The 222,892-nt window shown below is 69.4% G+C and carries 218 protein-coding genes, 1 tRNA gene and 1 pseudogene (2 of these 220 cut by a window edge); 119 read left to right on the plus strand and 101 right to left on the minus strand.

Features of this window, described 5'->3' with window-relative positions:
- The 6 genes in view from IFU30_RS03205 to IFU30_RS03230 are tightly spaced (at most 45 nt apart) and all read left to right on the plus strand, a layout consistent with a single transcriptional unit that may run on beyond the window.
- On the plus strand, positions 1-558 hold the 3' portion of the coding sequence (locus tag IFU30_RS03205; RefSeq protein WP_192004284.1) for an oxidoreductase. It extends 339 nt beyond the left edge of the window; 558 of the gene's 897 nt are visible here — the last part of the coding sequence; the start codon falls outside the window, past its left edge; its stop codon occupies positions 556-558.
- A 41-nt stretch (positions 559-599) separates the two neighbouring features.
- On the plus strand, positions 600-1,760 hold the full coding sequence (locus tag IFU30_RS03210) for a hypothetical protein (protein WP_192004285.1): 1,161 nt from the start codon (positions 600-602) through the stop codon (positions 1,758-1,760).
- Between the two features lie 16 nt (positions 1,761-1,776).
- Positions 1,777-2,346, plus strand: a complete 570-nt coding sequence (locus IFU30_RS03215; protein WP_192004286.1) for a hypothetical protein — start codon at positions 1,777-1,779, stop codon at positions 2,344-2,346.
- 45 nt (positions 2,347-2,391) lie between these two features.
- Positions 2,392-2,907 (plus strand): ASCH domain-containing protein, encoded by a 516-nt coding sequence (locus IFU30_RS03220; RefSeq protein ID WP_441005543.1) that lies wholly within the window; start codon positions 2,392-2,394, stop codon positions 2,905-2,907.
- Between the two features lie 36 nt (positions 2,908-2,943).
- Complete coding sequence (locus IFU30_RS03225; RefSeq protein WP_229939788.1) at positions 2,944-3,429, plus strand: NUDIX domain-containing protein; 486 nt, start codon at positions 2,944-2,946, stop codon at positions 3,427-3,429.
- Complete coding sequence (locus tag IFU30_RS03230) at positions 3,426-4,088, plus strand: HAD-IA family hydrolase (RefSeq protein WP_192004287.1); 663 nt, start codon at positions 3,426-3,428, stop codon at positions 4,086-4,088. Before IFU30_RS03225 ends, IFU30_RS03230 begins: the two co-directional genes overlap by 4 nt.
- Here the strand turns inward: IFU30_RS03230 and IFU30_RS03235 are convergent.
- The 6 genes from IFU30_RS03235 to ykgO all read right to left on the minus strand — a co-directional run bounded on the left by IFU30_RS03235 (position 4,038) and on the right by ykgO (position 9,727).
- Positions 4,038-5,699: a RecQ family ATP-dependent DNA helicase gene (locus IFU30_RS03235; RefSeq protein WP_192004288.1), complete on the minus strand. Its 1,662-nt coding sequence runs from the start codon at positions 5,697-5,699 to the stop codon at positions 4,038-4,040. The genes IFU30_RS03230 and IFU30_RS03235 overlap by 51 nt on opposite strands.
- A 208-nt stretch (positions 5,700-5,907) precedes the next feature.
- Positions 5,908-6,717, minus strand: a complete 810-nt coding sequence (locus IFU30_RS03240) for a class I SAM-dependent methyltransferase (protein WP_192004289.1) — start codon at positions 6,715-6,717, stop codon at positions 5,908-5,910.
- Positions 6,714-7,511 (minus strand): ABC transporter ATP-binding protein, encoded by a 798-nt coding sequence (locus tag IFU30_RS03245; protein WP_079704734.1) that lies wholly within the window; start codon positions 7,509-7,511, stop codon positions 6,714-6,716. Before IFU30_RS03245 ends, IFU30_RS03240 begins: the two co-directional genes overlap by 4 nt.
- A complete protein-coding gene (locus IFU30_RS03250) occupies positions 7,508-8,512 on the minus strand; it encodes an ABC transporter substrate-binding protein (RefSeq protein ID WP_192004290.1) in 1,005 nt (334 codons plus the stop codon). Before IFU30_RS03250 ends, IFU30_RS03245 begins: the two co-directional genes overlap by 4 nt.
- Positions 8,513-8,546: 34 nt before the next feature.
- A complete protein-coding gene (locus IFU30_RS03255; RefSeq protein ID WP_249404628.1) occupies positions 8,547-9,608 on the minus strand; it encodes a FecCD family ABC transporter permease in 1,062 nt (353 codons plus the stop codon).
- A complete protein-coding gene (ykgO, locus tag IFU30_RS03260) occupies positions 9,605-9,727 on the minus strand; it encodes a type B 50S ribosomal protein L36 (protein WP_064295097.1) in 123 nt (40 codons plus the stop codon). The genes IFU30_RS03255 and ykgO overlap by 4 nt, the downstream gene beginning before the upstream one ends.
- 281 nt (positions 9,728-10,008) lie before the next feature.
- Between ykgO and IFU30_RS03265 the strand changes: the two genes are divergently transcribed.
- Positions 10,009-10,389 (plus strand): hypothetical protein, encoded by a 381-nt coding sequence (locus IFU30_RS03265; protein ID WP_192004291.1) that lies wholly within the window; start codon positions 10,009-10,011, stop codon positions 10,387-10,389.
- A gap of 19 nt (positions 10,390-10,408) precedes the next feature.
- Here IFU30_RS03265 and IFU30_RS03270 read toward each other — a convergent pair whose 3' ends face one another.
- Positions 10,409-11,296 (minus strand): serine hydrolase, encoded by an 888-nt coding sequence (locus IFU30_RS03270; RefSeq protein ID WP_192004292.1) that lies wholly within the window; start codon positions 11,294-11,296, stop codon positions 10,409-10,411.
- Between the two features lie 52 nt (positions 11,297-11,348).
- Positions 11,349-12,749 carry an MFS transporter gene (locus IFU30_RS03275; protein ID WP_192004293.1) on the minus strand — a complete coding sequence of 467 codons (1,401 nt, stop codon included), beginning with the start codon at positions 12,747-12,749 and terminating at the stop codon, positions 11,349-11,351.
- Between the two features lie 60 nt (positions 12,750-12,809).
- Between IFU30_RS03275 and IFU30_RS03280 the strand changes: the two genes are divergently transcribed.
- Positions 12,810-13,457 carry a TetR-like C-terminal domain-containing protein gene (locus IFU30_RS03280; RefSeq protein ID WP_192004294.1) on the plus strand — a complete coding sequence of 216 codons (648 nt, stop codon included), beginning with the start codon at positions 12,810-12,812 and terminating at the stop codon, positions 13,455-13,457.
- Here IFU30_RS03280 and IFU30_RS21005 read toward each other — a convergent pair.
- A pseudogene (locus IFU30_RS21005) lies at positions 13,416-13,607 on the minus strand (alpha/beta hydrolase); the annotation flags it as partial. The gene IFU30_RS03280 and the pseudogene IFU30_RS21005 overlap by 42 nt on opposite strands.
- Before the next feature lie 37 nt (positions 13,608-13,644).
- Here IFU30_RS21005 and IFU30_RS03290 point away from each other — a divergent pair.
- Together IFU30_RS03290 and IFU30_RS03295 are read left to right on the plus strand one after the other, a co-directional pair.
- Positions 13,645-14,187: a GNAT family N-acetyltransferase gene (locus tag IFU30_RS03290; RefSeq protein ID WP_342450796.1), complete on the plus strand. Its 543-nt coding sequence runs from the start codon at positions 13,645-13,647 to the stop codon at positions 14,185-14,187.
- 23 nt (positions 14,188-14,210) lie between these two features.
- Positions 14,211-14,357, plus strand: coding sequence for a hypothetical protein (locus IFU30_RS03295; RefSeq protein ID WP_192004296.1), 147 nt, complete (start codon positions 14,211-14,213; stop codon positions 14,355-14,357).
- A gap of 48 nt (positions 14,358-14,405) precedes the next feature.
- On the opposite strand, the gene IFU30_RS03300 is transcribed toward IFU30_RS03295, so the two are convergent.
- Genes IFU30_RS03300 through IFU30_RS03310 form a run of 3 tightly spaced genes read right to left on the minus strand, consistent with a single transcriptional unit; the run spans position 14,406 to position 15,703 of the window.
- On the minus strand, positions 14,406-14,723 hold the full coding sequence (locus tag IFU30_RS03300; RefSeq protein ID WP_192004297.1) for a transcriptional regulator: 318 nt from the start codon (positions 14,721-14,723) through the stop codon (positions 14,406-14,408).
- Positions 14,720-15,226 carry a hypothetical protein gene (locus IFU30_RS03305; RefSeq protein WP_192004298.1) on the minus strand — a complete coding sequence of 169 codons (507 nt, stop codon included), beginning with the start codon at positions 15,224-15,226 and terminating at the stop codon, positions 14,720-14,722. The genes IFU30_RS03300 and IFU30_RS03305 overlap by 4 nt, the downstream gene beginning before the upstream one ends.
- 57 nt (positions 15,227-15,283) lie before the next feature.
- Positions 15,284-15,703 (minus strand): Lrp/AsnC family transcriptional regulator, encoded by a 420-nt coding sequence (locus IFU30_RS03310; RefSeq protein WP_192004299.1) that lies wholly within the window; start codon positions 15,701-15,703, stop codon positions 15,284-15,286.
- 70 nt (positions 15,704-15,773) lie between these two features.
- Between IFU30_RS03310 and IFU30_RS03315 the strand changes: the two genes are divergently transcribed.
- On the plus strand, positions 15,774-16,424 hold the full coding sequence (locus tag IFU30_RS03315) for a LysE family transporter (protein ID WP_192004300.1): 651 nt from the start codon (positions 15,774-15,776) through the stop codon (positions 16,422-16,424).
- 146 nt (positions 16,425-16,570) lie between these two features.
- On the opposite strand, the gene IFU30_RS03320 is transcribed toward IFU30_RS03315, so the two are convergent.
- The 4 genes from IFU30_RS03320 to IFU30_RS03335 form a co-directional block, all read right to left on the minus strand.
- Positions 16,571-17,092 (minus strand): tetratricopeptide repeat protein, encoded by a 522-nt coding sequence (locus IFU30_RS03320; protein ID WP_192004301.1) that lies wholly within the window; start codon positions 17,090-17,092, stop codon positions 16,571-16,573.
- 44 nt (positions 17,093-17,136) lie between these two features.
- The gene (locus IFU30_RS03325) at positions 17,137-17,388 is read right to left on the minus strand and encodes a hypothetical protein (protein ID WP_192004302.1); all 252 of its coding nucleotides are present in this window, start codon (positions 17,386-17,388) and stop codon (positions 17,137-17,139) included.
- Entirely contained in the window at positions 17,385-17,642 is a 258-nt protein-coding gene (locus IFU30_RS03330; RefSeq protein ID WP_192004303.1) for a hypothetical protein, read from the minus strand. Before IFU30_RS03330 ends, IFU30_RS03325 begins: the two co-directional genes overlap by 4 nt.
- Before the next feature lie 126 nt (positions 17,643-17,768).
- Positions 17,769-18,281: a GNAT family N-acetyltransferase gene (locus IFU30_RS03335; RefSeq protein ID WP_192004304.1), complete on the minus strand. Its 513-nt coding sequence runs from the start codon at positions 18,279-18,281 to the stop codon at positions 17,769-17,771.
- A 133-nt stretch (positions 18,282-18,414) separates the two neighbouring features.
- On the opposite strand from IFU30_RS03335, the gene IFU30_RS03340 reads away from it, so the two are divergent.
- Positions 18,415-19,569 (plus strand): epoxide hydrolase family protein, encoded by a 1,155-nt coding sequence (locus IFU30_RS03340; RefSeq protein ID WP_192004305.1) that lies wholly within the window; start codon positions 18,415-18,417, stop codon positions 19,567-19,569.
- Here IFU30_RS03340 and IFU30_RS03345 read toward each other — a convergent pair.
- Positions 19,553-20,548, minus strand: coding sequence for a helix-turn-helix transcriptional regulator (locus tag IFU30_RS03345; RefSeq protein ID WP_192004306.1), 996 nt, complete (start codon positions 20,546-20,548; stop codon positions 19,553-19,555). The genes IFU30_RS03340 and IFU30_RS03345 overlap by 17 nt on opposite strands.
- A gap of 141 nt (positions 20,549-20,689) precedes the next feature.
- Between IFU30_RS03345 and IFU30_RS03350 the strand changes: the two genes are divergently transcribed.
- From IFU30_RS03350 to IFU30_RS03375, 6 genes are all read left to right on the plus strand, one after another.
- A complete protein-coding gene (locus IFU30_RS03350; protein ID WP_192004307.1) occupies positions 20,690-21,901 on the plus strand; it encodes an inorganic phosphate transporter in 1,212 nt (403 codons plus the stop codon).
- 11 nt (positions 21,902-21,912) lie between these two features.
- Entirely contained in the window at positions 21,913-22,221 is a 309-nt protein-coding gene (locus IFU30_RS03355; protein ID WP_192004308.1) for a hypothetical protein, read from the plus strand.
- Positions 22,222-22,223: 2 nt separating this feature from the next.
- Positions 22,224-22,925, plus strand: a complete 702-nt coding sequence (locus tag IFU30_RS03360) for a DUF3349 domain-containing protein (protein WP_192004309.1) — start codon at positions 22,224-22,226, stop codon at positions 22,923-22,925.
- Positions 22,926-23,006: 81 nt separating this feature from the next.
- Positions 23,007-23,873: a zinc-ribbon domain-containing protein gene (locus tag IFU30_RS03365; protein WP_192004310.1), complete on the plus strand. Its 867-nt coding sequence runs from the start codon at positions 23,007-23,009 to the stop codon at positions 23,871-23,873.
- A gap of 132 nt (positions 23,874-24,005) precedes the next feature.
- Positions 24,006-25,475: an MFS transporter gene (locus tag IFU30_RS03370; RefSeq protein ID WP_192004311.1), complete on the plus strand. Its 1,470-nt coding sequence runs from the start codon at positions 24,006-24,008 to the stop codon at positions 25,473-25,475.
- The gene (locus IFU30_RS03375; RefSeq protein WP_137242552.1) at positions 25,468-26,472 is read left to right on the plus strand and encodes an alpha/beta hydrolase; all 1,005 of its coding nucleotides are present in this window, start codon (positions 25,468-25,470) and stop codon (positions 26,470-26,472) included. Before IFU30_RS03370 ends, IFU30_RS03375 begins: the two co-directional genes overlap by 8 nt.
- Here the strand turns inward: IFU30_RS03375 and IFU30_RS03380 are convergent.
- Positions 26,467-27,288 carry a sulfite exporter TauE/SafE family protein gene (locus tag IFU30_RS03380; RefSeq protein WP_124768410.1) on the minus strand — a complete coding sequence of 274 codons (822 nt, stop codon included), beginning with the start codon at positions 27,286-27,288 and terminating at the stop codon, positions 26,467-26,469. The two genes, IFU30_RS03375 and IFU30_RS03380, sit on opposite strands and share 6 nt — an antisense overlap.
- 107 nt (positions 27,289-27,395) lie before the next feature.
- Here IFU30_RS03380 and IFU30_RS03385 point away from each other — a divergent pair, with 107 nt between their 5' ends.
- From IFU30_RS03385 to IFU30_RS03395, 3 genes are all read left to right on the plus strand, one after another.
- The gene (locus IFU30_RS03385; RefSeq protein ID WP_079704757.1) at positions 27,396-27,677 is read left to right on the plus strand and encodes an ArsR/SmtB family transcription factor; all 282 of its coding nucleotides are present in this window, start codon (positions 27,396-27,398) and stop codon (positions 27,675-27,677) included.
- Positions 27,678-27,790: 113 nt separating this feature from the next.
- A complete protein-coding gene (locus tag IFU30_RS20275) occupies positions 27,791-28,087 on the plus strand; it encodes a hypothetical protein (RefSeq protein WP_192004312.1) in 297 nt (98 codons plus the stop codon).
- 183 nt (positions 28,088-28,270) lie between these two features.
- On the plus strand, positions 28,271-28,567 hold the full coding sequence (locus IFU30_RS03395) for a hypothetical protein (RefSeq protein ID WP_249404629.1): 297 nt from the start codon (positions 28,271-28,273) through the stop codon (positions 28,565-28,567).
- 79 nt (positions 28,568-28,646) lie between these two features.
- On the opposite strand, the gene IFU30_RS03400 is transcribed toward IFU30_RS03395, so the two are convergent.
- Both IFU30_RS03400 and IFU30_RS03405 read right to left on the minus strand, forming a co-directional pair.
- Positions 28,647-29,279: an NAD(P)-dependent oxidoreductase gene (locus IFU30_RS03400; RefSeq protein WP_192004313.1), complete on the minus strand. Its 633-nt coding sequence runs from the start codon at positions 29,277-29,279 to the stop codon at positions 28,647-28,649.
- A gap of 26 nt (positions 29,280-29,305) precedes the next feature.
- Positions 29,306-29,971 (minus strand): SDR family NAD(P)-dependent oxidoreductase, encoded by a 666-nt coding sequence (locus tag IFU30_RS03405; protein WP_192004314.1) that lies wholly within the window; start codon positions 29,969-29,971, stop codon positions 29,306-29,308.
- 120 nt (positions 29,972-30,091) lie between these two features.
- Here IFU30_RS03405 and IFU30_RS03410 point away from each other — a divergent pair, with 120 nt between their 5' ends.
- Complete coding sequence (locus IFU30_RS03410; RefSeq protein ID WP_159877231.1) at positions 30,092-30,655, plus strand: TetR/AcrR family transcriptional regulator; 564 nt, start codon at positions 30,092-30,094, stop codon at positions 30,653-30,655.
- Between the two features lie 246 nt (positions 30,656-30,901).
- On the plus strand, positions 30,902-31,909 hold the full coding sequence (locus IFU30_RS03415) for a glycosyl hydrolase (RefSeq protein WP_192004315.1): 1,008 nt from the start codon (positions 30,902-30,904) through the stop codon (positions 31,907-31,909).
- A gap of 104 nt (positions 31,910-32,013) precedes the next feature.
- Here the strand turns inward: IFU30_RS03415 and IFU30_RS03420 are convergent, their stop codons facing one another.
- Positions 32,014-33,282 (minus strand): ROK family transcriptional regulator, encoded by a 1,269-nt coding sequence (locus IFU30_RS03420; protein WP_240773515.1) that lies wholly within the window; start codon positions 33,280-33,282, stop codon positions 32,014-32,016.
- Between the two features lie 29 nt (positions 33,283-33,311).
- Between IFU30_RS03420 and IFU30_RS03425 the strand changes: the two genes are divergently transcribed.
- The 10 genes from IFU30_RS03425 (at position 33,312) to IFU30_RS03470 (ending at position 46,207) form a co-directional block, all read left to right on the plus strand.
- Entirely contained in the window at positions 33,312-34,181 is an 870-nt protein-coding gene (locus tag IFU30_RS03425; protein WP_192004316.1) for a LacI family DNA-binding transcriptional regulator, read from the plus strand.
- Positions 34,182-34,335: 154 nt separating this feature from the next.
- Complete coding sequence (locus IFU30_RS03430) at positions 34,336-35,634, plus strand: ABC transporter substrate-binding protein (protein ID WP_192004317.1); 1,299 nt, start codon at positions 34,336-34,338, stop codon at positions 35,632-35,634.
- Positions 35,635-35,716: 82 nt separating this feature from the next.
- The gene (locus IFU30_RS03435) at positions 35,717-36,676 is read left to right on the plus strand and encodes a carbohydrate ABC transporter permease (protein ID WP_085512119.1); all 960 of its coding nucleotides are present in this window, start codon (positions 35,717-35,719) and stop codon (positions 36,674-36,676) included.
- A complete protein-coding gene (locus IFU30_RS03440; protein ID WP_412458824.1) occupies positions 36,673-37,593 on the plus strand; it encodes a carbohydrate ABC transporter permease in 921 nt (306 codons plus the stop codon). Before IFU30_RS03435 ends, IFU30_RS03440 begins: the two co-directional genes overlap by 4 nt.
- Entirely contained in the window at positions 37,590-40,076 is a 2,487-nt protein-coding gene (locus IFU30_RS03445) for a glycoside hydrolase family 2 protein (RefSeq protein ID WP_342450797.1), read from the plus strand. Before IFU30_RS03440 ends, IFU30_RS03445 begins: the two co-directional genes overlap by 4 nt.
- 11 nt (positions 40,077-40,087) lie before the next feature.
- Entirely contained in the window at positions 40,088-41,086 is a 999-nt protein-coding gene (locus tag IFU30_RS03450) for an ROK family protein (protein ID WP_192004318.1), read from the plus strand.
- Positions 41,083-43,803 carry a CIA30 family protein gene (locus tag IFU30_RS03455; RefSeq protein ID WP_192004319.1) on the plus strand — a complete coding sequence of 907 codons (2,721 nt, stop codon included), beginning with the start codon at positions 41,083-41,085 and terminating at the stop codon, positions 43,801-43,803. Before IFU30_RS03450 ends, IFU30_RS03455 begins: the two co-directional genes overlap by 4 nt.
- Positions 43,803-45,008 carry a mannose-6-phosphate isomerase, class I gene (gene manA / locus IFU30_RS03460; RefSeq protein WP_197977369.1) on the plus strand — a complete coding sequence of 402 codons (1,206 nt, stop codon included), beginning with the start codon at positions 43,803-43,805 and terminating at the stop codon, positions 45,006-45,008. The genes IFU30_RS03455 and manA overlap by 1 nt, the downstream gene beginning before the upstream one ends.
- A 198-nt stretch (positions 45,009-45,206) precedes the next feature.
- Entirely contained in the window at positions 45,207-45,659 is a 453-nt protein-coding gene (locus IFU30_RS03465; RefSeq protein ID WP_192004320.1) for a VOC family protein, read from the plus strand.
- A 56-nt stretch (positions 45,660-45,715) separates the two neighbouring features.
- On the plus strand, positions 45,716-46,207 hold the full coding sequence (locus IFU30_RS03470; RefSeq protein ID WP_197977370.1) for a GNAT family N-acetyltransferase: 492 nt from the start codon (positions 45,716-45,718) through the stop codon (positions 46,205-46,207).
- Between the two features lie 3 nt (positions 46,208-46,210).
- Here the strand turns inward: IFU30_RS03470 and IFU30_RS03475 are convergent, their stop codons facing one another.
- From IFU30_RS03475 to IFU30_RS03495, 5 genes are all read right to left on the minus strand, one after another.
- Positions 46,211-46,639, minus strand: a complete 429-nt coding sequence (locus IFU30_RS03475) for an NUDIX hydrolase (RefSeq protein WP_192004322.1) — start codon at positions 46,637-46,639, stop codon at positions 46,211-46,213.
- A gap of 218 nt (positions 46,640-46,857) precedes the next feature.
- Positions 46,858-47,541, minus strand: a complete 684-nt coding sequence (locus IFU30_RS03480) for a TetR/AcrR family transcriptional regulator C-terminal domain-containing protein (RefSeq protein ID WP_192004323.1) — start codon at positions 47,539-47,541, stop codon at positions 46,858-46,860.
- A 50-nt stretch (positions 47,542-47,591) separates the two neighbouring features.
- Complete coding sequence (locus tag IFU30_RS03485) at positions 47,592-48,398, minus strand: amidohydrolase family protein (protein ID WP_192004324.1); 807 nt, start codon at positions 48,396-48,398, stop codon at positions 47,592-47,594.
- Positions 48,395-49,612 (minus strand): alpha/beta hydrolase family protein, encoded by a 1,218-nt coding sequence (locus IFU30_RS03490; RefSeq protein WP_192004325.1) that lies wholly within the window; start codon positions 49,610-49,612, stop codon positions 48,395-48,397. Before IFU30_RS03490 ends, IFU30_RS03485 begins: the two co-directional genes overlap by 4 nt.
- A gap of 32 nt (positions 49,613-49,644) precedes the next feature.
- On the minus strand, positions 49,645-51,138 hold the full coding sequence (locus IFU30_RS03495) for an FAD-dependent monooxygenase (RefSeq protein WP_192004326.1): 1,494 nt from the start codon (positions 51,136-51,138) through the stop codon (positions 49,645-49,647).
- Between the two features lie 198 nt (positions 51,139-51,336).
- Here IFU30_RS03495 and IFU30_RS03500 point away from each other — a divergent pair, with 198 nt between their 5' ends.
- Positions 51,337-51,849 carry a hypothetical protein gene (locus IFU30_RS03500; protein WP_192004327.1) on the plus strand — a complete coding sequence of 171 codons (513 nt, stop codon included), beginning with the start codon at positions 51,337-51,339 and terminating at the stop codon, positions 51,847-51,849.
- A 795-nt stretch (positions 51,850-52,644) separates the two neighbouring features.
- Here the strand turns inward: IFU30_RS03500 and IFU30_RS03505 are convergent.
- Together IFU30_RS03505 and IFU30_RS03510 are read right to left on the minus strand one after the other, a co-directional pair.
- On the minus strand, positions 52,645-53,424 hold the full coding sequence (locus IFU30_RS03505; protein ID WP_192004328.1) for an SDR family NAD(P)-dependent oxidoreductase: 780 nt from the start codon (positions 53,422-53,424) through the stop codon (positions 52,645-52,647).
- Positions 53,425-53,610: 186 nt separating this feature from the next.
- Positions 53,611-54,555 carry a LacI family DNA-binding transcriptional regulator gene (locus IFU30_RS03510; RefSeq protein ID WP_192004329.1) on the minus strand — a complete coding sequence of 315 codons (945 nt, stop codon included), beginning with the start codon at positions 54,553-54,555 and terminating at the stop codon, positions 53,611-53,613.
- A 300-nt stretch (positions 54,556-54,855) separates the two neighbouring features.
- Between IFU30_RS03510 and IFU30_RS03515 the strand changes: the two genes are divergently transcribed.
- The 7 genes from IFU30_RS03515 to IFU30_RS03545 all read left to right on the plus strand — a co-directional run bounded on the left by IFU30_RS03515 (position 54,856) and on the right by IFU30_RS03545 (position 64,399).
- Complete coding sequence (locus tag IFU30_RS03515) at positions 54,856-56,055, plus strand: MFS transporter (RefSeq protein WP_197977371.1); 1,200 nt, start codon at positions 54,856-54,858, stop codon at positions 56,053-56,055.
- Between the two features lie 44 nt (positions 56,056-56,099).
- Complete coding sequence (locus tag IFU30_RS03520; protein WP_192004330.1) at positions 56,100-58,556, plus strand: glycoside hydrolase family 2 TIM barrel-domain containing protein; 2,457 nt, start codon at positions 56,100-56,102, stop codon at positions 58,554-58,556.
- Entirely contained in the window at positions 58,553-60,031 is a 1,479-nt protein-coding gene (locus tag IFU30_RS03525; RefSeq protein WP_192004331.1) for a glycoside hydrolase family 43 protein, read from the plus strand. The genes IFU30_RS03520 and IFU30_RS03525 overlap by 4 nt, the downstream gene beginning before the upstream one ends.
- A 177-nt stretch (positions 60,032-60,208) precedes the next feature.
- Complete coding sequence (locus tag IFU30_RS03530) at positions 60,209-61,423, plus strand: family 1 glycosylhydrolase (protein WP_192004332.1); 1,215 nt, start codon at positions 60,209-60,211, stop codon at positions 61,421-61,423.
- A 68-nt stretch (positions 61,424-61,491) separates the two neighbouring features.
- Positions 61,492-62,259 (plus strand): SDR family NAD(P)-dependent oxidoreductase, encoded by a 768-nt coding sequence (locus IFU30_RS03535; RefSeq protein WP_192004333.1) that lies wholly within the window; start codon positions 61,492-61,494, stop codon positions 62,257-62,259.
- Between the two features lie 39 nt (positions 62,260-62,298).
- Positions 62,299-63,294: an alpha/beta hydrolase gene (locus IFU30_RS03540; protein WP_192004334.1), complete on the plus strand. Its 996-nt coding sequence runs from the start codon at positions 62,299-62,301 to the stop codon at positions 63,292-63,294.
- A 112-nt stretch (positions 63,295-63,406) separates the two neighbouring features.
- Positions 63,407-64,399: an SDR family NAD(P)-dependent oxidoreductase gene (locus tag IFU30_RS03545; RefSeq protein WP_192004335.1), complete on the plus strand. Its 993-nt coding sequence runs from the start codon at positions 63,407-63,409 to the stop codon at positions 64,397-64,399.
- Between the two features lie 106 nt (positions 64,400-64,505).
- Here IFU30_RS03545 and IFU30_RS03550 read toward each other — a convergent pair whose 3' ends face one another.
- Positions 64,506-66,776, minus strand: coding sequence for a glycoside hydrolase family 3 N-terminal domain-containing protein (locus IFU30_RS03550; RefSeq protein ID WP_192004336.1), 2,271 nt, complete (start codon positions 66,774-66,776; stop codon positions 64,506-64,508).
- Between the two features lie 47 nt (positions 66,777-66,823).
- Complete coding sequence (locus tag IFU30_RS03555) at positions 66,824-68,269, minus strand: MFS transporter (RefSeq protein ID WP_192004337.1); 1,446 nt, start codon at positions 68,267-68,269, stop codon at positions 66,824-66,826.
- Positions 68,270-69,285: 1,016 nt separating this feature from the next.
- Here IFU30_RS03555 and IFU30_RS03560 point away from each other — a divergent pair.
- A complete protein-coding gene (locus IFU30_RS03560) occupies positions 69,286-72,348 on the plus strand; it encodes a hypothetical protein (RefSeq protein ID WP_192004338.1) in 3,063 nt (1,020 codons plus the stop codon).
- Positions 72,349-72,713: 365 nt separating this feature from the next.
- Positions 72,714-76,211, plus strand: a complete 3,498-nt coding sequence (locus tag IFU30_RS03565) for an SIR2 family protein (RefSeq protein ID WP_192004339.1) — start codon at positions 72,714-72,716, stop codon at positions 76,209-76,211.
- 454 nt (positions 76,212-76,665) lie between these two features.
- Here the strand turns inward: IFU30_RS03565 and IFU30_RS03570 are convergent.
- Positions 76,666-76,739 (minus strand) — tRNA-Gly (locus tag IFU30_RS03570).
- A gap of 295 nt (positions 76,740-77,034) precedes the next feature.
- Between IFU30_RS03570 and IFU30_RS03575 the strand changes: the two genes are divergently transcribed.
- Positions 77,035-78,126, plus strand: coding sequence for an alpha/beta fold hydrolase (locus tag IFU30_RS03575; protein WP_192004340.1), 1,092 nt, complete (start codon positions 77,035-77,037; stop codon positions 78,124-78,126).
- A gap of 292 nt (positions 78,127-78,418) precedes the next feature.
- Here the strand turns inward: IFU30_RS03575 and IFU30_RS03580 are convergent, their stop codons facing one another.
- The 3 genes from IFU30_RS03580 to IFU30_RS03590 form a co-directional block, all read right to left on the minus strand.
- Positions 78,419-79,789, minus strand: coding sequence for an LLM class flavin-dependent oxidoreductase (locus tag IFU30_RS03580; RefSeq protein ID WP_192004341.1), 1,371 nt, complete (start codon positions 79,787-79,789; stop codon positions 78,419-78,421).
- 83 nt (positions 79,790-79,872) lie between these two features.
- Complete coding sequence (locus tag IFU30_RS03585; protein WP_192004771.1) at positions 79,873-81,297, minus strand: APC family permease; 1,425 nt, start codon at positions 81,295-81,297, stop codon at positions 79,873-79,875.
- A gap of 95 nt (positions 81,298-81,392) precedes the next feature.
- Positions 81,393-82,814 (minus strand): HNH endonuclease signature motif containing protein, encoded by a 1,422-nt coding sequence (locus tag IFU30_RS03590; protein ID WP_192004342.1) that lies wholly within the window; start codon positions 82,812-82,814, stop codon positions 81,393-81,395.
- 146 nt (positions 82,815-82,960) lie between these two features.
- On the opposite strand from IFU30_RS03590, the gene IFU30_RS03595 reads away from it, so the two are divergent.
- On the plus strand, positions 82,961-84,415 hold the full coding sequence (locus tag IFU30_RS03595; RefSeq protein WP_079704767.1) for a threonine/serine ThrE exporter family protein: 1,455 nt from the start codon (positions 82,961-82,963) through the stop codon (positions 84,413-84,415).
- A gap of 131 nt (positions 84,416-84,546) precedes the next feature.
- On the opposite strand, the gene IFU30_RS03600 is transcribed toward IFU30_RS03595, so the two are convergent.
- The 10 genes from IFU30_RS03600 to IFU30_RS03645 all read right to left on the minus strand — a co-directional run bounded on the left by IFU30_RS03600 (position 84,547) and on the right by IFU30_RS03645 (position 96,314).
- Entirely contained in the window at positions 84,547-85,782 is a 1,236-nt protein-coding gene (locus IFU30_RS03600) for an MFS transporter (RefSeq protein ID WP_192004343.1), read from the minus strand.
- 354 nt (positions 85,783-86,136) lie between these two features.
- Entirely contained in the window at positions 86,137-86,589 is a 453-nt protein-coding gene (locus IFU30_RS03605) for an SRPBCC family protein (protein WP_124768446.1), read from the minus strand.
- 154 nt (positions 86,590-86,743) lie between these two features.
- Positions 86,744-87,430: a response regulator gene (locus IFU30_RS03610; RefSeq protein WP_079704770.1), complete on the minus strand. Its 687-nt coding sequence runs from the start codon at positions 87,428-87,430 to the stop codon at positions 86,744-86,746.
- Positions 87,427-89,922 carry a sensor histidine kinase gene (locus IFU30_RS03615; RefSeq protein WP_192004344.1) on the minus strand — a complete coding sequence of 832 codons (2,496 nt, stop codon included), beginning with the start codon at positions 89,920-89,922 and terminating at the stop codon, positions 87,427-87,429. The genes IFU30_RS03610 and IFU30_RS03615 overlap by 4 nt, the downstream gene beginning before the upstream one ends.
- A 76-nt stretch (positions 89,923-89,998) precedes the next feature.
- A complete protein-coding gene (gene kdpC / locus IFU30_RS03620; protein ID WP_192004345.1) occupies positions 89,999-90,607 on the minus strand; it encodes a potassium-transporting ATPase subunit KdpC in 609 nt (202 codons plus the stop codon).
- A gap of 92 nt (positions 90,608-90,699) precedes the next feature.
- Positions 90,700-92,865, minus strand: coding sequence for a potassium-transporting ATPase subunit KdpB (kdpB, locus tag IFU30_RS03625; RefSeq protein ID WP_192004346.1), 2,166 nt, complete (start codon positions 92,863-92,865; stop codon positions 90,700-90,702).
- Between the two features lie 3 nt (positions 92,866-92,868).
- Positions 92,869-94,542, minus strand: a complete 1,674-nt coding sequence (kdpA, locus tag IFU30_RS03630; RefSeq protein ID WP_192004347.1) for a potassium-transporting ATPase subunit KdpA — start codon at positions 94,540-94,542, stop codon at positions 92,869-92,871.
- A complete protein-coding gene (kdpF, locus tag IFU30_RS03635) occupies positions 94,542-94,631 on the minus strand; it encodes a K(+)-transporting ATPase subunit F (protein ID WP_056009336.1) in 90 nt (29 codons plus the stop codon). Before kdpF ends, kdpA begins: the two co-directional genes overlap by 1 nt.
- Before the next feature lie 301 nt (positions 94,632-94,932).
- Positions 94,933-95,895, minus strand: a complete 963-nt coding sequence (locus IFU30_RS03640) for a phosphotriesterase (protein ID WP_192004348.1) — start codon at positions 95,893-95,895, stop codon at positions 94,933-94,935.
- Positions 95,892-96,314 (minus strand): carboxymuconolactone decarboxylase family protein, encoded by a 423-nt coding sequence (locus IFU30_RS03645; protein ID WP_249404631.1) that lies wholly within the window; start codon positions 96,312-96,314, stop codon positions 95,892-95,894. Before IFU30_RS03645 ends, IFU30_RS03640 begins: the two co-directional genes overlap by 4 nt.
- 53 nt (positions 96,315-96,367) lie before the next feature.
- On the opposite strand from IFU30_RS03645, the gene IFU30_RS03650 reads away from it, so the two are divergent.
- A complete protein-coding gene (locus tag IFU30_RS03650; RefSeq protein ID WP_192004349.1) occupies positions 96,368-96,916 on the plus strand; it encodes a CGNR zinc finger domain-containing protein in 549 nt (182 codons plus the stop codon).
- Between the two features lie 27 nt (positions 96,917-96,943).
- Here IFU30_RS03650 and ppk2 read toward each other — a convergent pair whose 3' ends face one another.
- Positions 96,944-97,768 carry a polyphosphate kinase 2 gene (gene ppk2, locus IFU30_RS03655; RefSeq protein WP_192004350.1) on the minus strand — a complete coding sequence of 275 codons (825 nt, stop codon included), beginning with the start codon at positions 97,766-97,768 and terminating at the stop codon, positions 96,944-96,946.
- Positions 97,769-97,948: 180 nt separating this feature from the next.
- Positions 97,949-98,626, minus strand: coding sequence for a FadR/GntR family transcriptional regulator (locus tag IFU30_RS03660; protein WP_192004351.1), 678 nt, complete (start codon positions 98,624-98,626; stop codon positions 97,949-97,951).
- 138 nt (positions 98,627-98,764) lie between these two features.
- Between IFU30_RS03660 and IFU30_RS03665 the strand changes: the two genes are divergently transcribed.
- The 3 genes from IFU30_RS03665 to IFU30_RS20820 all read left to right on the plus strand — a co-directional run bounded on the left by IFU30_RS03665 (position 98,765) and on the right by IFU30_RS20820 (position 102,632).
- On the plus strand, positions 98,765-100,435 hold the full coding sequence (locus IFU30_RS03665) for a 2-isopropylmalate synthase (protein ID WP_192004772.1): 1,671 nt from the start codon (positions 98,765-98,767) through the stop codon (positions 100,433-100,435).
- Positions 100,436-100,485: 50 nt separating this feature from the next.
- Positions 100,486-101,652 (plus strand): hypothetical protein, encoded by a 1,167-nt coding sequence (locus tag IFU30_RS03670; protein ID WP_192004352.1) that lies wholly within the window; start codon positions 100,486-100,488, stop codon positions 101,650-101,652.
- A gap of 113 nt (positions 101,653-101,765) precedes the next feature.
- Positions 101,766-102,632 (plus strand): helix-turn-helix domain-containing protein, encoded by an 867-nt coding sequence (locus tag IFU30_RS20820; protein WP_197977372.1) that lies wholly within the window; start codon positions 101,766-101,768, stop codon positions 102,630-102,632.
- A 25-nt stretch (positions 102,633-102,657) separates the two neighbouring features.
- Here the strand turns inward: IFU30_RS20820 and IFU30_RS03680 are convergent, their stop codons facing one another.
- Positions 102,658-103,884 (minus strand): MFS transporter, encoded by a 1,227-nt coding sequence (locus tag IFU30_RS03680; RefSeq protein ID WP_192004353.1) that lies wholly within the window; start codon positions 103,882-103,884, stop codon positions 102,658-102,660.
- A gap of 227 nt (positions 103,885-104,111) precedes the next feature.
- Here IFU30_RS03680 and IFU30_RS03685 point away from each other — a divergent pair, with 227 nt between their 5' ends.
- Positions 104,112-104,759 (plus strand): TetR family transcriptional regulator, encoded by a 648-nt coding sequence (locus IFU30_RS03685; RefSeq protein WP_192004354.1) that lies wholly within the window; start codon positions 104,112-104,114, stop codon positions 104,757-104,759.
- A 63-nt stretch (positions 104,760-104,822) separates the two neighbouring features.
- Entirely contained in the window at positions 104,823-107,714 is a 2,892-nt protein-coding gene (locus tag IFU30_RS03690) for an MMPL family transporter (RefSeq protein WP_192004355.1), read from the plus strand.
- A 126-nt stretch (positions 107,715-107,840) separates the two neighbouring features.
- Here the strand turns inward: IFU30_RS03690 and IFU30_RS03695 are convergent, their stop codons facing one another.
- Positions 107,841-108,488 carry a pyridoxal 5'-phosphate synthase gene (locus IFU30_RS03695; protein ID WP_192004356.1) on the minus strand — a complete coding sequence of 216 codons (648 nt, stop codon included), beginning with the start codon at positions 108,486-108,488 and terminating at the stop codon, positions 107,841-107,843.
- Positions 108,489-108,692: 204 nt separating this feature from the next.
- Between IFU30_RS03695 and IFU30_RS03700 the strand changes: the two genes are divergently transcribed.
- Positions 108,693-109,550 carry an alpha/beta fold hydrolase gene (locus IFU30_RS03700; protein ID WP_192004357.1) on the plus strand — a complete coding sequence of 286 codons (858 nt, stop codon included), beginning with the start codon at positions 108,693-108,695 and terminating at the stop codon, positions 109,548-109,550.
- 153 nt (positions 109,551-109,703) lie between these two features.
- Here IFU30_RS03700 and IFU30_RS03705 read toward each other — a convergent pair whose 3' ends face one another.
- The gene (locus IFU30_RS03705) at positions 109,704-111,203 is read right to left on the minus strand and encodes a PucR family transcriptional regulator (protein ID WP_192004358.1); all 1,500 of its coding nucleotides are present in this window, start codon (positions 111,201-111,203) and stop codon (positions 109,704-109,706) included.
- A 73-nt stretch (positions 111,204-111,276) separates the two neighbouring features.
- On the opposite strand from IFU30_RS03705, the gene IFU30_RS03710 reads away from it, so the two are divergent.
- The 6 genes from IFU30_RS03710 (at position 111,277) to IFU30_RS03735 (ending at position 119,405) form a co-directional block, all read left to right on the plus strand.
- A complete protein-coding gene (locus IFU30_RS03710) occupies positions 111,277-112,413 on the plus strand; it encodes a DUF917 domain-containing protein (protein WP_085512084.1) in 1,137 nt (378 codons plus the stop codon).
- Positions 112,410-114,020 carry a hydantoinase/oxoprolinase N-terminal domain-containing protein gene (locus tag IFU30_RS03715; protein WP_192004359.1) on the plus strand — a complete coding sequence of 537 codons (1,611 nt, stop codon included), beginning with the start codon at positions 112,410-112,412 and terminating at the stop codon, positions 114,018-114,020. Before IFU30_RS03710 ends, IFU30_RS03715 begins: the two co-directional genes overlap by 4 nt.
- A 106-nt stretch (positions 114,021-114,126) precedes the next feature.
- Complete coding sequence (locus IFU30_RS03720; RefSeq protein WP_079704786.1) at positions 114,127-115,719, plus strand: ABC transporter substrate-binding protein; 1,593 nt, start codon at positions 114,127-114,129, stop codon at positions 115,717-115,719.
- A 2-nt stretch (positions 115,720-115,721) separates the two neighbouring features.
- Positions 115,722-116,774 (plus strand): ABC transporter permease, encoded by a 1,053-nt coding sequence (locus IFU30_RS03725; protein WP_137242513.1) that lies wholly within the window; start codon positions 115,722-115,724, stop codon positions 116,772-116,774.
- A 4-nt stretch (positions 116,775-116,778) separates the two neighbouring features.
- Positions 116,779-118,620 (plus strand): dipeptide/oligopeptide/nickel ABC transporter permease/ATP-binding protein, encoded by a 1,842-nt coding sequence (locus IFU30_RS03730; protein WP_192004360.1) that lies wholly within the window; start codon positions 116,779-116,781, stop codon positions 118,618-118,620.
- Positions 118,617-119,405: an ABC transporter ATP-binding protein gene (locus IFU30_RS03735; RefSeq protein ID WP_085512081.1), complete on the plus strand. Its 789-nt coding sequence runs from the start codon at positions 118,617-118,619 to the stop codon at positions 119,403-119,405. The genes IFU30_RS03730 and IFU30_RS03735 overlap by 4 nt, the downstream gene beginning before the upstream one ends.
- A 243-nt stretch (positions 119,406-119,648) precedes the next feature.
- On the opposite strand, the gene IFU30_RS03740 is transcribed toward IFU30_RS03735, so the two are convergent.
- From IFU30_RS03740 to IFU30_RS03760, 5 genes are all read right to left on the minus strand, one after another.
- A complete protein-coding gene (locus IFU30_RS03740) occupies positions 119,649-121,013 on the minus strand; it encodes an MFS transporter (protein ID WP_192004361.1) in 1,365 nt (454 codons plus the stop codon).
- A 311-nt stretch (positions 121,014-121,324) separates the two neighbouring features.
- Entirely contained in the window at positions 121,325-122,323 is a 999-nt protein-coding gene (locus IFU30_RS03745; RefSeq protein ID WP_192004362.1) for an ABC transporter substrate-binding protein, read from the minus strand.
- Between the two features lie 60 nt (positions 122,324-122,383).
- Positions 122,384-123,235, minus strand: coding sequence for an ABC transporter ATP-binding protein (locus IFU30_RS03750; RefSeq protein WP_085512078.1), 852 nt, complete (start codon positions 123,233-123,235; stop codon positions 122,384-122,386).
- On the minus strand, positions 123,232-124,287 hold the full coding sequence (locus IFU30_RS03755; protein WP_192004801.1) for an iron chelate uptake ABC transporter family permease subunit: 1,056 nt from the start codon (positions 124,285-124,287) through the stop codon (positions 123,232-123,234). Before IFU30_RS03755 ends, IFU30_RS03750 begins: the two co-directional genes overlap by 4 nt.
- Positions 124,284-125,294 (minus strand): FecCD family ABC transporter permease, encoded by a 1,011-nt coding sequence (locus IFU30_RS03760; RefSeq protein WP_192004363.1) that lies wholly within the window; start codon positions 125,292-125,294, stop codon positions 124,284-124,286. The genes IFU30_RS03755 and IFU30_RS03760 overlap by 4 nt, the downstream gene beginning before the upstream one ends.
- Before the next feature lie 169 nt (positions 125,295-125,463).
- Here IFU30_RS03760 and IFU30_RS03765 point away from each other — a divergent pair, with 169 nt between their 5' ends.
- Positions 125,464-126,738: a CaiB/BaiF CoA transferase family protein gene (locus tag IFU30_RS03765; RefSeq protein WP_192004364.1), complete on the plus strand. Its 1,275-nt coding sequence runs from the start codon at positions 125,464-125,466 to the stop codon at positions 126,736-126,738.
- Between the two features lie 33 nt (positions 126,739-126,771).
- Positions 126,772-127,620, plus strand: coding sequence for an FAS1-like dehydratase domain-containing protein (locus IFU30_RS03770; protein ID WP_192004365.1), 849 nt, complete (start codon positions 126,772-126,774; stop codon positions 127,618-127,620).
- 293 nt (positions 127,621-127,913) lie between these two features.
- On the opposite strand, the gene IFU30_RS03775 is transcribed toward IFU30_RS03770, so the two are convergent.
- The 3 genes from IFU30_RS03775 to IFU30_RS03785 all read right to left on the minus strand — a co-directional run bounded on the left by IFU30_RS03775 (position 127,914) and on the right by IFU30_RS03785 (position 130,291).
- Positions 127,914-128,858: a PDR/VanB family oxidoreductase gene (locus IFU30_RS03775; RefSeq protein WP_192004366.1), complete on the minus strand. Its 945-nt coding sequence runs from the start codon at positions 128,856-128,858 to the stop codon at positions 127,914-127,916.
- A 123-nt stretch (positions 128,859-128,981) separates the two neighbouring features.
- Entirely contained in the window at positions 128,982-129,608 is a 627-nt protein-coding gene (locus IFU30_RS03780) for an MSMEG_1061 family FMN-dependent PPOX-type flavoprotein (RefSeq protein WP_139382378.1), read from the minus strand.
- Positions 129,609-129,733: 125 nt separating this feature from the next.
- The gene (locus IFU30_RS03785) at positions 129,734-130,291 is read right to left on the minus strand and encodes a TetR/AcrR family transcriptional regulator (RefSeq protein WP_192004367.1); all 558 of its coding nucleotides are present in this window, start codon (positions 130,289-130,291) and stop codon (positions 129,734-129,736) included.
- 172 nt (positions 130,292-130,463) lie between these two features.
- Here IFU30_RS03785 and IFU30_RS03790 point away from each other — a divergent pair, with 172 nt between their 5' ends.
- Positions 130,464-131,468 (plus strand): SDR family NAD(P)-dependent oxidoreductase, encoded by a 1,005-nt coding sequence (locus IFU30_RS03790; protein ID WP_192004368.1) that lies wholly within the window; start codon positions 130,464-130,466, stop codon positions 131,466-131,468.
- A 257-nt stretch (positions 131,469-131,725) separates the two neighbouring features.
- On the opposite strand, the gene IFU30_RS03795 is transcribed toward IFU30_RS03790, so the two are convergent.
- Complete coding sequence (locus IFU30_RS03795) at positions 131,726-132,922, minus strand: ROK family transcriptional regulator (protein ID WP_164486911.1); 1,197 nt, start codon at positions 132,920-132,922, stop codon at positions 131,726-131,728.
- Positions 132,923-133,039: 117 nt separating this feature from the next.
- On the opposite strand from IFU30_RS03795, the gene IFU30_RS03800 reads away from it, so the two are divergent.
- From IFU30_RS03800 to IFU30_RS03810, 3 genes are all read left to right on the plus strand, one after another.
- A complete protein-coding gene (locus IFU30_RS03800; protein WP_192004369.1) occupies positions 133,040-134,176 on the plus strand; it encodes a Gfo/Idh/MocA family protein in 1,137 nt (378 codons plus the stop codon).
- Entirely contained in the window at positions 134,173-134,919 is a 747-nt protein-coding gene (locus IFU30_RS03805; protein ID WP_191940321.1) for a ThuA domain-containing protein, read from the plus strand. The genes IFU30_RS03800 and IFU30_RS03805 overlap by 4 nt, the downstream gene beginning before the upstream one ends.
- 102 nt (positions 134,920-135,021) lie before the next feature.
- Positions 135,022-135,288, plus strand: a complete 267-nt coding sequence (locus tag IFU30_RS03810) for a DUF7218 family protein (protein ID WP_192004370.1) — start codon at positions 135,022-135,024, stop codon at positions 135,286-135,288.
- A gap of 22 nt (positions 135,289-135,310) precedes the next feature.
- On the opposite strand, the gene IFU30_RS03815 is transcribed toward IFU30_RS03810, so the two are convergent.
- Positions 135,311-135,628, minus strand: a complete 318-nt coding sequence (locus IFU30_RS03815) for a DUF7882 family protein (protein WP_124768476.1) — start codon at positions 135,626-135,628, stop codon at positions 135,311-135,313.
- A 251-nt stretch (positions 135,629-135,879) separates the two neighbouring features.
- On the opposite strand from IFU30_RS03815, the gene IFU30_RS03820 reads away from it, so the two are divergent.
- From IFU30_RS03820 to IFU30_RS03835, 3 genes are all read left to right on the plus strand, one after another.
- A complete protein-coding gene (locus IFU30_RS03820; protein WP_064297054.1) occupies positions 135,880-136,161 on the plus strand; it encodes a DUF7882 family protein in 282 nt (93 codons plus the stop codon).
- A gap of 60 nt (positions 136,162-136,221) precedes the next feature.
- Positions 136,222-136,389, plus strand: coding sequence for a hypothetical protein (locus tag IFU30_RS03825; RefSeq protein ID WP_164486912.1), 168 nt, complete (start codon positions 136,222-136,224; stop codon positions 136,387-136,389).
- Positions 136,390-136,697: 308 nt separating this feature from the next.
- Complete coding sequence (locus tag IFU30_RS03835) at positions 136,698-137,039, plus strand: hypothetical protein (RefSeq protein ID WP_138946167.1); 342 nt, start codon at positions 136,698-136,700, stop codon at positions 137,037-137,039.
- A gap of 28 nt (positions 137,040-137,067) precedes the next feature.
- Here IFU30_RS03835 and IFU30_RS03840 read toward each other — a convergent pair whose 3' ends face one another.
- Positions 137,068-137,373: a DUF7882 family protein gene (locus IFU30_RS03840; protein WP_138946168.1), complete on the minus strand. Its 306-nt coding sequence runs from the start codon at positions 137,371-137,373 to the stop codon at positions 137,068-137,070.
- A 160-nt stretch (positions 137,374-137,533) separates the two neighbouring features.
- Positions 137,534-137,734, minus strand: a complete 201-nt coding sequence (locus tag IFU30_RS03845) for a DUF2795 domain-containing protein (RefSeq protein WP_192004371.1) — start codon at positions 137,732-137,734, stop codon at positions 137,534-137,536.
- 184 nt (positions 137,735-137,918) lie between these two features.
- Between IFU30_RS03845 and IFU30_RS03850 the strand changes: the two genes are divergently transcribed.
- Positions 137,919-138,581 carry a dihydrofolate reductase family protein gene (locus IFU30_RS03850; protein WP_192004372.1) on the plus strand — a complete coding sequence of 221 codons (663 nt, stop codon included), beginning with the start codon at positions 137,919-137,921 and terminating at the stop codon, positions 138,579-138,581.
- A 27-nt stretch (positions 138,582-138,608) separates the two neighbouring features.
- Here the strand turns inward: IFU30_RS03850 and IFU30_RS03855 are convergent, their stop codons facing one another.
- Both IFU30_RS03855 and IFU30_RS03860 read right to left on the minus strand, forming a co-directional pair.
- Positions 138,609-139,349 (minus strand): GAF and ANTAR domain-containing protein, encoded by a 741-nt coding sequence (locus IFU30_RS03855; protein ID WP_192004373.1) that lies wholly within the window; start codon positions 139,347-139,349, stop codon positions 138,609-138,611.
- Positions 139,346-140,050, minus strand: coding sequence for a GAF and ANTAR domain-containing protein (locus IFU30_RS03860; protein WP_192004374.1), 705 nt, complete (start codon positions 140,048-140,050; stop codon positions 139,346-139,348). The genes IFU30_RS03855 and IFU30_RS03860 overlap by 4 nt, the downstream gene beginning before the upstream one ends.
- 208 nt (positions 140,051-140,258) lie before the next feature.
- Between IFU30_RS03860 and IFU30_RS03865 the strand changes: the two genes are divergently transcribed.
- Genes IFU30_RS03865 through IFU30_RS03890 form a run of 6 tightly spaced genes read left to right on the plus strand, consistent with a single transcriptional unit; the run spans position 140,259 to position 144,937 of the window.
- Complete coding sequence (locus IFU30_RS03865) at positions 140,259-141,257, plus strand: SDR family oxidoreductase (RefSeq protein WP_192004375.1); 999 nt, start codon at positions 140,259-140,261, stop codon at positions 141,255-141,257.
- A gap of 5 nt (positions 141,258-141,262) precedes the next feature.
- The gene (locus IFU30_RS03870; protein ID WP_192004376.1) at positions 141,263-142,741 is read left to right on the plus strand and encodes a phytoene desaturase family protein; all 1,479 of its coding nucleotides are present in this window, start codon (positions 141,263-141,265) and stop codon (positions 142,739-142,741) included.
- Between the two features lie 33 nt (positions 142,742-142,774).
- A complete protein-coding gene (locus IFU30_RS03875) occupies positions 142,775-143,356 on the plus strand; it encodes an SRPBCC family protein (protein ID WP_192004377.1) in 582 nt (193 codons plus the stop codon).
- Positions 143,357-143,368: 12 nt separating this feature from the next.
- On the plus strand, positions 143,369-143,875 hold the full coding sequence (locus IFU30_RS03880) for a DUF6328 family protein (protein WP_124768486.1): 507 nt from the start codon (positions 143,369-143,371) through the stop codon (positions 143,873-143,875).
- Between the two features lie 40 nt (positions 143,876-143,915).
- Positions 143,916-144,338 carry an HIT family protein gene (locus IFU30_RS03885; protein ID WP_124768487.1) on the plus strand — a complete coding sequence of 141 codons (423 nt, stop codon included), beginning with the start codon at positions 143,916-143,918 and terminating at the stop codon, positions 144,336-144,338.
- 59 nt (positions 144,339-144,397) lie between these two features.
- Positions 144,398-144,937 (plus strand): flavin reductase family protein, encoded by a 540-nt coding sequence (locus tag IFU30_RS03890; protein WP_082916284.1) that lies wholly within the window; start codon positions 144,398-144,400, stop codon positions 144,935-144,937.
- Here the strand turns inward: IFU30_RS03890 and IFU30_RS03895 are convergent, their stop codons facing one another.
- Positions 144,938-145,900, minus strand: a complete 963-nt coding sequence (locus IFU30_RS03895; RefSeq protein WP_197977374.1) for a proline dehydrogenase family protein — start codon at positions 145,898-145,900, stop codon at positions 144,938-144,940.
- Between the two features lie 136 nt (positions 145,901-146,036).
- Here IFU30_RS03895 and IFU30_RS03900 point away from each other — a divergent pair, with 136 nt between their 5' ends.
- From IFU30_RS03900 to IFU30_RS03910, 3 genes are all read left to right on the plus strand, one after another.
- Positions 146,037-146,609, plus strand: a complete 573-nt coding sequence (locus IFU30_RS03900; protein ID WP_192004378.1) for a YdeI/OmpD-associated family protein — start codon at positions 146,037-146,039, stop codon at positions 146,607-146,609.
- An 81-nt stretch (positions 146,610-146,690) separates the two neighbouring features.
- Complete coding sequence (locus tag IFU30_RS03905; RefSeq protein ID WP_192004379.1) at positions 146,691-147,524, plus strand: M55 family metallopeptidase; 834 nt, start codon at positions 146,691-146,693, stop codon at positions 147,522-147,524.
- 55 nt (positions 147,525-147,579) lie between these two features.
- Entirely contained in the window at positions 147,580-148,179 is a 600-nt protein-coding gene (locus IFU30_RS03910) for a maleylpyruvate isomerase family mycothiol-dependent enzyme (RefSeq protein ID WP_192004380.1), read from the plus strand.
- Between the two features lie 340 nt (positions 148,180-148,519).
- Here the strand turns inward: IFU30_RS03910 and IFU30_RS03915 are convergent, their stop codons facing one another.
- The 3 genes from IFU30_RS03915 to IFU30_RS03925 form a co-directional block, all read right to left on the minus strand.
- Positions 148,520-149,791 carry an HNH endonuclease signature motif containing protein gene (locus tag IFU30_RS03915; RefSeq protein ID WP_192004381.1) on the minus strand — a complete coding sequence of 424 codons (1,272 nt, stop codon included), beginning with the start codon at positions 149,789-149,791 and terminating at the stop codon, positions 148,520-148,522.
- 486 nt (positions 149,792-150,277) lie between these two features.
- On the minus strand, positions 150,278-150,709 hold the full coding sequence (locus IFU30_RS03920) for a hypothetical protein (protein WP_192004382.1): 432 nt from the start codon (positions 150,707-150,709) through the stop codon (positions 150,278-150,280).
- Between the two features lie 142 nt (positions 150,710-150,851).
- Positions 150,852-151,499 carry a TetR/AcrR family transcriptional regulator gene (locus IFU30_RS03925; protein WP_191940330.1) on the minus strand — a complete coding sequence of 216 codons (648 nt, stop codon included), beginning with the start codon at positions 151,497-151,499 and terminating at the stop codon, positions 150,852-150,854.
- A 132-nt stretch (positions 151,500-151,631) separates the two neighbouring features.
- On the opposite strand from IFU30_RS03925, the gene IFU30_RS03930 reads away from it, so the two are divergent.
- The 6 genes from IFU30_RS03930 to IFU30_RS03955 all read left to right on the plus strand — a co-directional run bounded on the left by IFU30_RS03930 (position 151,632) and on the right by IFU30_RS03955 (position 159,403).
- Positions 151,632-153,290 carry an ABC transporter substrate-binding protein gene (locus IFU30_RS03930; RefSeq protein ID WP_192004383.1) on the plus strand — a complete coding sequence of 553 codons (1,659 nt, stop codon included), beginning with the start codon at positions 151,632-151,634 and terminating at the stop codon, positions 153,288-153,290.
- Positions 153,291-153,393: 103 nt separating this feature from the next.
- Positions 153,394-154,266, plus strand: coding sequence for an ATP-binding cassette domain-containing protein (locus tag IFU30_RS03935; protein ID WP_192004384.1), 873 nt, complete (start codon positions 153,394-153,396; stop codon positions 154,264-154,266).
- Complete coding sequence (locus tag IFU30_RS03940; RefSeq protein WP_056009243.1) at positions 154,263-155,060, plus strand: ABC transporter ATP-binding protein; 798 nt, start codon at positions 154,263-154,265, stop codon at positions 155,058-155,060. Before IFU30_RS03935 ends, IFU30_RS03940 begins: the two co-directional genes overlap by 4 nt.
- Positions 155,057-156,040 (plus strand): ABC transporter permease, encoded by a 984-nt coding sequence (locus IFU30_RS03945; protein WP_079704856.1) that lies wholly within the window; start codon positions 155,057-155,059, stop codon positions 156,038-156,040. Before IFU30_RS03940 ends, IFU30_RS03945 begins: the two co-directional genes overlap by 4 nt.
- Before the next feature lies 1 nt (position 156,041).
- Positions 156,042-157,094: an ABC transporter permease gene (locus tag IFU30_RS03950; RefSeq protein WP_079704857.1), complete on the plus strand. Its 1,053-nt coding sequence runs from the start codon at positions 156,042-156,044 to the stop codon at positions 157,092-157,094.
- Positions 157,091-159,403: an exo-beta-d-1,3/1,6-glucosidase gene (locus IFU30_RS03955; protein WP_192004385.1), complete on the plus strand. Its 2,313-nt coding sequence runs from the start codon at positions 157,091-157,093 to the stop codon at positions 159,401-159,403. Before IFU30_RS03950 ends, IFU30_RS03955 begins: the two co-directional genes overlap by 4 nt.
- A gap of 79 nt (positions 159,404-159,482) precedes the next feature.
- Here the strand turns inward: IFU30_RS03955 and IFU30_RS03960 are convergent, their stop codons facing one another.
- The 3 genes from IFU30_RS03960 to IFU30_RS03970 all read right to left on the minus strand — a co-directional run bounded on the left by IFU30_RS03960 (position 159,483) and on the right by IFU30_RS03970 (position 160,549).
- Positions 159,483-159,785, minus strand: a complete 303-nt coding sequence (locus tag IFU30_RS03960) for a DUF7882 family protein (protein WP_085512050.1) — start codon at positions 159,783-159,785, stop codon at positions 159,483-159,485.
- 180 nt (positions 159,786-159,965) lie between these two features.
- Complete coding sequence (locus IFU30_RS03965) at positions 159,966-160,232, minus strand: hypothetical protein (RefSeq protein WP_192004386.1); 267 nt, start codon at positions 160,230-160,232, stop codon at positions 159,966-159,968.
- Positions 160,229-160,549 carry a DUF7882 family protein gene (locus IFU30_RS03970; protein WP_064297077.1) on the minus strand — a complete coding sequence of 107 codons (321 nt, stop codon included), beginning with the start codon at positions 160,547-160,549 and terminating at the stop codon, positions 160,229-160,231. The genes IFU30_RS03965 and IFU30_RS03970 overlap by 4 nt, the downstream gene beginning before the upstream one ends.
- A gap of 188 nt (positions 160,550-160,737) precedes the next feature.
- Here IFU30_RS03970 and IFU30_RS03975 point away from each other — a divergent pair, with 188 nt between their 5' ends.
- Entirely contained in the window at positions 160,738-161,301 is a 564-nt protein-coding gene (locus IFU30_RS03975; protein ID WP_086472957.1) for a Dps family protein, read from the plus strand.
- Between the two features lie 92 nt (positions 161,302-161,393).
- On the opposite strand, the gene IFU30_RS20605 is transcribed toward IFU30_RS03975, so the two are convergent.
- Entirely contained in the window at positions 161,394-161,522 is a 129-nt protein-coding gene (locus IFU30_RS20605) for a hypothetical protein (protein ID WP_255467562.1), read from the minus strand.
- Between the two features lie 117 nt (positions 161,523-161,639).
- Here IFU30_RS20605 and IFU30_RS03980 point away from each other — a divergent pair, with 117 nt between their 5' ends.
- On the plus strand, positions 161,640-162,818 hold the full coding sequence (locus tag IFU30_RS03980; protein ID WP_192004387.1) for an FUSC family protein: 1,179 nt from the start codon (positions 161,640-161,642) through the stop codon (positions 162,816-162,818).
- 23 nt (positions 162,819-162,841) lie between these two features.
- Here the strand turns inward: IFU30_RS03980 and IFU30_RS03985 are convergent, their stop codons facing one another.
- A complete protein-coding gene (locus tag IFU30_RS03985; RefSeq protein WP_192004388.1) occupies positions 162,842-163,681 on the minus strand; it encodes an SDR family oxidoreductase in 840 nt (279 codons plus the stop codon).
- 218 nt (positions 163,682-163,899) lie between these two features.
- Here IFU30_RS03985 and IFU30_RS03990 point away from each other — a divergent pair, with 218 nt between their 5' ends.
- From IFU30_RS03990 to IFU30_RS04000, 3 genes are all read left to right on the plus strand, one after another.
- Positions 163,900-165,684 carry a glycoside hydrolase family 15 protein gene (locus tag IFU30_RS03990; protein ID WP_192004389.1) on the plus strand — a complete coding sequence of 595 codons (1,785 nt, stop codon included), beginning with the start codon at positions 163,900-163,902 and terminating at the stop codon, positions 165,682-165,684.
- 95 nt (positions 165,685-165,779) lie between these two features.
- A complete protein-coding gene (locus IFU30_RS03995; protein WP_192004390.1) occupies positions 165,780-166,688 on the plus strand; it encodes an SMP-30/gluconolactonase/LRE family protein in 909 nt (302 codons plus the stop codon).
- 58 nt (positions 166,689-166,746) lie between these two features.
- On the plus strand, positions 166,747-167,643 hold the full coding sequence (locus tag IFU30_RS04000; protein ID WP_192004391.1) for an SDR family oxidoreductase: 897 nt from the start codon (positions 166,747-166,749) through the stop codon (positions 167,641-167,643).
- 96 nt (positions 167,644-167,739) lie between these two features.
- Here the strand turns inward: IFU30_RS04000 and IFU30_RS04005 are convergent, their stop codons facing one another.
- The 3 genes from IFU30_RS04005 to IFU30_RS04015 all read right to left on the minus strand — a co-directional run bounded on the left by IFU30_RS04005 (position 167,740) and on the right by IFU30_RS04015 (position 169,500).
- A complete protein-coding gene (locus tag IFU30_RS04005; protein WP_191940337.1) occupies positions 167,740-168,726 on the minus strand; it encodes a YihY/virulence factor BrkB family protein in 987 nt (328 codons plus the stop codon).
- A gap of 79 nt (positions 168,727-168,805) precedes the next feature.
- A complete protein-coding gene (locus tag IFU30_RS04010; RefSeq protein ID WP_191940338.1) occupies positions 168,806-169,048 on the minus strand; it encodes a DUF3618 domain-containing protein in 243 nt (80 codons plus the stop codon).
- Positions 169,045-169,500 (minus strand): phage holin family protein, encoded by a 456-nt coding sequence (locus tag IFU30_RS04015; RefSeq protein ID WP_071261765.1) that lies wholly within the window; start codon positions 169,498-169,500, stop codon positions 169,045-169,047. Before IFU30_RS04015 ends, IFU30_RS04010 begins: the two co-directional genes overlap by 4 nt.
- Before the next feature lie 167 nt (positions 169,501-169,667).
- On the opposite strand from IFU30_RS04015, the gene IFU30_RS04020 reads away from it, so the two are divergent.
- Together IFU30_RS04020 and IFU30_RS04025 are read left to right on the plus strand one after the other, a co-directional pair.
- Entirely contained in the window at positions 169,668-170,582 is a 915-nt protein-coding gene (locus tag IFU30_RS04020) for a VOC family protein (protein WP_192004392.1), read from the plus strand.
- Complete coding sequence (locus IFU30_RS04025; RefSeq protein WP_192004393.1) at positions 170,579-171,211, plus strand: alpha/beta hydrolase; 633 nt, start codon at positions 170,579-170,581, stop codon at positions 171,209-171,211. Before IFU30_RS04020 ends, IFU30_RS04025 begins: the two co-directional genes overlap by 4 nt.
- Before the next feature lie 17 nt (positions 171,212-171,228).
- Here IFU30_RS04025 and IFU30_RS04030 read toward each other — a convergent pair whose 3' ends face one another.
- The gene (locus IFU30_RS04030) at positions 171,229-171,693 is read right to left on the minus strand and encodes an Lrp/AsnC family transcriptional regulator (protein WP_192004394.1); all 465 of its coding nucleotides are present in this window, start codon (positions 171,691-171,693) and stop codon (positions 171,229-171,231) included.
- A 106-nt stretch (positions 171,694-171,799) separates the two neighbouring features.
- Between IFU30_RS04030 and IFU30_RS04035 the strand changes: the two genes are divergently transcribed.
- Both IFU30_RS04035 and IFU30_RS04040 read left to right on the plus strand, forming a co-directional pair.
- Positions 171,800-172,273, plus strand: a complete 474-nt coding sequence (locus IFU30_RS04035; RefSeq protein WP_192004395.1) for a DUF2000 domain-containing protein — start codon at positions 171,800-171,802, stop codon at positions 172,271-172,273.
- A 59-nt stretch (positions 172,274-172,332) separates the two neighbouring features.
- Positions 172,333-173,031, plus strand: coding sequence for a Pr6Pr family membrane protein (locus tag IFU30_RS04040; RefSeq protein ID WP_240043966.1), 699 nt, complete (start codon positions 172,333-172,335; stop codon positions 173,029-173,031).
- A gap of 68 nt (positions 173,032-173,099) precedes the next feature.
- Here the strand turns inward: IFU30_RS04040 and IFU30_RS04045 are convergent, their stop codons facing one another.
- Positions 173,100-174,140 carry a medium chain dehydrogenase/reductase family protein gene (locus IFU30_RS04045; protein ID WP_192004396.1) on the minus strand — a complete coding sequence of 347 codons (1,041 nt, stop codon included), beginning with the start codon at positions 174,138-174,140 and terminating at the stop codon, positions 173,100-173,102.
- Positions 174,141-174,233: 93 nt separating this feature from the next.
- Positions 174,234-174,779, minus strand: coding sequence for a TetR/AcrR family transcriptional regulator (locus tag IFU30_RS04050; protein ID WP_192004397.1), 546 nt, complete (start codon positions 174,777-174,779; stop codon positions 174,234-174,236).
- 57 nt (positions 174,780-174,836) lie between these two features.
- Here IFU30_RS04050 and IFU30_RS04055 point away from each other — a divergent pair, with 57 nt between their 5' ends.
- Positions 174,837-175,322 carry an SRPBCC family protein gene (locus IFU30_RS04055; protein WP_192004398.1) on the plus strand — a complete coding sequence of 162 codons (486 nt, stop codon included), beginning with the start codon at positions 174,837-174,839 and terminating at the stop codon, positions 175,320-175,322.
- Positions 175,323-175,330: 8 nt separating this feature from the next.
- Here the strand turns inward: IFU30_RS04055 and IFU30_RS04060 are convergent, their stop codons facing one another.
- Both IFU30_RS04060 and IFU30_RS04065 read right to left on the minus strand, forming a co-directional pair.
- Complete coding sequence (locus tag IFU30_RS04060; protein ID WP_192004399.1) at positions 175,331-176,083, minus strand: YqjF family protein; 753 nt, start codon at positions 176,081-176,083, stop codon at positions 175,331-175,333.
- Positions 176,080-177,288: an FAD-dependent monooxygenase gene (locus tag IFU30_RS04065; protein ID WP_192004400.1), complete on the minus strand. Its 1,209-nt coding sequence runs from the start codon at positions 177,286-177,288 to the stop codon at positions 176,080-176,082. Before IFU30_RS04065 ends, IFU30_RS04060 begins: the two co-directional genes overlap by 4 nt.
- Before the next feature lie 129 nt (positions 177,289-177,417).
- On the opposite strand from IFU30_RS04065, the gene IFU30_RS04070 reads away from it, so the two are divergent.
- On the plus strand, positions 177,418-178,401 hold the full coding sequence (locus tag IFU30_RS04070) for an alpha/beta fold hydrolase (protein ID WP_124768512.1): 984 nt from the start codon (positions 177,418-177,420) through the stop codon (positions 178,399-178,401).
- 62 nt (positions 178,402-178,463) lie between these two features.
- On the opposite strand, the gene IFU30_RS04075 is transcribed toward IFU30_RS04070, so the two are convergent.
- The 4 genes from IFU30_RS04075 to IFU30_RS04090 all read right to left on the minus strand — a co-directional run bounded on the left by IFU30_RS04075 (position 178,464) and on the right by IFU30_RS04090 (position 183,323).
- A complete protein-coding gene (locus tag IFU30_RS04075) occupies positions 178,464-179,927 on the minus strand; it encodes an FAD-dependent monooxygenase (protein WP_192004401.1) in 1,464 nt (487 codons plus the stop codon).
- A 159-nt stretch (positions 179,928-180,086) separates the two neighbouring features.
- The gene (locus IFU30_RS04080; protein WP_342450798.1) at positions 180,087-180,728 is read right to left on the minus strand and encodes a class I SAM-dependent methyltransferase; all 642 of its coding nucleotides are present in this window, start codon (positions 180,726-180,728) and stop codon (positions 180,087-180,089) included.
- On the minus strand, positions 180,725-182,122 hold the full coding sequence (locus tag IFU30_RS04085) for an alpha/beta fold hydrolase (protein ID WP_192004402.1): 1,398 nt from the start codon (positions 182,120-182,122) through the stop codon (positions 180,725-180,727). Before IFU30_RS04085 ends, IFU30_RS04080 begins: the two co-directional genes overlap by 4 nt.
- Positions 182,123-182,126: 4 nt before the next feature.
- A complete protein-coding gene (locus IFU30_RS04090; RefSeq protein ID WP_192004403.1) occupies positions 182,127-183,323 on the minus strand; it encodes a DUF418 domain-containing protein in 1,197 nt (398 codons plus the stop codon).
- Between the two features lie 46 nt (positions 183,324-183,369).
- Between IFU30_RS04090 and IFU30_RS04095 the strand changes: the two genes are divergently transcribed.
- Positions 183,370-183,948 (plus strand): TetR/AcrR family transcriptional regulator, encoded by a 579-nt coding sequence (locus tag IFU30_RS04095; protein ID WP_192004404.1) that lies wholly within the window; start codon positions 183,370-183,372, stop codon positions 183,946-183,948.
- Between the two features lie 16 nt (positions 183,949-183,964).
- Here the strand turns inward: IFU30_RS04095 and IFU30_RS04100 are convergent, their stop codons facing one another.
- The 8 genes from IFU30_RS04100 to IFU30_RS04135 all read right to left on the minus strand — a co-directional run bounded on the left by IFU30_RS04100 (position 183,965) and on the right by IFU30_RS04135 (position 192,874).
- Complete coding sequence (locus IFU30_RS04100; RefSeq protein ID WP_192004405.1) at positions 183,965-185,182, minus strand: GNAT family N-acetyltransferase; 1,218 nt, start codon at positions 185,180-185,182, stop codon at positions 183,965-183,967.
- A gap of 96 nt (positions 185,183-185,278) precedes the next feature.
- Positions 185,279-186,127, minus strand: coding sequence for an Ltp family lipoprotein (locus tag IFU30_RS20285; RefSeq protein WP_342450799.1), 849 nt, complete (start codon positions 186,125-186,127; stop codon positions 185,279-185,281).
- A gap of 156 nt (positions 186,128-186,283) precedes the next feature.
- A complete protein-coding gene (gene hpaD / locus IFU30_RS04110; protein ID WP_192004406.1) occupies positions 186,284-187,423 on the minus strand; it encodes a 3,4-dihydroxyphenylacetate 2,3-dioxygenase in 1,140 nt (379 codons plus the stop codon).
- A 52-nt stretch (positions 187,424-187,475) separates the two neighbouring features.
- The gene (hpaE, locus tag IFU30_RS04115) at positions 187,476-188,990 is read right to left on the minus strand and encodes a 5-carboxymethyl-2-hydroxymuconate semialdehyde dehydrogenase (protein WP_192004407.1); all 1,515 of its coding nucleotides are present in this window, start codon (positions 188,988-188,990) and stop codon (positions 187,476-187,478) included.
- Complete coding sequence (locus tag IFU30_RS04120; protein ID WP_192004408.1) at positions 188,987-189,733, minus strand: GntR family transcriptional regulator; 747 nt, start codon at positions 189,731-189,733, stop codon at positions 188,987-188,989. Before IFU30_RS04120 ends, hpaE begins: the two co-directional genes overlap by 4 nt.
- Positions 189,730-191,235 carry a fumarylacetoacetate hydrolase family protein gene (locus tag IFU30_RS04125; protein ID WP_192004409.1) on the minus strand — a complete coding sequence of 502 codons (1,506 nt, stop codon included), beginning with the start codon at positions 191,233-191,235 and terminating at the stop codon, positions 189,730-189,732. Before IFU30_RS04125 ends, IFU30_RS04120 begins: the two co-directional genes overlap by 4 nt.
- A gap of 59 nt (positions 191,236-191,294) precedes the next feature.
- Entirely contained in the window at positions 191,295-192,107 is an 813-nt protein-coding gene (locus IFU30_RS04130; protein WP_192004410.1) for an HpcH/HpaI aldolase family protein, read from the minus strand.
- Positions 192,092-192,874: a 2-keto-4-pentenoate hydratase gene (locus tag IFU30_RS04135; protein ID WP_192004411.1), complete on the minus strand. Its 783-nt coding sequence runs from the start codon at positions 192,872-192,874 to the stop codon at positions 192,092-192,094. Before IFU30_RS04135 ends, IFU30_RS04130 begins: the two co-directional genes overlap by 16 nt.
- Positions 192,875-193,031: 157 nt before the next feature.
- Here IFU30_RS04135 and IFU30_RS04140 point away from each other — a divergent pair, with 157 nt between their 5' ends.
- On the plus strand, positions 193,032-194,405 hold the full coding sequence (locus IFU30_RS04140; protein ID WP_138946222.1) for an MFS transporter: 1,374 nt from the start codon (positions 193,032-193,034) through the stop codon (positions 194,403-194,405).
- Between the two features lie 6 nt (positions 194,406-194,411).
- Here IFU30_RS04140 and IFU30_RS04145 read toward each other — a convergent pair whose 3' ends face one another.
- The 3 genes from IFU30_RS04145 to IFU30_RS04155 all read right to left on the minus strand — a co-directional run bounded on the left by IFU30_RS04145 (position 194,412) and on the right by IFU30_RS04155 (position 196,713).
- Positions 194,412-195,110, minus strand: a complete 699-nt coding sequence (locus IFU30_RS04145; protein ID WP_192004412.1) for an IclR family transcriptional regulator domain-containing protein — start codon at positions 195,108-195,110, stop codon at positions 194,412-194,414.
- Between the two features lie 79 nt (positions 195,111-195,189).
- Positions 195,190-196,074 carry a TolB family protein gene (locus IFU30_RS04150; protein WP_192004413.1) on the minus strand — a complete coding sequence of 295 codons (885 nt, stop codon included), beginning with the start codon at positions 196,072-196,074 and terminating at the stop codon, positions 195,190-195,192.
- Positions 196,075-196,140: 66 nt separating this feature from the next.
- Positions 196,141-196,713: an NADPH-dependent F420 reductase gene (locus tag IFU30_RS04155; protein WP_192004414.1), complete on the minus strand. Its 573-nt coding sequence runs from the start codon at positions 196,711-196,713 to the stop codon at positions 196,141-196,143.
- 105 nt (positions 196,714-196,818) lie between these two features.
- On the opposite strand from IFU30_RS04155, the gene IFU30_RS04160 reads away from it, so the two are divergent.
- Positions 196,819-197,301, plus strand: a complete 483-nt coding sequence (locus IFU30_RS04160) for a MarR family winged helix-turn-helix transcriptional regulator (RefSeq protein ID WP_079001201.1) — start codon at positions 196,819-196,821, stop codon at positions 197,299-197,301.
- A 97-nt stretch (positions 197,302-197,398) separates the two neighbouring features.
- Positions 197,399-197,680 (plus strand): hypothetical protein, encoded by a 282-nt coding sequence (locus IFU30_RS04165; protein ID WP_192004415.1) that lies wholly within the window; start codon positions 197,399-197,401, stop codon positions 197,678-197,680.
- Between the two features lie 64 nt (positions 197,681-197,744).
- Here IFU30_RS04165 and IFU30_RS04170 read toward each other — a convergent pair whose 3' ends face one another.
- Positions 197,745-198,953, minus strand: coding sequence for a cysteine desulfurase-like protein (locus IFU30_RS04170; RefSeq protein WP_192004416.1), 1,209 nt, complete (start codon positions 198,951-198,953; stop codon positions 197,745-197,747).
- A gap of 327 nt (positions 198,954-199,280) precedes the next feature.
- On the opposite strand from IFU30_RS04170, the gene IFU30_RS04175 reads away from it, so the two are divergent.
- Positions 199,281-199,775 (plus strand): FBP domain-containing protein, encoded by a 495-nt coding sequence (locus tag IFU30_RS04175; protein ID WP_192004417.1) that lies wholly within the window; start codon positions 199,281-199,283, stop codon positions 199,773-199,775.
- Positions 199,776-199,842: 67 nt separating this feature from the next.
- On the opposite strand, the gene IFU30_RS20825 is transcribed toward IFU30_RS04175, so the two are convergent.
- Positions 199,843-200,448, minus strand: coding sequence for a WHG domain-containing protein (locus IFU30_RS20825; RefSeq protein ID WP_192004418.1), 606 nt, complete (start codon positions 200,446-200,448; stop codon positions 199,843-199,845).
- A gap of 98 nt (positions 200,449-200,546) precedes the next feature.
- Here IFU30_RS20825 and IFU30_RS04185 point away from each other — a divergent pair, with 98 nt between their 5' ends.
- Complete coding sequence (locus IFU30_RS04185; RefSeq protein WP_192004419.1) at positions 200,547-201,347, plus strand: SDR family NAD(P)-dependent oxidoreductase; 801 nt, start codon at positions 200,547-200,549, stop codon at positions 201,345-201,347.
- Between the two features lie 83 nt (positions 201,348-201,430).
- Here the strand turns inward: IFU30_RS04185 and IFU30_RS04190 are convergent, their stop codons facing one another.
- Positions 201,431-202,579, minus strand: coding sequence for a substrate-binding domain-containing protein (locus tag IFU30_RS04190; RefSeq protein ID WP_197977376.1), 1,149 nt, complete (start codon positions 202,577-202,579; stop codon positions 201,431-201,433).
- The gene (locus tag IFU30_RS20830) at positions 202,576-204,534 is read right to left on the minus strand and encodes a heparinase II/III family protein (RefSeq protein ID WP_192004420.1); all 1,959 of its coding nucleotides are present in this window, start codon (positions 204,532-204,534) and stop codon (positions 202,576-202,578) included. Before IFU30_RS20830 ends, IFU30_RS04190 begins: the two co-directional genes overlap by 4 nt.
- A 128-nt stretch (positions 204,535-204,662) precedes the next feature.
- Between IFU30_RS20830 and IFU30_RS04200 the strand changes: the two genes are divergently transcribed.
- The 14 genes from IFU30_RS04200 to IFU30_RS04265 all read left to right on the plus strand — a co-directional run bounded on the left by IFU30_RS04200 (position 204,663) and on the right by IFU30_RS04265 (position 217,068).
- A complete protein-coding gene (locus IFU30_RS04200; protein ID WP_197977377.1) occupies positions 204,663-205,682 on the plus strand; it encodes a hydroxyacid dehydrogenase in 1,020 nt (339 codons plus the stop codon).
- Positions 205,682-207,670, plus strand: coding sequence for a DUF2264 domain-containing protein (locus IFU30_RS04205; protein WP_192004421.1), 1,989 nt, complete (start codon positions 205,682-205,684; stop codon positions 207,668-207,670). The genes IFU30_RS04200 and IFU30_RS04205 overlap by 1 nt, the downstream gene beginning before the upstream one ends.
- Positions 207,671-207,786: 116 nt before the next feature.
- Positions 207,787-209,055 carry an ABC transporter substrate-binding protein gene (locus IFU30_RS04210; RefSeq protein WP_159877435.1) on the plus strand — a complete coding sequence of 423 codons (1,269 nt, stop codon included), beginning with the start codon at positions 207,787-207,789 and terminating at the stop codon, positions 209,053-209,055.
- Positions 209,056-209,151: 96 nt separating this feature from the next.
- The gene (locus IFU30_RS04215) at positions 209,152-210,060 is read left to right on the plus strand and encodes a carbohydrate ABC transporter permease (protein ID WP_124768540.1); all 909 of its coding nucleotides are present in this window, start codon (positions 209,152-209,154) and stop codon (positions 210,058-210,060) included.
- Positions 210,060-211,022, plus strand: a complete 963-nt coding sequence (locus IFU30_RS04220; RefSeq protein ID WP_192004422.1) for a carbohydrate ABC transporter permease — start codon at positions 210,060-210,062, stop codon at positions 211,020-211,022. Before IFU30_RS04215 ends, IFU30_RS04220 begins: the two co-directional genes overlap by 1 nt.
- On the plus strand, positions 211,019-211,720 hold the full coding sequence (locus IFU30_RS04225) for a hypothetical protein (protein WP_192004423.1): 702 nt from the start codon (positions 211,019-211,021) through the stop codon (positions 211,718-211,720). Before IFU30_RS04220 ends, IFU30_RS04225 begins: the two co-directional genes overlap by 4 nt.
- A gap of 49 nt (positions 211,721-211,769) precedes the next feature.
- On the plus strand, positions 211,770-212,648 hold the full coding sequence (locus IFU30_RS04230) for a CPBP family intramembrane glutamic endopeptidase (RefSeq protein WP_124768542.1): 879 nt from the start codon (positions 211,770-211,772) through the stop codon (positions 212,646-212,648).
- Positions 212,649-212,689: 41 nt separating this feature from the next.
- Complete coding sequence (locus IFU30_RS04235; protein ID WP_192004424.1) at positions 212,690-213,349, plus strand: IMPACT family protein; 660 nt, start codon at positions 212,690-212,692, stop codon at positions 213,347-213,349.
- An 85-nt stretch (positions 213,350-213,434) separates the two neighbouring features.
- Positions 213,435-214,046: a DUF1349 domain-containing protein gene (locus IFU30_RS04240; protein ID WP_192004425.1), complete on the plus strand. Its 612-nt coding sequence runs from the start codon at positions 213,435-213,437 to the stop codon at positions 214,044-214,046.
- A gap of 69 nt (positions 214,047-214,115) precedes the next feature.
- Positions 214,116-214,493 carry a PadR family transcriptional regulator gene (locus IFU30_RS04245; RefSeq protein ID WP_159877445.1) on the plus strand — a complete coding sequence of 126 codons (378 nt, stop codon included), beginning with the start codon at positions 214,116-214,118 and terminating at the stop codon, positions 214,491-214,493.
- Positions 214,490-215,251, plus strand: coding sequence for a hypothetical protein (locus IFU30_RS04250; RefSeq protein ID WP_192004426.1), 762 nt, complete (start codon positions 214,490-214,492; stop codon positions 215,249-215,251). Before IFU30_RS04245 ends, IFU30_RS04250 begins: the two co-directional genes overlap by 4 nt.
- Positions 215,248-215,892 (plus strand): hypothetical protein, encoded by a 645-nt coding sequence (locus IFU30_RS04255; protein ID WP_192004427.1) that lies wholly within the window; start codon positions 215,248-215,250, stop codon positions 215,890-215,892. The genes IFU30_RS04250 and IFU30_RS04255 overlap by 4 nt, the downstream gene beginning before the upstream one ends.
- Before the next feature lie 51 nt (positions 215,893-215,943).
- Positions 215,944-216,537 carry a short chain dehydrogenase gene (locus IFU30_RS04260; protein ID WP_137242432.1) on the plus strand — a complete coding sequence of 198 codons (594 nt, stop codon included), beginning with the start codon at positions 215,944-215,946 and terminating at the stop codon, positions 216,535-216,537.
- Positions 216,538-216,654: 117 nt separating this feature from the next.
- Positions 216,655-217,068 (plus strand): phage holin family protein, encoded by a 414-nt coding sequence (locus IFU30_RS04265; RefSeq protein WP_137242431.1) that lies wholly within the window; start codon positions 216,655-216,657, stop codon positions 217,066-217,068.
- Positions 217,069-217,091: 23 nt separating this feature from the next.
- Here the strand turns inward: IFU30_RS04265 and IFU30_RS04270 are convergent, their stop codons facing one another.
- Positions 217,092-218,381: a helix-turn-helix transcriptional regulator gene (locus tag IFU30_RS04270; RefSeq protein WP_192004428.1), complete on the minus strand. Its 1,290-nt coding sequence runs from the start codon at positions 218,379-218,381 to the stop codon at positions 217,092-217,094.
- A gap of 101 nt (positions 218,382-218,482) precedes the next feature.
- Between IFU30_RS04270 and hxlB the strand changes: the two genes are divergently transcribed.
- The 5 genes from hxlB to IFU30_RS04295 all read left to right on the plus strand — a co-directional run bounded on the left by hxlB (position 218,483) and on the right by IFU30_RS04295 (position 222,400).
- Positions 218,483-219,100 carry a 6-phospho-3-hexuloisomerase gene (gene hxlB, locus IFU30_RS04275; protein WP_192004429.1) on the plus strand — a complete coding sequence of 206 codons (618 nt, stop codon included), beginning with the start codon at positions 218,483-218,485 and terminating at the stop codon, positions 219,098-219,100.
- A gap of 70 nt (positions 219,101-219,170) precedes the next feature.
- Positions 219,171-219,797: a 3-hexulose-6-phosphate synthase gene (hxlA, locus tag IFU30_RS04280; protein WP_064297125.1), complete on the plus strand. Its 627-nt coding sequence runs from the start codon at positions 219,171-219,173 to the stop codon at positions 219,795-219,797.
- A gap of 269 nt (positions 219,798-220,066) precedes the next feature.
- The gene (locus IFU30_RS04285; RefSeq protein ID WP_192004430.1) at positions 220,067-221,602 is read left to right on the plus strand and encodes a carboxylesterase/lipase family protein; all 1,536 of its coding nucleotides are present in this window, start codon (positions 220,067-220,069) and stop codon (positions 221,600-221,602) included.
- A 104-nt stretch (positions 221,603-221,706) separates the two neighbouring features.
- Entirely contained in the window at positions 221,707-221,883 is a 177-nt protein-coding gene (locus tag IFU30_RS04290) for a hypothetical protein (protein WP_159453388.1), read from the plus strand.
- Between the two features lie 352 nt (positions 221,884-222,235).
- The gene (locus IFU30_RS04295) at positions 222,236-222,400 is read left to right on the plus strand and encodes a hypothetical protein (RefSeq protein WP_162852292.1); all 165 of its coding nucleotides are present in this window, start codon (positions 222,236-222,238) and stop codon (positions 222,398-222,400) included.
- A 90-nt stretch (positions 222,401-222,490) separates the two neighbouring features.
- Here IFU30_RS04295 and IFU30_RS04300 read toward each other — a convergent pair whose 3' ends face one another.
- On the minus strand, positions 222,491-222,892 hold the 3' portion of the coding sequence (locus tag IFU30_RS04300; protein WP_079704920.1) for a type 1 glutamine amidotransferase. It continues 348 nt past the right edge of the window; 402 of the gene's 750 nt are visible here — the last part of the coding sequence; its start codon lies beyond the right edge, outside the window; it ends in the stop codon at positions 222,491-222,493.

Consider the following 222,892-nt stretch of genomic DNA (forward strand, 5'->3'; position numbering starts at 1 on the left):
CTCGTCCGAGCGGGAACGGTCGTCCCCGCGGTCGTGTGGTTCCCGGCCACCCGTCAGCCCGGCGGCCCGGTCACGCTGCTGAGCCCGCCGCGCCTGTCCCTGCCGGAGGCACCCGGTGCCGTCGTCGTCGAGGACGCGTTGCGCGGCTCCCGCTGCACCGTCGAGGTCTCGACCGACTTCACGACCCTCGCCTGGCGCAAGCTCCTGCAGAACGCCGCCGCCGGACTCATGGCGTTGACCGGACGCCGATCCGGCATGTACCGGCGCGACGACATCGGCCGCTTGATGCTGGGCTACCTCGAGGAGTGCGCGGCCGTCGCGCGCGCGGAGGGTGCGCGGTTACCTGACGACGAACCTCGACGGCTCCTCGACCAGTTCCGAGCCGCCCCGGTCGACCGCGGGACGTCGATCCTCGCCGACCGCGAACAGGGGCAATCGCTCGAATGGGACGTCCGCAACGCGGTGATCCAACGGCGGGGGAGCGTGTACGGCATCCCCACCCCGATCAGCGACGTCATCGTGCCGTTGCTCGCCGCGGCGAGCGATGGACCCGGCTGAACGGCGGTGGTGGGATCGAGCGCTTCGATAGGGTCGAAGGCATGCTTCGTCTGATCGCCTTCGCGGCTCTCGGTGCTCTGCTCGGCGGCGTGATCGTCATCGCCGTCGGCCCTCCCGACGTCGGGTACGCGGTTGCCGGTGTCGCGCTCCCGGTCTGCATCTTCGCGACCGTGCTCTCGCTCGTCGGCCGCTCGATGGGCAGTGCGATCGGTGCCTCGCCCGAGGCCGTGCAGCAGGCCAAGGACGCTCGTCGGCTCGGGATCGCCCGCGTCGATGCGCTCCGTCAGACCGGCACCCAGATCAACGACCAGCCACTGTGCGAACTCGACCTGACCGTCCAGCCCCTCCACGGAGCGGCGTTCGCGAGCACGATGCGCTCCGTCGTCCCGCTGACCGCCATCCCGATGTTCCAACCGGGCACCGAGCGTGACGTCGCCATCCTGCTCGACGGCGGGCCGGAGGTCGCGTTCATCGACGCTGGCGAGCTCTCGGCCGACGAGCGTGCGCGGTTGCGAGTCCCGGCTCGGGCGTCCGTCCCATTCCTCCCCGTCGAGCCGCACCGGCGCATCGTCGACGGACGGCGACGCGGACCGTTGCTCGGCGTCGGCCGGGCCGGTCGTCCCGGCCGCTTCGCCCTGTTCGCGATCGTCGCCATCGCGGCAGCGGCCATCGTGGTCGTGCCGTACCACCAGTCCGTCGCGCAGGCGATCGTAGCCCTTGAGGACGGACGCCTCCGACCCGACCTCCATCGTCCGGAGGCGCTCGCGGAGGCGCAACGGGCGCTCCAGGAGGCGATCGGTCATGACCGTGTGGTGTCGATCACGGTCGCCGCCGATTTTGTCATCGTCCAGGCGCCGCTCACCGTGGGGGATACGAAGACCGACCGGTGGGAGTACCGGTACGGTCAGGTCACCAACGACGGCGAGGCGAGCATCCAACCCGAATCGGCGGCCGAGCAGTTCTCCTGGTCGGACGTCGCGCTCGACCGCGTCTGGGCGCTGATGCAGGACGGTGCCGAGCAGGTCGACCTACCCGTGGGTGACGCGCTCGCATATGTCGTCCGCTCGACCGACACCGATGTCGACAGCCCCACCTTCGCCCGTCCGGCCGGACCGCCGCAGATCACCTTCAGTATCGGTGACGACTACGGTTCCACCTCGTTCGTCGCCGATGCGGACGGCTCGGGCCTCACCGCGCGGTGAGCGGCATACTGTCCTCATGAACGGTGCACCGCAGTCCTTCCCGCCACTCGTCGTCGGCTCCGACCCGGTGCGTACGGAGCGGGTGACCCGCCCGGCGTTAGTCTTCACCCTGATCGGAGCGGCACTGATCCCGGTGCTCGGGATGCTCCTCGCCGTGCTGACCACGACGTCCGGCGGATTCGCCCTCGGCATGCTGTCCGGACTGTCCTTCAGCGTCATCTCCTGGCTCATGCTGTTCGCGGTGGTGCAGTTCGCGACGGTCCGTGGAGCGCAGTCAGTGGCTCGCACGGTACTGACGCTCGACGCCGACGGCCTCCGCGGCAGCATCCCGCAAGGAGAGGTCTTCCTCCCGTGGGGAGCGATCGAGCGCATCTCGGTCCGCTCACGCGGCAAGTGGCGGATCCTGACCTTCCACCTCGTCCCCGGTCTGACCGCGCAGTCTCCGGGCGTCTCGACGACCCTCCCGCCGCGGTCGTTCGCCGCGCTCGGCAAGCTCGGGTTCCAGGTCGGCGAAGTGGCGATCGACACACCCGTCGACACCGTCCTCGCCGCGACGAACGCGTTCACCGGCGGCCGTCTGCGCTGAGCCATGGTCGACGGCTCTGGCGGATGGTCTGGCACGATCGACGGTATGAACTCCTCGAACGACGCAGCACCGGTCGCGTCGCCCGACCATGACGCTGCGATCGCGATGTGGCAGGCGTACGTCGAGCATCGCGGCGGAGCGCGTGTGGACGACGCCGACTACACGGTCGAGCATTTCGGCGACACGGCCGGGCTGGCCGACGAACTGCTCGACATCGTCCTGAGCGGACGGAAGCGGGCCACCGCCGAACTCGTCTCGGAGTTCGCGCACCGCGGGGACCCGCTACCGCGGATCGGGTCGCACTGGATCGCGTGCGACAGTACCGGGGACCCGCGGATCATCATCCGCAGCACCGCGCTGCGCATCGGACCGTTCGGGAGTGCCGACGCCGCGTTCGCGTTCGCCGAAGGTGAGGACGACCGCACGCTCGAGAGCTGGCAGCGCGAACACCGGCGCTACTGGGAGCGGACCAGCGCGGCCCGGGGCGCGGTGTGGTCGGAGTCCGAGGACATCGTCTTCGAGCACTTCGCCGTGGTGTGGCCGCCGGAGCACGCCGACTGACACGTTCCGGTCAGACCGGTTCCGTAGACTCCCCGCATGCCGATGTCCGACTACGTCGCCTCGATCCGCGCCCACATCGGGACCGGGTTCCTCATGCTCCCAGGGGTCACCGCGGTGATCAGGGACGGGGACCGGTTCCTCCTCGGTCGCCATCACCACTCCGGCTTGTGGAGCCTGATCGGCGGCGGCGTCGAGCCGGGTGAGGAGCCCGCCGACGCGCTCCTGCGCGAGGTCCTCGAGGAGACCGGCGCCCGGGTTCGCATCCGTGGGATCGTCGGGGTGTACGGCGGTGAACCGATGATGGTGCGCTACCCGAACGGCGACCACGTCGGGTACGTCACCACCGCGTACGACTGCGAGCTCCTCAGTGAAGCGACCGCGGACCCCGAGGAGCTCCTCGAGCTCGGCTGGTTCGCGCGGGACGAGATCCCGACCCTGCCGCGACGCGATTGGATCGATCGCGTCATCGGCGACGCCCCTGGACATGAGTCGGCGGGTAGCGAGGAACGGGTCGGGTCGTGATCAGCGTCGTCCTGTTCGACCTCGACGGCGTGATCCGACACTTCGATCCGGCACCGGTTTCCGACATCGAGGTCAGGTACGGGCTGCAGCCCGGTGCGCTCGCCGGGATCGCCTTCGCGGCGCCGCTCATCGACGAGGTCACCACCGGCCGGATCACGAGAGTCGAATGGGTCAGCCGGATCGGACACCTCGTCGGTGACCGGGCGGCAGCTGAGGAATGGGGTGCTCAGACGTGGTCGGTCGACGACGCGCTACTGGACCTGTCCGATGAGATCCGCGCCGCCCGGCTGAGGACGGCGGTGCTCACGAACGGCACGGACACCATCGCTGCGGAGCTGGCGACGTCCGGCATCGCCGACCACTTCGACGCGATCTTCAACTCGGCGGACATCGGCTTCGCGAAACCCGACGTCCGAGCGTTCCAGCACGTGCTCGATGCGCTGCAGGTGCGGGGCGAGGACGTGTTCTTCACCGATGACTCGGCAGCGAAGCTCGCCGGAGCAGCACGCCTGTCGATGTCCACGCACCGGTTCACGACGGTCGACGACCTTCGGGGTCGCCTGCACGCCGCGGGAGTACCGGTTCGCGGTGCGCAGGCGCCCGAGCGCTCAGGCCGAGGCGAGCTCTCGGGCGGTGAGGACGCCGGTCTCGAGCGCTGAGAGCGCCACGACCTTGTAGCCCTCGGCGTCGAAGAAAATGGTGACGCGGTCGGGCTCGACGCCCATCACGGTGCCTGGACCGAACTCCTCGTGGTGCACCGCCTGGTCGACATGCAGCGGCGAACCGGCGACGGCATCTCCGGACCCGGCGCGCTCCTCCTCCTGGTGTGCCTCATGCCGTTCGCAGCCGTCGCAGTTCCCGCACCATTCCGCTGCCTCGACACCGAAGTACTCGAGCAGCACCCGCCGGCGGCAGTGCGACGTCTCGGCGTAGGCACGCATCATGGCGAGCCGCGATTCAGCGATCCGCTCGCGTGACTCGAGCGTCTGGCGCACAGCGCCGATCGCGCGCTTCGGACCGATCTCGTCGATCGCCCGGACGCCGTCGGCGGTGTCGACGAGGCCGGCGTCCGCGAGGTCGTTGACGAGGCGGGCGACCGTGCGGCGCGGCCGATCGAGCTGCTCGGCCAGATCGCCGACGCTCGAACCCGGAGCAGCGCGGACGGCCCGCCAGACGGCGCGCAGTGCGGATTCCGACACCGAACGCTTGGTGAAGAAACGACGGAGACCGAGGTCCTCCGCGCGGTAGTGGAGCGCGGTGGTGGCCGGTTCGCCGTCCCGCCCCGCACGACCGACCTCCTGATAGTAGGCGTCGAGCGATTCGGAGGTCGTGGCGTGCAGGACGAAGCGGACGTCTGCGCGGTCGATCCCCATGCCGAACGCCGAGGTGGCGACGACGACGTCGAGTTCGCCGGCGCGCCAGCGGTCGTGGACGGCGCGACGCTCTTTCGACGACAGGCCCGCGTGGTACGCGGCCACCTGTCGTCCGTCGGCGGCGATCTCCTCCGCGTATCGGGTCGTCTCGGCTCTCGTGGCCACGTAGACCAACCCGGGGGCGGTCCAGCTGCGGGCCTCGTCGACGACCGCGGCCCGTTTCTCCGCTTCGCTCTCGTGGCGGCGCACGAGGAGCCGGATCTCCGGTCGGTCGACGCCGTGGACCTGGACGTCCGGGTCGTGCATGCGCAACCGTTCGATGATCTCCGAGCGGACGGGCCCGGAGGCGGTGGCAGTCATGGCGAGGACGGGCGGGTCGCCGAAGTCGTGACGGACGTCGGCCAAGCGGAGGTAGTCGGGCCGGAAATCGGTCCCCCACGAGGACACGCAGTGCGCTTCGTCGACGACCATCAGGGACACGCCGGCCGCCCGGAGTCGAGCGACGGTCTCCTCGTTCGCGAGCTGCTCCGGAGCCAGCAACACGTAGACCGGGCCGCCCTGGTCGATGAGGTCCCATGCCGCGGCGACGGCGGCCGTCCCGAGCGAGGCGTTGAGCGCGACGGCCGGCGGTGCGTCCGGTGCGTCGGCGATCGAGGCGATCTGGTCGGCCTGCAGGGCGACCAGCGGCGAGATCACCAGGGTAACGCCGCCGCGCTGGGCGCCGGCGACCTGGTAGACGGCCGACTTCCCGCCGCCGGTGGCGAGGACCAGGAGCGTGTCCCGGCCTGCGACGGCCGACTGGATCGCCTCGCGCTGTCCCGGCAGGAACGTGTCCCACCCGAATTCCTCGCGGGCGATGCGGGCGAGGGAAGCGGCGGACGAGCGAGAAGAACCCATGTCGGCGACGCTACCTCCGGGGACCGACGTGCAGTTGACTCTTGACGACCGTGCCTGGCTCTGCAACTGCGATCCGTCGAACGCTGTCGGTGGCCTCGTCTACCGTGGGATCCGGTCGACGTCGCATCCTGAGCAGACAGTCCTCGGGCCTCACCGGTGAGGCTTGGGCGAGACATCTTCGCGACGTCGGCCCGCCCCGGCGTGGCGATCAGTGCGGCATGATGCCGTAGAGCACGTGGTCGTCGAGGTACTGCCAGACGGTCCCGGTCTCGCTGAACCCCGCGCTACGGAGCGTCTCGAGGTGGAAGCCGAGGGTGACCTTCGGCGGAGCCTGGTGGATCGACTCGCCCCAGACCTCGTCGCGTCGGCGGAGCGCGTCGGCGTAGCGCGGCGTGGCCGCAACCGCGTCCCACCAGTCGTCCCACGTGTCGGTGTCGCCCGAGAAGGTCTCCTGCTGCATCGCTTCGTCGTCGGCGCGGGCGATCCCGGCCAGGGTCGGTTCGTGGTGTCCGCCGTACAAGAGGTGATCGCCGTTCAGGACGATGCCGCCCGGCCGGATGAGTGCGGGCAGCGCCCGGTAGACCTCAACGAGCTCGGCGGGCTGCAACCAGTGCAGCGCGGTCGACGAGACCACGGCGTCGAATGGTCCGTCGCCGATGTGCGGATGCGTGATCCAGTCGCTCAGGGACAGGTCGACCTCGGCGATCGAGAGCCGCGGGTCAGCGGTCGCGAGGTCGGCGGCGATGGCGAGGAGCGCGGGGTCCTTGTCCGCGACGACCGCCTGACCGTTCGGGACGGTCGCGAGGACGTGCTCGGCGAGGGAGCCCGTCCCGCCCGCGAGATCGAGGATGCGGGGCGCGGGCGAATCCGCGCAGATCGCCGCGACGACGCGCGCGATCGTGTCGAACCGCTCGGCTCGATGCCTGATGTAGCCGGTCTGCTGCGCATCCCAGCGCGATGCGAGGCTCCGAGCGGTCGCGAGCGTCGTCGCGGCGCCGGCTGAAGTGGATTCGGTCATGAGGACTCCTTGGTGTCGGGGTGGAGGTGTCGTTCGGGTGGCAGTGAGAATTCGAACCGCACCCGGCCGGCCGCGTCTTCGAGCCGCTGGGTGCTCACGTCGTAGACCCGGTCGATGAGGCCGGGATGCAGGACGTCGCGGGGCGGGCCTGCCCCGGCGACGCGGCCGTGGTGGAGGAGGACGAGGTGGTCGCAGACCCGTGCCGCGAGGTCGAGGTCGTGCAACACGACCACCACGGTGGGCGCGATCGTGCGCAGGAGTGCCACGACCTCCAGCCGATGTCTGAGGTCGAGGTGGTTCGTGGGTTCGTCGAGCAGGGCGTGCGGTGCGCGCTGCGCAAGCGCCCTGGCGAGTGCGACCCGCTGGAGCTCGCCGCCGGACAGGGTGGCCAGGCGGTCGAACGCGCGAGGGGTCAGCCCGACCGTGTCGATCGCACCGGCCACCTGCTCATCGTGCGCGGTGCCGCCGGCGCGCAGCACCCCTCGCTCGGCGAGACCACCCAACGACACCTCGTCGACGACGCGCAGCCCCGGGTCAGGGTCGATGCGTTGGCCGACCTCGGCGACCGTTCGGGCGATCCACCGTCGGCGCCGCGTACGGATGTCCTGACCGTCGACGGTGATGCGTCCGCTCACGACCGGGACGGCCCGCACGAGCGCGCGCAGCAGTGTCGTCTTCCCGCCGCCGTTCGGCCCGACGATGCCGGTCACGCTGCCGGTCGGCGCGGTGAAGGAGACGGCGTCGAGCAGCGTTCGGCCGCCGGAGCGGACGGTCACCGCCGCGGCTTCGATCATCCCAGGCCGTCCAGGAGTCGGGCGAGCTCGCCGGGCCCCCGGACCGAAAGCACGCTCGGCGGATCCGTGTACGGGAAGCGGAGGGCCACGACTCGGTCTTCACGGACAGCACGCAGTCCGGAGACGCCCGGCGTGTTCAGGAAGGTGTCGATCGTGCCCTGCGGGTCGCCGCTCGAGTACAGCAGCACGATCGTGCCGGGATCGCGGGAGATGATGTCCTCCACGCTGGCATCGAAGACCCGCTGATCCGAGTCCGCGTACACGTTGGTGAGACCTGCGGCCGCGAAGACCGGGGTGACCATGCTCGGGCCGCCGTATGGTGACAGCACGGCCCCGCCGGACGAGACGTAGAGTGCCGCGGCCGTCCCCGCAGCGGGAGCAGATGACTGCACCGTCGCCTTCGCCGCGGCGATGGCTTGCTCCGCTTGGTCGCCAGCTCCGAGCAGACTTCCGAGTGACCGGACGTCGTTCCAGACCCGGTCGAAGGTCGCGGTCGTGCTGAGCTCCGGGTCCGGGTTCGAGCAGTACGCGGTGGGGGAGTAGACGGGGATTCCACTCGCCGCCAGGGCGTCGCGGTCCACGGCGTTCTCAGGGGCGATGACCAGATCAGGTGACGCGCCGAGGATGCTCTCCTGGGAGACGACCGAACCACCCGTCGCATTCTGCTCGGTGGTGAGCGGCGACAGGGCGTCGAGCGCGTCGTACGTGGCGTCCGCATACAGTCCGGGTTGCGGGGTCGCGGTGATGGCGACGATCCGGTCGACGGCTCTCAGCGCCTCCAGGTTGGGGAGCTCGTCGTCGTTCACGAGCACGATGCGTCGGGCGGGTGCGTCCAACGTGATCGTCGAACCGCAGTTCTCGATGGTGACCGGGAAGCCGGCGTCGCTCGGAGCGGGCGACGTCTCGGCGGCGGTGGTGGCCGTGCAGCCGCTCAGCAGGCCGAGCGCGAGCACGGGGACGGTCGCGGCGAGGAGCGCTCGCCGGAATCGGGGTGTGGTCATCGGTGTCTTCCGTTCTGATGGATGGGTGGGGAGCTCATGCCTCAGACCGGGCGCCTTGGCCCTGCCGGAGGAGCACGAGGAGGAACGGGGCGCCGAGGATCCCGGTGATCACGCCGACCGGGATCTCCTGCGGGGCGAACGCGGTTCGGGCGATGGTGTCGGCGACGACCAGGACGATGCCGCCGAGCAGGGCGGCGACCGGGATCACCGCCCGGTGGCGTCCGCCGACGAGTCTGCGCGCGAGATGCGGGATCACGAGACCGATGAAGCCGACCCCGCCGACGGCCGCGACCGTCACGCCGACCATCGCCGAGACGCCGACCATCAGTCCGATCCGAGCTCGCTCGGGATCGATCCCGACCGATCTGGCCGAGTCGTCGCCCGATGCGAGCGCGTCGGTCCACGGTGCGAGGACGATGAGGGCGCTGAGACCGATGGTCGCCGAGACGGCTGCGGCGAGGAGCGCGACCGGCTGCACCGACGCCAGCGACCCCAGGAGCCAGAACAGCACGGAGCGCGCCGCCTCCGGTGCGTCGCTGGAGAAGACGAGGAAGCTCGTGGTGGCGTTCAGTGCGTATCCGACAGCGAGCCCGGCGAGGACCAACCGCAGGGGCCCGCGGCGGTTCGCGACCCCGGCGAGCAGAACGACCAGCACCACCGCACCGATGGCCCCGGCCAGGGCGGCACCGGCGACCAGGAGTGCGCCGCCACCGCCGATGACGAGCACGACGAGGGCGACACCCGTCGAAGCGCCAGAGTTGAGCCCGAGCAGGTACGGGTCTGCGAGCGCATTGCGGACGAGGGCCTGCAGCATGACTCCGGCGACGGCGAGCACGGCGCCGACGACGAGCCCCATGGCCACCCGCGGCGCTCTCGTGATCCAGACGATCTGATCGACCGAGTCCGGCCAGGGGCCGGGCGCGGCCCCGACGAGGTGCCGGGTGAGCACGCCGAGGACCGTCGCCGGGTCGATGGGGACTGGGCCGATCGCCACGGCGACCAGGATCGTCGCCACGGCGAGCAGGACCAGGCCGACGGTCATCGCCGCGTCATGCCGGCGGCCACGCCGGATGGACGCGACGACGACCTCGCTCAACCCTGACGCGCCTTGAAGCGCGGGTTGAGCTTGTTGATGACGAACACGCGACCGCGTCGACGCACCACTTGTGCGCCCGGCATCTTCTTGAGCGACTTCAACGAGTTCCGGACCTTCATGAACGCAGCCTCCGTATTGATAATGGTTATCAATACCATAGCGCGAGCAACGAACCGCTGTCACATCGGGCGGCCGCTCCGAGGTGTGCTCGCCCGGCAGTGGGCGTGGTGCGCGGAACGACGGTGCCGCGGCCACGACCGCGATCACGACGATGATCGCCGTCGACCACGGTGCTGGTCCGCATGAGGCGTGGGTGGGTGGTGCGGTGGGGTTCGGATCCCGTGCACCGCGGGTGGTCCCGGCGCTGGTATCTTACGGATGGCGCCGACACCATCGGGGTATGACTCCGGATGCGGTGACGAGTGACGAGGTATCGATGCGAACGGTCGGCGTACTGGACAGTGACGACCGCGCCCGCGCGTCTGCCGTGTCCTGGCTCGGCTCCAACGCACCTGATCTGCAGGTGACGATCGCGGCGTCGTCCTGGGGCGAGATGCTCACGGACGACCGCTTCCCGCCGAGCGCGGTCGTCTTGTGCCCGCGAGCCGGGGACCGCGTCGACATCGCGTACAAGGCGCGTGTCTGCCGCATCCTCGACATCGACGTGGTCGTGCTCTCCGACGCTCCGCAGCAGGAGATCCGGTCCGGACACCGGAGCGTCGGCGCCACGTTCGTCTCGACCGTCGAAGCGGCGGCGGGAGTGCTCCGCGCAGGAAGCTGACCCGCGCCCGCAGGCGGGCTCAGTCCGCGGTGTCGGTGAGGAGCGAGGACACGGAGGCCGCGATGCGGTCGGCACCCTCGTGGTCTTCGGCCGTGATGGTGACCACAGCGTCGCCGGCGAAGACGACGAGCTGCCCATAGGCACCGTGGAGTCGCCAGGCCGCGCCCGGACCGTCCCATCCGGCGAGCGCATATCGCTCGTACCCGGCGCCGGTTCCGGAGGGCGCCCAGTCGGTGTGCATGGCGTCGATCCACTCCGGTGACAGGAGTTGTTCGCCCGCCCACCGGCCGCGGTCGCGGATGAGGCGGCCGATGCGCGCGAGTTCCGTGGTGCTGAGCTGCAGCCCTCCGCCGGATGCGATGAATCCGCGGGGGCACCGCTCCCAGGGCGCGTCGTGGATGCCGAGCGGTGCGAGGAGTCGTTGCTCGAGGTAGTCGCCGACGTCGCCGACCCGGGTCTCGAGCGCGCGCATCGCCGTGTAGGTACTGGCGTTCGAGTACTGGAAGACGCGACCACGGGACGGCCTGCTCAGGAACTCGAGGGTCAGGTCAGGCCAGTCGGACAGCAGGGTCGGCGACCAGGGGAGGTCGACGCCGCTCGTCATGTTCAACAGGTGCCGGAGGGTGACGTCGGCGGTGCCGTCGCCGAAGTCGGCTTCAGGGAACACGGTGCCCAGCGTGGTGTCCATCGTGATGAGGCCGTCGTCGATGGCGAGGCCGGCGGCGAGCACACAGACGCCCTTCGCCGCGGAGTGGATGTCCTCACGGACGTCCTCGGTCCAGCGATGCTCAGCCTCGTCGTCACCGGCGAGCACGTGCAGGCCGTGCGCGCCGAAGCCCTGCTCGGCGACCTGCTGGACGATGCGGTCGCGGAGGAGGGCTGCTCGGGTGGTGTCGACTCGGGTCACGGCTCAAGTTTGCCCGACCGGCGCAGAGCGCGGACACCGTTCATCGCAGGGTTCACCGAATGCGACCGGACTTCCCGACGTCCAGTCGTCCGGCGAGCAGAACGCCGAGGAGCCCGAGTGCTGCGGTCAGCCCGAACACCGCGAGGAAGGCCGGGGTCGTCGCTCCGAGTCGGGCGACGACGGCACCGCCGATGCCGGCGATGGTCGCGGTGGCGAGTGTCTGCGCGAGCTGCAGACTCGCGCTGATGCTCCCCGCGGTGTCGGCCGGGGTCGCCGCCATCGTCGCCGAGGTCGCGGCGTTGAAGGCGACGCCCATGCCGATCCCGGCGACGGTCCAGCCGACGATGGCCCACCCCGGCCACACGCCAGGCAGTGCGACGGCGACGCCCATGAGTGCCTCGCCGCCGACGAGCGCGAGGATGCCGGCGCGCGTCGACCGTGCGCGTCTGCCGGGCCGCGCAGTGTCGATCCGCGCCTGCACGAACGACCCGACGGTCCAAGCGAGCGCGCCGGCGGCGAGACCCAGGCCGGCGAGGGTGACGTCGAGTCCGTGGACACTCGTCAAGCCGAGCGGCAGGAAGGCCTCCGAACCGAAGTAGACACCGCAGAGGATGAAGCGGATGACGATCCCCACCGGGGCGCCACGGCGGAGCCGGAGGGTGCCGGACGGCAGGATCCACCGCAACGCCAGGACGGCGCCGACGAGCCCGCCGACGACCAGCGCCACGAGGGCGGGGAGGGCGTCCAGCTCGAGTCCGAGGAGCACAGCTCCAGTGCCGGCGGCGAGCAGGATCGAGAACCACACCGGTGCCGGGAGGCGACGCCGTGAGCCGGATGTCGAGCGCTGTTCCGGACGCGACAGCCGTCGGGCGCCGGGGAGCACGAGCGGGAGGAGGACGAGCGTGAGCGGTGCGATCGACCAGAAGACGACGCGCCAGTCGAGCAGCGAGGTCAGCGCTCCGGCGAACACCGGTCCGATGAGCGACGGGATCGTCCAGGCCGAGGAGAGGAACGCGAACATCACGGCCTGCAACCGTGCCGGGTAGGCGATGCCGACGAGACTGTAGGCGTAGGCCATGATGGCGCCGATGCCCAGTCCCTGGAGGGCGCGGGCCGCGATGAAGACGCCCCACCCCGGGGCGAGTCCCGCGAGCAGGCAGCCGAGCGCGAAGACGATGGTGCCGACGAGGACGGTTCGGGCCGGCCCTCGTCGGTCGATGTCGGTGCCCGCGACGACGGTGCCGACGATGTTGGCCAGCATGAGCGCCGAGAGCCCCCAGCCGTAGCCGCCCATGCCGCCGAGCTCCTCGGCGACCGCCGGGAGGATCGTCGCGACGCCGAGCGATTCGAACGCCACCGCACCGACGCTCGCGAGGATGCCGATCGTGAAGCCTCTGAACCGTGGTGAGAAGACCCCTCCGGTGTCGTCGTCGGTCATCGTGTCATCGGTCATCGCCACTCCTTCGGTTTCATTCCACTACGGAACGTAATGAATCTAGAGTACGATCGTGGAATGGAGCAAACGGAGCGTGTCGATGAGTCCGCGACGAGCCCGCCACCGCCGGGTCGCCCGCGCGACGCGACGATCGACGCGAGAGCGACCGCCGCGGTCGTCGAGATGCTGGCCACCGTGCCCTACAGTGCCCTGACGCTCGAGGGGGTCGCCGCGGCCGCCGGCACGAGCAAACCGGCGTTGCGGCGCCGCTGGGGGAGCCTGCCCGGGGTCGTCGTGCACACGCTCATCTCCGTGCTCGGCACGACGCCGACGCCCGACACCGGGTGCGTCCACTGCGACCTGATCACCGGCATCTCCACCCTGGCGGACGCCTTCCAGGGCTCCCCGATCACCCGGGCGCTTCCGGGGCTCGTGTCCGACCTCGAGGCGGATCCGGCGTTGCGCGAGGTCTTCCGCCGCGACTACTTCGAGGCTCGCCGGGCGACCTCTCGAGCGGTACTTGAACACGCAGTGGAGCGCGGCGACATCCAGGGCGGCCTCGACATGGAACTCACGCTCGACCTCCTGGCGGCCCCGCTCTACTACCGTGCCTTCTTCGGGCACCAGCCGATCGACGACGGCCTGGCCGAACGGACCGTGCTGAGCGTCCTGAACGGCGTCGCGTCAGCCGACTGGCAGCGCCACCACCGAGCGCGGCCCGCCTGAGATCCTCCCGACCCCCGCGCTGAACGCGGTCAGCAGTCGTCGGCCCTCCGGCCAGGCCCCGAGTCCACTCGCGGAGTTCACGTGGCCCTGGCGCCCGATGCCGACCCGAGGCACGCCCCACATGGTGGCGAACTCGGCCGCGCGCGCCTCCGAGCAGTACGGGCCCGGCGAGCACTACCGTTGACGCGTGTTCACCGTGACCGACCTCGCCGACGGCATCGACCTGCGACCCCTGGAACTCGCTGATTCGAGCGAACTCGCCGCTGCGTACGTGCGCAATCGAGCCCACCTCGCGCCGTGGGAGCCCGCTCGATCCGACGAGTTCTTCACCGAGGCTGCGCAGGCGGCCGACCTGCGCAGCAAGGTCGCGGCCACCGCGGCCGGAAGCGCCTACTCGCTCGGTCTGTTCGACGGCACGACCATCGTTGGCCGGTTCAACCTGTCCGGCATCGTCCGAGGTCCGTTCCAGAACGCCGGGTTGGGCTACTGGGTGGACGCGCAGTACGCGGGGAGGGGTCTCGCGACGGCCGTCGTGCAGGCGATCGTCCGGGTGGCGCGCGACGACCTCGGCCTGCACCGCGTCGAGGCCAGCACCCTGCTCCACAACCACGGTTCGCAGCGGGTGCTGCGCAAGGCCGGTTTCGAGCACATCGGCATGGCGCCGTCCTACCTGCGGATCGCCGGCACCTGGCAGGACCACAACCTCTATCAGGTGATCCTGCACCGCTGAATGTCCTGGTGCACACTGGGGTGATGACAACCGCCCGGATCGTCTCGGTCAGCAGCGACGATGAGCATCGCTTCTCCAAACCGCGACGGGACGCGATCACGCTCGTCGCCGGTCTGGGCATCGTCGTCGAGCTCCCGGACGGAGTTGGGGAACCGCTCGCGCCGGTGTAGGCGCGTGCCGGTGGCCGCTTCGGGCGTCGTCAGGACATCGGCTTCGTCTCAGTCCAGGGGTACGCCTTCAGCGATGCTCCGCAGTGCCGCGAGGTGCGCCTCGAGGGCGGTCGATCCGGCCGGGGTGAGGCGCACCCAGGTGAGTCGACGCGAGTCGGCTCGTGCCGACGACCGCTCCTTCCGCAGGGCGATCAGGCCGGCGTCGACCAGGACCTTGAGGTGCTTCGACAGCTTGGCGTCGTCGATGGCGAGCGCGTCGCGGACGACGGAGAACTCCAGTTCGTCGACGTTCCGGAGGAGCCCGCACGCCCGCAGTCGCAGGGGTGCGTGGATCAGCTCGTTGAACGCGGGTGCCGGACTGCTCATCGTGCGGGGATCGTTCCCGAGGTGGCGATCTCCTGGCGGAGCGCAGCGTCGTACCAGCGTCCCAGCACGACCGTCGCCACGAACATCACGCCGGCCGGGATGAGCGCCCACCACGGCGAGACGTCGAGGAACTTGAACGCCACGCTGGTCGACATCGTGACGACGAGCACGACGACCGTCAGCGCGAGGAGGCGCCTGCTGCGCTGGCCGGCGGGTTTCGTCACGACGACCCCGGCCACCCGGGCGTAGCTCGTGGTGAGGACGGGGATCGCGAGGATCCCCAGGGTGATCGCAGCCAGCGGCCAGGCGTCCGGGAGGGCGTGGGCCCCGGCGAAGACGGCGGTGATGAGCCCGAGTGCCGGGTGGTACCACCACGGCGTGATGACGCGGGCGGCGAGCCGCTCGCCGTCGCGGTTCATCGCGTCGAGGGCGATGCGGGCCTCGGCCGCCTGTCGCGATCCTGACGGTGCGTCCGACGCGGCATCCTCGAAGTGGCTTTCCATGATCGCAACTCTATGTCCGAGTTGCGATGATCGCAACTCAAGCTGGTGGCCGTCCGCTCAACGCAGTGCCAGTCGGGTCTGCGTATGGGTCGCGCCTCCGTCGTTCTTCATGCTGCGCAGGAGTCGATCGAGCGCGGCCGTGCCTGGGACGCGGATGTGGACGAGGTAGTCGTAGGCGCCGGTGACGTGCACCGCGTCCCGGATCTCCGGAATCATCCTGGTCCATTCCAGGAACGCCTCCGAGTTCCGCGACGGGTCGAGGCGGACGTCGATGAACGCCTCCAATCCGTCCTCGACGATCGGTGCTTCGGAACCGAGGATCGCGCGGTACCCGAGGATGACGCCGCTCTGCTCCAGGCGTCGCACCCGAGCCGCCGTCGCATTGGTGCTCAAGCCGATCAGCCGGCCGAGCTCACTGAACGATGCGCGGCCGTTCACGCGCAGAACGTCGATGATCTCACTGTCGAGTGCGTCCATACGACACAGTCTGCCGTCTCGCTGAGCGAACGTGCGGTCCTGACGTCGGCCCTCCAGCAGAGTCGTCGACATGGATGCCCTCATCGCCCTGCTCACCGGGTCCGTCGCCGGCCTCGCCCTCGCCGCTCCGCTCGGCGCGATCGGGATCCTCCTGGTGCAGGAGGGTGTCGCCCGCGGGCTACGCAGGGGGCTCCCTGCCGCCTTGGCCGTCGCGACGGTGGATGTGTCGTACTGCACGGCCGCCGTCCTCCTGGGTGGTCTCGCCGGCCCGACCGTGACCGGCTTAGCTCCCTGGCCACAGCTGCTCGGCGGCATCGCCCTCCTCGCGCTCGGCGCACGCGGCCTCCTCAGGGCTCGGGCTGCATTCCGTCCGACGGATGTTCGGAGTGTCGGACGCTCCGGCACGTCAGCGCAGCGGTACGTCCTGTTCCTCGGTCTCACCGCGGTCAATCCGGCCACCCTGGTGTACTTCGCGGCGGTCCTCTCCGGAGTGGCGGGGTTCGCGGAGTCGGTGGTGACGGCGGTCGCCTTCGTCGTGGGGGTCGGCGTCGCGTCCTTCACGTGGCAGGCGCTCCTGGTCGCGCTCGGTGCTGGACTCCGACGCCGCACCGGTCCCGCGTTCCGGCGCTGGTCCGGGTTCGTCGGCGACGGTCTGGTCGTCGTGTTCGGCGTCGCCCTCGTCGTGCAGGCGCTGGAGCGGTGTCCCTCGATCGACTGGTGAGGCTCATGGGCATGATCACGAGCTGCGTTGCGACGGTGTCCGAAGCATGATCGACGGCGACGGCGACGCGCTCGCCATGGTGGTCGTCATGGACCGCGTCCGGACGGCGGGCTGAAGCCGCCGCGCCCGCGCCGTGGGCTGGCGCGTCACGACGGTGGGTTGGCCTCCGGCTCCGCGTCGAGCGAGCGGAGGTACTCGGCGTTGCCGCGGAGGGCCGGCTTGTAGCGGGTGAGCTCCGCCGCATCGACGTGGTCGGCGAGCAGCTCGAGGAGGGCTGCGAGCGCGGTGTCCGCCCGTCCGGCTGCGTGGAGCGTGAGGGCTTCGAAGGCTCCGAGCGCCACCGAGTCGGGGAACTCGGTGCGCGCCCTCGCGAAGACGTCCAACGAGTCGTCGAGCCTCCCGAGGTTGCGGAGTGTGCTCCCGTACTGGAGGAAGCACCGGCGGCGGATGTCACCCGCCAGGCCCAGTTCCATGGCCCGCTCGTACAGGTCGAGCGCCTTCGCCTCCTCGCCCGCGGTGTCGTAGGCGCCTCCGAGTTCATAGAGCACCCGCGGATGGTGGGGATGCTCCTCGGCGATGGGCAGGAGAGCGGCGATGGTCGGGCCCATGTCGGCCCGGTCCCGTGCGGCGAAGATGGCGTCGAGCTGGGCGTCGAGGGTGTCGGTCATGGTCGTTCTCAGATCGGGGACGGGCGGACGTCGGTGGAGCCAGGCTACCGGCCGTGCGCGTCCGGGTCGTCCGCCTCGGCGCTGCCGGCCTCGGTGGTCCGCGGCCGTGCTCGGAGACCGGCGACGAGGATCACGGTCGCCGCGGCGAGCTGAGCCACGATCAGGACGAGCTGGAAGATGTCGCCGCGGTCACCGGACCAGCCGAGCGTCAGGAGGACGCCCAGCTGTGACGCCGCAGCCACGAGCATCACGCTCGCCACGACGATCGTCACCGTTCGGCGCCTGGCCGGCGTCATTCCGAGCTCCTGGGTACGTCGTCGGCGCCGGACCGCTCCTCGTCGCGTGCGCGCTTCGTCAGCCGGTGCAACCAGATCAATGTGCCGACACCCAGCGCGGTCTGAAGGATGCCCAGCACGAGTCCGTTGACGTCGTGTGGGGTCCCGGCCCACGACCAGAGTCGGCTCCCGACCGTCCCCAGCCCCAGCAGGGTGAACGCCACTCCGAACACCACGGACCCGGACCGGTAGCCGGGGTCACTCCACCTGGTCATGGGCGAAGCCTACTGCGGTGGTGGATGCGAGAGCGGAGGCGAGGCGGCATACTGATGCCCGGGCCAGGCGGGGGGTCGCGGGGCGGTCTGCCGAGCTGCGCGGGCCCAGAGCGTTGCGCCTGGTGATCAGCCAGGCGTCTCCCAACGGACTTCACCGTCCTGGATGATCGACGTCGGACGCAGACCCTGACGGTCCGCCACACGCTGGGAAGCCGTGTGCTCCGGGTGGATGAGTGCGGCGAACCGTGTCACGCCCCGGGCGCGGAGCCAGGTCATCATCGCCGCCGTGGCTTCCGACGCCAGTCCCTGGTGTTGGTGGACCGGATCGATCACCCAGGCGATCTCCGCCAGCGGCTGGTCGCCCTCGGACCGCACCGTCGCTTGGACGAAACCGATGAGCCCTCCACCGTCGTTCCGTCTCGCCATCCAGTTGAGCCAGCGTGCTGATGCATCGGCGGGCCCACGCAGTTGCGCGGCGTATCGAGCGGTCAGGGTGTCGAGCGACGGTGGTTCTCCGCCGGTGAACGTGTACAGGCCGGGGTCGGCGAGCACCTCGACCATCGACGCGGCGTGCTCCACGGTCACGGGCTCGAGGGTGAGGCGTTCCGACGTCAGTGGTTCGATCACGGGGCTGGGCATGCATCGAGCATCGCAGCCAGCACCGGCCCCGGGTCGATGTCGACCGGCGGAGGACAGGTCGTGTCCTCGTTCGTTCCTATCGTCGCTGACGTGGCACGGCTCACGGGAGCCGGCACGACGGGAGGAACCCATGATGCACGCCGATGTTCAACCGTTTCGAATCGACGTCACCGCACGTGCGGTGGACGAGCTCAAGCGCCGGCTCGGGGAGACACGGTTCCCGCCGCCCCTGCCGGGCGATGACTGGGGGACGGGCGTGCCGGTCAGCTACCTCCGCAGGCTGGTCGACTATTGGGCGGCCGACTTCGATTGGCCGGCGCAGCAGGCGGCACTGAACGCGTTCCCGCAGTTCACGACCGTGATCGACGGACAGACGATCCACTTCCTCCACGTCCGGTCGACGGTGGACGGGGCTCTGCCGCTGGTCCTCTCACATGGCTGGCCGGGATCGTTCGTCGAGTTCCTGGACCTCGTCGGCCCCCTGACCGACCCCGAGGCGCACGGGCGCTCGGCCGAGGACGCCTTCGACGTGGTGATCCCCTCGCTCCCCGGATTCGGGTTCTCGAGCCCGGTCGTCGAGGGTGACTGGGACGCGGCGCGCATCGGGCTGACCTGGGCGACCCTCATGGAGCGGCTCGGATACGACCGGTACGGGGTGCAGGGCGGGGACATCGGTGCGGCGGTGTCGCCCGAGGTGGCCAGAGCGGCACCGGAGCGTGTCGTCGGGGTCCACGTCAACGGCTCGATGGGCATGCCGCTGGGCGAACCGGGTGCGGCGGACCTCGCCGCGTTCACCCCGTTGGAACTCGACCGTCTCGCGCGAGTCCAGACGTTCATGCGCGACGAGTCCGGCTACATCGCGATCCAGTCGACGCGGCCGCAGACCCTCGCTGCCGGCCTCGTCGATTCGCCGGCCGGCCAGCTCGCCTGGATCATCGACAAGTTCCACGCGTGGACGGTGCCGCACGAGGCGCTTCCGGAGACGATCATCGACCTCGATCGCATCCTGACCAACGTGTCGCTCTCCTGGTTCACCGCGACGGCTGGCACCGCCGCCTACATCGGGTACGCGCAGCACTCGGCCTGGGGAGCGGTCAAGGAACCCTCCGGTGTGCCGACGGGGGCCATCATGTTCGCGCACGACGTCGGGATCCGCAGCATCGCGGAACGGGAGCACACCATCACACGGTGGACCGACGTCAGCGACCGCGGCGGCCACTTCGCCGCCCTCGAGGAACCGCAGCTGCTCATCGACGACCTGACCGAGTTCTTCAGGCCGCTCCGGTAGGACCGCCCGGGTCGTCCGTCCGGGCGGCCCTGCGGGCCTGTGCGGCGACCCTGTCGAAGGCGCTGCGCAGGCCGTCCGGCTCGATCACCTCGACCTCGGCCTGCATCAGCAGCAACCACCTGGCGATCGCGTCGTAGCTGTCGGCCCCCGCGTGCACCAGCGTGACCTTGGGGGTCTCGGCTTCCACGGAGCCCCAGGCCGGAGCGACCCACCGACGCACCGACGCGGCAGGTGCATGCACGCGGACGGTGCAGCCGACCTGCCGCCAACCGACCTGGAGCCCTCGGGTGACCCATTCCTCGACCTCCATGCCGGGGAAGGTGTGCGTCCTGGCCGGCAGCTCGGAGACCACGAGCCCGGACACCCGGTCGGTGCGGAACGTGCGCCAGTCGTCGGCGTCGAGGTCGAACGCCACGAGGTACCAGCGCCGTTCCGTGTGGACGAGACGGTGCGGGTCGACTCGGCGCCGGGTCGTCGTCCCGTCCCGCGACGTGTGGTGGAACTCGGCGCGGCGACGCAGCACGCAGGACCGGGCCAGCTCGCCGAGGAGCCCGATGTCCACCGCCGCGTGATCGATCGGTTCCAGACCGTCCGCCGCGACGTCGACCGTCACCTCCGCCATCGCTCCGACGATCCATCGCACCCGGGGCGGCATCGACGCCTGGATCTTGTCGAGTGAGCTCCGCGCGAGTGTCCGGTCGGCGTCCTCCGTCCAGCGCCGAAGCGCCAGCGCACACGCGAGCGCCTCCTCCGTGGACAGGGAGATCGGCGGGAGCACCGCGCCCGGTTCGATGGAGTAGCCGCCGTCGACGCCCAGACGCGTGTCGACCGGGTACCCGAGGTCTCGGAGCCGCGCCACGTCCCGTCGCAGGGTCCTGGTCGTCACGCCGAGGTCGCTCGCCAGCCGGTCGCTCGCCATGAACCCGTTCCGCTGCAGCATGCCCAGCAGCTGGAACGTCCGTGACGTCGTATCCCACATGGACCCATCATCCTGTGGAGGGGGGACACGGACTGTCCGCCGTAGCACGGTTCCTCCCCGGCTTCCACGGAACGTGAACACTGCGTGAATCCACTCGCGCACCCGTTGTCGATCCCATGAGTGAGGAGCAAGCTCGTCGCCGTGGACCCCATCATCCTGCTCTCGCTCGTCGTGATCACGGCACTCGCCTTCGACTTCACCAACGGCTTCCACGACACCGCGAACGCGATGGCGACCTCCATCGCCACCGGTGCGCTGCCGCCGAAGGTCGCGGTCACCCTCTCGGCGGTGCTGAACCTCGTGGGCGCGTTCCTCAGCATCGAAGTCGCGCTCACCGTCACGAACGCGGTCGTGAAGATCCAGGACTCGTCGGGAGCTCCCGATCCGGCGCTCCTCGAGGGAGGGGGCTCGGCGCTCCTGCTGATCGTGCTCGCCGGACTCATCGGTGGCATCATCTGGAACCTGCTCACCTGGCTGCTCGGTCTTCCGTCGAGCTCGTCGCACGCGCTGTTCGGCGGTCTCATCGGCTCGACGCTCGCGGGCCTCGGCCTGAACGGCGTGAACTGGGCCGGTGACGGCTCGAAGCTCGACGGCGTCGTCGGCAAGGTCATCCTCCCGGCGCTCATGTCGCCGGTGCTCGCCGGCGCGGTGGCGGCGATCGGCACCTGGCTCGTCTTCCGCGTCATCGGCAACCTCGCCCAGGGGCGTCTCCATCGCGGCTTCCGGATCGGGCAGATCGGCAGTGCGTCCCTCGTCTCGCTCGCCCACGGCACGAACGACGCGCAGAAGACGATGGGCGTCATCACCCTCGCGCTCATCGCGGCCGGCGGCTGGGACGACACCGAGTCGGTCCCACTCTGGGTGAAGCTCGCCTGTGCCCTCGCGATCTCGCTCGGCACGTACATCGGCGGGTGGCGGATCATCCGCACCGTCGGCAAGGGCATCGTGGAGTTGAACACACCGCAGGGCATGGCCGCCGAGAGCTCCTCCGCCGCCGTCATCCTCGCCTCGAGCCACCTCGGCTTCGCCCTCAGCACCACGCACGTCGCGACCGGATCGATCCTCGGCTCCGGGGTCGGACGGCCAGGTGCGCAGGTGCGCTGGCGGGTGGCCCTGCGGATGGTCGTCGCCTGGATCATCACCCTCCCGGCCGCCGCGCTCATGGGCGCGGTGATGTGGTGGGTCGGTCACCTCGCGGGCGGGGCGATCGGCGGAATCCTCATGGTCGCGATCCTTGTGGGTGTCGCGCTCGCCATCTACCTGCGGTCGCGCCGCGACAGCATCGGATCCCACAACGTGAACGACGACTGGCAGGACGCCCCCGCCCGCTCGTCGCAGAAGACCGCAGCGTAAGGACGTCGGACATGTTCATGCTCTTCCTCGAAGCCGCCGCCCAGGTGGCCGTCATCGCGCTCGTGCTCGGCGCCGGGCTTCCCGCGCTCTTCGCGCTGGGTGTCCGCTCGTTCGCGGTCGCCGGAGGCGCCGGGTCCGACGACCGGAGCGGGTCGGCCGCGCCGACGATCCCGTCGGCGCTCCTCCGGGCCATCGGCGTGCTGTGCTTCGCCGTCGTCGTCGCCGCAGTGCTGGTCGGACTCACGATCATCGTGGCCACCGGTCTGGGGCAGGAGGTCAACTTCGACCACGTGTTCCCGACCTTCACGCCGAAGGACTGAGGATGTCATCCGAGAACGGGACAGACCTCACCGCCCACGGGTCCGGTGTGGTGGCGCGTGTCGTCGGCTGGCTCCGCGCCGGATACCCGACGGGCGTGCCAGAGCACGATTACGTGCCGCTGCTCGGCATCCTCCGACGGAGCCTCACCCCCGAGGAGCTGGACCAGGTCGTCGAGGGACTGCTCGTCGAGGCGGAGAACGCCGATGCGAGCGGTGAGCCGGTCGGCCACGATCGTCTGCGGGCGCGTGTCGAACAGCTCCTCCTCGGTCCGGCGCTCCCGGAGGACCTCGTCCGCGTCTCCGCCCGGCTCGCGAGCGCGGGCTGGCCGCTCGGCAGTCCGGACGACGTCCGCGCGGTGGCGACTGACCAGGACGACGCCGGTCGGGATGCGCGCGCGACCCTCCTCGAGGAACGCGGAGGGCTGGTCGCCCGCATCGTGCGCTGGCTCCGAGCCGGGTATCCCGCAGGATTCCCCGACCAGGACTTCGTCCCGCTCGTGGCGCTCCTCCGTCGGCGGCTGAGCGACGCCGAGGTGGCCGAGGTGGGTGCGCGCCTCGCGGCCGAGGGCGACACGTCGCTCAGTCGGGTCGACGTCGCGACTGCGATCGCTCGGGTCACCGCGGAGCTGCCGAGCGACGAGGACGTGGAGCGGGTCCGCCGGTCGCTCGCCGACCACGGGTGGCCGAGCGACTTCGCGGTCTGACGGTCGAGCGGTGGTGCTGGAGTGACGACCACCGGGTCCTCACTCGTGGCCGGTGTCGGGGGCCCGTCGTAGGTTCGGCTCGTGCCGGAACGTGTGGAAGCGTGGTGGGCCCGCCGTCAGTGGTCGAAGGGCCTCGAGACGCCGTACCCGGTGGGCGCCTATCGACAGGCGTGGGCGTCGTTCCCCGCGCTCTGGCGTCAGTATCACGCCGATCTCAACGCCGGGATCGTCCTCAGCCAGGTGCCGCCGGCCGCTGATGTCCTGCTGCAGTGGCAGTGCGATCGGGGTCACCGGTTCGTCGCGACGCCGGCGGAGCAGCGCTCGCGGCCCGGACGCGAGCGTCGCCGCAGTGCGTGGTGCCCGGAATGCTCCGACGAGGCGGATCCGTCGAGGATCGTCGCACTGCCGATGCGGGAGTCGGTGACCGATCCGGTGCCCGCGGCCGCGGGGCTCATCCGGGAGCGTCGTGCGCGCCCGAAGCCGTCGCTGTGCGAGAAGACCCCTGACCTGCCGGTGGGGGAGGCCTTCACGTCCGTGTGCGCGCCGAAACCGGCGTCCGCTGTCGAGGCTCAGCTGCGCGCGGATGTCCACGAGCGACTCGCGTTGACCGAAGGACTGAACGCGGTGCGGGTGCAGCGTCCGTTCTTCCAGCACCTGGAGGTGTGGCCCGACCTGGTCTACCCGGAACTGCGCATCGCCATCGAGTACGACAGCATCGGCCGGCACGGACTCGAGCACGTCGGGCGCCGCGAGGAGGTGGACCGACGGAAGGACCGCGCGCTGCGGTCGGCCGGCTGGGAGGTCGTCCGCCTCCGCACCGGGAAGCTCGAACCCCTTGGCCCCCACGATCTCCAGCTCTCGTCGTGGAACCGACGCGCGCTCGACCGGTTGGTCGATACGCTCAGGGCCATCCGGGGTCCGTTCATGGTCGACGCGTATCTGCGCTGATCCGCGAGCGCCACGAGAGGGCGATGATGCGTTACCCTCGTCGCAGAGGGAAAAATCCCGTCGTGCTTCGGCCGGCGGAAACGCACAAGCGTCTCGTGGGAGTCGCCACTTCTTCATCGAAGGAGTGCGCCCATGCTCGAACCCTCAACCTCCACGGCTGTCGAAGACTCGCCGCCACGCCTCCGCGACGCGTGGGTCGCGCTGGCCGGCCTCTCGGGCGTGTTCCTGTTCGAGATGCTCGACAACTCCGTCCTGAACGTCGCGCTCCCGACCATCGGCCGTGACCTCACCGCTTCAACCGCGTCACTGCAGTGGGTGTCGGGCGCGTACTCGGTCACGTTCGGCGGACTGATGTTGCTCTTCGGTGCGGTCGCCGACCGGTTCGGTCGGCGTCGGGTCATGCTCGTCGGTCTGACGCTGCTCGCCGTCGTCAGCGTCTTGACCGTGTTCGTGGGCTCGGTGGAGCAGTTGATCGCCGTACGCGCCCTGATGGGCGTCGCCGCGGCGATGACGACTCCGGGATCGATGGCTTTGGCGTTCCGCCTGTTCGACCGGGACGACCTGCGTGTCCGCGCGCTGACGGTCATCTCGACCGCTGGGCTGGTCGGCCTCGCCGCCGGGCCGACGATCGGCGGCTTCGTGCTCGCCGTGGCGCCGTGGCAGGTGCTCATCGTCGCCAACGCCCCGATCGCGGTGATCGCCTGGATCGGGATCCGCGCCGGGATCGGTGCCGACGAGTGGTCGCACCTTCACCGAGACCGGATCGATGTGCTCGGCGCTGCGCTCGGGACCGCGACCGTCGTCGGCGTCCTCTTCACCCCGACCCTGTTCGTCGCCGGCACCGACGTCCCTGCGGCCTGGGGCGCGGCTGCGGCAACGGTGACCGCCGCGATCGGCTTCGTCGTCAGGGAGCGCACCGCCCGCCACCCGTTGCTGGATCTTCGTCTCGTGGCTCAGCCGCTCGTGGCCTCCGGCTTGGCGTACAAGGCCGCCGCCGGGCTGGCGATGGCCGGCTTGTCGTACCTGGCGACCCTGCAGCTGCAGTTCGCCTGGGGGTGGCCGCCGGCCTTGGCCGCTGTCGCGATGCTCCCGCAGGTCGTGGTGCTCTTGGCGAGCGGTCGCTTCGTCGGCCCGTTCGTGCACCGCGTGGGACTCGATCGTGCGGCATGGATGAGCGCCGCCGCGGTCGTCTCGGGGCTCGCCGTGTTCGCGCTGCTGAGCCGGTTCGGCTACCCGTGGGTGCTCGTCGCACTCATCCTCGTCGCCGCCGGGATGCGGGTGGTCGGAGCCGTCGCCGGCAACAACGTCCTTCGCGGGCTTCCCGCGGACCGCACGTCCATCGGTGCGGCCCTGGTCGACACCGCGAGCGAGATCGCCACCGCTGTCGGGATCGCCGCGACCGGGACGATCCTCGCTGCGGTCGTCGGCGGCGGCATCACGACCGAGTACTTCACCCCGGCCCTCGTCGCGTCGTTCCAGCAAGCGATCCTCATTGCGGGATCGACCATCGCCGTCCTCGCTGCAGCCCTCGTGGCTGTCGGTGTCCTCCGTTCACATCACGTCCCATCTCAGCCCGCAACCCAGGAGCCATCCCATGTCTGACCTCATGCCCCGTCCCCCGTTCGATCCCGAACTCACCCCCTTCCTCGCCGCGCTCGAGGCGCGCGGGCCGTTCAGGCTGACGACCGAGATGCTGCCGCGGATGCGCGGCCTCGACACGACCGAGGAGGCCCTCGACGAACGGCTGCGCTCGCGCGGGTTCGAGCGGCGCTCCCTCACGGTGCCCGGCCATCTCGGGGATCCGATCACGCTCGCTGTCGTCCAGCGGATCGGGCGCTCCGGCGCGACGACGGCGGTCTATACGATCCATGGCGGAGGGATGATGTTCGGTCACCACCTCGGCAACCTCGAGTCCTACGACGACTGGCTCCTGAACGACCACGACGTCGTGCTCATCAGCGTCGACTACCGCCTCGCCCCCGAGTACCCCGACCCGTACCCGGTCGAGGACTGCTACGCCGGACTCGTCTGGGTCGCGGAGCACGCGGATGAACTCGGTATCGACCCGGACCGCATCGTGATCGCCGGGCAGAGCGCTGGCGGCGGGCTCGCGGCCGGCACCGCCCTGCTCGCCCGGGACCGCCGTGGGCCGGCCCTCTTCGGGCAGATCCTCGTCTCGCCGATGCTCGACGATCGGGATGCCACCGTGTCGACGATGCAGATCGACGGGGTCGGGGTCGCAGATCGGCAGATGACCCGGTTCGGCTGGGAGGCCTATCTCGGACACCGTCGCGCCGGTGAGGACGTTTCCATCTCCGCCGCGCCGGCGCGGGCGACCGATCTCACCGGGCTTCCGCGCACCTACCTCGACTGTGGCAGCGCCGAGGTGTTCCGTGACGAGACGGTCGCCTTTGCCAGTGCGATGTGGGCTGCGGGTGGCGACGCGGAACTGCACGTCTGGCCGGGGGCGTTCCACGGCTTCACGAGCATGGTGCCGAGAGCCGCCATCTCGCGGGCCGCCATCGCGGCCCTGGCCGACTGGACGAGGCGACTGCTCGGAACACCCGCCGGCGAGGTCGCTCTGCCGGGTGCATCATGAACCGGTGAACTGCACCACGGTGTCCCAGGCCAGCTTCACGATGAGGATGGACAGGGTCACCAGGAACACGATCCGCACGAAGCCGCTTCCGCGTTTCGTCGCCATACGGGCGCCGATGAACCCGCCGGTGATGTTCATCACGGCCATGGCGAGACCGAGCGCGAGCAGGACTTCGCCGTGCACCCCGTACACGACGAGGGCGGCGAGGTTCGTGGTGAGGTTGGCGATCTTCGCGTTGACGCTGGCTTGCAGGAAGCCGTAGCCGAGTACGCCGACGATGAGGATGACGAAGAACGAACCCGTTCCCGGTCCGAGGATGCCGTCGTAGAAGCCCACCAGCAGCCCGATCAACGCCGCCCGCCAGGCGACGGCGGTGGCGCGGTCATGGCGGGGTTCGTGGTGCAGGCCCATGGTCGGCTTGAAGAGGGTGTACAGCGCCACAGCGATCACGGCCACGAGCACGATGGGCGTCAACACGTCGCGAGGGACGTACCGCGAGAGGGCGGCACCGACGGTCGACCCGGCGTAGGCCCCGGCGACGAGGGGCACCAGGAGCACGAACTGCACCCTGATCTTGCGCAGGTACACCCAGCTCGCCGACAGGGTGCCGAAGAACGATGACAGCTTGTTCGTACCCAGGATGAAGGGGGTCGCGACATCGCTCGGTACGGCGATGACGAGCGCGGGCAACTGGATGAGTCCGCCGCCACCGACGACCGCGTCGACCCAGCCGGCCACTCCCGCCGCGACGAGGAGGAGGACGAGCGCGGCCACCGAGACGGGGAGCCATTCGGCGATCAGCGGTCCATCGAGCACAGTCGCCCAGCCTAATCGTCAGAGTGATGATCCATCGGGCGGACGTCGAACGGAGCCTTCGAGGATTCAGGCGATCCTGATGCATTCACATCTGCTTATATGTATAGATGAACGAGGATCTCGAACCCGCTGCCGAGTTGTTCAAGGCCCTGTCCTCCTCCTCGCGGTTGCGGTTGCTGCGCATCCTGGCCGCCGGCACGTCCACGGTCGGTCAGCTCGCCGAGCAGAGTCAGTTGTCGCAGCCGTTGGTCTCGCAGCATCTGCGGACGCTGCGATCAGCCGGCCTGGTCTCGGTGCAGCGGATCGGCCGAGAGGCGCACTACGACGTCGCTGACGTGCACGTCTCGCACATCGTCGACGACGCCGTGCAGCACGCACTCGAGGGATAGCGAGAACCACTATCAATTAGCTGCATGTATTGCAATTCGCTTATGAATGAGATGTACTGATGACGCGTCGCCGCCCGTCGCGACACCCGATCCATTCCCCCCGAAAGGCAATCATGAGCACGACTGAGATCCACGCCGCGCACTCCGTCACCGAGCACGAGCACGGTGCCGATTGCGGCCACGAGGCCGTGCAGCACGACGATCACACCGACTACGTGCACGGCACGCACCACCACGCTCTGCACGACGGTCACTACGACGAGCACGAGAGCGTCGCCGAGCACACCGTCGCCGACCACGAGCACGGTGCGGCGTGCGGTCACGACGCCGTCGACCACGACGGTCACGTCGACTACGTTCACGACGGCCACCAGCACGCGGCGCACGGCGAGCACTACGACGAGCACTGATCGCTCGTCGTCGTACGGCGCACGAGGGGGCTGGCTTTCGAGTCGGCCCCCTCGTGCTGTTGGTGGGCTGGCGTTCGGTCAATCATCCGTCAGTCGTTGTTCCTCGGCGGCCGTTACGCTCGCTGCATGGAACCGGACTGGATCGAACATCGGCGCTCAGAGGATCGAGAGCGACTGGGGTGGATGAAGCCTGTCGGTGAGGGGTTCGTCGTCATCGACCTCCTGGGCCGTCAGCGAACCGATGCGCTGGACTGGTTCCATGCCGAGGAGGCGCTCGACGAGATCGGCATGGGCTATCTCGCCGACCCGCACGAGCTTCGTCTGGAGGACGGCTCCTGGTTGCGGGTTCGTATCGCCGAGGTCTCGACCGCCGGGATTCGGGTGAAGAAGGATGACTGGGGCGACATGACCGCCACGCAGCTCTACTACGAGGTGTCCTTCCCCGTGACCGAGGACCAGCTGCGACCACTGCCTCGCTGAGCGGCGTGGTGGCCCGCACGCTCCGGGCCACCACTGCCCGATGTCGGGATCGCCGACGGCGGGGCATGGAGCAGCGTTGTCAGTTGCTGATCCGGAGCTCCTGCTGGGCGTATCGCAGGTCATCGGCCTGGGCGAGCATGAACCGGGCGAGGTCGGTGCGAGCGATGCGCAAGCGGACCCGGTCGCCGGATCCGCTCGCGGTGCGCACCCTGACCGTTCCCGTTCCGCGCTTGTCGTGAGGCATCGTGACGACCACGGTCGTCCAGTCGCGATCAGAGCCGCGAATGGCCTCGCCCACCTCGGTGGACTCGGGCCCCAGCCTGAGCAGGCTGTAGCTCGCTCTGCTCACTGCCCGCATCAGCGGGCTGCGGGGGATCAGAATGCTCGGCCCCCAACTGAAGACGAGTCGGCGGACCCCGTGCGTGCGCATCGCGGCCACGATGTTGCGCGTTCCGGCAGCGACGGGCATGTCCTTGGATCCACCGACGATCTGGGGGGTCAGGGTGGCGAGGACGGCGTCGGCACCGCGGACGACGTCCTCAACGGCGACCGCGTCGGTCAGCTCGCCCTGCACGACCCGCAGTCGGTCGTGGCGCAGGTCGAGCTTCGCCGGATTGCGGATGAAGGCCACCACGTCATGCCCGTTGGCGAGTGCCTGTTCGACCAGGTGGATACCGGTGCGGCCGGTGGCGCCGAAGATGGTCAGCTTCATGATGTCTCCCTCGCGAAGCCTGCGGGTCAGCCGTTGTAGGCGACGTAGTGCAGCTCGGCCTGCTGACGCTCGTCGTGCAACTGCGCCAGGGCCTCCGCGATGACCTCGGGCTCGGCGTCGGGGTGGCCGCCTCCGATGAGTGCGGTGATGCCCAGGTGTGCGACGTAGACGCCCTTCGGTTGCAGTGCGTTGTGCAGGTTGAGGGCCCAGTTGCGAAGTCCCGCTGCGGCGATGTTCACGTTGCCGAGGAAGGGCATGGGGCTGATGGATCCGCCGCCGGTCGTGATGAGGACGGTCCCCTTGCCTGCTGCGATCATGTCCGGCAGCACTGCCCCGACGGCGGCGAGCGCGCCCCCGAGATAGAAGTCGATCTGTGGTTGCAGGTTCTCCGTCGTCACCTCGAGGACGTCGACGGGCGTGAGGGACGGGTCTGCGGGCGAGAACTCGAGCACGTCGATCGGGCCGAGCGTGTCCGTGATCGAACGCAGGGCGGCGGTGACGGTGTCCGGTTGGCTCACATCGGCAGCGAACCCGTGAGCGGTGATGCCTTCGCCCGCGAGGGTCTGGGCGAGCGAGTCGAGCTTGGACTGCGTTCGTGCGACCAGCGCGACGTCGAAGCCCCTGCGTCCGAAGGCGCGGGCGATCTCGAGGCCGAGGCCTGGGCCGGCTCCGATGATGGTGATGAGCGGCATGATGTGTCCTTTCGAATCCCACGGGTTCGTGGGGCGTTGCGTCGTTGAGCTAAGTTGAGGGTGTCCTCAAACAAGCTCGAGCATAACTTGAGACCACCCTCAATATCCATAGGAGCCGGCATGACCGCGGAACGGAGTCTGCGTCGCGATGCTCAGTCGAACGTCGAGAAACTGCACGCGGCGGCGCTGGCGGTGTTCTCGGATCGAGGTCTGTCCGCTCCGTTGGAGGACATCGCGAAAGCAGCCGGGGTGAGCATCGGCACGCTCTACAACCGAGTGGGGTCGCGCGATCAGTTGATCGATGCCGTCATCCCCGCGGTCGTGGGGGAGAAGCTCCTTGCGGTCAAAGAATGGACCATGGCGGAGCCGACTCCGCGAGCGCGGCTGGAGAGGTTCGTCACCTGCATGATCGACCTGCAGCTCAGCGATCCGGCCCTCAACGACGCGATGCTCCGGCGGTTCCCCGACGCAACGGCGCTCATCAACGCCTGCGATCGGTCAACGGCCTTGGGGGCGGAACTCATCGAGGATGCGCACGCCGCCGGTGTCCTCTCCCAGGACTTCACGACCGAAGACCTCATGGCGGTGTTGTGGATGGCGGGCACGGCGAGTCACGACCCGAGAGCGCCTTCCGGATGGCGACGACTCGTCGAGCGTGGTGTCGCTGCCGCCTGGATCGAGTAGATCCGGCGGCTGACGGTCGCCGTCACCAGCGCGACGCTCACGGGTCCGTGCGGCTGCAGCTGGGCGCCGGGGTGGCGGCCTCAGCTCTCGACCTCCGCCTGCGGGCGCTCGTGGACCTCGTCATCGTTGTGCTGACCTGATGACAACTTTGATTAATTAGTCATGAAAGTTCTTGACCTCTGAAGGAAGACAGGGGAGCCTGTTGGGACCGCCGCTTCAACGAGGAAGCGCGGGGAGGAGACGATGATGAAATCACATGTTCGTGCCGGACGACTGGCGCTCGCCACCGCGCTCGTGCTCGGCTTGGCAGGAGCGGCGGTCGGGCAACCGGCACCCGCTGAGGCGTTCCCGGCCAAGACGAAAGCGTCGGTGATCCAGTACCTCCGTTCGATCACCGGCTCGAACGTCGTGTCGGGCCAGCACAACAAGGAGCCCGCGAGTGCGCCGGGCCAGTACACCCAGCAAGTGAAGGAAATCACCGGTCAGTATCCCGGTCTCTGGGGCGGTGACCTGATGTTCCGAGCGCAGGACGCGGCCAACCGTCAGCGAGTGATCGATCAGGCGAAGACCGAGTGGGCGAACGGTTCGCTCGTCGCGTTGACGTGGCATGCATGCTCACCGACCGGCCCCTCGACCTGTGAGTTCGACGGCGGTGTCAAGACGCAGATCACCAACGCGCAGTTCACGCAGATCGTCACGGGCGGCACCGCTCTCAACACCACCTGGCGGCAGCGGATGGCCGAGGTCGTCCCATATCTGCGGCAGCTCAAGGACGCCGGAGTCCCGGTCCTCTTCCGGCCCTTCCATGAGATGAACGAGACCTGGAACTGGTGGGGCGGCCGATCGGGAGCGAACGGCGGGGCGAAGATCTTCCAGCAGATGCGTGACTACTTCGACTCACAGGGGCTCGACAACCTCATCTGGGTGTGGAACGTGCAGGACAACCCGGCGGGAGGGTGGGCGAACTACTACCCGGGGAACTCCTACGTCGACGTGGTCTCACTCGACGTCTGGTACAAGAACTATCCGAGCGCGGCCGACTACCAGCAGATGCAGACGATCGCCGGTACGAAGCCGATCGCGATCGCGGAGTTGGGGAAGGCGCCGGATGCGAACCTCCTGCAGTCGCAGACGCGTTGGTCGTACTTCATGATCTGGTCGGAGCAACTGCGTGGCAACAACTCCAATGCCGAGATCCAGAACGCGTACTTCCATCCGCGGGTGTTCAATCAGGGCGAAGTGGTCCTGCCGTAGGCGGGATGCCGTGACCTCGTCGGTCCGCGCCCGCGACGATGGCGCGGCCGTCGGGGCGACCTCCTGAACGAGCTGGGAGGCTGGGCCGTCGTCGAACCGGCGACTCAGCGTGTGAGCGCCGGCCCGTGTCCCGGGGCGATCGTGCCTTGTAGGACCAGCGACGCGGCGCCGATCGCTGCCGCGTCGCGCGGGTTGGCGGAGAGCTCGACCACGATCGGGTGGGCCCGCCGGGCGAAGAACCGCTGCTCGAGACGTTCGCGGATCGCACGGGCGTAGAGCGAACCGGCCACCGCCATGCCAGGGCCGGCGAGGACGAGCCGATCGAGGTCGAGCAGGTTCGCGAGTGTCACCGTGGCCGCGGCGACCCGGTCGGCCGAGTTCTGGATCAGGTCGAGCGCCACGTCATGGCCGCTGACGGCGGCTCGGGCGAGCTGGTCGAAGTCGCGGCTGAGCGTCTCCGGTGCGAAGCCGAGCCCGAGTCCGTCGAGGCGATCCCGCGAGGCCTCAGCCGCCGCCATCACGGCTGCCGGTGCCGCGTAGCGCTCCAGGCATCCGCGGTTGCCGCAGTGGCAGGGGACGCCGTCGACCTCGATGCTGATGTGACCCAGCTCACCGGCGTTGGAGCTCGAACCACGATAGAGCGCACCGCCCAGCACCATTCCTGCGCCGATCCCGGTGCCCATGTAGACGCATGCGAAGGACTCCGTGCGCGACACCTGGCGACTCCAGAACTCACCGACCGCGGCGGCGGCGGCGTCGTTGTCGACGACCACCGGAACGTCGAGGCTCTCCTGCAACGCCTGCTGCAGGGGGAAGTCGTCCCAGCGTACGAGCGTGGGCGGACCGAGGAGGACACCGCCGAGTTGGGCGATCGGGCCGGGGGCGACGACGGCGACGCCCGCGATCGACGGGGCCGCGAGCCCGACGCCGGCGACGAAGTCGCGGTAGAGCGTGACGAGTCGGTCGGTCACCTGCTCCGGCGTGGCCGAGCCTGCGCCGTCGACGAGCTGTCGGCCGACGACGCCGCCGCGGACGTCGGTGGCGACGAGCGTGATCGACTCGAATCCGAGCTGGATCCCGACGGCGTACTTGGCGCTCGCGTTGATCTCGAGGAGGGTCCGCGGCTTGCCGCCGCGGGGCGCGGCCCGACCGGTCTCGCGGACGAGTCCGTCCTCGATGAGGCGGCGGACGATGTTGGAGATCGACGGCTGGGTCAGACCCGTCGCCTCGGTGAGCTCGGTGCGGCTGATGGTGCCGGCCGAGCGGATGAGGTCGACGATGAGCGCCTGGCTGCCGGGACCCGACTGCACGGACTCACGTCTGGCCAACTGTCCCTCCCGGCGATCTTCGAGCGCGTAGTGTGAGGGCCACACGACCACTCCTCACGAAAGGCCGCGTCCCGATGGGTCTCGATGCCGAACAGACTATCGCGCAGCCCCGGCCGATCGGCCTCACGCTGTTCCGGGCCTCGGAGATCTACGGCGCGGAGCCGTTCTACCACGAGCTCATCGCCGGCATCGATCGCGTCGTCCGCCCGCACGGCCTGTCCGTGTTGCTCCGCGTGCTGCCGACGCGGGAGGAGGAGCTGCTGCAGCTCGGGCGCTGGCAGCAGGACGGAACGGTGAGCGCCGTCATCCTCGTGGACCTCATCGACGACGACGAGCGGGTGGCCTTCGTCGAGCGGTCCGCGATCCCGGCGATCGTGATCGGCGCTCCGACGACGGCTCAGGGGCTCCCGGCGGTCTGGACCAACGACGCGGTCACGATGCACGAGGCCGTCGACCACCTCGTCTCGCTCGGGCACCGGCGTCTCGCGCACGTCACGGGTCCGCGCGAGCTCACCCACACGCTGTCCCGGATGGAGGCGTTCACCCTCGCCTCCGACCTGCCCGACGTGGACACGGTCTCGATCGGCGGCGATTACTCGCGGACGTCCGGCTACCAGGCCATGCAGACGCTGCTCGCCCGAGAGCCCAGACCGACGGCGGTCGTCTTCGACAGCGACGTGATGGCGCTCGGCGGGCTGCAGGCGGTGCAGGAGGCCGGGTTGCGGGTGCCCGACGACCTGTCGATCGTGGCGTGGGACGATTCGGCGCAATGCCAGCTGTCGGACCCGCCGATGTCGGCGCTCAGCCACGACGTGCAACGCATCGGCGAGATGGCGGGCGAGGAGCTGCTCGAGCTGTTGGCGGGTCGCCCAGGTGCCACACGGGAAGCGCCGCACGCCGTGGTCATCGAGCGCTCCACCTCGGGTCCCGTCCCCGTCGTTTGAGGTTTCGAGGGCGCGAGTGGGGTGGATTCCCTGTGATCGATTTGTTATATAAATTAATAATGTTTAGTCTTGACGCGCGTGAGACGGCAGACGATGCTGGACAGCGAGCGACGAGGCGACCCGGCCCTTCGCCCCCATGAACGAAGGAGTTCCCATGTCCCGGAGACCGATCATCGGCCTCGCCGCAACGGCTGCGGCCGCGGCACTCGTCCTCAGCGGCTGCTCCGGTGGAGCGGCCAACGACGACGGCGACCCGAGCGGCGAGATCACCGTCCTCACGAACCGCACCGACCTCGTCGACACCACCTTCAAGGACTACGCGACCGAGTTCGAGAAGCAGTACCCCGGCACCACCGTCAAGTTCGAGGCTCTGACCGACTACGAGGGCGATGCCAAGATCCGGCTCAACTCGAAGGACTACGGCGACGTGCTCCTCATCCCCTCGTCGAACGTCACCAAGGACCAGTACGCGAACTTCTTCGAGCCGCTCGGCAGCACCGAGGAGCAGTCCAAGACCTACCGCTTCGCGAACGAGGCCTCCTTCGACGGCACGGCCTACGGCGTCTCGACCTTCGGTTCCGCCATGGGCTACGTCTTCAACCGCGACGTGTGGACCAAAGCCGGGATCACCGAGCCTCCGGCCACTGAGGAGGAGTACCTCGCCGCACTCGAGAAGGTCAAGGCGAACGGCTCGATCCCGTACTACACGAACTACAAGGACGGCTGGCCGCTCGCGACGCTCGAGGGCAACCTCGGTGCGGTGCAGGGCCCGAAGGTCCGCACCGAGATGATCGCGACCGACAGTCCCTGGACCGAGGGCAACGACCAGTACAACATCGACGGTCTCCTCTTCGACACCGTCGCGGCCGGCCTGAGCGAGCCGGACCCCACCACCACCAACTGGGAGGAGTCGAAGAACCTCCTCGCCTCCGGTGAGATCAGCTCGATGGTGCTCGGCTCCTGGGCCGTCTCGCAGATGCAGGACGCGGCGGAGAAGGCCGGCGAGTCCCGCGACGTGATCGGCTTCTGGCCGATGCCGTGGAAGACCGACGAGGGCTTCACCTCCGTCACCGCCTCGGACAAGTTCCTGGCGGTGAGCAAGTACTCGAAGAACAAGGCGACCGCGAAGGCCTGGATCGACTGGTTCACGAACGAGTCCGGATTCGCCGCGAGCCAGGGAGCCATCAGCCCCGTCATCAGCGACCCGGCGCCGGACACGCTGGCCGACTTCTCCGACCTCGGCGTCACCTACCTGGAGCTCGCTCCGGACCCGGTGGGCAAGGAGGCCGTGATCAACGACATCGCGAACGCCGCTGAGATCGACCTCTTCGGCAACACCTACCGCCAGAAGCTCATCGACATCGCCCGCGGCGCAGCCGACGGCGACAAGGAGAGCGCCTTCGCCGACCTCAACGAGCGCTGGGCGGCCGCCCGCGCGGACGTCGCCGAGTAGCACCCATCCGATCGACACCCGGGCCCGTCCCCACGGCGGGCCCGGGTGTCCTCCACCCCGCGCAGCGAAGAAGGCAACCAGCATGGTCACAGTCCAGGGAGCGTCACCCGCCACCCGAGCGGTGGTGACGAACCATCCACGCCCGCCGCGCACCCTGCGCCCGGGCAGACCCCCGAAGGCCACCGGGTCGCGCGTCACCCCCTGGCTCTTCCTCGTGGTGCCGCTCGCCTTCCTGATCGTGCTCACCTACGTGCCGGTCGCGAACATGTTCTGGTACAGCCTCACCTCGTGGGACGGACTCGAACCTGAGCAGGAGTTCGTCGGCATCGACAACTTCGTGCAGATCTTCACGAAGCCGGAGATCTTCCAGGTCTTCTTCGTGAGCCTGTACTACCTCGTCGGAGCCGTCGCCCAGCTCGTCCTGGCGCTGTACCTCGCCACGCTGTTGAGCTTCCGCACCCGCTTCAAGAACCTCTTCAAGGGCGTCATCTTCTTCCCCTACCTCATCAACGGGGTCGCGATCGGGCTGGTCTTCCTCTACTTCCTCCGCCCAGGCGGCACCCTCGACGCCCTCCTCGCGGCGGTCGGCGTGCAGGACACCCCGCAGTGGCTCGGCGACCCCTCGTTCGTGAACGCCTCCCTCGCCGCCACGTCCGTCTGGCGGTACATGGGCCTCAACTTCGTCCTGTTCCTCGGTGCGATCCAGTCGGTCCCGTCCGAGCAGTACGAGGCCGCGGACCTCGACGGCGCCAACTCGTGGCACAAGTTCCGCTTCATCATCCTGCCGAGCATCCGGCGCATCCTCGGCCTCTCGTTCATCCTGGCCATCGCCGGAGCACTGTCCGCCTTCGAGATGCCGTACGTCATGACCGGCGGTGCCAACGGCTCGGAGACCTTCGTGATCCAGACGGTGAACACGGCCTTCAAGTTCTCGAAGGTGGGCTTGGCGTCCGCGATGGCCGTCGTCCTGCTGCTGATCGTCCTGATCATCACCTTCGTCCAACGCCGGGTCTTCCCCGACGAGAAGGGAGGCGAATCGTGACCGCCACCGCCGACCGACCGGTCTCCGCTGCCACGCCCGAGCCCGGACGCGCGCTGCGACGGACGCGCCGCGGGCCGAAGCGCCCACAGGGTGCCGCCGCCCTCACCGCGACGACGATCAAGTACGCCTCGCTCATCATCGCGAGCCTCTTCGCCGTCGTCCCGCTCGCCACGATCTTCATGCTCGCGTTCAAGACCGACCGCGAACAGCGGACGACCGGTCCCCTCACCCCGCCGTCGAACTGGTTCAACTTCGACAACTTCGTCGTCGCCTTCGACCAGGGCGGCATGGTCACCGGATTCCTCAACACCGCGATCATCCTGCTCGTGTCCGTCGCCGGGACCATCCTGATCGGCACCATGTCGGCCTACGCACTCGACCGGTTCCGCTTCCGCGGACGGAAGCTCGTCATGGGCCTGTTCCTCCTGGCGACGCTCGTGCCGTCGGTCACGACCCAGGTGGCCACGTTCCAGGTGGTGTCCGCACTCGAGCTGTTCAACACCCGTGGCGCCGCGATCCTGCTCTTCATGGGGACCGACATCGTCGCGATCTACATCTTCCTGCAGTTCATGCAGTCGATCCCCGTCTCCCTCGACGAGGCCGCGATGCTCGACGGCGCGAACCGCTTCACGATCTACTGGCGCATCATCCTCCCGCTACTGAAGCCCGCTGTTGCGACGGTGGTCATCATCAAGGGCATCGCCATCTACAACGAGTTCTACATCCCCTTCCTGTACATGCCGTCGCAGGACCTGGGGGTGATCTCCACCTCGCTGTTCCGGTTCATGGGACCGTTCGGCGCCCAGTGGCAGATCATCGCGGCCGGGACGATCCTCGTGATCATCCCGACGCTCGTCGCCTTCCTCTTCCTGCAGCGATACATCTACAACGGCCTGACCTCTGGAGCAACCAAGTGAGCATCATCGACACCGCCACCGTCCGTCCCCTGACCACCCGCCTCCTGCACGAGGGGTGGAGTCTGCGTGCGGTCGGTGGCGCGATCCCCGAGGCCTTCGTCGGGACGAGCGTGCCCGCGACGGTGCCCGGCCTCGTGCACACGGACCTCCTCGACGCCGGGCTCATCCCCGACCCCTTCCTCGACCGCAACGAGCACCTCGTGACGTGGATCGGATCGACGGACTGGGAGTACCGCACCACCTTCACGTGGGAGCCGGACGGCCACGAGCGGCACGACCTCGTGTTCGAGGGACTCGACACCGTGGCGACGGTGACCGTGAACGGCTCGGTCGTCGCGACCACGCGGAACCAGCACCGCACGTACCGCATCGACGTCGGTGCCGTCCTGCGCGAGGGTGAGAACGAGCTCGTCGTCCACTTCGCCTCTCCCGTCGCCGCGGCGGACCTGGCCAGCCTCGAGATCGGCTACCGCCCCCACACCTACTCCCACCCGTTCAACGCCATCCGCAAGGCCGCGTGCAACTTCGGCTGGGACTGGGGACTGGACGCCGCTTCGTCAGGGCTCTGGAAGCCCGTGAGCCTGCAGTCGTGGTCGACGGCCCGGCTCGCCTCGGTGCGTCCGGTCGTGACCGTCGACGGCGGCGAGGGCCGGGTCGCCGTGCACGTCGACGTGGAACGCGCCGGCGACGGTGACGCGCCCCTCGCGCTCACAGCGACGGTCGCCGATGCGAGCACTGATGTCGTCCTCGCGGCCGGTGCCGACACCGCCGTGGTCGAGCTCACCGTCGCGGATGCCGAACTGTGGTGGCCGCGCGGGTACGGCGAGCAGCCACTGTACGACCTCGACGTCGTGCTCAGGCGGGACGAGGCACGCCTCGGCGAGTGGTCGAAGCGGATCGGGTTCCGGACCGTCGCCGTCGAACTCGAACCCGACGCGGAGGGCACCTCGTTCCGCTTCGTCGTGAACGGCGAGGCCGTCTGGGTGCGAGGCGCCAACTGGATCCCCGATGACGCCTTCGTGACCCGCGTGGATCGCGCACGGCTCGCGCGCCGGATGGACCAGGCCGAGTTTGCGAACCTCAACCTGCTCCGTATCTGGGGCGGCGGCTACTACGAGTCCGACGACTTCTACGAGCTCTGCGACGAGCGCGGGATCATGGTCTGGCAGGACTTCCTCTTCGCCTGCGCGGCTTATGCCGAGGAGGAGCCGCTGTGGAGCGAGGTCGAGGCGGAGGCGCGCGACAACATCACGCGCATCATGCCGCACGCGAGCCTCGTGCTGTGGAACGGCAACAACGAGAACATCTGGGGCTTCGAGGAGTGGGGCTGGGAGAAGCGTGTCCAGGGCCGCACGTGGGGCATGGGCTACTACCTCGATCTGCTGCCACGGCTCGTCGCCGAGCTCGACCCGGCCGGCAACTACACCGCGGGCAGCCCATGGTCGGGAACGCCGGACATCCCGGCCAACGATCCGGACCACGGATCAGTGCACCTCTGGGAGCTGTGGAACCGCGTCGACTACCCCGCCTACCGCGACGTCTCGCCGCGCTTCGTGGCCGAGTTCGGTTGGCAGGGGCCGGCGACGTGGTCGACGATCGATCGAGCCATCTCGGACTCCCCGCTCACGCCGGAGTCGCCCGGCATGATCCACCACCAGAAGGCGACGGACGGGAACGACAAACTGACCGACGGACTCGTCGCGCACCTGCCGCTGCCGGACGACACCGAGGACTGGCACTGGGCGATGTCGCTCAACCAGGCCAACGCCGTGACCGTCGCGATCGAGCACTTCCGGTCGTGGAGCCCACGCTGCATGGGGTCGATCGTCTGGCAGCTAAACGACTGCTGGCCAGTCACGTCCTGGGCGGCCGTCGACGGCGACGAGCGCGCGAAGCCGCTGCTCTACGCCTTGCGACACGTCTACGCCGACCGGCTCGTGACCGTGCAGCCGCGAGGGGAGTCCCTCGTGGTCGCCGTGCTCAACGACGGCCCGGACGCCTGGGCGGACGACCTCGTCATCCGGCGCCTCCGGTTCGACGGGACCGAACTCGCCTCGGTGCGCGTCCCGGTCGACCTGGACCGACGCTCCTCGACGCTCGTCGAGATCCCCGAAGCGGTCGCGGTCGCGGGCTCGGCACCCGATGAAGTGCTCGTCGCCACAGTCGGGGCGGAACGCGGCTTCTGGTCCTTCGCCGAGGCACGTGATTCGACGATCCCCGCCCCTCGGTTCAGCGCCGAGGTCGCCCGCCAGGAGGACGGTTACGCCGTGACCATCACGGCCGAGTCCTTCCTTCGCGACCTCACGCTGCTCGTCGACAAGCTGGACCCGGCCGCCGTCGTCGACGACCAGCTCGTGACCCTCCTGCCGGAAGAGCGCGTGACGTTCCACGTGCGGACCGAGGTGGAACTCGGCGAGGACGAGCTCCTGTCGACCCGGGTCGTGCGCACCGCGAACCAGCTGGTCGAGGACTGGGCACGGTGACCCTGGCGGACATGACCGCGGAGCGGGATCCGTCGGGGTCGGTCGCGCTCGCGGTCGACCTCGGCGGCACCAAAGTGGAGGCCGCGCTCGTCACGGCCGAGGGCGTCGTGGTCGACGGCAGCGCGCATCGGGCGCCGACGGGGCCCGATGCAGGGCGCCGTGCACTGGAAGACGCCGTCGACCGAGTGGTCCTCGCCTCGATCGCGCACCTGCCAGACGGTTCCGCGCTCGTCGGCGTCGGCATCGGTTCGGCGGGTCCCGTCGACCTCGGCCGCGGCACCGTGAGCCCGAAGAACCTCCCGCGACTGCACGGCTTCGACCTCCGGACACACGTCGCGCGGCTGTTACCGGACGCCCCGGTGGTGGTCCGTCTCGACGGGACCTGCATCGCGCTCGCGGAGCACTGGCTCGGAGCGACCCGCGGCACCGAGAACTCGATGGCGATGATCGTCTCGACCGGTGTCGGCGGCGGGATCATCCTGCACGGGCGGTTGATCGCCGGCCGGAGCGGCAACGCCGGCCACATCGGTCAGGTGCAGATCGCCTCGCGCGTACCTGGAGAGTCCGCCGACGACGCGACGCTCGAGCGCATCGCCTCCGGACCACGGAGCGTCGCCTGGGCGCGGGCCCACGGCTGGGACGGCCGCACCGGCGAGGAGCTCGCCGTCGACGCCTCGGCGGGGGATCCCGTCGCGCGGTCCGCCGTCGTCCGTTCGGCCACCGCGGTCGGACAGGCGATCGCGAGTGCCGCGACCCTGCTCGACCTGGAGGCGGTCGCCGTCGGCGGCGGGTTCACCGCCGTCAGCACCGACTATCTCGACCTCGTCCGTGCCGCGGTGCAGGACGCCATCGTCCTCGACTACGCGGCCGGCGTCGTCGTGACCGGTTCCGCTCTCGACGGCGCGGGTCCGATCCTCGGCGCCGCAGCACTCATCCACCGACCGGAGGCACTCGGCCTCCCACCGCTCGACCCGATGCACCATCCCAGACGAAGGAGCCTGGCACGATGAATCGCACCCCCGACCCCCGCCCATCGCACCGCGACACGAGCGGCCGCCTCGCCGCCGGCATGCTCGCGGCGGCCGTCACCGCCGCACTGCTCCCGGCGCTCGCGGCGCCGGCAGCTGCAGCCCCGGCCGACTGGACCTCGCTCAACACCTCGTTCGTCGAGCGTGACGGCTCCCGCCTCGTGCTCGACGGCGAGACCTTCCGCTTCAGCGGTCCGAACATCTACTGGCTCGGTCTGGACGAGAACGTGGGCGGGGTCGACTACCCGACTGCGTTCCGCATCGCTGACACCCTCGATGCGGCGGCCAGGATGGGTTCGACCGTCGTGCGGACGCACATGATGACCTCGACGGGCCAGGACGGTGCGAACCCCCTGGCGATCATGCCGGCCCTCGGGCAGATGAACGACGAGGGGTTCGCGACGATCGACTTCGCCGTCGCGTACGCCGGCAAGCTCGGCATCCGGCTGGTGCTCCCGCTCACCGACGAGTGGGAGTACTACCACGGCGGGCATCGCGACTTCACGACCCCGTACGGGCTGACGTCGGCCGACTTCTACACCGACGAGCGGCCGATCGCCGCGTACCAGGCCTACGTCGACGCGATCCTGCAGCGGACGAACGCGCTCACCGGCGTCCGGTACACCGAGGACCCGACGATCATGGCGTGGGAGCTCGGGAACGAGTTGGAGGGGATGACCGCGCCGTGGATCGACCGGCAGGTCGCGTTCATCAAGGAACGCGCCCCGCAGCAGCTCGTCGCGGCCGGTCGTCGATTCGACATCGACCCGGACACGCTCTCGGCGCCGGGGCTCGACATCGTCGATGTGCACTACTACCCGCCCACCGCCGCACGCGTGTCCGCGGACGCGGCCACGGTCACCGCCGCGGGCAAGGTCTACATGGCCGGCGAGTACGCCTCCACTGCTGCGAGCCCGGCGTTGCTCGAACCGCTCGTCGCCGACCCGAACGTGACCGGCATGCTGTTCTGGTCGCTGTTCGGCAACAGCGACCGTCGTGGGCTCGTCCCGCACGACGACGGGTTCACGATCCATGCACCCGGTGCGACCGATGCCGAGCGCGCCCGGGTCTCCGCGATCACCGCCTATGCCGCTGCGATCGGTCCCGTGCCGGCTGCTCCCGCCGTCGGGACACCGCTCATCACAGCGGTCGACCGCGCGGACGGCATCAACACCGTCCGATGGCGCGGGGCCGGCGGCGCGGTCTCGTACCGGCTCGAACGCTCGCTCGACGGGACCTCCTGGACCGCGGTCGACATCGGCGCGCTCCGGGCCGATGCCGGGTCCGCGACGGACTTCGCCTCGCCGACGGGAGCGGTCTACCGCGTCGTCGCGATCGACGGGGCCGGGGCCGACGCGGCGCTGTCGGACCCGGTCATGACCGAGACCGACACCCGCGTGCTCGTGGACCCGCTCGAGTCCTGGCTGCTCACCGAGGCGCACGACGGCGCAGCGATCGCGCCAGGCGCGGACGGGACGAGTGTGGTCGCCGCCTCCGATGGAGCCAGCGTCACCTGGAAGCAGGACCGACTCTCGGCGGCGTCGTTCATCGTCTCCGGATCGGTCGTGGTCGAGTCCAGCGCTGACGGTTCAGCCTGGGTGACCGCCGCGGCCGAGGTCGGACCCGACGGCACGGTGGCCGCGCGCGATCTGGTGGGGCCGTACCTCAGGGTGACGCTCGCCGCCGGCGCGACCGTGTCGCGGGCCACCATCTGGTCGGCGGTGGACGCTCCGAGCGGGCCGCCGGCGGCGTTCGCATCCGTCTCACCGGCGCCCGGCACCGTCGATGTGACCGCGACGCCGACCTTCACCTGGGAGTCGGCGGCCGGTGCGGCCTACTACCGCTTCACGCTCGCCGCGCAGGCCGACCTCGGAAACCCGGTCGTCGTCGTCGACGGCGTCGGAACCCCCTCGGTCACCCCGACGGTCTCCCTCACGCCGGGACAGCGGTACTGGTGGTCGGTCACCGCGGTCAACGGAGCCGGGACGACCGCCTCGAGCACGGGAGCGGCGGACTTCCTCATGAAGGCGCTGCCGAGCGAACCGCTCGTCGTCGAGGACTTCGAGTCGTACGCCGATGACGCCGCCTTGCAGGCCGCCTACGTGCGGAACACCGGGGGCGGCGCCGTGACACCGACGCTCACGCCGAACCCCGACACCGGCACGAACGCGATGTCGGCCGCGTACGACCTCGCCGGTCCCGGCTATGCCGGCGTCGTCCGCACCTTCCAGACACCGCAGGACTGGTGGGGCTACACCGGGCTCCAGCTCTGGGTGCAGGGGACACCGGGCGACGATGTCACCGTCCAGTTCGTGACGAGTGGGACGTACTGGGAGACGGTCGCGCCCATCGAGGGCGAGGGTTGGCAGCTGATCGAGATCCCGTTCTCGGCCTTCGCACCACCGGCCTGGGCCGGCGAGGCGGCGTTCGACCCGACCTCCGTCACCCAGATCGGGTTCTACCTCGGTGGTGAAGGAGCCGGCACCCTGCTGGTCGACGACGTCGTCACGACGGTCGCGGCGGTGGAGCCGGAACCGGGCACAGGACAGCCGGGTGGGTCTGACGGCGCTGACCCGGTGGCGCCGACGGACGACCTCGCCAGCACCGGCCTGGACGCCACGCCCTGGATCGTCGGCGCGTTCGCGCTGCTCGCGACGGGTGGTCTGCTGCTGGTCCGCGGTCGACGGCGGGCTCTCTGATGGCGCTGCACCGCATCACCAGCGACCCCAAGCGGTACGCCTGGGGGTCGACGACGGCCATCCCGGAGCTGCTGGGGGTGCCCGCCGACGGTTCGCCCCAGGCGGAGCTCTGGCTCGGGGCACACCCTGGCAGCGTGACCGAGTTCGTCGAGCCGGGTCACGGTCGTCCCGACAGCCTCAACGACTGGATCGCGTCGGACCCCGACGCGGCTCTCGGTGGGCGCTCCAGGATGCCGTTCCTGGTGAAGCTGTTGGCCGCCGCGAGGCCGCTCTCCCTCCAGGTCCACCCCACGCCCGACCGGGCCAGGGCGGGGTTCGCGGACGAGGACCGCCGCGGCGTGCCGCTGGATGCACCGCATCGGAACTACAAGGACGCCTGGCACAAGCCGGAGATCATCGTCGCCCTGCAGGACGGCTTCCGCGCCCTCTGCGGATTCCGGGCGGTCGAGGAGTCGCGCGCAATCCTCCTGCACCTGTCCGCCTACGTCGAGGGGCCGGACCGGATGGTGCTCGAGGCGTTCGAGGCGGAGCTACGTGACACCGGTCTGGAACCGACGGTGCGAGCGGTGCTCGAACGACGGACGCCCGGCGTGGTCGCCGCCCTGGTGACGGCCGCCGGTGTCGGCACCGGCAGCGGAGCGGTCCCGGACGCCGACCGTCGATCGCGCTGGTCGGCCGAGCGCGAGCTCATCCTGCAGCTCGCCGAAGAGTACCCGGGGGACCCCGGCATCGTCGTCGCGGCGCTCCTCAACCTCGTGACGCTGCGGGAGGGTGAGGCGTTGTTCCTGCCCGCGGGCAACATCCACGCCTACCTCTCCGGCTTCGGGGTCGAGGTCATGGCCTCGAGTGACAACGTGCTTCGCGGCGGACTGACGCCGAAACACGTCGACGTTCCGGAGCTTCTCGCGGTTCTCGATTTCGAACCGTCGCCGGTCCCGTTCGTCGAGCCGATCGTGCGAACCGGCGGTGGGGTCATGTACCCGGTGCCGGTCGACGATTTCCGGCTCGTTCGGATCGATCCCGGGACGGCGACCGACCTTGCTCGCGGCCAGGCGGCGGTGATCCTCGTGACCGGTGGTACGGCGCGGGTGGAACAGGGTGCGGACACCGTCGTGCTCGAGTGCGGGACAGCGGTGTTCGTCTCTCCGGGGCCGGAGCCGGTGACGGTGTCCACGGACGGTCGGGTCTTCGTCGCCACCGGCTGACCGGCCGACACCGTCGGTGGCTGCTGTCCGCCACCCGTAGGCGTGAATCCATGCGGGGACGTTTCGTCGTGACCACAGGCGTGCGCTGCTCGAGCCGCTTCGCGTCGGATGGCTCTTGACGTCGTCGAGCATCCTCGCCATCATTCGAGTGCGATCGACGGCAACGGACCGCCGGCACCCTCGAGAGAGACGGCCCCGATGCCCACCACGATCTTCGTCAACCTTCCCGTCAGCGACCTGGCGCGGTCACGCGTGTTCTTCGAAGCACTCGGGTACTCGATCAACGAGGGGTTCAGCGACGAGAACGCGATCAGCGTGGTCATCAGCGACACGATCACGGCGATGCTGCTCACGCGGGAGTTCTTCGCGGAGTTCACGAGCAAGTCGATCATCGACGCCACCACCTCCACCGAGGTGCAGCTCGCTCTCAGCGCTGAGAGCAGAGCCGACGTCGATTCGATGTTCGAGAAGGCCATCGCGAGCGGCGCTACGCCTGCCGGTGAACAGGACCATGGTTTCATGTACTCGAAGAGCTTCGACGACCTCGACGGCCACCACTGGGACTTCGTCTGGATGGACCCGGAGGCGGCCGCCGGCGGCGCGCCGGAGATGACCGTCGAGGAGATGCGGGCGAACACGACGCACAGCTGAACGCGTTGATGGACGAGTTGAAGATCCGTCGGGCGGTCCCGGCGGATGCGGCTGCGGTGCTGGCACTCTTCGATGCGGCAATCGCCTGGTTCGTGCGGATCGGCAACACACGGCAGTGGGGTACCGAACCTGCATCTGGGCAGGAACGCTGGATCACGCGGGTCGAGCAGTGGTGTGCCTCATCCGATGCCTGGGTCGCCGAGCATCCCGCGGTCGGCGTCTGCGGAGCGCTCGTGCTGGGCGAGGCGCTCGAGTACGTGCCGGCCGCCACCGAGCCGGAGGTCTACGTCCGCGTATTGATCGGCTCGCGCGATCCTCGCGTGAAGGGCACCGGTCGCCGCTTGCTGGCATTCGCCGAGGAGCGCGCCCAGGCCGCCGGGGTCGGTCGCATGCGGGTCGACTGCTACGCGGGTGGCTCGGGAGATCTCGTCCGCTTCTATGAGGCCGCCGGCTACGAGCGTGACGTGGCATTCACGGTCGGCGACGGGACTGACGCGTGGCCGGGCCAGGTGTTGTCACGGCGGGTCGATGGAAAGAACGGCCCGTAGCGATCAGGTCGTGAGTGCCGAGGGGCTGAGGAGGCGTGCGACACCTGCCGGATAGAAGGGGTGATCGGTCCCGCTGATCGACACCCACCGAACAGGACTTCCCTCGTCCAGGACGTGCAGTCGGGCGTCGAGCGGGATGGCATCGATCTCGGCGGACTCGACGCCGAAGATGTGGGCGATCTCATGGCCCGGCTCACCTTCGTATTCGAAGATGTTCTCCGCGACGTCGAGGAGCGTCACGCGGCCCAGTGTGACGCCGAGCTCCTCGACGAACTCGCGGCGCAGAGCGGTTTCCGCGGTTTCGCCGAACTCGATGCCGCCACCGATCGCGCGATGGAAGGCCACGTTCTTCACGGTGTCCATGCCGTTCAGAACGAGAACGTGACCGTCTCGGATGGGAAGGCCGACGGCGATGTTTCGAATCGAAGGCATGTCGTTGACTCTACGACGAACCCCCACACGGGAATTGGAGCGGATGACGGGAATCGAACCCGCGCTATCAGCTTGGGAAGCTGAAGTTACCAACTGTCGGCTAACTGGGGCTCACTGGAGTGAACTTCCGCGTGATATCGGGGGATTGTGAGACGTGGTTGGACGTGGTGTGCTCGAATTCTGGGTGAGAAAATGGTGAGTACCGGGGCGGTGACTGATTACGCCAACCCGACTGACCGTGAGCGAGGGTAAGCGCCCTTGGACAGTGGAACAGACAGCACCTGAGAAGTAGCTCCGTCATCGCGGAGGGAGTCGGCCAGGCCGCTGAGGATGAGGTCGAGTCCGAACCCGAACTCTTCGGCGAGTGGTCGCGGAAGGAGCTCTCGCACCTGCGCGGTCGCAGGGAATCGCGATCGGTCCTCACCGGACAACAGGGCGTCCAGACGCGAGAGCGACGCGTCGTCCTGGTCTTGTGCGCCGGCGGACTGTACGGCGAACCCGAGGATGTAGTGGGAAATCGTCGCGGTCGCCTTCACTGCCGCCAGAGGAGAGAACCCTCCGCGGAGCATCGATGCCAGCATTCGCTCGCGAATCGCCATGCCGTTCGGCCCTGAGGGGAGTGCCTGCGCGAACAGGATCGCCGCGCCGCTGTGTCGGGCGAGAACCTCGAAGGTCGATTCTGCGATCGCCTGGCAGACGTCGCGCCAGTCGTCACCATCGTCGGCCTCGGCGATCTGTCGAGGCTCGGCCAGGAGTGCGTCGAGCACGAGTCCGATCAGTTCGGCGCGGTTCGCGACATGGCGATACAGTGTCGCGGTGCTGGAGGACGACCGCTTCGCGACGGCTCGGAAGGTGAGGGCCTCGGCGCCTTCCTCATCGAGGATGGTTAGCGCGGTTCGCACGATGCGATCGATCGGGATCGGAGGTCTCCCGGGGCCGCGAGTCTGCTCGTTCAGGGCCAGCCGATCCATTCGCTCATCGCTTCTCCCATCAGCAGTTCCAGATTTCGTCCGTGCAGCCAGGGCAACTCATGAACGAACATGTCGACGCACTCGGACCAGGACGATTCTATGCGGGTGATGTCCGTGCCCCAGAACATCCGATGTGGGCCGAATGCGTCGAAGGTTCGGTGGAGAACGTCATGTGTGCTCACGAACGGGAACCCGTCGGTTGCCATGCTCTGGACCCCGGTCGTTTTGACAGCGATGTTGGTGATCGCGGCGAGTTCCAGCAGTCGATCGAGGTGTGCGGCGGCCTCTGGGAGGTGGTCGAACGGGCCCACAGCGAGGTGGTCGAGCATGAGCCGCATGTTCGGGTACCGACGGGCGATCGCCGCGACGAGGTCGAGGTGCTGCGGCATCACCATCAGAGCGATGGGAAGGCCGAGTTGGTCGGCACACTGCCAGATCCAGTCGAGCGCTCCAGATTCGAGTACCGGGCCTGCCTGCGGGTCGTAGAGAACAAAGCGCAGTCCCACCATCCCTGGTTTCGCCATCCAGACGTCGACGGACGCCCGGTCCGTGTCTGCCGTGAGCGGAAACCAGCCCATGGTCGCGAAGCGCTCGGGGAAGCGCTCTGCCGCTTGGGTTGCGTAGTCATTGGAGCCGTGATCCCAGATGGCAGGACAGTTGACGGCTCGACTCACCCCTGCGGCATCCATCTCGACGATCGCCCGCTCGATGGTGAACGGCGCCCGATGGTGGTGAGGAGGGGCGTCCGGCCCATCCCAGAGATGGATCTGTGCATCCGTGAGCCTCATGGTGTTCCTTCCCTGGCCGGCAGTGTCGCCGGCTTCGCAGTCGATACCTTCTGCAGCACCCAGTCTGAGATGAGCGCATTGCGGTCGGCGAGGTGGTTGTAGATGCAGTGCTCGCCATCTGCAAACGTGACCATTCGTTTGTCCGTGACGTGAGCGCCGGTGAACATCGCATCGGCCATCTCTGCGGAGACCAGTGGGTCTGCTCCACCATGGACGACGAGGAGGGCGTATTCAGTGTTCGAGCCGGCCGCGAGTGGCCTGACAGTCGACCAGATCGTGCGGGCAAGGTCCTCGTCGGTGGTCCCGCAGAACGAGAGCATCTTGAGATAGAACGTGCCCACACTCGGAGGGATCAGCCACGGCGCCGCGACGCCTCCGTTTTCGCAGCAAGCGACGATCCGGGTGTCCTGGGCTGCGACGGACATCGCGAAGCTGCCACCCATGCTGTTGCCGATGATCGCGAGCGGGACATCCGACACCTGATCCTGGAGGTAGTCCACGGCGGATGCGAGGCCCCTGGCCCAGTCGTTGCTGAGATATACATCGTTCTCGAAGCGCGACGCGCCCTGACCGGGGCCATCGAGGAGCAGCGCGGTGACGCCTCGTTTCGACAGTGCTTCACCGAGGCTGTCGAAGTCCATCGCGTAGCCTTCGATACCGCCGATGACCAGGGCCGCGCCGATCGTCGGTCCGACGGCGGGGATGTACCAGCCCTTGAGGGTACCCAGAGGCGTCTCGATCGAGACACCCGCGCGGTCACCCGCGGCGTCCGCGGCTTCGGTGTAGAGCGCCGCTGCGGTTCTATACATCTCGCGGCGTTCTGCAGAATCCGTGAGCAGCATGACCTGGCTCACCCGTAGCAGCGCAGAGGCTCGACGGAGCAGGCTGATGCGAGAGTACGTGCTCGGGCGGACTGCTTCGCCCGGCCGGGCACGGGTGATACAGCGTTCGGCCAGAGCAGTAGCGGAAGCCTGCCAGCGCTCGCCCCTCAACACTGATTCATGCAGTTCCAGCGCGTCACTGATATCAATGCCATACCCGGTTAGCCGAGAGACGGGGAACTGTCTCAACGCAGCCTGGGACTCGGCTTCAACGAACTGTGCGCGGTCGTCAGATGGACTGGGCACGGCCACGAAGGACAGGGTCGTCCGCGGCTGGTCTGTGAAGGCCCGTATGGCGGTTCGGGTGTTGTCGTGCTCGTGCGTCACGGTCATCCACTTCCTTGTGTCTGGTGAGCGAGGTCAGTTCAGTTCGTCAGAGGGGCTACCGCTGAGAGCGCTTGCCTCACTCGGTCGGCGCTTCCAGTGACGGTGAGGATGTATCCGTCGGGACGCACGACGATCAGCGCGTCGTCCTCGACGCCGTACAGGCGTGCAAAGGTCGCGTTCTGCGATGGTGCGAGCGTCACCAATCGCAGTTCGGCCCCGGATGTCGGTTGCGGAACACTGCGAGCCTCCTCGGCGGCGCGAGTACTGGAGGCGATGAGCGAGAAGTGCGGGCCGCGGAGGACGTCGAACAGCGTGGAGCGTTGCCCGTCGCTGAGCACGATGCCTGAGTCGGGCGCGCGGTCTCCGTCGCCCACGCGTCCAACGGACGGCCGCTCTTCGGAAGTGAGCGGGCCGGAGCGGTAGGAGAGACCCAGCTGACGCTCCTCATCACCGCGCACCGTCGCAGCCATTGGGCGGTCTCTCAGGTGAGCGTAAAGGGTCGTCGCGAGGCCGAGAACTCGCGCAGCGACTGGCTGACGCTCGGTTTCGTAGGAGTCAAGGAGGGAATCGGGTGCGCCGGCAATGACTTGTCCGAGTTTCCATCCGAGGTTGTAGGCATCCTGGACTCCGGTGTTGAGGCCTTGCGCTCCGGTTGGCGGATGAACGTGCGCGGCGTCCCCGATGAGGAACACCCGGCCGACACGGTATCGCTCTGCCAATCGGATGTTCGGACGCCAGACGGAGGACCACAGTACGGCGCCGACCTGGATCTTGGCGCGTCCGAGAATCGGGGTGATGAGCTGTTCGATGCCGTCACGATCGAGGGTGGCCGGGTCGGTGGGCCGTAGTTTCAGCATGAGCTGGAACGATCCGTTCGGCAGTGGACAGAGGGCCATGAAGCGACCGGCGTGGCGAGGCCAGATGTGCCAGCGGTCGCAGGAGAGGCCGGACAATGAGAGGTCGGCGACGATCATCCGGTCGCTCTCATCCGTCGTACCCTGGAAGGCGATCCCGGTGCCCTTCCGGACGGCACTGGATCCGCCGTCCGCCCCGACGATGTAAGCGGCACGCACAGAGGAAGGCCCGGAGGCGGTCTCCATGACCGCCGATACGCCCTCTAGATCCTGTTCGTAGGAGGTGAGGCGAGTCCCGTATTCGATCGCGCCGCCAAGCTCTTCGAGGCGCTCGCGCAGAGACTGGTCTGTCGCACTCTGTGGCGCGAGCAACGTGTTCGCGAACGGCACGTCCTCAGTTGCATGATGAAGCTTGATCATCGTGCGCCGGATCGTGAACGGGCCGAGATGAACGCCGAGCGGCGGATACAGCGTCGAACGCGACCTCAGTGCAGCCAGGACGCCGAGGTCATCCATGACCTCGGATGTGCGCGGCTGGATCCCCTTCGCCCTGGAGCCTTCGAAGCCGTGGGCGGACGCCTCGATGATTCGATGGCGTACGCCCCTGCGCTGAAGATCGCAGGCGAGGGTGAGACCACTCGCGCCGGCTCCGACGATCAGCACATCGACTCTGTCCACGGTGTAGCCCCCTTCTCAAGACCGCGGTGCGCGCCTGGAACCACGTATCGGATACACCGTATCCGTAATCACCAGCGTGTGGCAAGGAGGTGGGCAAACTCGTCCCCTACACTCAGGTGCAACGACACGTGGTGCGGAGTTCGGGGGAGTGGTGGGCGATTCGATGACACGCACGGAGACGGCGACTCGGAGTCCGCAGTGAGGCGGCGCCGGTTTGCCGCGGAGGCAACGTCCGTTCAGCAAGCCGAGTCGGTTCGCGAAGGGATCTATGTCGCTTTCACGTCGCTGTCGGTCGTGCTTATCCTCGCCGCCCACGCGGAGCCCGAACCCGCGCAGGCGCTGTTTGCGATTCTCGTCACCGGCCTCGGTACGGTTCTCGCCGCACTCACCGCGGACGTCGTCGCGCACCTGGTCGTCCACGATGCCCTGTTCACCAGGCCTGAGTTTCGTCACGCGTGTCGATCATCGCTGGGTGCACTGATCGTTGTCGTGGTCCCGGTCGCCTTACTGCTCCTGGCCAGTTTCGGTGCGCTTGCTACATCTGTCGCGCTGTGGGGATCCGCCATGGCTCTCGTCGCGTCACTTGTGATCGTCATGGCGATGGCGATCCGCGGTACGAGACTTTCTCCCGCGAAGCGCGCTCTCCTGCTTGGTGCGGTCGGTGCAGGGGGACTTCTCGTCATCGGGCTGCAGGTCCTGGCACACGGCTGAGGCCGACCGTTCCGGGCTGTGATCACGATAACGTTCTGACTCTGAGGTTTGCGGCAAACCTCCTCGGGTTAGCGTGCGTCGGCAACTCCTGGGTGCGCTCCGGACGGACGGCAGCGACCAGGACCTTCCCCTCAACCAGTGATCGACGCGGAGCCGTCGCTTCGCGACAACGCCGCGAAAGTGTGCACGGAGCCGACATCGAAACTGGACCTCGGGGACGATGTGGTCCCGCAGATTGTGCAGCTCACCGCCCACCGCATCATCCAAGAAGGCCTCAGCAACGCGTGTCCCCACGCCGTGCTGTCGTCCCGCCTTGAGCGGCGGCTGATCGAGACCTGTCGTGGACAGCGCACCGCCGAGGCCGACCTCACCGGCGGTCTTCATCGCTCTGATGGAACGAGAACGCGAGGTTTTCCGTGCGATCGCGCTAGGCATATTGAACTCAGGACTCAGATATTGCTTCCCCGCTCTTCGTCGCTGGGCCGACCGCGACGACACGCGTCAATCGTGTCTGCGCAAGCTCAATCTCCGGGACCGGGTCCATGCTGTTGTACTCGGCTTTGAGACAGGGCTGATTCGGTCTGGCCAAACGGATTACGCCGACTCGACGCGCTGATAGGAGAGACCGGTCACCTCACCCCCCCACCTCCGCTTAGTCCACGGGCATCTGGCATTGAGTTTCCATGGCGGGAACGGCAACGAGAGCGCCTACACCCAGCCACCTCGGCCGCCCCGTTGTCGATGTTCATCGCGGGGGCGTGCTACCAAGGTGGAGTGGGCGCACCGTCGAATTCGCTAGGCGGTGATCAGTCCTCCGCCTGCGGCGTTGAGGTTCTGCCCGGTGAGCCAGCGGCTGTCGTCGGAGGCGAGGAAGACGGTGACGGGGGCGACGTCGGAATAGGGGTCACCAGGACGTCTGAAGGGGTTGGCTACGAAGAGCCGCTCGATGTGTTCGCGGGTCTCGGTGGGCATCCAGTCGATGCCCTGAGCGATGTTGTCGGTGAGGCCGTTGGGGCAGATGGTGTTGACCCGGATGTTGTGGACTCCCCACTCGCGAGCGACCACGCGCGAGAGAGCGCGGACTGCCTCTTTGGACGCCGCGTAGGGTGCATAGAGGGCTTCTCCGGTGATACCGACTTCGGAGGCGAAGTTGATGATGGAGGCGCCAGCGCCTTCGTGGTCCTGCATGTGCGGGAAGCAGAGCTTCATGAGATGCCAGTAGGCGTAGACGGAGCTGCGCATTTCGGTGTCGAGGTCCTCGATCGTCTTCTCGAGGAACGGAGCGGGTGTGGTGACGGTGTGCGCATTGTTCACAAGCGTGTCGATCGTGCCGAACGCATCGGCGGTCGCGGCGACGAAGTCGGCGAGGGCGTCGTAGTCGGTGATGTCGACCGGCATTGCGAGCACGGTGGCACCGGCCTGCTCGCAGAGGGCGCGAGTCTCGTCGAGTTTGTTCCGCGTTCGGGCGCAGATTGCGAGATTCGCTCCCTCTTCGGCGATGCGGATCGCCTGCTGCTTACCGAGGCCGGAGGAGGCTCCGGTGAGGATGACCGTCTTGCCGTCGAGCTTTCCCATGTGTTCCTGCTTTCTTTTTGGTGGTTGGTTTTCGGTGAAGCCGAGGTTGTGAAGACACGTCGGACTACAGTGCGTCCCCGGGGCGGGGCTGCAACTCGGGTGGACAAAATGGCGCGCCGAAGATCTCCCCCGCACTTCTCGGCGGTCCTGACTCGTCGGCGACGGTCGGCTAGTACAGTTGGCCCGTCAGCAGGAGTCACCGTGGACGATGCGCAGCCCGAGGTCCAGAGGCGACGTGGTGACCTCCTGGCCGATCGCAAGCAGGGCTGCTCTCGTGGTGTGGTGAGCGGCTGCGGCGAGGCTGTATCCCACTGTCGTGAGGCGGGGATTCATCACCTGGGCGAGGGGAGTGTCGTCCATGCCGATAAGTCCGATGTCTTCGGGCACACGCCATCTCCGTCGTGAGGCTGCGGTCATCAACGCGATGGCAACGTCGTCGTTGTAACAGATCACGCCGTTTCCGGGTCCTAGCGCCGCGAGAGCCGCATCCGCGGACGACCGGTCGATGGCGACTCCGAGGCTCTTAGGCGCGGGCAGGCCAGCCGCAGCGCACGCGTCAGTGACTGCCCGTTCGCGCCCCGAGCCGTACGGGTCGGTCCGTTGATCGTGCAGATGCGCGAACGAGAGCCGCTGGTAGCCCCGGCCGATGAGGTACTCAGCTTGCAGGAGCCCGATTTCGTAGTTCGTGTCGCCATCGATCGTCGGATCGAACGCCGGGACTTTCCTGTCTGCGAGGATGCGACGCTCGTCGGTGGTGAATGGCTGGAGGGAGAGGACGGCGCGCGGTCGGATGCCGCCCAGGACCCGATCGAGTGCGCCGGGGGACGGTGTCGAGAGGTGCAGGACGAGGCTCAGCCCGTGATCCGCCAGAAGCGCGGTGACCGAATCGAAGATGTCCTGGAGATTCCCGCCGAAGGTCGTGTTGGGGATCAGTGCAATGACGAAGTCGCTAGACCCCGTCCGAAGCATCCGACCGACGGCGGAGGGCTCGTAGTCGAGTTCTTGGGCGGCTCGGAGCACGCGTTCCGTCGTCTCGGCCGCGAAACGGTCGGTGTACCCGTTCAGAACCTGACTGACCGTTGCTCGTGAGAGACCGGCGCGTCGCGCTACGTCCGCGCTCGTTGCAGCCATAGATGCTCCTGTCGTCAGTGGCGAGTCTAACCATAATCCGAGGCCATTGACACGTGATAAACGATGTGATTCACTCCATTATCACGTGGTAACGAGCCGCTTTCAAATCTGCTTCCGGCGCCCGAGCCGGATGACGAAGGAGTCATAATGTCGGACAATCCCCTCGCGTCGGTCGCGCCAGGCGCGTCAACCTCGCCGGCCCAGCAAGCTCTCGCTGCGGACACACAGGCCGAGAGCACGCCTACCGGCACGATCCGAACTCCGGTTCCGCGCAAGTACATCTCATTCCTGCTTCTCGCAATGTTCGGCGCGTATGTCGCTCTGGTCGCGCCGATCGGGCTCTCCCTCTCTCTCCGCATTCAGGAGCTCGCCCCGTCGAACGTCGAAGTGCTCGGTTACGTCATCGGCATCGCAGCGGTCGTGACGACGATCACGGGCCCCCTCGTAGGCGTCTGGAGCGATCGCACCCGGTCTCGTTTCGGACGCCGTCGCCCCTTCGCCATCGGGTCGGCTCTCATCGGCTTCGTCGGGCTGGTGATCATCGCGCAGGCGCCGAGCATCCCGGTCCTGCTCATCGGGTGGACCATCACCTCCGCCGGGTGGAGCAGCAGCATGAATTCGCTGATTCAGTCCCAGGCGGACCGTCTGCCCGAGTCTCAGTACGGCCGTGTCGCGGGGCTGACCGGGTTCATCCAGATGGTCGCTCCGGTTGCTGGCGTCGGGCTTGCCAGCGCCTTCATCGGCAATAACTTTCTCGTCTTCCTCGTCCCGGGCGCTTTCGGACTGCTGGCGCTTCTCGCCTGGGTCGTCTTCATCCGCGAGCGGGACACGCGAGACGCCGTCTTCGAGGACCACCTCACCGTGGGCAAGGTGTTCGGCAGTCTCGTCTTCGACCCACGCCGCTACCCGGACTTCGCCTGGAACTGGCTCGCTCGCCTGCTGTTCATGACGGGTGTCACGTTCTCCTCGACGTTCACCTCCCTGTTCTTCGCGTCCCGACTCAGCGCGGGAGGGCAGGTCGCAGACATCGGCGGTCTCATCGTCGTCCTGTCGCTGGTCAGCATCGTCGTCACCGGTGCCGGAGCACTACTGGGAGGCTTCCTCTCGGACAAACTCAAGCGCCGTAGGATCTTCGTGCTGGGCTCGGGCATCGTCTACACGATCGGCGCGGTTATTCTCGCCCTGGGCGGTAGCGATCTCGCTATCCTCCTCACCGGCTCGTGCCTCACCGGTCTCGCTCTCGGCGTCTTCTCCTCCGTCGACCAGGCGCTCGTGCTCAACGTGCTGCCCGAGAGGGACACCAACGCCGGCCGCTTCCTCGGCATCAACGGCTACTCGACCTCGATCGCGCAAGCCGTGGCCCCACTGCTCGCTGCGCCCCTCATCCTCATCGGCGTGAGCGGCGACGATAAGAACTATGGCCTCCTCTTCCTCGTCGCCGCAGGGTTCACCATCGTCGCTGGTGTCATCGTCCAGTGGAAGATCAAGGGCGTCCGATAGGTAAACGCCGCGATCACGCCTGACCCTCGACCTGGAGCATCACCATGACTACCACCCTCTTCACCGACGGCTGGACCTTCCACCGCAGCGGGGGCGACACCTCCGGCGTCCCAGTCCGCCTCCCTCACGACGCGATGATCGCGGAGGTCCGCACCGAGACTGGCGGCACCGGAAACCACGGCGGATTCTTCCCCGGCGGCACCTACCTCTACCGGAAGGCCTGGACCGTGCCCGCCGACGCCGACGCGCTCGAGTACTCGCTCAGCTTCGAAGGCGTCTACGGCGCCGCCATCGTGTCAGTCAACGGGATCGAGATCGGCCGCAATAACAGCCCGTACCGGAGATTCGCCCTCTCCTTGAAGGACCTGAGCCCAGACGAGCAGGTGGTCATCGAGGTGGTGGTCGACAACTCAAATACTCCCAACAGTCGCTGGTACACGGGTTCGGGCATCTACAGACCCGTTTGGTTGACCAGCGCCGGTCCGACCCGGATCGCCCCGGACGGCGTCCGAGTCCACACGCGCAGTATCGGAGCCGCCGCTCCCTCCGCTGCCGTCGTTGATGTCCACATCGCCATTCAGGGGGATTTCGTCGATCTGGCCTCCGTCGAGGTCGAGCTCGAGGAGAACGGTCTGATCCTCGCCCGCACCTCCCACCCAGTCGAGGACGCGAGCGTCGATCTGGAACTGCACGTGCCTTCGGCCCGACCGTGGTCCTCCGAGCATCCGCATCTGTATACGGTGCACACTCGCCTCATCGCACTCGATGGCGGAATCGAGGACGAACGCACCGTCCGCACGGGACTACGGACGATCGAGGTCGACGCGCAGCACGGGCTCCGTATCAACGGACAGCGGGTGCTGCTGCGCGGAACCGCCGTTCATCACGACAACGGACCACTTGGCGCCGCGACCTTCGACGCCGCCGAGACACGTCGGGCACAGCTGTTGAAGGACGCCGGATTCAACGCGATCCGCAGCGCCCACAACCCCCTCTCCCGAGCGTTCCTCGACGCCTGCGACGAGATCGGGCTCTATGTCATGGACGAGCTCAGCGACATCTGGTTCCGCAAGAAGACACCCCATGACGAGTCGCCGCGCTTCCATGAGGAGTGGCCCGCTGACGTCGCCGCGATGATCACGGAAGACCGCAATCGGCCTTCTGTCATCCTGTACTCCATCGGCAACGAGATCGCCGAATCGGCGACCGCGGCAGGCGTGGATACCGCCCGGGAGATCCACCAGTACTTCCAGCAGCTCGACCCGACGCGGCCGACGACCATCGCCGTCAACCCGCTGTTGGCTATGATGGCGGCGAAAGCGAAGGACACCGGCGAGGACGGACCTCCGGAGCGCACACCGGCCACCAGTACAGTCGCCAATCAGCTGACGGCGAAGATGGGGCGCCTGATGGTCCTCGCCTCAATGCTCCCCGCCGCCGACCAAGCGACCAGGGACGTGTTCGACGTCGTCGACATCGCCGGTTACAACTACGGCTACGCCAGCTACAAGAACGCTCGTCGACGCACCCCCGACCGGGTCATCCTCGGCACCGAATCCATGGTCGGCGACCTCCCCGCGATTTGGAGGCGCGTCACCTCGATCCCCGGGGTGATCGGCGACTTCAGCTGGACCGGATGGGACTACCTCGGCGAGGTAGGGCTCGGCTACTGGAGCTACGGCTCCGAACCCGGAGGCATCGCCAAACCGTACCCCGGTATTCTCGCCGGCTGCGGAATCTTCGACATCACCGGCCAGCCCGGGGCGCCGACTCACCTGATCCAAGCGGTCTGGGGAATCACCGATCGCCCCGGCATCGCCGTCCGCCCCCTCGACCGCACCGGTCAGCGCCCTAACAAGACACCGTGGCTCTTCACCGACGCAGTGTCCTCCTGGTCCTGGGGTGACCTGACCGGAAAAGCCGAGATCGAGGTCTACTCCGCGGGCGACACAGTCGACCTGCAGGTGAACGGTCGATCACTCGGTCGGCGCCGCAGCGGAGCCGCAACCGGGTTCCTCACGAGATTCAGCACACGATACGAGCCGGGCGAACTTACGGCGATCGCGTACCGGAACGGCGCAGAGATTGGACGCTGCACGCTCCGCTCCGCCGCAGCTCCTCAGCTCACCCTCCGGCCCGAGTCGTCGCAGATCACCGGAGCCGACGACCTGTGCTTCGTGTGGATCGAGCTCGCCGACCGCGACGGCGTCGTCGACACCGTCGCCGAGGACCACGTGAGCGTCAGCGTCACCGGACCGGCCTCGCTGATCAGCCTCGCCAGCGCGGCGCCGTCCACGCTCGAGAGCTTCGTCGATGACGAGCACAGCACCTACCGAGGCCGAGCCCTCGCCATCCTCCGCGGAACCGGGGAACCCGGCCTCATCACCCTCAGCGTCGCGTCTGATCACCACGGCTACGCGACCGTCACCCTGGAGGCATTCAGTGACCTCCCATCCGAGCACGTCGGCACTCCGGTGCTGGGAACGAAGGAGCAGTCATGACCACCGATCCGATCATCCCCGGATTCTTTCCCGACCCGTCCATCTGCAGAGTGGGCGACACGTACTACCTCGCGACGTCCAGCTTCGAGTACCTCCCGGGCATCCCTGTGCATCGCAGCACGGACCTCACCATCTGGACCCAGATCGGCAACGCCCTCACCCGACCCGAGCAGATCGCCGAGCATCGTGGCTACGGAAGCGCCGGCATCTTCGCCCCCACCCTGCGCCACCACGACGGCGTATTCTGGCTCATCGGAACCAACGTCAACGACATCCCCCTCGGGCGAGGCCACTTCATCCTTCATGCCGAAGATCCGGCCGGCCCCTGGTCCGACCCGGTCCACATTCCTGACGCGATCGGAATCGACCCCGACATCGTCTGGGACGAGGACGGGACCGCTCACGTCACCTGGTGCTCCCTCGACTCCGAGCACCCGGGCATTCGATCCGCTCCCGTTGACACGAGCACCGGCACCCTCCTCGCACCGCCGCGCCAGCTCTGGGAAGGAAGCGGTCTCTCCTTCCCCGAAGGCCCCCACCTCTACCGCAAAGACGACTGGTGGTACCTCCTGCTGGCCGAGGGAGGCACGGAACGCGGACACGCGGTCACCATCGCCCGAGCCCGAACCATCGCCGGCCCGTACGAGCCGGCCGCCGTGAACCCGATCCTCAGCCATCGCAGCCTGCCCAACCCCGTGCAGAACGTCGGTCACGCCGACCTCGTGGAGCTTCCCGACGGAAGCTGGGCCGCCGTGCACCTCGGAGTCCGCCCTCGCGGCCAGACCCCGGGCTTCCACGTGAACGGCCGCGAAACTTTCCTCGCGGGCATCGACTGGGTGAACGGATGGCCCGTCTTCGACGAGGACCGCTTCACCGTCCCCGCCGTCGACCGCTCGTTCGAGGATCGATTCGACAGCGAAGTGCTCGATCAGCGCTGGCTCGGAGTCGGACGCTTCCCCTCCTCCTTCAGCCGCCCCAAGGAAGACGGGGGTCTCCTCCTCGAGGCCGACCCGGACCAGGGCCGCGCACTGCTGTGTACCCGCACCACCGACGACGTGTGGACCGCGACCACCCGCCTCTGGGTCGAGGACGGCACAGCCCGGTTCTCGCTGCGCCTGGACGACCGGCACTGGTACGGGCTGCTCTACGACGGGGAAATCGTCACCGCCACGGTCACCGTCGGCCCGTTCGAGCACCTCGTCGGCCGCTGGACACCCGCGGCAGGCGATGCGCCTGCTCTGCGCATCAGCGCGAAGCCGCCCAAGGTCCTCCCTCACGGTGTCTCCATGGAACCCGACCTCATCGAGCTCGCCGCGTCCGACTCGACCGGCGAGCACGTCTTTGGCGAATTCGACGGCCGCTACCTCTCCACCGAGGTCGCGGGCGGCTTCACCGGACGAGTCATCGGCGTAGAGCCACTCATCGGCCAGACGCTGCTCCAGTCGTTCACCTACACGACCGCCCCCCAGGGCTGAGCGCCCGCCGCTCTGTACCCAGGCTCGAGAACGTCCCGACCGGCTCCTTCTCCTGCGCCGCCGCCGCTTCGCCGCGGGACCGGTACGAGCATCGCGCCCACCAGCACCGTCCCGCCGGCCACGCCTCACGCTGACGCACCGCTCCTCATATCTGCCACCCCCAACGAAGGACTTCCGATGACCACACAGCCCGACTCGTTCCTCTGGGGAGCATCGAGCGCCCCCCACCAGATCGAAGGAAACAACGACAACAGCGACTGGTGGGTCTACGAACAGCGCTTGCCGATGTTCGCGCCCAGTGGCGACGCCGTCGACAGCTACCACCGCTACGAGGAGGACATGCGACTGCTCGCAGAAGCTGGACTCACCGCCTACCGCTTCGGCGTCGAATGGGCGCGCGTGGAGCCCCTCCCGGGCCAGTTCTCCCTCGCCGAGCTCGCGCACTACCGCCGGATGATCGATACCGCTCTCCAGCTCGGGCTGACCCCTATCGTCACCCTGCACCACTTCTCCAGCCCCCGCTGGTTCATCGAGGAAGGCGGATGGCTGGGTGACACCGCCCTGGAACGCTTCGCCGCCTACATCTCGCGGGTCTGCGACATCCTCGACGGCGTCGAGTGGGTCTGCACCATCAACGAACCGAACATGTTTGCGTTCATGATGCTGATGGCCGGCTCCATCAACAGCGATTCCATCCCGGCGATGGACACACCCACCGTTCAGCCCGAAGGCGGATTCACGCTCCCGCTTCCGCTTCCCGAGGGCACCCAACGCCTTATCGACGCCCACCACGCCGCCCGCGCGATCGTGCGAGAACGTACGAACGCGAAGGTCGGCTGGACCATCGCAGGCCTCGCACTATCCGCCGCCGACCCCGCCTCCGAGGAACGACTCCGCTCGGAACGGTACGCCCGGGAGGACGTGTTCCTCGAGGCCTCCCGCGGGGACGACTTCCTCGGCGTCCAGGCGTACTCGACGCAGGACGTCAACGAGGACGGGCTCGTCCCGCATCCGCCGCACCCGGACAACACGCTCGTCGGCACCGCGTACCGTCCAGACGCGCTTGGCATCGCGGTCCGCCACGCGTGGGACATCACCGGGGGAGTGCCGATCCTCATCACGGAGAACGGCATCGCCACCGACGACGACACGCGACGTGTCGCCTACACGACCGAGGCACTGCAGCACCTCTTCGCCGCCATCGATGACGGCATCGATGTGCGCGGGTACCTGCACTGGACCGCGCTGGACAACTTCGAGTGGGGCCACTGGGAACCCACCTTCGGTCTCATCGCCGTCGACCGCACCACATTCGCCCGGACCCCCAAGCCCAGCCTGGCGTGGCTGGGAGAGGTCGCCCGCACCGGCGGCGCGCACTTGGACGCATCGTGAACCGCGCCGCCCCGTTCTGCATCCGGACGACCACCCGTCGCCCGCAACACGAGAAGTAGGAGTCAGCCATGGAAGGCCTCACCGACAAGGTCATCGTCTTCGCCGGTGCCGGCGGCATCGCCACCAGCGCAGCGCGCTACCTCGGAGCGAGCGGCGCCACTGTCGTCATCGGCGACATCGACGTGCGCGCCGCGGAACGCGCCGTGGAAGCGGCGACGACCGCCGGCGGCCGCGGGAGCGCCCTGCGGGTGGACATCGCGGACGACGGCGACGTCGCAGCACTCATCGACCTCGCGATCAGCGAATACGGCCGCATCGACGGACTCTTCAACGTCGCCGCCAACATCGCCCCCGAGGAAGTCGCGCGCGACACCACGGTCATCGACATCGAGTTGGAGGCGTGGAACCGGAGCCTGGACATCAACCTCACCGGCTACCTGCGAACCCTCCGCGCGGCACTGCCGCACATGATCGCGGGCGGTGGCGGCTCCGTCGTGAACACTCTCTCCGGAGCGGTCTACGCCGGCATGGCCGACAAGGTCGCCTACTCCGTCACCAAGGCTGGAATCGGTGCGCTCACCCGTCACGTCTCTCGCGCCTACGGCAAGCAGGGCATCCGCTCGAACGGCATCGCGCCCGGCATGGTCCTCACCGAGCAGACCAAGAACAACCTCCCGGAAGAGTTCCGTGAGCAGATCCTCGGCGGTACTCCGTCGCACCGTCTCGGCGAACCGGACGACATCGGCGCCACCGTCGCCTTCCTCATGTCGGACCTCTCCGAATGGACGACCGGGCAGATCCTCAGCGTCGACGGCGGAACCAGCATGCGCGCGTAAGCGCCCCACTTCCGCACACCCCATCAGCAAAGAGGAGCCATGCACATCACCGAGGACAGCAACGCCCGCTCGATTCCGCGGCCACCGTTCGACCCGCGGGTTCAAGCCGGACTGGACGCTCTCGCGGATCTTCCGATCTTCGCGCCGCTCATTCCGGAGTCGATCCCGACGATGCGCGGATACAGCGTGCCCGAAGACATCAGCGCCCTGGATCTCGAGCAGCGCGAATACACCCTCCCGAGCGCAGACGGCACGCAGCTCGCCCTCACGGTGCTCCGGCGAAAGAACCATGCCGGCGCAGGACCCGGCATCCTGCACATCCACGGCGGCGGGATGGTGATGGGAGACCGGATGACCGGCATCTCCCTCGTCGCCGGATGGGTGCTCGAGCACGACGCCGTCGTCGTCACCGTCGAGTACAGGCTCGCGCCGGAACATCCCGACCCGACCCCGGTCGAGGACTGCTATGCAGCGCTGCTGTGGATCGCAGCGAACGCAGACGACATCGGAATCGATCAGGGCCGGATCCTGATCGCGGGCGCCAGCGCCGGCGGAGGCCTTGCCGCAGGAGTGGCGCTCCTCGCCCGAGACCGACGCGGACCGGCTCTCCTGGGTCAGCTTCTGCTGTGCCCGATGATCGACGACCGCGACGCCACAGTTTCCACCCGCCAGTTCGACGGGATCGGGCTGTGGGATCGCGGCAGCAACTCCGTCGGCTGGAACTCCCTCCTGGGCGGCCGTCGCGGAACCGACGATGTCTCCGCCTACGCCGCGCCTGCCCGGGCGACGGACCTTACCGGCCTCCCGCCCACCTACCTCGACGTCGGCAGCGCGGAGGTGTTCCGCGACGAGGTGGTGAGTTACGCGTCGTCACTGTGGCGCGACGGCGGCGACGCGGAGCTGCACGTCTGGCCCGGCATGACCCACGGCTGGGAAGCACTCATGCAAGGAACACGTCTCGCAGAGTTGGCGGCCGCCGCCCGGGACTCCTGGGTAGCACGGCTGCTCGAGTCCTCAACGTCCCGCTCGGCCTGACATCAATAAGCACACCACATCCTCGACCGCAGTCTCACCGGACCCTCCAGGCGAGGTCTGTGACTGCGGGGATCTTCCACAATCACCACGACACCCTTTCTGGAGAACTGAGATGACCCTCACCTCGAAGAACACGCTGCAGCAGTGGCTCGACGACCCGGTCGGCGGCCGCATCCTGCGGGAACTGCTCACCCACGCCGGCCACTCCGAGGAGTCGTTGCAGCCCGCTCGGCACCTGAGCCTACGCGCCATGGTCGAGATGGGCGGTGACGCTTTCCCGCAGGAACTCGTGAACGCCATGGTGGAGCAGGCGAACGGCGGGGTGATCCCGCGGGAGGAGACCGACGACGCGCCGGAGAGCGCAGTCGGGCGCTTCACCGGGAAGACCGTGATCGTCACGGGCGCAGGATCCGGCATCGGACGTGCAACGGCCCGCCGTATTCTCCGCGAGGGCGGACGAGTGATCGCCGTCGATGTCGTACCGATTGGCATCGAAGCCCTCGCTGCCGCCTCCCCGGAAGGCGCCGTCGTCGCCGTCGCCGCCGACATCACGTCGGTTGAGGGGGTCGCGTCGATCGTCGCCGCGGCCGGCGCGCAGATCGACGCGCTGGCGAACATCGCCGGAATCATGGACGGCATGACGCCGCTACACGAGACGGAGGACGCCCTCTGGCATCGAGTGTTCTCGGTGAACGTCGACGGCACGTTCGCGCTCAGCCGCGCCGTGCTGCCGGCGATGCTCGAGGCCGGTCGCGGGGCGATCGTGAACGTGGCGTCGGAGGCGTCGCTACGCGGCAACGCGGCCGGCACCGCCTATACGGCGTCCAAGCACGCGGTCGTGGGTATCACGAAGAGCTCGGCGTTCCTCTACGGTCCCTCCGGTATCCGTACCAACGCTGTCGCTCCCGGCCCAACCGCCACGGGGATCGAGGGGACGATGTCGAGCGACTTCGCGCGCAAGCGCCTCGCGCCGTTCTTCACCCTCATCCCGCCGGTGGTCGAGGCCGACACGATGGCCGCGTCGATCACCTGGCTGCTCAGCGACGACTCCGCGAACGTGAACGGCGTCGTCCTGGCCTCCGATGGCGGCTGGTCGGTGCAGTAGCCGACGGGCGGGTGAGTCGCGCACGAACACCAGCAGGTGGGAGAAGCGCGAAGAGCAGTGGGCGGCGCTCCTTCACGGAGTGCCGCCCACTGCTCTTCGTCTGCTTCTACTGCGACTCGAACGTTGTTGTCAGCGTCGCGGTCGAGGCCCCGCCCACCCACACGTCGAAGACGGTGTTGTCCAGCACCCATGAACCGGTGGCTGCGCTCCAGTAGCGCAGCTGGTCGGGTCCGAGCTCGAAGCGGACCGTTCGGACGTCTCCGCGGGCGACATGCACTCGCTCGAAGCCTTTCAGTTCCCGGACCGGGCGCGAGGAGGTGCCGTAGCGCTGGTGCACGTAGAGCTGCACCACGTCGTCACCGTCACGATCGGAGGTGTTCGCGACGTCGACGGAGACCGTGACAGGCTCATCGGCGGACTGAGCCGTCTTCTCAACTCGCAGGTTGGAGTATTCGAAAGTCGCGTAGCTCAGACCGAACCCGAACGGGTAGAGCGGCGTGGATTCCTCGTCCCAGTACCGGGTTCCGCTGTTCTCGGGAGAGAAGGTGCGGTTGTGGGAGTAGATCATCGGCACCTGACCGACGTGACGCGGCCAGCTAAAGGGAAGACGTCCGGCCGGTGATACGTCGCCGAAGACAGCGGCGGCGACGGCGTTGCCGCCCTGGGTGCCCGGGTACCAGACCTGCAGGACTGCTGCCGCGTGTGCGTCGATCCAGCGGAGGTCGAGCGGACGACCCGACATGACGACCACGACGACGGGCGTGCCGGTGGCGACGATCTGTTGGACCATCTCGAGCTGGCGGCCGGGGAGGTCGAGAGTGGATCGGGATGCGAGTTCCCCAATCTGGTTCTGGCGCTCTCCGACGACGACGATTGCGACGTCCGCTGCCGCGGCGGTCTGGACTGCTCGCTTGAGTTCGTGCTCGTCGTCGACGGACGCCCATGGGTTCTCACCGGGGTCGGGGTCCTGCCGATCAAAGGGGGAGGGGAAGAGGCGGTCTGGGATTCCGACGCCGGGCGCGTACGCGATCGCGTTGGAGCCGGCGATGCGGGATCGCAGTCCCTTGAGGAGGGTGACGGTGTCCTCGGTGTGATGGCCGAAGACCCACGGCCCGAGCGTGTCTCGCTTACTGTCCGCGAGGCGGCCGATGACGGCGATCGTTCCGCGGTCATCGGGGAGAGGGAGCGCGCCATTGTTCTTGAGTAGGACGATGGCGCGTTCGGCTGCGGTACGGGCGACCTGCAGGTGAGCAGGGTCGGTGAGGATTGTTTCGGCGGCTTCTGCGTCGGCGTAGGGGTTCTCAAAGAGGCCGAGTGCGAACTTCGCGGTGAGGACTCGACGCACGGAGGTGTCGAGCTGCTCCATGTCGAGGAGCCCTCGTTCGATGGCGGCCGGGAGGTTGTCGAACGCGGGCTCGGACATGGCCATCTCCATGTCGTTGCCGGCGCGAATGGCGCGAGCGGCAGCGTCGGTGGGGTCGGCGGCGAAGTGCTGCGTCTCCATCGATTTGACGGCGTTGGCGTCGGACACGACGAAGCCGTCGAAGCCGAGCTCGTCGCGGAGCACCTCCGTGAGGAGTCGTCGGTTTCCGCTGGCGGGGACTCCGTTGAGGTCCATGTAAGCGCTCATGATGTTCGCCGCGCCTGCGTCGATGGCTGCCTTGAAGGGCGGGAGGTAGACGTTGTGCAGCTCGGACTCCGAGATCTCCGCGTCCTCGTAGTCGCGGCCGCCGCGTGCGGCGCCGTAGCCGGCGAAGTGCTTGGGGCCGGCGAGGATTCTACTCGGTCCGAGGTCGCCCTGGAAGCCGCGGACCTGGGCTGCGGCGACGGCTGAACCGAGGTAGGGGTCCTCTCCGGCCCCCTCGACGATGCGGCCCCAGCGCGGGTCCCGCGCGATGTCGATCATGGGTGCGAAGGACCAGTGGATGCCTGACGCGCGTGCCTCGCGTGCGGCGATGCACTGTCCGGCTTCGACGACGACAGGGTCCCAGGTGGCGGCGAGAGCGATCGGGACGGGGAGGACGGTGCGCAGACCGTGAATGACGTCGAATCCGAAGAGGAGGGGAATGCCGTGCCGGCTGTTCTCGACGACTTCCCGCTGGTACCGGTTGGCCACGGCGGGGTCCTTGATGAACAGCAGAGAGCCGACTCCGCCGTTCTTCGCTGCGGCCAGGACGATGCGCGGCTGGCGGACGAAGACCCGGTGTTCCTCCGGCAAGGAGTCGATGTCGAAGTCGTCGGGGAGTTCACCGACGTCGAAAAGGAAGTACTGGGTGAGTTGTCCCGCTTTCTCCTGGATCGTCATCCGGGCGAGGAGATCCTCGACGCGCTCGGCGGTGGGAAGGTCGGAGTTGCGGTAGGGGAGGTTCGAGGTCATCGGGGGCCTTTCTGCGCTGGGCGGGGTGGCGGAGGTGGTACTCGAAGTCATCGCACGGCCTTCACCTTCGCGAGGACTACGAGTCCTCCGATGATCGTGAACACGGCGGAGGCGAGGTAGAGCGGCGTGTAGTTCTTATCCCCACCCGCCGCTGCGCCGATGAGGAGGAATGCCGGAGCGATGAGGGGTGCGAGCGCCTGGGGGAGTGTGAACGAGAAGCTATTCAGCGCGTTGAATCGTGCGGCTTGGGTGTTGCGTTCAGGAAGGACGTCGAGGACGAGGGCCTGGTCGACTGCAGAGAAGATGCCGATGCCGAGGTTGCTGAGCACGGAGCCGATGATGATGACCTCGAGGCTGGGAGCGAAGGCGACGATCACTGCGCCAGCGCTGAAGATCACGCCGCCGGTCATCACGAACAGGCGTCGACGGCGCAGCTTGTCGGACAGGAAGCCGCCGCCGATCGCGCCGCCCATCGTGCCGATGATGCCGAGCAGGCCGAGGAGTGCGATCGTTCCGCCGATCTGATCGACAGGGAGGCCGAGCTTGGAGCCGATGAAGAAAGCGGTGAAGGTCGAGTTCAGGGTGAGGCCGAAGAAGAAGAAGAAGCGTCCGACGAAGTTCCAGGAGAAGTCGGGGTAGCGCTTGGGCTGGAACACGTACTTGCCCAGCATCCCGCGCACGTCGAGTCTGTCCTCATGGACCATCCCGCGCGAGTCGGCCTCGTTGACGAAGAGCAGGAACAGCAGCACGAGCACGACGCCGACGACACCAGGAACGAGGAACAGGAGGAAGGAGTTCGATGCCAGTCCTCCGCCGGCGACCGCACCGACCACGGGCGCGACCTGCCCGATGACTCCGGTGAGCCCAGCGACCTTGCCGCGCTGGGAGGCAGGGAGCCGATCCGCCTGGGAGTTCTGCAGGCCACCGATGACCTGGCCCCATCCGAGCGTGGAGATGATCCAGCCGATCGCCAGGACGACGATGTTCGGTGCGAGGGCGAGGACGGTGAGGCCGAGAAGACCGACGATGAGGCCGATGATCATCCAGGGACGACGTCGGCCGAGACGCGAGCGAGTGCGGTCACTCAGCACTCCGAACAGGGGAGCGAGGAGGACGCCGCTTCCTGCGGCGAGACCAAGGACCAGCCCCAGGTACTCGACATTCTCCGGCGCGAGCTTCTGCACCTGGATCGCGAGGGAGATTGCGATCGGCGTGACGAACGCAAGGTTCGCGCCGAAGAGCGCCAGGAGCAGGAACGTGATGTACCGCCGGGACACTCGAGGTCGGTCGTCCTCTTCGACCACGCCGCGGGCGTTACCAGAACCGGCCTCGGCTGCTGTGGGTGTAGCGGCGATCGGGAAGGTCGTCCCGTCACCCAGTCCAACAGCGGTTCCGACAGCGTCGGCCCCGCTGTGCGGCTCCGCGGCGACAGCGCCTTGGGCTGGTGACGGCGATGCTCCGGGCGCGCCTGACGCGAGAGGGTTGTCGGACATCATGACTCCTTCGTCATCCGGCTTCGGGGTGCCGGAAAAGATTGTGTGCAGTAAATTACCACGTGATAATAGAGTGAACCACGGGACTTATCACGTGTCAACCAAGTAACGCATGCTGTTGAAGGGCTCGGAGCCTCGTACGGCGGGGTCGCGGATGCGATGACCTGACAGGCTAGGGCTCGGTGGCTGTCAGCTTCAGGACTACCGAACGATTGCCGCGGCTGTTCAGTGAACACCTTCCAAGAGCAGGTTTTGAGCGCGCGAGCACGAGCGTTCAGCCGGCACCTCAAGCGCGCATCGAATGCGTGTCCGGTCCAGCGCTGCGAAGTGTCCTCGGACACTGGATACTTGTCCCGACGCCGACAATCGTTCGAGGCGGCCAGATGCGCGTTTGACCGTCGCCGTCGCTAACCGGATCTACGGATTCACCGTCGTCGGATCCCTAGTCGCTGCGGCTTCCCTGTGGCGGCGCGTTGCTCGCTGCCTCAGGCGAATACGAAGGCGTTGTTCTTCGCGTACGACTTGTCCGTTCGCGAACGAGTGTCGATCTGGCCAGTCGGCGGAGATGAGGCGTGTGAGTGCGCTCCTAGAGATGCAACCCCTCGCCGGATCCCGGGTGCGCTTCTCGAGAAGTTCCGCGCAGCGGTGAAGTAGCCATTCGCGCCGGTGATGGATGCCGAGCTCATCGAGGCTTGGCATCCATCAGGACAAGATGTGACCGTGTCGGGCGCTCCGAGATCGACCTTCCCATTTCATTAGCTCGTCGAGGACCTCCGGCGGGAAGTGACGCCTGCCGTGTAGCAGCGCGCGGGGTAGGGATGAGCCGACTGTGAGCATAGAATCCGCACCGGTTCGCCGGTAACCCTGAGAACGAGGTTAGTAGTCTGGGACGTCAAAGACGTCGGGAGGCGAAGTTGTCCCACGAGCTCCTTCGGGCAGAGCGACTTCTGCATCTTCGCCCGTTACATGCCCTCTCGTCTCAGGGAAGCCGTGGGCTGGCCATGCTCGCAAGGGGCGTGGAACTAGCAAATGATCCGTCCTCTCTCGGAGAAGATGAGTCGAGGGTCACCGGCAGCTTGATCAGCTACTGCGTTCGCGACGCCATCGATTCGATTTTCCCCAAGCTCGACGATCCGAAGATCAAGGACGCCGCTCAACGAGTCGTCACACGCTGGCGTCGGTTGTCTTCCCGGCCGGACGCAGACCTCGCTCGCGCGCTACATGGTGAACTTTCTACCCTTGAAAGCGCAGTCGAAGCGGCCACAGCGGGCTTTCTGCCTCGTGTGTCGGGTTTTCTCGGCATCCTTCATCCTGGTCTGCTCGCGGACCAGAGCATTCCGGCTATGAAGGCTCTCCGGGATCTGAACAAGGCCGCCAATGAAGGCCTACACGGCACCACTACCCGCGAGGAGGCGGTGGAACTTCTCGACCGTCTATTAGAGAGGCTTGTCGACCTCGTTGCGCCACTGGCCGTGACCGTGCAGCAGTATCTATCGCTCATCGAGGCTGGCGACTTCGAGAGTGTTTCCTCGCTGCTCATGTCGAACTCGGATCCGCGAATCCGCGTCTATCTCTTCGACCGCGTGCGTGACCCGCTCCTGGCGCAAACACTGGAGGTCAGCGAGCTCCTGCCCGGACCCTCGCTCTGGCTAGCGCACAGCTACATCCGGCATCTCGCTGCCGAGGATGCTACCGCCTTCAACGCTTTTGTTGACCGTGTCGAAGCGCAGAACCTGCTGACCGCGGACGTCGCGGCGCAGCTCCTGGTCTGCGCGACCCTTGCGGGGGCCGACTCGATCGGAGAAGTCGACCGTCTGAGTCATAAAGCCGGGGATCGGGTGCGAACCGAGTTCGTCGTACGGTGGCTGCGTCGCCACATAGACGCTGTTCCCGAGGCCGAGTGGTGGAAGATTCTGGCTCGAGTCGTCGACAGCCTGGAGCCCTCAACGGGGCTGTCCCGATCCCCACACGGAGTCGACGAGCTCCTTGACGTCGCAATCGCTCGATTGCCCGAGATCGCGGAACCACCTCGCGCCAGGTTCAGCTCAGCGGTCATAAAAGCCCTGCTGCGTGTCGATACAGATAGCCCCTATACAGTCTTGTTTCACTTCGATCACGCGCATCTGCGGGCTCGTACTACGTCCGGCCTAATTATCGAGAGTGCCGTTCGGGTGGCTGCCATCGCAGAGTCTCGCGGCACGCCAATCGATCTTTCGGCGCTATCCGAACTCGGTGGCGCCGCGCTGGCACGTGGCGTTGTTGCACCCGCTATCGAACTGTCGGCGCCCGAACTCGGTATCGCCATAGCCGGTCGAGCCTACGAAGCAGTCGTTGCTCGTGTCAGCGGCGAGTATTGGCCGGACCAGACGGACCTCCAGACGTTACAGGTAATCCTGCCATTGGTCGAGAAAACCGCCCTATCACGTCTCTCAGAAGCACTTGGGGAAGCGCCGCCGAGCGGCGTACTCTGCAGCGATCTCGACAATGCGACGGAGACGCGCCCCGATTGGTTCCGGTCTGCACAGTGGGTGGCCCATTTGCCGGAAGAGGCTCGGCCTGCGTCCTGGACGCGCACCCTGCGCGAGGCTGCCGAACAGGGCACCGAGTTTGGTCCATTACCACCCGTGAATCGCCTTGCCAGACCGAGCGCGCTCCAATCACCGCTTGGAGATGTCGATCTTGCTGGCGTGACGGTATCCGAGTTCGTCTCGATCCTCAACAGCGTGGCCGGCGTCGGCGAGCACGATGATCCGAGATTCGCGATGAATCTCCAGGAGACCATCACCTCACATACTGAGAACAATCGGGCGACCTGGGCCGGTGACCACAACGCTATAGCGCAGGTCCGCGACCTATGGGCACGGCTCACGATCGTGCGGGCGCTCAAGAGCGAGTCCGGTGATGCTCCCCGGCTGCGCTGGGAGCAATTGCAGACGCTTTGGGCACATGTGGTCGTGGAAGCCAGCAGGCTCGTGACGATCGGCGACGATCCTGCAAAGCCAGCAGTGGTGCGTCTCGCTTCTGAGATTCTCGATCAGCTCCGACACCGAGTCTCCGATAGGCCTCGTCAGTCGGGCGATATCCATTGGTGGGCGCACGAGGTACTTCCCGCGACCGTCGAGCTAGCTGCCTGGGTCGGCTCTGATGAACACGACTTTGGTATGCCCGCCCTGTTTTCACTCCGGGGACACTCGGTCCACCTCCTTGTCGAGCTCAGTTCTCCTGTTGATGACGACGCCGAGCGAGACGCCGCCTTGGGCCGTGCTCTGGACCTACTCGCAGACGTCGCGTCAGCGGACCCGAGTTTTGCCCGTAGCGTCGGGCACTGGGCGCAGTGGCTCATCCAGCGCGATCCCGCCTGGTGGAATCGGAGCGCTGGGCACCTGATCGGTCTGAGCAGCTCGGCCGTGATCCATGAAACGCTACTGACTGCCAACTGGGAATCAGGCTACTTTGCATTCAGCCTCCTTAATCAGGACCTCGCGCTTCTCAACTCGTTTGCGAGCCAGGTGGCCGAAGACGCTGCAGCGCCTGCGCTGAGTGCCGTTCTGTTCGACGTCCTCCCCGTCACAGCCATCACGGAGCCCACATGGTCGGCTATTTTCCGCGACCGCAGCTCTGCTGAACAGGCGCTGCGTTACCTGTTCCCCGACCATTCGGTCCTCGGGGATCCCGGAGCGGCGCGTCGACTGCGCATGATGCAGTGGATTGCAGCCGACCCTGCGCGTGCTGGTGTGATTTGGCCGTCGATCGATGTGCTTGCAAGCTCGCCGGATCTTAGCGATAAAGACCTCTTCGCCTTCACTGCCGTGTTGGCTAGGAATCAGCGGGGCGCTCCGATGTCCACCCACCATCTTTCAGACCGCCTCATACGATCGCTGGCCCGTCCTGACGCCGTTGCAACGCTCGAATCCATATGCGCTGGGAATCTCGGTGGAGACCGCATGATGGCTCAATACGACATGGAGGAGGTGTACACATGGTTCCAAAGCGAGGCGCAAACCCTGCCCCCTGACCTCCGTGTCCGCGTGGGACATGCGCTGTTCGAGGTCGGTTTTGTCAACGATTTCGACAGATAGCGATCCCCCATTGCCGGCGTCTCACGCACGTTAGTCGCTGCACCGCCACCGGTCCATTCGCACACGAGAAAACGTCCTCGCGCTTCGTCTACCGATTGACGCGACCGGGAGGACCAGAGCCCCTCATTCGCGTTTGACATGGCGCTGCCCTGCACTCTCCGGCTTCGACGTAGGCGCCGCTCGTCAGCTAAGAGGCCTGAGCGGCCTAGGCTGCACCCTGTAGACACTGCGCGGCACTGAAGTTCGCCTGTCCGTCGCAGCGACGCCATCGTTCGATAGGACGACGGCAAAAGAACCGCGACCGTCGAACTTGTAAGCATCGCTCGATCAGTGCAATTGGAGACCACGTGTGGATTACAGGAGACGTGAACCTGCCCACCGAGCTTCTCGAAGCTCATGCCAACGGCAAGCTCGTGCTGTTCGTTGGCGCGGGAGCCTCGATGGGAGCCCCATCCAATCTTCCCTCGTTCAGGGACTTGGCTCGTCAGCTCGCAAGAGCAGCGCGCGTGCCGTTCAACGATGATTTCGCGCTGGACTTGTTCCTCGGGTCGATGCCCACGGACTTCGAGACCCACGCTCACGCTCGACGCATCATCGCTCACCCTGGCTCGACCTACAACCCGACCCATACCGCACTGGTGAAGCTCGCGTCCGCGCTTGGAGCACCGCGCATCGTGACGACAAACTTTGACAGTCACCTCTCGACAGCCTCGACTGCTGCTCTCTTGCCGGACGATGACCTTTGGGTTGGGCCCGCACTTCCCCTTGGAGACGACTTCTCCGGCATCGTGCACCTACACGGTTCGGTTCAACGCCCGCCCGCACAGTTGGTTCTCACGGACCGTGACTTCGGACGCGCGTACCTCACAGACGCATGGGCGACAAGGTTCCTGCAGAGAATGTTCGACGAGTTCACGGTGCTGTTTGTGGGCTACAGCCACGACGACCCAATCATGCGATATCTCGCGCTCGGTCTACCTTCAAAGACTCGCCGCTACGTTCTAACTCACCTTCCAGAGGATGATAAGTGGAGCCACCTCGGCATTGTCCCGGTTTCCTATCCGGCGGTTGAGAACGATCACTCTGCTCTCCTCCTCCTGCTTGAGGAGTGGGATCGGCGAGCCCGGATGGGAGGACTGGAACACCAGCGAAGGATGAAAGAGGTAGTCGAAGCCGGGCCGCCTCTCAATCCGGTGGATGAGGATTATGTGCGTCAGCGACTGGAGAGTTCGGAGGGAGCTCTGCACTTCACCGGGTTCGCGAGAAGTGTTGCCTGGCTTCGCTGGGTGGAGAGCGTAGACAGCTTCCAACGTCTCTTCACCGGTGGGCAGGACACGGCGGAATCGTCTGTTCTGGGTGATTGGTTTGGGCAGGCGTTTGTCGCAGACCCATCGCTTCACACTGCCGCGCTGCAGACGGTGCAGCGGTTAGGAAGTCGATTCTCGCCGCGCATCTATCAGTCGTTGAGCTGGGCGACAGAGTCCCTCATGGCGGCCAATCCTGGCGCGGGGCGCCGGTGGAAGGTACTACTTGCAACCTCCATCGTTGGCACATCGTCTCCCCCCGATCTTGGCATGCTGATGCCGTACGAACCCCTCGAGCGGAGCGAGGAGATGGCTCTACTTCGTGTGGCTCTGCGACCGTTCCTCATCCTCAAGCCCCACTGGGCTATGGATCGTGATGACCCATTAGTTGCGCCTACGGCGGAAGCCACCTGGCACGTCGAGGACGAGGTCCTCACCCGTCATGTGCGCAAGATGATTGAAGACCGTGCCGCCGGCGACTCCGCGCTGGGCGCACTCCTTGAGGATGCACTTGGGGGTGCTTACGACTTGCTGGAGGGCTACGACGGGCCGGACAAGTACGACACCCTCAGCTCGCGGCGTTCCGCGATAGAGCCGCACACCCAGGACGAGTTCCGCCACTCTGTCGATGCGCTCATCGACGGGCTTCGCGATTACGGTGCGAAGGCACTCCTGGAGCGACCGGAGACTCCCGAGCGCTGGTGGGCGCGCGGGTCCACCTTGTTCCAGCGACTTGCACTGCATCTCATGAGGCTCAGCACGACACGAGGTTCCGATCAGAAACTGGACTGGGTCCTCGAGCGGAGGATTCTGTTTGAGTCGCCGCTCAAACACGAAGTATTCCGCCTGGTCGCCTCGACCGTGCCGGAAGCAAGTCCTGATCGACTGGATCGAGTATTGCAGGCTGCGCTTGAGGGCCCTGTTTTCGCAGACGACGTTCCCGATGGTGACCGGCACCGGGCCTATTCGGTATACAACTTGCTCGTTTGGCTCACTCAGTCCAACCCGTCGTGGGCCTCAGCGCAGCGAGAGCGCGACCGCCTCGAGATGGAGAACCCGACGTTCGGACCACGGGAGTTTCCGGACCTCGACAGCTGGTCCGGTGGGGCTACTTGGGGCGAAACGCTGCCCATGGAGGTAGAGAGCTTCGTTCGGGATCTCGAATCCGACGCAGAGATGGCCCTCACGGCGCTGATCGACGTCGACTACTCCGAGCGGCGAATTGATGGCCCGACATGGGATGGCGCACTCACGTTGGTGAGCCGGGCCGCCGAGCGGGACCCGAGCCTAGGCCAACGACTGTGGAGCGCCACCGAGTCGCGCCCAATGCCGGCAGACAGAAAAGACGACCTGCGAGAAGCGATCATTGAAGGATGGGTACACGCTGACCTCGGTGAGTGCCTCAACGATGTCGTGATTCTCCTTGCCAGCCGCGTCAACGGGCTGCGCTCGCCGCGCGGGATCACAATGTTGCTCGTGTCGCAGATCGAGAAGAATCTGGACACTCCAGAATCAGCGTCGATCCTGGCCATGCGCGGCCTCGCTCGCGCTGTCTGGGACAAACATCGGGGGAGTTTCGAGCAGAGATCGGACTCTTCGCCGAGTTCCCTCGCTCTGAACTCGTGGCCTGGTGATCTCACGCGATATTGGATCCTCGAAATAAACCGGCGATGGCGTGAGTTAGGCGAAGCCTGGACCGGTCTCAATGACCTGGAAAGGGAGACTATCGAGGCGATGCTTGTTGGTTCGGGTGCTGAATTGGATGCGATTCGACCCGCACTTGGTGGGCAGGCGTATTTTATGTCCGTAGCGGACCCGACTTTTGCGCAGCGGCACGTATTGCCCCTATTCAACGGACCATTTGCTTCACAGGCCTGGGAGGCATACCTGCACCGTCCCCGGTACAACGACCAAATGCTGTTCGCCGGCTTCCTCCAGAGCACGATCGCCGAATGGGAACACCTAGACGGCGTCGGTGGGCGACGGCTGCGAGAACAGTTCTATGGGCTCGTAGCCTCAGTGGTGAGCATCGCCGGGATCGCTCCGGAGCAACGCCAGGAACTCCTCGATTCATCGGTCTTGGCCGGTAACGGCGAGCACGCGCCTGAGTTTGCGAGTGCGGTGATGAGGTTCTTTAAGGACGATACGGTCGACAGTGGGGCGTTATGGAACCGTTGGGCGCGAGATCACCTCACCGAGCGACTTCAGGGGCTTCCTCGGAACGCTCGCCCCGGTGAGCTTGAACGCTGGGCGGACATCGCACCGTTCGTCGGTGAACATACAGGTGAGGCATTCTCGATGCTTAGTCACTTCGCCCTCTGGGAGGGGTATCGTGCGCCCCAGTTTCCGGCGGACCTGCTCGCAACCAACGGGTCCGCTCTCGTGGACCACCTTGCGGAACGAATCCGAAACTCCAGCCCGTCGGGACGGGCCACATCGTACGCGGTGCGAAAACTGATCACTGACCTGAAAGCTGCGCTCGGAGTGGCACTCTGCGCCCCGCTACTGGAGGCGGCGATCGCCACTGGCTTCCGGGTCCCCGGTCCATCGGCGGCCTAGGAGTTCGTTCTTGGAGTCGAGCAACGCCGGCACGGATCTCGCTCGAGCCGTCACACGTCGACGCTTCAGCGCCGTCGCCCCGCTGGAGGGGATCGGTGGACGAAGTGGACCGACCTGGGCCCCGTCAACTGGGCGATGCTGCGGATTGATGCATCGCGTGTCGTGCGCATCCAGGCGGCCGACCAAAAATCGCACACACCCGGCGGGTCAGAAACTGCCAGGTCGTGCTCGAGAGAGCTCTAGGTCGGAATGTAAGTTTGACGCGTTGTTAGGACTGCCAGAGGGATTCTGCAGGTGGGCAGTTCTCACCAGACGCGCCCGCCGGTGGGGCGCTGCGCCAATGTGAGGAGCGGGCCGGTCTCGAAATAGCTACGAATAAACTGCGAGACTGGCAAAACAAGCAGCTACATGCTCCGGGGTGGGGGAGTCTCGATTCAGCTTCTGACCAGGCACTTGGAGCGGATGACGGGAATCGAACCCGCGCTATCAGCTTGGGAAGCTGAAGTTCTACCATTGAACTACATCCGCGTGGCGCCGGAGCGTCCTGAGTAATCGTACATGACCCGGCGGGCCTCCGTTCGGTCCCTCCACGCGGCCCCCGTTCGGTCCGCGCGTGCGGCCCCCTGTCGGTCCCTGAGCTTGTCGAAGGGCGGGGTGTGGTCGTGTGCCCTTCGACAGGCTCAGGGGCCGGGGTTGGGCTCAGGGACCGGGGTTCGGCTCAGGGACCGGGATAGCTCAGCGAGCGGGGTCGGCTCGGTGAGCCGGGTGCCCGGAGCTAGGCTGGTTCACCGTTCCCCGAGCGGGACGGGATCGAGGGTGTGACGTGAAGCGCAGTGCAGGTGTCGTCGTGGCCGGCCTCGCCGCCGTTGCCGTCGCCGGGTTCGGGATCGCGAGCGCCATGGTCGCCCGTCGCGTCGTCGGAGCCGGGCGCGTGCACTACAGCGAGGTGTTGCCGACCTCGTCGCCGATGACCGTGCGGCTCGAACGGAACGCGGCAACGGCGCTACCGGGACGATACGGGCTCGAGTTCGACGACGGCTCGCGGGTCATCGTCGGACCGGTGATCGGTCGCGAGACGACGGACGGCTCCGTGATGCGGAGTGTGGTCAGCGGCCGCCTTCCCGCAGGTGCGACCCGTGCGCGGTTCACCGGCGCGGCCGTGACACCCGCAGACCTCGGCGTGGACGAGGCGCGAGTGCCGAGGACACGGTCGGGGGCGTGGCGATTCGAGGGGACCGTAGACGGCGACGCTCATGGCGACACCTGGGTCGTGCACACCCACGGACTCGGAGCATCCCCGCTCGCGACCCTCCGCTCCGTGCAGGCCGTGCAGCGCGCGGGACTGCCGTCGCTCGTCACCTGCCTCGGGTCCGCGTTCGCCGAGCGTCGCTCCGGGGCTGACGCCACGGACGTCGACCGCGTCATCGCGGCCATCGACGACGCCGTGGCGCTCGGTGCGCGACGGGTCATCGTCTCCGGGTGGTCCTACGGCGCCGCCCTGAGCCTCGCGGCTGCACGCGAGCGACCCGAGGTGGTGCAGGGCGCGATCCTCATCTCGCCGATGCTCGGCCTCAGCGAGACGGTGCTGCACGCTGCCGCGGTCGCCGGGGTGCCGCGGGTGCTCGTGCACTCGGCGCTCGCCGTGCTCTCGACGCCGGTGCTGGCACGATCCGCCGGGGTGCGCGGCGCGGTTCCGGTCCGCGCGCTGTCCGCCGGGCCGATCGACGGGCTGCCGACGCTCGCGATCCACTCGCCCGGCGACACGACGATCCCCGTGGAACTCACGCGGGCCGTCGCTCGCCGCGTACCCTCGTTCGAGCTTGTCGAGGTCGCCGCGGCGCCGCACGGCTTGGAGTGGAACGTCGCGCCGGAAGCGTTCGAAGCGGCCGTGCGGGAGTGGCTCGGGGCGCGCTGATCGGGCGACGCTCGGTGCCTGAGCGCGTCGAAGGGCGGGGTGTACTCGTGCTGCCCTTCGACAAGCTCAGGGACCGAGGTGGCTGGGGGCCGGGTCGCTGTCGGTTGGGTGCGTGGTGCCCTTCGACAGGCTCAGGGACCGGGATGGTTGGGGGAGCGGGTCACGGTCGGTTGGGTGCGTGCTGCCCTTCGACAGGCTCAGGGACCGAGGTGGTTGGGGCTCAGGGGCCGGTGCCTTCGACAGGCTCAGGGACCGGTGCCCTCGACAGGCTCAGAGGCCGGCGGGGCCGGACCTACTTCGCGTAGCGGTAGCGGGCCCCGGTGTGCTCCTCGGGAAGACGGTCGCCACGGCCGTGGAGCTTGTGGCGGAGGCTGCCCTCGACGTACTCCTCGGGGTAGGCGCCGCGGCGTCGCAGCTCGGGGATGACGAACTCGACGATGTCCTCGAAGGTGCCCGGCGTGATCGCGTAGGCGAGGTTGAAGCCGTCGACGTCGGTCTCCTCCACCCACTCCTGCAGGGTGTCGGCGATCTCCGACGCACTGCCGACGATCCGCGGACCGAGCCCACCGATCGCGCCCATGCGCGCGATGTCCTTCACCTTGAACTCGCCACCCTCCTCGTTGGCCGCTTGGTAGTTGGCGACCGCCGACTGGATGGCGTTGCTCTTGACGTTGCCGATCGGCTCCTCCGGGTCGTACTGCGACAGGTCGATACCCATCCAGCCCGACATGAACACGAGCGCACCCTCCTGCGACGCGTACTGCAGGTAGTCCTCGTGCTTCGCCTGGGCCTGCTCGCTCGTCTCGTCGGTGATGATCGTGAGCAGCGTGTAGATCTTCGCCGAGTACCGGTCGCGACCGGCGGCCTCCAGAGCATCGCGGATGCGTCCGACCGTCGCCTTCAACCCCGCCTTCGTCGACGCACCGACGAAGATCGCCTCCGCGTTGCCCGCGGCGAACTGGATGCCGCGCGGCGACGCACCGGCCTGGTAGATCACCGGCGTGCGCTGCGTGGACGGCTCGGACAGGTGGATGCCGGGCACCGTGTAGTGCTTGCCGAAGTGCCCGATCTCGTGGACCTTCGTCGGGTCGGTGAACACGCCCGTCTCGCGGTCGCGCACGACGGCGTCGTCCTCCCACGAGCCCTCCCACAGCTTGTAGAGGACCTCGAGGTACTCGTCGGCGACGTCGTACCGCTCGTCGTGCTCGAGCTGGTCGTCGTGCCCCATGTTGCGCGCCGCACTCGGCAGGTAGCCGGTGACGACGTTCCAGCCGACCCGCCCCTTGGTCAGGTGGTCGAGCGTCGACATGCGCCGCGCGAACGGGTACGGGTGCTCGTACGCGGTGCCGGCCGTGACGCCGAAGCCGAGGTGCTTCGTCACCGCGGCCATCGCCGAGACGAGCAGGATCGGGTCGTTGACGGGCACCTGCGCGCCATTGCGGATCGCGGCCTCGTTGCTGTCGCCGTAGACGTCGTACGTGCCGAGGACGTCGGCGATGAAGATGCCGTCGAAGTTGCCGCGCTCGAGCAGCTGCGCCAGGTCCGTCCAGTAGGAGAGGTCCTTGTAGGTGCTCGAGCGATCGTCGGGGTGACGCCACATGCCCGACGCCTGGTGGGCGACGCAGTTCATGTCGAAGGCGTTGAAGCGGATCTGTCGGGTCATACGCACGATCCTGCATCACGAGTCCCGGACGTCGCCTGGCAATCGGCCTCGCCCGTAACAGGGCGTCATCTGGGCGCGGCGCACTACCCGCGGGAGGTGTCCTCCGCCGCGATCGCCTCGGCGTACTCCGCATCGCTGAGCGCGCCGACCGTCGAGTGCCGACGCCCGTACCCGAGGTAGAGCGCCGTGCCGACGAGCATCCAGATGAGGAACACGATCCAGGTCGTCCCTCCGAGCGACACCATCAGCCCGAGGCACATGACGATGCCGAGCGCGGGGACCACCGGGAACAGCGGGACGGAGTAGCTGCGATCGAGATCGGGGCGCAGGCGACGCAGGAGGATGACCGACAGGTTCACGAGGGCGAACGCGAACAGCGTGCCGATGCTCGTGGCGTCGGCGAGCTCGCCGAGCGGGATGAGGGCGGCGACCACGGCGACGACCGCACCGACGATGACGGTCCCGGCGACGGGTGTCCCGCTGCGGCGACCGACGCGCGAGAACACCCGCGGCACCATGCCGTCCTGCGCCATCCGGTACAGGATGCGCGTCTGCCCGTAGTAGACGGTGAGCACCACGCTCGCGATCGCGATGACCGCGCCGATGGAGAAGAACAGGGCGACGATCGGCTGTCCTGTGATCTCGGTGAGGATGCCGACGAACGCGGACTCGTCGTCGGCGAACTCGGTCCACGGCCGGGCACCGATCGCGGCGATGGCGACGAGGATGTAGACGGCGGTGACGATCACCATCGACAGGATGATCGCGCGCGGCAGGTCGCGACGTGGGTTCGTCGCCTCATCGCCGGCGGTCGACGCCGCGTCGAACCCGATGTAGGAGAAGAACAGCCGGCTGGAGGCTGCCGCGATACCGGCGACCCCCATGGGCGCGAGCGGTTCGAAGTTGCCGAGGGAGAACGCCGAGAACGCGATGACGACGAAGACGAGGAGCACGGCGAGCTTCACGAACACCATGATCGTGTTCGCCCAGGCGCTGTCCTTCGCGCCGCGGACGAGCAGCAGCATCGCGAGGAGGACGAGGGCCGCGGCCGGGAGGTTGATCAGGCCGTCGGCGACGCCGATCGGGTTCGCGAGTGCCGGCGGCAGTCCCAGGCCGAAGACCGCGAGCGCTTCGTTCACGTACTGCCCGGCGCCGACGGCGACCGCCGCGACGGAGACCCCGTACTCGAGCACGAGACACCACCCGCACACCCAGGCGACGCCCTCACCCATGGTCGCGTAGGCGTAGGAGTAGCTGGATCCGGAGACCGGTACCGAACCGGCCATCTCGGCGTAGGACAGGGCCGACAGGAGTGCTGCGAGCCCGGCGACCGCGAACGCGATCCAGACGGCGGGTCCGGCGAGCGGGACGGCGGTGCCGAGGACGACGAAGATGCCGGTGCCGAGCGTGGCGCCGACGCTGATCATCGTGAGCTGCCAGACGCCGAGCGAACGGCGGAGCGACGTCCCCGAGTCGGCGGGATCCGTCCCGAGTCGGACGAGCGGCATGCGCCGGCGCAGCTGCGCGTGGAGCGGGAGTCGGCGGTTGGTCACGGGTATCCATCGTAACCGTGGGGATCGGGGAGCGTCGGGCGCGCTCGCACTCACCCGGTCTCGGCGAGCTCGGGTCTGGTCTCGTGTCGTCGGCCGTCGGGTGTGGTCCAGGTGAGGATGCCGCCGGGGTGGTGCTCGAGGTTCCAACCCGGCAGGTGTTTCAGCCGGTGATGATGTCGGCAGAGACAGGCCAGGTTGTCGACAGCTGTCGTGCCGCCGTCCTGCCAGGCGACCGAGTGGTCGAGGTCGCAGCTCCGGGCGGCTCGTCCGCAGCCCGGAGCCCGACACGTGGTGTCTCGCAGGCGGACGGCGCGCGCCAGGTCTGCCGGCACCCGGTACTGCTCGCGCCCGACGGACACGACGGCTCCCGTTTCCGGTTGGGTGAGGATACGGGTCATGGAAGGGGCCGTGACGGTGAGTCGGGCGGCGGTGTCGGGGTCGATCGGGCCGTAGCCGTCGAGCACGCCGGGTTCGTCGGTGACGCCGAGGGTGGACAGGGCTGGGACGGTCATCTGGACGGTGGCCCGGATGCGGGCCTCGATGCCGACGGGCTCGGCGAGCAAGGGGTCGGCCCCGGCGGCGACCGCCTCCTCCGCGATCCTGGCTGCGTCGTCGAGCGGCGCGGAACCGGGCAGCCAGGTGAACGTCCCGGTCGTCTCCGGGTCGACCGGGATGGGACCGACGTCGTCGCTCACCGTGCCGGCCACGGCGAGCGACGCGAGGGCGTCGGCGCGCAGCTGTGCGAGCGTGCGGGTGTCGCCGGCGATCCGCGCCGGGACCGCGACGGCGTCGAGGCGGTTCCTGATCGCGTGCGCCAGCGGGGCGGTGGTGAACAAGTGCAGCCAGGCCATGCCGTCGGCCGCAGCTTCGAGCTCGACACGGCGGTCGGTGATCGAGCGCGTGCGTCGAGCGGTGATCGATTCGGGGTGCAGCCGCTCCCGAACGACCCTCGCTCGCTGCCGGAGGCGTGCGGTCGTCGACCGGAGGGCGATGGGCAGCACTTGCTCCAGGAACACCGCGCGGCCCTCCACCGGGACGTCGCGCAGCTGGTCGGTGATCGCGCGGGCGTGACCGCCGCTGATGGAACCCTGCGCGAGGGCCTCGAGCACGGTGGGTGCGTGGTGGACGAGGGCCTCGGCGTCGCCGACCCGCGCCTGGAGCGTCGATTCGGACATCCTCGTGGCGATCGCGAGCGACGCGCACATCGACCGCCGCGCGAGGTCGCGGGCGTCGGTCGAGGTGGTGCTCGCGGAGACGAGCGCTGACGCGGTCGCATCGGCGTAGGAGAAGGCTTCGGCCAGCAGCTGCGCCTCCTCGGCGTCGAGCGCCGCGCGGCGGCGGGCGAGATCGACGAAGCGGTCGGTGAACGACGCCATCCGAGCAGCGAACACATCGCTCGGGTGTTCCGGGTGCTCCGGATACCCCGAGCGCTCGTGCACCTCGGGGTCCTCGAACGTGGCGGTCTCGGTCATGACTCCAGTCCAACATGGACCACTGACATTCGAGATGATCACCAGGATTCGGGCCGATCGGACCCGCCCACCACCTCGCACAGACGACCGCCGAACACCAGGGCGAGCCCGCCGTCACCGGTGGCTCGTACGATGAGCGGGTGGGTATGCGTTCGCTGCTGAGTCAGCTGGCCGGGGGAATCCGAGGAGCGGCGCCGGAGGGCGTCGACGAGCAGGCGGTCGTCCGCCTCAATGCGGAACGGCCCGTGCGCGAGGTGCTCGAGCTGGCCGGCCGGATCGGCGAGTCGATGCTGGCACTCGGAGCAGCAGCGGCCGAGGTCACCGACGCCATCCGTCGCGTGTGCCGCGCGTTCGACCTCGAATGCCAGGTCGACCTCACCTTCACCTCCATCCTCATCGCGCACGACGGGTCCGAGCTGTCACCGGGCGTCACCGTGCTCCGCGTGGTCCGCTCGCCCTCCGCCGACTTCGACCGCCTCGCCAAGGTCGTCGTGGTCGCCGAGGGCATCACCAACCGATCCGAACCGATCATGACGGTCACCGACGTCGCCCGCGACGACGAGGCCGACCTCCGCGACGAACTGCACGCCCGCCTCGGCGCCGCCCACCGCGACCTCGACCGCATCCTCACCGCACGACGGACCTACCGCCGCGGCTTCGTCACCGTGCTGCTGTCGACGATGGCGGCGGCCGTCGCCGTCCTCCTCGGGGGTGGCGTCGTCTCGATGCTGCTCGCCGCCGCCACCACCGCGCTCATCGACAGCGCCTTCCGCGCACTGAACGTCTGGAAGCTGCCGGTCTTCTTCCTCCAACTCACCGGGGCGGCCATCGCCACGACCGTCGCCGTCCTCATCTCGATCCTCAGCCCCTACGTCCCGGACGACCTCTCGGCCCTGCCGCCCGCCCTCATCGTCGCGTCGGGCATCGTCGTCCTCCTCGCCGGCGCTTCGCTCGTCGGGGCGGCCGACGACGCGATCAACGGGTTCCCCGTCACCGCGAGCGGACGGCTCGTCGAGGTGATGCTTCTCACCATCGGGATCGTGGTCGGCATCGGTGGCGTCCTCGACCTCGCCCGGCGCCTCGGCATCTCCCTCGTCCTCTTCGACCTCCCGGTGAGCCCGTGGCCCGTCGCCGTGCAGATCGTCGGCGCGGCCGTGGCCTCCGCCGCCTGGGCGATGGCTTCGCAGGCGGCCCTCCGTGCAGCGTTCTTCGCCGGGGTCACCGGCGCGATCGCGTTCTCCGTCTTCGTGTTCGTCTCCGGCAGCGGCGTCGCGCCCGCCGCAGCCAGTGCGCTCGCCGCGCTCATCATCGGCTTCGCCGCGGAGGCGCTCGGCCCGCGGCTGCGCATCCCGGCGATCATCCTCACCATCTGTGGGATCGTGCCGCTGCTGCCCGGGCTCGCGATCTACCGCGGCATGCTCGCGCTCGTGAACGGCGAGCAGGGTTCCGAGGGGGTCGAACAGCTACTGCAGGCGGGCCTCACCGGCCTCGCGCTCGCCGCCGGCGTCACGCTCGGCGAGATCCTCGCCCGCCGCACGGGCGTCTCCGGCCGCGTACTGCTGCCCGGGTACATCCGGCGCTCCAAGCGCCACCCGCGCTGAGCAGCCCCGGTCACTGAGCTTGTCGAAGTGCGCCCTTCGACAGGCTCAGGGACCGGGATGGTGTTGCTCAGGGACCGGGATGGTGTTGCTCAGGGACCGGCGACTGCGGCTCAGGGACCAGCGGTTGCGACTCAGGGACCGGTAGGCGAGGCCGTCCGCTGCCGCTCCTGCGGCTTCGCCGCGGACGTCAGGAAGGACGCCAGGACGACCACCGCGAGCACGACGATCATCGCGCCGCGCAGACCGAAGTGCTCCCCGAGGAATCCGAGCAGCGGCGGCCCGACGAGGAACGCGACGTAGCCGGCCGAGGCCACGGCCCCGACGGTCGTCGTCGGATCGTCGCTCTCACCCGCCGCCGAGAGGGTCACCGGGAAGCCGAGCGCCGCACCGAGCCCCCACAGCAGCACCGCGAGCCCTGCGACGAGGACACTGTCGGAGAAGACGACGAGCCCGATCCCGACCGCCGACACGAGGGCGCTCACCCGCAGCACGTTGGCCTTGCCGAAGCGGGCGAGGAGCGGTTCACCGGCGAAGCGACCGATCGTCATGGCGAGTGCGAACCCGGCGAAGACGATCGATCCGACGGCGGCCGTGGTGCCGTGCCCGTCGACCATGATGAGCGGCAACCAGTCGCCGGCGGCGCCCTCGGCCAGCGCGAGGGCGAGCACGATGAGGCCGAGGAAGATCACGCGCTGCTGCCGCCAGACCGCGAGCTGCGCACGGATCCCGGGGGAGCCGGCACCCGTGTCCGACTGTCGTCCGGTCTCGGCCGGGATCTTCGGGATCGCCCACAGCAGCGCCGCCAGCGCGACGGTCGCGACGATCAGCAGATGGATCGTCACCGGGAAGGCGATCGCCGTGAGCGCGATGCCGGCGACCGAGCCGATGACGGAACCCAGGCTGTAGCAGCCGTGGAGCACGGGCAGGATGGACCGCCCGGACAGCTGCTCGATCATCGCGCCCTCGATGTTGATCGCGATCTCGGCGAGGCCGAAGCCCAGACCGATGCCGATCAGACCGAGGAAGACACCGACGCCCTGCCCGGCACCCGCCATGAGGGCGAGGAGCGCGAGTCCGATGACGAACGCCGCTCCGCCGACGATGATCGGGCGACGCGCACCGAACCGACGGACGAGCGCTGCGGACGACAGGATGCCCGTCATCGATCCGACGGAGATGCCGAAGAGGATGAGTCCCATTTCGGCGGTGCTCGCGTGCACGAGGTCGCGGACGGCCGGCGTGCGGACGATGAAGGACGACAGGCCCACGCCGACGGTGAGCATGAAGACGAAGATCGCCCCGCGCCGCCGCCGAAGAGGGGCGGACAGCGCGGGGCGGGGGTTCGCCTGACCGGCGCGAGCACTCATGCTCCGAGCCTAGAGGCGGTGGGAGTACCGACCGACAGGAATCAGGTGATCAGCCCGACGGGTTCTCGACGGGGTCGCCGTCGGCGTCGGTTCCCGTCTCGGGGCGGTGCTCGCCTCGGACGGGCCGACGCCGGAGGATCAGCCCGACGGGTTCTCGACGGGGTCGCCGTCGGCGTCGGTCCCCGTCTCGGGGCGGTGCTCGCCTCGGACGGGCCGACGCCGGCGAATCAGCCCGACGGGTTCTCGACGGGGTCGCCCTCGGCGTCGGTCCCCGTCTCGGGGTCGACCTCCTCGGGCTTCGGCACGTCGTGTTTCACGTCGTCGTGCGTGTGCGGGGGACCGGGGCGGGGGCCGTCACTCGACATCGCCACGCCATCCCTGTCCGGTCTGGCCCTCGGATTCGACGAGCTGCTTGAAGTTGCCGAGGTCCTTCTTGACCGCATGGCCGGCCACACCGACGGCTGCGCCGAGGTGCTCGAGGAGGCCCTTGGGCTCCCAGTCCAGCTGCACGGTGACACGCGTCTTGGCGTCCTCCAGGCGGTGGAAGGTGACGACGCCGGCGTGGTCCGCCTCGCCGCCGGTGCTGTTCCAGGCGACGCGCTCGTCGGGGTGCTGCTCGGTGATCTCCGCCTCGAAGGTGCGGGTCTGTCCGGCGACGGTGACCGTCCACTCCGTGAGGGTGTCGGTGACCTGCGTGATCGAGTCGACCTCGTCGAGGAACTTGGGGAAGTCCTCGAAGCGGGTCCACTGGTTGTAGGCGACGGAGACGGGAACGTCGACGTCGATGGTTTCGATGACCTGGGTCATGGGCGCCATCCTCTCTGGTTCTGCGGTACCTGCATGGGTCTCGTCCGGAAAGCCCGGACGCGACTGCGACGGTACGCGTGCAAGCTGCGATTCCGGGGGCATGGCCTCGGGCGCTGCAACCTGTTACCCTGCCCGACTCGACGCGAGCGCTCGCTCAGAGCTGGAAGCGGTACCCCATGCCGGCCTCGGTGAGCAGGTGGCGAGGGGTGGCGGGCTCCGGCTCGAGCTTCTTCCGCAGCTGCGCGATGTAGAGGCGCAGGTAGCCGGTGTCGGTCACGTGCGTCGGACCCCAGATCTCCGTGAGCAGCATCTGTCGGGTCACGAGCTTGCCGGCGTTCCGGATGAGCAGCTCGAGCACCTGCCACTCCGTCGGCGTCAGGCGGACGGTGGCCGGCGACGCACCAGGGGTCTGCTTGGTGACCTGCTTCGCGGCGAGATCGACCACGATGTCGCCGAACCGGACGGTGGGTTCGGCCTCGGCGCCGGGGACCCGCCGGGTGAGCGCGCGGATCCTCGCGAGCAGTTCGTCAATGGCGAACGGCTTCGTCACGTAGTCGTCGGCTCCGGCATCGAGCGCCTCGACCTTGTCCGTCGATCCGGCACGACCGGACACCACGAGGATGGGCGCGTCGGTCCAGCCGCGGAGGCCCTCGATCACCTGCCGCCCGTCGAGCCCCGGCATGCCGAGGTCGAGCAGGTACAGGTCGGGGCGGTGCGTCGTCGCGGCGTTGAGCGCAGCGGTGCCGTCTTCGGCCGTGATGATCTCGTAGCCCCGGGCGGTGAGGGTGATGCGCAGGGCCCGGAGGATCTGCGGGTCGTCGTCGGCGATCAGGATCTTCATCGAGCGGTCCCCTCCTGATCACGTGCCGCCGGCAGTGACACCACCATGGTGAGGCCCCCACCCGGCGTGTCCTCCGGTTCGAGTGTGCCACCCATCCCCTCGACGAAGCCCTTCGACAGCGCGAGTCCCAGGCCGAGACCGGTGAGGTTGTCGGTGTCGCCGAGCCGCTGGAAGGGGACGAACACGTCCTCCCGCCGGTCGGGTGCGATGCCCGGGCCGTGGTCGACGATGCGGATCTCGACGGCGTCGCGGAACCCGCTCGTCGCGATCCGGACGGGGGTGTCGTCTGGGCTGAATCGCTGCGCGTTCGTCAGGAGGTTCACGATGACGCGCTGCAGGAGGCCGGCGTCCGCGAGGACGGGTGGAAGATCGGGCGCGAGGTCGAGCTCGGCGTCGTGCGGCCCGATGCCGAGCTCGTCGAAGGCCGGCAGGATCGCGTCCTCGACGTCGATCGGCGCGACGGTCACGGCGAGGACACCTGCCTGGAGACGACTCACGTCGAGCAGGTTCGTGACGAGGGCCGCGAGGGTGCGCAGGCTGTCGTCCGCGGTCTCGAGGAGGTCCTGGCGGTCAGCCGTGGTGAGTTCGACGTCGGTCGCGCGCAGACCGGTGACGGCGGCGGTCGCGGCGGCGAGGGGGCGCCGGAGGTCGTGACTGACCGCCGAGAGCAGCGCGCTCCGCACCCGGTCTGTGGCAGCCAGCGGGCCGACCTCCCGGGCGGTGGCGCGCAGATCGGTGTGCTCGAGCGAGGCGTCGAGCTGCGCTGCGATGACGGCGAGCAGGCGGCGGTCGGACGCGGCGAGCACCCCGCCGTGCAGTTCGAGTACCGCGCGGGTGCCGATCGGGATGCTCGTGAAGTCGCCGCCGCGGGTCGGTTCGCCGTCGACCGCGAGGACCTGCTCACCCGAGACGAGGCGCACCCCGGCGAGCGAGAAGGACTCGCGGGTCCGGCTGACGAGCGCCTGCAGGGCACCCTCGCCGCGGAGCACGCTGCCCGCGACCGTCGCGAGCAGCTCGGACTCCGCGGCCGCGCGCCTCGCCGTGCGAGCCCGTCGCGCCGAGAGGTCGACCACTCCGCTCACGATCACGGCGATGACGACGTAGAGCACGAGCGCCACGAGGTGCGCCGGATCGTCGATGGTCACGGTGTAGAGCGGTTGGACGAAGACGAAGTCGAGCGTGACGCCCGACAGGACGGCAGCGAAGACCGCCGGCCAGAACCCGCCCACGAGCGCGACGAGCACGACGAGCAGCTGGTACGACAGCACCTCGCTCGTGATCGACTCCTCCGTGCGGGCGAGGTGGAGGAGCCAGGTGACGAGCGGCCCGCCGATGAGCGCGAGCGCGAAGCCCGCGATGTGGCGCCGTGCGCTCAGGGCGCCACCGAGCTTCGGCAGCCGGAACCGTCCGCCGGCCGCTTCGTGGTTGACGATATGGACGTCGATGTTGCCCGACTCGCGGATGACCGTGTTGCCGATACCGGGCCCCGTGACCGCGGCGGACAGGCGACTGCGCCGGCTGACACCGATGACGAGCTGCGTCGCGTTCGCCGCCTTCGCGAAGTCCACGAGCGCACGCGGCACGTCGTCGCCGACGACCTGGTGGAAGGTGCCGCCGAGGGTGTCGACGAGCGCTCGCTGCTGCGCGAGTGCACCGGGGTTCGCGGACCGGAGGCCGTCCTGCGTCGTCACGTGCACCGCGATGAGCTCGCCACCGGAGGAACGGGCGGCGATCCGGGCGCCGCGTCGGAGCAGGGTCTCGCCCTCCGGGCCGCCGGTGAGGGCCACGACGACCCGCTCACGCGCCTCCCAGGTGCTGTCGATGCCGTGCTCGGCGCGGTAGTCGCGCAGGGCGGAGTCGACCTCGTCCGCCAGCCACAGCAGCGCCAACTCGCGCAGTGCCGTGAGGTTGCCGAGGCGGAAGTAGTTGGACAGGGCGGCGTCGATCCGCTCGGCCGGGTAGACCCGGCCGCCGGCGAGCCGGTCGCGGAGGGCCTGTGGAGCGAGGTCGATGAGTTCGATCTGGTCGGCCGCCCGCAGCACGGCGTCGGGGATCGTCTCCCGCTGCGGCGCCCCGGTGATCTGCCGGACGACGTCGTTCAGCGACTCGATGTGCTGGATGTTGACCGTCGAGAGCACGGAGACGCCGGCGGCGAGCAGGGCCTCGACGTCCTGCCAGCGCTTGTCGTTCGTGGAGCCGGGGGCGTTCGTGTGGGCCAGTTCGTCGACGAGCGCGAGTCCGGGGTGGCGTGCGAGGACGGCCTCGAGGTCCATCTCGTCGAGCGTCACGCCCCGGTGCTCGACGCCCCGACGCGGCAGCGTCTCGAGCCCCTCCGTCAGGGCAGCGGTCGCGGCCCGACCGTGGGTCTCGACGACCGCGACGACCACGTCGACGCCCTCCCCGGCGAGGCGGTGCCCCTCCTCGAGCATGGCGTAGGTCTTGCCGACCCCGGGGGCCGCGCCGAGGAGCACCCGGAGTCGTCCGCGCTGCATGGTGTTCAGTTCTCCTGGAGCATCGCGCTCCGCCTGCCGACCCCGGGGGCCGCGCTGTGTCGTCCGCGCTGCATGGTTATCCGTCCAGTCCTGCCACGGCGAGGTTGAGCTGCAGGACGTTGACCGTGGACTCCCCAAGGTAGCCGAGGTCGGGGCCCTGCGTCAGGCGCTCGACGAGGGCACGGACCTCGTCCTCGTCGAGGCCGCGCTCGGCGGCGACACGGGGCACCTGCAGCAGTGCGTAGGCCGGGCTGATGTGCGGGTCGAGGCCGGACGCGGAAGCCGTCAGCGCGTCGGCGGGGATGCTCGACGGATCGACGTCCTCGGAGGCGGCGATGGCCGCGCGGCGCTCCTCGATCGAGGCGACGAGGTCGGTGTTCTCCGGCCCGAGGTTGCTGCCGCTCGACGCGCCACCGTCGTAGCCGTCGCCGGCCGCCGACGGACGCGACTGGAACCACTGCGGCAGCGGCTTGCCGTCGGCGTCGGTGAACGACTGCCCGATGAGCGCTGAGCCGACCGTCGTGCCACCCTCGGTGACGGCGGATCCGTTCGCCTGCCAGGACATCGTCGCCTGCCCGATGCCGGTGACGATGAGGGGGTATCCGACGCCGAGGACGACGGTGAGGGCGAGCATGGCCCTGATGGCGACCCAGTACTGGGCGATGCCGCTGCGGGATGCACTCATGATGATCTGTCTGCTTTCGTGTGCTGGGTGCGGCTCAGAAGCCGGGGATGAGGGTGACGACGAGGTCGATCAGCTTGATCTGGGTCGTCGGCTCAGAAGCCGGGGATGAGGGTGACGCCGAGGTCGATCAGCTTGATGCCGATGAACGGCGCGATCACGCCACCGAGCCCGTAGACCAACAGGTTGCGGCTGAGGACCTTCGAGGCGCTGAGCGGTCGGTACTTCACGCCGCGGAGGGCCAGCGGGATCAGGATCACGATGATGATGGCGTTGAAGATGATCGCCGAGAGGATCGCCGACGCGGGGGAGTGCAGCTGCATGATGTTGAGCAGTGCGAGCCCCGGGAACACCCCGGCGAACATGGCCGGGATGATCGCGAAGTACTTGGCGACGTCGTTCGCGATCGAGAACGTCGTGAGCGCGCCTCGCGTGATGAGCAGCTGCTTGCCGATCCGGACGATGTCGATGAGCTTCGTCGGGTCGGAGTCGAGGTCGACCATGTTGCCGGCCTCCTTCGCAGCGGAGGTGCCCGTGTTCATCGCGACACCGACGTCGGCCTGTGCGAGCGCCGGAGCGTCGTTCGTGCCGTCACCGGTCATCGCGACGAGGTTGCCGCCCTCCTGCTCCTTGCGGATGAGCTCGAGCTTCTGCTCGGGCGTCGCCTCGGCCAGGAAGTCGTCGACTCCGGCCTCGGCGGCGATCGCCTTCGCGGTGAGCGGGTTGTCACCCGTGATCATGACCGTGCGGATGCCCATGGCGCGCAGCTCGGCGAACCGCTCCGCGATGCCGGCCTTGACGACGTCCTTGAGGCGGACGACGCCGAGCACCCGCGCGGTGCCGCTGGTGTCGGTCTGCGCGACGACGAGCGGGGTGCCGCCGCCGGCGGACACCGCCTCGACGTGCTCCTGGAGCTCGGCGCGGGTCGCCTCGGCGAGGGGGCCGAACGACTCCACCCAGGCCAGAACGGCCGAGCCTGCGCCCTTGCGGATCTGTGCACCGTCCGGCTGGTCGAGGCCGCTCATGCGGGTCTGCGCGGTGAACGGGACGATCTCGCCAGCCCCGGACCCGTCCAGGTGGATGCCACGCTCGGCGGCGAGGTCGACGATCGACTTGCCCTCGGGCGTCGGGTCGCTGAGCGAGGACCGGGCGGCGGCCTGCGCGAGCTCCTCCGGCGTGACCCCGCGGAGGGCGATGAACTCGACCGCCTGCCGGTTGCCGTAGGTGATGGTGCCGGTCTTGTCGAGCAGCAGGGTCGTGACGTCGCCGGCGGCCTCGACCGCGCGGCCGGACATCGCGAGCACGTTCCGCTGCACGAGTCGGTCCATGCCGGCGATACCGATCGCCGAGAGCAGGGCGCCGATGGTCGTCGGGATGAGGCAGACGAGCAGGGCGATGAGGACCGGGACGCTGACGGGAGCCGCCGCATAGGAGGCGATCGGGTTGAGCGTCAGCGCCACGACCACGAACACGATCGACAGGCTCGCGAGCAGGATGTTGAGCGCGATCTCGTTCGGCGTCTTCTGCCGCGCCGCACCCTCGACGAGGCCGATCATGCGGTCGACGAAGGTCTCACCGGGCTTCGAGGTGATGCGGACGACGATGCGGTCGGACAGCACGCGGGTGCCGCCGGTGACGGCACTGCGGTCGCCGCCGGACTCGCGGACGACCGGGGCCGACTCTCCCGTGATCGCCGACTCGTCGACCGAGGCGATGCCCCAGACGATGTCGCCGTCGCCCGGGACGAGCTCGCCGGCGGTCACCACGACGACGTCGCCGAGGGTGAGGTCCGCGGAGGAGACCTGGCCGATGGCGGCGTGCTCCGCGGACGGGTCCGCCGAGGCGTCGTAGGAAGTGACCTGGTTCGCCATGGTCGAGGTGCGCGTCTTGCGGAGGCTGTCGGCCTGCGCCTTGCCGCGACCCTCGGCGACGGACTCCGCGAGGTTCGCGAACACGACCGTGAGCCACAGCCAGATCGCGATGCCCCAGGTGAACGACGCCGGCACGGCCGAGCCGCCGGACTCCTGCGCACCACCGAGGAACGGTTCGGCGATCGCGAGGACGGTGGTCAGTGCCGCGCCGACCTCGACGATGAACATGACCGGGTTCTTGACCATCAGCCGCGGGTCGAGTTTGCGGAAGGCACCCGGGGTCGCGGCGAGCAGCTGCGCCGGACCGAACGCGGCCTTCGCGGGCTCGTGGTGGTGGTCCTGCTCCTGCTCGGGTTCCGCCGGGGCGGGAAGCGTGTGCGTGGTGGACATGGTTTATGACAGCCCTTCCGCCAGGGGACCCAGCGCGAGTACGGGGAAGTAGGTGAGTGCGGTGATGATCACGGCGACACCGGTGAGGAGGCCGACGAACTGCGGCCGGTTGGTCGGGAGCGTTCCGGCGGTCGACGGCACCCGGTCCTGTGCGGCCAGCGAACCGGCGAGCGCGAGGACGAGCACGATCGGGACGAAGCGACCGAGGAGCATCGCGACGCCGAGTGCCGTGTTGAACCACGGGGTGTTCGCCGTGAGGCCGGCGAACGCGGAACCGTTGTTGTTCGACGCAGAGGTGAAGGCGTAGAGGACCTCGGAGAGGCCGTGGAGGCCCGGGTTCCAGATCGACGTCGTCTCCACATCCGAGCGGACGCCGGGGATGGCGAAGCTGAGAGCGGTGCCGGCGAGCACGAGGGTCGGCGTCACGAGGATGTACAGGCTCGCGAGCTTGATCTCCCGCGGGCCGATCTTCTTGCCGAGGTACTCCGGGGTCCGGCCGACGAGCAGTCCACCGATGAACACGGCGATGACGGCGAGCACGAGCATGCCGTACAGGCCTGAACCGACGCCGCCGGGGGCGATCTCGCCGAGCATCATGTTGATCATCGGCATCATGCCGCCGAGTGCCGTGTAGGAGTCGTGCATCGAGTTGACGGCACCCGTCGAGGTCAGCGTCGAGGTCGAGCCGAACAGCGTCGAGGCGAAGACGCCGAAACGCTGCTCCTTGCCCTCCATCGCACCGCCGGCCGCCATCGGTGCCGCTCCGAGGCCGCGGGTTTCGAGCGCCGTGAGGATCGAGAACGAGGCGAGGAAGATGACGCCCATGACCGCGAGGATCGTGTAGCCCTGCTTGTGGTCGCCGACCATGCGGCCGAAGGTGCGCGGCAGGGAGAACGGGATCGCGAGCATGAGGATGTTCTGGACGAGGCTCGTCCAGGCGGTCGGGTTCTCGAAGGGGTGCGCGGAGTTCGCGTTGAAGAACCCGCCGCCGTTCGTGCCGAGGAGCTTGATGGCCTCCTGGGAGGCGACCGGTCCGCCGGGGATGGTCTGCGTCGCGCCCGTGATGGTCGTGACGTCGGTGAAGCCGTTGAGGTTCTGGATGGTCCCGCCCGCGATGAGCACGACCGCCATGACGACCGAGAGCGGCAGCAGCACGCGGAGGGTGCCGCGGGTGAGGTCGACCCAGAAGTTGCCGATGGTGCCGCTGCGGCGACTCGCGAAGCCGCGGACGAGGGCGATCGCGACGGCGATGCCGACGGCGGCGGAGACGAAGTTCTGCACCGCGAGGCCCGTGAGCTGCACGGTGTAGCCCATCGTGACCTCGGGCGAGTACGACTGCCAGTTGGTGTTCGTGACGAAGGACACGGCCGTGTTGAACGACAGGCCCTCGGGGACGGCGGGGAGGCCGAGTGCGAAGGGCAGGACGGCCTGCGCACGCTGGAGGGCGTAGACGAGGAGAACGCCGACGAGCGAGAAGGCGAGCACCCCGCGGAGGTAGGCCTGCCAGGTCTGCTCGGAGCGGGCGTCGACACCGATCACGCGATAGAAGCCGCGCTCGACGGCGAAGTCCTTGCTCGAGGTGTACACCCGGGCGAGGTACTCACCGAGCGGACGGTAGAGCAGCACGAGGACCAGGACGAGGGTCGAGACCTGGAGGATCGCGAAGAGGGTCTGCATCAGAACCTCTCGGGTTTCACGAGCGCGTACACGAGGTACACGACGGCGGCGACGGCCAGGACGGCGGCGAGGAGTTCGAAGACGATCACAGTCTCTCCACTCCCCGGGCGACGAGGCCGACCAGAGCGAACACGGCGATGACGCCGAGCACGTAGACGAGGTCGAGCAAGAGGACTCCAGTGGGTGCGTGGTGCGGGTGCGTGGTGCTGCGTCCCGTTCGGGACAGCTCAGAGCCAACACCCGTCAGCGACCTCCGACGGCGGTCCTCACGGTTTCCATACGCCTTCCGCGTGGATCCTCACGACCTCCCTACGGGGTGGTGTTGTCCACAGGCCGAATGCCGCCAGGCTCCTCGGCACGTCTCCGTCCGTTACGCTGGAGTCATCATGATCAGCCCGTTGCCGAAAGGCGCGGGCTGATTTTCTGTTCCGGCGTCGAATCACTGGGCACGAACGCCCACGCGCGGGCGGGGTTGTCGCGGGTGATCGTCGACACCGCTTCCGCGCCGAGGGCCTGCGCCAACTGCGGTGCGACGGTCGTCAGGAGCGCCGCCGGACCGTACTCCTCCGGCCGAACGCGGGAGGCGGACGTGGTCGTGTCGGCGCCGAGGAGCAGCGCGGGCAGGTGCCCGTCGTCGATGAGGTTCTCGAGGACCCGCGCCAGTCGAGCGGGGTCCATCGGGTGGCCCGGCGACGGTGCGTCGATGCATACCCACGCGCCGGAGCGGGCGGCCTGGAGGATCTGCTCGACGTGAGGGTTCCGGCCGAGATGCCCGAGGACGATGGACCTCGGGTCCACCTCGTCGGCGTCCAGCGCCGCCAGGACGAGCTCGGCCGCCGGTCCCTGCTCGAGGTGCACCGCGATCGGCACTCCGGTGGCGTGATGCGCCACTGCGGCGGCCCGCAACGCGTCCCGCTCGTCCTCGGCGAGGCGGTCGGGGCCGACACCGATCTTGATCAGTCCGCACCGGTGCCGGACGACGTCGTCGATGAACGCCGCTGCGAGCTCGTCGGCCGAGCGCGCGGGTTCCGCAGCGCCGGTGGGGTAGACGCGTCCCAGATGACGTCCGGTCGCCGCCACGACGTGGACCCCCGTCGACGCACTGATCCGCCGGAGCGCCGGGAGGCCGCGTCCGAGACCCCGAGGCGTCCACTGGACGACGGTCCCGCCGTCCGCCGCCGCGAACTGCTCGACTGCGGTCGTGGCGTCAGGCTCCTCGACGAGGTCCTCACCGGCCAGGACCGGTGTCCGCAGGAAGAGGTGGTCGTGTGAGTCGACGACGCCCGCCGTGGCCGGGTCGATGTCGCCGAGCACCGTGCGGATCACCCGGGTCTCGAGCCGCACCCGGGTCACCGGGCGTCGTCGTCGCGGTCGGTCGCCGGTGGCTCGGTCGCCGCCTCGGGGAGGAGCCGCAGGGCCGCCATCACCCGGGGCAGCCCGACATACGGCACGAGGTGGACGAGCGCCTCGGCGAGCTCGGTCCGGGTCATCCCGATCCGGAGCGACGTCGTGAGGTGACCGCTGAGTTGTGGGTCGACGCCGCCGAGCGCCGTCAGCGCACCGATGATGAGCAGTTGTCGGTCGCGCGGCGTCAGGCCGTCGCGTTGATAGGTCCCACCGAACACGGCGCCGACGATCCATTCGTCGAAGCCCGGCGCCGCCGCATCGACCGTCGCGCGCCAGGCGGCGGTCGTCGTCTCGTCCTGCAGCTCCGCCAGTCGTTCGCGGCCGGCCGCCACATCGAACACCTCGTGCATCGTCGCTCCCTGCATCGTCGCTCCCTCGTTCTTCCCTGTTGTAACGGTTGACACGTTACACTCGAACCATGACGACCGAGACCGACTTCCGCTTCGACGGCGGAGCCACCTGGCTGAACCTGCTCGCCACGCAGGGACAGAGCTTCGGAACGCGGCCGGTGGAGCGGATCGGGACGCCCGAGGCGGGGCATCGGTGGCTCGGCCTGGTCGGGTTCGGTGTGGATGGCGAGCTGAGCGCCGACGACCTCGATCGCCTCGTGAGGCTGCGGGAGTCGCTCCGCGAGCTGGCGATGGCGTCGGTCGCCGGGCGCGAACCGGCCCCGGACGATCTCGCGCAGGTGCGTGGACACGCGTCGGGTTCGGCCGGAGCGCTGTGGAGCGGTCCCGCTCAGGCCGGCGTCACGCTCGCCGCGGCGCTCGCCGCGATCGCCGTCCAAGCGCTGGTCATGCTGCAGGGGCCGGACCGGGAGCTGTTGCGTGAGTGTGCCGAGGTCGACTGCCGCTGGGTGTTCCTCGACACCTCGGGTCGGCGTCACTGGTGCCCGTCGCCGGCCTGTGCCAGTCGGGGTCGGGTCCGCGCCCACCGCGCACGACAGGGTGGCCAGAGCGCCGACTGATCCGGGTCGTCCCGTCAGCGCGCCGATTCAGCCCCCGAGGGTGTGGGCGTGATCCGGCACGTACCGGTACCGTTCGCGCGCGGGTCGGTCGTACCCGTCGGCGCCCGGCCGCTCGGGGATGTCGATCGGCTCGGGGGCGCGCTGCTCGTAGGGGATCTGGGAGAGCAGGTGCGAGATCGCGTTCAAACGCGACGCCCGCTTGTCGTCGCTCTCGATCGTCCACCAGGGCGCGTCCGCGTGGTCGGTGGCCTCGAACATCTCGTCCTTGGCCCGCGAGTAGTCCTCCCAGCGGGTGATCGACTGGAGGTCCGTGTCGGACAGCTTCCAGCGGCGCATGGGGTCGTCCAGTCGCGAGCGGAACCGCTGCTCCTGGACGTCGTCGGAGACCGAGAACCAGTACTTGACGAGGATGATGCCGTCCTCGACGAGCATCCGCTCGAACACGGGGGTCTGGCGGAGGAATCGCCGATACTGCTCAGGGGTGCAGTAGTCCATCACCCGTTCGACGCCGGCACGGTTGTACCAGGAGCGGTCGAACAGCACGATTTCGCCCGCCGTGGGCAGGTGCTGGATGTAGCGCTGGAAGTACCACTGACCACGTTCCTGCTCACCGGGTGTGGGCAGGGCCGCGACCCGGGCGGACCGTGGGTTCAGGTATTGGACGATGCGCTTGATTGCGCCGCCCTTGCCTGCGGCGTCTCGGCCCTCGAAGACCACGACGACCCGCGCGCCGGTCTCGATCACCCAGCGCTGCATCGTGACGAGCTCGATCTGCAGTCGTTCCAGCTCGGCCTCGTAACGGTCCTTGCGGATGCGTTTCGGTGGTTTGTTCCGGGTCGGAGTCTTCGACATGCTGCGTGTTCCCGCCTGTCCCCGCGAGGACTGGTTCGACGCCTGATCGGCGCGTTGGTGCAGTGCTCGGTGCCCGCCCCGGCGGAGCGGTACTCGCGCTCAGCCTGCGCCTGCCGGCCGACTCCCGTGGGGGCCTGTCATGCGCGCGCCGACAGGCGTATAGTCGCGCGCGCGCTGCGATCAGTCCGAACTGGTCAACCCGTCGCGGAGGGCGACGAGGTGGGTGCGGCTGCGGTCGAACGCTGCGGTGGCATCGCGATCGGCGACCGCCTGCACGATGTGCTCGTGGACGAGCTGGTCGTGGTCCGTCCCCGGCTCGCCGCTGAGGCGGAGCATCTGGATCATCGCCTCGCGGCTGCGCTCGGCGAAGGTGTCGAACAGTTCGGTGAGGATCTCGTTCCCGCTCGCGGCGACGATGCTCCGGTGGAGCGCCGTGTCGGCGTCGACCCGCCCCTCGATGGTCGCGCGATCGGTGTTCCGATGGGCCAGCGCTGCCCGGATGGCGGCCAGATCGGACGCCGTGTGGCGTTGTGCGGCGAGGGCTGCCGCTTCACACTCGATGGCGATGCGGGCCTCGATGACCGAGCCGATCGCGGTCCGCAGGACGAGCGCGTCCCAATCCTGGACCGGCGTGCGCGACCGGAGGAAGTTCCCCGATCCCTGCCGGGTCGACAGCACGCCCTGGCCGGCCAGCTGGCGGATCGCCTCGCGCATCGTCGAGCGGCCGACGCCGAGCTGCGGTGCCAGGGTCGTCTCGCCGGGCAACTTCTGGCCGACCTCCCACTCGCCGGCCTGGATGCGCTGCAGGAGCAAGCGTGCGACCTGGTCGGAGAGTGATTCACGGTGCACGGTGTCCATGTGTCGATCATAGTCCTCAGCTTGTCTGACAAGTTGTGTTAGCGTTGCCGCGTGACCCCCGCAGACTCCCGACTCTCCACACCCGCCGGCCCCGTTCCGTCCTCCGCGCCGAGCTGGAATCGCCAGCGCCACTCGCAGATGCCGTCCCACCGGTACCAGGACCTGTACTCGCGGGTGGACGTCCCGCTCCTCGACCGCACCTGGCCGTCACGGCGCCTGACCGAGGCGCCGCTCTGGGTGCCGGTGGACCTTCGCGACGGCAACCAGGCGCTCGCCGAGCCCATGGACCCCGAGCGGAAACGGGCGTTCTTCGAGCTGATGGTCACCATGGGGTACAAGGAGATCGAGGTCGGGTACCCCTCCGCCTCGCAGACCGACTACGACTTCGTCCGCTTGATCGCCGAGACCGACATCGCTCCCGAGGACGTCACGATCGTCGTCTTCACGCCCGCCCGCCGCGACCTGATCGAGCGCACGGTCGAGTCGATCCGTGGGATCCGGAACCCGGTCGTCATCCACCTGTACACCGCGACGGCGCCGCTCTGGCGGGAGGTCGTCCTCGGACACGACCGCGACTCACTCCGCGCGCTCATCCTCACCGGCGGCTCCGACGTCCTCGAGTTCGCCGGCGACCTCGACGGGGTGCGGTTCGAGTTCTCCCCGGAGGTCTTCAACCTGACGGAGCCGGACTACGCCCTCGAACTCTGCGACGCCATGACGACCCTGTGGGATGCCTCTCCGGACCGCCCGGTGATCCTCAACCTGCCCGCGACCGTCGAAGCGGCGAGCCCGAACGTCTACGCGGACCAGATCGAGTACATGCACCGGAACCTCGACCGTCGTGACGCCGTCATCCTGTCGGTCCACCCGCACAACGACCGCGGCACCGGGATCGCGTGCGCTGAGCTCGCGGTCCTCGCTGGCGCCCAACGCGTCGAAGGGTGCATCTTCGGCAACGGCGAGCGGACCGGCAACGTCGACCTCGCGACCCTGGCGCTCAACCTGCACGCGCAGGGCGTCGATCCGATGATCGACTTCTCCGACATCGACCACATCCGTCGGGTCGTGGAGCACAGCAACCGCATCGAGATCCACCCGCGCCACCCGTACGTCGGCGAGCTCGTCCACACCGCGTTCTCGGGGACGCACCAGGATGCGATCAAGAAGGGCTTCGCCGAACACCGAGCGCGGGCCGAGGCGACCGGCAGCCGCCCGGAGGACCTCCCGTGGCGTGTGCCCTACCTGCCGGTCGACCCCGCGGACCTCGGCCGGAGCTACGAGGCGGTCATCCGCGTGAACTCGCAGTCCGGCAAGGGCGGCATCGCCTACCTGCTCGAACGCGACTACGGCATCGAGATGCCCCGTCGTCTCCAGGTGGACTTCTCGTGTCGCGTCCAGCAGCAGGCGGACGAGACGGGTCGCGAACTGGACGCCGAGGCGCTGCTCGCGGCGTTCGAGCGCAGCTACCTGTCGGCGACGCCGTCTCGGGTCGAGCTGCTCGAGGTCGATGTGGCGACGACCGGCGAGACCTCGCGGACGACGATCGGTCTGCGGATCGACGGGGACCGCCATGAGGCCACCTTCGCCGACGTCGGTCCGGTCGAGGCGGCGACCCGTCTCCTCGCCGACCACGGCGTCCACGTCGAGATCGTCTCCCTGCATCAGACCTCGCTCAGTGCCGGGAGTGGCGCCGAGGCCCTGACCCTCCTGGAGATCCGCCGCGGGGCGGAGACGGTGTGGGCAGCCGGGCGCCATCGCTCCGTGCTGGAGGCGTCGGTCCGCGCCGTCGTCAACGCTGCGAGCCGGTAGTCGCCCTGCCCTACGCTGGGAGGCTGAGGGCGTCGAGGGGATCTGGATCAGTGGAACTGCGGTGGCTGACGGCGCCCGAACACGAGGTCGCCGCGGCGATGGCGGACGAGCGTCGCTCCGGCCGGCCCAAACGGGTGCCCACCGGGCGGAGAGTGCTCTTCCATCTCTACTTCAGCCTCGTCCTCTGGTACCTGGCGATCGCGCTCGTCTCGGTCGGGGTCAGCGTCGACGAATACCACGACCGTCGCGTCGAGCCTGATGACGTCATCGGCCTGGTCGTCGCCGCGCTCGTCCTCGTCGGGCTGCTCGTCGGTGCCTGGTTCCTGTACCGCTGGTCGCGACGCCCGCCGTCGCCGAAGGCGCGTCTCGCCGGATGGCGGACCCATCTGACGGCGGTGGTCAACGGCTTCGAGGAGCAACCGAAGGGTCGGGCGATGTTCTCCTCGCTCATCACCACGACGGGGAAGTACAACAACGCCTTCATCACCGTGCCGGGACCGCAGGTGCAGTCGTACCCGCGATTCGTCCGCGGGAACATCGAGTTCGGCAACCTGGTCGACGACGTGAAGCGGTCGAGGGACTGGCATTACCTCGTGGTGCGGCTGCCTGCACCGCTCCCGCACCTCCTGCTCGACGCGACGACGAACGACACCGTCCGCAGCGACCTGCCGCCGGGCCTCGACCGGGGTCTGCAGATCTCCCTCGAGGGCGACTTCGACCGGTGGTTCCGCGTCTACGCGCCGTCCGGGTACGGAGCGGACGCGCGATACGTGCTGACCCCCGACGTGATGTCGTCGCTCGTCAGCACCGCGGCGTACTACAACGTGGAGATGGTCGACGATCGGGTCGTCTTCTTCAGCAGGCCGGCCGCCGACTTCGCCTACGCCGCTCCCTGGGTCGCCATCGATGCGATCCTCACCGACCTGGTGCCGCGTCTCATCACGAGGGCCGAGCGGTACCGCGACGAACGAGTGGCGGGACAGGACGCCGAGAGCGTCCTCGAGGCGGCGCGGGACGCCATGGAGGCTGAGCAGGTCTGGACCCGGAAGGAGACGGTCATCGGCGAGGAGGGCCGTCGCCTCACGGTGCGCGCGCGCTTCCATGCGATCTGGGTGGCTATCGGTGCGGTCAGTTGGCTCGTCACCCGCACGCTGCTCTACTTCATCCCCGCCGCCTTCGCCTTCGCGGGGTTCATGTCCGTGGTGGACGGGCGCTAGCCGCGACTGAGTCGCCCGATTCTGCTCGGATCCGCGCCGAGATCGGACAGATGCGGGCGACTCAGCGGGCAGGGTCGCGGAACATCCGGCGGCGCCTTCGCGTTCGCATCGGTGTGACCCTCACCGCGACCCCTCCAGCGTCGACGATCGACACCTTCGATCGCGCACTCGCGAGCCTCGAGTGGACGATCCACGGCACCGACCGCGACCGCCTCGCCGCGGGCACACCGCTGCGGCGACCGCACACGGCGTCCGGCTTCGTCTACCTCTCCAGCGGACGTGTCCGCCTCACCGCCGCCGACGGCACCCGCGACCTCGACGCCGGCGACCTCGTCTTCTTCCCCCGCGCCCACGCCACGACGGTGGTCGCGCTCGAGGACGCCGAGCTCCTCGACGTGGCCTTCACCCCGCCGGGTCAGCGCCAACAAGTGGCGGAGACGCTGCCCGAGCACCTGTACGTCGCCGACTTCGCCGGTCAGGAGCCCTCGATGGTGGCGCTCATCGAGGGCATGGGCTGCCCGCAGGCGACTGGTCGTCCGCGGCCGGGCGACGCCGTCATCTGCAGCCGCATCGCGACCACCATCGTGTCGGCCGCGCTCCGCACGTGGAACGAGGTCGGCTGTGCGCCGGACCGCTGGCTGCAGCGCATCGGCGACCCGCACATCGGCGCGGTCCTCGACGCCCTGCACGCCGAACCGGGGCGACCGTGGACCTTCGAGACGCTCGCCCGCATCGCCATGATGTCGCGGTCGGCGTTCGCGGAGCGGTTCCGCGAGGTCGTCGGGCATACCCCGCGCGCCTACCTCACGACCGTTCGCATGGAGACGGCGAAGGGGCTCATCCTCACGGGCGGCGCGTCCGTGGCCGAGCTCGCCGGCGCGCTCGGCTACGTGTCGGAAGACGGCTTCGCGCGCGCCTTCCAGCGGTACACGGGCCTGACTCCGGCTCGCTGGCGCGCTGAGGCGGCGCTCGCCGCGTAGGCGCTCGGCCGGGCAGCCTTCGGTATCACCGTGCGGTGCGTGCCGACCCGAAGACGACACCACCGACGATCGCGGAGATCGCCGCGACCGTGAGCGCCGGGACGATGCCGACCGCGTCGACGAGCAGTCCACCCGCTCCGGCACCGACGGTGATCGCGAGCTGGAACCCCGCGACGACGAGTCCGCCACCGGACTCCATGCGGTCGGGGACGAGGCGACCCATCCAGGTGCTCAGAGTCGTCAGCCAGGCGCCGAAACCCATGCCCCAGGTGGTGATCGCGATGGTCACGATCCAGGGCTGCCCCGGGAAGAGGGTCACGAGCGCGATCGAGATGCCGATGAACGCCGGGACGACGTAGCGCAGGGCCGCCAGGTGGCGGTCGACGAGGAGTCCGATGACGAAGTTGCCGACCACGCCGCCGAGACCGAACGCCGCGAGCAGCACTGCGACACCGGCCGCGTCGAGGTCGGGCACCCGCTCGATCGCGAGCCGGATGTAGGTGAAGGCGATGAAGTGGCCGAGGACGGTCAGGATGTGCCCCGTGAGGCCGACGCGGATTCCCGGGACGCGGAGCGTGTCGACGAGCGACCGCAGACCGCCGCTCGACGGAGCCGGCGCGACGGGTGGGAGGGCGAGCCGCAGTGCGACGGCCACCACCGCGGTGATGACCGCGACACCGGCGAAGATGAGGCGCCAGTCCATGACCGAACCGAGGTAGGTGCCGACCGGGACGCCGGCGACCGTCGCGACGGTGGTGCCGGTGTTCACGAGCATGATCGCCCGGCCGAGGTGGTGCGGCGCGGACAGTCGGGCGGCGATCGCGATCGACATCGCCCAGAACGCGCCGAGGGCCGCGCCGAGCAGGAGTCGGGCGATGAGCAGCATCACGAAGTCGGCGGAGATCGCGACGAGCGCGCTCGACACCGCGGCGGCGGCCGCGAGCAGCACCAGCAGAAGACGGCGGTCGAGTCGCGGGACGAGGATGCCGATCGTCGGTGCGGTGAGGAACCCGATGAAGGCGGTCGCCGTGACGGCCTGACCGGCCTGGCCCTCGGTGATCCCGAGCGACGCGGCCATCGACGGGAGCAGGCTCGGCGGCAGGAACTCGGCGAGCACGAGCACGAAGCTCGTCGCCATCATGACGGCGACGGCCGCCCATGCGGTCCGCGTGCGCGGGGCGTCGGACGCGGCCGCGTTCGTCGTGGGGACCGAGCCCGTTCGTGGTGCGTCGAGCTTCTCGTCTGTCGTCATGCTCTCAGCTTGCCGGAGCCGTGACCCCTCCACCCGACGCCCAGTCCACCCGACCCGACCGTCCGTCCACCCCGGCACCCGTCCCGGCGTCGCTGAGTCGCCCGTTCCTGCACGAAAGTCGCGGATATTCGTGCAGCTTCGGGCGAGTCAGTGCACCTTCCTGGCAGATCGGTGAACACCGCGTCAACAAGTTGCACTGAGTGCATCGGTGCACGTAGTGTACCCACGTGTCCACCACCGCCCCCGCCGAGGATCGACGCGCCGCCCTCCGCGCGCGCCACCATCGCGCGATCCTCGACGCCGCCCGCGTCATGATCGCGGAGCAGGGCATCGCCGGCTTCAACGTCGACGTCATCGCCGAACGCGCCGACGTCTCGCGCCGCACGGTGTTCAACCACTTCTCCTCGATCGACGACCTCGTCACCACCTCCTGCACCGAGGAGCTGGCCGTCGTGATCGAGAGCTTCCGGTCCGCCGTCAACGCACGACCGGCAGGCCCGGGGTCGCGCGTCTCGATGTTCGAGGACGTCGCCGCGGCCCTCCGTACGACCGACATCCCCCGCGTCATCGCCTTCCTCTGGAACGCGCTCGGCGGCTTCGCGCCTGACGACTCGCGCCCGCAGCAGCTGTTCCAGGCCACCTTCTCCCGCACCACCCAGGAGCTCGCCCACGAGCTGGCCGAGCGCAACACCGACGTCGACGAACTCGAAGCCGGCTTCCTGGTGTCCTCCCTCATGCACGGCGTCGAAGTGCTCGCCCATCACTGGATCACGAGTACCGGCGCCACCACGGACGATGAAGCCCGTGCCCTCTGGACCGACCTGTTGGAACGGCTCATCGCGAGCGTCCGCACCGGCTACGCGTCCACGCACTGATCCGCTTCCCGCTCCGTCCCCGCACACGTCACCAGCACCACCTCCCGAAGAATCGAGACTCCCTTGGCTGAACTGCTGTATCGCCTCGGACGCTTCTCCGCGCGTCGCGCGTGGGCCGTCCTCATCTCCTGGATCGTGATCCTCGGCATCTCGGTCGGCGCGTTCCTCGCCTTCGGCGGCACCCTCTCGAGCGCCGTCACCATCCCGGGCACCCCGACCGCGAAGGTCACCGACCAGCTCGAGGAATCGTTCCCGAGCGCCTCCGGTGGCACCGGGGCGATGGTGTTCCACACGAAGGACGGTGACGCCTTCACCGACAGCCAGAAGACCGCGATCGGTGAGCTGCTCGATGAGACGGCCGACCTCAAGGGCGTCGACTCCACGGTCAACCCCTTCGAGACGCAGGAGACGATCGCCGACCAGGCGAAGCAGATCTCCGACGGCAAGACGCAGATCGACGACGGCCGCACCCAGCTGACCGACGGCCAGACGCAGCTCGACGCCGGACAGCAGCAGCTGACCGACGCGCAGACCCAGCTGAGTGCCGCGCTCGCCCAGGCGCAGCAGGCCGCGGGCGGCACACTCCCGGCCGCCGCACAGGCCCAGTTCGACGCGCAGCAGACCGCGATCACGCAGCAGCAGACGGCGCTCGACGCCCAGCAGGCCACCATCACCGAGAACCTCGCGAAGCTCGACGAGCAGAGCACGAAGCTCGAGCTCTCCTCGCAGCTCCTCGACCTCTCCTCGGGTATCCGCACCGTCTCGACCGACGACACCACTGCGGTCGCGAACGTCGTCTTCGACAAGCGCCAGCAGGAGGTCACGCCGGAGACGAAGCAGTCGGTCATCGACCAGGTGAAGGAGGACGTCCCGTCGGGCGTCGAGGTCGAGTTCTCGAACGAGCTCGCGCAGAGCCTGCCGCAGCTGTTCGGCGTGGGTGAGGCGATCGGCCTCATCATCGCGGCGATCACGTTGCTCGTCATGCTCGGCACGGTCATCGCCGCATCGCTCCCGCTCGTCTCCGCGATCGTCGGCGTTGGCGTGGGCGTCACCGCGTCGCTGTCGCTCTCGGGCGTCGTCGACATGCTCTCGATCACGCCGGTGCTCGGCGTCATGCTCGGGCTCGCGGTCGGCATCGACTACTCGCTGTTCATCCTGAACCGGCACCGCAAGCAGCTGCTCGCGGGCGTGGAGCTGCACGAGTCCATTGGCCTGGCGAACGGCACCTCGGGCAACGCGGTCGTCTTCGCCGGATCGACCGTCCTCGTCGCGCTGCTGGCGCTCAACGTCACCGGGATCCCGTTCCTCGGCCTGATGGGCACCGTCGGCGCGATCTGCGTCGCCGTCGCCATCCTGCTCGCGGTCACCTTGACGCCCGCCCTGCTGTCGCTGCTCGGTCTCCGTATCCTCAGCCGGAAGGCACGCGGCACCATCGGCACGCCGCGCCCGGACGCCGTCCCGACCAAGCCCATGGGTACCCTGCGCGCCGTCGGCACGCTCGTCGCCGGACTCGTCGTGCTCGGCGTCGTCGCGATCCCCGCGCTCGACATGCGTCTCGGCCTGCCGGACGGCAGCTCGGAGGCCGTCGACTCGACGCAGTACCAGTCCTACACGCTCATCGAGGACAAGTTCGGTGCCGGCGTCAACGGTCCGCTGCTCGTCGTCGCGACGCTGCCCGACGCCGCCACCGACGAGGAGGTCCTCGAGGAGCAGGTGCGGATCGGCCAGGAGATCGCCGACCAGGACGACGTGAAGGCCGTCGCGCCGGTGGGCGCATCGGACGACAACTCCGTCCTCGCCTTCCAGGTGATCCCGAAGGAGGGGCCGAACGCCGTCTCCACGGAACAGCTCGTCCGCGACCTGCGCGACCTCTCGCCACTGTCGGGTGACGTCGAGCTCGGCGTGGCCGGCAGCGCGAGCGGCAACATCGACGTCTCGAAGCAGCTCTCCGACGCCCTTCCGCTCTACCTGGCGCTCGTGGTCGGCTTGTCGCTGATCATCATGATCCTCGTGTTCCGCTCGATCCTCGTGCCGCTCACCGCGACGCTCGGCTTCATGCTGTCCCTCGCGGCGACCTTCGGGGGCATCACGGCGATCTTCCAGTGGGGCTGGCTCGGACCGGTGTTCGGCGTGCACGACCCGGGGCCCATCCTGAGCTTCCTGCCGACGATCCTCATCGGCATCCTCTTCGGGCTCGCGATGGACTACCAGCTGTTCCTCGTGTCCGGCATGCGTGAGGCGTTCGCCCACGGTGCCCCGGCGCGCCTGGCGGTCCAGCGCGGGCTGCACGCCGGCCGGACGGTCGTCGTGGCAGCGGCGATCATCATGATCTCCGTCTTCGGCGGGTTCATCTTCTCCCACTCGGCGATGATCCGGTCCATCGGCTTCGGTCTTGCGTTCGGCGTGCTCGTCGACGCGTTCGTCGTCCGCATGCTCCTCATCCCGGCGGTCATGCACCTGCTCGGGAAGAGCGCCTGGTGGATCCCGAAGTGGCTCGACCGCATCCTGCCGAACGTCGACGTCGAGGGTGCCGCGCTCGAGCGCAGCCACCCGGCGCATCACGTCGAGGCCGGTGACACGGGTTCGGTCGCGACCGCCCCGTCGAGCGGCGAGCCGCGGAACGCGGTCGACGGCGCGGAGACGGCTGCCCTCGGTGCCGGCGTGACCGCGGGGACGGCCGCACACGTGGCCGCACCGTCGAGTGAGCTGACCCGCCGGGAGGCGGCCGCCGCCGAGCGGACGCACCCGGCGCACGTGCTCACGACCGACTCCGACCCGGCCGACCAGCAGGTCTCCCGGGTGGAGCCCGGGCTCGACGTCATCGTGCACCCCGCGACCGCCGGTGTGCAGCGCGTGGCCGTCGGTGCCTACGTCATCGCGGTCGACGCCGACAACGGCACCGCGGTCGTCGAGCCGCCCGTCGGTGGCGTCGTGGTCGTCCGCGCGCCGAGGTAGCGCGGCGCTCGGTCCCCGGGTGGGCTGCACTGAGCATGTCGAAGTTTCGAAGGGCGGGTTGGTCCGTGTTGCATTTCGACGGGCTCAATGACCGGGGTGGGGAGGCGGCCGGCGGTCGCCCCTCCGCTACGGCTGCAGGCGGTCCACGATCCAGCCACCGTCGGCCGCGAGGTAGCGGAGGCGCCGGTGCATCCGGTCGCGACTGGCGTGCCAGAACTCGACCATGTCGGGGACGAGCCGGAACCCGACCCACGTGGCCGGCCGCGGGACGTTGTCCCCCTCGCGCTCGAGCAACGCGTTCGCCTGCGCGATGAGGGCGTCGAGGGTCTCCTCCGGGCCGGCGCGGAATGGCGTCGACTGGTGGGCGACCGCCGTCGCCGCTCGTGACTTGGGCGAGCGGTCGGCGAACAGTGCGTCGGACTCCTCGTCGCTCAGCTGCTCGACGCGGCCCTCGAAGCGGAGCTGCTGCATCGTCTCGCGCCAATACACCTGGAGGGCGGCGCTCGGGTTCTCGGCGAGCTGCCCGCCCTTGCGGCTCTCGGTCGAGGAGCCGAAGATCAGGCCGCGATCGTCGAGGGTCTTCACGTCGATGGTGCGCGCGCTGACGACACCGACCGAGGTGGCGGTCGCGAGGGTCATCGATCGGGGTTCGCTGACGTCCCGCTCGATCGCTGCGGCGAGCCACTGCTGAGCGAGCAGCATGGGCTCGGCGGGCGGGGTCTCGAACTCGGGCAGCTGCAGGGTGTCGTCTCCGGAGAGGGGTTCGGCGCTCATGGCGTGAGCCTACCCGTGCGCTGAGGTGAGGCATCTCGTCGCCCGGCGAGCTGCCGAGCGACGACCTGCCTCACCTCAGTGGCTTGGGCGCTCGGCACAGCTCGGGCGGGAACGCTGGGTCCAGGGCACATGGTGCACGGCCCAGGCCGCGGGCTAGCCTCGGAACGCCCGCCAGGGAACACGTTCGAGGAGAGTGAGCACCGCATGCCGTACACCGACACCGACGACGTCTCGATCTACTACGAGGTGGAGGGCGACCCCGCCGACCCGGTGATCGTGCTCATCGCGGGCGGCGGTGCGCAGCTGCTCACCTGGCGTGACCCGCTCCGGGCCATGCTCGCGGACGAGGGCTTCCGCGTCGTGCGGTTCGACAACCGCGACGTCGGGTACTCGCAGCGCTTCGGTGGCGAGCACGACCTCGACGGCGGCTACTCGCTCGGTGACATGGGCGACGACGTCGTGCGGGTGCTCGACCACCTCGGGGTCGAGGCAGCGCACCTCGTCGGTCACTCCATGGGCGGGATGATGGCGCAGATGGTCGCGCTCGAACACCCCGAGCGGGTGCTGAGTCTCGGCCTACTGTCGACGATCCCCGGCCAGGACCCGCGCTACATCCTGCACGGAGACCGCGCCGAACTGCAGGTCGAGCCCGAGCGGTACAGCCGGGAGGAGTCGGTCGCCGCGATGGCCGTCCTCGCCGCGCCCGTCCCCGGCGCCCGCTACCAGCCGGACACCGAGTGGGAGGTGTGGGCGACCGGCGAGGCCTACGACCGCGGGTACGCGCCGGAAGGGTTCAGCCGCCAGTGGGCCGCGTTGCTCCGTGCACCGGAACGGCTCGACCGGCTGCGCGAGGTGACGGTGCCGACCCTCGTGCTGCACGGTCGCGAGGACGACGTCCTGCACTGGGCCTCCGCCGTGGACATCGCCCAGGCGATGCCGGCGGCCGAGCTCCACGTCCTCCCCGACATGGGGCACCTCATCCCGGCTCAGCTGTGGCCGACGCTCGTCGCGGGCGTCGTGCGGACGGCGAGGCACGCGGAGACGCTCGCGTCCGGTCGGTGAGGTCGTCGAGGGGCTGCCCTTCGACAGGCTCAGGGACCGGGGTACCTTCGTCCGGTCATTGAGCTTGTCGAAATGCGGCACGGAGGGTGTGTAGCCGACGGGAAGGCACCGCGTGGCCCTTCGACAGGCTCAGGGACCGGGGCGGAGCGGGCCTCACGGCATGCCGATGAGCCGCACCCGGCAGGCGAGCTCCGCGGCGAAGCGGACGTCCGGGTCGGCGAGGTCGAGTTCGAGCGACTGCTCGATGCGCCGGATCCGGTAGTTCACCGCGTTCGGATGCAGGTTCAGCTCGGCCCCGGCACGCGCCAGTGAGTTCCGATGGCTGAGGTAGGAGAGGAGCGTCCGCACCGAGATCGTGGCCCGCTCCGGCCCGAGGGCGTCGAGTGGCGAGAGGATGTCGTCGAGGAGCGTCCGACTGAGTGGTGAGGCGTAGAAGTCGAGGAGCACCCGCCGCAGCCCGGTGACGTCCGTCGCCTCCATGGTGCCGAAGCGACCACCCGCAATGGCGGCCTCCGCCGCGACCCGCGCCTCGGTCGCCGACTGCCGGAGCCCCGCCGCCCCGCTCTGCGGCGTCCCGAGCCCGACGGTGAACGTCCATTCCGGCCCCGCGATCGTCGAGGCGTGCGCGACGATCCGCTCCATCACGTCGCGCAGGCGCCGCTGGTGGTCGGGTGCGCCGAGCTCCTCCGAGGAGATGACGACGATCTCGTCGCGCCGCATCGCGAGGTGCCACTGCTCCTCGCGCTGGTCGACGAGTTGCAGCGCGAAGAGCTCGACGGAGGGCGCGAGGACCGTGGGTGCGCGGCGGTCCGGGTCGCTCGCGTGCTTCGGGGTCAGCCACGCCACCGCGTGCGACAGCTGCAGCGGCAGGCCAGCGCGGACCGCGTCCATCGCGAAGCCGTCGATACGGGACGACTCGGCGAAGATCAGCTCGATGATGAGCTCCGCCCGCGAGCGCACCGAACCGAAGCGTCCGTGCAGCTCCCGTTGCAGGGCGCGCGAGAGGACGGAGGCGATGACCGGGAGGGCGATCGCCGCGGCCGGGTCGTCGCGCTCGGCGTGGACCCGGCCGATCGGGATCTCACCGATGCACACCGCGTCCGGTTCGAGCCAGCTCGCGCTCGCATCCTCGACGAGCGTGACCGGCACCCCGAGCGTCGTGCTTGCGACCTCGAGGATCGCCTCCCGCACGCCGACACCAGACGCCTGCTCTGCTTCAGCCGCGGACGCGCTGATCACCCGTTGGATCGCGAACTCGGCGCGCGACATCGCCTCTTCCGCTCCACCGCGGATCGTGCGGTCCATGAGCACGGCGAGGTCTGAGGCGATGCCCTCGCTCATGATGACCGGCAGGCCACCGCGGTCCGCGAGGGCCCGCGAGGTCTCGGCGACGGGGAACGCACCGACGAACACGAGGCCGGCACAGCCCGCGGCGATGGCTCGGCGGATGGCGATGTCGACCTGGTACGGCCTCGGGACGGCGCCGTCGGGGGTCGTCACGATGGCGATGGAGTGCTCGGTCGCGTCGTTCAGCTCGTCGAGCGCGAGGATCTCGACGCCGGTGACCGGGACGCCTGCGGGGACGCCGGCGACGCAGCGGGCGCCGAGATGCTCGGCTTGGAGGATGACGTCCGCAACGGTGACTTGGGCCATGAGCACATTCTGCCCCGATTGTGTGGGCTACGGGAACATTGTCGTGCTTCCCGACCCTGCCTACGCTCGGTACATGTCAACGAACCACCCCGCTGCACGCTCCGCAGCGTCGGCCACGCCGATCACCAGCATCACCCTGGCCGACGTGCCGGCGCTCGCCGCAGGATGCGCCATCTTCGGTACCGGCGGCGGCGGCGCGGTGCAGACCCCGCAGCTCGGCGTCGAGATCGCCCTGGAGCAATTCGGTCCGGTCCCTGTCAAACAGGTCGCCGACCTCGACGCGGACGACGTGGTGGTCGCCATGTCCGGCATCGGCGCCCCGTCGGTGGGCTTCGAGATGCTCGGCGCGAGCGGCCAGGCCGAGATCATCGTCGAGGAGATCGAGCGCCTCACGGGCAAGCGCATCACCACGATCATGGCGACGGAGATCGGCGGCAGCAACGGCGTCGGCCCCGTCGGCTGGGCCGCGAGCCTCGGCCTCAGCATCCTCGACGCCGACGGCATGGGACGCGCCTTCCCGGAAGCGCCGATGACCGCGATGAACGTCGCGAACCTCCCGCCCGGGTACGCGGTCCTGAGCGACGTGATCGGCAACGTCTCGATCCTGCGTCCCGTCAGCCTCGCCTGGCTCGAGCGCCACGCCCGCGCCCTCACCGTGGCGAGCGGTGCGATCTCGATCGGCGCCAACTACGTCATGGACCGCGACACCGTCCGCGGAGCCGTCATCGAGGGCAGCGTCAGCCGCGCCGTGCAGGTCGGGCGCCGGCTCCTCACCGCCACCGACCCCGTCGGCGCGCTCACGGACGAACTCGGCGCGTCCCTCATCACCGGCGGCAAGGTCGTCGACATCGAGCGCCGCACCGAGGGCGGGTTCACCCGCGGTTCCGTCACGGTCGAGGGGATCGGCGAGCACCGCGGTCGCCTCACCCGCGTGGAGATCCAGAACGAGAACCTCGTCGTCATGGAGGACGGAGCGGTGATCGTCAGCGTCCCCGACCTCGTCACGATCGTCGACTCCGAGACGGGCGACGCGATCTCCACCGAGATGCTGCGCTTCGGACAGCGGGTGAGCGTCCTCGCCTGGGCGTGCGATCCGCTCTGGCGGACGGAGCGCGGCCTCGAACTCGCCGGGCCGCGCGCGTTCGGCTACGACCTCGACTACGAGCCCTTCGGCGTGAGCGCCGACGAGACCATTGGAGCGACCCGATGAGCGCCGGCACCACGACCAGCACCGTCACCGACACCTCGGGCGAACTCGCGATCGGCATTGACGTCGGCGGGACCAACACCGACGCCGTCGCGCTCTCGGGCACGGGCGAGGTCGTCTCATGGACGAAGCAGCCCACCACCCGCGACGTCACGGGCGGCATCCGGGCGGCGCTCGCCGAGGTGCTCGACCAGCTCGGCGACGACCGGGGCCTCGTCACCCGCGTCATGCTCGGCACCACCCACGCGACCAACGCGATCGTCAACCGTCGCGACCTCGGACGCGTCGTCGTCATCCGGCTGGGCTCGCCCGCTGCCACCTCGCTCCCGCCGCTCGCCGGCTGGCCGCGGGAACTGCGCGACGTCGTCCTCGCGGGGAGCATCCTCGCCGGCGGCGGCCACCTCGTCGACGGCTACCCGATCGCCCCGCTCGACCGCGACCTCATCCGCCGGGAGCTCGACGCCCTGGCCGGCACCTTCGACGCGGTCGCCGTCTGCGGCATCTTCAGCCCGTCGTTCCCCGAGCAGGAGCTCGAGGTCGAGGCGCTCGTCCAGGACCACGTCGGGGTCGACATCCCGGTGTCGCTCAGTCACGAGATCGGCGCGCTCGGGTTGTTGGAGCGCGAGAACGCGACGGTCCTGAACGCGTCCCTCTACGCCGTCGCCCGCGACGTCACGAACGCGCTCACGACCGTCGTCGCCGAGGAGCGACTCGACGCGACCACGTACTTCGCCCAGAACGACGGCACGCTCATGGCCGTCGAGTACGCGGCGCGTTACCCCGTGCTCACGATCGGTTCCGGGCCGGCGAACTCCATCCGCGGCGCCGCCTTCCTCTCCGGTGCTGACAACGCGATCATCATCGACGTCGGCGGCACGACGAGCGACCTCGGCGTGCTCGTCGACCGGTTCCCCCGCGAGTCGACCCTGCCCCGCGAGGTCGGTGGCGTGCGGACGAACTTCCGCATGCCCGACATCCTGAGCGTCGGCCTCGGCGGCGGCACGATCGTCGACACCGCGACCGGTGTCCCGCGGCACGACTCGGTCGGCTACCGGCTCACCGAGGAGGCGCTGCTGTTCGGCGGCACCACCCCGACCCTCACCGACGCGGCCTCGCTCCAGTTCGGCATCGCCGACCGCGAGCTGCCGCCCCTCGACCGCGTGACCCGCCAAGCACTCGAGCATGCGCTCGGCGTCGCCCACGAACGCACCGAGTCCGCCGTCGAGCGCATGTCGCTCGGCCGCACCGGCCTCCCGCTCGTCGTCGTCGGCGGCGGAGGATTCCTCGTCCCGGACGCCGTCCTCGGCGCGAGCGAGGTCCTGCGCCCGGCGCGCGGCAACGTCGCCAACGCCGTGGGCGCGGCCATCGCGCTCGCCGGTGGGCGCTCCGATCAGCTCTGCGACTTCGCCGACCGCGCAGCCGCCATCGAGGAGGCAGGACGCTCCGCGATCGAGAAGGCGATCCAGGCCGGCGCAGACCCGCGCTCGGTCGAGATCGTCGACGTGCTCGAGACCCCCGTCTCGTACGCGACCCGCCCCACCCTGAAGGTCTCCGTGAAGGCGGCGGGTCCTCTCGCCCGCATCGGCACGGCGACTCGACAGCGCATCTGACGCACCACAGCACCAGCACAGCTCTCCACCAGCACCAGCACGGCACCTCACCCCATCTGATCCGGCCACCCGCGCACCACGGCCACCCGAGTACGAAGGATCCAGCATGAACAGCAAGCGGAAAGCCGCGGCGGCACTCGCCACCGCGGCCCTCACCGCGGTGGCCCTCACCGCGTGCACCTCCTCGCAATCCTCCGATTCCTCCGGCGAGTACGTCTCCGGCGGCACCTTCGTCACCGCGATGAGCGGCGACCCGGGCAGCCTCGTCCCCATGACGGGCATCAGCCTCGAGGCCCGCGAGATCATCAGCTTCCACTACGAGTCGCTCGTGTACGTCAACGCCGACGGCGAGCTCCTGCCCTGGCTGGCGGAGAGCTGGGAGGAGGATGCGAGCTCCACCTCCATCACCTACACGCTCAAGGACGGCATCACCTGCGCCGACGGCACCCCGTTCACCGCGGAGACCGCCGCGGCGAACATCACCTACAACGCCGACCCGGCCAACGCGACCTTCTACTACGGCGCGCAGGTCTCCGAGCGGATGACCGCGACCGCCGACGGCAATCAGCTCACCGTCACGAGCACGACGCCCGACCCGTTCATCCTCGCCAACACGGGCACCGTCGAGATGGTCTGCCAGGCCGGGCTCGACGACCCCGACTCCCTCGTCGAGACGATGAACGGCACCGGCCTCTTCGCCCTCGACAAGGCGACCCCGGGCTCCAGCTACACCTTCACCAAGCGCGACGACTACACCTGGGGCCCGGAGGACGTCACGAGCGACACCAAGGGCCTGCCGGACACCTTCGAGGTCCGCGTCGTCACCGACCCCGGGACCGCCGCGAACCTGCTGCTCTCCGGTGACGTGAACGCCGCGAGCATCGGCGGCGCCGACCAGGACCGCGTCGAGGCCGCCGGTCTCGGCAGCGAGGGCGTGCGCAACCCGATCGGCGAGATGCTCTTCAACGAGCGCCCGGAGCGCCCCACCTCCGACCCGCTCGTCCGTGAGGCCCTCGTCACCGCGATCGACCGCGAGCAGGTCGGCGAGGTCGTCACCGACGGCACCGCCGAGGAGTCCAAGTCGCTCGTCGTGAAGAGCCCGTACCTTTGCGTCGCCGACGGCCCGCAGTGGACGCTCCCCGAGACGGACGTCGAGAAGTCCGGCGAGCTGCTCGACGAGGCGGGCTGGACGCTCGGCTCCGACGGCAAGCGGTCGAAGGACGGCGAGCCGCTGACGATCAAGTTCATCTACGATGCGGCCACCCCGAGCCACGCGGCCGCGGCCGAGCTCGTGCAGCAGACCTGGGACGAGCTGGGCGTCACGACGGAGCTCTCGGGCAACGACGCGAACGCCTGGTCAGAGCAGCTGTTCTCGACCTTCGACTGGGACACCGGCTTCGTGCAGATCGCTCCGGGCGGACCGGTCATCGTGAACACCTTCTTCGGTGGCGAGACCCCGGACAAGGGCGGCAACAACTTCATGTTCGTCGACAACCCGGAGTACGACGCGCTCGCCGAGCAGGCCAAGACGGCCAGCCCGGAGGAGACCTGCGACCTCTGGCAGCAGGCCGAGGCGAAGCTCATCGAGCGGACGGACGTGTTCCCGATCGCCGACGCGCAGGACTTCCTGTACCTGAACGGCGCCGAGGTCGAGCGCCCGAACTTCATCCGCCCGACGAGCATCCGGATGGTCGGCTGATCATGACGATCCCCTCGACCGTGACCACCGAGCAGGCCACCGACCCGGCCACGGGCCCCGGCGGCCCGGCGGTCGCGCGTCGAGGGGGTCGCGGCGTCCTCGGCGGACTCTCCCCGCGGACCTCGTTCATCCTCCGACGACTGGGCAGGGTGCTCGTCTCCCTCGCCATCGTCATCGTCGCGACGTTCCTGATCGTGCAGCTCGTGCCGGGAGACCCGGTGCGGGCTGCGCTCGGGAACAGCGCGACCCCGGAACTCGTCGAGCGGACGCGCGCCGACCTCGGCCTGAACGTGCCGGTGCCGGAGCAGTTCGTCAACTACGTCAGCGGGCTGTTCCGCGGCGACTTCGGCACGGCGATCGGGTCGCAGCGGCCGGTCGCCGACACGATCGCGCAGCGGTTCCCGGTGACGCTCACCCTCGCGGTCGCGTCCTTCCTCCTCGCGGCGATCGGCGCCTTCCCCATCGGTGTCGCGACCGCGGTGTCCTCGCGTACCGGCCGCCGCCGCCTCGCGGACCTCGGCGTCTCGGGTCTACTCGGCGTGCTGATCGCCATCCCGAGCCTCCTGCTCGCCGTCGGTCTCATCGCCGTGTTCAGCATCGGGCTCAAGGTGCTCCCGGCCGCCGGCTGGGGAGGTTTCGACCAGGCGATCCTGCCGGTGGTGGCCCTCGCGGTCGGTCCGATGGCGTACCTGGCCCGCATCGTGCACGTGGAGATGCTGGCCGTCCTCGAGATGCCGTACATGACCACGGCACGGAGCAAGCGCCTGCCGACGCACCTCGTCTACCTCCGGCACGCGCTGCCGAACATGGTGACGTCCACACTCACGATCGGCGGCATCATCCTCACGGGCATGGTCGCCGGTACCGTGCTCATCGAGACGGTCTTCGCCATCCCGGGCCTGGGGACGAGCATCGTCTCGTCGATCACCTCGAAGGACTACCCGATGATCCAGGGCATCGTCCTCGTGTACGCGATCCTCGTCCTCGGCCTCAACCTCCTCATCGACATCGCGCTCGCGACGATCGATCCGCGCTCCTCGATCACGGAGGGCTGAGCTCATGAGCACCCGTCCGACCACCTCCAGTCCCACCCCCTCACGCCGGTCCCCGGTGCTCGATCGTCTCCGCACCCCGCGCGGCCTGACCGGCGCGATCGGAGCGCTCCTCATCATCGTGGTCGCGGTCGTCGGCCCGACCGTCTGGGGGTCCGCCGCCGACACGACGTCCGTGGCCGACCGCCTCGCCGGTGCGAGCCTCGCCCACCCCTTCGGCACCGACGAGCTCGGACGCGACGTCTTCGCCCGGGTCATGGTCGCCACGCGGGTGTCCGTCCTGCTGACCCTCGGCGCCACCGCGATCTCCGTCGTCGGCGGCGTCCTGCTCGGGGCCGTCGCGACGGTCCTGCCTCGCCCGCTGCGTCGACTCGTCACCGCGCTCATCGACATCCTGTTGTCGTTCCCCTGGCTCCTCATGGCGCTGTTCTTCTCGGTGATCTGGGGCGCGAGCGCCACCGGCGCGATGCTCGCCGTCGGGTTCGCCGGCGTGCCGACCTTCGCCCGCCTCACCTACACGCTCGCGTCGTCGCTCGTCGGTCGCGACTATGTGAAGGCCGCGCGGATCGCCGGTGTCGGGCAGGCGGAGGTGCTCGTCCGGCACGTCATGCCGAACATGCTGCCGCCCATGCTCGTGAACGCGGCGGTCTCCGCCTCCGGCACGCTGCTCGCTTTCGCCGGCCTGTCCTTCCTCGGTCTCGGCGTGCAGGCGCCCGAGTACGACTGGGGTCGCCTCCTCGGCCTCGGGATCGCCCGCATCTACGGCAATCCGATGGCGGCGATCGGTCCCGGCATCGCGCTCGTCGTGTGCGGCGTCATCTTCACGCAGCTCGGCGAGCTCTGGAACGAGTCGTCGAAGCGGTTGCTCGGCCTGCCGGCACCGGCGCGGCGTCGTGGCTCACGTGCGGCGACCGAGGCCGCCACGGCGGCCGTCCCCACCGAGGACGCACCCGTCGTCGAGGTCCGCGACCTCCGCGTCGCCTTCCCCGACCGCGACGGCCGACTCGTCGAGCGCGTCCACGGCATCAGCCTCACGATCATGCCCGGCGAGGTCGTCGGTGTCGTCGGCGAGTCCGGATCGGGCAAATCGGTGAGCGCGATGGCGATCGCCGCCCTCCTCGGGCCGGACTCCTCGGTGCAGGCCTCGGAGCTGAGCTTCCGCGGGATCGACATGACCGCACCGCTGACGAAGGCCGAGCGCAGCCGCCTCGGCCTCGAGCTCGCGATGGTCTTCCAGGACCCGCTCACCTCGCTCAACCCGTCGCTCACGATCGGCAAGCAGCTCCGCGAGACCGTCGAGGTCCACGAGGGGCTGTCGGCGGCCGAGTCGACGAAACGCGCCGAGGCCGCGCTCGAGTCGGTGCGGATCCCGCTCCCGGCGAAGCGCCTGAAGCAGTTCCCACATGAGCTGTCCGGCGGCATGCGGCAACGGGCCATGATCGGTATGGGGCTCATGGGCCGCCCGAAGCTGCTCATCGCCGACGAGCCCACGACGGCGCTCGACGTGACGGTGCAGCGCCAGGTCCTCCGGGTCCTCCACGAGGCGCAGGAGCAGACGGGTGCTGCGATCCTGCTCATCTCGCACGACATCGCCCTCGTCAGCGGGTTCTGCGACCGCATCCTCGTCATGAAGGACGGCCGCATCGTCGAATCGCTCGACGCCGATCGCCTCCACGAGGCGCGGCACCCGTACACGCGTGGGCTCATCGCCTGCGTGCCCGACATGACCTCCGACCGCACCATGCCGCTCCCGGTCATCGGTGAGTCGTTCTTGGTCCCTGAGCCTGTCGAAGGGCCGGTCCCTGAGCTTGTCGAAGGGCCCATCACCACCGAAGGACAGCGCGCATGACCGGTCTCGAGTTCTCCGGCCTCACGGTCCGTTACGGCCACGGCGCGTCCGCGCACACCGCGGTCGACGGCTTCGACCTCACGGTCCGCCCGGGCACGTCCCACGGGCTCGTGGGGGAGTCCGGCTCAGGCAAGTCGACGGTCGCCGCGGCCGCCGTCGGCCTCGTCATCCCGAGCGCCGGCGGCATCCGACTGAACGGCGCCGACATCGTCGGGCGCTCGTCCGCTGCCCGTCGTGCGCGTCGACGCGTGCAACTCGTCTTCCAGGACCCGTACTCCGCGCTCGACCCGCGCATGCCGATCGGGCTGTCGATCGCCGAGGGGTCCCGGGCGACCGGGCGCTCCTGGAGTCGCTCGGAGCAGCGGTCCCGGGTGGGCGAGCTGCTCGAGCGCGTGCACATCGACCCGGACCGCGCGAACGACCTGCCGTCGGCGTTCTCGGGTGGTCAGCGGCAGCGCATCACGATCGCCCGGGCGCTCGCGGCCGAACCGGAGGTCCTCATCGCCGACGAGATCACCTCGGCGCTCGACGTGTCGGTGCAGGGCGTCGTCCTCAACCTGCTGCGCGAGCTGCAGCGTGAGCTCGAACTCACGGTGCTGTTCATCTCCCACAACCTCGCCGTCGTGAACTACATGTGCGACACGGTGAGCGTCATGCAGGCCGGCCGGGTCGTCGAGGCGGGCCCCACGGCCACCGTCCTCGCTGCTCCCGAGGACGCCTACACCCGAGAGCTCCTGGCCTCCGTGCCCGTGATGGGCCGTCGCATGACCTGGGACGAGGAGTAAGCGGCCCGGGCCGCTCGGCCGGGCCGCGCCCGGTCGCTGAGCTCACCGCCGCCGGTCACTGAGCTCACCGCCGCCGGTCACTGAGCTTGTCGAAGTGCCCACGGGTGACGTCGCCCTTCGACAGGCTCAGGGACCGGGGCCTTCCGGGTAGGCCGTTTCCGGTCACTGAGCTTGTCGAAGTGCCCACGGGTCACATCGCCCTTCGGGCGGATCCTGAGCCTGTCGAAGGGCAGGGACCGGGGGTCAGCCGCGCTGCTTGCGCGGCAGGGTCTCCGGGAGGAACGCGATTCCGACGACGCCGATCGCGCTGAGCACCAGCAGGTACGCCGCCACCAACCACGGTGCGCCACCGCTCGCGGCGACGAGCGCGGTCGCGACGAGAGGGACCGTCCCGCCGACGAGGGCGGCCGGGATCTCACGCGAGAGCGCGATGCCGCTCCAGCGCATCGAGGTCGGGAAGATCTCGGCGAGCAGTGCTCCCGAGGTGCCGATCGTGGCGCCCTGGATGACGGCCAACCCGAGGATGAGGCCGAGCGAGACGACGACCGACTGCTCGGTGTTGTAGAGCAGGAACATCGGGAACGCGTAGAGCACCCCGAAGATCGCGGCGCCCATGAGGACGGGCTTCCGGCCGATGCGGTCGGCGAGACGACCGAACAGCAGGGCCGTGGGGATCGTCAGGACCTCGGCGACGATGAGGCCGATGAGTGCCTCCGTCGGGTTCACGCTCAGCGTGCCCGTCACGTATGACAGCGAGAACACCTGCACGACGTACACCCACGGCAGTGCGAACGCGAAGAGCCCCATGCCGCAGAGGATCACCCGCCAGTGCGAGCGGATGGCGCCGACCAGTGGTGCCGAGGTGACCGCGCCGCGCTCCTCCGCGCTCTCGAACGCCTTCGTCTCCTTGACCCGCAGCCGGAAGTACAGCGCGAACGCGACGATGACGACGCTCGCGAGGAACGGGATCCGCCAACCCCAGCTCTGGAACTGCTCGATCGGCAGGGTGCTCACCACGGCGAAGACGGTGGTCGCGAGCGCCATGCCCACGTACACGGAGGCGCCGGGGAACGACGCGGCGAACGCACGGTGCTTCACGTCGGCGGACTCGCTCGCCATCGTGATCGCGCCGGCGAATTCGGCACCCGAGCCCATGCCCTGGAAGATCCGCAGCACGATGAGCAGGATCGGAGCCCAGATGCCGATGGCGTCGGCGGTGGGGAGGAGGCCGATGAAGGTGGTCGCGACACCCATGAAGAGGAGCGTGATGAGCAACGTCGGTTTGCGCCCGAGCTTGTCGCCGTAGTGGGCGAAGATCAGGCCGCCGATCGGGCGCGCGCCGAAGCCGACCGCGAAGCCGGCGAACGCGCCGAGCAGGCCGGCGAGGTCACCGGCGCCGGGGAAGAACAGCGGCGCGAACACGAGCGCGGAGGCCAGCCCATAGAGGGTGAAGTCGTACCACTCGATGACGGTGCCGACCGAGCTGGCGAGGATGGCGCGGCGGCGCTGCACCCGGGAGTCGAGGCCGTCGCGATCGATGTCGCTCTGGCCTGCGGTGGTGGTGTCTGCTCCGCGTGGGTTGTTCTCGCGCGCGCTCTGGATGGCCATGGCACTCCTTCGTGTTGGGCGCACCCGGACGGCCGGGACGCCTGACGAGGCTACCGGCCGTCTGGAGGCTCAGCCCATGTGCGGTCGGCACACTCCGGAGCCGATCCGGTGCGTCGGGAGCACACGGGGTGGGGTGCGCACGAGCGGCGCGCCCCACCCCGGACCGGTCGCTGTGCCCATCTCGGGTCGCTGTGCCATCTCCGGTCACTGAGCCATCTCCGGTCACTGAGCTTGTCGAAGTGCACACGGGTGACGTGGCCCTTCGACAGGCGGTTCCTGAGCCTGTCGAAGGGCGGGGCCGGGGGTGCTCGCTACAGCGCCTTCGACTCGCGGAGGATCCCGGCGAGCGTCTCCATCTGCTTCGCCTGCGACGTGTAGTCGAGGGCGGCGGTGTTCCAGGAGTGGATCTGACCGGCGACGAGTGCCGGGTGCGAGGCGAAGGTCGCCTGAGCCTCGAGGTCGCTCTGCTGGAAGCCCTCGACGTTCACGAGTAGGACGTCACCGGTCATCGCCTGGCCAGCGTTCTCCCAGCTGTAGATGTCCCAGTAGTAGTAGCCGTCCGGGTTCGCGTTCGTGTACGTCACGCCGAGTTCGCTGTACAGCTCGGTCTCCGGCTCGTCCTGCGGCTTGACGACGTAGACCCCGCTCGCGTCCGCGTACATCTGCGTGACCTCGAGGTCGGTCTCCTTCGCTGCGGCGGTCAGGTCTGCTGCTGCGGCGTCGTACTTCTCCTTCGCCGCGGCGATGGTGTCGTCGTCGGCTCCGAGCGCCTTGGACAGCTTGTTGAGCGAGGCGATGACGTCGGCACCCTTGCCGCCGACCTTGATGGCGACGACCGGAGCGATCTTCTCCAGCTGCTCCTGCTGCTCGACGTCGGCGACGCCGTAGTAGGGACCCTTGAGGTCGAGCGTGCCGTCGCGGTCGGTCGGGTAGATCCCGGTCACGATGAGGTCGGGTGCCGCCTCGGCGAGTGCCTCGAGGTCGATCTCGCCGTAGCTGTTGCCGACGATGGCCGTGTCGCCGAGGTCGTAGTCCGCGAAGCGCTTGTCGGTGGCGACGTCGACGCGACCGAAGACCGCGACGGGGTCGATGCCGTTGCCGTGCAGGCCGAGGGCGTAGTCGGCGAAGCTCGCGATGCGCTTCGGCTGCTCGTCGAGCTTGACCGTGGTGCCGGTGTCGTCGGTGTAGCTCCAGGCGCCGCTGCTGTCGGCGTCGGATGCGGCGGTGGGGGAGCAGCCGGCGAGGCCGACCAGGGCGAGCGCCGGCACGAGTACGAGTGCGGCGCGGCGGAGGCGTGAAGAGATCGTCATGGTACTTAGGGTAGCCGAACCTAAGTCACGAAACGATATCGGAATGCCCGATCGCCCGGATCACTCCGCGTCGAGGGCGATCGCGTCGTCCGGGTCGACGGGCACGATGAGCGGCGAGCCGCTGCTCGGGTCGGGGATGACGATGGCGTCGAGGTCGAACGCCTCCCGGAGCACGGCCGGGGTGAGGACCTCCCAGGGTGTCCCGTCGGCGATGACCCGGCCGCCGCCCACGACGACGAGCCGGTCGGAGTACCGGCCGGCGAGGGTGAGGTCGTGCAGGACCATGACGACCGTCGCGCCGCGCTCGCGGTTGATCGACCGCACGAGTCGGAGGACGTCGAGCTGGTGGCTGAGGTCGAGGAAGGTCGTCGGCTCGTCGAGCAGGATCGTGGGGGCACGCTGCGCGAGCACCAGGGCGATCCAAGCGCGCTGCAGCTGCCCGCCCGACAGGGAGGCCGTGTCGCGGTCGGCGAGCGTCTCGAGACCGGTGGCGGCGAGTGCCTCGTCGACGGCGATCGTGTCGGCGGGCGTCCAGGGCTTGAGGAGGCTCTGGTGTGGGTGCCGCCCTCGCGAGACGAGGTCGCGGACGGTCGTCGCCGACGGCGTCAGTGGCTTCTGCGGCAGGATCGCCAGGCGGCGCGCGACCTCGCGGGTCGGGATCGAGCGCACACCGCGACCGTCGAGTTCGACCGTGCCGGCGGTCGGGGTGAGCAGACGACCGAACGCCTTCAGCAGCGTCGACTTGCCGCAACCGTTGGCGCCGATGAGCGTCGTGACCTCGCCCGTCTCGATGCGGAGGTCCAGTCCCTCGAAGACCACCGTCTGGTCGTAGGCCAGGGAGACGCCCCTCGCCTCGAGGGCGGGCGTCGGGCGTTCCTTCACGAGCGAGGGGGTCGTGGCGGGGTCGGTCATGCGGAGGTCTCCCGTTCCTTGCGGCGCGTCAGCAACCAGATGAGATAGGGCGCGCCGACGATCGCGGTGATGATGCCCACCGGGATCTCGCCCGGCAGGACGCCACGGACGAGTGCGTCGCCGCCCGTCACGATGACGGCGCCGAGCAGCGCGGAGGCGAGCAGCGGCGGGCGACCGGTGCGGGCGAGGCGGCGGGCGATCTGCGGTGCGACGAAGGCGACGAACTCGATCGGCCCCGCGGCGGACACGGCTGCGGCGACGAGCAGGACCGCGCACGCGATGACGACGATCCGATGCCGCTGGACCGCGACGCCGAGGCCGGTCGACAGCTCGTCACCGAGCTGGCTGATGTCGAGGCTGCTCGTCTGCAGGACCGCGATCGGCGTCAGGATCACCAGCGCGACGAGCACCGGCCACACGCTCGACCAGGAGATGCCCGAGAGGCTGCCGACGAGCCACTGCGCAGCCGCTGCCGCCTCGGTGATCTGCGCCCGGGCGATGAGGTAGCTCGTGATGCCGCCGAGGGTCGCGGTGGCACCGATGCCGATGAGGATGAGTCGGAAGCTGTCGACCCCGCCGCGCCAGGACAACGCGTAGACGGCGGCCGAGGTGACGAGCGCGCCGATCGCCGCCATGGCGGGCAGGCCGAGACTGAGTGCGCCGGCGCCGACGGAGTAGCTGCCGCCGACGAGCACGATCGCGGCCACGGCCCCGAGCGCGGCACCCGAGGTCACGCCGAGGATGTCCGGGGTCGCGAGTGGGTTGCGGGCGAACGTCTGGGTGAGGGCCCCGGCGAGTCCGAGGGACGCACCGACGAGGAGACCGCCGACGACCCGGGGGAGGCGGAGCTCGAACACGATGAGTTCCTGACCGCCGGTCCCGCCGCCGAGCAGGGTGGTGATGACGTCGGGGATCGTCAGGGATGACGAGCCGGCGACGATCCCGAGCAGGGCGAACGCCAGGGCCACGACGAGGCAGACGATCGTGACGCCGACGACCCGCCCTCGCCACAGACGGCCGAAGAAGCGGCTGCCCTCCCGCACGGCGCTCACAGCTCCGCCATCCGTCCGCGGCGCACGATGGCGATGAAGGCGACCCCACCCACGACGGTGAGGACGACACCCACGGGCACCTCGGCGGTGCCACCGATGAGGCGACCGATCACGTCGCATGCGAGCAGCACGCTCCCGCCGACGAGTCCCGAGGCGGGGAGCAGCCAGCCGTGATGCCCGCCCACGAGCGTGCGGGCGATGTGCGGCGCGGTGAGTCCGACGAAGGCGATCGGGCCGGTCAAGGCGACGGCGGCGGCCGTGAGCAGGGTGATCGCGGCGAGCCCCACGAGTCGCGCGCGGATGAGGTTCTCGCCGAGCCCGTTCGCCAGCTCGGTCCCGAGCGCCAGGGCGTTCAACGAGCGGATGTTGGCCACCGCGAACACGAGGCCGAGCCCGGCGAAGACCAGGGCCGCGTCGACGCCGGTGAGCGATCGTCCGGACAGCGAACCGACCACCCAGATGCGGTAGGCGGCGAGGGTCGTCTCGTCGGACAGCACGAGGTACGAGGTCAGGGCGACGAGGAGAGCCGAGACGGCGGTGCCGGCGATCGCGAGCGGGACGGGACTCGAGAGTCCGCGGCCGAGTGCGGCGACGGAGAACACGACGATGCTGGCGACGGTGGCGCCGAGCAGAGCGAGCCAGAGCGTCGTGACCACCGAGCTCGTGCCGAGCACGTAGACCCCGACGACGACCGCGAGACTCGCGCCGGCGGAGACGCCGAACAGGCCGGGGTCGGCGAGCGGGTTGCGGGTCTGCCCCTGCATGACGGCACCGGCGATCCCGAGGCAGACGCCGACGAGGACGCCGAGCACTGTGCGCGGCACCCGCGACCCCCACACGACGGCGCCGGTGTCCTGGGTGGGGTCGAACAGTGCGGTGAGGACGGCCACGGGGCTGATGAGGTTGCTGCCGAGCATCAGACTCGCGAGGGCGACGACGAGGAGCGCGGCGGCCAGCGTGCCGACGGCGAGCGCGCGTCTCGATCGGAGGAGGGTCGCGCTGCGCATGGAGTTAGCCTAGCCTCACCTATCCCGGTCGCGATGCACACCCGACGTTGTCAGTGACGGACGGGCGGTCCATGGATCGGCGCCGGAGGTGTGGGGTTCACCCATGGGTGAGGCCTCCATCGCCCGATACCGTTGACCGGTACGGAGTACAGCGATCAGGAGGACACGCATGGCCGAGCAGCCGTCGACCGGAGCCGACACCGAAGCGGTCCTCGCCGCCACGGAACGACTCGCCGTCCCGCCGGGCTCGCTCGAGGGCGTCGTGGTCCTCGACCTCTCCCGCGTCCTCGCCGGTCCCTACGCAGCGTCGATGCTCGCCGACCTCGGCGCGACCGTCATCAAGATCGAGAACCCGAACGACCCCGACGTCTCCCGGGGCTTCCCGCCCTACCTGCGCGACGGCGACGAGGAGTTCAGCGGCTACTACGGTCAGTACAACCGCGGCAAGTTCGGCCTCGCGCTCGACCTCGCGAGCGACGCCGGCAAGGAGGTGCTGCGCGACCTCGTCGCGAGCGCCGACATCCTCGTCGAGAACTTCCGACCAGGGACGATGGCGAAGCTCGGCCTGCCGTACGAGGCGCTCGCCGCCATCAACCCGAAGCTCGTGTACACCGCGATCTCCGGCTACGGGCAGACGGGTTCCCGGAGCCGCCGTCCGGCGTTCGACAACACGGCGCAGGCCGCCGGCGGGCTCTGGTCCATGAACGGCTACGCGGACCAGCCGCCCGTGCGCGTCGGCGTCACGATCGGGGACCTCTCCGCCACGATGTTCGGCGTCATCGGCACCCTCGCCGCGCTCCGGCACGCCGAGCGCACCGGCGTCGGGCAGCTCGTCGACGTCGCCCAGGTCGACAGCATCATCGCGATGACCGAGACCGCCGTCGTCGACTACACCGTCGACGGGACGGTCGCCTCGCCGTCCGGCAATGAACACGCCTGGGTCCGGCCCTACGAGCTGTTCCCCTGTGCCGACGGACAGGTGTTCTTCGGCGCGTACACCGACAAGCTCTGGAAGGCGAGCTGCGAGCTGTTCGGCACGCCCGAGGCGATCGCCGACCCCGAGATCGACACCATGCGCAAGCGCTTCGACGAGGAGGTCTACGCCCGACGCGTCAAGCCGCTCGTCGTCTCCTGGTTCGCGGACCGCACCCGCGCCGAGCTCGAGGAACTGGCCGGCGACGTCGTCCCGCTCACCGCCGTGAAGACCATCGGCGAGGTCGTCGACGACCCCGGGACCGCCGAACGCGACATGGTCGTCGAGACCGACTACGGTTCCTTCGGCACCCTCCGCTCCTTCGGCCAACCGATCAAACTGAGCGCGACCCCAGCGACCACCGACCGCCCTGCGAACCACATGGGCGAACACGCGGACGACGTGCTCACGGCGCTCGCCGGGTACGACGCGGATCGCATCGCCCGGTTGCGGGCCGACCGGGTGATCTGAGTGGCGCCGACCGAACCCGAGCAGTCAGCGCCGGTGGAACGGACGGAGCAGCTGGACCTGCGCCCCGCCGCCTGGTACCGCAGCACCTTCGCGACTGCGGCACCGGAACCGGTCCTCCGAGAGGGGCTCCCCGCCGGCTGGGAGGGCGTCCACTTCCCGTTCGAGACGCCGTTCGCGCAGCTCCGGGAGGACGGCTCACCGGCGGAGGACGGCGTGCTGCCGGTCATCGACCTGCCGCGCCGCATGTACGCGGGGGAGGACACCGAGTTCCTGTCGCCCCTCCGCTACGGCGACGTGGTGACGCAGCGCACGAGGCTCGGTTCGCTCGTCGAGAAGCAGGGGCGGGCCGGACGGCTCGTCTTCGCCGACCTCGTGCGGGAGTACCTCGTCGACGGCGAGGTCGCCGTCCGCAGCACCTGGCACGACGTGTTCCTCGAGGCGCAGCCCGCGGTGCCCTCCCCGCGGATGGCGGCGCCCGAGGTGGCCGCCGAGGACGCGGTCGATCCCGACGCCGGAGCCGACTGGACCGTGACCCGGTCACTCGACTCCCGCCAGTTGTTCCGCTTCTCGGCCGTGACGGGCAACACGCACCGCATCCACTACGACCGGCAGTGGGCGCGTGAGGTCGAGGGGCTCGACGACCTCCTCGTGCACGGTCCGCTCACCCGCATCCTGGTGCTCGACGCCCTCACCGCGAACGCCGGTGATCGGCGACTCGCGTCGGTCCGCTTCCGGGCGAAGGCGCCGGTGCTCGTCGACACGGAGTTCCGCATCGCGGGGACGGACGGCCCGGAGGGCACCTCGGTCGTCGTGCGTGCCGCCGACGGTACGGTGCTGGCCTCCGCCGACGCCACCTGGCGAGCGGCACTGCACGGAGCCTGAGGGAATGCCCCTCAGGTCACGGTGCTCTTCCTCCGGTCACTGAGCCCTCTTCCTCCGGTCACTGAGCTTGTCGAAGTGCCCACGGGGTGCACTGCCCTTCGACAGGCTCAGGGACCGGGGTGGGGTGCTCAGGGACCGGGGTGGGTTGTCCGGTTTGGGACCGGATCCGCTGTTGGTCGTCGTGTCTTCCTCCGGTCACTGAGCTTGTCGAAGTGCCCACGGGGGTACGTCGCCCTTCGACAGGCTCAGGGACCGGGATGGGGTGCTCGGGGGCCGGGGGCGCGCTGCGCCGCCTACGCGTCGATCACGAGCGTCGGCGTCAGCGACCGCGACACACACGGGTACATGATCATCGACGCGTCGTCGGTCGTCAGGGAGTCGCGATGCTCCGGCGTCCCGTCCACCACCTGCACGGCACAGGAGCCGCAGACGCCGCGCATGCACGACCCGGCGACACCGACCCGCGCGGCCTGCATCGCCTGCAGCATCGTCTGCCCGGCGGGAACCTCGACGGTCCGCTCCGACCTCGCGCACTCGACAGTGAACGCCGTGTTCGGCAGGTAGGAGCGGGGCTTGGGCTCGAACCGCTCGAGGTGCAACCGGCAGTCCTCGGGCAGTGTCTCGGCCAGGTTCGTGAGGGTGTCGGTGAACCCGCGCGGCCCGCAGGCCGACACGTCTGTGCCCGGCTCGAGTCCCGCGAGGAGGCCGGCCAGGTCGAGTCGGCCGCTCTCCGCGCTGACGTGGATCCGCACGTGGTCGCCCAGGGCTTCGAGCTCCGGCGCGAACGCGATGTCCTCCCGCGTGCGCACCGCGTAGACGAGGGTCCAGTCGGCGTCGCCCGCGGCCAACCGCCGCGCCATCGAGAGCAGCGGCGTGATCCCGATGCCTGCAGCGAGGAGCAGGTGCCGCTTGGCGTCCGAGAGCGGGAACAGGTTCCGTGGTGGCCGGATGAACACCTTCCGACCGACCTTGAGGAAGTTGTGGATGTAGTGCGACGCACCCCGCGAGTGCTGCTCCCGCAGAACGGCGATCCGGTACCGGAACTCGTCCGCCGGATCACCGCAGAGCGAGTACTGCCGTTCGTGGCGGGTGATGAGCTGCAGGTCGATGTGCGCTCCGGGGTCCCACGGCGGGAGCCGGCGACCCTCCGGATCGGCGAGCACGACGCTGACGATCGTCGGCGTCTCGCGCACGATCTCCTGGACGATGAGCGGGGTCATGCCCGCGCGGTTGCGCATCAGGAATCCCTCATATCGATAGCATCGCCGATCTGGAGATCAGGACCGGTCATGCCCGCGCGGTTGCGCATCAGGAATCCCTCATGCTTCCAGTCATCAGTACAGGCTCGTTGCTTCCAGCCATCAGTACAGGCTCTGGTTCCCGACGGCGACCGCCTCGTCGATGGCGTCGCCGACCTCGGTGCTGAGGCCCGACATGCTCGCCCAGATCCGGCCCGCACTCGGCACCTCGGCCGCGAGCTCCTGCATCTCGGCGTCCCACAGCCCGCCGCGGAGGAGTGCCCGCCCGCAGTGCAGGTAGACCTCCTCGGTGCGTATGACGATCGCGAGCTGCGGGGTCACGTGGTCCTGCTCGAGCATCGCCATCAGCGCCGGGTCGTCGGTGACGGTGGCCGTGCCGTTGATCCGGAGGGTCTCGCTCATGCCGGGGACGAAGCACAGCATGCCGATGTGGCCGTTCTGGACGATGTTCTGCAGGGAGTCGGCCAGGCGGTTGCCGAGGCGCTCCGGGATCACGAGTGTGCGGGTGTCGAGCGCCCGGACGAACCCCGGGTAGTCCCCGCGCGGGGAGTTGTCGCACCGGCCGTCGGCGTCGGACGTCGCGATGGTGCAGAACGGTGAGTGGGCGAGGAAGGCGAGGCAGTTCTCGTCGAGCTCGTCCATGATCTTGGCCGTCGCGGCGGGATCCGGTTCGCCGAGCGACCGACGGATGGTGTCGACGTCGATCGACGCGAACGCGCTGGCCTGCATGGCGGACCCCTTCTCTGTCCCTCCGACCCTACGGTCGTCCCTCGCGCGCCTCAATGGGCTGTCGGCACACGGTTCGAGTGTTTCCTGTGCCACCGACCCAGCCGCATCGATCATCCCGCTCCGGTTCATCGGCCGAACGAGCGGCGGAACATCGCCTTCGCGCGCGCCGCGGTGTCGGCTCGATGGGAATCGGGGATGCGGGTGAGGGTCGCCCCCACCATCGAGATCGCCATGAGGATGTCGTCGGGCTCGACGTGGTCGGCGATGCGGTGCGCAGCCAGTTCCTTCGCATGCAGGGCGTGCGCGAGGCGGTCGAGGCGGGTGCCGAGTTCGATGACGCGTGGGTCGTCGCCCTCGCCGAGGATCGCGTCGACGAAGGGCGAGGTGACGAGGGCCTGGTCGATCACGACGTCGAGCAGGGTGTCGAGGGTCGCATCCGGCAGCCCGGCGTGCTCCTCCAGCTCGCCGACATTCTCGTCGAGCACCGCGAGCGCGAGGGAGAGCCGGTCGGGGAAGTGCCGGTACAGGCTTCCTTGTCCGACGCCCGCCCGCTTCGCGACCGCGCTGAGGGGAGCGCTGAAGCCGTCCGCGGCGAACACCTGACGCGCCGCGGCGACGAGCGCTCGGCGGTTCTCGGGGCCTGCGCTCGGGCCGCGGTTCGGCTTGGGGGGCGTGGACGACATCCCGGTAGCGTAACGCCGCGCGACCGGTTCGGTGGACCCGGCTGGGAGCCGACCGTGAGGGCTGGCGGCCGTGCCATGGACGGCGTAACGTGTACCGGACAATGATGTCCGGTATGGATCGAGGCCCATGCGATCCCGCTGCTCATCGCCCTCCCGAGAACAAAGGAACCCTATGAGCGCCCTCACCGCCAACACTCCGATCGCCGCGTGGCTCGCCGACCCCACCGGTGGACCGCTCATCCGCGGCCTCCTCACCCAGCTGGGCACCGAGGAGTCGCAGCTCGCCCCGATCTCGGGCCTCCCGCTCCAGCAGCTCGTCGCCCTGAGCCAGGGCAAGCTGCCCCAGTCACTCATCGACGACCTTGTCCTCGCCGCGAACGACGGCGTCGCACCCGTCGACGACGCGCCCCAGGGGTGGCAGGAGCGCATCACCGTCGGCCGGTTCGTCGGGAAGACCGTGATCGTCACCGGGGCCGCTTCCGGCATCGGCCGTGCCACGGCATCCCGCGTCGCGCGCGAAGGCGGCCGGGTCGTGGCCGTCGACCTCTTCGAGGACAAGCTCGCCGGCCTCGCCTCGAGCCTGCCGGACGCCGACCTCGTCACGGTCGCCGGCGACATCACGAAGCAGGACGACATCGACGCGATCGTCGCCGCAGCAGGGGAGCGGATCGACGCGCTCGCCAACGTCGCCGGCATCAACGACGACTTCTCCCCGCTCCACGAGACCTCGGACGCGACCTGGGAACGGGTGATGGGTGTGAACGTCACCGGCGCCTTCAAGCTGACCCGCGCGGTCCTGCCGTCGATGGTCGCGGCCGGATCCGGTTCGGTCGTCAACATCGCGTCCGAGGCCGGGCTTCGCGGCAACGCCTCGGGGAACGCCTACACGACCTCGAAGCACGCGGTCGTCGGCATGACCAAGAGCGCCGCCTTCATGTACGGCCCGCACGGCGTCCGGGTCAACGCGGTCGCTCCTGGCGGCGTCGCGACGGGCATCCCCTTCCCGCCGAACGTCTCCGAGGCGGGTTCGGCGCGGCTCGGACCGTTCCAGGCGGCGATCCCGACGATCGCGACCGCGGAGCAGCTCGCGGCGTCCATCACCTTCCTGCTGAGCGACGACGGCGTCAACGTCAACGGCGTCGTCCTGCCGTCCGACGGCGGATGGTCGGTGCAGTAGCCGCCGACGTGCAGAACTTCAGCAATCGGTAAGAACGACGTTTCTTAACGACCGTTCGGGGCCGGATGAACGCGTTTCTGCTGCGAATCTTGAAGCACACGGGCCGCTCTGCGTCGCCCGTCCCCTGTGAACGGTCTGAACGAGTACGGCCGGAACGATCGTTCGCACTGCGGTGACACCGCTCACAGGGCCCCACCGATCTTGGCGGAAGGTGGGGCCCTGCGCCGTGTCCGGGCCGCCCTGCGCCGGGTGTGGTCTCAGCGCGGGATCGCGGCGGCGAAGCGCCACGGCTGGGAGCGGATCGTCGCGACGGCCCGGGTGATCGCACCGAGGGCGACGACGTCCGCGCCGAGTCGCGAGGCCCGCACGATCGGCGTCGGGGCGTAGGTCCCCTCGTCGAGCCAGGTCTGAGCAGCGACGATGACGGGGGAGGCGACGCGGGCCACGCCTCCGGCGACGACGACCTCGTCCACGTCGAGCAGGCTGCCGAGCAGGACGCACACCCGCCCGAGGCGCTCCCCGAGACGTTCGACGAGTCTGCCGGCGTAGGCGTCGCCCGAGGCTGCGGCGTCGATGATGCGGCCGACGTCGAGGGTGCCGATCGGCATCCGGGCGAGCGGGGAGGCTGCCGGCACCGCCCCGGATCGTTGATCCTCCTCCAGCCACGACCGTGCCGCACCGTCGAGGCCCTCCGGCGAACCGACACCCTCGACCATGCCGAGCACGCGGAGTTCGCCTGCGCCGCCGGCCCCGCCGTGCAGCAGCACGCCGTCGACGATGAGTCCCGCGCCGAAGCTCGCCTCGGCCAGGAGGACGGCGATGGATTCGCGTGCCACCTCCCCGAGGGCGCGCTCGGCCGTGGCTGCGAGGTTGGCATCGTTCTCGAGCACGACGTCGCCCCAGGGGCCGAGGCGGCTCGCGAAGTCGGGGTTCATCCGGGCCCAGTAGTCGTGATCGCCGCGCGGGGAGCGGCCGTGCGCGTCCACCGGTGCCGGGACGCCGACAGCGGTCACGAGCACCTGCCCCGGGGTCGCGCCGGCCTGCGCGGTCGCCTCCTCGACGACGGTCCGTGCGGTCGCGAGGCGGAGGTCTGGGTCTTCGTCGCCGCCCACGATGGGGCGTTCGGCCCGGCCGACGACCTCACCACGGAGCGTCGCGACGAGTGCTGCGACCCGGTGCTGCCCCACGTCGAGTCCGACCACGAACGCGGTGTCCGCGGCGAGTTCGTACCGCCTGGCTGGTCGTCCCCGCCGGTAGTCACCGGCGGCCCGGGCGTCGTCGAGCTCACGGATCCAGCCGCGGTCGGCGAGGGCATCGCAGGCGTTCAGCACGGTGGCACGGGTCAGACCGGTCCCATCCATGACGTCACTCGCCGTGAACGCACCATGGTCGAAGGCGTAGGCGGCGACGAGTTCGACACTCGCCCTGCCCGTCTCGATCCCCGGTTCCGCCATGGGGCGACTGTAGCAGGGTTGCATTACTAGATATGGCCGCTATATTTAGTGGCGAAGGTCGACCACCGCCGGTCACGACAGTGCTCGGCTCCGCACCCCGAAAGGAACCGTCCGAGCATGAGCACCAGTACCGCCCCGACATCATCAGACGCTCCGGACCTCCGGGTCGGCGTCATCGGCCTCGGCTTCGCCGGGACCACGCACCTGGACGCCTTCACCGCGCTCCCCGGTGCCACCGTCGTCGCCCTGTCCGGCCAGGAACCGGCGCGCCTCGCCGAGCTGGCCGAGAGCCGTGGGGTCCCCGAGACCTACGCCGACTGGGAGGACCTCGTCGCCCGCGACGACCTCGACATCGTCTCGATCGGCGTGCCGAACGCCCTGCACCACCCGATCGCCGTGGCCGCGCTCCGGAGCGGCAAGCACGTCTTCTGCGAGAAGCCGCTCGCCACGACCGCCGACCTCGCCGCCGAGATGGTGGAGGCCGCGACCGCCGCCGACCGCGTCCTCGAGGTCGCGTACAACCACCGCCGTCGTGCTGACGTCGCCTACCTCGCGCGCTACCTCGCCGAGGAGCCGATCGGTCGCGTCTACCACTCGCGTGCCTCCTGGCTCCGTCGCCAGGGTGTGCCCGGCATCGACTCCTGGTTCACGAACAAGGCCGCGGCCGGTGGCGGGCCGCTCATCGACCTCGGCTCCCACGTGCTCGACATCGCGCTGTCGCTCCTCGGCGAGCCGCGCGTGACGCACGTCTCGGCCGTCGCGTACAACGAGCTCGGCCGCGCCGGTCGCGGTGGCTCCTCCGGCGGCGGTCCGGTCTCGAGCCGGTCCACGCACGCCTTCGACGTCGAGGACTTCGCGTCCGCCCTCCTGCGGTTCGAGGACGGCGGCAGCCTGCAGCTCGAGGCGTCGTGGGCGTCCTACTCGAAGGCCCACGAGGACATCTCGGTCGAGCTCCTCGGTTCGGAGGGCGGCGTCCGCCTCCACGTCGACAACTACAACACCGAGGGAACGGTCACGATCTACCGCGACGTCGCCGGTGCGCCGACGATCGAACGTCCCGCGGTCCAGGTCCCGGCCGGCCACCATCAGTCGGTCATCGCGGAGTTCCTCGACACCATCCGCGCGGGTGAGACCGCCGGCGGTGAGCTCCGGTTCGCCGGTCACCACGGCGAGTATGCCCTGCACCGCAGCCGCGTCATCGACGCCGCCTACGCCTCGGCCGCCGCCGGGCACGAACTGGAGGTCCCCGCATGAGCACCACGACACCGATCCGCATCCGCGTCTGGAACGAGTTCGTCCACGAGTCCCGCGGTGACGCCGTGGTGCTCGGCCACTACCCCGACGGCATCCACGTAGTGATCGCGGCGGGCCTCGAGGAGTCGCTCGGCGACGCCGTGTCCGTCTCGACCGCGACCCTCCAGGATCCCGAGCACGGTCTCACCGAGGAGGTCCTCGCGAACACCGACGTCCTCTTCTGGTGGGGGCACATCGCCCACGACCAGGTCTCCGACGAGGTCGTCGAGCGGGTCGTGCGCCACGTCCACGCCGGTATGGGCATCGTCGTGCTGCACTCCGGGCACTACTCGCGGGTCTTCCAGCGGCTGATGGGCACGAGCTGCGCCCTCAAGTGGCGGAACGACGGCGAGCGAGAGCTCGTCTGGACGGTGCTCCCGGACCACCCGATTGCGCAGGGCGTCCCGCACCCGATCGTCATCGACCGCCAGGAGATGTACGGCGAGCAGTTCGACATCCCGCGTCCCGACGAGGAGGTGTTCCTCTCCACCTTCGCCGGCGGCGAGGTGTTCCGCTCGGGTGTCGCGTACCACCGCGGTCGCGGGCGCGTGTTCTACTTCTCGCCCGGTGACCAGGAGTACCCGGTCTACCACCACCCCGACATCCGTCGAGTGCTGGCGAATGCGGCCGAGTGGGCCCGCCCGACGATCGAGCGCACGCCGCCGACCGCGGACCAGCACCCGAGGGACTGGTTCCTGAACTAGCGCGTCCGCATCCCTGACACCAGCCCCTCCACCGATCCGTCGGGCAGCGAGAGGCTGGTGGCAGGCCGATCGGCCGACCACCGGACGATGAGGGAGGACGACATGCCCGGGAAGCAGAACCCGTCACTGAAGGACCCCGAGCTCTACGAGAAGCTCCGTGACGACGGCGCGTCGAAGGGCAAGGCCGCTCGGATCTCGAACGCCGCCGCGAAGGAGGGGCGCTCGACGATCGGGGAGAAGGGCGGCGAGGCCGGGTCCTACGAGGACTGGACGGTCGCGCAGCTCCGTGAGCGCGCAAAGGAGATCGGCCTGACCGGCTACTCCGGCAAGCGGAAGAGCGAGCTCATCTCGATGCTCCGCGACAGCTGAACAGGCGGCGCGATCGCCCGGGCTACTTCGCCTGGGCGGTCGCGTCGTCGCCGGTCGTCGCGTGCACGACGACCTCGCCGGTGTTCGCCTCGTGCATGAAGCCTTCGAGCAGTGCGCGGTCCATTTCGCCGACCTCGTCGGAGTCGAAGGAGAACTGCAGGGCGATCGCCGGGTGCAGCCAGAGCGTCGTGCGTCCGTCGCTGGTGGAGTCTTGTCGGATCGTGAGCGCGAACGACTCGTTCCGCCTGAGCTTCATGAGCGCGATCGTCTTGACATGGGCGAGCGTTCGATCGTCGAGCCGAACGCGTGCATCGCCGGTGCCGTAGACCAGTTGTCCCATGGGATCCCTCGACTTCCGACCCCTGCGATGGCCGACGACGCGAGCGGCCGACTGCTGTGCGCATCCCGACGGGGTCCGGGCCGGTGAAGCGCTCTCTCAGGATACGAGACATTCTTGGCGCGCGCCCGATTATCCACAAGGCGATGACTGTTCGCCGACGCGCATTGTCCGCTGCCCGAGCCATCCGCGCAATGGCCCGGGCGCCCCCATCTCTGCGCGCTAGCGTGGCACACCTGAGAAAGGGGCTGACGATGGGATTCCTTCGCCTCGGTGCGCTCCGATCACAGGTCGACGACCAGACGCTCGCCCAACTGGAACGCGTGATCCTCACCCGCATGCTCGGCGAGCGCTCGTTCCGACTGCAGCTCCACCGTGGGCGCTTCCAATCGTCCGAGCCGGTCACCGTGTCGCCCGAGCAGCCGATCGTCTTCGCGTTCGACGCGGAGTTCGAGCCACCGATCGACGAGCGCATGGCCGCCGAGATGCTCGAGGAGATCGAGATCACGGGCGGATTGCACGTCGTCGTCGCCTGACCAGCAGCAGACCGACACCAGTACCACATCGAAACCACCACCACAGGAAGCAGGAGCGACATGAGCGACTTCACCGGAGCAGACGCATTGGGTACCGACCCGGACATGGTGGTCGGCACGCCGCCCACCGAGGTCCCGGACGAGTCGACGGATGAGGACACGGCGGACGAGCCGGACGTGCTCGAGCAGCCGGACACGGCGCCGTTGGAGGACCCCGACGCTCGCTGACCCCGTCAGACGTGGAAGCGCCGCNCGGGGTCCGCGCCCGGCCGCACGGCCGCGTCGTCGCGGATGTCGATCCGGGTCACGCCGTCGCCCTGGTCGGTGACGTCGATGCGGGGAGCCGCGTCGGCTTCGGTCGCGTTCGGGGCGGTCGTCAGCTGGTCGTGGCGGTTCTCGTCGTGCGTGTTGGGAGTCTGGTCGCTGTCGGTCATGCCCAGACGATAGCGCACGGGCACCGGTGCCTCCCGGTATACCCTCCGGGTTGCGGATGCAAGGTCTGCCGTCTCGACCGCCCAGGTTCCCACAATGGACCTATGAGAAAGCTGCACTACGCCAGCGGCTATCTGCTGATGGCCGACAAGACCTGTAAAGCGCTGCTGCGATACGCACGAGCCCTCTCCCAGAGCGGTGAGTCCGACATCGTGATGGTACCGACCATCTCGGAAGGCGGCAGCCTGGGATACGCCCACCTCCTCATCGGACCGGCGAGCCAACTGTTCTCGACGCCCGTCGAGAATGCTTCGGAGGAACCGTTCGACGAACAGACCATCGTCGAACTCGAACAGCGGACCGCCGAGCTGCAACCGGCGCGACCGGAGTGGGCGACGGAACTCACGGACATCGACGACCTGGAGTTCGACGAACGTTCGAGGTGAGCAGGGCCGGAGACCCGGTCGGCGAGGTTCAGACGCGCGGGCCCGGCTCCGGCACGAGGACGAGCCCCTGGTTCGAGTCGGCGCTGATCGCGAGCGCATCGAGCCAGGCGCGGTTGAGTTCGACCGGGACGCTGCCCGCGTACTTGAACCGGAGGGACATCGCCGGGTGGAGCCAGATCGTCGTCCGGCCGTCGCCTGACCGAGGGTCGTCCTTCCACCCGAAGTAGAACGCTTCGCCGCGACGCAACTTCGCGCCGATGACCTGTTGCAGGTGGGCGAGGACGCGGTCGTCGAACGTCACCGACACGTCTGCGTCGTAGATCATCTTGCCCATGGGTTCTCCTGCTCCACTCTCCGGTTTCCACCGTAAGCCCGGTCCCGCGGAAGTGCCACGATGCCCGAGGGGGTTGCGAACCGGCGCGAGTCACCGGACCTGACACGCCGAAGCGGCACCGGCGCGATGCCGGTGCCGCTCAGCGGTGGTGCGCGATCGCTCAGACGCTGAGCGGCAGCGCCTCCGCGATCGAGGTGCGGTGTAGAACGTCCCAGCGGCTGGTGTAGCTGCGCTCGGGGAGTGAGCGGAGCGCCTCGACCAGGTGGGGCGGGAGCAGGTCGCGGCGGGCCTCACGCGTCAGGTCGCTGGGGCGGCAGGGGTACTCCATGCCGCGCAGGAATTCGTCGAGCTCGGTGAACACGAGCATCTCCTCTCTGGGCGCGTCGTGGCACCCGATGTCAGGCGGGCCGGCTGCGTCGACCGGTCGTCAGACCGCCGTGCCCTCCTTCGAGTGTCGTTCCCGTTCGGCCGTTCGGCGCGCTCTTGCCTTTCCGCCGTCGAGCTGCTACTCGACGGGGCCCGGGCGTCCGGACTAGCGTGTGCCCATGACGAAGCTCAGGGTCCACAATCTCGCCGTGTCGCTCGACGGGTTCGCCACGGGCGAGGGGCAGTCCTTCGAGACCCCGTTCGGCCACGCCCAGCACCGGCTCATGCAGTGGTTCTTCCCGACCCGCACCTTCGTGTCCATGAGCGGGCATGAGGACGAGTCGGTCGGCGCCGGGTCACGCGGGGTCGACGATGCGTTCGCAGCGGCCACCGGTGACCGCATCGGCGTCGAGATCATGGGCCGCCGGAAGTTCGGTCCGCAGCTCGGCCCGTGGGAGGACGAGAGCTGGCGGGGATGGTGGGGTGAGGAACCGCCGTTCCACACGCCGGTCGTCGTGCTGACCCATCATGAACGCCCGGACCTGGTGGTCGGTGAGACGACGTTCCTCTTCCGCGACCTGTCCGCCGTCGACGCGTTGTCGTTCGCGACGTCGCTCGCCGACGGACTGGACGTCCGTCTCGGCGGAGGACCGACGACGGTCCGCCAGTTCCTCGAGGCCGACCTCGTCGATCATCTCCACGTCGTGGTCGTCCCGATCCTGCTCGGTCGTGGGGTGCGGCTCTGGGACGGGCTCGAAGGCCTCGAGGAGCGGTTCACGGTCGAGGTGACCGCCTCGCCGAGTGGCGTCGTGCACGCTGTGTTCACGCGGAAGCCGCGCTGAAGGTCGATCGAGGCCGGTGACCGGGCCTCAGAGCTCGAGGCGTCGCTCCACGATGTCGCGGGCGACGTCCGCCAGCGGACGACGGCGACTCCGCGCGTACTTGCGGATCACCTCGAACGCCGCTTCCACCGAGATCGCAGCGGTGTAGGCGACGACGCCCTTCGCCTGCTCGATGACGACCCTCGATTGCAGCGCGGACTCCAATTGACCACGGGTCGCGTCGCTCTCGCGAATCGTGCGCTCGTGCAGGATGCCGATGGTCGCCACGTCGGCCATCGCCTGCGCGGCCCGGGACTCGTACCGGTCGAAAGCCTCCGACGCCGTGCGGAACAGGTTGAGCGTGCCGATGGTCGTCCGGCGGAGTCGCAGGGGGAACGCGTGAGCCGAGTGGAATCCGGCGGTCACCGCGACCTCGGCGAATCTCGGCCACTCGGTCGCGACGGTGGCGATCTCGGGGATCGACACCGGCCTCGCGTCACGGAAGCTGTCGATGCACGGGCCTTCGTCCGCACTCAGCTGGATGAGTTCCACGAGCTTCCCGGACTCGCTCGTCGACGTGATCAGTTCGAGGTCGCCGTGCGGGTCCGCCAGGAGGATGCCGGAGGCCTGGACGTCGAGGAGGTCGACGGTGGCGTCGACCAGGATCTGCAGCAGGTCGACGACGTCGTAGTCGTCCACCAGGGTGTCGGCGAGCGTCGCGAACACGTCGAGCAGGGCGGTCGAGTGACGGAGCTCGGAACCGGTCCCGTCGTCGCCGCGCGCGTTCATCGCTCGTCTTCGATCGTCTCGTCGCGCAGCACGTAGCCGGTGCGACGTTCGAGGATGTCTTCGGCGACCTCCGACATCGAGCGGTTCTGGGCGAAGGCCTGAGCCTGGATCAGGAGGTGGGCGTCGTCGGGGGAGAGCCCGAGCTGCGCGATCACGAACCCGGTCGCCTGGTGGATCCGGCGTCGGGCGTGGGGTTTGAGCTGCGTCGTGTCGGGAAGGCTCGCGAGTTCGAGGGTGCGTCGGAGCACGTACCGGCTGAGCGGGCCGGTGAGGGACATCATGTCTTCGACCGCCTGCGTGTCCAGCGTGCGCTCTTGGGCGTCGTACAGCTCGACCGCGCCCACCTGGAGCGGCCCGACGCGGAGCGGGAAGGCGAAGATGGAGCCGACCGCGTGGTCGCGGAGAGCCTCGGTGAACGACGGCCAGGAGTCGTAGCCGTTCCGCTTGACGGCCTCCTCGAGCACCGGGCGGCCGCTGCCGACGGCATCCCAGCAGGGGCCCTCCGAGAGGTCGAACTGGAGTTCGTCGATCAACGCGATCTGCTCGTCGCTCGCGGCGATCGTCTCGGAGCTCAGGGTGTCGCCGAGTGTCGCGATCGAGACGCCGCTGAGGGGCATGAGCCGCAGGATCGGCTCCACCAGCTGGTCGTCCTCGTCGACCCGGTCGAGTGCGCTGTACACGATGGCGAAGGTGTCGCTCATGTCCGCATTCCTTCCGGGCTCGAGGGTGGTCTCCGCTCATCGTACGGCCATCCCTCCACGATCGCCGGGTGATGATCCGTCCTGGCTGGGAAAGCAAGGGGCCGCCCCGGCGGCGTGGATTCGCCTAACGTGGCGTCATGCCTCTGACGACGACAACCCCACCGCGCCCCTCCGCCAACCGGTCCGCAGCAACCGATCGGCCGGCACGATGAGCCGCGGGGTCGCCGTCGTCACCGGCGGAACCGCAGGGCTCGGTCGCGCGACCGTCCGTGAGCTCGCCGCCCGTGGCTGGGACGTCGCGGTCCTGGCCCGCGGTGAGGACGGACTCGCCGCCACCGTCGCCGAGGTCGAGCAGGCCGGGCGTCGCGGGCTGGGCGTCCCGACGGACGTCGCCGACCGGGAGGCTGTCGAGCAGGCGGCGGAGCGGGTCGAGGCGGAACTCGGACCGATCGAACTCTGGGTGAACTGCGCCATGGTCGGCGTCTTCGGGGACTTCCTCACGACCGAACCGGCGGACTTCGAGCGCGCCGTCGCCGTCAACTTCTTCGGCTTCGTCAACGGCACCCGGGCCGCCCTCTCGCGCATGGTCCCGCGTGACCGTGGGCACGTGATCCAGGTCGGTTCCGCCCTCGCCCACCGCGGCATCCCGTTGCAGGCCGCGTACTGCGGGTCCAAGTTCGGCGCCCGAGGCTTCACGGAGTCGGTGACCGCCGAACTGCTCCACGACGGCAGCAACGTCAAGCTCTCGACCGTGGACATGCCGGCGCTCAACACCATCCAGTTCAGCTGGGTGAAGTCGCAGCTGCCCGAGCACCCGCAGCCGGTGCCGCCGATCTACCAGCCCGAGGTCGGCGCGACCGCCATCGCCGACGTCGCAGACCGACCGCGGCGACGCACCTGGGTGGGGGAGTCCACCGTCGGCACGATCCTCGGTGACCGCTTCGCCGGCGGATTCCTCGACTGGTTCCTCGCCAGGACCGGATACTCCGGGCAGCTTGCGCCGGACAAGCACGACCCGCGCCTGCCGGACAACGTCTATACGCCGGCCCCCGGCGACCACGGCGCCCGTGGCGTGTTCAGCGACAAGGCCCACTCGTGGAGCCCGCAGACCTGGGCCATCCGCCACCGGCGGGCCGTGTACGCGACCGCCGCCGGCACCCTCGCAGCGGGTGTCGCCCTCGTGGCCGGCGCGGCGAAGCGGCGCTGAGCACGATGGCGCGGCGCGAGCAGTTCGACGCGGTGGTCGTCGGCGCGGGCCCCAACGGGCTCGCGGCCGCGGTGACCCTCGCGCGGGCCGGCCTGCACGTGCAGGTGGTCGAGCGGGGCGACACGATCGGTGGTGGTGCCAGGACCGCCGAGCTGACGTTGCCCGGCTTCCACCACGACATCTGCTCCGCGGTCCACCCGATGGCGCTCGCGTCCGGGTTCTTCCGATCCTTCGGCCTCGAGCGCCGCATCGACCTCGTCGTGCCGGATATTTCCTACGCCCACCCGCTCGACGGTGGACGGGCCGGGATCGCCTACCGCGACATCGACCGCACCGCCGAGGCCCTCGGACGTGACGGTGCGGCCTGGCGCTCGCTCATGGGCCCGCTCGCCGCCGACGCCGACCGCGTCTCGCAGTTCACCGGCGGCAAGCTCCTGCAGGTGCCGCGCCACCCGGTCACGGTCGCACGCTTCGGCCTCCGCGCCCTCGAGCAGGGGAGCCCGGCCTGGAACCTCCGGTTCCGCGAGGAGACGGCCCCGGCCATGCTCAGCGGTGTCGCCGCCCACTCCATCCGGCCGATGCCGAGCCTGTCCACCTCGGCCGCCGCCCTGTCGCTCGGCGCGTATGCGCACGCCCGCGGTTGGCCCATCCCCGTCGGCGGCAGCCAAGCGATCGTCGACGCGCTCGCCGCCGACCTGCTGGCCCACGGCGGTGAGATCGTCACCGGAACCGAGGTGCGCTCCATCGACGAGCTACCGTCCGCCCGCGCCGTCCTGTTCGACACGACGCCGAAGGCGCTCGCCGAGATCGCGGGCAGCCGACTGCCCGACGCCTACCTCCGTCGTCTCTCCCGGTTCCGGTACGGCGACGGCGTGGCCAAGGTCGACTTCGCGCTCTCAGGTCCCGTCCCGTGGACGAACCCTGAACTGGCCCGGGCCGGCACGCTCCACCTCGGCGGCACCCGCCCGGAGATCGCCGCCGCCGAGCGCGACGTCGCCCGCGGTCGGCACAGCGAGTCGCCCTACGTCCTCGTGTCGCAGCCCGACGTCGGCGATCCTGGTCGCGCTCCCGGTGACGCCCAGGTCCTCTGGGCGTACACGCACGTGCCGAGCGGGTCCGGTCTCGACCAGACCGAGGCGATCACCCGGCAGATCGAGCGCTTCGCCCCCGGGTTCCGCGACGTGATCCTGACGTCGGCGTCGATGACCGCCCGCGACATGGCGCGGTACAACCCGAACTACGTGCTCGGCGACATCGCGGCCGGCGCTGCGAGCTTCGCGCAGCTCGTCGCGCGTCCCGTGCTCTCCAACGACCCGTGGCGGACGCCGACGCCGGGGATCTTCCTCTGCTCCTCGTCGACCCCGCCCGGCCCGGGCGTCCACGGTCTCGCCGGCTGGCACGCCGCCCGCAGCGCCCTCCGCTCGGTCTTTGGCCGCGACCGCATGCCGTCGCTCGCGCCCGACCGACCGCGTCCGACCTCCTGACCTCGTCCCTGCTCCAGCGAAAGGAACACCACCGTGTCCCACACCACTCGAATCCTCGACTGCCCGCCCGACCGTGTCTTCGCCGTCCTCGCCGACGGCTGGCTCTTCCCGGCGTGGGTGGTCGGTGCGTCCCGCATGCGCGACGTCGGTGACCGGTGGCCGCACGTGGGTGGGAAGCTGCACCACTCCTTCGGTGTCTGGCCGGCGGTGCTGAACGACGAGACGACCGTGCTCCAGTGGGACGCGCCGCACCGGTTCGTCATCCAGCCGAAGGGGTGGCCGCTCGGTGAGGCCCGCGTCGCGGTCGAGGTCGAGCCGCACGAGCGCGGGTGCATCGTCCACCTGCATGAGCACGCCGTGACGGGCCCTGGTGCGCTGATCCCGGTCTGGCTCCTCGACATCGGGCTGCACATCCGCAACATCGAGACGCTGCGCCGACTCGCCCACCTCGCTGAGGGCGGTGCCGGCGGCACCCACCTCGTGGAGGCGGCCGAGCCGACGGCCGAAGATCGGAAGCGCGCCGAGTTCCCGAAGCGATCGTTGTTCGCGCGGGTGGCGTCGGTCCTCGTCGTCGCCGTGCCGGTGGTCGCGGTGGTGCGCAAGCTCGCCCGCTGACGGTGTCCGGTCATGCCCGCCGCAAGTGATCCGGCCGACGCCCTGCCCGGGGACGGGCGAGACGAGACGCTGAACGAGCGTTCCGACCGCAACTGGTCGGAGCTGCTGCAGGAGTTCCGCGTGTTGCAGACGGGTACGCAGATCCTCGCGGGCTTCCTGCTGACGCTGCCGTTCCAGCCGCGGTTCACCGAGCTCAGTGGATTCGACCATGTGCTGTACCTCGTCCTCGTGGTCCTGGCAGTGACGGTCACGCTCCTCGCGCTCGCCCCGGTGATCATGCACCGGTTGGTGTTCCGGCAGCTGGCGAAGCCACAGCTGGTGCGGCTGTCCAGCAGCATCCTCATGGTGTGTCTCGGGGCGGCGTCGCTGCTGTTCGCGGGGATCGTCCTGTTCGTCTTCGACTTCGTCGTGTCGCCCGCGGTCGGCTTGTGGGCGGGTGGGGTCGTGGTCGTCGTCATCGGGCTGGTGTGGATCGTCGGCCCGCGCCTGATCCGGGGTGCGCGCGACCGCGTGTCCTGAGGAGATCGACGCGCCCGCGGTGAGCCCCGAGAATGGGACGATGCCCGAAACCTGCACCTTCTGCCGCATCCTGCGTGACGAGCCCGCCGACGTCACCTGGGTGGAACGCGAGGACGAGGCGGTCGCTTTCCGGCCGTTGCCCGAGTCGGAGCTCGCGCCCGGCCACACCCTGGTGGTGCCGCGGGCGCACAGCGTCGGCCTGCTCGACGCCGATCCGCGAGCCCTGCAGGCGACGACCGCCCTCGCTCAGCGGGTGGGACGCGCGATGCGGGCGGCGCTTGGCGCGACCGGGGTCGTCGTGCTGAGTGCGTCCGGTGCCGATGCCGGGCAGAGCGTCCCCCACCTCCATCTCCACGTCGTGCCGTGCTGGGACGACGACGGGGTCACGTTCTGGCCCGAGGGTCGCTCGAAGCACCGGGTCGACGGCGACCCGCACGAGCTCCTCGCGGAGATGTTCGAGTAGCCGGAGATCGCTGCTCCTTGAGTTGACCTCAAGACCGATTGAGGTTCTACGGTTGAAGCATGACCATTCCCACCACGCCGTCCGCTGATCCCGATGCCCTCGCCCGCGCCGCGACCGTCGACGGGTTCAAGACGGCGTTCCGTGACCACCCGGCGGGCGTCGCGTTGATCAGTGCCTCGACCGATCGGGGAGACGTCGGGCTGACGGCGTCATCGGTCGCGTCGGTGGCCGTCGACCCGCCGATGCTGTCCTTCTCGGTCACGCGGGCGACGGGATCCGCGGGCGGACTGCTCAGCGCGGGAACGGTCGTCGTCCACCTCCTGGCGGACCACCACCTGGAGGTCGCGAAGGCGTTCGCCAAGACGGGGGAGCCGCGCTTCACCCCGGAACAGCACTGGGAGCGACTCGCGACCGGCGAGCCCTACCTGCCGAGCGCCCGTGCGGCGCTGCGCTGCCGGATCGTACAGACGGTACCGGCCGGCAGCTCGATGCTCGTCATCGCCGAGGTGCTGGAGGTCATCCCGCCCGGCACGGACGCGCCGGCGCTCGTCTACCAGAACCGCAACTTCCACCGCCTGGAGTCCGACCCGCTGGGCTGATCAGGCGAGGAGCGCGATCGGGCCGATGTCCGCGATCGCCTCGATGACCCGCTCGGGGTGCTCGGCGATCCGGTTGAGGACGTAGAGCCACCACTCGGGTCCGTAGACGAGGTATTCGCGCGTCGTGAACCCGCGGCGGCGGAGGTCGTCGAGCAGTTCGGTGCCGAGTCCGTGCAGCATCTCGAACTCCACGTGCGGCTGACGGAGGTCGTCGCCGAGCGCGCCCTCGAGTGCGGCGACGAGGTTCGCGTCGTGGGTGGCGAGGTTGACCCGGTGACCCGACCCCACGAGTCGCGTGACCATGCTGATGTAGGCGGCGGTCATCGGTGCGGAGTCGCGGGGGTAGGCCACCTCGGTCGATTCGAGGAAGGCGCCCTTGACGACACGGATCGGCCCGGGCCGATGCAGCACGCGGTCGAGGTCCGCGGGGGTGCGGTGCAGTCTCGCCTGCAGGGTGATGCCGGTCTCCGGGAAGGCGTCGGCGATCTGCTCGAAGAGCGACAGCACCAGGTCCGTGCGGTCGGAACCCTCGGCGGAGATCATGAGCGAGGTGCCGGCGTCCCGTGCCGCCTGTGCGAGCGCCAGGCCGTTGCGCAGGCCGAGCTCGGGCGAGACGACGGAACCGATGTGGGAGAGGTCGAGCGAGATGGTCGCGGTCTGGTCGGATTCGCTGATCCGGCGGGCGAGGTCGATGAACTCCGCGGTCTGCTCGTCGGCGACACGTGCGTCGCGGACGGACTCGCCGACGAGCTCGATGCTCCAGCGATGCCCACGATCGGCGTTCGCTTCGAGGAGCCGCAAGGCCGAGGCCGCGTCCTCGCCGGCGATGTATCGCAGGGCGGCCCGCTTGGCCACGGCGGCGGCTTCAGGGTGAGCGAGGACCCGTGCTTTGAGGTCCTCGTCGAGGGCCCAGGTTCGCAGGGTGTCGGCGGCGCGCGACAGCGTCTCGTCGTTCATCAGCATGCTTCGACCCTATCCAGTCGTGGGTGGCGGTCCGGTCGGCACCGGGGTCTGGGCTGCACCGAGGTCTGGGCTGCGTCGAGGTCTGGGCTGCGTCGAGGTCTGGGCTGCGTCGCCTGTGCGCGCTACGCTCGCTCACGTGGCGAGCTTCGAGGAGAAACCGATCCTGGACCTCACGCTCGATGAGTGGGAGGCCTACCTCGCTGGCGCGCCGAGCGACGCAGGCGTGCGGTTGAAGCTGCGGAAGAAGACCTCGAAGGCGTCGGGGATCACCTGGTCGGAGGCACTGGACGTCGCCCTCTGTTACGGATGGATCGACGGACAGAGCAAACGGTTCGACGACGACTACACGCTGCAGGCGTTCACCCCGCGGCGGAAGAGCAGCCCGTGGTCGCAGATCAACCGGGAGCACGTCGCCCGCCTCATCGAGGAGGGGCGGATGCGTCCCGGTGGGCTCGCGGAGATCGAACGCGCCAAGGCCGACGGGCGGTGGGACGTGGCGTACCGGCAGAAGGACGCCGTCGCACCGGATGACCTCCAGGCGGCGCTCGAAGCGAACCCCGAGGCGGCGGCGTACTTCGCGACGCTCGGCCGCACGGACCGCTTCCGCGTGTTCTTCCGCCTGAGCAACATCAAGACGCCCGCGATCAGGGCCGCGCGCATCGTGGACGTGGTCGAGAAGGCCGCTCGGGGCGAGCAGCACTACCGCTGATCGGGGCATGCTCTGCATTTCGCGCGTGGCAGTCGTCCGAGACCATCGGCGCGAATCGGCAGCAACGTGTAGACAAGAGCCATGACCGATCGATCACGGCTGTACATCTCGGCGGATCTGGAGGGGGCGGCGACCGTCGTCTCGCCGGACGACGTTGCGCGAGGAGGGTTCGGGTTCGACGCCGCCAGATCGCAATTGACACGCGAGGTCAACGCTGCCATTCACGGAGCACTCGAGGTCGACAATGGGTTGCAGATCGTCGTCTCGGACGCGCACGGTACCTATCGGAACATCGACCCGCTGGAACTGGATGACCGCGCTCGCCTGCTCCAGGGCAAGCCTCGTCCGCTCGCCATGATGTCGGGTGTTCGCTCGGGGGATGGCGTCATGCTGATCGGATACCACGCGAGGGCTGGAATGGGCGGTGTCCTCAGCCACACCATCGACGATGCCGTTCGCGACGTGCGGTGCAACGGAAGCTCCTTCGGAGAGGCCGGGTTGAGCGCCTTGCTCGCGACGGAGGTCGGGGCGTCGATTCTTCTTGCTTCTGGAGACGACGCCCTGGCAGCGGAGCTGGCTGCGCTGGCACCCGGGCTTCCGGTCGTGCAGACGAAGGAAACAGTGTCCGCAGGGGCCGCGGTCTCCGAGCATCCGCTGAGCGTGTGCACCGCGATCGAAGAGGCTTCCAAGCAGGCCGTCGACGCATGGTCGGGCGAGCACGTCCAGGTGCAGGGATCATCGCGCAGGGAGGTCCACCTCGAGGTCGAGTTCGGTCATCCTATCCACGCGGATCGAGCGGAGCTGCCGCCGCCCGTCACGCGTCTCGATCCCATGACCGTGACCGTGACGTGCGGGTCGGTGACCGAAGCCTATCGATGGGTGCGCTCGTTGATCATGCTTGCCACCGGCTCATGAACGCCCAGGGTGTGCCAATCCGGAGCAGCTCATGTTGATCGGGCGTCGAACGCGGATGTTTCCCTCGGCGGTGTGGCCGGTCGTCCACGAGGAGCGTCGGCGGCTCGTCGCGGACCTGTCGGTGCTGAGCGACGAGCAGTGGGGGAGGCCGTCGCTCTGCACGGGATGGGATGTGCATGACGTCGTCGCCCATCTCGTCGATTCGGCGAAGACGACGCGGCTGGGATTCGCCCGACGACTCATCGCCGCGCGGTTCGATTTCGACCTCGACAATGAACGCGGGGTCGAGCGGGAGCGGCGGAACGATCCGCAGGAGACGCTCCGCGCCCTGGCGGACGCCACCGAGCTGAGGCGCACCCCGCCGGCGAACCTCGCGACCAGGCTCGTCGAGGCCATCGTGCACGGCGAGGACGTCCGTCGGCCGCTCGGCATCAGCGCGGACTACCCGATAGCCGCGGTCCTGGTGGCGTTGGAGTACCAGCTCCGGACCGGCGTCTCGATGGGCGGCGGCAAGGAACGCGTCCGGGGCGTCCGGCTCGTCGCCGAGGACGCCGGGGTGAGCTGGGGTGCGGGCGACGAGGTCCGGGGATCGGCGCTCGACCTCTTGCTCGCGGTGTCAGGGCGACCGACCGGGCTGGCGTTGCCCGGGAGGTGAGGAAGAAGCTGGAAGTCTCCCGCATGCACCTTCCCCGTTGACCGACGTGCCTGGGCTCGGCTGCCCTTCGACAGGCTCAGGGACCGAAATGCATCCGAGCACAGTCCAGCCCGGTCCTTGAGCTTGTCGAAGGGCGCACGAAGGACCCCTCGACAGGCTCAAGGACCGAGACGGTTCGGGCACACCTCTTCCGGTCACTGAGCTTGTCGAAGTGCCCACGAGGAACCCTCCGACAGGCTCAGGGACCGAAATGGTTCGGGCACACTTCTTCCGGTCACTGAGCTTGTCGAAGTGCCCACGAGGACCCACCCCCTTCGACAGGCTCAGGGACCGGCGGAGGTCAGAACGGCGCGGGATCGGGTTCCGTCCGGTGGTGTTTCCCATCGGGTGTCGTCCAGTCGAGGACCCCGCGGGGTCCGTGGTCGAGGTTCCATCCTGGGAGGTGCTTCATGCGGTGGTGATGTCGACACAGGCAGGCAAGATTGCCAACACCTGTCGTCCCGCCGTCCTCCCACGCGACCGAATGATCGAGATCACACGCTCTGGCCCGTCTGCCGCAGCCCGGTGCCCGACAAGTGCCGTCCCGCAGCCGGACCGCCCGCTGGAGGTCGGCCGGGACCCGGTACTGGTTCCGCCCGACTGAGAGGACCGCACCCGTCTCCGGTTGGACGAGGATCCGGGTGAAGCTGGGGGCGTTCACCGCGATACGGGCGGCGGTCTCGGGGTCGATCGGACCGTAGCCGTCGAGCATGCCGGGTGCGTCGGAGACGCCGGCCATGGTGAGCGCCGGGACGGTGATCTGCACGGTCGGTTTGATGTGCTCCTGCACCTCGATGGGGTGCGGGAGGACCGGGCTCGACATGACGTCTTCCGGGGTGACGCCGGTGAGCGCGAGCGCCGCTAGGGCGTCGGCCTGCAGTTGTGCGCAGGTGCGCGTATCTCCTGCTGCTCGCGACTTCGCCGCCGCTGCTTCGACCCGCTCGACGAGCCCCTGGGCGATCGGGGCGGTGGTGAAGAGGTGCACCCACGCCATGCCATCGGCTGCGGGCTCGAACTCGACCCGGCGGTCGGCCTCCGACCGCCGGGCGCGTGCGGTGATGGACTCGGGGTGGAGTCGCTCGCGGAGCTTGCGGGCGCGCTTGCGGAGGTTCGCGTTGGTCGTCTGCTCGGCGACCGGCAGGACTTCCGCGAGGAACGCTGCCCGCCCAGCGATCGGCACGTCACTGAGTTGGTCGATGATCGTCTGCGCGTGCCGGGCCGAGATGCGCCCGGCCTCGAGCGACTCGAGCACTGCTGGGGCTTCATTGACGAGGCGTTCCGCGTCGTTCGTCGCCCGCTGGACCGTCTGCTCAGGCGTTCGGGTCGCCATGGCGAGGGCCGCGCAGGTGGAGCGGCGGGAGAGCGCAAGGCGCTCGGCCGGCGGGAAGATCGCCGGGACCGTGGCGTCGGCGAAGGCGTCCGCGTAGGCGGCAGAGCGGGCGAGGAGCCGGGCCTCCTCGGCGTCCAGAGCCGCGCGGCGGCGGTGGATGTCCGCGAAGGCATCCGAGAACTCCGCCAACTGCGCGGCGTACTCGTCACCAGCTCGAACTGCGGAGGCGGTGGTCTCGGTCATGGAACAAGTCCACCATGGACCACTGACATTCCAGATGCTGAGTTGGCATAGTTGTGGAAGGTGCTCGTGGACCCTTCGACAAGCTTAGGGACCGGGGGAGGTTGGCCGGATTGGCGGGGTATTCCGTGGGCCCTTCGACAGGGTCAGGGACCGGTGGAAGGGTGCCGGATTCGGGGGGTTCCTCGTGTGCCCTTCGACAGGCTCAGGGACCGGGAGAAGATCACCGGAGCAGGAGGTCCCTCGTGGGCCCTTCGACAGGCTCAGGGACCGGGAGAAGATCACCGGAGCAGGAGGTTCCTCGTGGGCCCTTCGACAGGCTCAGGGACCGGGAGAAGATTACCGGAGCAGGAGGTGCCTTGTGGGCCCTTCGACAGGCTCCGGGACCGGGGGGAAGGGTGCCCGATTCGCGGGTCCGCGGGGCGTTCTGCAGGCTCAGGGAGCGGAGGAGGCCTGTCGACGGGCGACCGGCCCAGCGACCGAGCGGGGTCAGACGGCCCGGGCGAGCAGGTCCGCGATGCGCTTCGCGATGGCGTCGTTCCAGGCGGTGACACCGAACGCGGTCGGCCACAGGTCACCGTCGTCGAGCTTCGCGGAGTCGTTGAACCCGATGGTCGCGTAGCGCGCCTTGAACTTCGCCGCCGCCTGGAAGAACACGACCGCCTTGCCGTCGGCACCGACGTAGGCGGGCATGCCGTACCAGGTCTTGGCCGCGAGGCCGGAGTCGCCGCCCATGATCAGCTCATGCAACGGCTCGGCGATCGCGCGGTCGGCGTCCTCCATGTCGGCGATCGCGTCGACGACGGCCTGCAGGGCCTCCTCGCGACTCGCTGCCGCCTTCAGCTCCTTGGCGCGCTCCTTCATCGCCGCGCGTTCCTCGGCGCTGAATCCGCTCTTCGTGCTCGACTGCTTCTCGGCCATGTCGGCGTCCTTCCGTTCGGGGCTGTGGTCCGCCTCTCACGGTAGCCCTGCGAGCCCCGCGGCGCTTCTCGAATCTTGCTCAGCCCAGTGAGTCGCCCAAAAGCGCTCGAAATCAGCCGGAAAGCCGACCGATTCGGGCGACTCAGTCGTCCAGCGCGCCCGGCCCGAGCACCGACTCGACGATGACCCGGATCGCGTACTCGCTCGTCTCGGCGAGGTCGACGTCCGCAGGGTCGATGAGCCACTGGACCTGCAGACCGTCCATGACCGCCAGGATGGACGCCGCCGCACGGTGGATCGTCTCGGGCGCATCCACGCCCCGCTCGGCGCACACCACCTCGAACGCCTCCGCGATCTCACGCCGGAGGGTCCGGTAGCGGTCGTCGAAGTAGTGCCTGGCCGGGTGGTCCTCGGTCACCGACTCCGCCGACAGGACGACGAACGCCTGCACGATCCCGGCGCGCTGCGCGTTCGCGGCTGCGGTGCGGATCAGGTGCTTGAACAGGTCGATACCGCCGGGGATGTGCTGGTCGTCGAGGTCCTGGACGTCCGTCGCGTCGCGGTAGCTGAGCACCTCGAGGAGGAGCTGGTCCTTCGATCCGAAGTGGTGCAGGATGCCCGCCGGCGTCATGTCGACGAGCTCGGCGATGTCGATGAGGGTGCCGTTCGCGTACCCCTTGGCGCCGAAGACGTCGAGCGCGGACCGGACGACCTCGGCTCGTCTCGCCACAGTCGCCGGGCGTGGCTGGGCTGGTCGTTTCGCCGTGTTCTGTCGTTTCACCGTGCTCATGGTGTCCGTTCCGCGGGGGCCTCGATGCGCCCGACACTACCGCGCTTGCCAACTTACTGAATGGTCAGTAAGTTATCACCGAATCCCGACTTGCGCCGCACTGCCGCAGCGCACACCCAAGAGGAGAAAGCGATGAAGCTGAGAACCCCACTGCTGGCCGCGTTCGCGGCCACAGCCCTGCTGCTCACCGGATGCACCGGTGGCGGCGGGTCGAGCGACGGCCCCGAGAGCGGCGCCGCCCTGACGATCGCGAAGCCGGACGGCTCGATCGCCACCGAGTCCAACAACCCCTACGTCGGCGACTCGTCCGCCATGAAGCTCGGCTACATCAACGCGATCCTGGAGCCGCTCGCGATCGTCAACCTCGTCGACCCGAGTGCCGAAGTGAAGCCCTGGCTCGCGTCCGAGATCGCCTGGTCCGACGACTACACCTCCGTCGCCCTGACCGCCCGCGAGGGCGTCACCTGGAACGACGGCGAGGCGTTCAGCGCCGACGACATCGCGTTCACCTTCCAGCAGTTCATCGACCACCCCGAACTCGACAACTCGGCCCTCGGCCTCACCACGGTGGCGACCGAAGGCGACACCGTCACCCTCTCGTTCACGAACCCGATGTTCGTGAAGCAGGACAAGGTGCTCCTCAAGCAGATCGTCCCGAAGCACGTGTGGGAGTCCGTCGACGACCCCGCCACCTTCGAGAACCCGGAGCCCGTCGGCACCGGTCCGTACACGCTGACGAGCTTCAGTACCGAGAGCGTCGAACTCTCCGCCCGCGACGACTACTGGGGTGAGCAGCCGGCCGTGCCGACGCTCTACTACGTGTCGTACAACGACAACACGGCCCTCACCACCGCCCTCGCCAACGGCGACGCCGACTGGGCGCAGGCCTTCATCCCGAACGTGCAGTCCGCGTACCTCGACAAGGACAAGGAGCACAACGTCTACTGGGCGGCCGCCGGTCTCGCCGTCGACGCGATGTTCGTGAACACGCAGACGAAGCCGTTCAACGACCCCGCGTTCCGCCAGGCGGTGAACCTCGTCATCGACCGCGAGCAGCACCAGCAGATCGCCCGCGAGGGCGGTGTCCCCGAGCTCAGCTCGGTGACCGGCCTCCCGACCCCGGCGGGCGACGCGTTCATCGCCTCCGAGTTCGAGGGCGAGGACTACACCGTCGACGCGAAGGCCGCGAAGCAGGTCCTGACCGACGCCGGCTACACCTGGGAGGACGACGTCCTCACCGACCCGTCCGGCGAGGCCGTCACCTTCACGCTGTCGGTGCCGCAGGGCTGGAACGACTACGTGACCGGCATCAGCCTCATCGCCGACTCGGTCAAGACGCTGGGCGTCACCGCCACGGTCGACACCCCCGACCAGGACACCTGGTGGGCGGCGAAGTCGGACGGCGACTTCCAGGCCATCCTGCACTGGACGGACACCGGCGCGACGCCGTACGACCTGTACTCCGACATCATGGACGGCCGCTGGCTCGTCGCCGAGGGTGAGGCGGCCGACTTCAACTTCGGGCGGTACGACGGCCCGGAGGCCACCGCGGCGCTCGCCGCCTACGCCAACGCGACCGACGACGCGACGCGCGCAGCCGCCCTCGAGACGGTGCAGAAGCTGTTCGTCTCCGACGTCCCGGCCATGCCGATCGGCACGCGCCCGTTCATCGGTTCGTACAACACGCGGAACTACACCGGATGGCCGAGCGAGGACGACCCCTACGCGCCCGCCGACCCGACGCAGCCGACCGCGGTCTACATCCTCACGCAGCTCAAGGCCGCGAAGTAGGCACGGGCTCCACGCCGACGGGCGGGGCGCTCATCCGCCCCGCCCGTCACCTCCCGCATGCGCAACGGCATGCACCGCGATCAGCACAGAACGGACTCATGCAGTGACCAACGACGACCTGCTGACGGTGTCCTCCTTCAGCGTCACCTACGACGTGGAACCACCCGTCGAAGCCGTGCGCGACGTCTCGCTCACCCTCCGCCGCGGCGAGATCCTCGGCCTGGCCGGCGAGTCCGGCTGCGGGAAGACCACCCTCGCCTACGGCCTGCAACGGCTCCTCAAACCACCGGCGGTCATCACGGGCGGGACCGCTGTCTTCCACGACGAGTCCGGCGAGGACATCGACCTCGGCCGGCTGGGCGAGGAAGAGATGCGCGCGTTCCGCTGGGACAAGGCCTCCATGGTGTTCCAGGGCGCGATGAACGCCCTCAACCCGGTCACCTCGATCGGGCGGCAGCTCGACGACGTCTTCACCACGCACCGCCGAGGCATGTCGCGCGCTGAGCGTCGCGAGGAGGCGGGCAAGCTGCTCGACATCGTCGGCGTCGGCCGCGACCGCCTGAAGTCCTACCCGCACGAGCTCTCCGGCGGCATGCGTCAGCGGGTCATGATCGCGATGGCGCTCGCCCTGAAGCCGCAGCTGATGATCATGGACGAGCCGACCACCGCGCTCGACGTGCTCGTGCAGCGCGAGATCCTCCAACAGATCTCCGAGCTCCGCACCGAGTTCGGCTTCTCGGTCATCTTCATCACCCACGACCTCCCGCTGCTCCTCGAGATCTCCGACCGCATCGCCGTCATGCGTGCCGGCCGAATCGTCGAGATCGACACGGCGGAACGCATCTACCGACAGGCGAAGGACCCGTACACGCGGAAGCTGCTCGCGTCCTTCCCGAGCCTCACCGGCGAGCGCGGCGACTTCGTCCGTGGAACCGGTGCCGCCACGTCGGCCACCCAGGCAGGAGTGACCGCATGACCACCCTCGAGTTCTCACACGTCTCGAAGCGCTACCGGGTCCGTGGTTCCGGCCACATGCTCGCGCTCGACGACGTCAGTTTCACCCTGCGGTCCGGCCAGACGCTCGCCCTCGTCGGTCAGTCCGGCAGTGGCAAGTCGACCATCGCGAAGATCCTCACCCAGTTGGAACGGGCGACGAGCGGCGACATCCTGCTCGACGGCAAGGCGATCCCGCGTCGTGGTCGTGCACTCCGCCGCTACCGCCAGCAGGTCCGCATGGTCTTCCAGGACCCGTTCGCCTCGCTGAACCCGTCGCACACGATCCGCCACCACCTGGAGCGACCGCTGCGCCTCGACCACGTCGTCCCCGAGGCCGAGGTGGAGGACGAGGTGCACCGCCTCCTCGAGCGCGTGCAGCTCGACCCGGCCGGCACGATCGACCGCCGGCCCCACGAACTGTCCGGCGGTCAGCGCCAGCGGGTCGCCATCGCCCGCGCACTCGCGTCGCGTCCGTCCCTCCTCATCGCCGACGAGCCGGTCTCGATGCTCGACGTCTCCATCCGGCTGGGTGTCCTCAACCTCCTGGCCGAGTTGCAGCGCGAGTCGCAACTCGGCGTGCTCTACATCACGCACGACCTCGCGACCGCGCGGCACTTCAGCGACGAGATCATGGTCCTGCATCACGGCGAGGTGGTCGAGCGAGGCCCGGCCGACGACGTGATCCTCCGCCCGCAGCACCCCTACACGCTCGCCCTCCGCAACGCGTCGCCCGACCCCGACCGCCACTTCGCGGGAACGGAGACCATCGCATGACCTTCTTCCTCCGTCGCGCCGCCTTCTACGCGTTCACCGCGTGGGCCGCGATCACGATCAACTTCTTCCTGCCACGGATGCTCAAGGGCGACCCCGTCTCGGCGTACATCGCCAAGAACCAGGGCCGCATCAGCCCCGAGGCAGCGGACTCACTGCGCACCCTGTTCGGACTCGACGCCGACAAGTCGATGCTCGAGCAGTACCTCGACTACTGGCGGCTCCTCTTCTCAGGCGACCTCGGACGGTCCTTCTCGAAGGGGCTCGCGCCCGTCACCGACGTGATCGCCGCCGCCCTCCCGTGGACCGTTGGTCTCGTCGGGATCGCGACGATCCTGTCGTTCGTCCTCGGCACGTCGATCGGCGCCCTCATCGGATGGCGACGCGGCAGCAAGGCGGACTTCATCGTCCCGCTGTCCACCTTCTTCTCGACGGTGCCGTACTTCTGGATGGGCCTCATCGCGATCGCGGTGTTCTCCACCCTGCTCGGCTGGTTCCCCGCCTCCCACGCCTACGGCAAGGGGTCGAGGCCCGAGTTCTCGCTCGACTTCTTCGGGCAGGTGATCGCGCACGGCTTCCTGCCGGCGGCGACGATCGTACTCGCCTCGCTCGGCGGCTGGATCCTCGGCATGCGCAACATGATGGTCACCGTCCTCGACGAGGACTACGTGACCGTCGCCCAGGCGAAGGGACTGCCGACCCGGCGGGTGCTCGTCGACTACGCCGCACGCAACGCGATGCTGCCGCAGCTGTCGAGCTTCGCCCTGTCGCTCGGCTTCATCGTCGGCGGCACGATCGTCATGGAGATGGTCTTCTCCTACCCGGGCGTCGGCAAGCTGCTGCTCGACGCCACGACGGCGAAGGACTACCCGCTCATGCAGGGGCTCTTCCTCGTCATCACGCTCACCGTCCTCGTCGCGAACATCCTGGCCGACGTCGCCTACGCGGTGCTCGACCCCCGCACCCGCCAGATGGAGTCCTGACATGACCATCCCCACCACCGAGGCCCTCGCCACCGCCGAGGCGCCCAAGCCGACGCCCGCTGGTCGCTCGTTCGCCGCCCGGTTCGCGTCGTCGTTCGCGATGTTCCGGAACGGCAAGTCGATCGCGGGGCTCTGCATCCTCGGGTTCTTCGTCCTCGTCGCGGTCTTCGGCGACCTCATCGCGCCGTACGGCCCGCTCGAGAAGGACTTCACCGCGCTGCGCCAGGCTCCGTCGGCCGCGCACCTGCTCGGCACGACGCACATGGGTGAGGACGTCCTGAGCCAGCTGATCTACGGCACCAGGGGCGTGCTCCTCGTCGGCTTCCTGGCCGGGATCTTCGCGACGATCATCGCCGTCGCCATCGGGGTCACCGCCGGGTACGTCTCGGGGTTCACGAGCGAGTCGCTGTCCGCGCTGACGAACGTCTTCCTCGTCATCCCGGGGCTCCCGCTGATGATCATCGTGGCGTCCCAGTACGACAACCCGAGCCTGTTCCTCATCGCCGGTGTCCTGGCGCTCACCGGGTGGGCGTGGGGCGGCCGGGTGCTCCGCGCGCAGACGATGTCGCTGCGGAACCGCGACTTCATCCAGGCGGCGAAGGCGAACGGGGAATCCCTCTTCCGGATCATCACCGTCGAGATGCTGCCGAACCTCACCGCCATCATCGCCTCGAGCTTCGTCGGCACGGTCACCGCTGCGGTGCTCGGGCTCACCACGCTCGCGTTCATCGGCGTCATCCCCATCACGAACCTCAACTGGGGCACCATCCTGTTCTGGGCGCAGCAGAACGGCGCGTTCCCCGACTTCTGGTGGTGGTATGTGCCGGCCGGTGTCTGCATCGCCCTGCTCGGCGTCGCGCTGTCGCTCATCAACTTCGGGATCGACGAGTACGTGAACCCGAGACTCCGCTCGGCGGGTGAACGCGCCAGGGCCCTCCGCAAGCGCGGCATCAAGCCCGGGGCGAGCGTCACCGCCGTCCGCACCGAGACGACCGGCCCGTCCACGATCACCGACACGACCCACACCGAACGCGCTGGAGCCACCGAACGATGAAGACCGACACCGCCCGCCACCTCGAGGACGCCCGCTACCTCGACCCCGCGCTGCCGATCGCGGCCCGCGTCGACGACCTCGTCGAGCGGATGACCGTCCGCGAGAAGGTCGGGCAGATGATGCAGCTCGACGCCCGTGACGACATCGAGGCGCACGTGCTCGAGACCCACGTCGGCTCGATCCTGCACGCGTCACCGGAGCGCCTCGCGGTCGCCCATGAACTCGTCGGGCGGACGCGACTGCGGATCCCGCTGATCGTGGGGGAGGACTGCATCCACGGTCACTCCTTCCACCTCGGCGCGACGATCTTCCCCACGCAACTGGCCATGGCCGCGAGCTGGGACCCGGGGCTGCTCGAACGGGTCGCCAGGGCCACGGCCGTCGAAGTCGCTGCGACGGGTGTCCACTGGACGTTCTCGCCGGTGCTCTGCATCGCCCGCGACCTCCGCTGGGGGCGCGTCGGTGAGACCTTCGGCGAGGACCCGTTCCTCATCGGTGAGCTGGCCTCCGCGATGGTGCGCGGCTACCAGGGCGACGGCCTGTCCGACCCGACCGCCATCCTCGCGACGGCCAAGCACTTCGCCGGCTACTCCGAGACGCAGGGCGGGCGCGACGCGAGCGAGGCCGACATCTCCCCGCGCAAGCTGCGGTCATGGTTCCTCCCGCCGTTCGAGCGGGTCGCCCGCGAGGGCTGCGCCAGCTTCATGCTCGGCTACCAGTCGATCGACGGGGTGCCGATCACGGTCAACGAGTGGCTGCTCAACGACGTCCTGCGCGGTGAGTGGGGGTACGAGGGGACGCTCATCACCGACTGGGACAACGTGGGCCGCATGGTGTGGGAGCAGCACGTCAGCCCGGACTACGTGCACGCCTCGGCTGCCGCGATCCGCGCCGGCAACGACATGGTGATGACCACGCCCGGATTCTTCGAAGGTGCCCTGGAGGCGCTCGAGCGCGGGCTGCTCGAGGAGGCCGACCTCGACCGGGCGGTCCGTCGCATCCTCACCCTGAAGTTCGCGCTCGGCCTGTTCGAGCGCCCGCGGCACCCGGACGCCGCGGAGCAGCTCGCGGTGATCGGCTCGCCGGAGCACACCGGACTCAACCTCGAGACCGCGCGTCGCTCGCTCGTCCTGCTCCGCAATGAGGGCGTGCTGCCGCTCGCCGGCGGCTACCGGGCGGACGAGGCAGGCAGGGCGATCGTGACGCCGGAGGCCGGGCCGCAGCGCATCGCCGTCGTGGGTCCGCTCGCGGACGACGCGCAGATGCAGCTCGGCGACTGGGCGGGCAACTCCGGCCAGGCCGGTTGGCTGCCCGACGGCCAGCCGCGCGAGATGATCACCACCGTGGTCGACGGCCTGCGTGCGGTCGCACCCGCCGGGAGCACGGTCACAACCGCGTTCGGAGCCGACATCCTCAGGCTCTCGGCCGATCCCGCAGGGGCGACCTTCCCCGACGGTCAGCCGCGTCCGCCGGTCGTCACGCCCGCGCGACCCGACGAGGCGCTCATCGCGGAAGCCGTCGCTCTGGCCGAGGACGCCGACGTGGTCGTCGCCGTCGTGGGCGACCGGATCGAGCTCGTGGGGGAGGGCCGCTCCACCGCGACGCTCGAGCTCATCGGCGGACAGGTGGCACTGCTCGACGCCCTGGTGGCCATCGGCAAGCCGCTCGTCGTGGTCCTGCTCGCTTCGAAGCCGCTCGTGCTGCCGCCGTCCGCGCTGCACGCCGACGCGATCGTGTGGGCGGCGAGCCCCGGCATGCAGGGTGGCCGCGCGATCGCGGAACTCCTGCTCGGTCTCATCGAGCCGACCGGTCGCCTGCCCATCTCCTTCGCGCGGCACGCCGGCCAGCAGCCGACGTACTACAACCAGATCCGCGGACAGCACGGCGACCGCTACGCCGACCTCACCCAGGAGCCTGCGTTCGCGTTCGGCGACGGACTGTCCTACTCGAGCGTCGAGTACGGGGAGCCGCGCCTCGACCAGGTCGTCCACGGACGTGGCGACACCCTGCGCGCCGAGGTCGAGGTGCACAACAGCGGTTCGCGTCCCGTCCTCGAGACGGTGCAGGTGTACGTCAGCGACCTCGTCACCTCGGTGAGCTGGGCCGACCAGGAGCTGAAGACGTTCCGTCAGGTCGCGATCGAACCGGGCGACACGGCGACGGTCACGATCGAACTGCCCGTCGCCGACTGCTCCATCGTCGACGCCAGAGGACGGCGGGTCGTCGAAGCGGGTGAGTTCAAGCTGCGGGTGGGCGGCTCGTCGCGGGCCGATGCGCTGCACGCGGTCCGCTTCACGATCGCCGACTGAGCCGCCGGCAGCCGGGACCCTCACGGGGCCGCACGAAGTCCCTCCTGTTTCGTGCGGCGCCCGTGAGAGCTCGCGACGACTACGCCAGTTCGTCCGCGTCAGCGCGGACGGTGACCTCGCCGCCGTTGGCGCCGTGCATGAGGTCTTCGAGCAGCGGCCGGTCCATCTCGAACGTCTCGTCCGAGTCGAAGCTGAACTGCAGCGGGATCGACGGGTGCAGCCAGAGCGTGACGCGGCCGCGTTCCGTCGAGGTGTCGCGCAACGTCACCGAGAACGACTCGTTGCGGCGGAGCTTCATGAGGGTGATGGTCTTGACGTGAGCCAACATCCGGTCCTCGAGGTGGAATCGGTTCTCGCCCGTTCCGTACACGATCGCGCCCATGTGGATTGCCCTTCTCCGGACCTCCGACGGTCGACACGGCGAGATGCGCCGGTGTCGAGCGGCCAGCCTGGAGACCCACTTCAACGTCCGCCGAACAAGTGTAGGAAAATTGAAATCGTCGCTCTGAACTGTTGATTTCCGGGTGCTGGCTGCGCTATGTGTTTCCGCTCGGTGAGACGGTCAGGACAGCAGGTCGGGGTCCTGCCCCTGGGGGAGTGCTGAGGACGGGGTGTCTTGGGAGGGGCCGTCCGGTGTGCCCATCGCGATCCCGATCCCGGGGCCGATGAGCAGGTTGATCGGTTCGAGCTGGCCTTCACCGCGGTCGACCTGCAGCCACCGGAACTGTCCGGCGGAGATGCTGTCGAGCACCTCGGCGCGGAACTCGTCCGGATCCTCGACGGCGATCGAGTACGGAAGTCCCTGGTAGACGATCTCCATGCGGCTCATGCGACTTGTCCTGTCCGGCTCGGAGCGGGCTCCGCGATGACCGAGAGGCCGTGGGCGGAGTTCGCCGTGACGTTCAGCGCGTCGATCCACGCGCGGTTGAGGTCGATCGGGACACTGCCCGAGTACTTGAAACGCAATGGCACCGAGGGGTGGATCCAGATGACGCTGCGCCCGTCGCCGGCGCGCGGGTCGTCCTTCCAACCGAAGTAGAAGGCCTCGTTCCGGCGGAGCTTCGCACCGATCACGAACTGCAGGTGCGCAAGCAGCCGGTCCTCGAAGGTGATCGAGACCTCAGAACCGTAGATCAGTTTTCCCATGGCGGGCCGTGCTCTCCTCGTTGTGCGTCACGCGGTGTCTATCGCGGTGTCGCTTCACCTTAAGACTCTCGGCTCCGAAAACCCAGCTGGCGGCCGCGCGGGCACGGATGGGACGCTTCGGCGTCGATGTCAAGGGCCCCGGGATCGACAGGTACGGTGCGTAACCTGCCGTGCAGGAGGTGCCAACCATGGCAACAGCAGAGAAGACCAGCAAGACCGAGAGCACGACCCGATCGGCTCCCGGAGGATCCGGGCCGAAGCCCACCCGTCGGCAGAACGCCGAGAAGGGCTTCGTCGCGTCGAAGGAACTCGACGCCAACATGCAGGCCGTCCTCGTCGACCTCATCGAGCTGTCGATCCAGGGCAAGCAGGCGCACTGGAACGTCATCGGACGCAACTTCCGCGACACGCACCTGCAGCTCGACGAGATCATCGACGCCGCGCGCGAGTTCAGCGACACCGTCGCGGAGCGCATGCGTGCCCTGCACGCCGTGCCGGACGGTCGCAGCGACATCGTCGCCGAGACCACGACACTGCCCGAGTACCCGCAGGGCGAAATCGACACCTCGGAGACGATCGACCTGATCACCGTCCGACTCGAGGCGGTCGTCGGCACGATGCGTCGGGTCCACGACGACGTCGACGATGAGGACCCGACGAGCGCGGACATCCTCCACGCGATCATCCAGCAGCTGGAGCAGTTCGCGTGGATGATCAGCGCGGAGAACCGGACGGCGACCCGCAGTCGTTGACCTGCAGGCGGTGACCCTGGGCGGCGCCCGACGACCACGCGTCGTCGGCAGCGCCGCCCGGTCGTTCGTCGACGACCAAGGGCCGGCGACGACTACTTGTCGTCGGCGCCGCCACCCGACGCCGTGTCCTCGCCGTCGTTCGGCTCGGAACCGTCGGAGCCCGAACCGTCGGGGATCTCTTCCGCGTCGGGACGTGAGGATGATGCAGATGCGTTCGTCATGTTCGCTTCCTTCCTGGTTGTCGCCATCGGAGATGACCAGACCAACGCTAGGCCGCCGAGCTGATCGGCGCGTGGGGGTTGACGCTTCGACAGGGCCAGACCAGCATGGCGGCTGTGATGAGCGGTGATGAGGTGACCGGGCGCGAGACCCCGACGGGGAGCATCCGCACACCGAAGCAACGGGTCGGCGCGTGGATCATGCCCGCGCTGCGCCCGTGGCGCCTCATGCTCGCGCTCAAGGTGGCCATCGCGGCCACCGCGGCCTGGTTCCTCGGCAGCCTGCTCCCGGGCGAGCTCGGCGACTTCTCCTACTACGCCCCGCTCGGCGCCCTCGTGAGCCTCACACCGACGCTCATGGACTCGGTGCGCTCGAGCCTGCAGACCCTCATCGGCCTGGGCCTCGGCATCGGACTCGCGTGGCTCCTCATCATCTCGCCCGCGCCAGGCTGGGTGTCCGTCTCACTGTCGGTCGGTCTCGGCACGCTGCTCGCCGGTCTGCCGGGACTCGGACAGGGCCGTGACTACGTCCCCATCGCGGCGCTGTTCGTCATCATCATCGGCGGAGCCAACGCCAACGACTTCTCGGTCGGCTACCTCGTGCAGATGGCCCTCGGCGTGCTCGTCGGGCTCCTCGTGAACCTGCTCATCATGCCGCCGTTGTTCGTCCGCGAGTCGGCAGCCGGGATCTCGGCCGCGCGGTCGCGGATGGTCGGCGCGCTCCGGAGCATGTCGGACACCCTCCGATCCGAGTCGGCACCGACCCCGGACGACCCGCCGTCCTGGGACAGCTCACTGCTCGCCATCCGACACGACGTCGACGCCGCGCGCGGGCTGATGAAGGACGCCGCGGAGAGCCGCCGGGCCAATCCGCGCACGCGGTGGAACCGGCACGACTTCCGCGGGGATGAGGGGGCGCTCGCCGCCCTGGAACGGATCGCGCCGGTGGTCGTGGAGATCGGTGACGCCCTGCGTGCGGCGCTTTGGGGGATCCCGGTGCCGGTCGACCTCGACGAGGGCGTCCGGAGTGCACTCGCCGATGCGATCGACGCCTCGGCCGACCTCGTCGAGGCCGCGATCGACGACGAGCGTCTCTCCGAGGCGCTGCGTGCCTCCGACCGGGCGCTGACGACGCTGCGACGGGCGGTGCGCTCGGCGCACGCGGGCGCGAACGGGGCTGCGGGTCGGGAGCCGGACGACGACGACCCGGCGGAGGATGCGGGCGGCGAGAACCTGCTGTTCGCGCTGCGCCGCATCCACGCCGAGATCGAGCGCTCGGAGCGGTCGCCCGACGCCTGACCGGCGCCCGGCGCGCGCGGTCCTCAGAGGATCGGCTTGCCGCCGGTCACCGCGATGACGGCGCCCGAGATGTAGCTCCCCTCGTCCGAGGCGAGCAGCACGTAGGGCGGAGCGACCTCGGCGGGCTGGCCCGGACGCCCGAGCGGGGTGTCCGTCCCGAACGACTCGACCGTCTCGGGCGGCATCGTCGACGGGATCAGGGGTGTCCAGATCGGGCCGGGGGCGACCGCGTTCACGCGGATCCCGTCGCCACCGAGCATCTGGGCGAGCGTAGCGGTCATGCTCGCGAGACCCGCCTTGGTCATGGCGTAGGGCATGAGCTGCGGCGACGGCGAGTCGGCCTGCACCGAGCTCGTCGCGATGATCGAGGAACCCGGAGCCATGTGCGGGACGGCCGCCTTGCTCAGGTGGAAGAACGCGCTCAGATTCGTGGCGAGCGTGTGGTCCCACTCCTCGTCCGGGATCTCGGCGAGGCTCTCCCGCGTCATCTGGTACGCGGCGTTGCTCACCAGGATGTCGACCTTCCCGAAGCGTTCGACCGTCGCGCGGACGATCTCGCGGCAGTGCTCTGGGCTCGTGAGGTCACCACCGATGCTGAGGGCGGTCCGGCCGGCCTCCTCGACCCAGCGGACCGTGTCGGCGGCGTCCTCGTCCTCGTCGAGGTAGCTGACGACGACGTCCGCCCCCTCGCGGGCGTAGGCGATGGCGACGGCCTTGCCGATACCGCTGTCGCCGCCGGTGATGATGGCGACCTTGCCCTCGAGCTTGCCGGAACCCCGGTAGCCGGTCTCGCCGTGATCGGCCTGCGGGGTGAGTTCGCCTTCGGTCCCGGGCGGCTGCTGCTGCTGAGCGGGCTGGTTCATGGTGTTCCTCCCTGTGCTGCTGTGGATCCGTGCTGCTGTGGATCCGTGCTGCTGTGGATGTCGGCATGCTGCGGTTGTGGTGCTCCAACCCAAGCCGATCCGAGCGATCCGCCTCCAGGGGTTGACGCCCGCCCGGCACCAGGCGTCCCGCGCTAGCAGCCGCGTGGCGGGGCCGCCAGCCCCGACGATTCCGAGGTGCTCCTCGTAGGGTGAAGCGCATGACCGCAGCTGGCGAGGATCTCCGTTCGTACGCACCGATCGGGGACGGCCGCACCGTCGCCCTCATCGGACTCCGTGGCCAGGTCGACTGGCTGCCGATCCCCGACCTCGGCTCCATGCCGGTGTTCGCCCGGCTGCTCGACGACGACTCCGGCGGGTGCATCGAGCTCGAGCCGGTCGGCGAGTACACCGTCACGCGGCGGTACGTGTCCGGCACCAACGTGTTGCGCACGACCTTCACGACCGAGCACGGGCGGGCGACGATCACGGACGCTCTCGTCACGGGCATCGCGGGTCGCCTGCCCTGGGCCGAACTCGCGCGCCGGATCGACGGGGTGTCCGGCAGCGTCGAGTTCACCTGGCGCGTCCGGCCCGGGACCGCACTGGGCACGGCCTCACCCTGGATCGAGGACAGCACGCGCGGCCCCATCATCCGCTCCGGCGCGACGACGATCGCGGTCGTCGGCGACGAGTACGGGCCGGAGGCGGTCGAGGTCGACGGAGCCATGCCGACGGAGCTCTCCGGTCGCTTCACGACGACCGAGAAGTCCCGTCACCTGCTGATCATCGTCGCGACCCACGGTGAGCCGATCCACTTGCCGGTCCCGGCGAACGTCGACGTCGGCATCGATCGGACCATCGACAACTGGCGCGCCTGGTCCCGGGCCTTCTCCTACGAAGGCCCCTGGGCGGATCAGGTGCAGCGCAGTGCCCTCGCCCTCAAACTCCTGATCTTCAGCCCCACCGGTGCCATCGCGGCCGCGGCGACCACCTCGCTGCCGGAGAACCCGCGCGGGGCCAAGAACTGGGACTACCGCTTCGCCTGGGTGCGCGACCTCGCGTACACCGCGCACGCCCTCGTCCGCTTCGGCCTCCGCGAGGAGACGCACGCCGCCGTGTCGTGGCTGCTGCGCACCATCCGCGAGAACGGACCGGAGCTGCACATCTTCTACGGCCTCGAGGGCGGCGTGCCCGATGGTGTGGTCGAGCACGACGTCGCCGGCTGGCGCGGCATCGGTCCGGTGGTCAGCGGGAACCCGGCGCAGGGGCAGTTGCAGCTCGGCGTCTACGGCGACCTCTTCGCGATCTGCCGCACCTACGTCGACGCCGGCAACGTCCTCGACGTGGAGACCGGCCGTCTCCTCGCCGAGGTCGCCGACCGCACCTGCGACCTGTGGCGGAACCGCGACGCCGGCATGTGGGAGCTGCCCCAGGAGGAGCACTACGTGTCGTCGAAGATGGGCTGCTGGCAGGCGCTCGGCGACGCGGTGCACCTGGCGGAGCTCGGGCAGGTCGCCGGCAGTGCCGACCGCTGGCGCACCGAGCAGACCCGCATCCGGGAGTGGATCGATGAGCACGGTTGGAACGAGGAGCGCGGGGCGTACGTCATGTTCCCCGGGAGCGACGACCTCGACGCCTCCGTGCTGCTGCACGCGATGAGCGGGTTCGACCGCGGTGACCGGATGTCCTCGACCATCGACGCGCTGACGGCCGAACTCGGCGAGGGGGCGCTGCTGTACCGGTACTCGGGCGTGCAGCAGGAGGAGTACACCTTCGTCGCCTGTGCGTTCTGGCAGGCCTCCGCGCTCGCCTGCGTCGGTCGCCACGACGAGGCGATCGCGGCCATGGACGAGCTCGTCGGCATGACCAACGACGTCGGGATCCTGGCCGAGATGATCGACCCGGCCGACGGTGCGCACTGGGGCAATCTGCCGCAGGCGCTGAGCCACCTCGCGCTCATCAACGCGGCCCTCACGATCAAGGAGCTCACCGAGCAGGATTGAGCGCTCCCGGGCCTGCCCACGCACGCGGGTACCCGCCCCATGCTGGGAAAGCAAGCCCCGCGGGGACACCCGTCCGGGTCCGTACCGTGGAGGCAATGGATGTTCACCCACAGGTCTTCCGAGACACCCCCGCGATCCTCGTCGAGAGCATCTGGTGGGACGCCCGCACCGACGAGGTCGTCTGGGTCGACATCACCGCGGGCACGCTGCACCGCGGACGGATGGACGGCGCCGTGGACGGCAGTGACGACCGCGTCACCGAGCTCCCACCGCCGCTGAGCGCCGTGCAGCCGCGTGCCGCCGGCGGCTACATCGCCGCACTCGGCGACCGCATCGTCACCCTCGACGACGACGGACTCATCGCCGAGACCCTGGCGAAGCTCGACCACGTCCACGCCGGCCTGCGCAGCAACGAGGCGAAGGTCGACCCGTTCGGCCGGTTCCTCGTCGGCTCCATGAACGTCACCACCGGCGAACCGAACGCCGCCCTGTACCTGCTCGACGACACCGGACTCCGCACGCTGCTCGGCGGCTTCGGCGTCACCAACGGCTTCGAATGGTCCGACGACGGTCGCAGCGTGTACGTGACCGACACCACCGTGAAGACGGTCTACCGGGCGAGCACGGGAGAAGACGGCCGACTCGGGCCGCTGGAGCCCTTCCTCGTCGGCTACGACTCCGACGGCCTCGCGCTCGACACCGAGGGTCGGTTCTGGAACGGCGTCAACGGCGGTGGTCGCGTGCTCCGGTGGAGCCCGGACGGCACCGTCGAGGACGAGCTGAGCGTGCCCGCCCCAGGCGTCACCTCGGTGGCCTTCGGTGGGCCCGAGCTCACGACGCTCTTCGTCGGGACGGCCCGCGAGAACCTCACCGAGGCTGACCTGGTGGACGCACCGCTCAGCGGCGGCATCTTCCGATTCGACGGACTCGCGACCGGCCGACCCGTCAATTCCTACGGACGCCGATCGACCTCGGTGCCCGACCCGGCGACCGACCGCATCTGACCTGAACCATTCCGACCTGTCCGACCACGACCGAACACTGAACGAGAGGACCATCACCATGGCCAACGACCAGTACACCTTCACCGACCCGGCGAAGCTCTACGCCCACATCACCGCCGAGAAGCAGCACCAGCCCGAGCCCGGACTGGACGCCGAGCTCGACCCGAAGGCCGACCTCGGCGAGAAGAGCTACCGCGGCTCCGGCAGGCTCACCGGCCGCAAGGCGCTCATCACCGGTGGCGACTCCGGCATCGGCGCGGCCACCGCGATCGCCTTCGCCCGCGAGGGCGCGTCCGTCGCGCTGTCCTACCTTCCCGAGGAGGAGGAGGACGCGCAGCGCATCGCCGGCATCCTGCAGGACGCCGGTGCGACCGTGCTCACCCTGCCCGGCGACCTCCGCGACCCGGCCTACTGCCGCGACCTCGTGGAGCGCGCGGTCGAGGGCCTCGGCGGCCTCGACATCCTCGTGAACAACGGCGGCAAGCAGACGTTCAACGAGGACCTCACCACCCTCACGGACGAGCAGTTCGACGACACCTTCAAGACCAACGTCTACGCGATGTTCTGGCTCTCGAAGGCCGCGCTCCCGCACCTCCCGGCCGGCTCGTCGATCATCAACACGACGTCGATCCAGGCGTACTCGCCCTCCGACATCCTCGTGGACTACGCGTCGACCAAGGCGACCATCAACGCCTTCACGAAGGCACTGGCGCAGCAGCTCGCGCCCAAGGGCATCCGCGTCAACGCGGTCGCGCCCGGCCCGATCTGGACGCCGCTCCAGGTGTCGGACGGTCAGCCGCAGGACAAGATCGCGGAGTTCGGCGAGGACACCCCGCTCGGCCGCATGGGACAGCCGGCCGAGCTCGCGCCCGCCTACGTGTTCCTCGCGTCGGCGGAGTCGAGCTACGTGCTCGGTGAGACCCTGAACGTCAACGGCGGTATGCCCACGCCGTAACCCCGTCCCACCCCACAGCAGCCCGCGAACTGTCAGTTGCGGCTAGTCGGACCACCGTCCGACTAGCCGTTTCTGACAGTTCGCGGGCTGTTTGGGTCAGTCCGTGCGGTCTGCAGCGCGTCGCACGCGACGGCCCTCGAGGGCGTCCTTCGCGTCGCGGTCGGCGAGCGCCTTGATCGCGGCGTCCGAGCGCAGGGGCAGCTGCAGCTCCTGCTCGGCGGCGACACCCGAGGCGAGCTGGCGGCCTCGCTGGATCTCGATGTCGAGCTGGGCACCGAACAGCAGCGCGAGGTTCGCGATCCAGATCCACAGCAGGAAGATGATGATGCCGGCGAGCGAGCCGTAGGTGGCGTCGTAGTTGCTGAAGTTGGCGATGTAGAAGCCGAACCCGAGCGAGGCGATGAGCAGGATCAGGAGCGCGGCGAGCGCACCGATGCTGATCCAACGGAACTTCTCCGGCTTGATGTTCGGCGTCGCGGAGTACAGTACGGCGATGACGAAGACGAGCGCGACGGCCATGACCGGCCACTTCGCGATCGACCAGACCGTGAGGCCCGTCTCACCGAGACCGACCGCCTGTCCGATGGCCTGGGCGACCGGCCCGGACACGATGAGCGCGAGGGCGATCACCGAGATGACGAGCAGGACGACGAGGGTCACGCCGAGCTGCGTCGGACGCAGGGACCAGATCTTGCGCCCCTCCTCGACCCCGTACATGCGGTTGAGCGCGCGTCCGAAGCCGCCGACGTAGCCGGATGCCGACCACACGGCACCGCCGATACCGACGACGAGCGCGAAGCCGATCGCCGGTGACTCGACGAACTGGTTCACCGCGTCGGTCAGGAAGCCGAGGCTGTCGCCCGGTGCGAGGTTGCCGACGATCTCGAGGAGGGCGTCGGTGCCGTTGCGGCTCTGTCCGAAGAGGCCGAGGATCGAGACGAGCGCCAGGACGGCCGGGAAGAGCGACAGGATCGCGAAGTAGGTGAGCCCCGCGGCGAGGTCGGTGCACTGGTTCGAGGTGAAGGAGTGCAGCGTCCGCTTCAGGACGTAGCCCCAGGGGACGGGGACGCGCTGGGGGTTCATCGTCTCTTCCGCGTGGTCCGCATCGCGGTTCCGCGGATCGTCAGCCGTGCTCCGATCGAGACGGTCCTCTTTGGCGGACTCAGACACGGTGCCCTCGGTTCGCACGCCACAGCAGGACGCCCGCACCGACGACCGCGACCGAGGCGACGACGATGGCGGTGGTGCGCAGGTGGTATGCCACGGCGGTGCGGACGTCGAACTTCTGGAAGAGGAGGTCGAGCGTCTGCGCGAGGTGCTCACGCGTCTGTTCGACTTCGAGCTGCAGGGTGTTCAGACCGGCGCCCTCGGGGGGAGTGGGGCGGGCGAGATCCTGGTCGCTCATGCTGCGGCCTCCTTGGTGTCGTGCTTCGAGTCGTGCTGCTGGTGCTCCGCGAGGTGGTCGCCGGTGAGGGCTTCGACACTGCGCTCGGGAACGGGCTTCGCGCCGGCCTTGAGCTTCTTGACGCCGACGAGCGCCAGGATCCCGGCGACGAGGATGAGGACGACGCCGACGATGAGGGCGGCGAGCCAGGCGGGGAGCACGGTGGCGAGTCCGAGGACGGCTGCCGCGATGAGCGTCCCGAAGCCGAAGAGCACGAGCACCAGGGCGACGACGAGCATTCCCGCGCCGATCCCGAGGTCCTTGGCCTTCTTCGTCATCTCCGCCTTGAACAGGGCGATCTCGCCCGTGACGAGGCGGACGACATCCTCGCGGAGGTCGGTGAGGAGGGTCTTCATGGGAGGAAGTCCGCGGCGACTCCGTCTGCGGTCGGCCGCGCTGCTGGCATCGGTCATCTGAGCACTCTTCTCGTTGTGGTCCTCCAGCCCACACCCCTCTCGCGCGCGAGACAAGGGCTTGACAGGCGTGTCGGCCGATCGCGGAATACGGCGACACTCAATTGGTTACATCTACAAGTAAACGGGGTAGCCTGTACCGACCCCATCACCCGATCGGAGACCGAATGTCCGCTGTGCTCGACGAGCGTCTGCTCGCCCCGGAGACGTCGATGGGCGCGGTCACGCTCCGCGTCGGCGACCTCGACCTCATGTCCGGTTACTATGCCAACGCCTTCGCGATGGAGCCGCTCGAGGAGCGCAGCCGCGACCGCGAGGTGCACCGGGTGCTCGGTCGTGGCGTCACCCCGCTCGTGCGGCTCGTGCACACGCCAGATCTGCCGGCCGTCGACCGGCGGCAGGCCGGTCTGTTCCACACGGCGTTCCTGTTCGAGGACGAGTCGAGCCTCTCGGCGACGGTCTATCGGGCCGCGCAGGACCCCCGCGGACAGTTCGTCGGGTCGAGCGACCACTTCGTGAGCGAGGCGTTCTACTTCACCGACCCGGAGGGGAACGGCGTCGAGCTGTACACGGACCGCCCGCGCAGCAGCTGGGTGCGCTCGGGCGACCAGATCGCCATGACCACCACCTACCTCGACCCGAACGCCTACCTGCAGCGGCACCTCACGGAGGACGCCCTCGGCGCCGGGCCCTCGTTGGCCGGTGCCGTCGGGCACGTGCACCTGCAGGTCGGAGACCTCCAGACCGCCCGAGCCTTCTACGTCGACGCCCTCGGATTCGAGACGACGCAGACCGAGTACCCCGGCGCGATCTTCGCCTCCGCCGGCGGCTACCACCACCACATCGCGATGAACGTCTGGAACAGCCAGGGCGCCGGTCCTCGCGCGGCCGCCCTCGGCCTCGGCGACGTGTCGATCACCGTCCCCGACCTCGCGAACCTCGATACGCTGGCCGCGAGGCTGCGCGCCCGCGCGATCCCCTTCGACGCGGACGGTCGTTCCGTGACCGTCTCCGACCCGTGGGGGACCCGCGTGACCGTGGCCCTGCCCGACCTGTCGACCGAGGAGCTGCTGTCCCGATGACCACCGCACTGCGCGACGTCCGTTCCGCCGACTGGGCCGACGCCGCGTCGTCCGCTCCCGTCGTCGCGGTGCTCCTCCACGGCTACGGCTCCAACGAGCACGACCTCACCGGTCTCGTCGGGCCGCTCGCGCTCGGCATGCCCTGGGTGTCGCTGCGCGCGCCGCTCGAGAGGGGCCACGGTGGCGCGGCCTGGTTCGAGATCACGACGCCGGGCAACCCGGACCCGGAGCCGATCGCCCGTGCCACGGACGCCGTCTGGGGCTGGATCGACGAGCACGTGTCGGCCGAGGCGCGCGTCGTGCCCATCGGCTTCTCGCAGGGCGGTTTCATGGCCTCGCAGCTGCTGCGCACGCGACCCGAGCGGGTCGTGGCGCCGGTCATCCTCGCCGGGTTCGTGCTGAGTGCGCCGCAGCCCGGCGACGAGATGCTGGCAGCGACGAAACCCGCGGTGTTCTGGGGACGGGGTCTCGAGGACCGCGTCATCGCCGCGCCGGCCGTCGCGCGCGCCGCAGCGTGGTTGCCGCTGCACACGACCCTCACCGAGCGCACCTACCCGGGCCTCGCCCACGGGATCGACCAGGCCGAGATCGACGACGTCCGTGGGTTCCTCGGCGAGCACGTCGGCTGACCTGTCCCCACAGTCGCTCAGGTCGTCGCCTCCGCGGGCATCACCACCTGCGGTCGCACGTGCTCGTAGACGACGCTCGTCCGGACGTCCGCAACCTCCTCACGTTCGGTGAGCTTGTCGATCACGAAGGCGTAGAGCGCGTCGTTGTCGGTGACGGCGACCTGGAGCAGGAAGTCCTCGTTCCCGGAGACGACGAAGACGCCGATGGTCTCGGGGAGGGTGATCGCCCAGCTGCGGAACGCGTCGATGTTGACGCGCGACGGCGGTCGGATCCGGATCGCGATGAGCGCCTGGACCGAGCGACCGAGCGACGGCAGATCGACGTCGAGTCGCGCGCCGCGGATGACGCCGCGGCGGTACAGGCTGCGGGTCCGGTCGAGCGCAGTGGTGGGCGAGACGCCGACCGCGGCAGCGATGTCCCGGTTGGTGCGCCGTGCGTCGCGCTGCAGTTCGCGCAGGATCGCCGTATCAAGTTCGTCCATGCGGTCGATTGTGCCAGTTCGTCCGGACGATGTACGGGGTCGAATTCGTTGTGGTGCCGCTCGACATAGCCTGATGGTCGATTCACGTACGACATCAGGGAGAGACATGACGGAACAACAGCTCGTCGGCTTCGCGCCGGAGGAGATCGACACGGCGGCGCCCACGCGGTCCGCCCGGCTGAAATGGGTCGTCGTCGTGCAGCAGGACCTCCCGGCCGGTCGAGCCGTGAATGCGGCGGCCTGCGTCGCTGCGGCGATCGGAGCCAGCGTGCAGGGACTCCTCGGGCCGGACGCCCTCGATGCCGACGGCTCGGCTCATCCCGGACTGCCGTGGGCCGGGTGCAGCGTGTTGTCCGCTCCGGCTGAGCAACTGGCGGCGATCCGGGCCAAGGCGGCGGGCTCGGATGGCGTGCTCGTCGTCGACATGCCGGAAGCGGCCCAGCTCACCCGGGTCTACGACGAGTATCTCGAAGCAGTGGCGGCGACCGCGCCGGACGCACTCGCCCCGCTGGCCGTCGCGCTGGTCGGGCCGCGCAACCGGGTGGACCGGATCGTCGGGCGACTGCCGCTGCTGGCCTGAAAGCGCACGCGTCAGGGCTTGAGGGAGGTGGGGTGCGGCGGGCTGGCTAGGGTTGGCGGGTGAGCACCACCGTCCATCCCCCGCAGGTCGCGCCGTCCGCAGCCGTCGTCACCGCCAGCCGCGTGATGTACCTCCTGATCGCCGTGATCATCGCGATCTCGCTCGTCATCCAGATCGTCCTCGTCATCACCGGCGGCGCCGACGCCCGCTCGGGCGGCGTGGACATGTCCGTCGGACTGGCGACCCGCTTCGCTCGCATCTTCAGTGCGTTCACGATCCTCAGCAACCTCATCGTGCTCGCGGTGTCCGTCCTGCTGGCGATCGACCCCCTGCGTGACGGTCGGCTCTGGCGGGTCGCGCGGCTCGACGCCCTGCTCAGCATCGTCATCACCGGCATCGTGTACGCGGTGGTGCTGGCGCCGCAGGTGAACCTCACGGGGTGGGCGCTCGTCATCACGATCGGGTTCCACTACCTGTCCCCGTGGCTCACGCTCGGCGCCTGGCTCGTGTTCGGTCCGCGTCCGCGCTTCACCTGGAGCACCGTCGCGTGGGCGTTCCTCTGGCCGCTCGCCTGGGTGGTCTTCACCTTCATCCGTGGCGGCATCACCGGCTGGTACCCCTACCCCTTCCTCGATGCGACGCAGCTCGGCTTCGACGGTGCCGTCCGGAACGCGCTCATGGTGCTCGTGGTCGCGATCGTCTTCGCCGTGCTGCTCAAGCTCGTCGACCGGGTGCTGCCCGCCGCGCTCCGCCGCTGAGGTGAGGCACCTGGTCGCCCGGCGGTGTTCCGGGCGACCGAATGCCTCACCTCAGCCTGCGGCCCGACTCAGGGGTGCAGTACCACCTTCCCGTTGAGCGTCCGCGACTCGGCGAGTTCCATGGCGGCGACGATCTCGGTGAGGGGGAATCGCGCGGCGATGTTGGCCGTGATGTCACCGTGCTCGAGGAGCCGGAAGACCTCGCCGAGGTCGGCCTCCAGGCGGCGGCGGAACCTGGCGGGACGGAGGCGGTGGCCCGCCCACAGGTCGTAGAAGGTCGAGCTGCGGCCGTTCGGGAGGGCCGTCCAGAGCAGCGCCTGACCGATCGCCAGCAGGAACGGCGCCATCAGCGGTCCCGTGCCGCCCATCGTGGTGATGATCGAGTAGGTCACGAGCGTGCCGCCGCGGGCGAGGAGCCCGAAGGCCGTGCGGGTCGTCTCGCCGCCGACGTTGTCGAAGACGGCGTCGACCCCGTTCGGCGCCAGCTCGCGAACCCGTGCGCCGAGCTCGGGGTCCGCGTAGTCGACGGGGATGACGCCCGCCGCGCGGAGTGCCTCGTGATGCCGGGGCGACGCCGCACCGATGACCCGGACGCCGTGGAGTCGCGCCAGCTGGATGAGGATTCCGCCGACGCCCCCGTTCGCACCGAACAACAGGATGGTCTGGCCCGGCTGGACCCGCGCAGCGCGATGCAGCATCTGCCACGCGGTGACGCCGTTCACGACGACCGTCTCGGCGTCCTCTGAGCTCACCCCGTCCGGCACGAGGATGCTGTCGCGCGCGGCCACGACGGCGTGGGTCGCCCAGGCACCCGTCTTGGTCAGGGTCGCGACCCGTTTGCCGATGAGGGTCGGGTCACCTCCGGTGCCGACCTCGAGCACCCGTCCGACGAGGTCGTATCCCGGGACGAACGGGAACGCCGGTTGGCCGAAGTACCGGCCCTTGCGCATCGACTGCTCGGCGAAGGAGACCCCGGTGGCCTCCATCTCGACCAGAAGCTGGCCGGCGTCAGGAGTCGGCGTCGGCACGGTGGCCAGTTCGAGGCCGGCCGGCTCGACGAGGCCCGGCAGGACGACCTGGGTGGTGGTCGCGGATGGTGTGGTGTGCATGATGTGTTCCGATCTCGTGATGGTTGTGTGTGACTGAACAGTCACAACTGTGGGTACGAAAAACAGCAGGTGCGGTCGGTGGCTCTGAGTCGATCAGTCGTGCCGGATGCCGTGGTCGACGACACGCGCCCAGTCGGCGTCGACGTCGCCGAGGCCCGCCTGCACGACGAGGTGACAGAGCTGCCCGTAGGCGAGACTGCGCTGGACGGCGCCGGCGTCCGCCCCGGAGTCACGGGACATGACGCGCACCACGAGTGCGAGCCCGGAGCGGACCGCCTCCTGGATCGCGGGGACGTCGCAGGCGCTCTGTGCGTGCACCTGGAGGGCGATGAGACTGCGGTCGCGGATGAGCTCGATGTACGCCTGGGTCATCGCGTCGAGCTTGTCGTCCGGGCTCCACTCCGGGTGGTCCTCGACGGCTGCGGACATCGCGTTCGCGACCTGCTCGTAGCAGTGCTCGACCGCGGCGACGAAGAGGCCGAGTTTGCCGTCGAACAGGCGGAAGACGTAGGCGGGGGAGATCTTGGCCGCAGCAGCGACGTCCGCGACGGGGGTGGCGCGGTAACCGGCGATCGAGAAGACCTCCACCGCACTCGCGATGGTGCGGACGCGTTGGTCCTCGGCGGTCGATCGGCTCATGTGACTGAGTGAACACGAACAAGCGATACCCGTCAAGCACCCGTGTCAGGATGGGGCATGCCCGTCGTCGAATCCCGCTGCACCGTGCCCGTCCCGCCCGACGTCGCGTTCGCGATCTCCCAGACCACCGGCGAGACCCGGATGCGCTGGGATCCGTTCATCCGGAGGCAGTACTTCCTCGACGGCGCGAAGGAGGCCGCCAAGGGCGTCCGCACCTTCACCATCCAGCGGTTCGGGTTCCGGATGGTCAGCGAGTACGTGTCGTACCACCCGCCGACCAACGTCGGTATGAAGATGACGAAGGGCTCATGGTTCTTCGAGCGGCTCGCCGGCGGCTGGCGCTTCAGCCCGGTGGAGGGCGACGACCAGCGCACCCTCGCCGTCTGGCGCTACAACTTTACGTGCAAGCCGCGGTGGCTGGCGCCGATCGCCGAGCGCATCGGTGCGATCGTCCTGCAGCGCGACATCGACCGCCGCATCCGAGGCTTCGCGCGCGGCTGTGAGGATCCCGCCGTGCTCGCCGCGGTCGCTGCAGCGGACTGATCCGCCACTCAGCGTGCGAGGAACGAGCCGATGGCGAATCGGGCGGTCACGCCGGGGCTGAAGAGCACCGAGTCGGGCTCGTGCTCGACGACACCAGGGAGGCCCGCCGCCGCGCAGAGCTCGTCGCGCAAGGAGGTGACGCGCGCCGGGTGGACCACCCAGGGTTCGTGCTCGTTCGGCAACCACTGCGTCCGACCGAAGCGGCTCTGGAAGAGCCCCCACCGCGCCGTCAGGAACTGCGACAGCTCGTCGTCGACGGTCGTCGCGCGGTCGACATCGACGCCGAGCTGGAAGCCCGGACCTCGTGTCGTCGGCGACGTCGTGATCCGCCGCGACGCGTACTCCCAGCCGTCGTCCGTCGGTCGCTGCGCGGTCCGCGCCCACTGGTAGGGCAGGCCGAACATCGCGCGAGCCGCGAGGACCGCCGGCAGGCTCGACGCCTCCAGCGACCGGAACACGACGCCGCGACGCCCCTCGCTGTCGACCCCGTACAACCGGACGTTCACCTCGGTGAAGGAGCCGCCGACGGGCGACGGCGGCAGCGGACCGATGCGGGCGTCGCCCAACTGGAAGGCGATCAGCCCGACCCAGGTGGAACCGTCGAAGACGTCGGGGACCACCCCGGGCGGGAGCAGTGGCGCGACGGCGCTCGCCGGGACGCGCCAGTGGACGAACGCCAGGTCCCGCCATTCCTGCGCGGCGACCACCGGGCCGGACAGTGCCGGTGCGGTCGAGGCGATCGGCCTGGGCTCGCCGGTCATGCCAGGTGCTCGTACTCGGGCAGGTCGATCTTGTCGGCCGGCGGGGAGAACAACTGCGCACCGACGAGCTTCGCCGGCTTCGACCCGGCCACGCGGAGTGCGGTGCGGAACGCCGCGACGCCGGCTTTCGAGGTCGGGTTGGCGAGCTGCGGTGTACCCGGCGGCAGCGACTGGGCCTGCTCCACGTACGGGCGCATGATGCGTTCGTACCCGCGGAAGGCGTCCCGGTGGTGCACGTGCGCAGCCAGCTCACCGGCCAGCACGTAGGCGCCGACGATCGACAGGCTCGTCCCCATGCCGCTGACGGGCGACGCGCACCAGGCCGCGTCACCGAGCAGTGCGACCCGTCCGGATGCCCAGCGGGGCGTCCTGACCTGGCCGATGGATTCGTAGTAGACGTCGTCGCTGTCGTCGAGATGCTCGAGGATCCGGTTCGCCTGCCAGGGGAGTCCGACGAACCGGTTCCTGAGATGCCGTCGCTGCGCGTCGAGGTCGCGGCGCGCGGGGACGATGCCGTCGCCGCGGTCGGACGTGACCTCCGTGAGGACGGCCCGGGTGGTGCCGTGCCGGTCGGGTCGGAGCGTGACGCTGCGGCCGCCGACGCCCGAGTACCACTGCCACCACGGCACGTCGGCGTCGTCGCGCGGGATGGTGAGGTACGTCATCTCGAGCCCGAGGGAGCGGGTCACCGCCTCGCCGGGGAAGGCCAGCTCGCGGGTCGACGACCGGATGCCGTCAGCCGCGATCACGAGGTCGAACGCCTCATCCTCGCCATGTGCGAAGGACACGAGGACCCGTTCACCGTCGTCGTCGAGCCCGGTGATGTGGTCGCCGTACCGATAGCTGGTGGTGCCGTCCGTCGCGTCGATGAAGATGCGGGCCAGGTCGCCACGGAGGATCTCGACCTCGGCGGTCGCGCCGTCGGTCTCGGAGTCCGACACCGGGAACTCGGCGATCGTCTCACCGGCGTCACCGACGAACCGGGTGCCGCGCTCGCCGGTGGTCGCCTCGCGTGCCGCGTCCTCGAGGCCCGCGCGTCGCAGGACCTCGCGAGCAGCGCCCCGCACGTCGATGTTCTGGCCGCCGTCGCGGAACGCCGGCGCGCGCTCGACGACCGTCGTCTCCCAGCCGTAGCGGTTCAGCCAGAACGCCAGGCCGGGGCCGGCGATGCTGGCTCCGGAGATCAGGACGCGGGGAACGGTCATCGTGGTGCCACCTCTCAGGGAGCGTGGGATTGCCGCTCCGGTCGCCTCCATCATCGCGCTCGCCGATCCGAATCCCGCATGGTTGACAGCTCCGGCGGTGCAGGCGTCGCCCGCTTGTACGCTGGGGGCATGTCGAGGATCGAACGCAAGCGTCGCAAGCGGAGTGTGCGGGTCGATCGCGTCTACGACGGCGACGTCTACGTCCGGGTCAACTCCGTGGGGTCCAGCGGCGATCGCTCCTTCATCCTCATCCCCGGCATCGGTGTCTCGTCCACGTACTTCGAGCGCCTCGCGCCGCACCTCAACGAGTTCGGGCCGGTGCACGCGCTCGACCTCCCCGGCTTCGGCGGGGTGCCGCACCCCTCGTCGACGCTCACGATCCGCGAGTACGCGGACCTCGTCGGTCGGGTCATCGACGAGCTCGATCTCAAGGACCCGATCATCGTCGGCCACTCGATGGGCAGTCAGGTGGTCAGCGACCTCGTCTCCCGTCGCCCCGAGTTGTCGACCCTCATCCTCATCGGGCCAGTCGTCGTGCCCGGTCAACGGCGGGTGCTCACCCAGGCGGTCCGGTTCCTGCAGTCGAGTTGGCACGAACCGCTCACGGTGAAGGTGCTCGCCGTCAGCGCCTACGTCTTCTGCGGGTTCAAATGGTTCTCGCGGGTCCTGCCGGAGATGCTGACCTACCCGATCGAGGAGGCCCTGCCGAAGGTGCAGGCGCACACGCTCGTCATCCGTGGCGAGTACGACGCCGTCGCACCGCGCGAGTGGGTGGAGCGGGTCGGAGAACTCCTGCCCTCCTCACGCCTCTGGGAGATCCCCGGCGCAGCGCACTCCGTCATGTACGCGCACGCCGAGGAGGTCGCGAAGCTCTGCGTCGACCACGCCAGGCGCACGGTGGCGGACGGCGACGACGACCGACTCCAGGTCTACCCCGAGGACTCGGACGGGAGCGACGACAAGGAACCGGAGGCACCGCAGCCCGCGGCCATCATCCAGGCCGTCGGAGGTCGGATCGAGGAGACGATCGGGATCGTCACCGACGACGACGACCGCGTGGCCGAGGGGAAGTCGCAGGTGGCCGACGCGGTCGCCTCCATCGACCACGACTGAGCGCTCGCTGAGATGCGGCGGATCGTCGCTCAGCCTCGGGCCGGGCGACGAACCGCCTCACCTCACCGCGTCGGCTCGCCGAACCAGCGCCGGAGGGCCGGTTCGAGTGGTTCCCGCCCGTCGGCTAGCCAGACCACGTGGCCATCCGGGCGCAGGAGCGCCGCCGTGGCCGCGAGCTCCGGGGTCGTGGTGGCGACCCGGTCGACGCGGTCCGCCCAGCCGGACAGCCCGTGGGTCCCGGTCTGGTCGAGCAGGAGTCCGCGACCCTCGTGGAGGAGGGTGAACAAGCGCCCGCCGTCGGCCAGGGGGAGGTCGTGGAGCCGTCGGCCGAGCAGCGACCCGTCGTCAGAGCCGTCGTCCACCGCTGCGCCGGGACCTCCGACGTCGTATCGGATGCCGGTGGACGCGATCCGCTCGCCCAGGAAACGGGCCACGTCGTCGAACCGCATCAGGTCCGAGAACAGCCGACGCACCGCCTGCGGGCCGGGGTCGGGGGACAGGAGGACGCTCTGTGCTCGGGTGAGCGTGAGGACGTCGTCGGCGACCGGGCGGCGCTCCGTCGCGTAGGTGTCGAGGAGGTCGGCCGGTGCCCAGCCGGCGAGCTCGGCGGCCAGCTTCCATCCGAGGTTGAACGCGTCCTGGACCCCGAGGTTGAGGCCCTGCCCGCCGAGGGGCGGGTGCACGTGGGCGGCGTCGCCGGCGATGAGCACCCGGCCGACCCGGTAGCGCTCGGCGAGTCTCGTCGCATCGGTGAAGCGCGACAGCCAGCGCGGGGAGTGTGCGCCGAAGTCGGTCCCGGCGAAGCGTTCGAGCCGGGCCCGGAACTCCTCAATCGTCGGAGTCGCCAGGCGTTCGTCGGCGGGGGCGTCGGCGGGCGCCACCGCGCGGAAGAACCCGTCGGACACCGGTCCGATGCCGAAGCCACGGTGCGTCTTCCGGACCTCGTCGGCGATGGCGGCGACCTCGTCGGCCGGGAGGGTGACCTGGATCTCCCCGAGGATCCACTCGGTCTGCGCGGGCTCGCCTAGGAAGCCGATGCCGAGGATCTTCCGGACGGTGCTCCGCCCGCCGTCGCATCCGACGAGCCACCGTGCCCGCAGGTGCTCACCGTCGTCCAGCTCGACGGTGACGCCGTCCTCGTCCTGTTCGAGGCCGACGAGTCCGTTCCCGCGACGCAACTCGGCACCGAGCTCGAGCGCGCGTTCGGTCAACAGTCGATCGGTGACCGGCTGCGGGAGACCGAGGACGTAGTCATGCGTGGTGTCGAGCGGCACGCGTCGCGGCGGGACGATGCCGGCGAAGTGACCGGTGGCGCCCGGGTACCGCGTGCCCTCGGCGAGGAACCGGTCGAGGATGCCGCGCTGGTCGAGGATCTCGATGCTCCGCGGGTGGAGGCCCAACGACCGCACGGCAGGGCTCGGCTCGGCGTCCCGCTCGAGGACGAGGACGTCGACGCCGTGGAGCCGGAGTTCGGCTGCCAGCATCATGCCGGTCGGGCCGCCACCGCTGATGATGACGTCATGCATGAGGACCCCGTTCTCGCGGTCGGAGGCGACCGCGGCCACCCATTCTGGAGGCCGGAGGGGGTCTTGCGGCAAGCCCCGGTGCCCGGCATACTCTGGAAATGCAGCGGCAGTGAGTTGCGGCGGATCGTCGCTCAGCCTCGGGCCGGGCGACGAACCGCCTCACCTCACCGCGTCGGCTCGCCGGGCCAGGACCGCGCCGTGGGGCCGCTGGTCGAGGCTCGTCCTGGTGTGCGTCTCGACGACCTCGAAGCCCGCCCGGCGCACCCGCTCGGCCAGCTCCATGACCGGCCAACGATAGGCCGTCACCACGGCATGGTCGAACGCCTCGACCGCCGGACCCTCGAAGCAGCCGATCAGCAGTTCGCCGCCCGGTCGGAGCACGCGAGCGAAGTCCGCGAGCGAGGCGTCGATCGTGTCGGGACGGTGGTGGATCAGCGAGTACCAGGCGAGGACGCCGCCCACCGAGCCGGTCTCCGCATCGAGGGCGTCGAGGCTCCCGAGATCGAACCGGGTCTCCGGGTGCTCGGTGCGGGCATACGCGATGCACTCGGGGACCAGGTCGACGCCACGGATGTCGAGCCCGCGCGAGGCGAGGTACGCCGTCCAATGGCCCGGGCCGCAGCCCGCGTCGAGTGCCCGCCCGTCGATGCGATCGGCCCAGGAGGTCACGAGCTGGAGGTCCGAGGGGTGAACCGAGGCCATCGAGCCGAGGAGGTCGGCGTACTCGACGGCTCGGCCCGAGTAGGCCGTGCGGACGACGACGGGCGACGCGGGACGTGCCGTCCGTGGACCGTCGGTCACAGCGTCGTCAGGAACGCCCGGATGTCGTCCGCGAGGAGCTCGGGCTCCTCGTGCGGGGCGAAGTGGCCGCCTCGGGGCATCGTTGTGAACCGTCGCACGTCGTAGCTCCGCTCGGCCCAGCTGCGCGGCGGGCTCGCCAGGTCGTGCGGGAAGAGCGCGACCGCGGTCGGCACCTCGACCCGGTCGACGCGCGTCGTGATCCCGGTCGCGGACTCGTAGTACGGGCGGAGCGAGGTGCCGATCGCGTTCGTGAACCAGTAGACGGAGGCGAGTGTCGCGAGGTAGTCGTCGCTGAACCGGGACGAGACGTCGCCGCCGCAATCGCTCCAGGCCCGATGCTTCTCGAGGATCCACGAGAGCAGGCCGACAGGGGAGTCGGACAGCGCGGGAGCGAGCGTGAGTGGACGCGTGTGGTGCTGATGCTCATACGCGCCCTCCTCGGCGTCCCAGGCCTCGACCCGGGCGAGATGCGCCTGCTCCTCCTCGGTGAGCGTCTCGGCGTCGACCTCGAGCGGCGCGGCGACCGCGAGGAGGTGGATGCCGGCGACCGCCTCGGGATGCGCCTGCGCGAGCCGAGAGGTGATCCCGGCCCCGAGGTCGCCTCCATGGGCGGCGTACCGGGCGAAGCCGAGGTGATCGTGCATCAGCGTGTGCCACAGCTCGTGCGTCTGATCGCCGAAGGTCGGCCGTTGCGGCGAGAACGGTAGGCCGGGCAGCGCGGGCACGATGACGGTGACGGCGCTCGCCGGGTCTCCGCCGTAGTGGGACGGCGTCGCGAGGCGTCTGGCGAGTCCGACCAGTTCGAGGGCGGTGCTCGGCCACCCGTTCGTGAGGACGACGGGGATGCCGCCCGGGGCCTCAGCGTCGAACCGGAGATAGGTGATGGCGGCCCCGCCGATCTCCGCCTGGTGCCACGGCAGGGCGTTGATGCCCCGCTGCTGTGCCTCCCAGTCGAAGTCGTCCGCCCAGTAGGTGACGAGTCGCCGCAGCTCGTCCTGGTCGGTGCCGGCCTCCCAACCGGCGGTCGGCCACCGGTCAGGCCAGCGGGTGTCGTGGAGTCTGCGGCGGAGGTCGGCGAGGTCGTCGTCGCTGACGTCCATGACGGTCTGGCCCGCTGGCGACCGGGTCACCTGGTAGCGGCGCTCGATGGCCGCGGTCGCGCGCCCCCACTCGCTGGACGCGACGCGCGCCTGGTGTGCTGCGAACGACTCGTCGTCCTCGAAGACCTCGGCGACGTCCCAGACGAGCGGGTCGTCCGTCGGCGTCACCTCGAACGACACGCACCCCGGTTCGGCGCGGGTGAGTGCGACATGCTCCGGCAGATGGGTCTCGACGATCGCCACGTCGGTCGGTGTCGCGCAGATCAACTGGCCGGTCAGGTGCACGGTGGTCATGGTCTCACCGTAGCGAGGGTCGGCCCTCCGGCTGCTTCGTCCCGAGCTCCGCACCGCGTTTCCAGAGCCACTCGACGGGGCCGAGCGCGAATCGACGGAGCCAGAGGTGGGCGAAGCCGGTCACGAGCGCGGCGATGACGACGAACGCGGCGACGGTGACCGGGACACGCCAGGAAGCGGTGAGTTCGGCGAGGCCGAGACCCCAGCCGTAGAAGATCGCGCCACCGAGGAGGTTTTGGAGCAGGTAGGCGCTCAAGGCGACCTTGCCGAGTTCGCTGAGGCGTGAGGCGATCCAGCCGTCGGTGCCGAAGCGACGACAGAGCTCGACGGTGGCGCCGAGGATCCCGAGCGCCACGAGGGGTGCGGCCAGGTAGCGTTCGGCGAGGAGCCCCGCGGTGCCTCCGGCGATGCCCAGCAGCAGATCGACCGGCAGTGCGCACGCCCCGATGATCATCAGGCGGCGTCGGAGTCGACCACCGGTCTCACCGAAGACCGCGGCGTGGAAGAGGTGTGCGCCGGCGAGGAACATCGCGAGCGTGAGGAATCCGATCAGCACGGGCTCCGCGCGGAAGACCCCCATGTTGTCGAGCCGGAAGATCGCCAGGCCGAGGAACGATTCCGTGGCGTACGGGCTCGGTCCGGCGGGGAGCGGGAGGTCGCCCGACACCGCCGGCGTCGTGGCGATGAACGCGACGATCGCGCTGATGAGGAGGACGTGCAGCGCGCCGAAGACGGCGATCATGGCGCGCTGGGCGCGGGGCCTGGTGAGCAGGAGCCAGGCGACGATGGCGCCGGTGACCGCATAGCCCATGAGGACGTCGAACTCCGCGATGAGGACGTAGTTCACGGCACCGTCGATGAGGAGCAGGGTGGCGCGCCACAGGTACCGGCCCGGCCAGCGTTGCTCGCGTCGTCGTGCGGTGGCGTGCTGGATCGCGAGTCCCGCGCCGAACATCAGGGTCAGGAGGGCGAGGAACTTACCCTGCGTGAACGCCATGAGGGCGAGCTGGATCGTACCCGCCGCGGGGCCGGTCTCCGGCGTCACCGGGGCCGAGAGCATCCCGAGCAGACCCCAGGGGTGCGAGAACACCCAGATGTTCGTGCCGAGCGTGCCGAGGATCGCGAGTCCGCGGACCACGTCGAGTGCGGCGATGCGTCGGGAGGTCGGCGGTGATGGCGGCAATACGCTCGTATTGGTCATGTGAAGACCGTACCCTGTCGAGTGGGCGATGGCGAAAGCGGAGGCGATGACCGAGCAGGACACGAACAGGGATCGGATCCTCGATGCACTGCTGCAGATCATGGCGTCGCGCGGTGCCGATGCGCTGACCATCCGCACGGTCGCGAGCGAGGCCGGTGTCTCCATCGGCGCGGTCCAGCATCACTTCCCGACGAAGGACCGACTGGTCGTCGCGGCGATGACCGAGGTCAACGAGCGGTTCCGTCGGCGCGTGGCAGCGCGGCTCGAGGCGGTGCCCTCGGAGGAGGAACGACTTCGGATCTTCTGTCGTGAGATCGCCTGCATCGAGGGTGACGACCTGACCGACGGGATCGTCTGGGTCGCCTTTGCCGCTCGGGCGAGCACCGAGACCCAGGTGCGCGCGATCCACGCTGCTGACTGGGCCCGCACCGAGGAGGTCCTCTTGCGGCTGCTCGTCGCCGCGTTCCCGGAAGACGGCCTGGCCGCGGACGATGCGGCACTCCTGCTGGCGGTGCTCGACGGCATCGCGGTCGCGCGAGCAGCGGAGCAGTCGGACCGGATGACCCCGGAGCGCGCCGAACGCCTGATCGACGCGACGCTGCTGGGCCTGCGCCGCGCGGACTGAGCCACGCCGGTCCGGCTCAGTCGGCGTCCAGGTCGAGCTCGACGAGATAGCCGACCAGACGGGGTGCGACCTCGCCCGGTGGCGGCGGGTCCGTCGTCTGCGCCGCTCGAGCGGCAGCTTCCGCCCGCTGCGCCGCTGCGCGTGCCTCGGCCGCCGCTGCCTGTGCCCCTGCTTGGGCGTCGGGGTGATCGATCCCGCGCGTGAGTGGGATCCGCGGTGTCCCCTCGACGACGGGCGGTCCGGGGGCGGTCTCGTGGTGGGTGACGTAGTCGGAGACCGCTGCGCCGATGCCGATGTACACGCCACTGCCCGGTGGGCCGACGAGGCGCCTCGCCGCGGGCAGAGCTCCAAGCGGCAACAGTGGTCGCTTGGTGTGGATGAGGCGCGAGGGTATCGACACCCTCGACAGCTTCGCCAGCCTGCCCGTCAGCCGCTCCGGTGCGGGGCCCTCTTCGTGATGCATCTCAACACCGTCGATTTGAGCGGTGAGGTCCGCGCCGATCGCCTCGGTCAGCCAGGTCCGCTGTCCATCGTCGACGGGCCAGACGGAGAAGGTCGCCCGTTGGCCGGTTTCCAACGGCCCGCCGCAACAATCCCACTCCCAGGGGCTGAGCCAGAGCGTCCGCCGGATCATCCGTGCCGACTCGGGGTTGGTGGGTCGCAGGCGCGAAACCAGCTCGGTCGTGGGCGCGGTCAGGACGCGGAGGGCGATCGCGTCGCCGGGCATCGGCACGCGACCGAGCTCACTGAGTCCCCAGCTGCGGTACATCGCTGCAGCCTCGGTCGCGCGCTCGTAGACGCCGATGAAGGTCTGTGTCTCCGTCCGGTCCTGCAGGACAGCGGCCAGGCAGCCGCGGGCGATCCCACGTCCGCGCTGATCCTCAGCGACGGCGAGTTCGTGGACGACGACGGCGTCCGCCGGACGCGCGAGGGCAGCCGACGCGGTGCTGCTGGAGTCGGCCAGCTGCGCCAGGATGCCGAGCCAGGCCGGGTCGGCGTCGAGGCCGTGGGCGAGCGCGAAGCCCACGATCCGGCCGTCGACCGTGGCGATGACGAGGCGTCCGCCGCGGTGGCCGAGATGCTCCGGGCCCCACTGCCGGATGGTCGCGAGGTCGATCGCGTCCTCGTTGTAGGGCTCGGCGGTGAACGCCTCCACGAACAGCTGCGTGACCTCACCCCACACGTTGTCGGGCGCGGATCCGGTGAACGAGGTGTAGCCGACCGGGCTCATCATCCAGCCAGCATAGGGAAGTGGCAGAGTATCGAGAGCTTGAGGTGAGGCAAATCGTCGTCAGAGAGGTGAGCGTGCGACGATCTGCCTCACCTCAGGTCAGTCGTTGAGGTGCAGGATCGCGTAGTCGGCCTCTTCTGGCGTGAATTTCTCGCCGTACTCACTGGTCAGCTGGTCGCGGATCGCTTCGGGCGACATCGACATGGTCTCCTGATAGGACTTCGCCTTCGCGAGCGCGTTCGCGTTGTAGTCGGCCTGCAGGTTGTCGACGGCGTACTGGCCCGCCTCTGCCGAGAACTGTTCGCCGTATTCGGAGGTCAGCTGGTCGTAGATGCCGGCCTTGCTCATGTGCATGAGGTCCGAGTAGCTCTTCGCCTTGATCAGCGCTGACTGGTATTCGACGGGCACTGCGGGTGCAGCCGGAGCTGCGGGAACCGGAGTCTCGGCGACGGGTGCAGTCGTCTCGACGGGCTTGGCTGCTTCGTCGGCCGGCGCCGAGGTCTCCACGATCGCGGCAGGCTTGTCATCGGACACGCTGTTCACCGCTGCGCCGATTCCGATGAGGGTGCCGAACGAAGCGAGGGTCGCGACGGCTCCGAGGATGAGACCGGTGACCGCGAGTCCCTTGGACTGTCGCTTCTGCAGTGCGAGCACCGCCAGGACGATCGCCGCGATACCGACGAGCGCGCCGGCGACGGGGAGGAGCCCCATGAGGAACGCGACGATCCCGACGATCAAGGCCGCGATCGCGAGCCCGGCCGAGGTCGAACGCGGCGGTGTCTGCTGCAGCTGCTGACCGTACGGCTGCTGGCCGTAGGGCGGCGGTGCCGTGGTGTCGGCGTACGGGGACGTCGGTGCGTACGGGTTCGCGTAGGGCGCGGTCGGCTGCGGTGCGGAGGCGGGGTCGGGCTGCTGTGAGCCGCCCCCCAGCGGTTCGGATGTGGTCACGCTCTGAGCATGGCAGTCGAGCGACCGACTTCCGAGAGCGGTGTTGCCCCCAGTGCAGGGGTGATTCGGGAGGTTTCCCCTGCTCCTCCCGTTCGTTCGCCCATGTTTGGGCGAGCGAACACTGCGTCGCCCAAAGATGGGCGATCGAACCGAGGCCTAGAGCGTGTTGCCGAGCTTGAAGCCCTGCGCTTCGTCGCCCTTGCGGGTGTAGGAGAAGCCGTCGGCACCGATGGTGACCTCGAGTTCGGAATCGTCGGTTCGAGAGACGACCGGCTTCGGCTCGCCGTCGAGGTCGAGCACGAGCGACGCGTCCGTGTACCAACTCGGCACGACGGCGTTGCCCCACCAGTCGCGCCGCTGGTTGTCGTGCACGTCCCACGTGACCACCGGGTTGTCGGGGTCGCCGGTGTAGTAGTCCTGGGTGTAGATCTCGATCCGGTGGCCGTCGGGGTCGCGGATGTACAGGTAGAACGCGTTCGAGACCCCGTGCCGGCCGGGGCCGCGCTCGATGACGTCCGACATCCGCAGCGCGCCGAGCTTGTCGCAGATCGCGATGATGTTGTGCTTCTCGTGCGTCGCGAACGCCACGTGGTGCATGCGCGGTCCGTCGCCACCCGTCATCGCGGTGTCGTGCACCGTCGGCTTCCGCCGCATCCAGGCCGCGTACGTCGTCCCGGCCTCGTCCTGGATGTCCTCGGTGACGCGGAACCCGAGGTCCTCCATGTACGCGACCGCCCGCGGCACGTCGGGCGTCACCTGGTTGAAGTGGTCGAGCCGCACGAGCGCGCCCGGCGTGTACAGGTCGTAGCGCCACGCCAACCGCTCGACGTGCTCCACGTCGTAGAAGAACTCGTAGGGGAACCCGAGCGGATCCTCGACGCGCACCGAGTCGCCGATGGCCTTCACGTACCCCTCGGCACGACGCTCCACCCGGCACCCGAGCTCCGTGTAGAAGGCGACCGCGCGGTCGAGGTCCTCAGGACTCCGTACCCGGTAGCTGAACGCGGCGACCGCCGCCACCGGCCCCTGCCGCAGCACGAGGTTGTGGTGGATGAACTCCTCGAAGCTCCGCAGGTAGACGGTCGTCTCGTCCTCCTCCGTGACCACGAGGTCGAGGACGTCGACGTAGAACTTCCGGCTCGCGGCGAGATCCGTGACGACGATCTCCATGTACGCGCAGCGGAGGATGTCCGGCGGGGTAGCGGCGGGTGTCGGGATGCGGTTCACCGGCACGGGGATCGGGTCGGTGGCGGTCACGATGGGCTCGGCCGACGACGGGGTGATGGGGTTCGACATGATCTGCGTCCTTGCTGATCTCGGTTGCTGGGTGGAGGTCGACCGGGAGCGGTCAGTGCGCGGCCTGCAGCGGCCCGCCGGTCCCGAAGCGTGGGGAGTGCGCCTGGTTCAGCGTGATGTGCACCGCCTGCTGGTCGGTGTAGAAGTCGATCGAGCGGTAGCCGCCCTCGTGCCCGAGCCCCGAGGCCTTCACCCCGCCGAACGGGGTGCGGAGGTCGCGCACGTTGTTCGAGTTCAGCCACACCATCCCGGCCTGCACGTTCTGCGAGAAGGTGTGGGCCCGCTTGAGGTCGTTCGTCCAGATGTAGGCGGCGAGCCCGTACTTCGTGTCGTTCGCGAGCGCGAGTGCCTCCTCATCGGAGTCGAAGGGGGTGATTGCGACGACCGGCCCGAAGATCTCCTCTTGGAAGATCCGTGCGGTCGGCGGGACGTCGGCGAAGACCGTCGGCGCGACGTAATTGCCGGTCGGGAACCCCTCGGGGCGACCGCCGCCGGCGACGAGGCGGCCCTCGGTCTTGCCGATCTCGACGTAGCCCATGACCTTCTCGTAGTGCTCCGGGTGCACGAGCGCGCCGACCTCGGTGGCCGGGTCGTTCGGGTGCCCGACGACGATGTTGCGGGCACGCTCGGCGTAGCGCTCGACGAAGTCGTCGTAGACACTCCGCTCGACGAGGATGCGGCTGCCGGCGGTGCAGCGCTCACCGTTCAGGGAGAACACCCCGAACACCGTCGCGTCGAGGGCGTCGTCGAGGTCGGCGTCGGCGAACACGACGGCCGGTGACTTGCCGCCGAGCTCCATCGAGAGCCCCTTCAGGAACGGCGCGGCGTTCGCGAAGATGAGCTGACCGGTGCTGCTCTCGCCGGTGAACGAGATGAGCGGCACGTCCGGGTGCTTCACGAGGGCGTCGCCGGCGTCCTCGCCGAGCCCGTTCACGAGGTTGAACACGCCGTCGGGCACGCCGGCGTCGCGGAAGATGTCCGCCCACAGGCTTGCCGAGAGCGGGGTGAACTCCGCCGGCTTCAGGACGACCGTGTTCCCGGTCGCGAGCGCCGGAGCGAGCTTCCAGCTTTCGAGCATGAACGGCGTGTTCCACGGCGTGATGAGCCCCGCGACGCCGATGGGCTTGCGGTTGACGTAGTTCACCTGCCGCCCGGGCACCTTGTAGGTGTCGTCGTGCTGGGCGACGATCAGGTCGGCGAAGAACCGGAAATTCTCGGCGGCGCGCTTCGCCTGACCGAGCGCCTGCGTGATCGGCAGGCCGGTGTCGAAGCTCTCCAGCTCCGCGAGGCGGGCGTCCTGCGCTTCGACTGCGTCGGCGACCCGGTGCAGGATCCGGCTGCGCTCGCGGGGGAGGAGCCGCGGCCACGGACCCTCGTCGAAAGCGCGCTTGGCGGCGGCGACGGCGAGGTCGACCTCCGCCTGCTTGCCGGCGGCGGCCTGGACGTAGGTCTCGTTCGACACGGGGTCGAGGACGTCGAAGGTGTCGCCGTCGACCGAGTCGACGAACGCGCCGTCGATGAAGTGCCGGATACGGTCGGGCAACGCTGCCGGAACGTGCTGGGTCATGGGTGGTTCCTCCGGTCGGTGGTGGACGGCGGTGACGACGGCGGGCGGGCCGTCGTGGGCGGCTGGTGCTCCGCCTGGTAGGCGAGCATGGCGTCGAGCGTCGCGGTGCGGTGGTCGCGGGCGGCGATCTCGATCTCGAGCGGCTGCGCGCCGGCGGCGATGAGTTCGAGGATGCCGTCGTGCTCGGCGACCGACTCCCGCGCGCGGCCGGGCACGAAGCTGAACGTCGAATCGCGGAGTGCGGTCAGCCGCCGCCAGCCGCGATGGACGAGGTCGAGGACGTGCGGGTTCGGGCACTCCTCGAAGAGGACGGTGTGGAACTCCAGGTTCAGCGCCGTGAACGCGTGCGGGTCGAAGTCGTCGAGCGTGCGGCGCATCCGCTCGTTGATCTCTCGAGCGCGGGCCAGATGGTGGTCGGTGAGGTAAGCGGCACTCATCGAGGTCGCTGCGCCCTCGACGAGGGCGAGCGTCTGCATCGTGAAGAGGTACTCGGTCTCGTGCAGCATCGCGACCTGCGCGCCGACGTTGCGCTCGAACGTCACGAGCCCCTCGGCCTCCAGCCGGCGGATCGCCTCGCGCACCGGGACCACGCTGATGTCGAGCTCACCGGCGATCTGTCCGAGCACCAGCCGGTACCCGGGGACGAAGCGCCCCTCATCGATGGCCTCGCGGATGAACCGGTAGGCGCGCTCGGACTTGCTGAGCGACGCTTCCTGCCCGGTCGTCGGTTGTGGTCCGCTCATCGCCCCTGCTCGCTCTCGTATCGCGCCCGCCACTCGGCGTTCAGCGGGAAGAGGCCGTCGACGGCGGCACCACCACGGACCTGCTCGGCGATCCAGGCGTCCTCCGCCTCCTGCACGACCGCCTCCGCGGCGACCTCGGCGGCGAGCGCCCGGGGGATCGCGATGACGCCGTCACCGTCTCCGACGATCACGTCGCCGGGCAGGACCGTCGCCCCGCCGCAGGTGACCGCCACGTCGATCTCCCACGGCACATGGCGGCGCCCGAGGACGGACGGGTGCGGACCCTGCGAGAAGGTCGGCAGCTCGAACGCCGCGACCTGCTCGGCATCGCGGATGCCGCCGTCGGTGACGACCCCGGCCGCTCCCCGCTGCTGCGCACGAAGCGCGAGGACGTCGCCGACGGTGCCCGTGCCGCGCTCGCCGCGTGCCTCGATCACGATGACCTCCCCGGCTTCGACGGTGTCGAAGATGCGCTTCTGCGCGTTGAAGCCGTTCCCGCGCTCGGCGAAGAGGTCGGGCCGGTAGGCGACGAAGCGCAGGGTGCGGGCCACGCCGACCATGCGCGTGCCCGGTCGCGAGGCTTGGACGCCCTCGATGAAGACCTCGGTGTACCCGCGGGCCCGCAGCTTGGCGCTGAGCGTCGCCGTCGAGACCGAGGCGAGCTGCTCGGCGACCGCGGTGTCGAGCGGTTCGGCGACCCGATGACCGAGACCGTCCCGGTCCCTGAGCTTATCGGAGGGCAGACCCGCCGCCGCAGCGTCCCCCCAGGCCTCGATGCGCTGATGGTCGTCGACGGCCGGCTTCGCGCCGAACCCGCCGAAGGGTTCGGTGCCCTCGACGACCGTCGTCACGAGTCGACCGCTCGTCGGGGTGCCGGGTGCGGTCGGTGCGTCGACCTCGACCTCGACGACGTCGCCGGGCACGACGACGGAGGAGCCGGCGGGTGTGCCGGTGAGGATGACGTCGCCGGGCTCGAGCGTCGCGAGCTGCGAGAGGTCGGCGATGAGCTGGGCGAAGGGGAAGAGCAGCGTGTCGCTCGTGTCGTCTTGGACGACGACGCCGTTGACCCAGGTGCGCACGCGGAGGGCGGCCGGATCGATCTGCTCGGCGGGGATGACGGACGGGCCGAGGGGCGTGTAGCCGTCGCCGCCCTTCGAGCGCAGGTTCGACCCCTTGTCGGCACTGCGGAGGTCGTAGAGCCCGAAGTCGTTCGCCGCGGTGACGCCCGAGACGTGCTGCCAGGCGTCCTCGACGCGGACGCGGCGGGCCGCGGTACCGATGATGATCGCGATCTCGCCCTCGAAGGCGAGCAGTTCCGCGCCGGCCGGACGCTCGATAGTGCCGCCCGTGCCTGAGACGGAGGACCACGGCTTGAGGAAGTACGAGGGGTGCTCCGGCGTGCGGCCGCGCTGGGCCGCTCGCGACGGGTAGTTGAGGTGGACGGCGATGATCTTGCCGCCCCCGCTGTTCGGGAGGCCTTCGATGCCCTGGTGGCTACTCATCACACGTCCTCGTTGTCGGTATCCAGAATCGTATACGATCCGGACGCGGTCGGAAAGGGTCAGTACCCGTCGCTGCGGGTCGCGTCGCTCCGGCCGTCGATGAAGCGCTCCGCCAACTGCTCGGATGCGCGGGCGAGGAGCGACACATCCGCACCGACGAGGACGAAGGACGCCCCGCGGTCGAGGTAGTGCTCGGCCATGACGGGGTCGAAGGCGTTCACGCCGGCCGGCTTCCCGGCGGCGGCGGCGGCATCGAGCACCCGCTCGACAGCGCTGACCACGGTGGGGTGCCCCTGCTGGCCGAGCAGTCCGAGCGACGCCGAGAGGTCGGCCGGACCGACGAACACCGCGTCCACGCCGTCGACCGCGAGGATCTCGTCCGCCTGCTCGACGGCCTCCGCCGACTCGATCTGCACCGTGAGCGACACCGAATCGTTCGCCTGCGCGAGGTAGTCGTCGATCCGGTTCCAGCGGGAGGACCTCGCGAGCGCGCTGCCGACCCCGCGGACGCCCTGCGGCGGGTACCGCACGGCCTGCACGAGCGCCGCCGCCTGCTCGGCCGACGACACCATGGGCACGATGAGGTTCTGCGCCCCGAGGTCGAGCACCTGCTTGATGACGACCGCGTCGCCGAACGGCACCCGCACCAGCGGACACACCGGGAAGGCGGCCACCACCTGCAGCTGTAGCTGGATGCTCTCCAGGGTGTTCGCCGAGTGCTCGCCGTCGATGAGGAGCAGGTCGAGCCCGCTGCCCGCCGCGATCTCCGCCGCGATCGGGCTGCCAGACACCACCCACATGCCGATGAGGGGGCGATCCGCGGTGCGCAGGCGCTCGCCGAAGGTCGGCGGCAGGGTCATTCGAATCGGCATGTCACGGCTCCCAGTCCCTGGTATTCGGCGTGGACGGTGTCGCCCCGTTCGACCCACATCGGTCTCGTGAACGATCCCGACAGGATGATCTCCCCGGCGGCGAGACTCCCGCCGTGCTGGGCGAGCTTGCCGGCGAGCCACGCGACGCCGAGTGCCGGGTGCCCGAGGACGGCGCCGGCGACCCCCGACTCCTCGATGGTCTGGTTGCGGTAGAGCAGGGCCGAGACCCAGCGCGGGTCGATCGCGTCGGGGCGGACGGGTGTTCCGCCGAGCACCATGGCACCGAGTGCCGCGTTGTCGGCGATGGTGTCGACGATCGTGCGACCGTCGAGTTCGATGTGGGAGTTGAGGACCTCGAGCGCCGGCACGATGTGGTCGGTCGCGTCGAGCACCTCGAAGATCGTGCAGTGCGGTCCCTGCAGCGGGCGACCGAGGACGAAGGCCAGCTCGACCTCCACGCGGACGTTGGAGTAGGCGTCGAAGTCGAGCGTCGCGCCCGAGTCGAAGACCTGGTCGTCGAGGATGACGCCGTAGTCGGGTTCGGTGATCCCGGTGGCCTGCTGCATCGCCTTCGAGGTGAGGCCGATCTTGTGGCCGACGACGCGCCGACCGGCGGCGATGCGGCGTTCGGCCCACAGCGCCTGCACGGCGTAGGAGTCCTCGATGGTCATGTCCGGGTGCCGGGCGGTGAGGAGGGGGATGACGCTCCGCCCCTCGTGCGCCGCCGCCAGCTCGTCGGCGATCGCCTGTCGTTCGTGATCCTGCATCGCGTCCCGTCCTCATCTGCATCGACTGCGGCTTGCGATCACGATACGGTGCGTCGTCATCGACTGCCTCTTGCGCGGTGACCACGATTGTATACGATGTGGTGTACATTCTGGCGGTCCAATGACGGGCCGCGACGGACAAAGGGGTCTCGAGACAATGACAACCGCATCACTGGCGCGAGCGACGACGCCCGCGGAACTCCGGCGCGTGGCCTTCGCCACCGTCATCGGCACCACGGTCGAGTGGTACGACTTCTTCCTCTACGCGAGCGCCGCAGGACTCGTCTTCTCGCAGCTCTTCTTCCAGCCGGCGGGACCGCAGGCCGCGCTGCTGCTGTCGTTCGCGACGGTCGGCGTCAGCTTCCTGTTCCGGCCGCTCGGCGCATTCGTCGCCGGGCACTTCGGCGACCGCATCGGCCGGAAGAAGATGCTCGTCATCACGCTCTTCCTCATGGGTGCTGCCACGACGCTCATCGGTCTGCTGCCGACGTACGACCAGATCGGGATCATCGCCCCGGCACTGCTCGTGTTCCTCCGCATCCTGCAGGGTCTCTCCACCGGCGGGGAGTGGGGCGGCGCCGTCCTCATGGCCGTCGAACACGCCCCCACCGGTCGCCGAGGCCGGTTCGGTGCGTTCCCGCAGATCGGCGTCCCGATCGGACTCCTCCTCGCCTCGGGCATGCTCGCCCTCATGACGGGCGTGATCTCGCCCGGCGCGGCGTTCCTCGAGTGGGGCTGGCGGATCCCGTTCCTGCTGAGCTTCGTGCTGATCATCGTCGGCTACGTCGTGCGCCGGAAGGTCGACGAGAGCCCCGTCTTCGTCGCCCTCGCCCGGAACAAGGAGCGTCGCCGGGTCCCGATCGTCGAGCTCTTCCGCCACCATTGGCTGCTCGTGCTGCTCGCGGCGCTCACCTTCGCCGGCAACAACGCCGCCGGCTACATGACCACGGGCGGCTACATCCAGAACTACGCGACGACCCCGCTCGCCGACGGTGGCCTGGTGGGTATGGAACGGACACCGGTCCTGCTCGCGGTGACCGGGTCGGCCATCGTCTGGCTCATCGTCACGTGGTTCGCGGGTTCGCTCTCCGACCGGATCGGCCGACGCAACACCTACATCATCGGCTGGGTCGCGTTCCTGGCCACTGTCTTCGTGCTCTTCCCGCTCGTGAACACCGGCAACCCGTGGTTGTTGTTCCTCGGGCTCGCGCTGTTCACGATCGGCAACGGGTTCACCTACGGGCCGCAGGCGGCGTACTTCGCCGAGCTGTTCCCGGCGTCGATCCGGTACACGGGTGTGTCGGTCACCTACGCGATCGGCGCCATCCTCGGCGGAGCGTTCGCGCCGACGATCGCGACCTGGCTGGTGCAGGTCACGGGGTCGTCGACGAGCGTCGCGTTCTACATCGCCGGCATGATCGTCATCGCCTTCGCGGCGACCCTCCTCCTGCGCGACCGCACGGGTATCCCGCTCGGTGGCGAGGCGGAGGACGAGCAGAGCCGTGGTCAGGTCTACGGCGCGCGGAGGTAGCCGCGGTCAGACCGACGACGCGATGGTCGCGGCCCCCTCGATGAGGCGGGCCGCGATCTCGGTTTCGGGGCGGCTGCTGGAGACATAGACGACCGCGAGGGCGGCTGCCGGCGAGCCGTGCACAGCGAGTGGAACCGCGACGGCGCGGAGACCGGTGATGACCTCGTCGTGGCTCGACGCCCAGCCCTGTTCGCGGACCACGGCCAGCTCGGCGCGGTGATCGTCGTCGAGGGCGTCCGGCCACTGCGCTTCCGACAGACGGGACGCGATCGCCTTGCCGGGAGCGCCGACGCCGACCGGGTGCCGGGTGCCTGGCCGCTGCGCGATCGACCCCATCGTGTGCCGTGGCTCGACGCTGACGAGGGTGACGATCTCGTCGCCGTCCAGCACGGTGAGGAAGCAGGTCATGCCGAGCTCGTTCGCGATCGCCGTCAGCTCGGGCAGGGCGGCGGCCTGCAGGTCGTGCGAGACGCCGGCGGCGAGGGCTGCCAGGCGCGATCCGAGCGCGATCCGTCCGGCACCGTCGCGGACGACCAGGCGGTGGTCTTCGAGCGTGCGCAGCAGGCGGTAGGTGACGCTGCGGTGCAAGCCGAGCATCGCGCTCAGGGCGTCGATCGTGAGCGGGGTGCGCGCGTCGGCCAGGACCTCGAGGATCCGGATGCCGCGCGAGAGCGTCTGGGAGTGGGCGCTGCTGGCATCGGTCACGCTCCGACCCTATCGACGAGCCCCCTGAGTCGCCCGGATCGGTGCGATTCTTCGCCGAAACCGCGCAGAATCGGGCGATTCAGCTCGTGATCGGGTAGGCGACGAAGGCGAACCGTGAGCTGTCGGGTGCCCAGCTGTTCACGTTGAGCGTGCCCTGGCCGCCGAACAGCGGGTAGTGGCGGAGCGGGGTCGCCCAGTCGTCGGTCGAGACGAGCCGGACCTCGACGTCGAGATCGGCGGGGTGTCCGATCGTGCCGGCGGGGAAGGCGATGTAGGAGGCCAGGTGGGCGTCGGGGGAGAGGTGCGGGAACCAGTCGACGGTGCCGCTCACGACGAGCTGCTCGAGCTCGCCGCCGCCGTCCGGGATCCGCGCGAGCTGGGCATGGCCCGGGGCCGTGCCGAAGTGTTCCGTGTTGCAGAGCAGCCACCGGCCGTCGGGCGACCACTCCGGGCCGTCGAGGTGGCCGTCGCCCGTGTCGAGGACGGTGACGGGACCGCCGCCTTCGACCGCCGGAGCGATCGCGAGTCGACCGGGGTGCTCGAAGCCTTCGAGTTCGACGTACGCGATCCGCGTGCCGTCGGGTGAGACGCCGTGGAGGAAGTGCCACCGGTCGTCGTCGGCGGTGAGCTTCGTGACCGGTCCGCCGGTGAGGGCACCGCGGTAGATGTGACCGTCCATCGCCGAGAGGAGGATGTGTTCGCCGTCGGGGTCGAGGACGTGGTCGTTGTTGAGCTCGGGGAGGCCGTGGAATTCGATCGGCGTGAGCCCCGCGGTCGGGTCGTCGACCGTGAGCGCCCAGAGTCGCCCGTTGCCGTTGAGGTACAGCGTCCGGCCGTCGAGGGACCAGTTCGGCGCTTCGACGAGGAGCTCGTCGGTCTCGAAGAGGAGGACGGGCGCGTCATCGTGCGGACCGCCGAGCAGGACGCTGGAACGCTGGCCGGGGGCGAGGGCGCGGAAGGTCATGCGCCCATCGTCCTCCAGTCCGTCGCGATCCGGGAGGATCGTTCCTCCCGGATCACGATCCGACGACTACTTGACGAGCGCGAACCCCGCGGTCCAGGAGATCTTCTCTGACGCCGCCAACGTGAGCTGCAGGAAGCCGATCGCCTCGAGTTCGTGGGCGCGCTTGAGGGACCCGGCGTCGACGGCCTCGAGGCCACCGGCGGTCACGAGCTGCTGGAGTGCGGCCTTGGCGTCGGCGTCGTCCCCGGCGATGAGGACCGTAGTGGCCACGTCGCCCACCCGCTTCGCGGCGAGGGTAGCGGCGAAGTTCGTGTTGAAGGCCTTGAGGACGTGGGAGCTCGGGAGCTTCGCCTGCAGTTCCGCTGCAGCCGAGCTGCCGGCGGGGACGGTGAGGGCGTCGAAGGTCGAGAAGTCGAGTGGGTTGGTGATGTCGACGACGACCTTGCCCGCGAGCTGGTCGGCGTACTGCTCGACGATCGTCGCGAGGGCCGGGTAGGGGACCGCGAGGACGACGACGTCGCCGGTGATCGTGCCGGTCTCGGCCGATCCGAGGTGGTCGACGGAGGCGCCGCCTGCTGCGAGGACACCGGCGATGGCGCTGCCCATGTTGCCGGTTCCGAAGATGGTGACGTTCGTCATGACGATGCTCCTTCTCGTGGCCGCCTGGTCACGGGTCAATTGGTTGTTGATACAACTAACGTAACACCGGTTAGTTGTAGGCGCAACTATTGCTACGCTGGAGACATGACCGAGACGCGATGGCTGAGCGACGACGAGCAACGCTCCTGGGTGCGCTTCGCCGCGGTGCTCGAACTCCTGCCGGCCGCGCTCGACCTCCAGCTCACGCGGGACGAGCACCTGACGCACTTCGACTACTTCACGCTCGCGATGCTGTCTGAGACCCCGGGCCGCACGCTGCGCACCTCGGCGCTCGCGGCCCGGACGAACGCGACACTGCCTCGTTTGTCGCGGGTGCTGACGCGCTTGGAGGAGGCCGGCTTCGTGGCGCGGACACCGTGCCCGGAGGATCGACGGGCGACGAACGTGACGCTCACCGATGCGGGCTGGGACAAGGTCGTCCAGGCCGCACCGGGCCACGTCGAGCACGTGCGGTCCCTGGTCCTCGACGCACTGACGCCGGCGCAGATCGAGCAGCTCGGTGAGATCTCCGCCGCCCTCCTGACGAAGCTCGACCCCGACGGACGGATGTTCGCCAGCGAGGCCTGATCTCCGTCACCTGGGGGATTCGCGGCGCTCGAGGGTTGCGTAGCGTGGGGCTCGACGTCGTGGACACCACCGAGCGCGACGCGGATCGGAGCGAATGATGACCGGATCGACGCAGCCCGAACCTGCACCACACGGGGACGAGGTGCCCCAGGACGGTCCTGCCTCGGCACAGCCCGAATCGACGCCACGGCCCACCTCGCTCAACGGTGGGACGACCTCCGTCTGGTACTTCGTCGGCGCCACGTTCCTCTTCGCCGGACCCCTGATCTTCGGTGTCGACGACTTCGGGTTCTTCCGGATCATCACCCTCGTCCTCGGGGCGGTCGTCATGGTCGCCGGGTTCGTCGTGCTGCGACGTGAGAGCGGCAAGCGATCCTGAGGGCGCTGTCGCCGGGCTGGCTCGCCAACCGTTCAACCGGCGAGCCGTTCAACCGGCGAGCCGGTCAGTCCGCGAGGAAGGCTCTGATGCCATCGAGCAGGCGGTCGACGTCCTCGTCCGAGGTGTACGGGGCGACGCCGACGCGGAGGCCGCCGACGTCGTCGAGGCCGAGCGCCGCGAACGGCTCGACCGCGTAGAACGAGCCAGCCGGTGCGAGGACGTCGCGAGCGGCGAGGAACGCGGCCGCGTCGGCTGCACGCCTGCCCGGGAACGTCATGAACAGCGTCGCCGTGCGCTCGGCGGCTCGCGAGTGCAGCTCGACGAGCGGGCCGAGGTCGGCGAGCTCGTCCTCGATACGGCTGCGCAGCGCGAGTTCCCGCTGGTGGACGGCAGCGGCGGAGGCCACGAGACGGTCTCGTCTCGTCGTGGCGTCACCGGGGTCGATCGACGCGAGCACGCCGATGGCCGCCGTCACGCCGGCCATGAGCTCGTAGGGCAGCGTGCCGAACTCGAAGCGCTCGGGCACCACGTTCGTCGACGGCAGCAGTTTGTCGGGGTGGATCGACTCGAGCAGCGCCGGCGACGCGGCGAGGACACCGCAGTGCGGCCCGAAGAACTTGTACGGCGAGCAGACGAAGAAGTCGGCGCCGAGGGCCTCGACGTCGACGACGTGGTGCGCCGTGTAGTGGACGCCGTCGACCCAGACGAGCGCGCCGACCGCGTGCGCCCGGTCGGCGATCGTCCGCACCGGCGGGATGGTGCCGAGGAGGTTCGACGCGGCGGTCACGGCGACGAGCCTCGTCTGTTCGGTGACGAGGGCGTCGAGGTCCGCGAGGTCGAGCTCGCCCGTCGCCGGGTCCAGGTCGATCCAGCGCACGGTCGCACCCGCGCGGTCCGCCGCCTGCACCCACGGACGCACGTTCGCGTCGTGGTCGAGTCGGGAGAGGACGATCTCGTCGCCAGCGATCCAGCCGCGCGACAGGTGCCGGGAGAAGTCGTAGGTGAGCTGGGTCGCGCTGCGACCGTAGACGATGCCGCGTGGATCGGCGGCGAGCAGGTCGGCGCACGCCGCGCGGAAGGCGGTCACGGCGTCGTCCGCCCGACGCTCGGAGGCGACCGACGAGCCCCGGTTGGACAGTGGCCCGGTGAGGGTGTCGAGGATGGCCTGGCCGACGGCGAGTGGCGTCTGGGTGCCGCCGGGGCCGTCGAAGTGGGCGATGCCCGAGGCGAGGGAGGGGAACGCGGTGCGGAGGAGGGCGACGTCGAGGGTCATGCGTCCATCCTGCCGCGCCGGGAGCCTGAACGTGCGGACCAGGGGAGCGAGCGCGCCATCGCTTGATACAGTGCCTGTGTGTCCATGCTCATCGCTCCGCCCCGTGTCGGGCGTCTGGAGGTCGTCGGCGTCCGCAACGCCGGCCCGAGAGAGCAGCGCACCCGGTCGACCACCTCGCCCACCCGGTGAGGACGTCGGCCTCGTCCATCGCGCTCGTGCGAGCGACGACGACGGGGCCGCGCACCCTGACGTACCCACCGCGGCGCACCGACGCGCGGAGGGTCTCTCCGCCGTCTCCACGACGGCCCAGCCGAAACCGGTGAACCCATGATCCCCCTGAACGAATCCCAGATCCGAGCCTCCTTCGTCAACGCATCGCGCAAGGAGGTCAGTGACGTGAGCCTTCCTGCCGACCTGGACGCGATCGACTTCGAGGTGCGTGACTTCCTCGGGTGGCGCGACAAGAAGCTGCCGCGACGCGCTTATGTCATCACGATCGTCGACGGCGAACCCGTCGGCATCCTGCTCCGGCAGGCCGACGCGATGCCCCGCACCCGCCCGCAGTGCGCGTGGTGCCAGGACATCACGCTCAGCAACGACGTCGTGTTCTACAGCGCGAAGCGGGCCGGACAGGCCGGCAAGAACGGCGACACGGTCGGCACGCTCGTCTGCGCCGACTTCCAGTGCTCGTCCAACGTGCGGAAGCTGCCGCCGCTCGCCTACGTCGGTTTCGACGCGGAGGCGGCCCGCCAGGAGCGCATCGCGACGCTCAGCGTCCGCGCCGCGTCCTTCGCCTCCTCGGTCCTGAACGGCGTCGGCTGACCTCCTGGCCCGCTGAGTCGCCCGGATCTGCACGAACTCCGCCCGTTTTCGTGCAGATCCGGGCGACTCAAGCCTCGGGAGTGAGGCCCCGCCAGAAGAGGTCGACGGCGCTCGTCACGAGGTCGTCGGCCGGGACTCCGTCGAGCAGGCCGCCAGAGGCGAGTGCGGCGATGCCGTGGAAGGTCGCGAAGGCGACGAGCGCGATGTGGTGCGGATCGCCGCCGGTGATCGCCCGGATCTCCTGCCCCGCGGTGACGACCCGGACGACGATCTCCATCGAGGCGTGGCCGGCGGCGAGCAGCTCCTCGCGGGCATCGGGCGCGTGCTTGAGGCCGAACATGAGCGAGAGGAGTGTCGGCTGAGCGAGCGCGAAGCCGACGTACGCTCGGGCCAGTGCGTCGACCTGTTCTCGGGCCCCTGCCGACGACGTGACCTCGGCTTCGGTCGGCCGCTCGAGCGACGCAGAGAGGCGACGGAAACCGTCTTCGGCGAGCGCGTCGAGGAGGGCCTGCTTGTCGCGGAAATGTCGGCTCGGTGCCGCGTGGCTGACGCCGGCGTCACGGGCGAGGCGGCGCAGCGACAGCTCGTCGACGCCGTCCGTCTCGAGGCTGGCTGCGGCGGCCTCGAGGAGCGTCCGGCGGAGGTCTCCGTGGTGGTAGGGCTGAGCTGGCACGAGACGAGCCTACCGTCATGTTGACATTGACAACACAAGCGAAGACGGTGATGATGTCACTGACAACATTTGTGCACCGCCAGCTGAAGGATTCCTCCATGACACTCGATCTCCGCGGTGGCACCGCACTCATCACGGGCGCGAGCTCCGGCCTCGGCGTCGAGTTCGCCAGACGGTTCGCGAACCGCGGGTCGAACCTGGTGCTCGTCGCAAGGCGCGCGGATCGCCTCGAAGCGCTGGCGGCCGAACTCCGGTCCGCCTCGGGTGTCGAGGTCACGGTCGTGCCAGCCGACCTCGGCGTCGCGGGTGCCGCCGAGTCACTCCACGAGGAGCTGGATCGCCGCGGCATCCGGATCACCTCGCTCGTCAACAACGCCGGGTTCGGCAGCCACGGTGCCTTCGACCAGGCGGACCCGGAGCGCATGACGGGAGAGATCCAACTCAACGTCGGGACCCTCGTCGAGCTCACGCGTGCATTCATGCCGCAGCTGCTCGAGGGCTCCGGCGCCCTGGTGACGGTCGCGAGCACCGCTGCCTACCAGCCGACGCCGGGCATGGCTGTCTATGGCGCGACGAAGGCGTTCGTTTTGAGTTTCACCGAGGCGCTCTGGGCAGAGGCCCACGGCACCGGGCTGCGGGTGCTCGCCGTGAGCCCCGGGCCGACCGAGACCGAGTTCTTCGACGTCGTCGGGAGCGAAGACGCTGCCGTCGGCCGCAAGCAGACGAGCGCGCAGGTCATCGACACCGCGTTCCGCGCGCTCGACCGGGCTGACGGTGGCCCCAGTGTCGTGTCCGGCCGCAGCAACCACCTCACCGCGCTCGCGACCCGGCTGCTGTCGCGTCGCACGCTCGCGCGCACGAGCGCCCGCGTCCTCGGCGGCGTGCGGATGGCCCGCTGAGTCGCCCGGATCTGCACGAAATTCGCCCGCTTTCGCGCAGATTCGGGCGACTCAGCGGCCGATTTCGTGCAGATCCGGGCGACTCAGGCGGGCGGCGCGGTCAGGGAGGAGGCGCGGACCTGCAGCTCGGGGAGGACCTGGGTGCGCTGCGTCGGGCGACGACGGCCCTCGGACAGACGGGCGACCATCGTCTCGACGGCCATCCGACCGATGTGCTGCTTCGGCGGGCGCAGCGCGGTGATGGGCGGCTCGCCGTTCTCCGCCACCTCGTCGTCGTAGGCGACGATCGCGAGATCCTCGGGGATCCGCACGCCGCGGTCGAGGCAGTGGTGCTCGAGCAGGATCGCCTGCGGATCGGCGTGCACGAACAGCGCGGTGGTCCCCGTGGCGAGGCATTCGTCGACGAGCGCACCCAGCCGGGCGTCCCTGGCGCCGTTCTCGACGTCGTCGATCTCGGCGTTCACCGTCAGTCCCGTGTCCAGCCCCAGGTCCGCGGACGCCCTGGCCCAGCCGCGCCGCAGGTGGTCGGAGGTGGGGGAGTGCCGTGCCGCGGCGATGCCGATGCGGCGGTGCCCCTGCTCGTACAGGTGGCGGACGGCGAGCACCGCGCCGAACTCGTGGTCCGTCGTGACCCACTCGAGCGACCGCAGCGCGAGCGAGGACGGCGCGCGACGCTCGGCCAGCACGACCGGGATCGGCAGCGCATCGAGCCAGGCGAGGAGGGCGTACCCGTCCTGGCCCGCGGTGTCGGGTGCGGCGATGAGCCCGTGGATCCCACCCGTCTCCACGAGCGCGGCCATCTGCCGGCGCTGGTCGGCCGGGTCGTAGGACGAGCCGCGGAGCACGAGCTGCGATCGGCTGAGGGCGGCCGTGGCGCGGGCACCGTTGACGATCTGCGGCCAGTAGTAGCTGAGCGACGGCACGACCATGCCGATGCGGTACCTGGCGGGGCCGGCGGCGTCGGCTGATCGCGCGACCGTCTGGTCGAGGGAGCTCCGGGCGGTCGCGCCACCGTGGACCCGCGTGACGAGCCCGAGGTCGGCGAGCGCGGTGATGTCGCGTCGGATCGTCAGCTCCGTGACGCCGAGGATGACGGCGAGTTCGCGGACGACGACGGAACCGTTGCGTCGGACCTCGTCCATGATCCGTTCGCGGCGCTCGATGCCGAAGACCTGTGAGGGTCCCGTGCCGCCCGTCGGTCCCCGGTCGCCGGAGACGTCGTCGTCGCTCATCGTGCGGCCTCCACGGTGACGAGCAGACGATCCGCATCGGGACGTGGCAGCAGCCGCACGCGGGTGATCGTCTCGCCCCAGGACGACCGCATCATCGCGTCGTCGAGTCGGACGACCTCCATCGCGACCTCATCCGCGTCGTGCTGGAGCATCACGTCCCGGACGCCGGCGACCGGCCGGTGGAGGTGCAGGGTCGCCTGATCGACCTCGGTCACGTCGCCCCACAGCATCAGGGTGATGGCCGTGCCCGCCGGGTCGTCGAGCGTCCAGACGTCCTCGATCACGACCCGTGACGCCGTGCGGTCGAGCGTCGCGGTCCGGCGCCAGTGTTCGTGCTCCGCCAGTCCGTAGGCCGCGGCGAGGTCCATCGACCAGCTCGCCTGTGCGCCATGGTCTCCGCCCCGGCGATCGCGCGCCGCGAACTCCGGTCCGTGCTGCTGCAACAGACCGCGCGGTGCCGGGACGCTGTGCCAGTCGCTGCGCATGCACCAGATGTCGTAGCGGTCCGGGCCGAAGGTCCGCGCGTCGTAGGTGGGCCGCCCGGGATCGATGACCGCGGGGACGCCGTCGAGTGCGACGATCACGCTCCCCAGGTCGTTGTGGTTGTGGTTCTCGTCGTTGTGGCCGCCCTTGAGGCTGACCGCGAGTCCGTCGGATCGCCCGTCGTGCTCACGGGCGAGACTCATGCCGATCGACGGCAGGTCGACCGAAGCCGGCAGCGGCAGGGCTGCGCTCCGGGCGTCAGCGACCGCCCACTCACGATCGAGGCAGACGCGGACGAGACGTCCGAGTCCGGCCCGGTCCGTGGCGACGGGTGCGTCGGGATCGCGATGCGCCGTGGCGTACGCGACGACGTCCGGCAGCTCGAGTCGCCGGCCCCAGCGATGCAGGAGATCGAACGGGAGCGTGCGATCACCGCGTGCTCGGGCATCCGCGACGTTCACGTACCAGTCGGCGGACAGCTGCATCCGCAGCGGGAAGCGCAGTGACTCGGGCAGCAGGTCGAGGACGTCGAGCGAGAGGCGACCTCCGGCGAGACGATCGAGGGTCTCGACCGCCTCGAGGGCGCGAGCCGCTCCGTTCCACCAGTACTCCCAGCCCTCGTCGATCGCGCCGTCCCGAGGGAGGCCCGCCAGGTAGCGGTCGATGCCGTCGACGGCTCGGTCGATGACGAGCTCGGCGCGGTCGGGGCTGCAGAGCACCGCTGCCGCGGCGATCGTGTTGCCGAGGATCCAGGGGTTCCAGTTGTGGAGGACGACCGGCTCGCCGTCAGGATCGACATCGAGGCCGAGCCAGTGCCAGTCGTCGCGGTCCAGGAACGGCCGGAACACCCGGTGCTCGGCCTCGGCTTGCAGCCGATCGGTCAGCCCCGGGTAGCGCTCGTCGAGCTCGTCGCCGAGGACGGCGATCGCCCAGGCGACGGCCGCGACCGCCTCACCGGCGCCGAGGTCGAGGAACGGTTCGCCGAGCGACGGCGTGACCGTCCCGAACCGGCGGAACGCGTCGTCGTGGGCCGCCCAGCACCAGGTCGTCTGCTCCGCGAGGAGCCACAGGCCGTCGGCGACCTCGGCGAGCGGGTCGAGCGGTGCGGTCACCTCGACACCGGCTGCAGACGCGGCGGCGAGGACCACGGCGCGGGAGAGGCGTGCGAGTCGGTCACCGACCGCCGTCTCGTAGCAGAGGCGCTCCCCGATCAGCGGATAGGCGCTGTACTGCGAGAAGAGCGGCTGGGGCCAGGGCGCCGCCGCGCGGTCGGTGGCCGCGGACTCGCGCGTCGCCTGGGCGACGAAGGAGTCGAGCAGCCGTCGGTCGATCGAGCTCCAGTCGCCGTCCGGCACGATGGACTGCAGTGCGGTCGCTGGGCGCTGTGACCACGCCGTCACCAACGGGCCGTGCGACCGACGCCGCTCATCGGTGGCCGGTGTGGCGGGTGCGGTCTGCGAGGGTGGATGCACGACGTCTCCATGATCATCTTCGATCGAGCTTGTTCGTTTGTGATCGACTGTTTTGACTCCGATCGGATTGGAGTATTCACTACCTGACAACCGCATGCAACCGCGGCCCACTCGAAGGAGAGCACCAGATGTCGAACGCCGCGCGCCCCGCAGCCCTGGTCGCCATGTGGCCCGACGTGTTCTCGACGCTCTTCGACGACGCCCGCCTGGCCCGGCTCCACGCACTGTGCGAGGTCCGCGACGACGAGACCACCGGCGACCTCGACGACCCGGCGCTCACCGCACGGCTCGCGGAGGTCGAGGTGCTCATCACCTCGTGGGGCACCCCGCCGCTCACGGCGGAGCGACTCGACCGCATGCCCCGGCTGCGCGCGGTCTTCCACTGCGCCGGCACGGTCCGCTCGCTCGTGACCGACGCGGTCTGGGAGCGCGGCATCGTCGTCACCACGGCCGCCGAGGCGAACGCCATCCCGGTCGCCGAGTTCACCTTCGCCTCGATCGTGCTCGCCGGCAAGCGGGCACAGGTCTTCGCCCGCGACCCGCGGGCGCACCGTCGCGAGTGGCGCACCCTGCTCGAGACCACGAACCTGTCCAACCTCGGACGCCGCGTGGGCGTCGTCGGCTTCTCGCGCATCGGCCGTCGCGTCGTCGCCCTGCTCCAGCAGCTCGACGCGGTCGAGGTGCTCGTCGCCGACCCCTACGCCGACGCCACGGCCGTCGCCGCGGCCGGAGCCCGACTCGTCCCGCTCGACGAGCTCCTGCCGAACGTCGACGTGCTCTCGCTGCACGCCCCGGAGCTCCCGGAGACGAAGCGCATGATCGGGGCTGCCCAGCTCGCGGCGCTCCCGGACGGCGCCACGGTGATCAACACGGCCCGCGGGAGCCTGCTCGACACCGACGCCCTCGCGGCGGAGTGCGCGAGCGGACGTCTGGACGCGATCCTCGACGTCACCGACCCGGAACCGCTGCCCGTGCACTCGCCGCTGCTCGACCTCCCGAACGTCTCGATCACCCCGCACATCGCGGGCTCCCTCGGCCGGGAGACGCTGCGCATGACGGACGCGGCGCTCGACGACCTCGAGCGGTTCCTCAACGGCGAGGACCCGCGCGAAGCCGTCCGGGTCGCCGACCTGGGGGTGAGCGCCTGATGGTCGCGCTCCTGACCGCCCCGGCGTCGGAGACACTCGCCCTGGACCGCACCCTCTCACCGTCGACCGGCTGGACGCGCAGGCACTGGGAGGACCTCGCGGACCGGCTGCTCGGCGGTGCCGAACCCTTCACCTCGCCCGGTCGTGCCCGCATCCTGTTCCCGGGTGCGCCAGGCGGCTACGGCTCCGACATCGACGGGCTGGAGGGGTTCGCTCGGACGTTCATGCTCGCCGCCTTCCGCATCGCCGGTGATCCCGCACGGACGGGCGACCTCGTCGAGCGCTACGCCGCCGGCCTCGCAGTGGGCACCGACCCGGACTCCCCGGAGCGGTGGCCGCGGCCCGATGAGGTCGACCAGGCCAAGGTCGAGGCCGCAGCCATCGCGATCGGACTCCACCTCACCCGTGCCGAACTCTGGGACCGTCTCGACGACCGGACCAAGCGCACGACGATCGACTGGCTCGCCACCGTGATCGGCCAGCCGTACCCGCCCATCAACTGGGTGTGGTTCCGCATCGTCGTCGAGGAGTTCCTGCGCACGGTCGGCGGCCCGTTCTCGGAGGCGGACATCGAGGAGGACCTCGCGATCGCGGACGGTTTCTTCCGCGAGGGCGGTTGGTTCGCCGACGGCGGCACGCGCGCCTACGACCACTACACCGGGTGGGCGCTCCACCTCTATCCGGTGCTGTGGCGCACGATGCTCGCGCCGGGCCACCCGCATCAGGCTCGGCTCGACCGCTACGACGCCCACCTCGACCGCTACCTGGAGGACGCCGTCACGCTCGTCGGCGCGAACGGTTCGCCGCTCGTGCAGGGGCGGAGTCTCATCTACCGCTTCGCCGCCGCCGCGCCGTTCTGGGCCGGTGCGATGGCCGGTTCGACCGCGCTGTCGCCGGGACTCGTCCGTCGGGCGGCCAGTGGCGTCGTGTCGCACTTCGACGCCGCCGGAGCGCCGGACGACCGAGGGATCCTGACGCTCGGCTGGCACCACGAGTGGCGGCAGCTCGCACAGTCCTACTCCGGCCCCGGTTCGCCCTACTGGGCGGCGAAGGGCATGCTCGGTCTGGCGCTCCCGGCCGACCACGCCGTCTGGACGGCCGTCGAGGAACCACTGCCGATCGAGCGGGGCGACGTCCTCCGCACCATCGTCGCCCCGGGCTGGATCGTCAGCGGGACGACCGCCGACGGCATCGTCCGTGTCGTCAACCACGGGACGGACCACGCGAACGACGGCGTCGCCCAACGCGACGCCCCGCTGTACGCACGCCTCGGGTATTCGACGGCGACCGCGCCGGTGCTCTCCGCCGATGCCCGCGACCCGTTCGACGGATCGGTCGTGCTTCTGGACGCCGAGGGTGTCCCGAGTCACCGTTCCGGGTTCACCAGAGGTCCCCTGACGCCGCTGCCGACCTCCGACGGATCGTCCACCGGTTGGTCGACGTCCTCCGGTCTCGCCCGCTGGATCGACGCCGATGCCGACGGCCCGGACCATGGCCACGGCCACGCCGCGGACCGGACCCGGACCGGCGCGCGGATCGACCTCTGCTCAGCCGTCCGCGGGCCCTGGGAGGTGCGGTTCGTCCGCGTCGTCCCGGGCGCCGGCGACGAGGTCCCGCTCGGCGCACTGCGTGTCGGCGGGTGGACCGTCAGCGGTCGTGACCTGGCCGTCGCCACCGACCCGACCTCGGCGGTCGCCGTCGCCGACGGCGTGCGTTCGGTCGTCGTCGCGCTCCCGAGCGAGCACGACCCGCTTCCGACCGGCGCGCTCCGGTCGGGCGTCCGGGACCTCGACGACGCCACCCCGCTCGGACCCCGTTCGGGCACGCCGTGGTGCGAGACCGACGGTCCCGTCCGCCCGGACCACTGGCACGCGTTCGCGCTCCTCCTGGACGGCGCCACGCAGCCGGGCGTCGCCGGGTCCACCGCCCGCACCATCACCTGGCCGGACGGCGCGACGACGTCGCTCGACCTGCCCGCGTCGCACTGACGCCCACCGACCGCTCCACCCCGCAGCATCCCCGTCCCACCAGCACCGCCACCAGCACCGCCACCAGCACCGCCATCACCACCGACAGCACCACTACTCACCGAGGAGCATCCGCAATGAAGCGACCCATCCTGACCATCTCCGCGATCGCCGCAGCAGCCGGCCTCGCCCTCACCGGCTGCTCAGGTGCCGGCTCCGCCCAGCAGGACGAGGACGGCCCCGTCACGCTCAGCGTCTCGGTCTGGAACTACGACCAGACGCCCGAGTTCAAGGCGCTCTTCGACGCCTTCGAGGCCGAGCACCCCGACATCACGATCGAGCCCGTCGACATCCTCGCCGACGACTACTCCGACAAGGTCACGACGATGCTCGCGGGCGGCGACAAGACCGACGTCCTCACCATGAAGAACGTGACCGATTACGCGCGCTACGCGAACCGTGGCCAGCTCGTCGACGTGGGCGACGTCGTCGACGACATCGGCGCGGACAAGCTCGCCGGGATCGAGCCGTTCGCCCTCGACGACACCTACTACGCGGCGCCGTACCGCCAGGACTTCTGGCTGCTGTACTACAACAAGGCCATCTTCGACGCGGCCGGCATCGAGCACCCCGACAACCTCACCTGGGACGAGTACGCGGACATCGCGGCGAAGCTCACCTCGGGCGACGGGGACTCCAAGGTCTACGGCACGTACAACCACTACTGGCGCTCAGTCGTCCAGTCGATCGCCGCAGCCCAGACCGGTGGCGACCTGATCAGCGGCGACTACGGCTTCATGCAGGACCAGTACGACCTCACCCTCGACCTGCAGGACAAGGGCTACGCACTCGATTACGGCACGGCGAAGACCCAGCAGATCAGCTACCGCACCATGTTCGAGACCGGCAAGGCCGCGATGATGCCGATGGGCACCTGGTACATCGCGGGCATCGCGCAGTCGATCGAGAGCGGCGCGACCGACGTCGACTGGGGTGTCGCGCAGATGCCGCAGCTCAAGGCCGGTGAGGAGACGGTGACGTTCGGTTCGCCGACCGCGTTCGCCGTCAACAAGAACTCCACGCACCAGGCCGCCGCGAAGACCTTCCTCGAGTTCGCCGCGAGCGAGGCCGGTGCGAAGGCCATCGCGGCGATCGGTGTCGTCCCCGCGTACCAGTCCGACGACGTCACCGCGGCGTTCACGGCCCTCCCGACCGACGACCTCTCGGTCAAGGCGTTCCAGGAGCCGAAGGACGTCGTCCTCGAGATGCCCGTGAGCGAGTACTCCTCCGACGTCAGCTCGATCCTCGACGAGGAGCACGACCTCATCATGGTCGGCGAGTCGGACGTCGACGACGCCATCACGAAGATGCAGGACCGCGTCAAGAACGACGTCCTCGTCGACTAGTCGCGATCGCGGGGCCGGCACGCTCGGCCCCGCGATCCCCGCGTCCGCCCGGCGCGTCCCCACCGACCCCGCACCACCGTCCTCGAAAGGCTCGTCATGGCGATCGCAGCCCCACCGCAACGCACCCGCTCCAGCAGTCGCGTCCGCAGGAATGCGCTCGTCGGCTGGAGCTTCATCCTGCCGAACTTCATCGGCTTCGCCCTCCTGACCCTCATCCCGATGTGCGCGGCGTTCGTCATCGCGTTCATGAAGTGGGACTCGTACTCACCGCCCGAGTGGGTCGGGTTCGCGAACTTCGCGCGCATGATGCGTGACGAGTCCTTCTGGATCGCGCTCGGCAACACCGCCTACTACGCGGCCGGGCACATCCCGCTCACGATCCTCGCGTCGCTCGGCCTGGCACTGCTCCTCAACCGCAAGCTGCGCGGCCTCGGCTTCTTCCGCACCGCGATGTTCTTCCCGTACATCACCTCACTCGTCGCCGTCGCCGTCGTGTGGAACATGCTCTTCAACCCCACCGCCGGCCCGATCAACCAGTTCCTCGAGCTCATCGGTGTCGCCGACCCGCCCGGCTGGACGACGAGCTCCGCGTGGGCGATGCCCGCGGTGATCATCACGAGCGTGTGGCGCGACATGGGCTACTACATGGTGCTCTACCTCGCGGGGCTCCAGGCGATCCCGCAGGAGTACTACGAGGCCGCCGAGGTCGACGGTGCGAACGCCTGGCAGCGGTTCTGGAACATCACGATCCCGTCGCTGCGTCCGACGACTTTCTTCGTCCTCATCATGGTGACGATCGCGAGCTTCAAGGTGTTCGACCTCATCGTCGTCATGACGGGAGGCGGCCCAGGCCGGTCCACGCTCGTCCTCTCGCAGCTCATCTACCGCGAGGGCATCACCGAGAACCGCTTCGGATACTCCTCGGCGATCTCGCTCGTGCTGTTCGTCATCGTGCTCGTCTTCACCGTCGTCCAGTTCAAGCTGCAGCAGAGGAAGGAACGCTGATGTCGACCAGTGCCACCACGCGTGCCTCGTCCACGGTCCCGTCGCAGGCGGAGGTCGCGATCGCCGAGGTCACCGACGCCATCACCCCGCCCGTGCTGCCCGGTGCTGGAGGCAAGCGCACCCGGGTGCGCCGCCACGGTCCGATCTCGCCGCTGCGCCGCGTGCTCATCTACATCATGCTTGCGGCACTGACGGCGATCATCTTCGTCCCGTTCTTCTGGATGGTCTCGTCGTCGCTCAAGCAGAACAACGAGGTGTTCTCGATCCCCGTCCAGTGGATCCCCACCGAGTTCGTCTGGCAGAACTACGTCGACATCTGGACCCGCATCCCGATGCTGACCTACCTCAAGAACTCGCTGTTCCTATCGGTCACCATCACGATCCTGCAGGTGCTCACCGGGAGCTTCGCCGCCTACGGCTTCTCGAAGATGCACTTCAAGGGACGTGACGTGCTGTTCGTGGCCTACATCGCGACGATCGCGGTGCCGTGGCAGGCCTACATGATCCCGCAGTACATCATGATGCAGAACGCCGGCCTCGTGAACACGCACCTCTCGATCATCCTGCTGCAGGCGTTCGGCGCCTTCGGGGTCTTCCTCATGCGGCAGTACTACCTGACCATCCCCGACGAACTGAGCGAGGCCGCCCGCATCGACGGCCTCAACGAGTACGCGATCTGGTGGCGGATCATCCTGCCGCTGACGAAGCCGGCGCTCGCGAGCCTCGCGCTGCTGACCTTCGTCTCCACCTGGAACGACTACATGGGTCCGTTCATCTACCTGACGAGCAACGACCTCTGGACCGTGCAGCTCGGTCTGCGCTCCTTCGTCGGGCAGTACGACGCCGAATACGCGCTCATCATGGCCGGGTCCGTCGTCTCCGTCATCCCGATCGTGCTGATCTTCCTCCTCGGCCAGCGCTACTTCATCCAGGGCATCGCGACGAGCGGGATGAAGGGATGAGCGCGGTGACCGAGCGGCGCACGGACAACCGTGCCGGCGGCGTGCGCGGACTGCTGCAGCCGCGCCGGGAGACCTTCGAGTCGGTGTTCGGCGTCGTGTACCGATCCCTCATGGTCGGCGTCGGCGTCGGGATCGGCGCGCTCCCGCTGGCGGCCGCGATCGTCCTCGTCGCCGAGCCGCTCGCGAGCTGGCCGTTCCTGCTGCTGTGCTCGCTCCCGCTCGGCCCCGCCTTCGCCGCCGGCTGCTGGTCGTTCCAGCGGTCGCGCGACGCCGCCGATGCCGGGCCGCTGCGGGAGGTCGGGATCGGCCTCCTGCGGACGTGGCGACCGGCGCTCGCCGTGTGGTCGCTCGTGTGTGCGCTCACGTTCGTCGTCGTGATCGACATCGTCGCCGTGTGGGGGACGCCGTTCGCGATGCTGCTCGGGCCGTTGCTCGTCGTCGTGCTGCTGCTCGCGGTCCTCGCAGCCTTCGGCGTGTTCGCCGGCTTGGCGCCCGCTCCGGGCCTGCGGTTCCGGGCCCAGCTGCTCGGCGGGCTCGTCCGGACCGTCCGTCGGCCGGGCACCTCGCTGCTCTCGCTTGTCCTCCTGGCCGCCTGGGCGGTCATCGTCCTGGCACAACCGGTGCTCGGGCTCCTCGCCCTCGGCGGCTTCGTCCTCTACGCGGTCTGGAGCAACGCCGCGGCGGCGCTCGCCGACTGACGACGCGGATTGTCCGACGCTCGGCTCGGTTGAGTGGTTGGATCGACGCATGGGCGAGCACAGAGGTCACGGGCACAGCGGTCAGCGGACACTCACCACCAGCGGATGGCACGACTTCTGGGCGAAGGGCGGTGTCGGGCGGGCGTTCCTGCTGGCGATCGTCTACCTCGCCCTGTACCTCGGTGCCGGATGGGTCGTCGGGCAGCTCTTCGGCTCGCAGATCGGCGAGGACGTCTTCGCGACCCCGCAGAGCGTGTTCTTCGGGCTCATGCTGCCGCTCGTCGTCGGCTCCCTCCTCCTGGCCGGCTTCGTCCTCTCGGTCGGATGGTTCCGGGAGCTGTTCGGAAGGCAGCCCATCCGCGGCCGGTGGTGGATGTGGGTCGCACCGATCGTGATCCTCGCCGCGGTCGTCCTGCGCCTGCTCGGCATCGACTACGGGAGCTACGAGGGTTCCGTGGTCGCTGTCGCGATGCTGTCCGGGGTGTTCATCGGGTTCGCCGAGGAGATCCTGACCCGCGGCCTGGTCGTGAAGATGCTGCGCGACGCCGGCAGCTCGGAGTGGATCGTCATGGTGGTCTCCTCGCTGGTCTTCGCCCTGCTGCACGCCTCCAACCTCCTGTCGGGCCAACCGGTCACGACCGTGCTCGTGACCGTCGTCTACACCTTCGGATTCGGCGTGTGCATGTACCTGACGCTCCGGGTGACCGGCAACCTCATCTGGCCGATCCTGATCCACGGACTCTACGACCCGACGCTCTTCCTCTCGACCGGTGGGATCGACCACGCGGGAGCCGCCGCCGGTCAGAGCGTGTTCCTGGCGATCGCCGGTCCGGCCAACCTGCTCATCATGCTCGTGGCCGTGATCGGCTTGATCTTCGTCCGTGGGCACGTGCAGGCCCACCCGGCCGACGACGTGCTGCGGCCGTAGGCCGAACGGGCCTCATCGACCGGCCGAGTACGCTCGGACGGATGACCACCGCGCGGCAGTACCCGGCGACGATCGCCGCGCCGGTCGAGCACGAACTCGTGATCAAGAAGTCGCGCTTCCTCGGCCTCGCGCACCCGGTCGCGTCGCCGGAGGACGCCGAAGCGGTCATCGCGCGGGTGAAGAAGCAGGCGTGGGACGCACGACACCACTGCGTCGCGATGGTCACCGGGCTGCTCGGCGACCAGGCCCGCTCGTCCGACGACGGTGAACCGTCCGGCACGGCGGGGATGCCGATCCTCGAGGTCATCCGGCGGCGGGAACTGACCGACGTGGTCGTCGTCGTCACGCGGTACTTCGGCGGCGTCAAGCTCGGGGCGGGCGGGCTCGTCCGTGCCTACTCCTCGGCGGCCTCCGAGACCCTCGACCTCGCCTCGCACGTGCGCCGTGAGACGCTGACCCGCGCGACCCTCGTCGTCCCGCACGCCGAGGCCGGGCGGTACGACAACCTGCTGCGCGATTGGGCCGGTAGCCACGGCGCGACGCTCGGCGATCAGACCTACGGGGCGCAGGCGGAGCTGGAACTGTGGGTGCCGCCGGCGGAGCTGGAGCGGCTCCAGGCCGACGTCGCGTCGGCCTCCAACGGTTCGCTCGCCGTAGCCGTCCGGGAGGAACGCGTCGTCGACGTCCCGGCGCCTCGCTGAGCTGCCCGGATCTGCACGGAGTCGGCCGGATGCCGAGCAGATCCGGGCGACTCAGGGGAAGACGCGGTCCCGATAGGGTCGGACCATGCACACCGACGTGACCCGCATCGACGGGCTTCCCGACCTCGCCTGGACCTCGACCCCCGGAATCGCATCGTTCGACGCCGATGCCGGAGCGCTCACCCTCACCTCCGCCGCCGGCGTCGACTGGAGCAACAGCTCGCTCGGTGGGCCGCGTGAGTTGCGTGCCACGGCGCTCGCCTTCGACGCACCCGACCACTTCACGCTCTCGGCACGGGTCGCGGTCGTGGGCGAGCGCAGTACTTTCGACGCCGGTGCCCTCGCACTCTGGATCGACGACGAGCACTGGGCCAAGCTCTGCTTCGAGCAGTCGCCCCAGGGGCAGGCGATGGTGGTGAGCGTCGTGACGAACACCTGGTCTGACGACGTGAACTCGACGCACGTCACGGCCGACCACGTGTGGATGCGCGTGAGTCGTCTCGGCGAGGCGTGGGCGTTCCACAGCTCGACCGACGGTGTCACGTGGGACTTCGTCCGGGTCTTCCGTCTGCACAGCGACGCTCCGGTGCGCGTCGGGTTCCTCTCGCAGGCGCCGCTCGGTCCACCCTGTGAGGCGCGGTTCGACGAGATCGCGTTCGGTGCAACACCCCCGACGGACCTCCGCGACGGGAGCTAGTCGTCCTCGACCGATGCGTCCGCGGATCCGGAGTTGACGTATCGGAATCTATCTTCCTATAGTGGCTCCATGGCACGCAGACGACCCGGCACGCTCTTCCCGCTCGAGCTCGACATCCTCGACGTCGGCACCGTCTTGCAGTCGACCGAGGGGAGCTTCTACGGGTTCGCCCTCGCCAAGCAGCTCGCCGAAGCCGGGGACGCCGCCCTCACCGCCCACGGCACGCTCTACAAGGCCCTGTCGCGGATGGCCGACGCCGGCCTGATCGAGGCGACCTGGGAGGACCCGGAGGTCGCGGAGGCGGAGGGTCGCCCCCGTCGGCGGCTGTACCGGATCACCGGTGAAGGCGCGACGGCCCGGGATCGGGAGCACGCGAGGATCGCCGGAGAGCAGGCCGCCGCGGCGAGGCCGGCGGGTGCGGCATGGACGCAGGGGGCGATCGCGTGACCGCCATCCGGACGCCGGAGTACCGCGCGGCAGCCCACCGGGTCCTGAACTGGTGCGGGTGGTACACGCGCGACCTCTCGCCCGATGTCGCCGGGGAGCGCCGCGACGAGATCGCGTCCGACCTGCACGAGCACGCCGTCTGGGCCGAGGAAGCGGGCGTCACGCCGCAACGGCTCCGGCGCGACATCATGCTGCGGGCCATCCGCGGGATCCCGCATGACCTCTCGTGGCGCTCCGGGCAGTTGCGCGCGGGCCACGGCGTCGATCCGATGCCGCTCGGCATGCGGCGGGCCGGCGACGTCCTCGCAGCCCTCGTGGTCACGGGCGGCGTCCTGGTCACCGGAGCGGCACTGTTCCTCCTCGTTCGGATCGTCCGTGCGCTCGTCATCGGCGACGTCGTCGAGGTGCCGGCGGGCGCGCTCGGTGTGGCGGTCGCCGCGGTCCTGGGCGTCGTGGGGCTCGTGCTGTCGCTGCGGCGACGCAGTCGATGGCTCGGCGCGGGGCTCCTGGCGCCCGCAGCGGTCCTCATCGGCGTGCTCGCGGGCGACATCATGTACCGCGTCAGCGCGACCGGCGTGCTCATCGTGTCCCGCCTGAGCTCGCACGGCGCCGGTGTCGAACCGTGGTGGGTGATGAGTGTGGCGATCGGCGTGGGTGCTGCGCTCGGGTTCATCGGAGCCGCGGTGTGGTGGTGGCCGGGGGGTCGCCGAACGGCGGAACGGGACGCAGCGGCGTCGATGCAGGGGGAGACGGTATGAGCGGGAACGAGATCCACGACGGGCCAGAGGCGGCGCAGGAGGTGGCACCCGTCCGCCGGAGTCCCGGAACGCTCCGTCGACGGATCGGGCTCGGCATCGCGATGAGCGGGGTGCTCGCGGTGGCGGCCGGCGGGGTGTTCATCGGGGTGTCGAACGCCCAGGCGGCCGCTGATGACGCGCGGTCCCTCGAAGCGGTCGCCGAGGCCGCAGCGTCGCTCGACGAACTCTCGCCCGTCGAACCCGTGGTGCCCGCGGATCCCACTGCCACGCCGGACGCTGGCGAACCCGTCTCGCCGGCGTCCGGCGTCGACTACTCGCAGACGCCGGAGGGTTGGTACGACGCGACCACCGACCCGGCTTCGATCGTGCCCAGCACCGACTCGTACCTCAGTGACGGGATCTGGGAGGCACAGCAGCAGATCATCGCGAAGTGCATGGCTGATCAGGGGTTCTGGTACGCGTGGACGAACGATCGATCCAAGATCCTCGATCCGCTCTTCGGCATGGTCATGAGCGAGACGACCGACGCCGCCTTCCTGGCCCGGTGGGGGACGAACCCCGACGATCAACCGTACGACTGGAAGCTCGCCGGCTGCCACGGCTACGCCGTCCACGTCACCGGGATGGACGACGCCCACTGACGCCGTCGATCGACGATGCCGCCGTCGGGAGCCGGTGCTAGCGTCGCCCGCATGAGAATCCTGTTGATCGGTGCGAGTGGACATGTCGGACGAGCGGCGCAGGACGCCCTCGCGGAGCGTCACGAGGTGATCGCGGTGTCGCGCTCGACGACGCCTGCCGTCGACACCACCGACGAGGCGTCGATCGAGGCGCTGTTCGCCGAGGTGGGCGAGGTCGACGCGGTCATCGTCGCCGTCGGATCGGTCCCGTTCAAGCCCGTCGAGGAGTTGACGCGCGACGACTACCGTGCGGCCTTCCTCGGCAAGGTGCTCAGCCAGCTCGACGTCGTGCGCATCGGGACCCCGTTCGTCCGCGACGGCGGCTCCTTCACGCTCACGACGGGCATCCTCGCCCGCGAGCCGATCGCGACGGGTGCTGCGGCCTCGATGGCCAACGGGGCGGTCGAGTCCTTCGTGATCGGTGCCGCCCCGGAACTCCCGCGCGGCATCCGCATCAACGCCGTCAGCCCCACGGTGCTGGCCGAGGCCACCGGCTACCACGACGCGTTCCCGGGCTTCCCTCCGGTCGCGTCCGACGTGGTCGGCCTGGCGTTCGTCCGTGCCGTCGAGGGGGTCGGCACCGGGCGCGTGCTCGCCCTCGACTGAGCCGTCCCGGCACTCCTGAGGGGAGGCATGTCGTCGTCCGGCCGTTCGCCAAGCGACGATCCGCCTCCGCTCAGTCGCGCTCTCGACGCGGCCGACACCCGGCGCTAGGGTCGGCACATGACCCGCTTCCTGCTCAGCATCGCCGTCAGTCTGCTGTCCTCGGCGATCGGGCTGCTCGTCGCCGACTGGGTCGTGCCCGGCGTCCGTCTGTCGCTCGGCGGCTTCATCATCGCCGTCGTCGTCTTCACGATCGCGCAGGGCGTCCTCGGGCCGTTCATCCTCCGCCTCGCGCGGCGCTACGCTTCGGCGATCCTCGGCGGCATCGGACTCGTGACGACGCTCGTGTCGCTCTTCGTCGCGTCGATCCTCCCCGGCGGCCTCCACATCCGCGGTGTCCTGGCCTGGGTGCTCGCACCGCTGGTGGTGTGGCTGGTCACGGCGCTCGGGAGCTGGATCCTCGGGTGGGCGCTCATCACGCGACGGTTCGGCGACCGGGATCGCGACCGGGGCCGTACGAGCTCGAAGCGGTAGGCGGCGGCGCAGCCCGGACGGGATCAGCGGTTGGCTGCCAAGGCGGCTGCCAGCTCGACGCGGCTCGCGACGCCGAGCTTCCGCAGGACGTTCGCGATGTGGAACTTGACGGTGTTCTCGCTGATGGTGAGTGTCTCGGCGATCGCCCGGTTCCGTGCTCCACCGGCGGCCAGCTCGGCCACGCTCCATTCGCGCTCGGTGAGCGCGGCGGCCGAGTCTGCGCGGGTCTGCGTCGCGGGCGGCGGGTCGAGCGGCAGTGTCACGTGCAGCTCCGAGCCCCACCCGGGCGTCGCCTGGACATCGAGACTGCCGCGGAGTGCCGCGACGCGAGCGCCGAGCTGCTGCACGCTCGGGGTGTCGACGGTCAACTCGCCGGGGCCGTCGTCGCGGATGCCGATGAGCAGGTTGCTGCCGTCGCAGTCCCACTGCACCCGGACCCGCCCGACCGAGGACTGCTCGACGAGCGCGAGGACCGTGCCGCGGACGATCGCCCGTCCCGCATGCGCCACCTCACCGGGGAGGGCCCGACCGTCGACGGGCGGCTCGATGAACTGGACCTCGGGGCCGCCGAAGCGGGCCAGTGGGCGGAGGTCCTCGCGGAGTCTGGCGAAGGCGCGCGCGACCGGTTCCTCGGCCAGCTGGCGGTCGCGGTCGGACACCGCCCGCAGCTCGACCATCGCGGCCGAGGCGATCTCGGTCACCGCCGCTCGGGCGTCCTCGGGCGACGTCTGCCGCGACCTGGTGACCGCGAGGATCGACTCCAGCGTCGTCGCATGGGCGTCGGTGAGTTCCGCGATCGCGCCGGCCCGCTCGCTCGACGCGGCCCGCGAGTCGCGGAGGTAGTCGGGGGCCGCCGTCGCGACCTGCTGTCGGATACCGGCAGCGACGACCTCCCAGAGGGCGCCGACGAGCCGGTCGTCGATCGGTCCCTGCGGGTCGGTCAGGACGAGGAGGGCGCCGGTCTCGGCCAGCCAGGCTGCGATCGGACGCTCCGCGCCTGCGATCACCGCCGACGTCGGCCGGTCGGCGTGTGGTCCGGCATCAGCGAGCGCCGTGGTTACCGGGCCGCGCGGGGTGCGCTGTCGGACCGCGTCGAGCTCGGCGATCGTGACGCCCTCGACGATCGCCGGGTCGCCGGCCTTCTTCCGGGGGCGACCGGTGCAGTCCTCGGTGAAGATCACGAGCGCGGAATGGGCGACGACCGGCTCGAGGACATCCCGGAACGCACCGGCGATGCGCAGCAGCGAGCTCGACGCGACGGAGGCCAGGCCGTCGAGCAGCTCGACCGGGTAGGTGACAGTGCGTTCGGTCATGTCCGCACCCTATCCCATCGGTCCACACCCACCCGTTCGGGTAGGTGGAACCGTTCGGGTGAGCGGCGGCATACCTACCCGATCACGCCCAGGATGGAGGGATGTCGAACCCCACGGCCTCCGTCCCTCCATCCACGTCGACGACGCCTGCGACCTCGACGGTCCAGGGAGCGCTCACCGCGATCGACGCTGAGCTGCATCGCACCGTGTCGAGCCTGCTGGAGGCCGATCCGGCCCCGTTCGCCGGCGCACTCGACCGACTGCGAACGGCGGACCGCGTGTTCGTGTCCGGTGCCGGTCGTTCCGGTCTCGCGCTCCGCATGACCGCCATGCGACTCATGCACCTCGGACTCACCGTGCACGTCGTCGGCGAGACGACGACGCCCGCCATCACCTCGGGTGACGTCCTGCTCGTCGCCAGCGGCTCCGGTACGACGACGGGTGTGGTCCGCGCTGCGGACACGGCCGTCTCCGTCGGAGCACAGGTGATCGCCATCACGACCGACCCCGCATCCCCGCTCGCCGAGTTGGCCGCCGAGACGATCGTCGTCCCCGCCGCGCAGAAGACCGACCACGGCGGCACGCGTTCCGTGCAGTACTCGGGGAGCCTCTTCGAGCAGGCGGTCATGCTGCTCGGCGACGCGTTCTTCCATGCGCTCTGGCAGTCCGACGGCGTCAGCGCCGAGGAGCTGTGGCCGCGCCACGCGAACCTCGAGTAATCACCCTGATCCCTTCCAACGCGCCCGGCAGACGTCGGACGCATCCCATCACGACAGAAAGCAGCACCGCATGAAGCTCCAGGTAGCCATGGACGTCCTCACCACCGAGGCAGCCCTCGAACTCGCCGGGAAGGTCGCGCCCTACGTCGACATCCTCGAGCTCGGCACGCCCCTCATCAAGAGCGAGGGCCTGCGTGCCGTCACCGCGGTCAAGGACGCCCACCCCGACAAGATCGTGTTCGCCGACCTCAAGACCATGGACGCCGGTGAGCTCGAAGCCGACATCGCCTTCTCCGCCGGTGCGGACATCGTCACCGTCCTCGGGACAGCCGGTGACAGCACGATCGTCGGCGCTGTGAAGGCCGCGAAGGCGCACGGCAAGTCCGTCGTCGTCGACCTCATCGGGGTCGCCGACAAGGTGCAGCGCGCGAAGGAGGTCACCGCTCTCGGTGCCGCGTTCGTCGAGATGCACGCCGGTCTCGACGAGCAGGCGGAGGAGGGCTTCACCTTCCAGACGCTCCTGTCCGACGGTGAAGCTGCCGCCGTGCCGTTCTCGGTCGCCGGTGGCGTGAACGTGTCGACGATCGCGTCGGTGCAGCAGGCGGGCGCGCAGGTCGCCGTCGCCGGCGGTGCGATCTACTCGGCCGATGACCCGGCCGCCTCCGCAGCCGCGCTCCGCGCGGCAATCGTCGCGTAACCCCTCCGCCAACCCCGCACCTGTCGGGTTGGCCAGCGCGGTGCGCTGACGTGAGCGCGGTGCATCGGACGTGAGCGCGGGTCTCCAGCGACCCGCGCTCACGGCTCCGGGGCGCGCTCGGGTCAGCGCACCGCGCTGGCGCCTCGGGTGGGTCGGCTGGGTGAAGCCCGAACATCGGACGGGATTCGCGCGTGACGCGGCATACTGGGCGGATCACCACGCGACGCTCGTCGGATGAGCGCGCGGCCGAGTACCCGGAGGATCCGCCGATGACGACCGATTCCAGTCCAGAGCAGCCCATCGCACAGACGACGTCGGGAGCGGTCCGCGGGACGCGCCGCGCCGACGGATCGGTCGCCTTCCTCGGCATCCCGTTCGCCGAGCCGCCGACCGGAGCGAGACGATTCCAGGCCCCCGAGCCCAAAGCGCCCTGGGACGGCGTCCTCGACGCGACCGCCTACGGCGCGACACCGCAGCGGAAGGCCCTGGCCGAGATCACGACGATCCCGGAACCGTCGATCCCCGGCGACTCGACGCTCAACGTCAACGTCTTCACGCCCGACCCGACACCCGCCGCAGACCGTGCCGGTCTGCCCGTCCTCGTGTGGATCCACGGCGGCGGCTTCATCGCCGGGTCGCCCGCGAGCCCCTGGTACGACGGTCGGGCCTTCAACCGCGACGGCGTCGTCACGGTCTCGGTGTCCTACCGCCTCGGCTTCGACGGCTTCGGCTGGCTGCCCGACGCCCCGGCCAACCGCGGGGTCCTCGACTGGATCCTCGCGCTCGAGTGGGTGCGTGACAACATCGCGGCGTTCGGCGGCGACCCGCGGCGGGCCACGATCGCGGGCCAGTCCGCCGGCGGCGGGTCCGTCATGACCCTGCTCACGGTGCCGTCCGCGCAACACCTGTTCCAGCGGGCGATCTCCGTGTCCGGCGTCCCCGGCGACGTACCGCTCCGCAAGGCGCAGGCCCTGACCGGGCGACTCGCCGAGCACCTCGGGGTGCCCGCGACCCTGGCCGGCTTCGCAAGCGTCCCGGAGGACACGCTGATCGAGGCCCAAGGCTTCGAGGTCGTCCCCGGCGGCGCGACCGACCCGGAGTCCGTGCTCCGCGGGATGACGACGATGAACGGCCGCCTCGGTCTCGGCCCGATCGTCGACGGCGAGCTGGTCGTCGACACCGTCGAAGCCGGCATGATCGCGGGACGAGGCGCGGACAAGCCGTTGCTCGTCAGCGCGACCCGAGAGGAGTTCGCCGGGTTCTTCACCGGTCGACTCGACGATTTCGACGCCGTGGCGCCGACGCGTGCCCTGGAACTGATGGGCGTGCCGGAGCCGCTCGCCGAGGCGTACGTCGCGACCCAGCCCGGTGAACGCACGGGACTCGTCGCGGGGCGCTTCGTGAGCGACGTCATGTTCCGGGAGCGCGTCATCCGATGGCTGGCGCTGCGACACGACGCCGAGACCTGGGTCTCCGACTTCGTGTGGCGCTCGGCGGTGAGCGGGATCGCGGAGCACTGCCTCGACGTCCCGTTCATCTTCGACCTGCTCGACGACCCGGACGTCACCCGGGTGGCGGGCCCGCACGCGCCGCAGGAGCTCGCTGACCGGATCCACGGCGCGGTCGTGGCGTTCGTCCGAGACGGGTCGCCGGGCTGGTCGCGGTCCGACCGCGATGCCTCCGGGATCGAGGTGTTCGACGTGGCCGGGGCGCCGACGGTCGAGCCGTTCGCGAGTGCGCGCGTGCTCGCAGCGGCGAAGCGACTCGCGGAAGCGGCGTCGACGACGGCATCGACACCGGTCTGACGGGCCCTGGCACTCGGCTCCTAGGACGAACCGGGCCGTTCTGCCAGGGGGTGTGGCTGTGAGGCGTCCCGCGTTACCGTCGGGACACGAGGAAAGGAATCAGCATGAGCGACCCACGAGACGAGATGGACGACCCGATCGGCGACGCACAGGAGGCGATCTCCCGAGCGCTGCCCGACAACGCTCCCGAGAGCGATGATCCGATGGCGGCGCCGACGGTCGACGACCCGGGCTCCGAGCCCGGCGACGGCGACCCCGCCGACCAGCCGGGCCTCCTCTAGCGAGGCTCGCCCGGGGCTGTCCTCAGCTCGGGGATCCCTGGTCAGCGCGGTGCTGCCGACCGAGGTGTGCTGAACCGGCGCCAGCGCGGTGCGCTGGTCCGAACCCCCGGGATCAGGCTTCAGCGCGGCCCGTGCGCGTGGGCGCGGCCCTCCAGAGACCCGCGCTCACGCGTGTGGCCCGCGCTGGCGTCAGCGCACCGCGCTGGCGCAAACCGAAACGCAGGAGGGTGGAGGTGTGCAACGCGGGGGCGCTCCGCGCGCGTAGCGGAACGACTTCGGACGATGTCAACCCCCGGGACGGAATGGTCGGGCCCCCATACGGTGGACGGAGTTCTGCGAAAGGAGCTTCATCATGAACATCCTGCTCATCATCGTCATCGTCGTTGCCATCGTTCTCGCCATCACCGGTGGGTTCGTCCAGTCCCTCAACTTCCTGCTGTGGGTCGGCCTCGTGCTGCTCGCGATCGCGATCATCGCGTTCCTGATCAGGACGATCACGGGTCGCAAGGCCCTCTGACTCGAATCCGAGTTCACGAAGCGGTCGGTCCCTCCGGGGGCCGGCCGCTTCGCTGTGTCCGGGGTGCTGTGTCCGGGCGCTGTCCGAGTCCTACCGCAGTGACGGGTCCACGCTCGTCCGACGGAGCACCGCGTCGGCGAAGGCCCCGAACAACCGCTCGCCGGCCTCCCGCATCGGACCCGCCACCGCGGCGACCTCGGACCGCAGGCGGTCGGCCGCCTCCTCCGCGGTCCCGGCGATGAACGGCAGGTCGCGGAGCATGAGCGGTTCCGCGAGCCACCGGTCGAGCATCGGCGGGTCGACCTCGAGGTGGAACTGCGTCGCGAAGACCCGGTCCTCGATCCGGAACGCCTGGTTCGGCGTCGACGGCGACGACGCGAGGACCGTCGCTCCATATGGAGCCTCGACGACGTCGCCGTGCCAGTGCAGCACCGGCAGCCGCTCGCCCCGCATGCCGAGTTCGCTCTCGGTCAGGAGCTCGACGTCGCCGAC

The sequence above is a fragment of the Plantibacter sp. CFBP 8798 genome, assembly GCF_014841195.1.
Lineage (GTDB): Bacteria > Actinomycetota > Actinomycetes > Actinomycetales > Microbacteriaceae > Plantibacter > Plantibacter auratus.

Excerpts from the sequence above, each read along its gene's own strand:
- IFU30_RS04200 (WP_197977377.1), top strand. The coding sequence starts at position 204,663 with ATGTCGAACGCCGCGCGCCCCGCAGCCCTGGTCGCCATGTGGCCCGAC.
- IFU30_RS03300 (WP_192004297.1), bottom strand. The coding sequence starts at position 14,723 with ATGAGCAGTCCGGCACCCGCGTTCAACGAGCTGATCCACGCACCCCTG.
- IFU30_RS03525 (WP_192004331.1), top strand. The coding sequence starts at position 58,553 with ATGACCACCGATCCGATCATCCCCGGATTCTTTCCCGACCCGTCCATC.
- IFU30_RS03275 (WP_192004293.1), bottom strand. The coding sequence starts at position 12,749 with ATGACCGATGACACGATGACCGACGACGACACCGGAGGGGTCTTCTCA.
- IFU30_RS04125 (WP_192004409.1), bottom strand. The coding sequence starts at position 191,235 with ATGAGTAGCCACCAGGGCATCGAAGGCCTCCCGAACAGCGGGGGCGGC.
- IFU30_RS03925 (WP_191940330.1), bottom strand. The coding sequence starts at position 151,499 with ATGAGCACGGTGAAACGACAGAACACGGCGAAACGACCAGCCCAGCCA.
- IFU30_RS03775 (WP_192004366.1), bottom strand. The coding sequence starts at position 128,858 with ATGCGCAACCGCGCGGGCATGACCCCGCTCATCGTCCAGGAGATCGTG.
- IFU30_RS03550 (WP_192004336.1), bottom strand. The coding sequence starts at position 66,776 with ATGACCTCGAACCTCCCCTACCGCAACTCCGACCTTCCCACCGCCGAG.
- IFU30_RS04225 (WP_192004423.1), top strand. The coding sequence starts at position 211,019 with ATGAGCGCGGTGACCGAGCGGCGCACGGACAACCGTGCCGGCGGCGTG.
- IFU30_RS03760 (WP_192004363.1), bottom strand. The coding sequence starts at position 125,294 with ATGCGCAGCGCGACCCTCCTCCGATCGAGACGCGCGCTCGCCGTCGGC.
- IFU30_RS03825 (WP_164486912.1), top strand. The coding sequence starts at position 136,222 with ATGAGCGACTTCACCGGAGCAGACGCATTGGGTACCGACCCGGACATG.
- IFU30_RS03890 (WP_082916284.1), top strand. The coding sequence starts at position 144,398 with ATGACCATTCCCACCACGCCGTCCGCTGATCCCGATGCCCTCGCCCGC.
- IFU30_RS03950 (WP_079704857.1), top strand. The coding sequence starts at position 156,042 with ATGACCATCCCCACCACCGAGGCCCTCGCCACCGCCGAGGCGCCCAAG.
- IFU30_RS04135 (WP_192004411.1), bottom strand. The coding sequence starts at position 192,874 with ATGCAGGATCACGAACGACAGGCGATCGCCGACGAGCTGGCGGCGGCG.
- IFU30_RS04165 (WP_192004415.1), top strand. The coding sequence starts at position 197,399 with ATGACCGGATCGACGCAGCCCGAACCTGCACCACACGGGGACGAGGTG.
- IFU30_RS04015 (WP_071261765.1), bottom strand. The coding sequence starts at position 169,500 with ATGACCGATGCCAGCAGCGCGGCCGACCGCAGACGGAGTCGCCGCGGA.
- IFU30_RS03545 (WP_192004335.1), top strand. The coding sequence starts at position 63,407 with ATGACCCTCACCTCGAAGAACACGCTGCAGCAGTGGCTCGACGACCCG.
- IFU30_RS03360 (WP_192004309.1), top strand. The coding sequence starts at position 22,224 with ATGTCATCCGAGAACGGGACAGACCTCACCGCCCACGGGTCCGGTGTG.
- IFU30_RS04000 (WP_192004391.1), top strand. The coding sequence starts at position 166,747 with ATGGCCAACGACCAGTACACCTTCACCGACCCGGCGAAGCTCTACGCC.
- IFU30_RS04090 (WP_192004403.1), bottom strand. The coding sequence starts at position 183,323 with ATGACCAATACGAGCGTATTGCCGCCATCACCGCCGACCTCCCGACGC.
- IFU30_RS03310 (WP_192004299.1), bottom strand. The coding sequence starts at position 15,703 with ATGGACGCACTCGACAGTGAGATCATCGACGTTCTGCGCGTGAACGGC.
- IFU30_RS03970 (WP_064297077.1), bottom strand. The coding sequence starts at position 160,549 with ATGGGAAAACTGATCTACGGTTCTGAGGTCTCGATCACCTTCGAGGAC.
- IFU30_RS03750 (WP_085512078.1), bottom strand. The coding sequence starts at position 123,235 with ATGACCGACCCCGCCACGACCCCCTCGCTCGTGAAGGAACGCCCGACG.
- IFU30_RS04010 (WP_191940338.1), bottom strand. The coding sequence starts at position 169,048 with ATGAGCGACCAGGATCTCGCCCGCCCCACTCCCCCCGAGGGCGCCGGT.
- IFU30_RS04140 (WP_138946222.1), top strand. The coding sequence starts at position 193,032 with ATGACAACCGCATCACTGGCGCGAGCGACGACGCCCGCGGAACTCCGG.
- IFU30_RS03715 (WP_192004359.1), top strand. The coding sequence starts at position 112,410 with ATGAGCGCCGGCACCACGACCAGCACCGTCACCGACACCTCGGGCGAA.
- IFU30_RS03410 (WP_159877231.1), top strand. The coding sequence starts at position 30,092 with ATGACCGCGGAACGGAGTCTGCGTCGCGATGCTCAGTCGAACGTCGAG.
- IFU30_RS03450 (WP_192004318.1), top strand. The coding sequence starts at position 40,088 with ATGACCGCGGAGCGGGATCCGTCGGGGTCGGTCGCGCTCGCGGTCGAC.
- IFU30_RS04150 (WP_192004413.1), bottom strand. The coding sequence starts at position 196,074 with ATGACCTTCCGCGCCCTCGCCCCCGGCCAGCGTTCCAGCGTCCTGCTC.
- IFU30_RS04070 (WP_124768512.1), top strand. The coding sequence starts at position 177,418 with ATGTCGAGGATCGAACGCAAGCGTCGCAAGCGGAGTGTGCGGGTCGAT.
- IFU30_RS03355 (WP_192004308.1), top strand. The coding sequence starts at position 21,913 with ATGTTCATGCTCTTCCTCGAAGCCGCCGCCCAGGTGGCCGTCATCGCG.
- IFU30_RS03745 (WP_192004362.1), bottom strand. The coding sequence starts at position 122,323 with ATGACGATCTCTTCACGCCTCCGCCGCGCCGCACTCGTACTCGTGCCG.
- IFU30_RS03600 (WP_192004343.1), bottom strand. The coding sequence starts at position 85,782 with ATGAGTGCTCGCGCCGGTCAGGCGAACCCCCGCCCCGCGCTGTCCGCC.
- IFU30_RS03295 (WP_192004296.1), top strand. The coding sequence starts at position 14,211 with ATGACAACCGCCCGGATCGTCTCGGTCAGCAGCGACGATGAGCATCGC.
- IFU30_RS04220 (WP_192004422.1), top strand. The coding sequence starts at position 210,060 with ATGTCGACCAGTGCCACCACGCGTGCCTCGTCCACGGTCCCGTCGCAG.
- IFU30_RS03375 (WP_137242552.1), top strand. The coding sequence starts at position 25,468 with ATGTCTGACCTCATGCCCCGTCCCCCGTTCGATCCCGAACTCACCCCC.
- IFU30_RS03705 (WP_192004358.1), bottom strand. The coding sequence starts at position 111,203 with ATGGCCCAAGTCACCGTTGCGGACGTCATCCTCCAAGCCGAGCATCTC.
- IFU30_RS03795 (WP_164486911.1), bottom strand. The coding sequence starts at position 132,922 with ATGGCGGAACCGGGGATCGAGACGGGCAGGGCGAGTGTCGAACTCGTC.
- IFU30_RS04205 (WP_192004421.1), top strand. The coding sequence starts at position 205,682 with ATGGTCGCGCTCCTGACCGCCCCGGCGTCGGAGACACTCGCCCTGGAC.
- IFU30_RS03850 (WP_192004372.1), top strand. The coding sequence starts at position 137,919 with ATGACGAAGCTCAGGGTCCACAATCTCGCCGTGTCGCTCGACGGGTTC.
- IFU30_RS04055 (WP_192004398.1), top strand. The coding sequence starts at position 174,837 with ATGCCCGTCGTCGAATCCCGCTGCACCGTGCCCGTCCCGCCCGACGTC.
- IFU30_RS03245 (WP_079704734.1), bottom strand. The coding sequence starts at position 7,511 with ATGATCGAAGCCGCGGCGGTGACCGTCCGCTCCGGCGGCCGAACGCTG.
- IFU30_RS03580 (WP_192004341.1), bottom strand. The coding sequence starts at position 79,789 with ATGACCCGACAGATCCGCTTCAACGCCTTCGACATGAACTGCGTCGCC.
- IFU30_RS04260 (WP_137242432.1), top strand. The coding sequence starts at position 215,944 with ATGAGAATCCTGTTGATCGGTGCGAGTGGACATGTCGGACGAGCGGCG.
- ykgO (WP_064295097.1), bottom strand. The coding sequence starts at position 9,727 with ATGAAGGTCCGGAACTCGTTGAAGTCGCTCAAGAAGATGCCGGGCGCA.
- IFU30_RS03725 (WP_137242513.1), top strand. The coding sequence starts at position 115,722 with ATGACGATCCCCTCGACCGTGACCACCGAGCAGGCCACCGACCCGGCC.
- IFU30_RS03805 (WP_191940321.1), top strand. The coding sequence starts at position 134,173 with ATGAGCACCACGACACCGATCCGCATCCGCGTCTGGAACGAGTTCGTC.
- IFU30_RS03880 (WP_124768486.1), top strand. The coding sequence starts at position 143,369 with ATGCCCGCCGCAAGTGATCCGGCCGACGCCCTGCCCGGGGACGGGCGA.
- IFU30_RS03415 (WP_192004315.1), top strand. The coding sequence starts at position 30,902 with ATGAAATCACATGTTCGTGCCGGACGACTGGCGCTCGCCACCGCGCTC.
- hxlA (WP_064297125.1), top strand. The coding sequence starts at position 219,171 with ATGAAGCTCCAGGTAGCCATGGACGTCCTCACCACCGAGGCAGCCCTC.
- IFU30_RS03650 (WP_192004349.1), top strand. The coding sequence starts at position 96,368 with ATGACGACCGAGACCGACTTCCGCTTCGACGGCGGAGCCACCTGGCTG.
- IFU30_RS04255 (WP_192004427.1), top strand. The coding sequence starts at position 215,248 with ATGAGCGGGAACGAGATCCACGACGGGCCAGAGGCGGCGCAGGAGGTG.
- IFU30_RS03305 (WP_192004298.1), bottom strand. The coding sequence starts at position 15,226 with ATGGAAAGCCACTTCGAGGATGCCGCGTCGGACGCACCGTCAGGATCG.
- manA (WP_197977369.1), top strand. The coding sequence starts at position 43,803 with ATGGCGCTGCACCGCATCACCAGCGACCCCAAGCGGTACGCCTGGGGG.
- IFU30_RS03590 (WP_192004342.1), bottom strand. The coding sequence starts at position 82,814 with ATGACCGAGACCGCCACGTTCGAGGACCCCGAGGTGCACGAGCGCTCG.
- IFU30_RS03520 (WP_192004330.1), top strand. The coding sequence starts at position 56,100 with ATGACTACCACCCTCTTCACCGACGGCTGGACCTTCCACCGCAGCGGG.
- IFU30_RS03815 (WP_124768476.1), bottom strand. The coding sequence starts at position 135,628 with ATGGGACAACTGGTCTACGGCACCGGCGATGCACGCGTTCGGCTCGAC.
- IFU30_RS04075 (WP_192004401.1), bottom strand. The coding sequence starts at position 179,927 with ATGCATGACGTCATCATCAGCGGTGGCGGCCCGACCGGCATGATGCTG.
- IFU30_RS03430 (WP_192004317.1), top strand. The coding sequence starts at position 34,336 with ATGTCCCGGAGACCGATCATCGGCCTCGCCGCAACGGCTGCGGCCGCG.
- IFU30_RS03660 (WP_192004351.1), bottom strand. The coding sequence starts at position 98,626 with ATGGACACCGTGCACCGTGAATCACTCTCCGACCAGGTCGCACGCTTG.
- IFU30_RS04130 (WP_192004410.1), bottom strand. The coding sequence starts at position 192,107 with ATGCCGATTCGAATGACCCTGCCGCCGACCTTCGGCGAGCGCCTGCGC.
- IFU30_RS03710 (WP_085512084.1), top strand. The coding sequence starts at position 111,277 with ATGTCAACGAACCACCCCGCTGCACGCTCCGCAGCGTCGGCCACGCCG.
- IFU30_RS03915 (WP_192004381.1), bottom strand. The coding sequence starts at position 149,791 with ATGACCGAGACCACCGCCTCCGCAGTTCGAGCTGGTGACGAGTACGCC.
- IFU30_RS04190 (WP_197977376.1), bottom strand. The coding sequence starts at position 202,579 with ATGAGCGACGACGACGTCTCCGGCGACCGGGGACCGACGGGCGGCACG.
- IFU30_RS03210 (WP_192004285.1), top strand. The coding sequence starts at position 600 with ATGCTTCGTCTGATCGCCTTCGCGGCTCTCGGTGCTCTGCTCGGCGGC.
- IFU30_RS03955 (WP_192004385.1), top strand. The coding sequence starts at position 157,091 with ATGAAGACCGACACCGCCCGCCACCTCGAGGACGCCCGCTACCTCGAC.
- IFU30_RS04185 (WP_192004419.1), top strand. The coding sequence starts at position 200,547 with ATGACACTCGATCTCCGCGGTGGCACCGCACTCATCACGGGCGCGAGC.
- IFU30_RS03810 (WP_192004370.1), top strand. The coding sequence starts at position 135,022 with ATGCCCGGGAAGCAGAACCCGTCACTGAAGGACCCCGAGCTCTACGAG.
- IFU30_RS03455 (WP_192004319.1), top strand. The coding sequence starts at position 41,083 with ATGAATCGCACCCCCGACCCCCGCCCATCGCACCGCGACACGAGCGGC.
- IFU30_RS04240 (WP_192004425.1), top strand. The coding sequence starts at position 213,435 with ATGCACACCGACGTGACCCGCATCGACGGGCTTCCCGACCTCGCCTGG.
- IFU30_RS04005 (WP_191940337.1), bottom strand. The coding sequence starts at position 168,726 with ATGAACCCCCAGCGCGTCCCCGTCCCCTGGGGCTACGTCCTGAAGCGG.
- IFU30_RS03645 (WP_249404631.1), bottom strand. The coding sequence starts at position 96,314 with ATGCAGGGAGCGACGATGCACGAGGTGTTCGATGTGGCGGCCGGCCGC.
- IFU30_RS03235 (WP_192004288.1), bottom strand. The coding sequence starts at position 5,699 with ATGGGTTCTTCTCGCTCGTCCGCCGCTTCCCTCGCCCGCATCGCCCGC.
- IFU30_RS03960 (WP_085512050.1), bottom strand. The coding sequence starts at position 159,785 with ATGGGCGCGATCGTGTACGGAACGGGCGAGAACCGATTCCACCTCGAG.
- IFU30_RS03765 (WP_192004364.1), top strand. The coding sequence starts at position 125,464 with ATGGCCGAGCAGCCGTCGACCGGAGCCGACACCGAAGCGGTCCTCGCC.
- IFU30_RS03215 (WP_192004286.1), top strand. The coding sequence starts at position 1,777 with ATGAACGGTGCACCGCAGTCCTTCCCGCCACTCGTCGTCGGCTCCGAC.
- IFU30_RS03505 (WP_192004328.1), bottom strand. The coding sequence starts at position 53,424 with ATGGGAAAGCTCGACGGCAAGACGGTCATCCTCACCGGAGCCTCCTCC.
- IFU30_RS04265 (WP_137242431.1), top strand. The coding sequence starts at position 216,655 with ATGACCCGCTTCCTGCTCAGCATCGCCGTCAGTCTGCTGTCCTCGGCG.
- IFU30_RS03730 (WP_192004360.1), top strand. The coding sequence starts at position 116,779 with ATGAGCACCCGTCCGACCACCTCCAGTCCCACCCCCTCACGCCGGTCC.
- IFU30_RS03385 (WP_079704757.1), top strand. The coding sequence starts at position 27,396 with ATGAACGAGGATCTCGAACCCGCTGCCGAGTTGTTCAAGGCCCTGTCC.
- IFU30_RS03995 (WP_192004390.1), top strand. The coding sequence starts at position 165,780 with ATGGATGTTCACCCACAGGTCTTCCGAGACACCCCCGCGATCCTCGTC.
- IFU30_RS03605 (WP_124768446.1), bottom strand. The coding sequence starts at position 86,589 with ATGACCCAGGTCATCGAAACCATCGACGTCGACGTTCCCGTCTCCGTC.
- IFU30_RS03610 (WP_079704770.1), bottom strand. The coding sequence starts at position 87,430 with ATGAAGATCCTGATCGCCGACGACGACCCGCAGATCCTCCGGGCCCTG.
- IFU30_RS04215 (WP_124768540.1), top strand. The coding sequence starts at position 209,152 with ATGGCGATCGCAGCCCCACCGCAACGCACCCGCTCCAGCAGTCGCGTC.
- IFU30_RS03870 (WP_192004376.1), top strand. The coding sequence starts at position 141,263 with ATGGCGCGGCGCGAGCAGTTCGACGCGGTGGTCGTCGGCGCGGGCCCC.
- IFU30_RS03240 (WP_192004289.1), bottom strand. The coding sequence starts at position 6,717 with ATGACCGAATCCACTTCAGCCGGCGCCGCGACGACGCTCGCGACCGCT.
- IFU30_RS03555 (WP_192004337.1), bottom strand. The coding sequence starts at position 68,269 with ATGTCCGACAACCCTCTCGCGTCAGGCGCGCCCGGAGCATCGCCGTCA.
- IFU30_RS03735 (WP_085512081.1), top strand. The coding sequence starts at position 118,617 with ATGACCGGTCTCGAGTTCTCCGGCCTCACGGTCCGTTACGGCCACGGC.
- IFU30_RS03490 (WP_192004325.1), bottom strand. The coding sequence starts at position 49,612 with ATGACCGTGACGCACGAGCACGACAACACCCGAACCGCCATACGGGCC.
- IFU30_RS03280 (WP_192004294.1), top strand. The coding sequence starts at position 12,810 with ATGGAGCAAACGGAGCGTGTCGATGAGTCCGCGACGAGCCCGCCACCG.
- ppk2 (WP_192004350.1), bottom strand. The coding sequence starts at position 97,768 with ATGTCGAAGACTCCGACCCGGAACAAACCACCGAAACGCATCCGCAAG.
- kdpC (WP_192004345.1), bottom strand. The coding sequence starts at position 90,607 with ATGAGTGCATCCCGCAGCGGCATCGCCCAGTACTGGGTCGCCATCAGG.
- IFU30_RS03465 (WP_192004320.1), top strand. The coding sequence starts at position 45,207 with ATGCCCACCACGATCTTCGTCAACCTTCCCGTCAGCGACCTGGCGCGG.
- IFU30_RS03540 (WP_192004334.1), top strand. The coding sequence starts at position 62,299 with ATGCACATCACCGAGGACAGCAACGCCCGCTCGATTCCGCGGCCACCG.
- IFU30_RS04230 (WP_124768542.1), top strand. The coding sequence starts at position 211,770 with ATGGGCGAGCACAGAGGTCACGGGCACAGCGGTCAGCGGACACTCACC.
- IFU30_RS03250 (WP_192004290.1), bottom strand. The coding sequence starts at position 8,512 with ATGACCACACCCCGATTCCGGCGAGCGCTCCTCGCCGCGACCGTCCCC.
- IFU30_RS04235 (WP_192004424.1), top strand. The coding sequence starts at position 212,690 with ATGACCACCGCGCGGCAGTACCCGGCGACGATCGCCGCGCCGGTCGAG.
- IFU30_RS03785 (WP_192004367.1), bottom strand. The coding sequence starts at position 130,291 with ATGTCGTCCACGCCCCCCAAGCCGAACCGCGGCCCGAGCGCAGGCCCC.
- IFU30_RS03535 (WP_192004333.1), top strand. The coding sequence starts at position 61,492 with ATGGAAGGCCTCACCGACAAGGTCATCGTCTTCGCCGGTGCCGGCGGC.
- IFU30_RS04050 (WP_192004397.1), bottom strand. The coding sequence starts at position 174,779 with ATGAGCCGATCGACCGCCGAGGACCAACGCGTCCGCACCATCGCGAGT.
- IFU30_RS04095 (WP_192004404.1), top strand. The coding sequence starts at position 183,370 with ATGACCGAGCAGGACACGAACAGGGATCGGATCCTCGATGCACTGCTG.
- IFU30_RS03800 (WP_192004369.1), top strand. The coding sequence starts at position 133,040 with ATGAGCACCAGTACCGCCCCGACATCATCAGACGCTCCGGACCTCCGG.
- IFU30_RS03895 (WP_197977374.1), bottom strand. The coding sequence starts at position 145,900 with ATGCTGATGAACGACGAGACGCTGTCGCGCGCCGCCGACACCCTGCGA.
- IFU30_RS03965 (WP_192004386.1), bottom strand. The coding sequence starts at position 160,232 with ATGAGCCGCATGGAGATCGTCTACCAGGGACTTCCGTACTCGATCGCC.
- hxlB (WP_192004429.1), top strand. The coding sequence starts at position 218,483 with ATGTCGAACCCCACGGCCTCCGTCCCTCCATCCACGTCGACGACGCCT.
- IFU30_RS03920 (WP_192004382.1), bottom strand. The coding sequence starts at position 150,709 with ATGGCCGAGAAGCAGTCGAGCACGAAGAGCGGATTCAGCGCCGAGGAA.
- IFU30_RS03665 (WP_192004772.1), top strand. The coding sequence starts at position 98,765 with ATGCCGTCCCACCGGTACCAGGACCTGTACTCGCGGGTGGACGTCCCG.
- IFU30_RS04295 (WP_162852292.1), top strand. The coding sequence starts at position 222,236 with ATGAACATCCTGCTCATCATCGTCATCGTCGTTGCCATCGTTCTCGCC.
- IFU30_RS03315 (WP_192004300.1), top strand. The coding sequence starts at position 15,774 with ATGGATGCCCTCATCGCCCTGCTCACCGGGTCCGTCGCCGGCCTCGCC.
- IFU30_RS03345 (WP_192004306.1), bottom strand. The coding sequence starts at position 20,548 with ATGTGGGATACGACGTCACGGACGTTCCAGCTGCTGGGCATGCTGCAG.
- IFU30_RS03395 (WP_249404629.1), top strand. The coding sequence starts at position 28,271 with ATGAAGCCTGTCGGTGAGGGGTTCGTCGTCATCGACCTCCTGGGCCGT.
- IFU30_RS04175 (WP_192004417.1), top strand. The coding sequence starts at position 199,281 with ATGATCCCCCTGAACGAATCCCAGATCCGAGCCTCCTTCGTCAACGCA.
- IFU30_RS03475 (WP_192004322.1), bottom strand. The coding sequence starts at position 46,639 with ATGCCTTCGATTCGAAACATCGCCGTCGGCCTTCCCATCCGAGACGGT.
- IFU30_RS03905 (WP_192004379.1), top strand. The coding sequence starts at position 146,691 with ATGACCGATCGATCACGGCTGTACATCTCGGCGGATCTGGAGGGGGCG.
- IFU30_RS03885 (WP_124768487.1), top strand. The coding sequence starts at position 143,916 with ATGCCCGAAACCTGCACCTTCTGCCGCATCCTGCGTGACGAGCCCGCC.
- IFU30_RS04160 (WP_079001201.1), top strand. The coding sequence starts at position 196,819 with ATGACCGAGACGCGATGGCTGAGCGACGACGAGCAACGCTCCTGGGTG.
- IFU30_RS03265 (WP_192004291.1), top strand. The coding sequence starts at position 10,009 with ATGACTCCGGATGCGGTGACGAGTGACGAGGTATCGATGCGAACGGTC.
- IFU30_RS04120 (WP_192004408.1), bottom strand. The coding sequence starts at position 189,733 with ATGAGCGGACCACAACCGACGACCGGGCAGGAAGCGTCGCTCAGCAAG.
- IFU30_RS03910 (WP_192004380.1), top strand. The coding sequence starts at position 147,580 with ATGTTTCCCTCGGCGGTGTGGCCGGTCGTCCACGAGGAGCGTCGGCGG.
- IFU30_RS03400 (WP_192004313.1), bottom strand. The coding sequence starts at position 29,279 with ATGAAGCTGACCATCTTCGGCGCCACCGGCCGCACCGGTATCCACCTG.
- IFU30_RS03790 (WP_192004368.1), top strand. The coding sequence starts at position 130,464 with ATGAGCGCCCTCACCGCCAACACTCCGATCGCCGCGTGGCTCGCCGAC.
- IFU30_RS03485 (WP_192004324.1), bottom strand. The coding sequence starts at position 48,398 with ATGAGGCTCACGGATGCACAGATCCATCTCTGGGATGGGCCGGACGCC.
- IFU30_RS04285 (WP_192004430.1), top strand. The coding sequence starts at position 220,067 with ATGACGACCGATTCCAGTCCAGAGCAGCCCATCGCACAGACGACGTCG.
- IFU30_RS04035 (WP_192004395.1), top strand. The coding sequence starts at position 171,800 with ATGACGGAACAACAGCTCGTCGGCTTCGCGCCGGAGGAGATCGACACG.
- IFU30_RS03515 (WP_197977371.1), top strand. The coding sequence starts at position 54,856 with ATGTTCGGCGCGTATGTCGCTCTGGTCGCGCCGATCGGGCTCTCCCTC.
- IFU30_RS03370 (WP_192004311.1), top strand. The coding sequence starts at position 24,006 with ATGCTCGAACCCTCAACCTCCACGGCTGTCGAAGACTCGCCGCCACGC.
- IFU30_RS04210 (WP_159877435.1), top strand. The coding sequence starts at position 207,787 with ATGAAGCGACCCATCCTGACCATCTCCGCGATCGCCGCAGCAGCCGGC.
- IFU30_RS04290 (WP_159453388.1), top strand. The coding sequence starts at position 221,707 with ATGAGCGACCCACGAGACGAGATGGACGACCCGATCGGCGACGCACAG.
- IFU30_RS03680 (WP_192004353.1), bottom strand. The coding sequence starts at position 103,884 with ATGACGACAGACGAGAAGCTCGACGCACCACGAACGGGCTCGGTCCCC.
- IFU30_RS03860 (WP_192004374.1), bottom strand. The coding sequence starts at position 140,050 with ATGAGCGACACCTTCGCCATCGTGTACAGCGCACTCGACCGGGTCGAC.
- IFU30_RS03530 (WP_192004332.1), top strand. The coding sequence starts at position 60,209 with ATGACCACACAGCCCGACTCGTTCCTCTGGGGAGCATCGAGCGCCCCC.
- IFU30_RS03855 (WP_192004373.1), bottom strand. The coding sequence starts at position 139,349 with ATGAACGCGCGCGGCGACGACGGGACCGGTTCCGAGCTCCGTCACTCG.
- IFU30_RS04100 (WP_192004405.1), bottom strand. The coding sequence starts at position 185,182 with ATGATGAGCCCGGTCGGCTACACCTCGTTCACCGGATCCGCGCCCGAC.
- IFU30_RS03695 (WP_192004356.1), bottom strand. The coding sequence starts at position 108,488 with ATGAGCGCCGAACCCCTCTCCGGAGACGACACCCTGCAGCTGCCCGAG.
- IFU30_RS03940 (WP_056009243.1), top strand. The coding sequence starts at position 154,263 with ATGACCACCCTCGAGTTCTCACACGTCTCGAAGCGCTACCGGGTCCGT.
- IFU30_RS03945 (WP_079704856.1), top strand. The coding sequence starts at position 155,057 with ATGACCTTCTTCCTCCGTCGCGCCGCCTTCTACGCGTTCACCGCGTGG.
- IFU30_RS20275 (WP_192004312.1), top strand. The coding sequence starts at position 27,791 with ATGAGCACGACTGAGATCCACGCCGCGCACTCCGTCACCGAGCACGAG.
- IFU30_RS04155 (WP_192004414.1), bottom strand. The coding sequence starts at position 196,713 with ATGACGAACGTCACCATCTTCGGAACCGGCAACATGGGCAGCGCCATC.
- IFU30_RS03435 (WP_085512119.1), top strand. The coding sequence starts at position 35,717 with ATGGTCACAGTCCAGGGAGCGTCACCCGCCACCCGAGCGGTGGTGACG.
- IFU30_RS03595 (WP_079704767.1), top strand. The coding sequence starts at position 82,961 with ATGCGTTCGCTGCTGAGTCAGCTGGCCGGGGGAATCCGAGGAGCGGCG.
- IFU30_RS03325 (WP_192004302.1), bottom strand. The coding sequence starts at position 17,388 with ATGACGCCGGCCAGGCGCCGAACGGTGACGATCGTCGTGGCGAGCGTG.
- IFU30_RS03700 (WP_192004357.1), top strand. The coding sequence starts at position 108,693 with ATGCCGTACACCGACACCGACGACGTCTCGATCTACTACGAGGTGGAG.
- IFU30_RS03615 (WP_192004344.1), bottom strand. The coding sequence starts at position 89,922 with ATGCAGCGCGGACGACTCCGGGTGCTCCTCGGCGCGGCCCCCGGGGTC.
- IFU30_RS03975 (WP_086472957.1), top strand. The coding sequence starts at position 160,738 with ATGGCAACAGCAGAGAAGACCAGCAAGACCGAGAGCACGACCCGATCG.
- IFU30_RS03340 (WP_192004305.1), top strand. The coding sequence starts at position 18,415 with ATGCACGCCGATGTTCAACCGTTTCGAATCGACGTCACCGCACGTGCG.
- IFU30_RS04030 (WP_192004394.1), bottom strand. The coding sequence starts at position 171,693 with ATGGACGAACTTGATACGGCGATCCTGCGCGAACTGCAGCGCGACGCA.
- IFU30_RS03985 (WP_192004388.1), bottom strand. The coding sequence starts at position 163,681 with ATGAACCAGCCCGCTCAGCAGCAGCAGCCGCCCGGGACCGAAGGCGAA.
- IFU30_RS03835 (WP_138946167.1), top strand. The coding sequence starts at position 136,698 with ATGAGAAAGCTGCACTACGCCAGCGGCTATCTGCTGATGGCCGACAAG.
- IFU30_RS03585 (WP_192004771.1), bottom strand. The coding sequence starts at position 81,297 with ATGCCGCTCGTCCGACTCGGGACGGATCCCGCCGACTCGGGGACGTCG.
- IFU30_RS03720 (WP_079704786.1), top strand. The coding sequence starts at position 114,127 with ATGAACAGCAAGCGGAAAGCCGCGGCGGCACTCGCCACCGCGGCCCTC.
- IFU30_RS20605 (WP_255467562.1), bottom strand. The coding sequence starts at position 161,522 with ATGACGAACGCATCTGCATCATCCTCACGTCCCGACGCGGAAGAGATC.
- IFU30_RS03865 (WP_192004375.1), top strand. The coding sequence starts at position 140,259 with ATGAGCCGCGGGGTCGCCGTCGTCACCGGCGGAACCGCAGGGCTCGGT.
- IFU30_RS04085 (WP_192004402.1), bottom strand. The coding sequence starts at position 182,122 with ATGACCACCGTGCACCTGACCGGCCAGTTGATCTGCGCGACACCGACC.
- IFU30_RS03320 (WP_192004301.1), bottom strand. The coding sequence starts at position 17,092 with ATGACCGACACCCTCGACGCCCAGCTCGACGCCATCTTCGCCGCACGG.
- IFU30_RS04270 (WP_192004428.1), bottom strand. The coding sequence starts at position 218,381 with ATGACCGAACGCACTGTCACCTACCCGGTCGAGCTGCTCGACGGCCTG.
- kdpA (WP_192004347.1), bottom strand. The coding sequence starts at position 94,542 with ATGCAGACCCTCTTCGCGATCCTCCAGGTCTCGACCCTCGTCCTGGTC.
- IFU30_RS04245 (WP_159877445.1), top strand. The coding sequence starts at position 214,116 with ATGGCACGCAGACGACCCGGCACGCTCTTCCCGCTCGAGCTCGACATC.
- IFU30_RS03840 (WP_138946168.1), bottom strand. The coding sequence starts at position 137,373 with ATGGGCAAGATGATCTACGACGCAGACGTGTCGGTGACGTTCGACGAC.
- IFU30_RS03990 (WP_192004389.1), top strand. The coding sequence starts at position 163,900 with ATGACCGCAGCTGGCGAGGATCTCCGTTCGTACGCACCGATCGGGGAC.
- IFU30_RS03820 (WP_064297054.1), top strand. The coding sequence starts at position 135,880 with ATGGGATTCCTTCGCCTCGGTGCGCTCCGATCACAGGTCGACGACCAG.
- IFU30_RS03220 (WP_441005543.1), top strand. The coding sequence starts at position 2,392 with ATGAACTCCTCGAACGACGCAGCACCGGTCGCGTCGCCCGACCATGAC.
- IFU30_RS03405 (WP_192004314.1), bottom strand. The coding sequence starts at position 29,971 with ATGCCGCTCATCACCATCATCGGAGCCGGCCCAGGCCTCGGCCTCGAG.
- IFU30_RS03330 (WP_192004303.1), bottom strand. The coding sequence starts at position 17,642 with ATGACCAGGTGGAGTGACCCCGGCTACCGGTCCGGGTCCGTGGTGTTC.
- IFU30_RS03425 (WP_192004316.1), top strand. The coding sequence starts at position 33,312 with ATGGGTCTCGATGCCGAACAGACTATCGCGCAGCCCCGGCCGATCGGC.
- IFU30_RS04060 (WP_192004399.1), bottom strand. The coding sequence starts at position 176,083 with ATGACCGGCGAGCCCAGGCCGATCGCCTCGACCGCACCGGCACTGTCC.
- IFU30_RS04025 (WP_192004393.1), top strand. The coding sequence starts at position 170,579 with ATGACCACCGCACTGCGCGACGTCCGTTCCGCCGACTGGGCCGACGCC.
- IFU30_RS03930 (WP_192004383.1), top strand. The coding sequence starts at position 151,632 with ATGAAGCTGAGAACCCCACTGCTGGCCGCGTTCGCGGCCACAGCCCTG.
- hpaD (WP_192004406.1), bottom strand. The coding sequence starts at position 187,423 with ATGTCGAACCCCATCACCCCGTCGTCGGCCGAGCCCATCGTGACCGCC.
- IFU30_RS03335 (WP_192004304.1), bottom strand. The coding sequence starts at position 18,281 with ATGCCCAGCCCCGTGATCGAACCACTGACGTCGGAACGCCTCACCCTC.
- IFU30_RS04020 (WP_192004392.1), top strand. The coding sequence starts at position 169,668 with ATGTCCGCTGTGCTCGACGAGCGTCTGCTCGCCCCGGAGACGTCGATG.
- IFU30_RS04065 (WP_192004400.1), bottom strand. The coding sequence starts at position 177,288 with ATGACCGTTCCCCGCGTCCTGATCTCCGGAGCCAGCATCGCCGGCCCC.
- hpaE (WP_192004407.1), bottom strand. The coding sequence starts at position 188,990 with ATGACCCAGCACGTTCCGGCAGCGTTGCCCGACCGTATCCGGCACTTC.
- IFU30_RS03780 (WP_139382378.1), bottom strand. The coding sequence starts at position 129,608 with ATGCAGGCCAGCGCGTTCGCGTCGATCGACGTCGACACCATCCGTCGG.
- IFU30_RS03980 (WP_192004387.1), top strand. The coding sequence starts at position 161,640 with ATGAGCGGTGATGAGGTGACCGGGCGCGAGACCCCGACGGGGAGCATC.
- IFU30_RS03225 (WP_229939788.1), top strand. The coding sequence starts at position 2,944 with ATGCCGATGTCCGACTACGTCGCCTCGATCCGCGCCCACATCGGGACC.
- IFU30_RS04170 (WP_192004416.1), bottom strand. The coding sequence starts at position 198,953 with ATGACCCTCGACGTCGCCCTCCTCCGCACCGCGTTCCCCTCCCTCGCC.
- IFU30_RS03740 (WP_192004361.1), bottom strand. The coding sequence starts at position 121,013 with ATGGCCATCCAGAGCGCGCGCGAGAACAACCCACGCGGAGCAGACACC.
- IFU30_RS03510 (WP_192004329.1), bottom strand. The coding sequence starts at position 54,555 with ATGGCTGCAACGAGCGCGGACGTAGCGCGACGCGCCGGTCTCTCACGA.
- kdpB (WP_192004346.1), bottom strand. The coding sequence starts at position 92,865 with ATGTCCACCACGCACACGCTTCCCGCCCCGGCGGAACCCGAGCAGGAG.
- IFU30_RS04045 (WP_192004396.1), bottom strand. The coding sequence starts at position 174,140 with ATGCACACCACACCATCCGCGACCACCACCCAGGTCGTCCTGCCGGGC.